The sequence below is a fragment of the Salinibaculum sp. SYNS191 genome (assembly GCF_037338445.1).
Lineage (GTDB): Archaea > Halobacteriota > Halobacteria > Halobacteriales > Haloarculaceae > Salinibaculum > Salinibaculum marinum.
The window spans coordinates 1,633,327-1,849,992 of sequence record NZ_CP147838.1 but is presented as its reverse complement, the minus strand read 5'-3'; the positions used below and the strand labels follow the sequence as shown (position 1 = coordinate 1,849,992).

At 67.9% G+C, this 216,666-nt stretch carries 243 protein-coding genes and 2 pseudogenes (2 of these 245 cut by a window edge); 137 read left to right on the top strand and 108 right to left on the bottom strand.

The annotated features are described in order from the left end of the window. Window positions 1-711, top strand: partial view of an ABC transporter permease gene (locus WDJ57_RS10075; protein ID WP_338906037.1) — the 3' portion only. 153 nt of this gene lie to the left of the window's left edge; only the last 711 of its 864 coding nucleotides appear in the window; the start codon falls outside the window, past its left edge; the stop codon is at window positions 709-711. 186 nt (window positions 712-897) lie between these two features. Here the strand turns inward: WDJ57_RS10075 and WDJ57_RS10070 are convergent, their stop codons facing one another. Both WDJ57_RS10070 and WDJ57_RS10065 read right to left on the bottom strand, forming a co-directional pair. Further along, a complete protein-coding gene (locus WDJ57_RS10070; protein ID WP_338906036.1) occupies window positions 898-1,290 on the bottom strand; it encodes a DUF5611 family protein in 393 nt (130 codons plus the stop codon). Window positions 1,291-1,399: 109 nt separating this feature from the next. Beyond that, complete coding sequence (locus WDJ57_RS10065) at window positions 1,400-2,176, bottom strand: DUF7093 family protein (protein WP_338906034.1); 777 nt, start codon at window positions 2,174-2,176, stop codon at window positions 1,400-1,402. Window positions 2,177-2,348: 172 nt separating this feature from the next. Between WDJ57_RS10065 and WDJ57_RS10060 the strand changes: the two genes are divergently transcribed. After that, the gene (locus WDJ57_RS10060) at window positions 2,349-2,642 is read left to right on the top strand and encodes a DUF6432 family protein (RefSeq protein WP_338906032.1); all 294 of its coding nucleotides are present in this window, start codon (window positions 2,349-2,351) and stop codon (window positions 2,640-2,642) included. Window positions 2,643-2,648: 6 nt separating this feature from the next. Here WDJ57_RS10060 and WDJ57_RS10055 read toward each other — a convergent pair whose 3' ends face one another. Next, the gene (locus WDJ57_RS10055; RefSeq protein ID WP_338906030.1) at window positions 2,649-3,830 is read right to left on the bottom strand and encodes an MBL fold metallo-hydrolase; all 1,182 of its coding nucleotides are present in this window, start codon (window positions 3,828-3,830) and stop codon (window positions 2,649-2,651) included. Between the two features lie 83 nt (window positions 3,831-3,913). Here WDJ57_RS10055 and WDJ57_RS10050 point away from each other — a divergent pair, with 83 nt between their 5' ends. Continuing rightward, window positions 3,914-4,552 carry a rubrerythrin family protein gene (locus WDJ57_RS10050; protein WP_338906029.1) on the top strand — a complete coding sequence of 213 codons (639 nt, stop codon included), beginning with the start codon at window positions 3,914-3,916 and terminating at the stop codon, window positions 4,550-4,552. Between the two features lie 96 nt (window positions 4,553-4,648). After that, a complete protein-coding gene (locus WDJ57_RS10045; RefSeq protein ID WP_338906028.1) occupies window positions 4,649-5,452 on the top strand; it encodes a DUF3179 domain-containing (seleno)protein in 804 nt (267 codons plus the stop codon). 15 nt (window positions 5,453-5,467) lie between these two features. Here WDJ57_RS10045 and WDJ57_RS10040 read toward each other — a convergent pair whose 3' ends face one another. Continuing rightward, window positions 5,468-5,782 carry a YbjQ family protein gene (locus WDJ57_RS10040; protein WP_338906285.1) on the bottom strand — a complete coding sequence of 105 codons (315 nt, stop codon included), beginning with the start codon at window positions 5,780-5,782 and terminating at the stop codon, window positions 5,468-5,470. 101 nt (window positions 5,783-5,883) lie between these two features. Then, the gene (locus WDJ57_RS10035; RefSeq protein ID WP_338906027.1) at window positions 5,884-6,405 is read right to left on the bottom strand and encodes a hypothetical protein; all 522 of its coding nucleotides are present in this window, start codon (window positions 6,403-6,405) and stop codon (window positions 5,884-5,886) included. Window positions 6,406-6,610: 205 nt separating this feature from the next. Between WDJ57_RS10035 and WDJ57_RS10030 the strand changes: the two genes are divergently transcribed. Next, complete coding sequence (locus tag WDJ57_RS10030) at window positions 6,611-7,522, top strand: ABC transporter substrate-binding protein (RefSeq protein WP_338906025.1); 912 nt, start codon at window positions 6,611-6,613, stop codon at window positions 7,520-7,522. Here the strand turns inward: WDJ57_RS10030 and WDJ57_RS10025 are convergent, their stop codons facing one another. From WDJ57_RS10025 to WDJ57_RS10015, 3 genes are all read right to left on the bottom strand, one after another. Next, window positions 7,523-7,894, bottom strand: coding sequence for a DUF5658 family protein (locus WDJ57_RS10025; RefSeq protein ID WP_338906023.1), 372 nt, complete (start codon window positions 7,892-7,894; stop codon window positions 7,523-7,525). A gap of 155 nt (window positions 7,895-8,049) precedes the next feature. Then, on the bottom strand, window positions 8,050-9,024 hold the full coding sequence (locus WDJ57_RS10020) for a methyl-accepting chemotaxis protein (RefSeq protein WP_338906021.1): 975 nt from the start codon (window positions 9,022-9,024) through the stop codon (window positions 8,050-8,052). A gap of 115 nt (window positions 9,025-9,139) precedes the next feature. Beyond that, the gene (locus WDJ57_RS10015) at window positions 9,140-10,645 is read right to left on the bottom strand and encodes a carboxypeptidase M32 (RefSeq protein ID WP_338906019.1); all 1,506 of its coding nucleotides are present in this window, start codon (window positions 10,643-10,645) and stop codon (window positions 9,140-9,142) included. Window positions 10,646-10,742: 97 nt separating this feature from the next. Here WDJ57_RS10015 and WDJ57_RS10010 point away from each other — a divergent pair, with 97 nt between their 5' ends. From WDJ57_RS10010 to WDJ57_RS09995, 4 genes are all read left to right on the top strand, one after another. Next, window positions 10,743-11,267, top strand: coding sequence for a GNAT family N-acetyltransferase (locus WDJ57_RS10010; protein ID WP_338906017.1), 525 nt, complete (start codon window positions 10,743-10,745; stop codon window positions 11,265-11,267). Window positions 11,268-11,438: 171 nt separating this feature from the next. Next, window positions 11,439-12,464 (top strand): metal ABC transporter substrate-binding protein, encoded by a 1,026-nt coding sequence (locus WDJ57_RS10005; protein WP_338906015.1) that lies wholly within the window; start codon window positions 11,439-11,441, stop codon window positions 12,462-12,464. Then, window positions 12,464-13,201 carry a metal ABC transporter ATP-binding protein gene (locus tag WDJ57_RS10000; RefSeq protein WP_338906014.1) on the top strand — a complete coding sequence of 246 codons (738 nt, stop codon included), beginning with the start codon at window positions 12,464-12,466 and terminating at the stop codon, window positions 13,199-13,201. The genes WDJ57_RS10005 and WDJ57_RS10000 overlap by 1 nt, the downstream gene beginning before the upstream one ends. Continuing rightward, a complete protein-coding gene (locus WDJ57_RS09995; RefSeq protein ID WP_338906012.1) occupies window positions 13,201-14,235 on the top strand; it encodes a metal ABC transporter permease in 1,035 nt (344 codons plus the stop codon). The genes WDJ57_RS10000 and WDJ57_RS09995 overlap by 1 nt, the downstream gene beginning before the upstream one ends. Before the next feature lie 299 nt (window positions 14,236-14,534). On the opposite strand, the gene WDJ57_RS09990 is transcribed toward WDJ57_RS09995, so the two are convergent. Further along, entirely contained in the window at window positions 14,535-15,605 is a 1,071-nt protein-coding gene (locus tag WDJ57_RS09990; protein WP_338906010.1) for a M20 family metallopeptidase, read from the bottom strand. Window positions 15,606-15,734: 129 nt separating this feature from the next. Further along, complete coding sequence (locus tag WDJ57_RS09985; protein WP_338906008.1) at window positions 15,735-16,340, bottom strand: GTP-binding protein; 606 nt, start codon at window positions 16,338-16,340, stop codon at window positions 15,735-15,737. A 304-nt stretch (window positions 16,341-16,644) separates the two neighbouring features. Between WDJ57_RS09985 and WDJ57_RS09980 the strand changes: the two genes are divergently transcribed. Then, on the top strand, window positions 16,645-18,537 hold the full coding sequence (locus WDJ57_RS09980; RefSeq protein ID WP_338906007.1) for a PINc/VapC family ATPase: 1,893 nt from the start codon (window positions 16,645-16,647) through the stop codon (window positions 18,535-18,537). A gap of 290 nt (window positions 18,538-18,827) precedes the next feature. Continuing rightward, window positions 18,828-19,241, top strand: coding sequence for a hypothetical protein (locus tag WDJ57_RS09975; protein ID WP_338906006.1), 414 nt, complete (start codon window positions 18,828-18,830; stop codon window positions 19,239-19,241). A 47-nt stretch (window positions 19,242-19,288) separates the two neighbouring features. Here WDJ57_RS09975 and WDJ57_RS09970 read toward each other — a convergent pair whose 3' ends face one another. The 3 genes from WDJ57_RS09970 to WDJ57_RS09960 form a co-directional block, all read right to left on the bottom strand. Beyond that, window positions 19,289-19,675 carry a hypothetical protein gene (locus WDJ57_RS09970; protein ID WP_338906005.1) on the bottom strand — a complete coding sequence of 129 codons (387 nt, stop codon included), beginning with the start codon at window positions 19,673-19,675 and terminating at the stop codon, window positions 19,289-19,291. Between the two features lie 7 nt (window positions 19,676-19,682). Then, on the bottom strand, window positions 19,683-19,952 hold the full coding sequence (locus WDJ57_RS09965; RefSeq protein ID WP_338906004.1) for a helix-turn-helix domain-containing protein: 270 nt from the start codon (window positions 19,950-19,952) through the stop codon (window positions 19,683-19,685). A 61-nt stretch (window positions 19,953-20,013) separates the two neighbouring features. After that, window positions 20,014-20,520 carry a hypothetical protein gene (locus tag WDJ57_RS09960; RefSeq protein WP_338906003.1) on the bottom strand — a complete coding sequence of 169 codons (507 nt, stop codon included), beginning with the start codon at window positions 20,518-20,520 and terminating at the stop codon, window positions 20,014-20,016. A 109-nt stretch (window positions 20,521-20,629) separates the two neighbouring features. Here WDJ57_RS09960 and WDJ57_RS09955 point away from each other — a divergent pair, with 109 nt between their 5' ends. The 5 genes from WDJ57_RS09955 (at window position 20,630) to WDJ57_RS09935 (ending at window position 25,133) form a co-directional block, all read left to right on the top strand. Then, window positions 20,630-20,932, top strand: coding sequence for a hypothetical protein (locus WDJ57_RS09955; protein WP_338906002.1), 303 nt, complete (start codon window positions 20,630-20,632; stop codon window positions 20,930-20,932). A gap of 1 nt (window position 20,933) precedes the next feature. Then, entirely contained in the window at window positions 20,934-22,763 is a 1,830-nt protein-coding gene (locus WDJ57_RS09950; protein ID WP_338906001.1) for a ribosome biogenesis/translation initiation ATPase RLI, read from the top strand. Window positions 22,764-22,854: 91 nt separating this feature from the next. Next, on the top strand, window positions 22,855-24,036 hold the full coding sequence (locus WDJ57_RS09945; RefSeq protein ID WP_338906000.1) for a PQQ-binding-like beta-propeller repeat protein: 1,182 nt from the start codon (window positions 22,855-22,857) through the stop codon (window positions 24,034-24,036). A 63-nt stretch (window positions 24,037-24,099) separates the two neighbouring features. After that, window positions 24,100-24,555, top strand: a complete 456-nt coding sequence (locus tag WDJ57_RS09940) for an SRPBCC domain-containing protein (protein WP_338905999.1) — start codon at window positions 24,100-24,102, stop codon at window positions 24,553-24,555. 62 nt (window positions 24,556-24,617) lie between these two features. Then, window positions 24,618-25,133 (top strand): hypothetical protein, encoded by a 516-nt coding sequence (locus WDJ57_RS09935; protein WP_338905997.1) that lies wholly within the window; start codon window positions 24,618-24,620, stop codon window positions 25,131-25,133. Window positions 25,134-25,241: 108 nt separating this feature from the next. On the opposite strand, the gene WDJ57_RS09930 is transcribed toward WDJ57_RS09935, so the two are convergent. Both WDJ57_RS09930 and WDJ57_RS09925 read right to left on the bottom strand, forming a co-directional pair. Next, complete coding sequence (locus tag WDJ57_RS09930; protein WP_338905995.1) at window positions 25,242-25,466, bottom strand: hypothetical protein; 225 nt, start codon at window positions 25,464-25,466, stop codon at window positions 25,242-25,244. A gap of 113 nt (window positions 25,467-25,579) precedes the next feature. Then, window positions 25,580-26,101 carry an archaemetzincin family Zn-dependent metalloprotease gene (locus WDJ57_RS09925; RefSeq protein WP_338905994.1) on the bottom strand — a complete coding sequence of 174 codons (522 nt, stop codon included), beginning with the start codon at window positions 26,099-26,101 and terminating at the stop codon, window positions 25,580-25,582. Window positions 26,102-26,139: 38 nt separating this feature from the next. Between WDJ57_RS09925 and WDJ57_RS09920 the strand changes: the two genes are divergently transcribed. The 5 genes from WDJ57_RS09920 (at window position 26,140) to WDJ57_RS09900 (ending at window position 29,910) form a co-directional block, all read left to right on the top strand. After that, entirely contained in the window at window positions 26,140-26,586 is a 447-nt protein-coding gene (locus WDJ57_RS09920; RefSeq protein ID WP_338905993.1) for a UPF0146 family protein, read from the top strand. A 30-nt stretch (window positions 26,587-26,616) separates the two neighbouring features. Continuing rightward, window positions 26,617-27,525: a TIGR01548 family HAD-type hydrolase gene (locus WDJ57_RS09915; RefSeq protein ID WP_338905992.1), complete on the top strand. Its 909-nt coding sequence runs from the start codon at window positions 26,617-26,619 to the stop codon at window positions 27,523-27,525. A gap of 42 nt (window positions 27,526-27,567) precedes the next feature. Beyond that, window positions 27,568-28,233 (top strand): NADPH-dependent F420 reductase, encoded by a 666-nt coding sequence (npdG, locus tag WDJ57_RS09910; RefSeq protein ID WP_338905991.1) that lies wholly within the window; start codon window positions 27,568-27,570, stop codon window positions 28,231-28,233. A gap of 487 nt (window positions 28,234-28,720) precedes the next feature. After that, window positions 28,721-29,488: a CAP domain-containing protein gene (locus WDJ57_RS09905; protein ID WP_338905989.1), complete on the top strand. Its 768-nt coding sequence runs from the start codon at window positions 28,721-28,723 to the stop codon at window positions 29,486-29,488. 56 nt (window positions 29,489-29,544) lie between these two features. After that, a complete protein-coding gene (locus tag WDJ57_RS09900) occupies window positions 29,545-29,910 on the top strand; it encodes a hypothetical protein (RefSeq protein ID WP_338905987.1) in 366 nt (121 codons plus the stop codon). On the opposite strand, the gene WDJ57_RS09895 is transcribed toward WDJ57_RS09900, so the two are convergent. Both WDJ57_RS09895 and trxA read right to left on the bottom strand, forming a co-directional pair. Continuing rightward, the gene (locus tag WDJ57_RS09895) at window positions 29,900-30,454 is read right to left on the bottom strand and encodes a hypothetical protein (RefSeq protein WP_338905985.1); all 555 of its coding nucleotides are present in this window, start codon (window positions 30,452-30,454) and stop codon (window positions 29,900-29,902) included. The two genes, WDJ57_RS09900 and WDJ57_RS09895, sit on opposite strands and share 11 nt — an antisense overlap. Before the next feature lie 131 nt (window positions 30,455-30,585). Then, a complete protein-coding gene (trxA, locus tag WDJ57_RS09890; protein WP_338905983.1) occupies window positions 30,586-30,852 on the bottom strand; it encodes a thioredoxin in 267 nt (88 codons plus the stop codon). Window positions 30,853-30,963: 111 nt separating this feature from the next. Here trxA and WDJ57_RS09885 point away from each other — a divergent pair, with 111 nt between their 5' ends. From WDJ57_RS09885 to WDJ57_RS09865, 5 genes are all read left to right on the top strand, one after another. Further along, window positions 30,964-31,122, top strand: coding sequence for a preprotein translocase subunit Sec61beta (locus WDJ57_RS09885; RefSeq protein WP_338905982.1), 159 nt, complete (start codon window positions 30,964-30,966; stop codon window positions 31,120-31,122). A 95-nt stretch (window positions 31,123-31,217) separates the two neighbouring features. After that, the gene (locus WDJ57_RS09880) at window positions 31,218-32,600 is read left to right on the top strand and encodes a DUF402 domain-containing protein (RefSeq protein ID WP_338905980.1); all 1,383 of its coding nucleotides are present in this window, start codon (window positions 31,218-31,220) and stop codon (window positions 32,598-32,600) included. Window positions 32,601-32,648: 48 nt separating this feature from the next. Further along, on the top strand, window positions 32,649-33,080 hold the full coding sequence (locus WDJ57_RS09875; RefSeq protein WP_338905979.1) for a hypothetical protein: 432 nt from the start codon (window positions 32,649-32,651) through the stop codon (window positions 33,078-33,080). Window positions 33,081-33,128: 48 nt separating this feature from the next. Continuing rightward, on the top strand, window positions 33,129-33,866 hold the full coding sequence (locus tag WDJ57_RS09870; protein ID WP_338905977.1) for an SDR family NAD(P)-dependent oxidoreductase: 738 nt from the start codon (window positions 33,129-33,131) through the stop codon (window positions 33,864-33,866). Window positions 33,867-33,925: 59 nt separating this feature from the next. After that, complete coding sequence (locus WDJ57_RS09865) at window positions 33,926-34,501, top strand: hypothetical protein (RefSeq protein WP_338905975.1); 576 nt, start codon at window positions 33,926-33,928, stop codon at window positions 34,499-34,501. Here WDJ57_RS09865 and WDJ57_RS09860 read toward each other — a convergent pair. Continuing rightward, window positions 34,498-35,079 carry an LURP-one-related/scramblase family protein gene (locus WDJ57_RS09860; protein ID WP_338905973.1) on the bottom strand — a complete coding sequence of 194 codons (582 nt, stop codon included), beginning with the start codon at window positions 35,077-35,079 and terminating at the stop codon, window positions 34,498-34,500. The genes WDJ57_RS09865 and WDJ57_RS09860 overlap by 4 nt on opposite strands. A gap of 118 nt (window positions 35,080-35,197) precedes the next feature. On the opposite strand from WDJ57_RS09860, the gene uvrA reads away from it, so the two are divergent. Next, entirely contained in the window at window positions 35,198-38,176 is a 2,979-nt protein-coding gene (gene uvrA / locus WDJ57_RS09855; protein WP_338905971.1) for an excinuclease ABC subunit UvrA, read from the top strand. A gap of 181 nt (window positions 38,177-38,357) precedes the next feature. Here the strand turns inward: uvrA and WDJ57_RS09850 are convergent, their stop codons facing one another. Beyond that, window positions 38,358-38,870 carry a hypothetical protein gene (locus WDJ57_RS09850; protein ID WP_338905969.1) on the bottom strand — a complete coding sequence of 171 codons (513 nt, stop codon included), beginning with the start codon at window positions 38,868-38,870 and terminating at the stop codon, window positions 38,358-38,360. 125 nt (window positions 38,871-38,995) lie between these two features. On the opposite strand from WDJ57_RS09850, the gene WDJ57_RS09845 reads away from it, so the two are divergent. Beyond that, window positions 38,996-40,291 carry an MFS transporter gene (locus tag WDJ57_RS09845; protein WP_338905967.1) on the top strand — a complete coding sequence of 432 codons (1,296 nt, stop codon included), beginning with the start codon at window positions 38,996-38,998 and terminating at the stop codon, window positions 40,289-40,291. Between the two features lie 27 nt (window positions 40,292-40,318). On the opposite strand, the gene WDJ57_RS09840 is transcribed toward WDJ57_RS09845, so the two are convergent. From WDJ57_RS09840 to WDJ57_RS09830, 3 genes are all read right to left on the bottom strand, one after another. Continuing rightward, a complete protein-coding gene (locus WDJ57_RS09840) occupies window positions 40,319-40,924 on the bottom strand; it encodes a hypothetical protein (protein WP_338905966.1) in 606 nt (201 codons plus the stop codon). A gap of 71 nt (window positions 40,925-40,995) precedes the next feature. Then, window positions 40,996-41,580: a metal-dependent hydrolase gene (locus WDJ57_RS09835; RefSeq protein WP_338905965.1), complete on the bottom strand. Its 585-nt coding sequence runs from the start codon at window positions 41,578-41,580 to the stop codon at window positions 40,996-40,998. Between the two features lie 97 nt (window positions 41,581-41,677). Next, on the bottom strand, window positions 41,678-45,010 hold the full coding sequence (locus WDJ57_RS09830) for a COG1361 S-layer family protein (RefSeq protein ID WP_338905964.1): 3,333 nt from the start codon (window positions 45,008-45,010) through the stop codon (window positions 41,678-41,680). Between the two features lie 231 nt (window positions 45,011-45,241). Here WDJ57_RS09830 and WDJ57_RS09825 point away from each other — a divergent pair, with 231 nt between their 5' ends. The 4 genes from WDJ57_RS09825 to WDJ57_RS09810 are packed head-to-tail and all read left to right on the top strand — an operon-like array spanning window position 45,242 to window position 48,770. After that, window positions 45,242-46,138, top strand: coding sequence for an ABC transporter ATP-binding protein (locus tag WDJ57_RS09825; protein ID WP_338905962.1), 897 nt, complete (start codon window positions 45,242-45,244; stop codon window positions 46,136-46,138). After that, window positions 46,135-46,944, top strand: a complete 810-nt coding sequence (locus WDJ57_RS09820) for an ABC transporter permease subunit (protein ID WP_338905961.1) — start codon at window positions 46,135-46,137, stop codon at window positions 46,942-46,944. The genes WDJ57_RS09825 and WDJ57_RS09820 overlap by 4 nt, the downstream gene beginning before the upstream one ends. 42 nt (window positions 46,945-46,986) lie before the next feature. After that, entirely contained in the window at window positions 46,987-47,754 is a 768-nt protein-coding gene (locus WDJ57_RS09815; RefSeq protein WP_338905960.1) for a hypothetical protein, read from the top strand. 29 nt (window positions 47,755-47,783) lie between these two features. Further along, on the top strand, window positions 47,784-48,770 hold the full coding sequence (locus tag WDJ57_RS09810; RefSeq protein WP_338905958.1) for a WD40/YVTN/BNR-like repeat-containing protein: 987 nt from the start codon (window positions 47,784-47,786) through the stop codon (window positions 48,768-48,770). A 224-nt stretch (window positions 48,771-48,994) separates the two neighbouring features. Here the strand turns inward: WDJ57_RS09810 and WDJ57_RS09805 are convergent, their stop codons facing one another. Both WDJ57_RS09805 and WDJ57_RS09800 read right to left on the bottom strand, forming a co-directional pair. Then, the gene (locus tag WDJ57_RS09805) at window positions 48,995-49,729 is read right to left on the bottom strand and encodes a proteasome assembly chaperone family protein (RefSeq protein WP_338905957.1); all 735 of its coding nucleotides are present in this window, start codon (window positions 49,727-49,729) and stop codon (window positions 48,995-48,997) included. Window positions 49,730-49,786: 57 nt separating this feature from the next. Beyond that, window positions 49,787-50,230: a hypothetical protein gene (locus tag WDJ57_RS09800; RefSeq protein ID WP_338905955.1), complete on the bottom strand. Its 444-nt coding sequence runs from the start codon at window positions 50,228-50,230 to the stop codon at window positions 49,787-49,789. Window positions 50,231-50,317: 87 nt separating this feature from the next. Here WDJ57_RS09800 and WDJ57_RS09795 point away from each other — a divergent pair, with 87 nt between their 5' ends. Next, window positions 50,318-51,274: an RsmB/NOP family class I SAM-dependent RNA methyltransferase gene (locus WDJ57_RS09795; RefSeq protein WP_338905953.1), complete on the top strand. Its 957-nt coding sequence runs from the start codon at window positions 50,318-50,320 to the stop codon at window positions 51,272-51,274. Continuing rightward, the gene (locus WDJ57_RS09790) at window positions 51,271-51,768 is read left to right on the top strand and encodes a DUF7122 family protein (protein WP_338905951.1); all 498 of its coding nucleotides are present in this window, start codon (window positions 51,271-51,273) and stop codon (window positions 51,766-51,768) included. The genes WDJ57_RS09795 and WDJ57_RS09790 overlap by 4 nt, the downstream gene beginning before the upstream one ends. A gap of 7 nt (window positions 51,769-51,775) precedes the next feature. On the opposite strand, the gene WDJ57_RS09785 is transcribed toward WDJ57_RS09790, so the two are convergent. Continuing rightward, window positions 51,776-52,024, bottom strand: a complete 249-nt coding sequence (locus tag WDJ57_RS09785) for a hypothetical protein (RefSeq protein ID WP_338905950.1) — start codon at window positions 52,022-52,024, stop codon at window positions 51,776-51,778. An 87-nt stretch (window positions 52,025-52,111) separates the two neighbouring features. On the opposite strand from WDJ57_RS09785, the gene WDJ57_RS09780 reads away from it, so the two are divergent. Then, window positions 52,112-52,651: a hypothetical protein gene (locus WDJ57_RS09780; protein WP_338905948.1), complete on the top strand. Its 540-nt coding sequence runs from the start codon at window positions 52,112-52,114 to the stop codon at window positions 52,649-52,651. A 3-nt stretch (window positions 52,652-52,654) separates the two neighbouring features. Here WDJ57_RS09780 and WDJ57_RS09775 read toward each other — a convergent pair whose 3' ends face one another. The 5 genes from WDJ57_RS09775 to WDJ57_RS09755 all read right to left on the bottom strand — a co-directional run bounded on the left by WDJ57_RS09775 (window position 52,655) and on the right by WDJ57_RS09755 (window position 54,957). Next, the gene (locus tag WDJ57_RS09775; RefSeq protein ID WP_338905946.1) at window positions 52,655-53,383 is read right to left on the bottom strand and encodes a DUF2270 domain-containing protein; all 729 of its coding nucleotides are present in this window, start codon (window positions 53,381-53,383) and stop codon (window positions 52,655-52,657) included. Window positions 53,384-53,387: 4 nt separating this feature from the next. Further along, window positions 53,388-53,780 (bottom strand): helix-turn-helix domain-containing protein, encoded by a 393-nt coding sequence (locus tag WDJ57_RS09770; RefSeq protein ID WP_338905944.1) that lies wholly within the window; start codon window positions 53,778-53,780, stop codon window positions 53,388-53,390. Window positions 53,781-53,864: 84 nt separating this feature from the next. Next, entirely contained in the window at window positions 53,865-54,338 is a 474-nt protein-coding gene (locus tag WDJ57_RS09765) for a YeeE/YedE family protein (RefSeq protein WP_338905942.1), read from the bottom strand. Then, complete coding sequence (locus WDJ57_RS09760) at window positions 54,335-54,805, bottom strand: YeeE/YedE family protein (protein ID WP_338905940.1); 471 nt, start codon at window positions 54,803-54,805, stop codon at window positions 54,335-54,337. The genes WDJ57_RS09765 and WDJ57_RS09760 overlap by 4 nt, the downstream gene beginning before the upstream one ends. Next, entirely contained in the window at window positions 54,805-54,957 is a 153-nt protein-coding gene (locus WDJ57_RS09755) for a hypothetical protein (RefSeq protein ID WP_338905938.1), read from the bottom strand. Before WDJ57_RS09755 ends, WDJ57_RS09760 begins: the two co-directional genes overlap by 1 nt. Window positions 54,958-55,113: 156 nt before the next feature. Between WDJ57_RS09755 and WDJ57_RS09750 the strand changes: the two genes are divergently transcribed. Further along, the gene (locus WDJ57_RS09750; RefSeq protein ID WP_338905936.1) at window positions 55,114-55,377 is read left to right on the top strand and encodes a sulfurtransferase TusA family protein; all 264 of its coding nucleotides are present in this window, start codon (window positions 55,114-55,116) and stop codon (window positions 55,375-55,377) included. Further along, on the top strand, window positions 55,377-55,973 hold the full coding sequence (locus WDJ57_RS09745) for a DsrE/DsrF/DrsH-like family protein (protein WP_338905934.1): 597 nt from the start codon (window positions 55,377-55,379) through the stop codon (window positions 55,971-55,973). Before WDJ57_RS09750 ends, WDJ57_RS09745 begins: the two co-directional genes overlap by 1 nt. On the opposite strand, the gene WDJ57_RS09740 is transcribed toward WDJ57_RS09745, so the two are convergent. Both WDJ57_RS09740 and WDJ57_RS09735 read right to left on the bottom strand, forming a co-directional pair. Then, entirely contained in the window at window positions 55,970-57,502 is a 1,533-nt protein-coding gene (locus tag WDJ57_RS09740; protein ID WP_338905932.1) for a DUF790 family protein, read from the bottom strand. The genes WDJ57_RS09745 and WDJ57_RS09740 overlap by 4 nt on opposite strands. A gap of 57 nt (window positions 57,503-57,559) precedes the next feature. Then, a complete protein-coding gene (locus tag WDJ57_RS09735; protein WP_338905930.1) occupies window positions 57,560-57,973 on the bottom strand; it encodes a hypothetical protein in 414 nt (137 codons plus the stop codon). Window positions 57,974-58,070: 97 nt separating this feature from the next. Between WDJ57_RS09735 and WDJ57_RS09730 the strand changes: the two genes are divergently transcribed. Continuing rightward, window positions 58,071-58,496, top strand: coding sequence for a twin-arginine translocation signal domain-containing protein (locus WDJ57_RS09730; protein WP_338905929.1), 426 nt, complete (start codon window positions 58,071-58,073; stop codon window positions 58,494-58,496). Between the two features lie 171 nt (window positions 58,497-58,667). Here the strand turns inward: WDJ57_RS09730 and WDJ57_RS09725 are convergent, their stop codons facing one another. The 3 genes from WDJ57_RS09725 to WDJ57_RS09715 form a co-directional block, all read right to left on the bottom strand. Beyond that, window positions 58,668-59,585 carry an ABC transporter permease gene (locus tag WDJ57_RS09725; RefSeq protein WP_338905928.1) on the bottom strand — a complete coding sequence of 306 codons (918 nt, stop codon included), beginning with the start codon at window positions 59,583-59,585 and terminating at the stop codon, window positions 58,668-58,670. Continuing rightward, complete coding sequence (locus tag WDJ57_RS09720) at window positions 59,582-60,640, bottom strand: ABC transporter ATP-binding protein (RefSeq protein WP_338905926.1); 1,059 nt, start codon at window positions 60,638-60,640, stop codon at window positions 59,582-59,584. Before WDJ57_RS09720 ends, WDJ57_RS09725 begins: the two co-directional genes overlap by 4 nt. 96 nt (window positions 60,641-60,736) lie before the next feature. Beyond that, complete coding sequence (locus WDJ57_RS09715) at window positions 60,737-61,423, bottom strand: helix-turn-helix domain-containing protein (RefSeq protein ID WP_338905925.1); 687 nt, start codon at window positions 61,421-61,423, stop codon at window positions 60,737-60,739. Window positions 61,424-61,619: 196 nt separating this feature from the next. Here WDJ57_RS09715 and WDJ57_RS09710 point away from each other — a divergent pair, with 196 nt between their 5' ends. Then, window positions 61,620-62,111, top strand: a complete 492-nt coding sequence (locus WDJ57_RS09710; protein ID WP_338905923.1) for a DUF3592 domain-containing protein — start codon at window positions 61,620-61,622, stop codon at window positions 62,109-62,111. A 35-nt stretch (window positions 62,112-62,146) separates the two neighbouring features. On the opposite strand, the gene WDJ57_RS09705 is transcribed toward WDJ57_RS09710, so the two are convergent. Continuing rightward, window positions 62,147-63,034, bottom strand: coding sequence for a hypothetical protein (locus WDJ57_RS09705; RefSeq protein ID WP_338905921.1), 888 nt, complete (start codon window positions 63,032-63,034; stop codon window positions 62,147-62,149). 312 nt (window positions 63,035-63,346) lie between these two features. On the opposite strand from WDJ57_RS09705, the gene WDJ57_RS09700 reads away from it, so the two are divergent. Further along, complete coding sequence (locus tag WDJ57_RS09700; RefSeq protein ID WP_338905919.1) at window positions 63,347-64,117, top strand: hypothetical protein; 771 nt, start codon at window positions 63,347-63,349, stop codon at window positions 64,115-64,117. A 316-nt stretch (window positions 64,118-64,433) separates the two neighbouring features. Here WDJ57_RS09700 and WDJ57_RS09695 read toward each other — a convergent pair whose 3' ends face one another. Next, window positions 64,434-65,150, bottom strand: coding sequence for a hypothetical protein (locus WDJ57_RS09695; protein WP_338905917.1), 717 nt, complete (start codon window positions 65,148-65,150; stop codon window positions 64,434-64,436). A 146-nt stretch (window positions 65,151-65,296) separates the two neighbouring features. Between WDJ57_RS09695 and WDJ57_RS09690 the strand changes: the two genes are divergently transcribed. From WDJ57_RS09690 to WDJ57_RS21600, 4 genes and pseudogenes are all read left to right on the top strand, one after another. Further along, on the top strand, window positions 65,297-65,878 hold the full coding sequence (locus tag WDJ57_RS09690) for a helix-turn-helix transcriptional regulator (RefSeq protein ID WP_338905915.1): 582 nt from the start codon (window positions 65,297-65,299) through the stop codon (window positions 65,876-65,878). 238 nt (window positions 65,879-66,116) lie between these two features. Continuing rightward, on the top strand, window positions 66,117-66,746 hold the full coding sequence (locus WDJ57_RS09685) for a hypothetical protein (RefSeq protein WP_338905914.1): 630 nt from the start codon (window positions 66,117-66,119) through the stop codon (window positions 66,744-66,746). A gap of 143 nt (window positions 66,747-66,889) precedes the next feature. Further along, window positions 66,890-67,150, top strand: a pseudogene (locus tag WDJ57_RS21605) (HU family DNA-binding protein); the annotation flags it as partial. A gap of 207 nt (window positions 67,151-67,357) precedes the next feature. Beyond that, window positions 67,358-67,621, top strand: coding sequence for an HU family DNA-binding protein (locus WDJ57_RS21600; protein WP_380629442.1), 264 nt, complete (start codon window positions 67,358-67,360; stop codon window positions 67,619-67,621). 156 nt (window positions 67,622-67,777) lie between these two features. Here the strand turns inward: WDJ57_RS21600 and WDJ57_RS09675 are convergent, their stop codons facing one another. Next, window positions 67,778-68,566 (bottom strand): hypothetical protein, encoded by a 789-nt coding sequence (locus tag WDJ57_RS09675; RefSeq protein WP_338905912.1) that lies wholly within the window; start codon window positions 68,564-68,566, stop codon window positions 67,778-67,780. A gap of 223 nt (window positions 68,567-68,789) precedes the next feature. Between WDJ57_RS09675 and WDJ57_RS09670 the strand changes: the two genes are divergently transcribed. From WDJ57_RS09670 to yqeC, 5 genes are all read left to right on the top strand, one after another. After that, entirely contained in the window at window positions 68,790-68,939 is a 150-nt protein-coding gene (locus WDJ57_RS09670; protein WP_338905910.1) for a hypothetical protein, read from the top strand. 154 nt (window positions 68,940-69,093) lie between these two features. Next, on the top strand, window positions 69,094-69,657 hold the full coding sequence (locus WDJ57_RS09665) for a hypothetical protein (RefSeq protein WP_338905908.1): 564 nt from the start codon (window positions 69,094-69,096) through the stop codon (window positions 69,655-69,657). Between the two features lie 305 nt (window positions 69,658-69,962). Then, window positions 69,963-71,639 (top strand): ATP-binding protein, encoded by a 1,677-nt coding sequence (locus WDJ57_RS09660; protein ID WP_338905906.1) that lies wholly within the window; start codon window positions 69,963-69,965, stop codon window positions 71,637-71,639. 218 nt (window positions 71,640-71,857) lie between these two features. Beyond that, on the top strand, window positions 71,858-72,364 hold the full coding sequence (locus WDJ57_RS09655) for a hypothetical protein (protein ID WP_338905904.1): 507 nt from the start codon (window positions 71,858-71,860) through the stop codon (window positions 72,362-72,364). Between the two features lie 67 nt (window positions 72,365-72,431). Continuing rightward, window positions 72,432-73,166 (top strand): selenium cofactor biosynthesis protein YqeC, encoded by a 735-nt coding sequence (yqeC, locus tag WDJ57_RS09650; RefSeq protein WP_338905902.1) that lies wholly within the window; start codon window positions 72,432-72,434, stop codon window positions 73,164-73,166. 20 nt (window positions 73,167-73,186) lie between these two features. Here the strand turns inward: yqeC and mobA are convergent, their stop codons facing one another. Beyond that, the gene (mobA, locus tag WDJ57_RS09645) at window positions 73,187-73,813 is read right to left on the bottom strand and encodes a molybdenum cofactor guanylyltransferase (protein WP_338905900.1); all 627 of its coding nucleotides are present in this window, start codon (window positions 73,811-73,813) and stop codon (window positions 73,187-73,189) included. Further along, entirely contained in the window at window positions 73,806-74,381 is a 576-nt protein-coding gene (locus WDJ57_RS09640; RefSeq protein WP_338905899.1) for a hypothetical protein, read from the bottom strand. Before WDJ57_RS09640 ends, mobA begins: the two co-directional genes overlap by 8 nt. Before the next feature lie 114 nt (window positions 74,382-74,495). Between WDJ57_RS09640 and fdhF the strand changes: the two genes are divergently transcribed. Further along, a complete protein-coding gene (gene fdhF, locus WDJ57_RS09635) occupies window positions 74,496-76,625 on the top strand; it encodes a formate dehydrogenase subunit alpha (RefSeq protein WP_338905897.1) in 2,130 nt (709 codons plus the stop codon). 63 nt (window positions 76,626-76,688) lie between these two features. Here fdhF and WDJ57_RS09630 read toward each other — a convergent pair whose 3' ends face one another. Then, the gene (locus WDJ57_RS09630; RefSeq protein WP_338905895.1) at window positions 76,689-77,756 is read right to left on the bottom strand and encodes a hypothetical protein; all 1,068 of its coding nucleotides are present in this window, start codon (window positions 77,754-77,756) and stop codon (window positions 76,689-76,691) included. Between the two features lie 264 nt (window positions 77,757-78,020). Between WDJ57_RS09630 and WDJ57_RS09625 the strand changes: the two genes are divergently transcribed. From WDJ57_RS09625 to WDJ57_RS09615, 3 genes are all read left to right on the top strand, one after another. Continuing rightward, window positions 78,021-78,464, top strand: a complete 444-nt coding sequence (locus WDJ57_RS09625; RefSeq protein ID WP_338905893.1) for a winged helix-turn-helix domain-containing protein — start codon at window positions 78,021-78,023, stop codon at window positions 78,462-78,464. Next, window positions 78,457-78,825 carry a HalOD1 output domain-containing protein gene (locus WDJ57_RS09620; protein WP_338905891.1) on the top strand — a complete coding sequence of 123 codons (369 nt, stop codon included), beginning with the start codon at window positions 78,457-78,459 and terminating at the stop codon, window positions 78,823-78,825. Before WDJ57_RS09625 ends, WDJ57_RS09620 begins: the two co-directional genes overlap by 8 nt. A gap of 175 nt (window positions 78,826-79,000) precedes the next feature. After that, window positions 79,001-79,819, top strand: coding sequence for an aldo/keto reductase (locus WDJ57_RS09615; protein ID WP_338905889.1), 819 nt, complete (start codon window positions 79,001-79,003; stop codon window positions 79,817-79,819). 111 nt (window positions 79,820-79,930) lie between these two features. Here the strand turns inward: WDJ57_RS09615 and WDJ57_RS09610 are convergent, their stop codons facing one another. After that, window positions 79,931-81,295 carry a DEAD/DEAH box helicase family protein gene (locus WDJ57_RS09610; RefSeq protein ID WP_380629311.1) on the bottom strand — a complete coding sequence of 455 codons (1,365 nt, stop codon included), beginning with the start codon at window positions 81,293-81,295 and terminating at the stop codon, window positions 79,931-79,933. A 106-nt stretch (window positions 81,296-81,401) separates the two neighbouring features. On the opposite strand from WDJ57_RS09610, the gene WDJ57_RS09605 reads away from it, so the two are divergent. From WDJ57_RS09605 to WDJ57_RS09550, 12 genes are all read left to right on the top strand, one after another. Continuing rightward, complete coding sequence (locus WDJ57_RS09605; protein ID WP_338905888.1) at window positions 81,402-82,322, top strand: DUF7319 domain-containing protein; 921 nt, start codon at window positions 81,402-81,404, stop codon at window positions 82,320-82,322. A 70-nt stretch (window positions 82,323-82,392) separates the two neighbouring features. After that, on the top strand, window positions 82,393-83,028 hold the full coding sequence (locus WDJ57_RS09600; protein WP_338906283.1) for a halocyanin domain-containing protein: 636 nt from the start codon (window positions 82,393-82,395) through the stop codon (window positions 83,026-83,028). Continuing rightward, complete coding sequence (locus WDJ57_RS09595) at window positions 83,028-83,426, top strand: DUF7318 family protein (protein WP_338905886.1); 399 nt, start codon at window positions 83,028-83,030, stop codon at window positions 83,424-83,426. The genes WDJ57_RS09600 and WDJ57_RS09595 overlap by 1 nt, the downstream gene beginning before the upstream one ends. Window positions 83,427-83,428: 2 nt before the next feature. After that, window positions 83,429-84,292, top strand: coding sequence for a ubiquinol-cytochrome c reductase iron-sulfur subunit (locus WDJ57_RS09590; RefSeq protein ID WP_338905885.1), 864 nt, complete (start codon window positions 83,429-83,431; stop codon window positions 84,290-84,292). Between the two features lie 3 nt (window positions 84,293-84,295). Beyond that, a complete protein-coding gene (locus WDJ57_RS09585) occupies window positions 84,296-85,099 on the top strand; it encodes a cytochrome b (protein ID WP_338905883.1) in 804 nt (267 codons plus the stop codon). 4 nt (window positions 85,100-85,103) lie between these two features. Next, window positions 85,104-85,928, top strand: coding sequence for a cytochrome bc complex cytochrome b subunit (locus tag WDJ57_RS09580; RefSeq protein WP_338905881.1), 825 nt, complete (start codon window positions 85,104-85,106; stop codon window positions 85,926-85,928). Then, a complete protein-coding gene (locus tag WDJ57_RS09575) occupies window positions 85,929-86,255 on the top strand; it encodes a DUF7315 family membrane protein (protein ID WP_338905879.1) in 327 nt (108 codons plus the stop codon). Beyond that, entirely contained in the window at window positions 86,248-86,502 is a 255-nt protein-coding gene (locus WDJ57_RS09570) for a DUF7314 family protein (RefSeq protein ID WP_338905878.1), read from the top strand. Before WDJ57_RS09575 ends, WDJ57_RS09570 begins: the two co-directional genes overlap by 8 nt. Before the next feature lie 77 nt (window positions 86,503-86,579). Continuing rightward, a complete protein-coding gene (locus WDJ57_RS09565) occupies window positions 86,580-87,533 on the top strand; it encodes a rhomboid family intramembrane serine protease (protein WP_338905877.1) in 954 nt (317 codons plus the stop codon). After that, window positions 87,533-88,321 (top strand): endonuclease V, encoded by a 789-nt coding sequence (locus WDJ57_RS09560; RefSeq protein WP_338905876.1) that lies wholly within the window; start codon window positions 87,533-87,535, stop codon window positions 88,319-88,321. The genes WDJ57_RS09565 and WDJ57_RS09560 overlap by 1 nt, the downstream gene beginning before the upstream one ends. A gap of 70 nt (window positions 88,322-88,391) precedes the next feature. Then, entirely contained in the window at window positions 88,392-89,069 is a 678-nt protein-coding gene (locus tag WDJ57_RS09555; protein WP_338905874.1) for a hypothetical protein, read from the top strand. A gap of 79 nt (window positions 89,070-89,148) precedes the next feature. Then, the gene (locus WDJ57_RS09550) at window positions 89,149-89,979 is read left to right on the top strand and encodes an SDR family oxidoreductase (protein WP_338905872.1); all 831 of its coding nucleotides are present in this window, start codon (window positions 89,149-89,151) and stop codon (window positions 89,977-89,979) included. A gap of 101 nt (window positions 89,980-90,080) precedes the next feature. Here WDJ57_RS09550 and WDJ57_RS09545 read toward each other — a convergent pair whose 3' ends face one another. The 3 genes from WDJ57_RS09545 to WDJ57_RS09535 form a co-directional block, all read right to left on the bottom strand. Then, window positions 90,081-91,094: an ArsA family ATPase gene (locus WDJ57_RS09545; protein ID WP_338905870.1), complete on the bottom strand. Its 1,014-nt coding sequence runs from the start codon at window positions 91,092-91,094 to the stop codon at window positions 90,081-90,083. A 288-nt stretch (window positions 91,095-91,382) separates the two neighbouring features. Then, on the bottom strand, window positions 91,383-93,794 hold the full coding sequence (locus WDJ57_RS09540) for an ATP-dependent DNA helicase (RefSeq protein WP_338905868.1): 2,412 nt from the start codon (window positions 93,792-93,794) through the stop codon (window positions 91,383-91,385). 50 nt (window positions 93,795-93,844) lie between these two features. Further along, the gene (locus WDJ57_RS09535; RefSeq protein WP_338905867.1) at window positions 93,845-94,963 is read right to left on the bottom strand and encodes a pyridoxal phosphate-dependent aminotransferase; all 1,119 of its coding nucleotides are present in this window, start codon (window positions 94,961-94,963) and stop codon (window positions 93,845-93,847) included. Window positions 94,964-95,038: 75 nt separating this feature from the next. Between WDJ57_RS09535 and WDJ57_RS09530 the strand changes: the two genes are divergently transcribed. Together WDJ57_RS09530 and WDJ57_RS09525 are read left to right on the top strand one after the other, a co-directional pair. After that, on the top strand, window positions 95,039-95,557 hold the full coding sequence (locus tag WDJ57_RS09530; RefSeq protein ID WP_338905866.1) for a CinA family protein: 519 nt from the start codon (window positions 95,039-95,041) through the stop codon (window positions 95,555-95,557). Between the two features lie 36 nt (window positions 95,558-95,593). Next, window positions 95,594-96,085 (top strand): metal-dependent hydrolase, encoded by a 492-nt coding sequence (locus WDJ57_RS09525; RefSeq protein ID WP_338905865.1) that lies wholly within the window; start codon window positions 95,594-95,596, stop codon window positions 96,083-96,085. On the opposite strand, the gene WDJ57_RS09520 is transcribed toward WDJ57_RS09525, so the two are convergent. Continuing rightward, complete coding sequence (locus WDJ57_RS09520; RefSeq protein ID WP_338906282.1) at window positions 96,079-96,813, bottom strand: PHP domain-containing protein; 735 nt, start codon at window positions 96,811-96,813, stop codon at window positions 96,079-96,081. The genes WDJ57_RS09525 and WDJ57_RS09520 overlap by 7 nt on opposite strands. A gap of 141 nt (window positions 96,814-96,954) precedes the next feature. On the opposite strand from WDJ57_RS09520, the gene WDJ57_RS09515 reads away from it, so the two are divergent. Further along, the gene (locus WDJ57_RS09515) at window positions 96,955-97,248 is read left to right on the top strand and encodes a DUF7565 family protein (RefSeq protein WP_338905863.1); all 294 of its coding nucleotides are present in this window, start codon (window positions 96,955-96,957) and stop codon (window positions 97,246-97,248) included. 249 nt (window positions 97,249-97,497) lie between these two features. Continuing rightward, a complete protein-coding gene (locus WDJ57_RS09510; RefSeq protein WP_338905861.1) occupies window positions 97,498-99,189 on the top strand; it encodes an L-lactate permease in 1,692 nt (563 codons plus the stop codon). Window positions 99,190-99,370: 181 nt separating this feature from the next. Here the strand turns inward: WDJ57_RS09510 and WDJ57_RS09505 are convergent. The 7 genes and pseudogenes from WDJ57_RS09505 to WDJ57_RS09475 all read right to left on the bottom strand — a co-directional run. Beyond that, window positions 99,371-99,469, bottom strand: a pseudogene (locus WDJ57_RS09505) (transcription elongation factor Spt5); the annotation flags it as partial. Between the two features lie 141 nt (window positions 99,470-99,610). Further along, window positions 99,611-99,994, bottom strand: a complete 384-nt coding sequence (locus WDJ57_RS09500; RefSeq protein WP_338906281.1) for a transcription elongation factor Spt5 — start codon at window positions 99,992-99,994, stop codon at window positions 99,611-99,613. 110 nt (window positions 99,995-100,104) lie between these two features. Then, entirely contained in the window at window positions 100,105-100,287 is a 183-nt protein-coding gene (locus tag WDJ57_RS09495) for a protein translocase SEC61 complex subunit gamma (protein ID WP_338905860.1), read from the bottom strand. A gap of 155 nt (window positions 100,288-100,442) precedes the next feature. Next, window positions 100,443-100,913 (bottom strand): pyridoxamine 5'-phosphate oxidase family protein, encoded by a 471-nt coding sequence (locus WDJ57_RS09490; protein WP_338905858.1) that lies wholly within the window; start codon window positions 100,911-100,913, stop codon window positions 100,443-100,445. Window positions 100,914-101,017: 104 nt separating this feature from the next. Next, entirely contained in the window at window positions 101,018-102,181 is a 1,164-nt protein-coding gene (gene ftsZ, locus WDJ57_RS09485) for a cell division protein FtsZ (RefSeq protein ID WP_338905856.1), read from the bottom strand. Between the two features lie 83 nt (window positions 102,182-102,264). Further along, complete coding sequence (locus WDJ57_RS09480; RefSeq protein ID WP_338905854.1) at window positions 102,265-103,635, bottom strand: D-aminoacyl-tRNA deacylase; 1,371 nt, start codon at window positions 103,633-103,635, stop codon at window positions 102,265-102,267. Beyond that, window positions 103,635-105,050 carry a sodium/calcium exchanger protein gene (locus WDJ57_RS09475; protein WP_338905852.1) on the bottom strand — a complete coding sequence of 472 codons (1,416 nt, stop codon included), beginning with the start codon at window positions 105,048-105,050 and terminating at the stop codon, window positions 103,635-103,637. The genes WDJ57_RS09480 and WDJ57_RS09475 overlap by 1 nt, the downstream gene beginning before the upstream one ends. Before the next feature lie 97 nt (window positions 105,051-105,147). Here WDJ57_RS09475 and WDJ57_RS09470 point away from each other — a divergent pair, with 97 nt between their 5' ends. From WDJ57_RS09470 to WDJ57_RS09445, 6 genes are all read left to right on the top strand, one after another. Then, entirely contained in the window at window positions 105,148-105,969 is an 822-nt protein-coding gene (locus WDJ57_RS09470; protein ID WP_338905850.1) for a shikimate dehydrogenase, read from the top strand. Window positions 105,970-105,994: 25 nt separating this feature from the next. Continuing rightward, complete coding sequence (locus tag WDJ57_RS09465) at window positions 105,995-106,696, top strand: DUF4332 domain-containing protein (protein WP_338905848.1); 702 nt, start codon at window positions 105,995-105,997, stop codon at window positions 106,694-106,696. A 45-nt stretch (window positions 106,697-106,741) separates the two neighbouring features. Then, window positions 106,742-108,217: an aminodeoxychorismate synthase, component I gene (gene pabB / locus WDJ57_RS09460; RefSeq protein WP_338905846.1), complete on the top strand. Its 1,476-nt coding sequence runs from the start codon at window positions 106,742-106,744 to the stop codon at window positions 108,215-108,217. Further along, window positions 108,214-108,912, top strand: a complete 699-nt coding sequence (locus WDJ57_RS09455) for an anthranilate synthase component II (RefSeq protein ID WP_338905845.1) — start codon at window positions 108,214-108,216, stop codon at window positions 108,910-108,912. Before pabB ends, WDJ57_RS09455 begins: the two co-directional genes overlap by 4 nt. Before the next feature lie 5 nt (window positions 108,913-108,917). Next, window positions 108,918-109,790: an aminotransferase class IV gene (locus WDJ57_RS09450; protein ID WP_338906280.1), complete on the top strand. Its 873-nt coding sequence runs from the start codon at window positions 108,918-108,920 to the stop codon at window positions 109,788-109,790. Window positions 109,791-110,435: 645 nt separating this feature from the next. Continuing rightward, a complete protein-coding gene (locus WDJ57_RS09445) occupies window positions 110,436-110,852 on the top strand; it encodes a Rieske (2Fe-2S) protein (protein ID WP_338905843.1) in 417 nt (138 codons plus the stop codon). On the opposite strand, the gene WDJ57_RS09440 is transcribed toward WDJ57_RS09445, so the two are convergent. After that, entirely contained in the window at window positions 110,853-111,143 is a 291-nt protein-coding gene (locus WDJ57_RS09440) for a transcriptional regulator (RefSeq protein ID WP_338905842.1), read from the bottom strand. Window positions 111,144-111,227: 84 nt separating this feature from the next. On the opposite strand from WDJ57_RS09440, the gene WDJ57_RS09435 reads away from it, so the two are divergent. Beyond that, window positions 111,228-112,196 carry an NDP-sugar synthase gene (locus WDJ57_RS09435; RefSeq protein ID WP_338905841.1) on the top strand — a complete coding sequence of 323 codons (969 nt, stop codon included), beginning with the start codon at window positions 111,228-111,230 and terminating at the stop codon, window positions 112,194-112,196. A 21-nt stretch (window positions 112,197-112,217) separates the two neighbouring features. On the opposite strand, the gene gnd is transcribed toward WDJ57_RS09435, so the two are convergent. From gnd to WDJ57_RS09415, 4 genes are read right to left on the bottom strand one after another with little or no spacing between them, the layout of a single operon-like run. Next, complete coding sequence (gene gnd / locus WDJ57_RS09430) at window positions 112,218-113,123, bottom strand: phosphogluconate dehydrogenase (NAD(+)-dependent, decarboxylating) (RefSeq protein ID WP_338905839.1); 906 nt, start codon at window positions 113,121-113,123, stop codon at window positions 112,218-112,220. 38 nt (window positions 113,124-113,161) lie between these two features. Beyond that, window positions 113,162-113,881, bottom strand: coding sequence for a class I SAM-dependent methyltransferase (locus tag WDJ57_RS09425; RefSeq protein WP_338905837.1), 720 nt, complete (start codon window positions 113,879-113,881; stop codon window positions 113,162-113,164). 56 nt (window positions 113,882-113,937) lie between these two features. Next, window positions 113,938-114,567, bottom strand: a complete 630-nt coding sequence (locus WDJ57_RS09420) for a class I SAM-dependent methyltransferase (RefSeq protein WP_338905835.1) — start codon at window positions 114,565-114,567, stop codon at window positions 113,938-113,940. Between the two features lie 2 nt (window positions 114,568-114,569). After that, window positions 114,570-115,067: a GNAT family N-acetyltransferase gene (locus tag WDJ57_RS09415; protein ID WP_338905833.1), complete on the bottom strand. Its 498-nt coding sequence runs from the start codon at window positions 115,065-115,067 to the stop codon at window positions 114,570-114,572. Window positions 115,068-115,185: 118 nt separating this feature from the next. On the opposite strand from WDJ57_RS09415, the gene WDJ57_RS09410 reads away from it, so the two are divergent. The 10 genes from WDJ57_RS09410 (at window position 115,186) to WDJ57_RS09365 (ending at window position 124,233) form a co-directional block, all read left to right on the top strand. Further along, window positions 115,186-116,721 (top strand): TrkH family potassium uptake protein, encoded by a 1,536-nt coding sequence (locus tag WDJ57_RS09410; RefSeq protein ID WP_338905831.1) that lies wholly within the window; start codon window positions 115,186-115,188, stop codon window positions 116,719-116,721. A 98-nt stretch (window positions 116,722-116,819) separates the two neighbouring features. After that, entirely contained in the window at window positions 116,820-117,836 is a 1,017-nt protein-coding gene (locus WDJ57_RS09405) for a C-terminal binding protein (RefSeq protein ID WP_338905829.1), read from the top strand. A gap of 123 nt (window positions 117,837-117,959) precedes the next feature. Then, window positions 117,960-118,298: a HalOD1 output domain-containing protein gene (locus tag WDJ57_RS09400; protein WP_338905828.1), complete on the top strand. Its 339-nt coding sequence runs from the start codon at window positions 117,960-117,962 to the stop codon at window positions 118,296-118,298. A gap of 178 nt (window positions 118,299-118,476) precedes the next feature. Continuing rightward, window positions 118,477-121,197 (top strand): valine--tRNA ligase, encoded by a 2,721-nt coding sequence (locus tag WDJ57_RS09395; protein ID WP_338905827.1) that lies wholly within the window; start codon window positions 118,477-118,479, stop codon window positions 121,195-121,197. 320 nt (window positions 121,198-121,517) lie between these two features. Then, the gene (gene rimI, locus WDJ57_RS09390) at window positions 121,518-121,982 is read left to right on the top strand and encodes a ribosomal protein S18-alanine N-acetyltransferase (protein ID WP_338905825.1); all 465 of its coding nucleotides are present in this window, start codon (window positions 121,518-121,520) and stop codon (window positions 121,980-121,982) included. A gap of 31 nt (window positions 121,983-122,013) precedes the next feature. Next, window positions 122,014-122,427: a DUF5810 domain-containing protein gene (locus WDJ57_RS09385; protein WP_338905824.1), complete on the top strand. Its 414-nt coding sequence runs from the start codon at window positions 122,014-122,016 to the stop codon at window positions 122,425-122,427. Between the two features lie 24 nt (window positions 122,428-122,451). Beyond that, window positions 122,452-122,865 (top strand): DUF5809 family protein, encoded by a 414-nt coding sequence (locus tag WDJ57_RS09380; protein ID WP_338905823.1) that lies wholly within the window; start codon window positions 122,452-122,454, stop codon window positions 122,863-122,865. Next, a complete protein-coding gene (locus WDJ57_RS09375; RefSeq protein ID WP_338905822.1) occupies window positions 122,865-123,302 on the top strand; it encodes a hypothetical protein in 438 nt (145 codons plus the stop codon). Before WDJ57_RS09380 ends, WDJ57_RS09375 begins: the two co-directional genes overlap by 1 nt. Beyond that, complete coding sequence (locus tag WDJ57_RS09370; RefSeq protein ID WP_338905820.1) at window positions 123,299-123,835, top strand: NUDIX hydrolase; 537 nt, start codon at window positions 123,299-123,301, stop codon at window positions 123,833-123,835. The genes WDJ57_RS09375 and WDJ57_RS09370 overlap by 4 nt, the downstream gene beginning before the upstream one ends. Before the next feature lie 41 nt (window positions 123,836-123,876). Then, window positions 123,877-124,233 carry a rhodanese-like domain-containing protein gene (locus WDJ57_RS09365; protein ID WP_338905818.1) on the top strand — a complete coding sequence of 119 codons (357 nt, stop codon included), beginning with the start codon at window positions 123,877-123,879 and terminating at the stop codon, window positions 124,231-124,233. A gap of 39 nt (window positions 124,234-124,272) precedes the next feature. On the opposite strand, the gene WDJ57_RS09360 is transcribed toward WDJ57_RS09365, so the two are convergent. From WDJ57_RS09360 to WDJ57_RS09330, 7 genes are all read right to left on the bottom strand, one after another. Continuing rightward, on the bottom strand, window positions 124,273-126,105 hold the full coding sequence (locus tag WDJ57_RS09360; protein ID WP_338905816.1) for a PAS domain-containing protein: 1,833 nt from the start codon (window positions 126,103-126,105) through the stop codon (window positions 124,273-124,275). Between the two features lie 102 nt (window positions 126,106-126,207). After that, entirely contained in the window at window positions 126,208-127,875 is a 1,668-nt protein-coding gene (locus WDJ57_RS09355; RefSeq protein ID WP_338905814.1) for a hypothetical protein, read from the bottom strand. Further along, window positions 127,872-128,687, bottom strand: a complete 816-nt coding sequence (locus WDJ57_RS09350) for an ABC transporter ATP-binding protein (RefSeq protein ID WP_338905813.1) — start codon at window positions 128,685-128,687, stop codon at window positions 127,872-127,874. Before WDJ57_RS09350 ends, WDJ57_RS09355 begins: the two co-directional genes overlap by 4 nt. Window positions 128,688-128,978: 291 nt before the next feature. Then, complete coding sequence (gene kdgK1, locus WDJ57_RS09345) at window positions 128,979-129,932, bottom strand: bifunctional 2-dehydro-3-deoxygluconokinase/2-dehydro-3-deoxygalactonokinase (protein ID WP_338905811.1); 954 nt, start codon at window positions 129,930-129,932, stop codon at window positions 128,979-128,981. Then, on the bottom strand, window positions 129,929-131,164 hold the full coding sequence (locus tag WDJ57_RS09340) for a mandelate racemase/muconate lactonizing enzyme family protein (protein WP_338905809.1): 1,236 nt from the start codon (window positions 131,162-131,164) through the stop codon (window positions 129,929-129,931). Before WDJ57_RS09340 ends, kdgK1 begins: the two co-directional genes overlap by 4 nt. A 67-nt stretch (window positions 131,165-131,231) precedes the next feature. Then, the gene (locus tag WDJ57_RS09335) at window positions 131,232-132,140 is read right to left on the bottom strand and encodes a dihydrodipicolinate synthase family protein (protein ID WP_338905807.1); all 909 of its coding nucleotides are present in this window, start codon (window positions 132,138-132,140) and stop codon (window positions 131,232-131,234) included. A gap of 6 nt (window positions 132,141-132,146) precedes the next feature. Next, on the bottom strand, window positions 132,147-133,391 hold the full coding sequence (locus tag WDJ57_RS09330; RefSeq protein WP_338905806.1) for an HAD family hydrolase: 1,245 nt from the start codon (window positions 133,389-133,391) through the stop codon (window positions 132,147-132,149). 94 nt (window positions 133,392-133,485) lie between these two features. Here WDJ57_RS09330 and WDJ57_RS09325 point away from each other — a divergent pair, with 94 nt between their 5' ends. From WDJ57_RS09325 to pyk, 4 genes are all read left to right on the top strand, one after another. Beyond that, a complete protein-coding gene (locus WDJ57_RS09325; RefSeq protein WP_338905805.1) occupies window positions 133,486-134,547 on the top strand; it encodes a glucose 1-dehydrogenase in 1,062 nt (353 codons plus the stop codon). Window positions 134,548-134,601: 54 nt separating this feature from the next. Then, a complete protein-coding gene (trmB, locus tag WDJ57_RS09320; RefSeq protein WP_338905804.1) occupies window positions 134,602-135,672 on the top strand; it encodes an HTH-type sugar sensing transcriptional regulator TrmB in 1,071 nt (356 codons plus the stop codon). Between the two features lie 324 nt (window positions 135,673-135,996). After that, window positions 135,997-137,433 carry an aldehyde dehydrogenase family protein gene (locus WDJ57_RS09315; protein WP_338905803.1) on the top strand — a complete coding sequence of 479 codons (1,437 nt, stop codon included), beginning with the start codon at window positions 135,997-135,999 and terminating at the stop codon, window positions 137,431-137,433. After that, window positions 137,433-139,169: a pyruvate kinase gene (pyk, locus tag WDJ57_RS09310; RefSeq protein ID WP_338905802.1), complete on the top strand. Its 1,737-nt coding sequence runs from the start codon at window positions 137,433-137,435 to the stop codon at window positions 139,167-139,169. The genes WDJ57_RS09315 and pyk overlap by 1 nt, the downstream gene beginning before the upstream one ends. 33 nt (window positions 139,170-139,202) lie before the next feature. Here pyk and WDJ57_RS09305 read toward each other — a convergent pair whose 3' ends face one another. Both WDJ57_RS09305 and gfcR read right to left on the bottom strand, forming a co-directional pair. Next, a complete protein-coding gene (locus WDJ57_RS09305) occupies window positions 139,203-139,580 on the bottom strand; it encodes a methylglyoxal synthase (protein WP_338905801.1) in 378 nt (125 codons plus the stop codon). Window positions 139,581-139,629: 49 nt separating this feature from the next. Further along, window positions 139,630-140,268 carry a transcriptional regulator GfcR gene (gfcR, locus tag WDJ57_RS09300; RefSeq protein ID WP_338905799.1) on the bottom strand — a complete coding sequence of 213 codons (639 nt, stop codon included), beginning with the start codon at window positions 140,266-140,268 and terminating at the stop codon, window positions 139,630-139,632. A gap of 391 nt (window positions 140,269-140,659) precedes the next feature. On the opposite strand from gfcR, the gene WDJ57_RS09295 reads away from it, so the two are divergent. After that, a complete protein-coding gene (locus tag WDJ57_RS09295; protein WP_338906279.1) occupies window positions 140,660-141,049 on the top strand; it encodes a DUF2391 family protein in 390 nt (129 codons plus the stop codon). A 62-nt stretch (window positions 141,050-141,111) separates the two neighbouring features. Next, the gene (locus WDJ57_RS09290; RefSeq protein WP_338905798.1) at window positions 141,112-142,356 is read left to right on the top strand and encodes an HAD family hydrolase; all 1,245 of its coding nucleotides are present in this window, start codon (window positions 141,112-141,114) and stop codon (window positions 142,354-142,356) included. A 19-nt stretch (window positions 142,357-142,375) separates the two neighbouring features. Here WDJ57_RS09290 and WDJ57_RS09285 read toward each other — a convergent pair whose 3' ends face one another. The 3 genes from WDJ57_RS09285 to glpA are packed head-to-tail and all read right to left on the bottom strand — an operon-like array spanning window position 142,376 to window position 146,737. Then, window positions 142,376-143,746: an anaerobic glycerol-3-phosphate dehydrogenase subunit C gene (locus WDJ57_RS09285; RefSeq protein WP_338905797.1), complete on the bottom strand. Its 1,371-nt coding sequence runs from the start codon at window positions 143,744-143,746 to the stop codon at window positions 142,376-142,378. Continuing rightward, complete coding sequence (glpB, locus tag WDJ57_RS09280) at window positions 143,743-145,017, bottom strand: glycerol-3-phosphate dehydrogenase subunit GlpB (RefSeq protein ID WP_338905795.1); 1,275 nt, start codon at window positions 145,015-145,017, stop codon at window positions 143,743-143,745. Before glpB ends, WDJ57_RS09285 begins: the two co-directional genes overlap by 4 nt. Continuing rightward, a complete protein-coding gene (gene glpA, locus WDJ57_RS09275; protein ID WP_338905794.1) occupies window positions 145,007-146,737 on the bottom strand; it encodes an anaerobic glycerol-3-phosphate dehydrogenase subunit GlpA in 1,731 nt (576 codons plus the stop codon). The genes glpB and glpA overlap by 11 nt, the downstream gene beginning before the upstream one ends. Window positions 146,738-147,324: 587 nt before the next feature. Between glpA and glpK (WDJ57_RS09270) the strand changes: the two genes are divergently transcribed. From glpK (WDJ57_RS09270) to glpK (WDJ57_RS09250), 5 genes are all read left to right on the top strand, one after another. After that, window positions 147,325-148,857 carry a glycerol kinase GlpK gene (gene glpK / locus WDJ57_RS09270; protein ID WP_338905793.1) on the top strand — a complete coding sequence of 511 codons (1,533 nt, stop codon included), beginning with the start codon at window positions 147,325-147,327 and terminating at the stop codon, window positions 148,855-148,857. Window positions 148,858-148,860: 3 nt separating this feature from the next. Beyond that, the gene (locus WDJ57_RS09265; protein WP_338905791.1) at window positions 148,861-149,955 is read left to right on the top strand and encodes a hypothetical protein; all 1,095 of its coding nucleotides are present in this window, start codon (window positions 148,861-148,863) and stop codon (window positions 149,953-149,955) included. A gap of 182 nt (window positions 149,956-150,137) precedes the next feature. After that, on the top strand, window positions 150,138-151,313 hold the full coding sequence (locus WDJ57_RS09260) for a Cdc6/Cdc18 family protein (protein WP_338905790.1): 1,176 nt from the start codon (window positions 150,138-150,140) through the stop codon (window positions 151,311-151,313). Between the two features lie 63 nt (window positions 151,314-151,376). Beyond that, window positions 151,377-151,844 carry an FKBP-type peptidyl-prolyl cis-trans isomerase gene (locus WDJ57_RS09255; protein WP_338905789.1) on the top strand — a complete coding sequence of 156 codons (468 nt, stop codon included), beginning with the start codon at window positions 151,377-151,379 and terminating at the stop codon, window positions 151,842-151,844. A 129-nt stretch (window positions 151,845-151,973) separates the two neighbouring features. Next, window positions 151,974-153,506, top strand: a complete 1,533-nt coding sequence (gene glpK, locus WDJ57_RS09250) for a glycerol kinase GlpK (RefSeq protein WP_338905788.1) — start codon at window positions 151,974-151,976, stop codon at window positions 153,504-153,506. 8 nt (window positions 153,507-153,514) lie between these two features. Here glpK (WDJ57_RS09250) and WDJ57_RS09245 read toward each other — a convergent pair whose 3' ends face one another. The 5 genes from WDJ57_RS09245 to WDJ57_RS09225 form a co-directional block, all read right to left on the bottom strand. Continuing rightward, window positions 153,515-154,879 (bottom strand): dihydrolipoyl dehydrogenase family protein, encoded by a 1,365-nt coding sequence (locus WDJ57_RS09245; protein WP_338905786.1) that lies wholly within the window; start codon window positions 154,877-154,879, stop codon window positions 153,515-153,517. Further along, window positions 154,880-155,260: a winged helix-turn-helix transcriptional regulator gene (locus WDJ57_RS09240; protein ID WP_380629279.1), complete on the bottom strand. Its 381-nt coding sequence runs from the start codon at window positions 155,258-155,260 to the stop codon at window positions 154,880-154,882. It abuts the gene before it with no gap. Between the two features lie 82 nt (window positions 155,261-155,342). After that, window positions 155,343-155,960 carry a helix-turn-helix domain-containing protein gene (locus WDJ57_RS09235; RefSeq protein WP_338905784.1) on the bottom strand — a complete coding sequence of 206 codons (618 nt, stop codon included), beginning with the start codon at window positions 155,958-155,960 and terminating at the stop codon, window positions 155,343-155,345. A 78-nt stretch (window positions 155,961-156,038) separates the two neighbouring features. Beyond that, window positions 156,039-156,302: a hypothetical protein gene (locus tag WDJ57_RS09230; protein ID WP_338905783.1), complete on the bottom strand. Its 264-nt coding sequence runs from the start codon at window positions 156,300-156,302 to the stop codon at window positions 156,039-156,041. 102 nt (window positions 156,303-156,404) lie between these two features. Further along, entirely contained in the window at window positions 156,405-156,836 is a 432-nt protein-coding gene (locus WDJ57_RS09225) for a hypothetical protein (RefSeq protein ID WP_338905781.1), read from the bottom strand. 205 nt (window positions 156,837-157,041) lie between these two features. On the opposite strand from WDJ57_RS09225, the gene WDJ57_RS09220 reads away from it, so the two are divergent. After that, complete coding sequence (locus WDJ57_RS09220; protein ID WP_338905779.1) at window positions 157,042-157,533, top strand: redoxin domain-containing protein; 492 nt, start codon at window positions 157,042-157,044, stop codon at window positions 157,531-157,533. 232 nt (window positions 157,534-157,765) lie between these two features. Continuing rightward, on the top strand, window positions 157,766-158,722 hold the full coding sequence (locus WDJ57_RS09215) for a sulfite exporter TauE/SafE family protein (protein WP_338905777.1): 957 nt from the start codon (window positions 157,766-157,768) through the stop codon (window positions 158,720-158,722). Here WDJ57_RS09215 and WDJ57_RS09210 read toward each other — a convergent pair. Continuing rightward, window positions 158,719-158,898 carry a hypothetical protein gene (locus WDJ57_RS09210; RefSeq protein ID WP_338905775.1) on the bottom strand — a complete coding sequence of 60 codons (180 nt, stop codon included), beginning with the start codon at window positions 158,896-158,898 and terminating at the stop codon, window positions 158,719-158,721. The two genes, WDJ57_RS09215 and WDJ57_RS09210, sit on opposite strands and share 4 nt — an antisense overlap. Before the next feature lie 181 nt (window positions 158,899-159,079). Here WDJ57_RS09210 and WDJ57_RS09205 point away from each other — a divergent pair, with 181 nt between their 5' ends. From WDJ57_RS09205 to WDJ57_RS09195, 3 genes are read left to right on the top strand one after another with little or no spacing between them, the layout of a single operon-like run. Beyond that, window positions 159,080-159,943, top strand: coding sequence for an SDR family oxidoreductase (locus WDJ57_RS09205; protein WP_338905774.1), 864 nt, complete (start codon window positions 159,080-159,082; stop codon window positions 159,941-159,943). Window positions 159,944-159,946: 3 nt separating this feature from the next. Further along, window positions 159,947-160,912 (top strand): patatin-like phospholipase family protein, encoded by a 966-nt coding sequence (locus WDJ57_RS09200; protein ID WP_338905772.1) that lies wholly within the window; start codon window positions 159,947-159,949, stop codon window positions 160,910-160,912. Window positions 160,913-160,972: 60 nt separating this feature from the next. After that, window positions 160,973-161,206: a Sec-independent protein translocase subunit TatA/TatB gene (locus tag WDJ57_RS09195; RefSeq protein WP_338905770.1), complete on the top strand. Its 234-nt coding sequence runs from the start codon at window positions 160,973-160,975 to the stop codon at window positions 161,204-161,206. A 156-nt stretch (window positions 161,207-161,362) separates the two neighbouring features. Here WDJ57_RS09195 and WDJ57_RS09190 read toward each other — a convergent pair whose 3' ends face one another. Beyond that, window positions 161,363-161,989, bottom strand: coding sequence for a DUF7344 domain-containing protein (locus WDJ57_RS09190; RefSeq protein ID WP_338905768.1), 627 nt, complete (start codon window positions 161,987-161,989; stop codon window positions 161,363-161,365). Between the two features lie 242 nt (window positions 161,990-162,231). Continuing rightward, window positions 162,232-162,771, bottom strand: a complete 540-nt coding sequence (locus tag WDJ57_RS09185) for a DUF7344 domain-containing protein (protein ID WP_338905766.1) — start codon at window positions 162,769-162,771, stop codon at window positions 162,232-162,234. Between the two features lie 312 nt (window positions 162,772-163,083). Between WDJ57_RS09185 and WDJ57_RS09180 the strand changes: the two genes are divergently transcribed. The 8 genes from WDJ57_RS09180 (at window position 163,084) to WDJ57_RS09145 (ending at window position 171,742) form a co-directional block, all read left to right on the top strand. After that, entirely contained in the window at window positions 163,084-163,959 is an 876-nt protein-coding gene (locus WDJ57_RS09180; protein WP_338905765.1) for a SipW-dependent-type signal peptide-containing protein, read from the top strand. A 45-nt stretch (window positions 163,960-164,004) separates the two neighbouring features. Beyond that, window positions 164,005-165,429: a vWA domain-containing protein gene (locus WDJ57_RS09175; RefSeq protein ID WP_338905764.1), complete on the top strand. Its 1,425-nt coding sequence runs from the start codon at window positions 164,005-164,007 to the stop codon at window positions 165,427-165,429. A gap of 50 nt (window positions 165,430-165,479) precedes the next feature. Beyond that, window positions 165,480-167,225 (top strand): SipW-dependent-type signal peptide-containing protein, encoded by a 1,746-nt coding sequence (locus WDJ57_RS09170; protein ID WP_338905762.1) that lies wholly within the window; start codon window positions 165,480-165,482, stop codon window positions 167,223-167,225. 171 nt (window positions 167,226-167,396) lie between these two features. Then, entirely contained in the window at window positions 167,397-168,218 is an 822-nt protein-coding gene (locus WDJ57_RS09165; protein ID WP_338905760.1) for a hypothetical protein, read from the top strand. Continuing rightward, window positions 168,215-169,363: a hypothetical protein gene (locus WDJ57_RS09160; RefSeq protein ID WP_338905759.1), complete on the top strand. Its 1,149-nt coding sequence runs from the start codon at window positions 168,215-168,217 to the stop codon at window positions 169,361-169,363. The genes WDJ57_RS09165 and WDJ57_RS09160 overlap by 4 nt, the downstream gene beginning before the upstream one ends. Next, window positions 169,360-170,265, top strand: coding sequence for a signal peptidase I (locus WDJ57_RS09155; RefSeq protein ID WP_338905757.1), 906 nt, complete (start codon window positions 169,360-169,362; stop codon window positions 170,263-170,265). Before WDJ57_RS09160 ends, WDJ57_RS09155 begins: the two co-directional genes overlap by 4 nt. Next, window positions 170,262-171,602 (top strand): hypothetical protein, encoded by a 1,341-nt coding sequence (locus WDJ57_RS09150; RefSeq protein ID WP_338905755.1) that lies wholly within the window; start codon window positions 170,262-170,264, stop codon window positions 171,600-171,602. Before WDJ57_RS09155 ends, WDJ57_RS09150 begins: the two co-directional genes overlap by 4 nt. Then, window positions 171,602-171,742, top strand: coding sequence for a hypothetical protein (locus tag WDJ57_RS09145; RefSeq protein WP_338905754.1), 141 nt, complete (start codon window positions 171,602-171,604; stop codon window positions 171,740-171,742). Before WDJ57_RS09150 ends, WDJ57_RS09145 begins: the two co-directional genes overlap by 1 nt. Before the next feature lie 49 nt (window positions 171,743-171,791). Here WDJ57_RS09145 and WDJ57_RS09140 read toward each other — a convergent pair whose 3' ends face one another. The 5 genes from WDJ57_RS09140 to WDJ57_RS09120 all read right to left on the bottom strand — a co-directional run bounded on the left by WDJ57_RS09140 (window position 171,792) and on the right by WDJ57_RS09120 (window position 174,757). After that, entirely contained in the window at window positions 171,792-172,172 is a 381-nt protein-coding gene (locus WDJ57_RS09140) for a winged helix-turn-helix transcriptional regulator (RefSeq protein ID WP_338905753.1), read from the bottom strand. A 5-nt stretch (window positions 172,173-172,177) separates the two neighbouring features. Further along, window positions 172,178-172,762, bottom strand: coding sequence for an NADPH-dependent FMN reductase (locus WDJ57_RS09135; protein ID WP_338905751.1), 585 nt, complete (start codon window positions 172,760-172,762; stop codon window positions 172,178-172,180). A gap of 63 nt (window positions 172,763-172,825) precedes the next feature. Continuing rightward, window positions 172,826-173,749 carry a winged helix-turn-helix domain-containing protein gene (locus WDJ57_RS09130; RefSeq protein ID WP_338905749.1) on the bottom strand — a complete coding sequence of 308 codons (924 nt, stop codon included), beginning with the start codon at window positions 173,747-173,749 and terminating at the stop codon, window positions 172,826-172,828. Window positions 173,750-173,792: 43 nt separating this feature from the next. Then, window positions 173,793-173,921: a hypothetical protein gene (locus WDJ57_RS09125; RefSeq protein ID WP_338905747.1), complete on the bottom strand. Its 129-nt coding sequence runs from the start codon at window positions 173,919-173,921 to the stop codon at window positions 173,793-173,795. After that, complete coding sequence (locus tag WDJ57_RS09120; protein WP_338905745.1) at window positions 173,921-174,757, bottom strand: DsbA family oxidoreductase; 837 nt, start codon at window positions 174,755-174,757, stop codon at window positions 173,921-173,923. The genes WDJ57_RS09125 and WDJ57_RS09120 overlap by 1 nt, the downstream gene beginning before the upstream one ends. A 135-nt stretch (window positions 174,758-174,892) precedes the next feature. Here WDJ57_RS09120 and WDJ57_RS09115 point away from each other — a divergent pair, with 135 nt between their 5' ends. After that, entirely contained in the window at window positions 174,893-175,567 is a 675-nt protein-coding gene (locus tag WDJ57_RS09115; RefSeq protein ID WP_338905743.1) for a cupin domain-containing protein, read from the top strand. A 1-nt stretch (window position 175,568) separates the two neighbouring features. On the opposite strand, the gene WDJ57_RS09110 is transcribed toward WDJ57_RS09115, so the two are convergent. Then, window positions 175,569-176,831, bottom strand: a complete 1,263-nt coding sequence (locus tag WDJ57_RS09110) for an NUDIX domain-containing protein (RefSeq protein WP_338905742.1) — start codon at window positions 176,829-176,831, stop codon at window positions 175,569-175,571. 82 nt (window positions 176,832-176,913) lie between these two features. On the opposite strand from WDJ57_RS09110, the gene WDJ57_RS09105 reads away from it, so the two are divergent. Then, on the top strand, window positions 176,914-177,405 hold the full coding sequence (locus tag WDJ57_RS09105) for a metallophosphoesterase family protein (RefSeq protein ID WP_338905741.1): 492 nt from the start codon (window positions 176,914-176,916) through the stop codon (window positions 177,403-177,405). Here the strand turns inward: WDJ57_RS09105 and WDJ57_RS09100 are convergent. Then, window positions 177,402-178,163 carry an inositol monophosphatase family protein gene (locus WDJ57_RS09100; RefSeq protein WP_338905739.1) on the bottom strand — a complete coding sequence of 254 codons (762 nt, stop codon included), beginning with the start codon at window positions 178,161-178,163 and terminating at the stop codon, window positions 177,402-177,404. The genes WDJ57_RS09105 and WDJ57_RS09100 overlap by 4 nt on opposite strands. A 144-nt stretch (window positions 178,164-178,307) precedes the next feature. On the opposite strand from WDJ57_RS09100, the gene WDJ57_RS09095 reads away from it, so the two are divergent. Together WDJ57_RS09095 and WDJ57_RS09090 are read left to right on the top strand one after the other, a co-directional pair. After that, window positions 178,308-179,060, top strand: coding sequence for a coenzyme F420-0:L-glutamate ligase (locus tag WDJ57_RS09095; RefSeq protein WP_338905738.1), 753 nt, complete (start codon window positions 178,308-178,310; stop codon window positions 179,058-179,060). Next, a complete protein-coding gene (locus tag WDJ57_RS09090) occupies window positions 179,057-180,034 on the top strand; it encodes a 5,10-methylenetetrahydromethanopterin reductase (protein ID WP_338905737.1) in 978 nt (325 codons plus the stop codon). Before WDJ57_RS09095 ends, WDJ57_RS09090 begins: the two co-directional genes overlap by 4 nt. Here the strand turns inward: WDJ57_RS09090 and WDJ57_RS09085 are convergent. Then, complete coding sequence (locus WDJ57_RS09085; protein ID WP_338905736.1) at window positions 179,994-180,203, bottom strand: hypothetical protein; 210 nt, start codon at window positions 180,201-180,203, stop codon at window positions 179,994-179,996. The genes WDJ57_RS09090 and WDJ57_RS09085 overlap by 41 nt on opposite strands. Window positions 180,204-180,298: 95 nt before the next feature. On the opposite strand from WDJ57_RS09085, the gene WDJ57_RS09080 reads away from it, so the two are divergent. The 6 genes from WDJ57_RS09080 (at window position 180,299) to WDJ57_RS09055 (ending at window position 186,065) form a co-directional block, all read left to right on the top strand. Further along, entirely contained in the window at window positions 180,299-180,664 is a 366-nt protein-coding gene (locus WDJ57_RS09080; RefSeq protein WP_338905734.1) for a DUF7573 domain-containing protein, read from the top strand. 197 nt (window positions 180,665-180,861) lie between these two features. Continuing rightward, window positions 180,862-181,821 carry an AAA family ATPase gene (locus WDJ57_RS09075; protein WP_338905733.1) on the top strand — a complete coding sequence of 320 codons (960 nt, stop codon included), beginning with the start codon at window positions 180,862-180,864 and terminating at the stop codon, window positions 181,819-181,821. Next, window positions 181,818-182,798, top strand: a complete 981-nt coding sequence (locus WDJ57_RS09070) for a DUF58 domain-containing protein (protein ID WP_338905732.1) — start codon at window positions 181,818-181,820, stop codon at window positions 182,796-182,798. The genes WDJ57_RS09075 and WDJ57_RS09070 overlap by 4 nt, the downstream gene beginning before the upstream one ends. Then, on the top strand, window positions 182,795-184,936 hold the full coding sequence (locus tag WDJ57_RS09065) for a transglutaminase TgpA family protein (RefSeq protein WP_338905731.1): 2,142 nt from the start codon (window positions 182,795-182,797) through the stop codon (window positions 184,934-184,936). Before WDJ57_RS09070 ends, WDJ57_RS09065 begins: the two co-directional genes overlap by 4 nt. A 71-nt stretch (window positions 184,937-185,007) precedes the next feature. Next, entirely contained in the window at window positions 185,008-185,301 is a 294-nt protein-coding gene (yciH, locus tag WDJ57_RS09060; protein ID WP_338905729.1) for a stress response translation initiation inhibitor YciH, read from the top strand. Window positions 185,302-185,468: 167 nt separating this feature from the next. Next, a complete protein-coding gene (locus WDJ57_RS09055; protein ID WP_338905727.1) occupies window positions 185,469-186,065 on the top strand; it encodes a flavin reductase family protein in 597 nt (198 codons plus the stop codon). Between the two features lie 234 nt (window positions 186,066-186,299). Here the strand turns inward: WDJ57_RS09055 and engB are convergent, their stop codons facing one another. Beyond that, entirely contained in the window at window positions 186,300-186,917 is a 618-nt protein-coding gene (gene engB, locus WDJ57_RS09050; RefSeq protein ID WP_338905725.1) for a GTP-binding protein EngB, read from the bottom strand. A gap of 193 nt (window positions 186,918-187,110) precedes the next feature. On the opposite strand from engB, the gene WDJ57_RS09045 reads away from it, so the two are divergent. Both WDJ57_RS09045 and WDJ57_RS09040 read left to right on the top strand, forming a co-directional pair. Next, a complete protein-coding gene (locus WDJ57_RS09045; RefSeq protein WP_338905723.1) occupies window positions 187,111-187,812 on the top strand; it encodes an RAD55 family ATPase in 702 nt (233 codons plus the stop codon). 39 nt (window positions 187,813-187,851) lie between these two features. Next, on the top strand, window positions 187,852-189,150 hold the full coding sequence (locus WDJ57_RS09040) for a TIGR00341 family protein (protein ID WP_338905721.1): 1,299 nt from the start codon (window positions 187,852-187,854) through the stop codon (window positions 189,148-189,150). A 24-nt stretch (window positions 189,151-189,174) separates the two neighbouring features. Here the strand turns inward: WDJ57_RS09040 and WDJ57_RS09035 are convergent, their stop codons facing one another. Beyond that, window positions 189,175-190,140 carry an NOG1 family protein gene (locus tag WDJ57_RS09035; protein ID WP_338905720.1) on the bottom strand — a complete coding sequence of 322 codons (966 nt, stop codon included), beginning with the start codon at window positions 190,138-190,140 and terminating at the stop codon, window positions 189,175-189,177. A 98-nt stretch (window positions 190,141-190,238) separates the two neighbouring features. Between WDJ57_RS09035 and WDJ57_RS09030 the strand changes: the two genes are divergently transcribed. Beyond that, a complete protein-coding gene (locus WDJ57_RS09030) occupies window positions 190,239-190,601 on the top strand; it encodes a DUF5518 domain-containing protein (protein ID WP_338905719.1) in 363 nt (120 codons plus the stop codon). A gap of 30 nt (window positions 190,602-190,631) precedes the next feature. Here WDJ57_RS09030 and hisE read toward each other — a convergent pair whose 3' ends face one another. From hisE to WDJ57_RS09015, 3 genes are all read right to left on the bottom strand, one after another. Then, window positions 190,632-190,922, bottom strand: coding sequence for a phosphoribosyl-ATP diphosphatase (gene hisE, locus WDJ57_RS09025; protein WP_338905717.1), 291 nt, complete (start codon window positions 190,920-190,922; stop codon window positions 190,632-190,634). Window positions 190,923-190,948: 26 nt separating this feature from the next. Beyond that, entirely contained in the window at window positions 190,949-191,542 is a 594-nt protein-coding gene (gene pdxT / locus WDJ57_RS09020; RefSeq protein ID WP_338905715.1) for a pyridoxal 5'-phosphate synthase glutaminase subunit PdxT, read from the bottom strand. 290 nt (window positions 191,543-191,832) lie between these two features. Then, window positions 191,833-192,444 carry a riboflavin synthase gene (locus WDJ57_RS09015; protein ID WP_338905713.1) on the bottom strand — a complete coding sequence of 204 codons (612 nt, stop codon included), beginning with the start codon at window positions 192,442-192,444 and terminating at the stop codon, window positions 191,833-191,835. 76 nt (window positions 192,445-192,520) lie between these two features. On the opposite strand from WDJ57_RS09015, the gene WDJ57_RS09010 reads away from it, so the two are divergent. Next, complete coding sequence (locus WDJ57_RS09010) at window positions 192,521-192,763, top strand: DUF7533 family protein (protein WP_338905711.1); 243 nt, start codon at window positions 192,521-192,523, stop codon at window positions 192,761-192,763. Here the strand turns inward: WDJ57_RS09010 and WDJ57_RS09005 are convergent, their stop codons facing one another. After that, window positions 192,764-193,459 (bottom strand): RNA ligase partner protein, encoded by a 696-nt coding sequence (locus WDJ57_RS09005; protein ID WP_338905709.1) that lies wholly within the window; start codon window positions 193,457-193,459, stop codon window positions 192,764-192,766. It abuts the gene before it with no gap. Window positions 193,460-193,538: 79 nt separating this feature from the next. Here WDJ57_RS09005 and WDJ57_RS09000 point away from each other — a divergent pair, with 79 nt between their 5' ends. Further along, window positions 193,539-194,642 carry an RNA ligase gene (locus WDJ57_RS09000; protein ID WP_338905707.1) on the top strand — a complete coding sequence of 368 codons (1,104 nt, stop codon included), beginning with the start codon at window positions 193,539-193,541 and terminating at the stop codon, window positions 194,640-194,642. Between the two features lie 16 nt (window positions 194,643-194,658). Here WDJ57_RS09000 and WDJ57_RS08995 read toward each other — a convergent pair whose 3' ends face one another. The 4 genes from WDJ57_RS08995 to WDJ57_RS08980 all read right to left on the bottom strand — a co-directional run bounded on the left by WDJ57_RS08995 (window position 194,659) and on the right by WDJ57_RS08980 (window position 198,095). Continuing rightward, the gene (locus WDJ57_RS08995) at window positions 194,659-196,512 is read right to left on the bottom strand and encodes an ATP-dependent helicase (RefSeq protein ID WP_338905705.1); all 1,854 of its coding nucleotides are present in this window, start codon (window positions 196,510-196,512) and stop codon (window positions 194,659-194,661) included. A 103-nt stretch (window positions 196,513-196,615) separates the two neighbouring features. Next, a complete protein-coding gene (locus WDJ57_RS08990; RefSeq protein WP_338905703.1) occupies window positions 196,616-196,912 on the bottom strand; it encodes a DUF7521 family protein in 297 nt (98 codons plus the stop codon). A gap of 60 nt (window positions 196,913-196,972) precedes the next feature. Next, window positions 196,973-197,320 (bottom strand): winged helix-turn-helix domain-containing protein, encoded by a 348-nt coding sequence (locus WDJ57_RS08985; RefSeq protein WP_380629263.1) that lies wholly within the window; start codon window positions 197,318-197,320, stop codon window positions 196,973-196,975. A 598-nt stretch (window positions 197,321-197,918) separates the two neighbouring features. Further along, window positions 197,919-198,095, bottom strand: a complete 177-nt coding sequence (locus WDJ57_RS08980) for an HVO_0416 family zinc finger protein (RefSeq protein WP_338905699.1) — start codon at window positions 198,093-198,095, stop codon at window positions 197,919-197,921. A gap of 133 nt (window positions 198,096-198,228) precedes the next feature. Here WDJ57_RS08980 and nikR point away from each other — a divergent pair, with 133 nt between their 5' ends. Continuing rightward, window positions 198,229-198,648 (top strand): nickel-responsive transcriptional regulator NikR, encoded by a 420-nt coding sequence (gene nikR / locus WDJ57_RS08975; protein ID WP_338905698.1) that lies wholly within the window; start codon window positions 198,229-198,231, stop codon window positions 198,646-198,648. Window positions 198,649-198,682: 34 nt separating this feature from the next. Here the strand turns inward: nikR and WDJ57_RS08970 are convergent, their stop codons facing one another. Next, window positions 198,683-199,405 carry a diphthine--ammonia ligase gene (locus WDJ57_RS08970; RefSeq protein ID WP_338905696.1) on the bottom strand — a complete coding sequence of 241 codons (723 nt, stop codon included), beginning with the start codon at window positions 199,403-199,405 and terminating at the stop codon, window positions 198,683-198,685. Between the two features lie 30 nt (window positions 199,406-199,435). Beyond that, on the bottom strand, window positions 199,436-199,588 hold the full coding sequence (locus WDJ57_RS08965) for a hypothetical protein (RefSeq protein ID WP_338905694.1): 153 nt from the start codon (window positions 199,586-199,588) through the stop codon (window positions 199,436-199,438). A 161-nt stretch (window positions 199,589-199,749) separates the two neighbouring features. Here WDJ57_RS08965 and WDJ57_RS08960 point away from each other — a divergent pair, with 161 nt between their 5' ends. Together WDJ57_RS08960 and WDJ57_RS08955 are read left to right on the top strand one after the other, a co-directional pair. Next, window positions 199,750-201,573, top strand: a complete 1,824-nt coding sequence (locus tag WDJ57_RS08960) for a hydrolase (protein ID WP_338905693.1) — start codon at window positions 199,750-199,752, stop codon at window positions 201,571-201,573. A 333-nt stretch (window positions 201,574-201,906) separates the two neighbouring features. Next, a complete protein-coding gene (locus WDJ57_RS08955) occupies window positions 201,907-202,797 on the top strand; it encodes a coiled-coil protein (RefSeq protein ID WP_338905691.1) in 891 nt (296 codons plus the stop codon). A 48-nt stretch (window positions 202,798-202,845) separates the two neighbouring features. On the opposite strand, the gene WDJ57_RS08950 is transcribed toward WDJ57_RS08955, so the two are convergent. The 4 genes from WDJ57_RS08950 to WDJ57_RS08935 form a co-directional block, all read right to left on the bottom strand. Continuing rightward, entirely contained in the window at window positions 202,846-203,727 is an 882-nt protein-coding gene (locus WDJ57_RS08950; RefSeq protein ID WP_338905689.1) for a hypothetical protein, read from the bottom strand. A 60-nt stretch (window positions 203,728-203,787) separates the two neighbouring features. Beyond that, the gene (locus WDJ57_RS08945) at window positions 203,788-204,681 is read right to left on the bottom strand and encodes a hypothetical protein (RefSeq protein ID WP_338905687.1); all 894 of its coding nucleotides are present in this window, start codon (window positions 204,679-204,681) and stop codon (window positions 203,788-203,790) included. A gap of 319 nt (window positions 204,682-205,000) precedes the next feature. Then, entirely contained in the window at window positions 205,001-205,528 is a 528-nt protein-coding gene (locus WDJ57_RS08940) for a hypothetical protein (RefSeq protein WP_338905685.1), read from the bottom strand. Next, the gene (locus WDJ57_RS08935) at window positions 205,529-206,125 is read right to left on the bottom strand and encodes a DUF7344 domain-containing protein (protein ID WP_338905683.1); all 597 of its coding nucleotides are present in this window, start codon (window positions 206,123-206,125) and stop codon (window positions 205,529-205,531) included. A gap of 434 nt (window positions 206,126-206,559) precedes the next feature. On the opposite strand from WDJ57_RS08935, the gene WDJ57_RS08930 reads away from it, so the two are divergent. The 6 genes from WDJ57_RS08930 to WDJ57_RS08905 all read left to right on the top strand — a co-directional run bounded on the left by WDJ57_RS08930 (window position 206,560) and on the right by WDJ57_RS08905 (window position 209,313). After that, window positions 206,560-207,228, top strand: a complete 669-nt coding sequence (locus WDJ57_RS08930; protein ID WP_338905681.1) for a hypothetical protein — start codon at window positions 206,560-206,562, stop codon at window positions 207,226-207,228. A gap of 142 nt (window positions 207,229-207,370) precedes the next feature. Beyond that, window positions 207,371-207,916, top strand: a complete 546-nt coding sequence (locus tag WDJ57_RS08925; RefSeq protein ID WP_338905679.1) for a hypothetical protein — start codon at window positions 207,371-207,373, stop codon at window positions 207,914-207,916. 156 nt (window positions 207,917-208,072) lie between these two features. After that, window positions 208,073-208,273, top strand: a complete 201-nt coding sequence (locus WDJ57_RS08920; protein WP_338905678.1) for a hypothetical protein — start codon at window positions 208,073-208,075, stop codon at window positions 208,271-208,273. A gap of 234 nt (window positions 208,274-208,507) precedes the next feature. Continuing rightward, window positions 208,508-208,666, top strand: coding sequence for a hypothetical protein (locus WDJ57_RS08915; RefSeq protein WP_338905676.1), 159 nt, complete (start codon window positions 208,508-208,510; stop codon window positions 208,664-208,666). Window positions 208,667-208,706: 40 nt separating this feature from the next. After that, window positions 208,707-208,928 (top strand): antitoxin VapB family protein, encoded by a 222-nt coding sequence (locus tag WDJ57_RS08910; RefSeq protein ID WP_338905674.1) that lies wholly within the window; start codon window positions 208,707-208,709, stop codon window positions 208,926-208,928. Then, the gene (locus WDJ57_RS08905) at window positions 208,912-209,313 is read left to right on the top strand and encodes a PIN domain-containing protein (protein WP_338905672.1); all 402 of its coding nucleotides are present in this window, start codon (window positions 208,912-208,914) and stop codon (window positions 209,311-209,313) included. The genes WDJ57_RS08910 and WDJ57_RS08905 overlap by 17 nt, the downstream gene beginning before the upstream one ends. Before the next feature lie 36 nt (window positions 209,314-209,349). On the opposite strand, the gene WDJ57_RS08900 is transcribed toward WDJ57_RS08905, so the two are convergent. Then, window positions 209,350-209,496: a hypothetical protein gene (locus WDJ57_RS08900; protein ID WP_338905670.1), complete on the bottom strand. Its 147-nt coding sequence runs from the start codon at window positions 209,494-209,496 to the stop codon at window positions 209,350-209,352. Window positions 209,497-209,750: 254 nt separating this feature from the next. Between WDJ57_RS08900 and WDJ57_RS08895 the strand changes: the two genes are divergently transcribed. Beyond that, window positions 209,751-210,896, top strand: coding sequence for a signal peptidase I (locus tag WDJ57_RS08895; protein WP_338905669.1), 1,146 nt, complete (start codon window positions 209,751-209,753; stop codon window positions 210,894-210,896). A gap of 60 nt (window positions 210,897-210,956) precedes the next feature. After that, window positions 210,957-212,222, top strand: coding sequence for a DUF5305 domain-containing protein (locus WDJ57_RS08890; protein WP_338905667.1), 1,266 nt, complete (start codon window positions 210,957-210,959; stop codon window positions 212,220-212,222). Window positions 212,223-212,234: 12 nt separating this feature from the next. Here the strand turns inward: WDJ57_RS08890 and WDJ57_RS08885 are convergent, their stop codons facing one another. After that, window positions 212,235-212,810, bottom strand: a complete 576-nt coding sequence (locus WDJ57_RS08885; protein WP_338905665.1) for a hypothetical protein — start codon at window positions 212,808-212,810, stop codon at window positions 212,235-212,237. Beyond that, the gene (locus WDJ57_RS08880; RefSeq protein ID WP_338905663.1) at window positions 212,807-213,409 is read right to left on the bottom strand and encodes a DUF7344 domain-containing protein; all 603 of its coding nucleotides are present in this window, start codon (window positions 213,407-213,409) and stop codon (window positions 212,807-212,809) included. Before WDJ57_RS08880 ends, WDJ57_RS08885 begins: the two co-directional genes overlap by 4 nt. 556 nt (window positions 213,410-213,965) lie before the next feature. Between WDJ57_RS08880 and sppA the strand changes: the two genes are divergently transcribed. Further along, window positions 213,966-214,958, top strand: a complete 993-nt coding sequence (gene sppA, locus WDJ57_RS08875; protein ID WP_338905662.1) for a signal peptide peptidase SppA — start codon at window positions 213,966-213,968, stop codon at window positions 214,956-214,958. Window positions 214,959-214,961: 3 nt separating this feature from the next. Here the strand turns inward: sppA and WDJ57_RS08870 are convergent, their stop codons facing one another. The 3 genes from WDJ57_RS08870 to WDJ57_RS08860 form a co-directional block, all read right to left on the bottom strand. Continuing rightward, complete coding sequence (locus WDJ57_RS08870) at window positions 214,962-215,825, bottom strand: UbiA family prenyltransferase (RefSeq protein ID WP_338905661.1); 864 nt, start codon at window positions 215,823-215,825, stop codon at window positions 214,962-214,964. A 65-nt stretch (window positions 215,826-215,890) separates the two neighbouring features. After that, entirely contained in the window at window positions 215,891-216,280 is a 390-nt protein-coding gene (locus WDJ57_RS08865) for a hypothetical protein (protein ID WP_338905660.1), read from the bottom strand. Between the two features lie 283 nt (window positions 216,281-216,563). Further along, on the bottom strand, window positions 216,564-216,666 hold the 3' portion of the coding sequence (locus WDJ57_RS08860; RefSeq protein WP_338905659.1) for a pyridoxal phosphate-dependent aminotransferase. 1,019 nt of this gene lie beyond the right edge of the window; only the last 103 of its 1,122 coding nucleotides appear in the window; its start codon lies off the right edge, out of view — the gene reads right to left on this strand; it ends in the stop codon at window positions 216,564-216,566.

The following is a 216,666-nucleotide window of genomic DNA, read 5'->3' as shown; positions in this document are numbered from 1 at the left end:
AACACGTTCATCCCGCCGATGATAACGAACGTGCTGTACTTCGCCGTCTTCGGCGTCGTCCTCGGGGGTCGCATCGACCGCATCGCCGGCTTCCAGTACATAGTCTTCATCCTCCCCGGCCTGGTCGTCCTCGGGGCCATCTCCAACGCCTTCGAGAACTCCTCCTTCTCCATCTTCCACGGCCGCTGGAACGACTACATCGAGGCGGTCCTCACGTCGCCGCTCTCCCATCGCGCGATGGTCGCGGCGTACCTCGTCGCCTCGGCGGTGCGGGGCATCCTCGTCGGGGCCATCATCGCCGCCGTCGGCGTGGGCTTCCTGCTCGCGACGGGGACGACGCTGCCGATTGCGCACCCGGTCTATCTGGCCACGTTCATCGTCCTCATCTCGGTGCTCTTCGCGGGCTTCGGCGTCATCGGCGGCCTCTGGGCGCGCGACTTCGACTACCTCACGGTGCTCAACCAGTTCATCATCCGCCCGCTGGTGTTCTTCGGCGGCGTCTTCTACGCGCTGGACGCCCTGCCGGAACCCTACCGGACGCTCTCGCTGCTCAATCCGATGGTACACATGGTCAACGGCGTCCGCTACGGCTTCCTGGGGTATTCGGACGTGCCGGTGAACCTCGCGCTGGGGGCGCTCGCTGCGCTCACGGTGGTCGTCGTCGCGCTCAACGTCTGGCTGTTCCGCCGGGGCTACGGCCTCGTCGAGTGAGTGCCGCGAAAACTATGACAGGCGATGCCGGCGGCACCTGCCGACCGGCACGACGGCCGCGGACTCCTGCCAGGGTCCGCCGCCGCCCTCGCGCCGCGCTCCGCAACATACTGCGGAGTATGTCAACGTATGGCACGCAGGGGTAAATGTCTGTCGCGGGGTGGGGCAGGAAACGGGAAAACGGGGTCAGACGTTGTCGGGGGCTTCGGCGTCGTCCTCGACGTCGCGTTTCATCGAGTCGCGGCGGGCCTTCGCGTCGCGGCCGGTGGCCTCCTCCAGGAAGTCGTTCTTGGCGTTGACGGCGTCCTCGGCGGCGTCGACGTGCCCCTCGGCGATGACCTCCTCGGCGGGGCGCTCCACGATGTCCAGCGCGAGTTTGTTCTTCTTGCCGCTGTACTCGACGGTGCCGGCGACGACGCGCTGGAAGACCGGGTTGTCGGGTTCCTCCACGACGTGGAGTTCGCCGTTTTTGTACTCCTCAGTGGCTGTTATCGGTCCGAAGTAGTCCTCGATGAACGCTTCCATGTCGTCGACGCGGTCCTCCAGGTGCTCGCCCCGACGCATCTTGTATTCACGCATGGACGGCCATTTGCGAGGCGTCGTCTTACGTTTTTCGTGCCTGCTGTGCTCAAAAGCGACGCCGCCAGCGGCCCCGTGGCCGCGGTGTGTGTCCGTTCGCTCCGTCCGGTCAGTCCTCGGCCGCCCGGTGGGTCAGCGACCCGCGGTGACACTCCGGGCAGAAGTCACCCTCCCGCAGCGACGACGCCTCGACCGCCGTGGTGAACTCGCACTCCGGACAGTAGAACTCGCCTTCGGGCACCGTCACCGCCGTGCTCGTCGGCTCGACGTCGGGCTGTTCGTCCTCGACCGCCTGGAGGTCCGGGTCGGTGCTCGGCGCCCAGTCGTCGTCGCCGTCGTCGTCCTCGTCGGGCCACTCGCCGGGGGCGCGGCCGTCGTCGTCCGCTTCGTCGCCATCCTCGTCCAAGATGACCGCGTCGTCCTCCGCGGGCTCTGGGTCGTCCTCCTGGGGCCAGGCCGTCGGGTCCGCAGTCCCCGACTCCGCCGAGTCGACTGTCTCGCCGTCGGCGTCGGCTGTCGACGGTGGGACCTCCGCCCCGTCGTCCTCGGCCTCGTCGATGACCTCCGCGTCGTCGGTCGTCTCCGGCGCGGCGGCCGTCGGTGCCGACTCGACCGGTTCCTGCTCGCCCGCGTCGTCGTCCACGCCCCCGTCATCGTCGTCCGCGTCCCCGTCATCGTCCTCGTGGAGGTCGTCGCCGACGATGTCCGAGGGCGTCTCCAGCGTCGTCACCTCCTTGTTCTCGGAGACGACGCGTCGCTCCCCGCAGCGCTTGCAGGTCTCCGTCTCCGTGATGGTGATGACGACCTCGCTGCCCTGCTCCTCGCGCTCCCGTTCGACCTCCGGGTCGCCGAAGCGGTGGCCGAACACCGAACACTTGAAACTCATTGCCACAGACTGGCCGCCTGCGGCACATAAGACTACTGCTTGTTCCAACGTCACGTACCACTGACCGGCCGCAGCGCTCGCACGGGGCCTCCCGCTGGCCGGCCGGTACTCGCGCTCTCGTCGCGCGTTCGCGCCGGTCCTTATAAGTCACCGCCACGCCTTACTATCTCACATGCGAGCGAAGCCGGAGTATCGCGACCGTGACACCACCGAAGTTGCGATACTCGACGCCCTGGCCGACCGGAGCCAGGATGGAATGACCGTCTTCGAACTCCGGTCACACGTCGACGCAGACATCGACACGCTCGAAGGGGCACTGGCCGACCTCAAGGAGGACGACCTCATCGAGGCCGAACAGGAGAACGGCCGCACCGTCATCCTACCCGACGAGTCCGTCGTGGGTCCCGTCGACGAGAACGAGGAACCGGGACTGCTCGACGAACTCCGCCGTCGCCTCCCGTTCTGACCCGCCTCAGTCCGCCTCGACCGGCCCCGCCGCGCAGTTGTTCGGCCCGAGTTCCAGTTCCAGCGCCTCGTCGTCCTCGACCGTCTCCTGCCCGAGATTGATGGGAACGATACGCTCGGCGTTGGCCGGTTGCGGCGGCAGTTCGCCCGTCACGCGGTCGACGAACCGCTGCTCGTCCATCCCGAAGACGCCGACGCGTTCGCGCACGTCGCCCAGCAACGCGGTGTAGCTCCCGTCGCCCGCGCGCTCGTCGCCGTCGTCGTAGTGGCCCGGAGCCAGTACGGTCCCGTCGGGCAGGTCCGCCAGTCGCTCGGTCAGCGAGGCGTACAGGTCCCGCGCGAGGCTCTCGATGTCGGTCCCGTCCTGGAGGTCCGGGCGGGCGACGCTGTCGAGGAACAGCGAGTCGCCGGAGAGCAACACGCCCCCGACGACCAGCCCTGCCATGCCGGTGGTGTGCCCCGGGAGCGCGCGGACCTGGATGGCCGTCCCGCCGACCGGAATCTCGTCGCCGTCGGCGATCGTCTCCGCGTCGAAGGTGACGCCGCGCTCGACGGCCGCCTCGGGGAGGACGCGCCGTGCGCCCGTCGCCTCCGAGAGCGCGCGCAGGCCGCTGACGTGGTCGGCGTGGACGTGCGTGTCCACGACTGCGACGACCTCCGCACCGCGCTCCTCGGCGTCGGCGACGTAGCGGTCAGTGAAGGCCGCCAGCGGGTCGACGACGACCGCTTCGTCGCCGTCGACGACCATGTAGGCCAGGCAACCGCTGGAGGGGCGGCGGTACTGGACGACGGTCGCGCCGTCGGTCGACAGTTCGGTGGCCTGGTAGAGCTGTCCCCAGGCGTCCATCCCGCCGGCGAGGTTCCGGGCGTCGAACCCCGCCTCCGTCAGCAGGCCGGCGACGAAGTCGCTGGCCTCGCCGCGGCCGCAGACGACGGTCATGGGCCCGTCGCCGTCGACGTCGGCACCCAGGTCGGCGACGGTGTCCCTGACTTTGGCCGCCATGAACTTCGCGTAGGGGATGTGCGTGGCCGTGACCGAGTCGCCCTCGATGCGCCACTGGTCGAGTTCGTCCCGGTCGCGGACGTCGAGCAGCCGGACCGGCTCGCCCGCGTCGAGCCACGACTGGAGCGTCGCGGGGTCGACTGCCGGCACGTCCGTCGGCGGGTCCGGATAGCTGTCCTCGCTCATGGCTCACCGTACGGGGGTGAGGTGGATAAATCGGGCGGGCGGGTGCCACCCGGTATAAGAGGATGGCACGCAAACGGTGCAGTATGGACGGTGCTGCCCTGCTCGACCGCGTCCGCGAGGACGGTCAGACGGAACTGGACAGGCTCGGCTCGGAGAAGGCGCTGCTGGCGGCGACGGAGGCGCGCCTGGAGACAGACGCGGTGCTGGTGACCGCGGCGGCGGTGCTGGCAGAGGCCAGCGAGACGGTCGCGTCGTGGAGCGACGCCGCCACTGCCGACGCTGCCGCCGACGTGCTCCAGACGGCGGCGGAGACGCTCGGCGACGCGCGCGACCGGGTGGTGGCCGAACTCGACGACGAGGTGAGTACGGCCGACATCGCCGCCGTCGACGTGCCCTTCCTGACGCTGGAGGCCGACGGCGACGTCGAGCGGGTCGCGACTGCCGCCGTCGCCCTGCCGCTGGTCCTCGACCGCCTCTTTCTCCAGTCGGTGAGCTTCTTCGTCAACGAGGCCGACACGGCCCGGGCGGACCTGTTCCGGGACCTCCGCGGGGCGACGGACGACGTGCTGGCCGCCGGCCAGGACGCGCTCGACGCCGTCTGCGAGGACGACGCTGACTGGGACCGGGCGGCGACGGCCGTCACGGGGACCGTCGACGCGGCCTACGACGACTACGCCAGCCGACTCGACGCGATGGGGTTCGACCCGAAACCGATCTGCTGAGGCCGGCCACGGGCGGGTACACCCGTCGACGCCGGCTGTGTGTCCCGGCCGTCACCGCGCGACGTTCTCAAGCCCTCGCCCGGCGTAGTCAGTGCTATGGAGCGACGGCGGTTCCTCGCGTCACTGGCCGCTGCGGGCGGCCTCGCCGGGTGTCTCGCACCGGCAGCGACGCGTCGGGAGACCGTCGCCGGGAACGGGGACACCGCAACGCCGCGCCGGCTGGAGGGACCGCTGGGTCGGCTCGGATTCCCGCCCGACATCTGCGAGGAGGAACGGAAGGAGAACCCGGGCATCGACGTCATCACCGACCCGGCGACGGCCGGCGGGTGGCGGGCACACGCCGTCGACGCGCGGTATCGACTCGGCGACGGGCCCGGACTCGCCCCCGACGCGACGGTCATCGGACTGGCCGACGGCGGGACTGCCCGCGCGTACCCGCTGTCGGTGCTGTGGTACCACGAGGCCGTCAACGACCGCCTGGCCGGGCGACCGGTCCTGGTCACGTACTGCCCGCTCTGCCGGAGCGGCATGGTCGCCGACCGGAGGCTCGACGGGACGGTGGCGACGTTCGACGCCACCGGACTGCTCTGGGCGGCACCGCAGTTGCAGGAGGCCGTCGCCGAGCGGGAGGGGCGGACCTTCGGGGCACGACGGCGCGGCGGCGAGGCCCCGCTGCGCCACAGCGGCAACGTCGTCCTGGTCGACGACGTGAGCGGCAGCTACTGGAGCCAGATTCTGGCGAAAGCAATCTGCGGGCCGATGGCGCGTCGGACGCTCGACATCGTGCCCTCGACGGTGGCGACCTGGGAGGAGTGGCGACGCGACCACCCCGACACGGCGGTCCTGCTCCCGCCCCCGCACTCTGGGACGGTCAGGGGCGGGACGGTGGCGGACGGATAGAGCGCGACGACGGGGCTAGTCGAGTCGGACGGCGGTCCCGTAGGCGATGACCTCGCTGCCGCCGTTTGTAATCTGGGAGGTCTCCATGCGCACGGTGACGACGGCGTCGGCCCCCATCTCCGCAGCGTCGTCCTGCATCCGTTCCAGCGCTTCGTCGCGGGCGGCCGACAGCAGCGTCGAGTACGCCTTCAGTTCGCCGCCGGCGAGGTTTCGCAGGCCCTGCGTGATGTCGCGGCCGACGTTGCGCGCCCTGACGGTGTTCCCGCGGGCGATGCCGAGCGTCTCGACGATTTCCCGGCCCGGAACCGCGTCGCCAGTGCTGATCGGCATCTCGGTTGCGACTGTCTCTGTGGTGTGTACGTCCGTAGACATAGTAATAGAGAGGTTCGCTGACAGCTTAAAGCAGTACTGAGAAGTGCTATCACGGACTCTCAGAGCGTCGCGAGCACCCCGGCCGCCAGCGCGAGCGTGATGAGAAGCCGGGCGACGGTTCCCACGAAGGCAGCGACCGCGAAGCGGCGCTCGTCGGCGTCGAGCGCGCTGAACGCGTAGACGACTGCGGTGTCGGGCATCAGCGGCACCGCGAGCACGGCGGCCAGCCCGACGTACTCGTACCGGCGGACGAACCGCCCCAGCGGTCCCGTTCCGCGTCGCTCGTAGCCGGGCACCACCCGCCGGAGCAGCCACCGCGACGGTCGCGCCTGCACCGCGCTTCGCCCGATGCGGAGCGCCCAGACGCTCCCGATGGCTTTCCCGACGGCGCTCACCACGACGACGAGAGCGATGCCGGCGGCCGGCGGCAGCCCCAGCGCCAGTTGCGGTGCGGGCAGGAGGACGAGTTCGCCGGGCAGCGGCAACACGAACGCCACCAGAACGGAGTAGACGAAGATGACGACGAGGCCGACCGGACCGGTCGCCGCTTCGACCACCGCCTCGATGATCTCTAGCGCCACGGGGGCCTCCGGGGGGCTGTCCGCCAGACGCGGCCTCTCGGCGTCCCGGCGGTCCGGGCGCACTCGCCGGCGAGCGGGCGGGCGGTCGCGGGACGGGGGACGGGCACGCCTCGACGGTTCGTCCCCCCGCGGTATCAATGTCCGTGAAACGAGACGGCCGACCGCGCCGCTGAACGTTTAGGTGATTGGGGCCCAACGGGCGTGTATGGACGTCGTCTCGCTGCTCCCCTCGGCGACGGAGATAGTCTACGCGCTCGGCGTCGAGCCAGTCGGCGTCTCCCACGAGTGTGACTACCCCCCCGCGGCCAACGAGAAGCCGGCGGTCAACCGCTCGCGGGTCGACCCGACGGCCGCCAGCCGGGAGATAAACCGGCAGGTAGCAGACGCTGAGGAGTCCGGCGGCGTCTACGAGATAGACCGCGACCTCCTGGCCGACCTCGACCCGGACCTCGTCGTCTCGCAGGGCATCTGCGACGTCTGTGCGGTTGACGAGGTGCGCGTCCGGGAGGCCATCGACGCCATCGGCATCGACGCGGCCGTACTGACGACGGACCCCCACAGCCTCGCCGACGTGCTCGCCGACGTCGAGCGCATCGGCGACGCGCTCGGCCGCTCGGAGCGGGCCCGCGAACTCGTCGCGGAACTGGAGGGTCGCATCGACGCCGTCGAGCGCCAGGCAGCGGGTGCCGACCGCCCCACCGTCGCGGTGCTGGACTGGCTCGACCCCGTGATGGTCGCCGGCCACTGGATGCCCGGCATCGTCGACCTCGCCGGCGGCCGCTACGACCTCGCCGAGCGCGGCGCGCGCTCGCGACCGCGCGAGTGGACGGAGATCCTGGAGTACGACCCGGACGTGCTCGTCCTCGCGCCCTGCGGGTTCGACATCGACCAGACCGTCGAGAACGTCGCCGACCTCACCGACCGCGAGGGCTGGGACGAGTTGACCGCCGTCCGCAACGACGACGTGTACGTGATGGACGGCCACCACTACGTCAACCGGCCGGGGCCGCGGCTGGTGGACACGCTGGAATTTCTCGCGGGCATCCTCCACCCGGACCGCTTCGACGCGCCGCCGCCGGACGCGGTGCAGCCGCTGGCGACCCTCGAACTCCCGTAGTCAGACCAGCGCGGCGAACCCGATGGCGAGGTTGTTGACGACGACCAGCCAGCCGGCGGCGACGACCCCGCCGAACCAGAGCCGCCAGCCGGGGACGCACTCGACGACCGGCCGACACTCCAGCAGGACCACGCCGGCGTACAGCACCACCGCCGCCTTCAGCGCCAGCACCAGCAGCGGCTCCGTCTCCAGCAGCACCCGAATCCAGGGATTGGCCTCCATCGCCGCGTCGCCGACGGCCGCGACCGCGACGTACGTCGAGAGCAAATCGCCCAGCCCCCACACGGCCACCAGCGCGTAGACGAACCCGGTGTAGCCGGGGACGTGTCCCTCAAGCGCCGCGACGCGTCCGCCGATTTCACCTGTCGACATTTCGGCCCTCACTCTCCTCCCGTTCGTACGACTGCTGGCACGTCTCCCGACAAAAAGCTCCCCACCCGGTTCTCAGTCGTGATACTCAGCTGTCACGGCGCTCGCTCGCCCGGGGTCACCCAGGCCTCCGGGGGAGTCGACCGCGACGCCGGGGGTCAGTTGTTCCGTTGCAGGTCCGCCACCAGGTCGTCGACGGCCGCGTTGATGTCGGTTATCTGGTCGGTCTGGGCGGTGGCCTCCTCGACGATTTCCTCGGTCTCCCGGGCGATTTGCTCGGCGGAGGTAACCGTCTGGTCTATCATGCTGGCGACCTCCTCGGTGGAGGCGGCCTGCTGGTCGGTGGCGCTGGCGACCTCCGCGATGCCGTCGGAGACCTCCGCGACCGCGCCGTGGATGTCCTCCAGAATCTCCATGGCCTCCTCGACGGACTCGATGCCGTGGTCGATGCGCTCGTTGTTGCGGTCGAGGCTGTCGACGGCGCTTTCGGTGTCGCCCTGAATCTCGGTGACCATCTGCTCGATTTCGCTGGCGTGGGTCTGGGACTCCTCGGCGAGTGACTTCACCTCGTCGGCGACGACGGCGAAGCCCTCACCCGCCTCTCCCGCCCGCGCCGCCTCGATGGAGGCGTTCAGCGCCAGCATGTTCGTCTGGTCGGCGATGTCGTTGATGACCTCGACGATTTCGTCTATCTCCTGCATACTCTCCTGGATGGTCCGAACGTCCTCGGCCACCTCGTCGGCCGCAGCCTGTATCTCCTGCATCGCCTGGCCGACCTCGCCGGCGGAGGACTGGCCCTCCTCGGCCAGGTCGCGGGCCTTCTGGCCGGCCGCGGAGACCTCCTCGGAGGAGGAGGCGATTTCCTCGACGGAGGCCGAGAGGTTCGAGACCTCCGTGGCGACCTCGGTGACCGCCTCGTGCTGCTCGGCGGCCTCCTCGCGGACCGTGTCGATGCGCTCGGCGATTTCTACCGAGGAGTTCTCCAGTCTCGCGATGGAGCTCTGTATCTCGCTGGCGGCCTCGTGGTCGTAGCCCGCGTTCCGGTCGATGTTCTCCTCGACTTCGTCGTCGATGTCGACGTCGACGTCCTCGTCGATGTTCCCGCCGACGCTCCCCAGGTTCTCGGATGCCATCTCTGCATCCACCTTGCGAAGCCAGGGAAAAGTGAACAGGACCTACTTAGTTTGGTGTGCCGGAATTGTCGACTGAAGAACAGCGAGGCGGCCGAATTCGAGGGTCGGTGGCAGCCTACAGGTCGTAGAGGCCGCCGTACTTCTCGTCGACGTAGTCGAGGAAGTAGTCGGCCGTGAACGCCTCGCCGGTGGCCTCCTCGACCAGGTCCGGCGTCGTGTAGTGGGCCCCGTGCTGGTGGACGTGCTCGCCCAGCCAGTCACGCAGCGGGTCGAACTCGCCCGCTCGAATCTGGGAATCGAGGTCCAGGTCCTCGCGGACCGCGGCGTCGAGCTGGGCGGCCATGACCGACCCGAGCGTGTACGTCGGGAAGTACCCGAACATGCCATGGGTCCAGTGGATGTCCTGCAGGCAGCCCTCCGCGTCGGTCTCCGGGCGCACGCCCAGGTACTCCTCGTACTTGTCGTTCCAGACTTGTGGCACCTCGCTGACTTCCAGGTCGCCGCGAATCAGGTCCCGCTCGATCTCGAACCGGACCAGGATGTGCATGTGGTAGGTGAGTTCGTCCGCTTCGACCCGGATGAGGTTGTCGTCGTACACCTCGTTGGCGGCCTCGTACAGCGCCCGCGGCGACGTGTCGACGTCGAGGTGGTCCGAGACGGTCGGGGTAAAGAGGTCCCAGAACGGCTTCGAGCGGCCGACGTGGTTCTCCCAGAGGCGGGACTGGGACTCGTGGACCGAGAGGTCGCGGTTCGACCCCAGCGGCGTCCCGTAGTCCTCCTGGGGCAGCCCCAGCGTGTAGGTGGCGTGGCCGAACTCGTGGATGGTCGACCCGAGCGCGTCCATCGGGTCGCCGGGCTTGAACCGCGTCGTCACGCGGGCGTCGAACTGCGTGCCCGTCGAGAACGGGTGCGAGGACGTGTCCAGACGGCCGCGCTCCCAGTCGTAACCCAGCGTGTCCAGGGCCGCCCGGACCAGTTCCTCCTGGTCGCTCTCGTCGTAGGTCCCCTCGAACGGACTGGCCAGCGTCACGTCGCTGTCGCCGACGGCCTCGATGAGCGGCGGGAGTTCCTCCGCGAGTCGCTCCAGCACTCGCTCGGCCGTGTCGATGCCGAGGTAGGGTTCGTACTCCTCGAAGAGCACCTCGTAGGGGTCGCGGTCGGGGTCGATCTCCGCGGCGTACTCCCGCTGGAGTTCGACCAGTTCTTCCAGGGTGTCCTCGAAGGCTCCGAAGTCGTCCTCCTCCTTGGCCTGTTCCCAGACCGGCAGGGCGTTCGAGGTGGTCTCGGAGATGCGTTCGACCAGGTCTTCGGGGACGCGGACGGCCCGCTCGTGCTCGCGGCGGACCTCGCGGACGACGGCCGCCCGTTCGTCGTCGAGGTCTGCTTCCTCCAGTTCGTCCAGCCAGTCGCTCAGGTCGTCGTCGGTCAGCAGTTCGTGCCGCAGCGTCGAGAGGACCGAGGTCTGCTTCGCGCGGGCGGGCGTCCCCGCGTCGGGCATCATCACCTGCTGGTCCCAGTTCAGCACGCCGGCGGCGTCGCCGACGTAGGTCATCCGCTTCACGTGGTCGAGAAACTCGTCGTAGGTGTCGGGCGCGTCAGCGGTTTCAGGTTCCGTCGCCATGCCCTGCCGTTGGACCCCGAACGGTAAAATCGCTGGCCTTGTTCCTCGATACCACACCTCGGTGACTTTCAAGTGCAGCGGCGGGTATCACCGTACTATGCCAGGTCCCCGATACCGCGACGGTGAGACCGTCACGCTCCGAACTATCGAAGAGGAGGACGCCGAGTTCTGCCAGCGACTCGTGAACGACCCGCGGGTGCGCACCCGCCTGTTCCAGAACGGGCCGACGAACCGCGCGCAGGAACTGGAGTTCATCGAGTCCGCGACGGAGCAGGGTGCCAACCTGCTCGTCTGCGTCGACGGCGAGCCCGTCGGGACGGTCGGCTACAACGACGTCAACGACGTCTGGGACACCGCCGAAATCGGCTACATGATAGCCCCCGCGGAGTGGGGCAACGGCTACGCGACGGACGCGCTGGCGACGCTGACCGCCGACGCCTTCGCCGAGCGCGGCCTCCACAAGCTGTACGCCCACGCCTACGCGACCAACGACGCGTCACAGCGCGTCCTCGAGAAGGTCGGGTACTCCCAGGAGGGGCTCCTCCGCAAGGAAGCGGTCGCAGACGGCGAGTACGTCGACGTCCACCGCTACGGCCTGCTCGCCGACGAGTTCGAGCGGTAGCCCTCTCCTCGATTTTCAGGCACACGTCCAGTTTCACGTCGGCGGTTCTGCTCGACCCGAAGCCGTACGTCCATTCGGGAGTTCCAGGACCGATGAGGCGCACCCCAGTTATTATCTGACGGTGTGAAAAAAGCTAAGATTAATATAATCAGCTACAATGTTAATAATACGATGAACCTCAGCAGACGACGGCTGTTATCTGCGGCGCTCGCGACGGCCGGAACGGGCCTCCTCGCGGGTTGCACCGGTGACGCGTCGGACAGCCCCGGTTCGGAACCCGGCCGCAAGACTGCAGTGAGTTCGTTTTTCGTGTTCGGCGACATCACCGCGCAGGTCGCCGGTGACGCGGCGGAGGCGAACCTGCTCGTCCCCGTCGGCCAGCACGGTCACGGCTGGGAGCCGGGACCGCGGGTGCGTGCGGACATCCACGACGCAGACCTGCTCGTCCACGGGATGGCGGGATTCCAGCCCTGGGTCGACGACATCAGAGGCGACCTCGAAGCCGACGGGTCGAACGTGACCACCGTCGACGTGAGCAGGGGACTCTCGCTGCTCGAACCCGGCGGGGCACACGACGACCACGACGCGCACGACAGCCACGCCGAAGACAGTCACGACGAGGACCACCAGGAGGGGACGCACGACGGTGAAGAACACGGACGCGGGATGGACCCGCACTTCTGGTTGGACCCGCTCCGGGTGAAAGAGGCGGTGGGGAACGTTCGAGCGGGACTCGCCACCGTCGACAGCGACAACGCAGAGACGTACGCCCGGAACGCCGAGACCGTGCGGGGTCGGCTGGACGACCTGCACGAGACCATCGAGTCGACGGTCGGCGCGGCGTCCGACCGGCCGCTCCTCGTCGCCGGGCACGACTCCTTCCAGTACTTCGGCGACCGCTACGGCGTCGAGGTCGAAGCGCTCACGAACGTCTCGCCGGACGACCGTCCGACGACCCGGGACATCGAGCACGCACAGGAGATAATCCGGGCCCACGACCTGCAGTACATCTGCGCGGACCCGCTGGAGTCCCAGCAGGCCGCCACGCAACTCGTCGCGGAGACCGACGCCGAGGCCGTGCTCCCGCTGACCGCGATGCCGGGGCTGACCGACGAGTGGGCCGACGATGACTGGGGGTACGTCGAAGTCATGGAGAACGTCAACGTTCCGACCCTCGAGCGGGCACTCGACGAATAATGGCCGTCGTCGAGGTTCGCGACGTGACCTTCGCGTACACCGAGCGCCCGGTCGTCGAGGGGGTCTCGCTCGACGTCGCCGAAGGCGAGTTTCTGGGGCTCGTCGGCCCGAACGGCTCCGGGAAGACGACGCTGCTCCACCTGATGGTCGGGCTTCGCCGGCCCGACAGCGGCACTGTGACGCTGTTCGGCGACCCCGCCCACACGTCCACGCAACGCGAGCGCGTCGGGTTCGTCCCACAGGACGTGGCGACCACCGACGGGGAGATGCCGATGACCGTGCGCGAGGCGGTTCGGATGGGCCGGTATCCGCACAAACTGCTGGGCCGGTTCACGAGCGACGACCGCGACGCCATCGACGCCGCCCTGGACCGCGTCGGCATCGCCGACATCGCCGACCGGCGCGTCGCCCGGCTCTCGGGCGGGCAGCGCCAGCGGGTCTTCATCGCCCGTGCGCTCGCGGCGGACGCCGACCTCCTCGCACTCGACGAGCCGACGGTCGGCGTCGACGCCGACTCCCGCGAAGCGTTCTACGGCCTGCTCCACGAGTTGAACGAGGACGGCATCACTGTCGTCCTCATCGAACACGACATCGGCATCGTCACGACACACGCCACGGAAATCGCCTGCCTCAACCGGGAACTGTTCTTCCACGGTGACCCCGAGACCTTCGTCGAGACCGACGCGCTCGCGGAGGCCTACGGCGACTCCCAATCCATCATCCACCACGAACACTGATGACGCACACCTCCGCACTCGAACTGGGCACCGCCCCTGCACTCGCCGTCGGTGGCCCTGTCGACCGTCTCGTCTCGTTCCTCCTCGACGACGTGTGGGGGGCGGGCCTCGACGTGCTGGCCGACCTGACCGGCGTGGACATGCTCGGATTTCCGTTCATGCAGCGGGCCTATCTCGCGGCGGTCTGTATTGCGATCATCGGACCGCTCGTCGGGAGTTTTCTCGTCCACCGGGAGATGGCGATGATCGGCGACACCCTCGCACACTCGGCGTTCGCCGGCGTCGCCGCGGGCCTGTTCGTCAACAGCGTGTTCGCGTTCACGGTGCCGCCGCTGTTGACGGCACTGCTCGTCGCTGCCGTGGCCGCGTTGCTGGTGCAGACGCTCGTCGACTACGCCGGCGCGTATCGGGACACCTCGCTGGCGATCGTTCTGACGGGGTCGTTTGCCGTCGGGAGCGTTCTCGTCACCGCGACGGACGGGGGCATCGCCGTCGGCATCAACGCCTACCTCTTTGGCTCCCTCGCGACGGTCTCCAGAGCCAACGCGGCATTGCTGCTGGGACTGAGCGCCGTCGTCACCGTCGGGGTCGCCGTCGCCTACCGGCCGCTCGTCTACGTGACCTTCGACGAACTCGGGGCCCGCGCCGCCGGACTCGACGTCACCCGGTACAATCAGCTCCTCGCGGTGCTGACCGCCGTGGTCGTCGTCGGCGCGATGCAGATAATGGGCGTCATCCTCGTCGCGGCGATGCTCGTGATTCCGGTCGCCGCGGCCACCGCCGTCCGCGGGTTCAAGCAGTCGATTCTGGCAGCAGTCTGTGCCGGGCTTCTCGCCACGCTCCTTGGTGTGACGCTTTCGTACGTCTACGACGTCGCCGCAGGCGGGACCATCGTCCTCGCGGCTATCGGCGTCTACGCGGCCGTCCTGCTCGGCGTTCGCGCCCGCCGTCGGCTCTCCCGCCGCGAACAGGGGACGCCGACGGCCGACGCGGGGACCACCGCGACGCCGGACGGCGGCGACGAACGCGACTGAGTGTCGACACCGGGTCGCGATACTCGACGAGACTCTGCCTGGAATCCCGCGTGCCAGCGCGACGGCGGTTCGAGTGCCCTGCGCCGTCCTGGCCGACCGACCCGTGCGCAGAACGCCGCTCCCGACGACTCACTCCCAGACCGGACGACGTGCGCTGGCGCGGGCCGCTCCCCATTTGATATCACGACATACGATATACGACGGGGCACACTCTCAGAGCTTCTGGCTCGGAAACAGCGACGCTGGACCGTCGAAATCGGCCGCGAAAAGCCGTCTAAACGCCGAACCGCACAGTCCGCTCAGAATCGGTCTGCGACGGACTGGTAGATGTCCGCACACCGCTCGACGACGGCGTAGGAGACGCTCTCCGAGGCGGTGTGGGCCTCGCCGGGTTCGGCCGCACCGCAGACGAGACACGTCGTGCCCGCGTCCGCGAGCCAGCCAGCGTCCGTCGCGTGTGGCTTGACGACCTGTTCGGGGTCGCCGTCCTGCGCGTCTCCCGCGGCGTCGCGTACGAGGTCAGCGAAGTCGGCGTCGTCGCAGGCCATCGGCGGCAGGTCCTGGTCGACTTCCCAGGTGACGCCCGCGATATCCTCGACGCGCTCCAGCGGGGCGCGCTCGCCGGGGACCGTCCGCTCGTCGACGGTCACCGTACAGTGCTCGGGGATGACGTTCCAGGCGCTGCCGCCCTCGATTTCGGTGACGGCGACGCTCCCCCGGACCTCGTGGCCCAGCACCGCCGTCGCCGGGAACGCCAGGTCGCGCACCACGTCGATGGCGTCGCTGGCGCGGTAGATGGCGTTCTCGCCGCGCTCGACCTCGCTGGCGTGGGCGGCGGTCCCGCTGGCGCGGATGGTCGACCCCCGCCGGCCCTTGTGGGCGACGGCGACGTCGGTGACGCCCTCGGCAGAATAACCGGTCGTCCCCTCGCCGACGATGGCGTAGTCTGGAGCGAATCCCTCCTCGATGGCCGCCCGCGCGCCGACGCCGCCCTGCTCCTCGCCGACGAAGGAGGCGAAGACGAGTTCGCAGTCGGGCTCTGCGTCCCGGAAAGCGGTCATCGCGGCGGCGACAGCCCCCTTCATGTCGGCGCTGCCGCGGCCGTAGAGGCGGCCGTCGCGCTCGTCGAGGACGTACTCCCCGCCGTCGGTCTGGGACTCGTCCGGCGGCACGACGTCGTGGTGGCCGACCAGCGCCAGCGAGGTGGGTGCCCCCTCGTTGCGCCGGGCGAGGACGTTGCCGTGGTCGTCGCGCTCGACGGCGGCGTCGGTGTGCTCGCGCAGCCAGGTCTCGATTCGGTCGCCGGCCGCCGTCTCGTCCTCGTGGCTCGGAATCGCTACGAGGTCGCGGGTGAGGTCGCGAACGCTCATGGCGCACAGTTGTGCGCGGGGGGATTTCTAGCCAGCGACGGCGGTCGGTGCCGTCCCCGTCGGCGAGTTCCGCCGTCGCGACCCGCGGCTGCCGTCTCGCGGCCGTAAACCGATAGTCGCTTTAGGAAACTACGTCGACGAGGCGAGGAGCGCGGCCTTCTCGATGTGGTCGACGACGGCGTCGACGCCCTCGCCGGTCTTGCAGTTGGTGAAGACGAAGGGGCCGTCGCGGACCGTGCGTGCGTCCCGCTCGATGGTGTCGAGGTTCGCGCCGACGTGCTCGGCCAGGTCGGTCTTGTTGACGACGAGCAGGTCACAGCCGACGACGGCAGGCCCGCGCTTGCGCGGGATGTCGTCGCCCTCGGCGGCCGAGATGACGAAAAGCGAGTAGTCGACGACGTCGGGTGCGGTCCCGCTGGTGGTGTCGCCGCCGCTCTCGACGAGTACCCTGTCGAGGTCCGGGTTGCTCCGGAGGAAGGCCCGGAGGTGGTCGCTGTGGAGCGTCTCCGGTGCGGGGTCGCCGACGACGCCCACCACCAGGTCGGACGGGACGAGTCCGTCGAGCGCGTCCCGGAGGGCTGTTGCGTCCTCGCTGTTGGTCACGTCGGTGGTGACGACGCCGACGGTCAGCCCCGCCGCGTGCAACCGGGGGACGACCTCCGCGACGAGCGCCGTCTTCCCGGAGCCGACCGGCCCGCAGACGGCGACCGTGAGCGGCTCGCTCCGCTCGGTCATGCCGTCGCGTCGCCGAAACTCGAACTCGATTTTGACGAACAGGGCAAAAAAGCAGGACACTGTGGGATTTTTACCATTCTACGACGCTATTGCGTTTGTGGCGGTTAACCAAGTGTGTCTGAGCTAAAATTTGCCAAGTCCTCCTCGCGGTAGCACGACTGCTCGCCCGGCGCTGCTCGCGCACGCCCGGCCGGAGAGACGGCACCGGCGAGGCCGTCCCCGCCCGGGTTCTCTCTGCCGTCGCGTGCGCCGGTCGGAGCGTCCGCATCAGGGCGCTTATCCGTGAACGTGGCCTTGTCTCCGTATGGAAATCGTACCGGACACGAGCGTGGTCATCGACGGCCGCGTGTCCGAGCAGGTCGAAGCCGACGCGGACCCCGCATCCGAAGCGGTCGGGGAGGGGTTCGCCGGTGGGACCATCGTCATTCCCGAGGCAGTCGTCGGGGAACTCGAAGCACAGGCCAACGACGGCCGACAGACCGGCTGGGAAGGCCTCGAAGAGCTCCAGCGCCTCGTCGCGCTGGAGGAAGACGGCGTCGTCGACGTGGAGTACGTCGGCCGCCGCCCCGACGCCATCGAGAAACGCGACGCCGGCGAGGGCGAAATCGACGCGCTCATCCGCGACATCGCCGCCGACCGCGGCGCGACGCTTCTGACCAGCGACGACGTGCAGGCCGAAGTCGCCCGCGCGAAGGGCATCGACGTCATCGAGGTCGAACCCCGCGGCCGGGACGTCGACCACCTCGCAATCGAGGAGTTCTTCGACGACGAGACGATGAGCGTCCACCTCAAGACCGGCGTCCGCCCGATGGCGAAACGCGGCTCCATCGGCGAGATGCACTACCAGACCATCGGCGACGCGGCACTCACCGAGGGCGAACTCCGCGAGTACATCGCCGACATCGAGGAGGGCGCGCGGGCGAGTCCGGACGGCTTCGTCGAACTTGACGAACCCGGCATGACCATCGTCCAGTTCCGCACCTTCCGCATCGCCATCGCCCAGCCACCCTTCGCCGACGGGCTGGAGATTACGGCCGTCCGGCCCATCGTCAAGACCGAACTCGACGACTACGAGCACGCCGACGAACTCCGGGACCGCCTGCTGGAGCGCCAGCGCGGCGTCCTCATCTCCGGGTCGCCCGGCGCTGGCAAGTCGACGTTCGCCCAGGCCGTCGCGGAGTTCCTCGCGGATTCGGACTACGCCGTGAAGACGATGGAGAAACCCCGCGACCTGCAGGTCGGGCCGAACATCACCCAGTACACCGCACTCGCCGGCGAGATGGCGAAGACCGCCGACTCGCTTCTGATGGTCCGGCCGGACTACACCATCTACGACGAGGTGCGCAAGACCGACGACTTCGAGGTGTTCGCGGACATGCGGCTGGCCGGCGTCGGCATGGTCGGCGTCGTCCACGCGACCCGCGGCATCGACGCGCTCCAGCGGCTCATCGGCCGCGTCGAACTGGGGCTCATCCCGCAAGTCGTCGACACCGTCGTCTACATCGAGGACGGCATGGTCGACACCGTCTACGACGTCCACACCGAGGTCAAGGTCCCCGAGGGCCTGATGGAGGAGGACCTCGCGCGGCCGGTCATCATGGTCACGGACTTCGAGACCGGTCAGCCGGCCTACGAAATCTACACCTTCAACCGTCAGGTCGTCACCGTCCCCATCGGCGAGGAGGAGGGTCCCGGCTCCGAGAGCGGCGTCGACCGCATCGCCAAACAGGAGATTGAGCGCGAAATCCGCTCGGTCGCGCAGGGTCACGTCGAGGTCGAACTGCGCAGCCCCGACACGGCGGTCGTCTGGGTCGAGGAGCGGGACATCTCCGGCGTCATCGGCAAGGGCGGCGGCCGCATCTCCGACATCGAGAACCGCCTCGGCATCGACATCGACGTGCGCACCTTCGCGGAGCGGCCGGAGGGCAAGACCCAGACCGGCGGCGGTGGCGGCGGGTCCGGCGGCACCGGGATGCAGGGCAAGAGCGTCGTCCCGGAGATAACGAGCCGGCACGTCATCATCCCGCTGGAGGGCCACGCCGGCGATACCGTGGAGGTCCAGGCCGACGGCGACTACCTGTTCACCGCTACCGTCTCCCGCGGCGGCGAAATTCAGGTCTCGCGGGGGAGCGCCATCGCGGAGGAACTGGAGGGGGCCATCGACCACGGGCGGACGATCACCGTCGTTCCGTCGTAGGACCTGCTGGCGAGTGCAGCGAGCCAGCAGCCGTTTTTCCCCACGTTTTTGCGACCGAGTGGTTCCCGCAGTGAGCGCGAGACGCGACCAACGGGAGCGTCTCGGCGAAGCGAACGAGGAAACCCGAGGGAGCAAAAAGTGGCGTCGAGAAACTGGAGGGGGCCATCGACCACGGGAAGACGATCACCGTCGTTCCGTCCTGACCGGGCGCCGCTTCCACGACGCGCAGTTGCAGACTCTGCAACAGCAATCCTGTTTATATTGGCGGCCCGGTCGTAGCCCGAGGCGCTATGCGACAGTGCTCTCCGCGCGACCAGTCGTCCGACCTCGTTTCGCGCCGTCGCTTCCTCGGTGGTGCCGCCTCGCTGTCGGTTGCTACCCTGGCCGGTTGCGAGAGCTTCGCGGCTCCCCGCCGGATGGACGACGTCCTCGTCCGCAACCGGAGCGGCGAGGGAACCGTGACCGTCACCGTCACCGTCCGGCGGGGCGAGAACCTGCGTCTCTCCGAGTCACCGGTCGTCGACGACGCCAGCGCCGCCCCCTTCGACGGCGTCTGGGAGACGACCGGTGAGTACACCGTCACGGCCAGTCGGCAGGGCGGCGACGAGGTGACCGACACCGTCTCGGTCGACTCCCTCGAGGACACCCTCTGGGTCACTGCCGGCACGGACGGCGCGCTGACTCTCGACCTGCGGGAGACGTAAGCGTCCCCCGAGATAGCCACGTCGAACTGGTGTACCGACCTGGCGACCTAGTTCTCGAACCAGACGACCAGCCGGACGTTCGCCGCGCCGTACTCCCGTTCGTACTCGGCGACTGTCGCCAGCACGTCCGCCCAGCGGTCGTCCTCGCGGACCGCCGCCGGCAGTTCGTCGGCGCGGACCCAGGACTCGCCGAAGGCGTGTCGCCAGGGGCCGGTATCGCCGTAGACCGACGCCGCGTCCTTGAAGTACCGGCGGTCCAGCAGGTCGCTGCCGTCGGGGACGCCGCGGTCGGCGGCGGTCGGGTCGGCGCTTCCGGTCGATTCTTCCGGCACGCCGAAGACGGGCGGACAGGCGTCGGGCGGGAGGTGCGGCAGGTCGGTGCCGCCCAGCCAGGACTGGCCGTCGCGGTACTCGACGACGCCCTGGACGTGCATCAGAAAGTCAGTCGGAGACTGCGGCTTCCGGTTCCTCTTCGTCGTGGTCCGCGACGATTTCGTAGAGGTTCTGGCGCGCGTCGGCGAAGTAGACGTCCTCCTCGATGACGCCTACCTCGTCGAGCCGTTCGAGCGCGTACCGGACGGTTCGGGCCGAGAGCATCGACTCCTCGACGATTCCCTTCTGGGTCAGCGGCCCGTTGTATTCGAGAACCTTGTAGACGAGCTTGGCGCTCGGCGGAAGGTCGGCGATACCCTCCCCGTCGGATTCTGTCATCGGTTCCTTGTGAGGGATGCCGGCTGTATAAAGATTGAGGGATTGGGTCGGTCCGTCAGATTCACGGCTCCTCGCGCGACGTCTCGGCGGACGGCCCTTCTGTCTCCCGGTCTCCGGCGGCTTCGCTCCCGTCGGACTCGCTGGTGCCACTTTCGGCCTCGGACGCCTCGTCCTCGACGACGGCCTCGCTGGGGAACGCGACGAACCCCAGGACGACGAAGACGAGGCCGAGGCCGCCTGCCCACATGGCGAGTTCGAGGCGGCCGTGGACGACGCTCGTGACGCCCACCACGACCGCCGCGAGAACGAGGTAGACGCCACAGAGCAGGACGCCGGTGCCGGCCGCGCCGCCGCGGGTGTCCACGTTCGAGGTCGGGTCCACGAGGGTGTCGTAGGCCGCCCAGGTCACGAGGACGGCGACGCCGACGGCGTTGGCGGCGAGGCTCCGGAGGACGTCGTGGCCGGTCACGAGGTCCGCGACGAAGGCGGCCAGCGACGCGAGAAAGAGAACCAGCCCCGCCAGGAAGACGAAGGGGGCGCGCGATGGCTGGTCCGCGTCGTCGCTCATGGCCTCGGGGATGGTCGCCCGCCGCATAAATCGGTCGGCGGGCGGGGTGTGTGACGAAGTCGCAGGCGCGAACGAACTCCTTTTGAGGACGCACCGTCCACTTGGGAGTATGGCAACAGACACGGGAACCGGCCTGAGCCCGCACCTCCGGGGGGTGACCGTCACCACCGTCGCGACCGTCCTCGGGATGGTCGCGGGGCTGGCGGCGGCGCTCATCACCACCGGGCCCGACGACATCTACGGACTGTCGGCGCTCGGGGCGGCGGTGCTCGTCCAGCTGCCGATACTGAACGCGCTCGGTGTCGACGTCGAAGACTTCTCGAAGAAGGACTACCTCTACGTCGTCTTCATGACGTTCGTCATGTGGTTCATGACGTGGGGTATCCTCCTGACCGTGGGCGCATTCCAGTAAGATGGCCGACGACAGCATCGCGGTCGTCGACCTGGACCGCTGTCAACCCGACCGCTGTAGCTACGAGTGCGCCAACTTCTGTCCGCCCAACCGGACCGGCAAGGAGTGCATCGTCGAGCGCGGCGAGGTCTACGAGGAGGACGAACCCTACCAGGGCTCGCCCGACCAGGTGTGGATTTCCGAGGAAATCTGCCTGGGCGAGACCTGCGGCATCTGCGTCGAGAAGTGCCCCTTCGACGCCATCCAGATCATCAACCTCCCGCAGGAACTGACCGAGGACCCGGTCCACCGCTACGGCGAGAACGCCTTCGCCCTCTACGGCCTGCCCGCGCCACAGGAGGGCCGCGTGACGGGCATCCTCGGCCCGAACGGCATCGGGAAGACCACGGCCGTGCGCATCCTCGCAGACGAACTCGCGCCGAACCTCGGCGAGGTCAACAGGGAGCCCGACTGGGAGGAGATTCTGGAGGCCTACCGCGGGACGGCCCTGCAGGACTACCTCGAAGCGATGCGCGACGGCGACGTCACCGTCGCGCGCAAACCGCAGTACGTCGACAAGATTCCCGACCAGTTCGACGGCCCCACGCGCCAGTTGCTCGAACAGACCGACGAGCGCGACGTGCTCGACTCGCTGGTCGAGCGCCTGGGCATCGCACCAGTCGTCGACCAGCACATCGACACCCTCTCCGGCGGCGAACTCCAGCGCGTCGCGCTCGCGGCCACGCTCGCCCGCGACGCGGACTTCTACTTCCTCGACGAGATTACGCCCTACCTGGACATCGGCCAGCGGATGACCGCCGCGCGACTCATCCGCGAACTCGCCGAGACGGAGGACCGCTCGATGCTCGTCGTAGAACACGACCTGGCCATCCTCGACCTGCTGGCCGACGCCATCCACGTCGCCTACGGTGAGTCGGGCGCCTTCGGCGTCATCACGGACCCGAAATCCGTCAAGGGCGGTATCAACGAGTACCTCTCGGGCTACCTGGAGAACGAGAACATGCGTATCCGCCAGACGGAAATCGAGTTCGAGGAGCACGCGCCCCGCTCCATCTCCACCGGCGACGTCGCAATCGAGTACCCCGACCTCACCAAGAGCTACGGCGACGGCGAGTTCTCGCTCGAAGTCGAAGCTGGCACCATCCGCGAGAGCGAGGTGCTGGGCGTCGTCGGCCCGAACGGTATCGGGAAGTCGACGTTCGCCAAACTGCTCGCGGGCCGGCTCGAACCCGACGAGGGCGAGGTCGACGCGCGCCTCGACATCGCCTACAAGCCCCAGTACATCGAAATCGACCAGCCGATGCGCGTCGACGCCTTCCTCTCCTCCATCACGGACGACTTCGGCTCCTCGTACTGGAACACCGAAATCGCCCAGCCGCTGCAACTGGAGCGCATCATGGAGCAGCAACTCACCGACCTCTCCGGCGGGGAGCGCCAGCGCGTCGCCATCGCGGCCTGCCTCTCCGAGGACGCCGACCTCTACCTGCTTGACGAGCCGTCGGCGCACCTGGACGTCGAGCAGCGCGTGCTCGCCACGAGCGCCATCCGGCGCTATGCCGAGAACCACGACGCGACGGCGCTGGTCATCGACCACGACATCTACATGATAGACCTGCTGGCCGACCGCCTGCTGGTCTTCGACGGCGAACCGGCCCGACACGGCCACACCGCTCCCCCGCAGGGCATGCGCGAGGGGATGAACGAGTTCCTCTCGAACCTGGACATCACGTTCCGCCGCGACGAGCGGACCTCCCGCCCGCGCATCAACAAGCCCGACAGCCAACTCGACCGCAAGCAGAAGAACGCGGGCGAGTACTACTACGCGCCCTGAGACGGCCGGTCCCGGGTTCCCGTTTCCATTCTGTTCGACGGCCGTTTCACCCTACAGAAGGCACTTGAAAAGCCCACGGTATCGTCTATCCATGACGCAGAACTGGTCCCGGCGCGCTCTCCTCGCCGCGCTCGGTAGCGTCGGTAGCGCCGCCCTCGCCGGCTGTGGGAACCTGGCCGATGGGTCGCAGTCGTCGAGCCCGACGGAGACGCCGACGGCGACAGCGCGTTCCGAACCCGCAGTCCCCGACAGCATCGATTCCGACTGGCCCGTCCCCGCCGCCGACCCCGGGCGGAGCAATCACGTCCCCGGACGGGTCGGCCCGACCGAGGACGTCGACGAACTGTGGGCGACAGGGACGGACACGACGCTGTCCGGCCCGGTCGTCGCCGACGAGACGGCCTACGTCGGCGGACGCGATGGGACCGTCCGGGCGGTGAACGCACGGACCGGCGACACCCGCTGGACGCGGTCGGTCGGGGCCGCCGCGGCGACGCCGTGGGCCGTCGAGGACTCGCTGTACGTGCCGACCGCCGACGGCGTGGTTGCCCTCGCCGCCGACGGGACGGAGCGCTGGCGGCACGATGTCGGCGAGCCGATGGGCTTCGTCGCGGCCGACCACGGCGTGTACGTCCTGCACCTGGGCGACCCGCCGGTCGTCGTCGGTTACGACCGCGGCGACGGGACGGAGCGGTGGCGGACCGACCTCCGGGAGCCGATGGGCGAGACGCTGTTCGCCACCGACGACGCCGTCGTCGCCAGCAGCGGCCACCGCGGAACCTACCCCTGGCGGCTCGACCCCGAGACGGGCGAGGAAAGCGGGCCCGAACTGGGGCCGACCGACCGGCCAGTCGAGCGGTTCGTCGTGGACGACACCGTCTACAGCGCCTTCTTCGGCGTCGTGGAGGCCCACCCGCTGACCGAGGACGGCGGTGGCTGGAGCCGCGCGTTCGGCACGGGACAGTTGGTCGCCGGCGGCGCGAGACACGTCTACGCGGCCAGCCGCGGAGACGACGGCGGACTGACCGCGCTGGCGCCCGAGGACGGGACGACCGAGTGGGAGGTCGACGTCGGCGCGGGCGCAGCGCGTCCCGTCGTCACCGACGCCGCCGTCGTCGTGCGCACCGACGGCGCGGTGCGCTGCTTCGACCCGGTCGACGGGACGGAACGCTGGCAGCGCACGGCCGACGGCATCGGCGAGCAGTTCGTGGTCGTCGACGACCTCCTCGTCACGACCGACGGCGGAACTGTCCGGGCGTTCCGACCCCTCTGACACCCCCGACCCGTGCCCGTTCCTATCACTCAGATTTAATATCTCGGCGCGCGTCCTGTGGTCATGCACAGCATCCACACTTCTATCGACATCGACGCCCCGGCCGAGACGGTCTGGGAGGTGCTCACCGACTTCGAGCAGTACCCGGAGTGGAACGGCCACACCCGAATCACGGGGACCGCCGCGGAGGGCGAGCGCCTGACCGTCGCACCCGGTCCGGACGGCGAGCGGATGCCGACGTTCAAACCGCGAGTGCTCCGCGCCGACGAGGGCGAACTCGCTTGGCTGGGCCACCTCTGGGTCCGGGGGCTGTTCGACGGCGAACACTCCTTCGTCGTCGAGGACCTGGGCCGCGGCGAGTCGCGGCTGGTCCAGTCCGAGGCGTTCTCGGGTGTCCTCGCCGGGGTGCTCCTGCGCCGGTACGGGGCACGGACCGAGGCGACCTTCGAGGCGGTCAACGCCGCGCTGAAGGAGCGCGCGGAGGCGCTGGCGGCGGAGACGACCGCCGCCGCGGCCTGACGCTCTCGGGCCACGGCCGAACGGGTGGTACTCTTATGGGTCGGTCGTTCGAAGGGCGGGTGATGGACGACGACCCCGAGGACGTCGCCGAGGAGAGCGGCGAGTGGGCGCACCCGTCGCCGACGCCGCCGGTGTCGGACCCCGACGACATCGAGCGCCTCGACCCGCCGGCGGTGGCGTCGACGGACATCGACACGGAACCGACCGACGCGATGCCGGAGCCGCCGCGGCTGCCGGACGCACTCTTCGCGGAGACGCCCGCGGACGACGACCGGTGCGTCCACTGGTACGTCCGCGAGGACGCGGCGGTGCTGGTGATGGCGAACGCCCCGCTCGACAGGGACCACTGCCGGGCGGTGGCGGCGACGCCGCTGGTGGAGACAGCCGACGGCGAGTTCGAGTGGGAGATTCCGCCGGAACTCGTCCGCGGCCACCCCGAGGCCGTCGACGTGCCCGAGGCGGCGCTCATCCAGCCCGGCCGCTCGATTCACTTCCGGGCGTCGACGGCGATGCTCGACGGGCCGGTGCGGACCTGCTACGCGATGACGACCGACCGGCTCGAAGCGCTCACCGGGTGAGCGCCGTCCGGGCGGTCGCGCTCGTCTGCAGGCGCTCGGCTGTCGATAGACGAAGTAGCGACTCTCGGGGTCGTCGCGGCTCGCGTGGCTGGGAGGGCGAGGACGGTATCAGCCGTTCGCGTCGCCGGTCTCACCCGGGTCGCCGGTATCCACCTGCATCCCTTCGATGGCCTCCTCCAGGCCATCCGCGACGGCCTCGTCGATGCGGTTCTCGCCGCGGACCTCGCGGTCGCTGCCGCCGTCGTCCTGTTTTTCGGTTATCTCCTCGTCACCGGTGACGGCGACGAAGATGTTGCCCAGTTCTTCCGTGCGGGACGATTGAGTTTGACTCATACGCACCTCTACCTATCGACTGTGAGATTATAGCATGGCTACCAAACCAGTTTGGCACTGTGAAAACCGAGAGACGGCGGCGCTATTCGGGCGTTCGGGCCTTCGGGCGTCCGTCAGAGGACGTTTCGCTGGCAGGAGCCACAGAGGGTCTCCTCCTTGACGTCGACCTCGCGGACGGTGGGCGAGAAGTTCATCACGCAGCGCTTGTTGTCGCAGTGCTCCAGGCCGAGCGTGTGGCCGATTTCGTGGACGACCTCCTTGCGGACGCGGTCGGAGAAGATGTCCTCCGGCGAGCGGTTCGAGAAGCCGCCGTCCGAGGAGGTGTGCAGGCGGTACGTGGAGATGACGCTTCCGTTGCCGCCGAGGTAGGCCAGGCCGAAGACGTAGTTGCGCCGGTGGTAGAACAGGTCCTTCGGGGTGATGGCGATGTTCTTCTCGCCGTCGCCGATTCGCTTGGCGAGGTCGATGAACTCCTCGGCGCGGTACTGGTCGCGGCTGGAGTCGTACGAACCCGAGGGGACCGTCTGTGCGTCGTGGACGGTGACGTCGCAGTCGTAGACCGTGCGCAGGCCGCTGGATGCCTGGCGCTTGACAACGGCGTCGACCTCGCCCACCGGCACGATGTCGACGTGCATGCAAACGCATATGCGTGGGAGTGACATAAAAACCCCGCGTGCGAACCGAGACCCGCGACGCACTCGTCGCCGAACTCGCCAGCGAGGCGCGACGCGCCCCGGATGCGAGCGAGACGGGACCCGTCCCGCCAGCAGCGTTCGACCCCGTCGTCGAGGTCGGCGTCGGCCACCGGACCGACGTCGCCGCGGCCCTCGCCGACTGCGGCGTCGACGTCACCGCGACGGACGTCCGCGACAGGACAGTCCCCGACGGCGTCACTTTCGTCCGCGACGACGTGACCGACCCCGACCGCTCGGTCTACGCGGACGCCGCGGTCGTCTACGCGCTGAACTTCCCGCCGGAACTCCACCGGCCCGCGCTGGCTGTGGCCCGCGCCGTCGACGCCGCGTTCCTGTTCACGACGCTGGGCGGGGACCCGCCCGCGGTGCCGGTCGACCGCCGGACGCTGCCGGGGGAGACGCTGTTCGTCGCCAAGCCGGAATAGCCTTGAGCGTGGAGTCCATCCCGCCCGACAATGAACGTCGATGCGGTCGTGCTCGACGTCGACGGCGTCCTGGTCGACGTCGCCGATTCGTACCGTCGAGCCATCGTCGAGTCGGTCGAGCGGGTCCACGGCGACACCATCGACCGCGCGGACGTCCAGCAGTTCAAGGACGCCGGCGGCTTCAACAACGACTGGGAACTGACCTACGCCGCGGCGCTTTTCGTCCTCGCCCGCCGCGCCGGGATGGGACTGTCGCTCTCGCAGTTCACCGACGCCATCCGCGGGATGGGCGGCGGCCTGGAGTCCGCCCGGACCGTCGTCGGCGAGGAACTGGCCCTCGCCGACCGCGAGCGCATCCTCGCGCAGTGGGACCGCGAACGCCTGCGCGACGTGTTCCAGCAACTGTACCTCGGCAGCGACCTCTATCGCGACATCGAGGGCGGCGACCCCGACCTCGACACGCCGGGGTTCATCCACGACGAACCGGTCATCGTCACGCCCGAGACCATCGCGGCGCTGACCGACCGCTTCCCGGTGGGCGTCCTCACCGGCCGCCCCGCCGCCGAGGCCGACATCGCCCTGGAGCGGGCGGGGCTGTCCGTCCCCGACGAACACCGCTTCACGATGGACGACTGGGACGAGGGCAAGCCCGACCCGACGGCGCTGGTGACGCTGGCCGAGCGGTTTGGTGCTGACAGCGAGGAGCAACGCTCCTCGGGAAGACGGACGCAGTCCGTCGACAGCGTCGCCTTCGTCGGCGACACGCTCGACGACGTGCGGACCGCCGTCAACGCCGGCGCGGTCGACGACCGGACCTACTACGGTATCGGCGTCCTCACTGGCGGCCTCACCGGCGACCACGGCCGCAAGCGCTACGAACAGGCCGGCGCGGCGGCGACGCTGGACTCGGTCAACGACCTGCCCGACTTTCTCGACTGACGACGCACAATCCTTATTCGCCGCTCGGTCGACAGTTCGAGTATGCAGATTGCACTCCTCGGCGGCACCGGCGACATCGGCCAGGGGCTGGCTCTCCGCTGGGTGCGGGACACCACCCACGACGTCATCGTCGGCTCCCGGAAGGCCGAGAAGGCCCGCACCATGGCCGACGAGTACGAGACGGAACTGGCCAGCCGCGACTACGACGTCGCCATCGCCGGCCTCGAAAACCGCGACGCCGCCGCCGCGGCGGACGTCGTCGTCTGCTCGGTCCCCGCCTACTACCTCTCCGATACCATCACGTCCGTCGCCGACGCGCTCGAAGATGCCGTCCTGGTCTCGCCGGCCGTCGGGATGCAGCGCGACGAGTCCGGCGTCCACTACAACCCGCCGGGGGCCGGCAGCGTGACTGCCCTCGCGGCGAAGGCGGCCCCCGACGACGTGCCGGTGGTCGGCGGCTTCCACAACCTCGCGGCGGGCAAACTCGCCAACCTCGACGCCGACCTCGACTGGGACGTCCCCTTTGTCGGCGACGACGCCGACGCCAAGGCGACCGTCACGGCGCTGGCCGACGGCATCGAGGGCATCCGGCCGCTCGACGCCGGCGACCTCGCCAACGCCGCCGAGGTCGAGTCCCTGACGCCGCTGCTCATCAACCTCGCGGCCAACAACGAGCGGATGCACGACCTGGGCGTGAAATTCCACTAGAACCCACTTTTTACTTCGTCGGGTGTCGGGTGCGCCTGACGGCGCACACCGCACCGCTCCTCGTAAAAACGTGGGGAAAAACACCGCGGGAGCGAAGCTCCCGCGAGCCCACGCTCGCTGTGCTCGCGTGGAGGCTCCTCGCGCTCGGTAGAGCGCTCGGAGGGAACCGGCGACTCCGCCGCCGGATGCTCGTGGCTGACCTGCCCTTCCCCGACTCGCGCGCCCTCGCGGTCGCTCGGGACGCGCTCCCGGCCACCGCCTTTCGCTCACAATCTCCGCACCGCCGCCGCTGTCGATACCCAGCCTCGACTGTCCGGAGTCGGTCCCACCATCGCGACTCCGGGACGACCGGCCGCAGTTCGACGCGGCGCGGGGACGGAAACCGGGGCATGTCCCCATGATTTAATTTCACGTCCCGAGAACAGTCGGCCGTGACTGTCGACGTGGTCGTCTGCGATGACTGCTCCGGGGTGCTGGACAGGGGACAATGGTAAGCAAGAACAAACTCGCGCTGCTGGTCGTCGTCGGCCTCGGACTGGCCACGACGTTCGTCTTCTTCCCGCCCGGCGGGCCGTCGGACGCCGGACAACCGGGGACGCCGACGCCGGCGTCAGGAGTTGCGACCAGCACCCCCACGTCCACCGCCGGACCGACGCCAACCGACACGTCGACGCCCGGCCCGACGCCGACCGTAACGTCCACGCCGACGCCGACAGCTACGCCGACACCGACGCCGACGCCCACGCTGACGCCCACCGCGACGCCCGTGCAGTCCCTCGACGAGACGGCCGTCCGGCGGGGGCTGAACCGCTACATCGCCGACTTCCAGGACAACAACGCGACGGCCCGCAACGAGTCGTTCTCGCTGGACGCGCGGCTCACGCGGATGGCCCAGAACCACAGCGCGCGCATGGCCGCCGCGGGGCGGGTCGCCCACCGCCTGAACGGGTCCACGCCGGCCGCGCGCTACGAGGCCTACGGCCTGCGCGGGTGCTACGTGGAGTACCCGGACGACTACGCGTTCAATCCGGAACTGACCGACGACGGCGTCCTCTACAAGCGGGAGGCCACGGAGGGCGTGTTCGGTCTCGCGGTCGACGGGCGCAGCGAGCGGGACCTGGCCCGGGCCATCGGCGACGGACTCGTCGACCAGGACCACGCCCGGCGGGCGCTGACGCTGGCCGACGCGGACCGGCTGGGGACTGGCGTGGCAATCGCCAACGGGACGGCCTACGTGACCGTCGCCGTCTGCTGACCGAGTAGCACAGTATATCAACCGGCCGGACGAACGACCGCTGGGACGCCCCGACAATGACCCTGTACGGCACACCGGAGGAACTCGACCGTCGCACGCGCTCGCGGTTCGAGTCCGTCACCATGGACGGCGAGGAGTTCGTCATCGCGGGGCGAGCGAGCGACGGACTGCTCCCGCGGTGGTCGACTCGCGTCGTCGTCACGACCGAACGGGTCCTCTCGATACGACACGTCGTTCTCGAATGGAGCGTCGAGGGCGTGCGCCACCGGCGCATCACGAACGTCCGGGCGGTTTCGGGCGACAGCCCCGGCATCGTCGTCGAGGAGGACAGGACGTTCACAACCGAGTATACGTTCGGGGAGACGGCGACGCGGGACGCGCTCCTCGCGAAGATTCGGGAACTGGCCGCGGCTACTGCGTGACGGTCACGTCGAAGTCGACCTCGACCTCACCCAGACCGCCCGAGGAGGCGTCGTTCTCTGGCTGTGGTGGGTATCCCTCCCAGTCGGTGGTGACGTCCGGAATCTGCGGGAACCCGCCGTCGTAGTCGGTGTTGTCCAGGACGACGAAGTGCTCGCCGCTGGGGACGGTGACGGCCCCCTCGCCCTCGGTCGGGTCGATGTCGAGGACGTTGAAGAAACTCCCGTCCTCGTGGTATCGCGCCCGGTAGTCGTTCAGGTACGCGCGGTACTCGACAGCCTCGTTGAACAGGAGCACGTCGACCGGCGGCCCCCACCGCACGACGAGGTCCATCTGCACCAGGGCGTCCGACTCGGCGTCGATGCGCCAGGACTTCCGGGAGTCACGGGACAGCCGGAAGCGACCGTCGACGGCGACGCGGGGCAGCGTGTCGGTGATGGCCGTCACGTCTGCGGCGTCCGACGACTGCCCGACGACGCTGGTCACGGCACCGCCCGAGAGGAGCAACCCGGCACCTGCCAGAAAGTTCCGTCGAGTACGCCTCATACTCCCACACCGCTCACCGGCGGTATAAGAATCCTGGGGGTCGTCGCCTGGAAAACGCCGAAAATCGGGTGTCCGTCCGCCTGCCACGGTCGGGGACCGTCGCCGCCGCGCTGCCCGGTCGCCGGCCGGGTTCAGGCTCCGGCCTGGTCGAACGCCGCCTCGATGTCCTCGGCCTGCGTGACACCGACGAAGCGCTCGACGATGCCGTCGTCGTTCTCGATGATGAGCGTCGGCAGCGAGCGGACCTGGTACTCGTTGGCCACGTCCTGCTCCTCGTCGACGTTTATTTTCTCGAAGTTCACGTTCTCGTATTCCTCGGCCAGCTCGTCCAGTATCGGGTCCTGTGTCTTGCAGGGGCCACACCAGTCCGCGTAGAAGTCCTTGAGCGTCACGGTCATGGGTTCTGAGGGAAATACTTCCGGAGCCGTCATAAGGGTTTTCCACTCCGCGGGGTCCGGTGCACAGCCGCGGTCGAAAGGCTTACACCGGCCGATGGCGCAGGAGACTGTATGAGCAGTAACGACGGCGGCGGCCTGATGTCGAGTGCCGGACTCGTCCGGTACTTCGACGCCGAGGACAACAACGCCATCCGCATCGACCCCAAGACCATCGTCGCCTTCGGCGTCCTCTTCGGCGCGATGATTCTCGTCCTGAACGCGTTCGCGTAGAGCCACACTTTTCGACGGCCACCGACGGCCGCTATTTCCACACGACCGTCCACGACCCGGGGGAGCTTTGAGCGTCCGCGCCCGACGGTGATACGATGAGCGTCCGCATCCGGGGTATCTACGCGACGGCGCTGACCCACCTGCTGGAGGACGTGGTGCAGGCGTCGCCGCCCATCCGCGAACGTTTCGACGGGGAGTTTCCACAGGAACCGGCCGCCGCGACAGTCGAGACGACCGACGACCGCCAGGGGGTCGGCGTCGTCGGCGACCGCAACGCCGTCGAGCGCATCGTCGACCGCCTGCGCGACCTCGGCACCGACGCGCTGGCGTGGGAGGCCTCTCTGCCACGCGGCGGGGTCTACGCCGGCGAGGTCACGGAGACGCTCGGTAGCGGTGCCGTCGTCGACGTGGGCGACGGCGAGGGATTCCTGCCGTACTCGAAAAGCGCCCGCCGCATCGAGGAGGACGACCGACTGCGCGTGCAGGTGACAGAGGCGAGTCCGCCCTGGACCGACGGCCGGCCGGTGCTGGATACGACCGTCCGTGTCCACGGCGGCCTCGCCGGCCTCGTCCGCGGCGGGTCGACCCCCGCCGGCCGCCCCGAACTCGCCGACCTCGTGCCGACGGATCCGCCGGAGGGCTGGGCCGTCGACTGGGGCCGCGACAGCGACGACGCGGGACTGGACGCGCTCGACGACGCACTCGCCGCGGTGACCGACCGGGCAGCGACAGTTGACGACGCTTTCGCCGACGCGCCGGCCCCGGCCGACGCCGCGCCGCATCGCTACTGGGGCGGCGACGCGACGTACTGGGTCTGGTTCGGCCGGGAGACTCGCTTCGCGCTCGACGAGCACCGCCGCGAGGTCGTGGACACGATGGCCGGTCACCACCGCATCAAGGCCGCCGATTCGGCAGCCAGCGCCGCGGTCGACTTCGTGGAGGCGGTCTGTGACAGGTCCCCGAGCGCCGACGGCGACCAGGACTTCCCCTTCGACGTGGTCACCCGCCAGTTCGGCCCGCGCGAGGGGGAGACGGTGACGATCGACCACGGCAAGCCCGACGGCCGGTGTTTCACGCTGGGTCGGGGCGAAGTGACCGCCTGCGACGCCGACGGGTCGGTGACGGTCCAGCGGGAGATGTCACCCGGCGGCACCTACGACGCGCTGGGGACCGACCGCCAGGCTGGCGACGTGGCCGTCACGAAGTTCCAGGAGGGGCGGTGGTGGTACCCGACGGTCTACCGCGGCGACGACGGCACCCGGCGGGGCACCTACGTCAACGTCTGCACGCCGGTCGAGGTGTTCCCCGACAGCGTCCGCTACGTCGACCTGCACGTCGACGTGGTGAAACACGCCGACGGGACGGTCGAGCGCGTCGACGATGACGAACTCGACGAAGCGGTCGAGGCGGGCGAGATTCCCGACCCGCTCGCGGAGAAGGCCCGCAGCGTCGCCAGCGCAGTCGAGAACGCGCTGTAGCGGCGACGCGCCGACAGCCACTTCTGTTGCGATGTGGTACCAATATACATGGCAAAGAGAGAATCGTCACCAGACAGCGGGTCGCTTCCGGACCTCACGGAGGCCGAGCAGGAGGCGTTGCACAGGGTCGAACTCGGCGTCGAGTGGCTCCACCGGGCACACGGTGACCTCGTGGAGTTCCACCACAAGACGGGACACGCGATGGACCACCTCGCGGCGGCCGAAGACGAACTGCGGGACGCCGGCCACAAGGCGCTGGCGGACGCGCTCCGGGACGAGTACTTGCCGCGGGGAGTCATCGACGAGGACCGGTGGTCCTACGACGTGCTGGAGGCCTACCAGGAGGGCTTTCTCGCGGACCTGACCGCCTTCGAGGAGCGCGCCCGCGACGAGGTGGCCGACGGCCACCGCCACGTCAACGAGCGGCGGATGGAACGGGAGTGGAAACGGCGGGCCCGCGAGACGGACGACGAGGAGTGAGGCACCTCTGGCGGGGATTTCAAGCCCGTTCCGGCCGTAGCCGCTGCCATGATTCGCCCCGACCTGTCGGACGACGTGGCGCTGGTGACCGGGAGCGCGAAGGGCGTCGGCCGGGAACTCCTGCTGGCGCTCGCCGCCGACGGCGCAGACGTCGCCGTCCAGTACCGCACGAGCCCCGACGCCGCCGAGACGGTCGCCGAGCGCGCCCGCGACCACGGCGTCGACGCGACCGTCGTCCAGGCCGACGTGACCGACCCCGACGACGTGGAGGCGATGTTCGACGCAATCGAGTCGGAGTTGGGAGCGGTCAGCGTCCTCGTCAACAACGTCGGCGCGTTCGCCCCGCGACACTGGGAGGACATCGACGTCGAGACGTGGCACACCGTGCTCGATACGAACCTGACCGCGACCTACCTCTGCTCGCGGCGGGCGCTGCCGGCGATGCGCGAGCACTCGTACGGCCGCATCGTCAACGTCGGCTACGCCTCCAGCGAGAAGGGGCTCGTCAGCCCGAAGAACTTCCCCTACTTCGCCGCGAAGGCCGGCGTCCTGATGTTCACGCGGATGCTCGCCGCCGACACCAGCGAGGATGGCATCACGGTCAACGCCGTCTCGCCGTACGTCGTCGAGAACTCCGACGAGTTCCCCGACGAACTCCCGCGGGGCCGGCCCGCCTCCTTCGAGGACATGGCACAGGCGCTGCGGTTCTTCCTCGACGACGACAGCGACTACATCAGCGGTCAGAACGTCGAAGTCAGCGGCGGCTGGCTCCCCGAGACAGTCTGAGCGTCGCCACCCCCGCGCCGGCCACGACACATATGACGGATGGCCCGCTATCGGGACGCATGCCTAACTACCCGACCCACGCGCGCTGGGGTCGCATCGGTGCCGTCGTCGTCGCCATCGCCGTCGGCAGCGCCATCTACGCGCTCGCGGCCGCCCCGCTGCTGGCCGCCGTCGGCGCGGTCGGGGCCGCCCTCGCGACGTTCGTCGGTGCCATCTACCCCGACATCGACCACCACGCGTCGATTCCACGGCGGAAGGCCGTCCGTGGGTTCCAGGTGGTCGTCGCCGCCGGCGTGACCGGTCTCACCGCGGCGAACTGGGGGCAACTGCTCGCGCTTGCTGGGTCACTCGGCACCGGTCTCCCGGACGCGCTCGCGGCGGGCGGACTGGCGGCCGTCGTCGGCCTCGTCGCCGTGGCGGGCGTCGACCCCGCCGTCGGCGTCGCGACCGGCGAGCACCGCGGCTGGACACACAGCACGACCGTCAACTTCGCCCTGCTCGCCGTCGTGGCTGCGGGCGTCTGGGTGCTGACCGCCGACCTCGGAGCGGACGCGCGGCTGGTCGCGGTGGGGCTGGTCGGGGCGTTCTACCTGGGGACGCTCGTCCACCTGGGGCTGGACGGCGAGATCCCCTAGTTGCCCTGGATGGCGTCGATGACCATCGCCGCGGCGACGACAGCGTCGGTGGGGACGTCGGTCGCGTCGTCGATGGTGATCTCGTAGCGGTCCCGCATCGAAATCTGGCCGTCGATGGTGCCGACGTGGCCGCCCGTGTCGTCGGTTATCTCGTACTTGTGGGGGATGAGTTCGCCGACGACGGGGATGAAGTTCCGCGCCAGCGTGATGGCCGCGCCGCGGGAGTTGATTTCGGCGATTCGCCCCTCGGTCTGTGCGTCGCGAATCGTCCAGGTGTCCTGGAAGATGGAGAAGTCGTTGTCGAGAACCACCACCTCCTCGCCGGTCTGGGCGTCGGTGAGGACGTAGTTGCCGGCCACGTCGATGATGCCGCCGGCCTTGACCGTGAACACCTCACGGCCGTCGGCGTCGACGAAAGGGAACTCCTCTTTCATCTTGAGCAGCTTCTGTTTCGCGCGGAGGACGAGGTCGCCGCTGCTGTCGTAGGCGGCGTACTTGTTGCGGATGAGCGATTGCTCGACAGTGTACTCGCTGTCGTCGAGGTCGAGCGCTGCGATGGAGGGGGTCGTGGCTGCCATGGTACTCCCTGGTTCCGGCAACCGTTGTAAACCTTCACACTCGGGACCCGCGTGCGCGGCGGAACAGCCGAGCGGGAACCGATAGGGTTTCACCACGTCAGTCCCTGGCTTTGCCAAGATGAGTCGCGACTACATCGAGGTACGCGGGGCCGAGGAACACAACCTCAAGGACATCGACGTGACTGTCCCCCGCGAGGAACTGACGGTCGTGACGGGGCTGTCGGGGTCGGGCAAGTCCTCGCTCGCCTTCGAGACCATCTACGCCGAGGGGCAGCGCCGCTACATCGAGTCGCTGTCGGCGTACGCCCGGAACTTCCTCGGGCAGATGGACAAACCCCAGGTCGAGAACGTGGAGGGCCTCTCGCCGGCCATCTCCATCGACCAGAAGAACGCCGCCAACAACCCCCGCTCGACCGTCGGCACGGTGACGGAACTCCACGACTACCTCCGCCTGCTCTACGCCCGCATCGGCGACCCGCACTGCCCGGAGTGTGGCCGCGAGGTCGGCGAGCAGTCCGCCCAGCAGATGGTCCGTCGCCTGCTGGACGTGCCCGAGGGCACACGCGCGAAAATCTGCGCCCCGGTCGTCCGCGACCAGAAGGGCGCCTTCGAGGACCGCTTCGACGAACTCGTCAGCGAGGGCTACACCCGCGTCGAGGTCGACGGCGACGAGTTCGACCTCACCGTCGAGCGCCCGGACCTGGACGAGAACTACGACCACACCGTCGACGTGGTGGTCGACCGGGTGAAGATAGCCCCCGACGCCCGCTCGCGCATCACCGACTCCGTCGAGACCGCCCTGGAGGAGGCCGACGGCGTCCTGAAGGTCGTCTTCCCGGACCCGCCGGCGGACCTCGAAGTGGGCGGCGCGACCGCCCGTTCGACGGGCGATTTGGCCGAGGACGAGACCGACGACCGCCTCGTCGTCGAGTTCTCCGAGGACCTCGCCTGCACGCACTGCGGCATCGACATCAGCGAAATCGAGACCCGCTCCTTTTCCTTCAACAGCCCCCACGGTGCCTGCCCGGAGTGTGAGGGCATCGGCTCCACCAAGGAGGTCAGCGAGGACCTGGTCGTCCAGGACCCGTCGAAACCGCTCAAGCACGTCTTCGAGCCCTGGAGCTACAACCGCACCTACTACTCGCGACAACTGGACAACGTCGCCGAGCACTTCGGCGTCTCGCTGGACACCCCCTTCGAGGACCTGGACGAGAGCGTCCAGCGGCAGTTCCTCTACGGCACCGACGACCTGGTCCACTTCCAGTGGACGACCAAGAACGGCACGCGCGAGAAGACCGAACGCTTCGAGGGCGTCATCAACAACCTCGAACGCCGCCACGTCGAGACCGACAGCGACCGCGCGCGCGAGCACATCGAGGAGTACATGGCCGTCACCACCTGCCCCGAGTGCGAGGGCACCCGCCTCAAGAGCGAGTCCCGCGCGGTGCTGGTCGACGGCACACCAATCACAGAGGTCAACCGGATGTCCATCGGCGACGCGCTGGAGCACTTCGAGGGACTCGAAGCGACGCTGAACGAGCGCGAGACCAAGATCGCCGAGGAGATCCTCAAGGAGATTCGCGCCCGCCTCGGGTTCATGTGCGAGGTCGGCCTGGAGTACCTGACGCTCGACCGCGAAGCGTCGACGCTCTCCGGTGGCGAGAGCCAGCGCATCCGCCTCGCCACGCAGATTGGCTCCGGCCTCGTCGGCGTCCTCTACGTGCTGGACGAACCCTCCATCGGCCTTCACCAGCGGGACAACGACCGCCTGCTGAACACGCTCGAAGAGTTGCGGGACATCGGCAACACGCTGCTGGTCGTCGAGCACGACACCGAGACGATGCGGCGGGCGGACAACATCATCGACATGGGACCCGGCCCCGGTAAGCGCGGCGGCGAGGTCGTCGTCAACGGCGACTTCGACGAGGTGCTGGAGTGCGACGAGAGCGTCACCGCGGACTACCTATCCGGCCGTAAGTCCATCTCGGTCCCGGAAAGCCGCCGGGACCGCGACGGGGAGGTCACCATCGTCGGCGCGCGCCAGCACAACCTCAAGGACGTCGACGTGGACCTGCCAGTCGGTTGTTTCACCGCCATCACCGGCGTCTCCGGGTCGGGCAAGTCGACGCTGATGCACGACGTGCTCTACAAGGGACTGGCCCGCGAGATGAACGACAACACCAGCGTCGACCCCGGCGACCACGACGCCATCGAGGGCCTGGACAACATCGAGACGGTCCGACTCATCGACCAGTCGCCCATCGGTCGGACGCCGCGGTCGAACCCCGCGACCTACACCAACGTCTTCGACTACGTCCGGGAACTGTTCGCCCAGACTGACCTCGCGAACCAGCGGGGCTACGAGAAAGGCCGGTTCTCCTTCAACGTCAAGGGCGGCCGCTGCGAGGAGTGTGGCGGCCAGGGGACCGTAAAAATCGAGATGAACTTCCTCTCGGACGTCTACGTCCCCTGCGAGGAGTGCGGCGGCGACCGCTACAACGACGAGACGCTGGACGTTACCTACAAGGGCAAGACCATCGCCGACGTCCTCCAGATGAGCGTCGCGGAGGCCCACGACTTCTTCGAGAGCCACAGCCAGCTGCGCCGCCGGCTGAAGCTCCTGAAGGACGTCGGCCTGGGCTACATGCGCCTGGGACAGCCCTCGACCACGCTGTCCGGCGGCGAGGCCCAGCGCGTGAAACTCGCGGAGGAACTGGGCAAGAAAGACAGCGGCGACACCCTGTACCTGCTGGACGAGCCGACAACCGGCCTCCACCCGGAGGACGAGCGCAAACTCATCGAGGTGCTCCACCGCCTGACCGACGAGGGCAACACCGTCGTCGTCATCGAGCACGAACTCGACCTCGTGAAGAACGCCGACCACATCGTCGACCTGGGGCCGGAGGGCGGCGAGAACGGCGGCGAGGTGGTCGCCGAGGGCACGCCCGAGGATGTCGCCCGGACCGAGGAGTCACACACCGGCCGCTACCTGCGGGACCTGTTGCCGGCCGTCGAACTCGACGGCCCGCGCTCCGACCGGGAACTGGCCGCCGAGGCCGCCGACGGCGAACAGCCGGCCGGGGCGGACGACGACTAAGGCCACCACCTTTTTCCCGCTCGGGATTCGCACTTCGCGCGAACCGCTCGCGGCAAAAACGTGGGCGAAAAAGGCCGAACGCTCGCTTTGCTCACGGCTATCGCCGTTCGCTCCTTCGAGACGCTCCCGGTGGTCGCGTCTCGCTTCGCTCGCGTTCGGATGCTATGCTTCCCGCCGCCACTTACACCACGCCCGCACTCCCCGACAGCAACGCCAGCGTCCACACGAACGTCAGCGGCCCGCTCACCCACGCCGACCGGGTGAGCGTCCGGAGCGAGTGCGCCACCGCGTAGCCCAGCGGTGCCAGCGGATTCGGTACCGAGGAGGCCGTCACCGGCAGCGTCTCCGTGTCCGTGACGCTCGGCAGCGCGGTGAACCCGAAACAGACGCCCAGCCAGAGCGCCAGCGACGTCGCCGCCCCCGTCGTCGCGCCGGCGGCCGCGAACGCCGCGAAGGCGAGCACCGAGTTCCCGACGAAGGGCGCGAGCGTGATGGCGAGGTCGGCCCCGAATCCCTCGACGCGCTCGTGTTCGAGCACGGCGCTGTCCTCGAAGGGCCGGAGCGCGGGCGGGGAGACGACCGCGACGCCGGTCAGCCGGCAGGCGGCGTAGTGGGCGTACTCGTGGGCGAGAATCCCCGGCCAGACTGCCAGCGTGAGGAGGGCGTTCGCGAGTTTCGAGACGGTGGCAGACACTGCCGGATACTCGGCTCGGTCGAGTGATATGTCTTGCTCCCGTCTCCCGCGTGAATCACCCGCGTTGCCGGGTCGTATCGTGGGGTTTTTGCCTCTCAATCCACCTTCGAGTAGTCGGGCCCTCTGTGACACGTTTCAGTTCCATCTCCCTCCTGCGCGACCGGGAGTTCGCCGCCCTGGCCGGCACCGCCTTCGCCCGGAGCCAGGCGTACTCGACCATCCTCATCGCGCTGGCGCTGTACGCCGACGTCTTCCAGACCTCCGGGTTCGTCGAGGGGCTGTTCGGCACCGGCTTCGCGCTGGTCCAGTTGCTCATCGTCCTCCCGCTGGGCCGGAAGGTCGACACCGGCAACGCCAAGCGGTACCTGCTCGCGGGCTTTCTGGTCAACGTCGTCGTCTTCGTCGCCTTCCTGTTCGTCTCCAGCCCGGTCCACGTCGTCCTGGTCCGGATGGTCCAGGGCCTCGGCGCGAGTCTGCTGTGGATTACCGGGTCGACCATCGTCGGCGAAATCAGCCCCGACGACGAGCAGGGCCTCTGGCTCGGGTCGTACAACCAGTTCGCCTCCTTCTCCTCCCTGTTCGGCGACCTGGTCGGCGGCTACCTCCTCTTCGCCTACGGCTTCACCGTCCCCTACCTCGTCCTGACGGCCATCACGCTCGCCGCGTTCGTGCTCGTCTACGCTTTCCTCCGGGACAATCCCGGCGGGCAGAAAGACCCCGAGGAAGCGGGCGGCGTCGAGACGTTCCGGTCGCTGCTGGCGCTGCCGATGCTGCGCTCGCTGGTCGGCTTCCGCTTCGCCTTCAGCGTCGGCAAGATGGCGGTCATCATCTTCCTCCCCATCTACGCCCGCACGCACTTCGGCATCTCCGCCTTCGCCATCGGCTGGATCATGGCCGGCGGCAAACTCACGAAGACGCTCATGCAGGGGGTCGTCGGCTCGCTCACCGACCGCTACGGCCGCGAGCACTACTTCGTCGCCGTCGGCGCACTGCTGTACGGCGTCGGCACCGCCGCGATTCCGCTGGCGTCGTACTTCGACGGGCGCATCTCGCCCGTGGCGGTCACGTTCCTCGGCGACACCCAGCTGCTCGGCGGCGCCTTCTTCGCGCTCTTTGGTGCCTACTCGCTTCTGGGCGTGGCCGACTCCATCCGCCTGCCGGCGAGCATGTCGCTGTTCGTCGACGAGGGCACCAGGTACGACTCGGTGGCGAGCGCGATGTCGCTGCGCTCCATCTCCTGGAAGGTCGGGCAGGTGGCCGGACCGGTGCTGGTCGGGACGACAATGGACTTCCTCTGGCCGGAGGCCGGATTCGTGCTGGCCGCGGCCTTCATCGCCGTCGCCACCGTCGGGTTCGTCCTCAGCACCCGTCGCGCGGACGTCACCCGTCGGCCGGGGACCGACCCCTCGGCGGGGGACTGACGGCGACGCGACGCCGTGGACCCCCTCTTACGCCTTCGTCAGACGGTCCGGCAACCTGTTCGTCTCCTGTCTGTCCAGTTCGCGTTCGAGGTGCTTGAGGAAGCCGAGCAGGGACAGGTAGTACCCGGCGAGACACCCGGCGACGAGCACGGCGTCCTTCGCGAACCACGGCCCGCCGGTGCCGACGAGGGCGTTCCACGCCGGGTCGAAGAAGTACACGAACAGGGCCGTCGCCACCGTCATCGCGACGTGGTGGTAGTACGAGACGGGTCTGTACCCGTCCCGGAGGATGTCCTCGTACTCGTCGACCTCCAGCAGCGGCAGGAGCGCCCAGATGGTGAACGTGACCAGCGCGATGAGCACGCCGCTGGTCCCCGCCGTCGTGTCCGTGACGAGGATGAACCCGAGGAGGATGAGCGCCAGGTTCGCCCCGTGCAGGAAGTTGAACCGGCCGAGCTGTGGGACCCGGACTCTCTGCTGGGAGCCGGTGTCGAGCAGGTAGAACAGCCCGACGAAAAACGGCGGGAGCTTCTCCTCGGAGATGCGCTGGAGGTCCAGCGACCGCGCGATGCCGCCGATTTCGATGATGACCACGAAAAGCAGTGAGACGAACAGCGAGATGTCGACTGCCATGCAGGTACTCCGGGTTCGGAGGGAGCCACCATTAAACTGTGTGCGAGCGGCCCGACGGCGGCCTCGTCGGCCTACCGGAGCTTGCTCTGGATGTACCCGGAGAAGGTCGTGTACTCCTCCGATATCAGCTCGGTGACAGTCCGTCGCAGACCGGTGTAGACGACGGCGAAGCCGACCAGCACCAGCACCGGCGTCGTGAACTGCCCGGGCAGCAACCAGAGGGTTCCGGCTCCGGTCCCGACGGACAGCGCGAGGTCCGGCAGCGACCCGTCGTAGAAGAGCCGTCGGGGGCGGACCCACTCCCCGGCGACGTGGTTGTAGACCGCTCGCTCGTCGGTTTCGCGCCACGGCCGCATCTCCTTCCCGCCGCCGAGCGTGTCCATCGCGCAGTGGAGGGCCGCCGCGAGTGCGGCCACGCACAGGACCGCCGCCGCTCCCGAACCAGTCACGAGCACCACGACGCCCAGAACCACGGCAGCGAGCGCGTAGAGCACCGGAAAGTGCAGCGTCTTCCGGTGGACGAAGAGCATGTCCAGGTCCGGCAACAACCCGCCGACGAGCCCCGCACCCACGAGTTCGGCCGTCAGACCCGGCGAGGCGGGCGCGGCGAGTGCCCCGACGAGGACGCCGACGAGCACGTGGGTGAAGACCATCATCGTGTCCGTCCCTTGCCGACGTGTCAGTAAATACACTGTGGCTGCGCCCGCTGGCCGTTCTCTTCCGGCACCGTCGGCGGGAGCGGCGCGTCCCCGGTCACCGCCGCCGCCACCACCAGATGGCGGCCCCGACGACGGCGAGGAGGCCGAGCGCCGTGGGGACGATGGGCACGCTCGCGGCTGGCTGGACGACGGTCACGGGGACGACGTAGGGCGTCGTCACCCGCCGGTCGCCGCGGGCGTCCGTGTAGCTGACCGATAGCTGGACGCTGTCGTTTTTCGGAATCGCGTCGTTGGTCGCCGAGAGGTCGAAGCGTAGCCGCGTCGACTCCCCCGGTGCGAGCCGGCCGGCGAAGGCCGAGGTATCCTCCGTCTCGAACGGGGCGGCCACGCCCAGCTGGCCGCGCACGTCGGTCAGCGGCTCGTCGACGACGTTCGTCACCTCGACGGTGAGGACGCTGTCGCCGTCGACCGGGACGGTGGCGTTGACCGGTCGCACGGTGAATGGCTCGCGCTCGGGACCGACGGTCACCCGGCCGTCGACGGGGTCGCTCACGTACACCTGCGTCCCGGCGCGGTACCGGACGCGAAAGGAGAGCAGCCGCGGGCCGGGCACCGTTCCGTTCGGCACGTCGACGGTGAACTCGAAGGGGACGCGCTCGCCGGGCGCGAGGTCGCCGACCGCGTACTCCCGCGCCCGGGGTCGCAGGAGGCTGTCGCCCGCGACCTGGACCACTGCCCCCGAGACGGGCGCGTCGCCGGTGTTGACGACCGTCCCGGAGACGGTCCCGGTCCAGTCGACCCGGAGGGTGTCCGTGAGGTTCGCGAGGGCGAAGGTCTGTTCGGCCCCGACGCCGACGCTGGCGTCGATGCGGTCGCTCACGACCGTCTCGCCGAAGCCGGCGCGGTACCGGACTTGGAACGGGAAGACTCGCTGGTTCGCGTCGGAGCCGTTCGGGACGACCACCGTGAACGCGAAGGGGACGCTCTCGCCGGCGGCGAGGTCGCCGACGGCTATCTCCGACGTCGTGGGGCGGAGGTCCCCGCTCGCGCCCAGCGCCACCGACGCGTCGCTGACGTTCCCGGGGCCGGTGTTGACGACCCGTCCGCTGACGGTCCCGCGCTGGCCCACGCGGAGGGCGCTCTGCACGTCGGTGACGGCGAAGGTCTGCTCACGGCTGACCGGCAGGACGTGCTGGAGCGGGTCGCTCCGGCGGGTCACGTCCGCGGGGTCGCTGTACTGCACCCGGAACGTGGCCGGCCGCGTCCCCGGCGCGGTCCGGTTGGAGACGTCGACGGTGAACTGGAAGGGGACGCGCTCGCCGGGTTCGAGCGTCCCCAGCGCCACCTCGCCGGTCCGCGGGACGATTGCCGACACGCCCGGCGCGAACTGGAGGACTGCGTCGTCGACGGCCGCGTCGCCGGTGTTGACGACCGCTCCCGAGACGGTGCCGGGCTGGCCAACCCGGAGCGCCGCGGTGAGGTTGCGGACGGCGAAGGCGGGGGCCGGCCCCACGCCGACGGGGGCGGTGAGACGCTCGCTGGTGCGGCGCTCGCCGTCCTCGCCGCGGTAGCGCACCCGGTAGCTCACCTGTCGCGGCCCGGCCTCGCTGCGGTTGGAGACGTCGACGGTGAACTCGAAGGGGGCGCGCTCGCCGGGCGCGAGGTTACCGACCACGAACTCGCGGTCCGCTGCCTGCATCGTTCCCGCCGTGTCGAGGACGACCACGGCGTCGGTGACGGCCGTCTCGCCGGTGTTGGTCACGACGCCGCGGACCGTCCCGCGCTGGCCGACCCGGAGCGACTGCGAGGTGTCGGAGACGGCGAAGGTCTGCTCGGACCCGACGGTGACGCTGGCGTCGATGCGGTCGCTGGCCTGGCGGTTCCCGCGCGCGTCGCGGTAGCGCACCCGGAAGCCGACCGGGCGCCGGCCGGCGTCGGTCCGGTTGGAGACGTCGACGGTGAACTCGAAGGGGGCCGGTTCGCCGGGTGCCAGGTCGCCGACGGCGAACTCGGTCGCACGCGGGACGACGCCCTCCCCGCTCCCCCGGAGGACGACGGTGGCGTTCGAGACGGGCGCGTCGCCGGTGTTGACGACCGTCCCCGCGAGTGTCCCGGTCCAGCCGACCCGCAGGTCGTCCGTCAGGTTGCCGACGGCGAAGGTCTGCTCGCGCGCGACGGCGACGGTCGCCTCCAGCGGGTCGCTGGTCCGCTGCTCGCCGGCCTCGTCGCGGTAGCGCACCCGGAAGCCGAACTGCCGCGGTCCCGCTGTCGTCCGGTTCGAGACCGTCAGCGTGTACGCGAAGGTGGCGTTCTCGCCGGGGCCGAGCGCCCCCAGCGGCACCTCGACGTTCTGGGGGGCGAGTTCTGCTGGTACGGCCTCCAGTGCGAGGACGGCCTCGTCGACGCGACGGTCGCCGGTGTTGCGGACGGTGCCGGTGACGCTGCCCTCCTGGCCGACCTGCAACGCGGCGTCGCTGACCGCGACGGCGAAGCTCTGTCGGCGCTGGACGGCCACCGCCACCTCCGTCGCCGGCGTCTGCTGGGTGACGCCTCTCCTGTCCGCGTACTCGACGCTCGCGACCAGCGGGTAGGTCCCGGGTCGGGTGTCGCGGCCGGTGCCGACGGGGACGTTCACGCGGGTGGTCTCGCCGGCCCCGAGTTCGGGGACGAGCGTCGTCACGGTGTCCTGCGGGCTGTCGCTCTCGCCGAAGAAAAGCGGGGAGTCCTCCGCCGAGAGGCGGACCCGCGCGTTTCTCGCCGGTTCGCCCCCGACGTTGCGGACGGACAGCCCGACGGTCCCCGTCGTGCCCGCCGGTATCGACTGGTCGGGGCGGGGCGTCACCTCGAAGCGCGCCCGGTCCTCGACGACCACGGTGAGGAACACGACGTCGGTCCGCGAGGCGTCACCGAACGTCGGGTTCCGCCCCGGGCCGTACTCGACGAAGGTAGTGTAGTCGTAGGTGACGCGGACGGGAATCTCGTACTCGCCGGGCGGCAGCGACTCCGCGACGTCGAGTTCCACCTCGAAGGGGCCGACGACGCCCTGGCCGACAGTGCCGACGAGGACCGTCCCCGTCCGCACGTCGACAGCCCGCGCCAGTTGCTCGTCCAGGCGGTCCTCGGCGACCGTCAGGCGGACGTTCCGGGCGGTCGTCACCCGCTCGACGAACTCCGCCGGCCCGCCGCGGTCGATGTCGCCGTCGTTGGCGACGAGCACTTCGAGCACGTTGCGCTCGCCGACCCGGAGTTCGCTGTCCTGTGCCGACAGCGCGAGCGACGGCCGCCCGACGACGGTCCCCTCCTCGGCCTGGCCGGCGACCGGCGGTGCCACCACTGTCAGCACCACCGCTGCCAGGACGACGAGCAGGCCGAGCAGTCTCGGGGCGGATGCGGGGACCGGGCGGCCACGCGGGCGAGGACGGCGCACGCACCAAGATGACGCGCTGGCGGTCAAAAACGGGTGCGACCGTTTCAGGCTCCCGCGAGCGTAACCGCTCCCTGCCGCCGAACAGCCTCGTCCTACCTCGGCTCCCCGCCCGCGGACGGCAGTGCTTACCTCGCCGCCGTCGGCCCCTCCCTTGCGACTTGGTTCCGCTTGCTCGCGGCTTCGCTTCGCCGCGCGAAAGGTTTTGGCGGGCACGGAGCGACACCCATGGACGTGCCCGAACCAGCCGTGGCGCTGCGCTCGCTGACGAAGCACTACGGGGAGGTGGTCGGCATCGAGGACCTGACGCTGACCGTCGACCACGGCGAGGCCTTCGGGTTTCTCGGGCCGAACGGGGCCGGCAAGTCCACGGCCATCCGGACGCTGCTCGGCTTCCAGTCCCCGACGAGCGGCGAGGCCCGGGTGCTGGGGACCGACGTGACCGACCGCCGTGCGTTCACCGAGACCAAGCGGCGCATCGGCCACCTGCCGAGCGACTTCGACTTCTACGGCGGCGCGACCGGGTCGTCGCTGCTGGACTACTACGGGCAACTCAAGGGCGACGACCGCCGCGAGGAGATGCTCGCGCGCTTTCCGGTCCCCGTCGACCGGGCGGTCCGGACCTACTCGCGCGGCAACAGGCAGAAACTCGCCATCGTCCAGGCGTTCATGCACGACCCGGACCTCCTCGTGATGGACGAGCCCACGACCGGCCTCGACCCGATGGTGCAACACGAGTTCCGCAGGCTCCTCGAAACCGAGCGCGACAGGGGCAAGACCGTCGTCTTCTCCTCGCACATCCTCGGCGACGTCGGCGACGTCTGCGACCGGGTCGCCATCGTCCGCAACGGCCGGCTGGTCGAACTCGACTCGGTGTCCGCGCTCCTGGCCCGGGCGGGAAAACTGGTCCGCGCGGAGTTCGACGGCCCGCCCGACCCCGCCGCGTTCGACATCGACGGGGTCAGCGACGTCCGCGTGACCGACGAGGGGGTGCTCGAACTGGTGGTGGCCGACAACTACGGGACGGTGCTGGACCGGCTGAACCGCGGCGACCTCCGGGACGTGGAGATACGCGAGGCCGACATCGAGGAGGTGTTCATGCACTACTACGAGGGGGAGGTCCCGGCGTGACCAGCACGCTCGACGTGCTGGCCTTCGAGTCCTGGCGGCGAGTCCGGAGCGTGCTGGTGCTGTCGGCCGTCCTCGGCCTTCTCGCGTTGCTGACGGTGGGGCTGTTCCCGACACTGGAGGGGGCCAGCGAGGCCCTGGAGACGGCCCTCGACTCGCTCCCCGAGGAGACCCGCCGGGCCGTCGTGGGCAACGTCGACACCATCACCACCATCGAGGGGTATCTGGTCTCGCAGTTCTACCAGTTCGCCTGGCTGCTCCTGCTCGGCGTCTACTACGCCTACGCGGGGGCGTCGCTCGTCGCCGGCGAGGTCGAGCACGGCTCCATCGAGTTCCTCCTCATCGTGCCGCTGTCCCGGTCCAGCATCGTCGTCGGCAAGTTCCTCGCCCTGCTCCCGAGCATCCTCGCGGTCAACGTCCTGACCATGGCAATCGTCGACCTCTCGCTGGTCTCCATCGGCGAGACCGTCGACCAGGTGCACCTGGCGATGGTCCACGGTTTCTCGATTCCCTATCTCCTCGCCTGTGCGGGCGTCGGACTCCTCGTCTCGGTGCGCTTCGACGAGACCCGCCGGGCGCAGACGCTCGCCATCGGGGCCATCTTCGCCATGTTCATCGTCGACAACCTCACCTTCGACACCGACTTCGAGTGGCTCGGCGCGGTCGCGTTCTCGCGGTACTACGACCCGGGAGAGCTTCTCGTCGACGGCGTCGTCGACCTGGCGGACGTCGCCGCGCTGGTCGTGGCCGTCGTGGCCTGCGTCGTCGTCGCCGCCGAACTGTTCGAGCGCCGGGACATCGCGACCTGAGCCACCGGTACCGTTTAGGGGGCGACGTGTCACGCTTCCCGCATGGCAGGCGCTACGGCTGGCGGGACGCGGCGGGGCATCGGCGGACTGGCACGACAGGCGAATCCGGCCTTCGCGGCGGGGGCCATCGCGGTCCCGCTGCTCGCACTCGGCGGGGCCATCGCCTCCGGAAGCTCGCAGGCGATCGTCTACGTCCACGTCATGGCGGGCATCCTCTGGACCGGAACCGACCTCCTGCTGGGGTCGGTGCTCGGGCCGGTGCTTGGCCGTATGGACCCCGAGCAGCGGGCCGGCTTCCTCTCCGGGTTCACGCCGAAGATGGTGTTCCTGATGCCGGCGCTGGCGACGGTGACCGTCGGAGCCGGCATCCACATGGCGGTGACCCGCGGGTTCCCGCACGTCATGCCCTGGCTGGCGCTGATGACCGCCGCGACGACCGTGCCGGTCGTGGTCATCATCGGCTACCAGTTCGACGCGCTGACAGACCCCCGGACGCTGGTCGTGCTGGCGGCCGCCGTCGTCGGTTCCGGAGCCTTCCTGTTCTCGACGCTGCCGGAGTTCGGGATGGCCTCGCCGTGGCTCGTCGCGGCGCTGGCCATCGTCACGGTGCTGGTCGTGCTCGGCTTCGGCGTCATCCTCCCCGGCGAGGTCCGCGTCTACCGGCAACTCACCTCTCCCGACCCCGACAACGACGTCATCGGCGACCTCGCGATGCGCAACGCCCGCCTCGGCGGCATCCAGGGCCTGATGCAACTCGCCGTCGTTTTCGTGATGGTCGGCCTCCGCTACGGGAACGCCTTCGGCGTATAGTTTAGTGGGTCGGCGCGAAACTGTGGTGTATGCCAACACTCTACGCAGCGCTCGACGACCGCCTGCTCGTCGTCCGCGGGGGGACCGACGGCTGGCGGGCCACGGCCGCGCTCGGCGGCCACCGGTTCGAGTGCGTCGCGGCCGCGTCCGATGCCCCCGAGCGGGTCTTCGCCGGCACCGTCGAGGCCGGCCTGCAGCGCAGCACCGACGGCGGCGAGACCTGGGAGTCCGTCGGCGGGTTCGACGACCGCGTGACGGCGGTCACGGTCAGCCCGCACGACCCCGGGGTAGTGTGGGTCGGCACCGAACCCAGCGCCGTCTACCGCTCGGCCGACGCCGGGGCGACGTTCGCGCCCTGCAGCGACCTGACGACGTTGCCCTCCGCCGAGCGCTGGTCGTACCCGCCGCGGTCGCACACCCACCACGTCCGCTGGATTTCTATCAACCCCCACGACCCGACGCACGTCTACGTCGCCGTCGAGGCCGGCGCCTTCCTCCGGTCGCTCGACGGCGGCGAGACGTGGACGGACCACCCCGAGGGCGGCCGGCGGGACAACCACACGCTGGCGGTCCACCCCGACGCCCCCTGCCGGGTCTACACGGCCGCCGGCGACGGCTACGCCGAGACGCCCGACTGCGGCGACACCTGGGAGTACCCCGACGAGGGGCTGGACCACCGCTACGTCTGGGGGCTGGCCGTCGACGCCGGCGACCCGGAGACGGTCGTCGTCTCCGCGTCCGACGGCGCCCGCAGCGCCCACTGGCTCGACAGCGCCGAGGCGTACGTCTACCGCCGCGACGGCGACAGCGACCGCTGGTCCCTTGCGATGGACGGCCTACCGGACCCCGAGGGGACGACGCGGGCCACCCTCGCGGCCGGCGACCCCTGCGAGTTCTACGCGCTGACGAACCGCGGGCTCTTCCACAGCACCGACGCCGCCCGCTCGTGGGACCGCCTCGACGTCGACTGGCCCGAGGAGCCCCAGCAGGTCGGGTGGGGACTGGCGGTCGTCTGAGGACCGCCGCCTCAGAAGTCGGGCCGGAGCATCCGCGAGCGCGAGACGCGACCAGCGGGAGCGTCTCGGATGCGCGAACGGCGAAGCCGTGAGCAAAGCGAGCGGTTCACCGACGGCGAGGCTGAAAGCCGAGCCGTCGGCCTTTTTAGCGTAGATTTTTGCGCCGAGTGGTTCCCGCAGTGAGCGCGAGACACGAACGAGGAAACCCGAGGCGGAAAAAGGTACTATTGGTACATCCCCAGCGGCCGCGCGCGGGTGGACTCCTCCTCGGCCTCCTGCATCTGCTTGGCGAGGCGTTCGCGGGCCTCGGCGACGCGGTCGGCCTGCTCGACGAGTTTGTCGGTGTCGACGTCGATGCCGGCAAGCGGTTCGATGCCCTTCGTCAGCAGGACCCGCGCGGCCTCGGGGTCCGGGAACTGGGCGCTCGCCTGCACGACGAGCCCCACGCCGCCGAGGCCTTGCTCGCTGGCCTCGGCGATGAGTGCGCCGGTGGGGCCGCTGACCATCCCGCTCTCGGTCGGCGGGCCGATGTCGTACTCGTCGAGCAGCGCCCCGCCGTCGCCGGTGCCGACGCCGTACATCTCGGGTACGCCGTCTTTCTCCTCCGCGAGTCCGCTCAGGTACACCGGCGTCACGTCGTTGTCGGCCAGCCACCCGGTGACGCAGGTCGCGAACTCGGTCGCGATGTTGGGCGAGACGGGGACGTCGCTCTGGAGTGCCAGCAGGTCGCGGCGCTCGTCGGCGTAGATGCGTACCGGCGGCCGGACGGCGTGGTCGCCCTCCTCGTATATCGCCACGCGGGGCAACCCCTCGCAGTGACAGGTGGCGTAGTAGGTCATGTCGAACTCCGTGACCAGGTGGTCGGCGGCCAGTTTCCCCACCAGTCCGACGCCGGGCAGTCCCTCCACCAGCATCGGCGCGTCGAGGTCTATCGACGTGTGCGTCTCGATGTGTGCCATACCTGTACTGCGCCGCCGGACACCTTAACAGTCCGCCACGACCGGACGATAACCGGGCTAGGACTTCTCGCTGTCGTCTTCGTCGGCCTCGTCACTCTCGTCGGCGTCGGCCTCCTCGACCTCGACCGTGTGACCCTCCTCGGTTTCGGCCGGCCCCTCCTCTTCCGTCTCGACTTCGACCTCTATGGGCTGCTGGCCCTCGGTTTCGCTCTCGCTGCGACCGCCGAAAAAGCGCGTGCGGAGGTCCTCGGCGACGGATTCGACCTGGTTGCGCAGCGTCCCGACCTCGTCCTCGAACGCCGTCACGCTGCGCTCGACGTAGTGGACGCGCTCGACCGGGATGCGCCGCACCAGGTCGTTGCCCGACGCGTCCTCGCCGCGCCTGAGAATCCAGTGGTCCTGGAAGTACGCGATGTGCTCGTTCTGGACTGTCGTCTCGACCGTTCCCTCGTGGGGGTCTTCGTAGACGATTGTGGCGGTTCCGAGATCGCTGTCTACCATGTTGGTAGTTCACGCGCTGGACGCATATGGGGGCTTCGGGGCCGGAGAGTCGAAACCCACAAGCGCCGACCCGTCGAAGGCGGGGCAATGACCGTACTGGAGCGGTACGAACCGCTCGTCGACGACTTCGAGGCGTTTCTCGCGGCCTGCGAGCGCCCCCTGCCCGCGGCCGTCCGCGTCAACACCATCAAGACGACCGTCGAGCGCGCGATGCGGGCCCTCGACGAGGCGGACATCGCCTACGAGAGGGCCGACTGGCACCCGGGCCTGTTCCGCCTGCCGGAGGACCAGCCCGGTGCGAACTGGCCGTACGTCCACGGCTGGCTCCACGGCCAGGAGGAGGTCTCCGCAGTGCCGGCGACGGTGCTGGACCCTGCCCCCGGCGAGCGCGTCTGGGACGCCTGCGCCGCGCCGGGCAGCAAGACGACCCAGCTCGCGGCCATCATGGACGACGCCGGCCGCGTCGTCGCGACGGACAACAACATCGGGCGCATCTCCGCGCTGCGCTCGAACGCCGAGCGCCTGGGCGTCACCAACGTCGCCATCACCCACGAGGACGCCCGGAACCACTCGCTGAAGCCCTTCGGTGTCTCCGAGTCACACTCGGAGGCTCGTCGGACGCAGTCCGACACTGGGGAGGGGTACGACCGCGCGCTCGTGGACGTGCCCTGCTCCTGCGAGGGGACCATCCGGAAGAACCCCGACACGTTAGACGAGTGGAGCCTCGAACACGTCGAGGGCATCGCCGGCGCGCAGAAGGGCATCCTCCGCCGGGCCGTGCAGGTCACCCGCCCGGGCGGGACCGTCGTCTACTCCACCTGCACGTTCGCTCCGGAGGAGAACGAGGAGGTCCTCGACTACGTCCTCGCCGAGGAGGGCGGCTTCCGCGTCGTCGACTTCGACCTGCCGCTGGACGCCGTGCCCGGCGTCACGGAGTGGCAGGGCCGGGAGTACGACGGCCAGGTCGCCAACGCGAAGCGCATCTACCCGCACCACAACGACACGGGTGGGTTCTTCTGTGCGAAACTGGAGGTGTCCGAATGAACGACAGTCACCGCTTCGACCGCCTGCCGGCCACCGCGGACGAGCGGGAGGTCGAGGGCCGGGCGACTCGCGAGGAAGTGCTGACGTGGTGGGAGGACCGCTTCGGCGTCGACCCCGCCGTCTTCGCCGACTACACCTTCTGGGAGCGCGGCAGCGGCAAGGTCTGGGCGCTGCGGGGCGCGGAGCCGACGCCGGTCGACATCGAGGGCCTGGGCATCACCTTCATGCGGACCCGTCAGGAGCACTGGAAGCCGACGCTGACCGCGGTCCAGCGCTTCGGCGGCCACGCGACGGCGAACGTCGTCCACCTCACGCGCGAGCAGGCGGCGACGTTCATGGCCGGCGAGGACCAGGAACACGACTGGGACGGCGACTGGGGCTACCTCGTCGTCACGGCGGACGTCGCGGGGGAACCCGAACCGCTCGGCGTCGGGCTGTACGTCTACGGCGAACTCCGCTCGCAGGTGCCGAAGGGCCGGCGGCGGGACCTGTAGCGCGGCCTCAGTCCTCGACCTGGCCGCTCTCGTAGCCGACGCGAGCGGCGCTGGCGGCGTTGCGGAAGACGCGGGCGAGGGCGACCACGACCCGCGTCACCAGGATGAGGGCGGCGAGTCCGACCATGAGGCCGCCGAGGGACTGGCCGCTCAACGTGACGGTGTCGGGGACGAGCGACCCGCCGAGGAGGAGGGCCAGGGCAATCCAGAACGCTGCGGGCCGCTGTGAGAGGGCTGTGAGCGTATCGTCACTCATGGCTGAACTGACACGTACTCGGATATTAAGTGTTCTCACCGGCAGCGGTCCACAAAAGTTGTCCGACAGCCCTTCGCAGTGTCGGGCATGAATCCCCTCCCCTGGTTGCTGGATTGGCCCCCGCGCCCCGCCACCGTCGCCGTCACCCTCCTCCTGACGGTCTTCAGCGTCGGCACGCTGGTCGTCTTCGGCGGCGTCGTCGACGACATCGAGAGCGAGAACGTCACCGTCGAGTCGATGGACCTCTCGGTCCGACTCAACGACGAGAGTTCCATTCCGTCGGGCGACGGCTCGGTCCAGACCTGTCTCGGCAGCGGGACGCCCGGCGACCGCATCAGCGTGCTCGGCGACGTCACCGTCGACGTTCCGCCCGGGTGGGACGGGCCGGCCGACGGCTCGCTGACCGTCGCGGTGAGTCTCGGCCACACCGACGAGGCGACGACGCAGTCCGTTCCGAGCGAGGGCACCGAAACCGTCCGCGTGTTCTGGCTCCTCGAAGACGACGAGACGCTGTCGGCGGGCGACGAGGCGACGGTGCAGGTCAGCGTCAGGACCGACGACGCGACCGTCGCGACGGCGACGCGGCCGGTCACCGTCGAGGCGTCGTCGCGCTCGTACGACTGCTGACGGTCAGTCCTCGCGGCGCTCGCGGGGCTGGCCGTCGCGGATGTCCTCGCTGCGGAGTTCGCCGCGGGCCTGCCAGTCGCGGGGCCGGCAGGCGATGAGGAACCCGCCGGTGAACAGCAGGACGACGCCGACCGTCACCACGAGGCCGGGAATCTGGCCGACGGCGGCGCTCTCGGGCCAGGGGATGTCACCGAAGGCAGTCACCCTGACGACCCACGCGCCGTTGAGGATGGCGAACATCGGGAGGTAGACACGGCGCAGGCGGTGTGCGATGGCCTCCTCGGCCGTTATCTTCAGCGCCGGGTTCCGGTAGTCCTCGGCGAGTTCGTGTCGCCACTCCCCGTCCATCGGGGTGCCCTCGTCAAGCCCGGTCGCCCAGACGTTCTCCTGGAGCGTCCGCACCCGCGAGCGCCAGACGTCGTAGGCGCGGTAGCGCCGCGCTTCCACGACGAGAAAGAGGGCGATGGCGGCGTTCCCGATGAGGATGACGTAGTGCGGGTTGGACTGGTTCGAGAAGGCGTAGGTCAGGATGGCGGCCATGAGGATGACCGCCCAGTTGGTGGTCTGGTCCAGCCGTTCGCGCCACAGCTTCATCCGGTGGACCTCGCCGCGGTAGAGGTGTGCCAGCGCGGAGCTGGGCCCCATGTCCACGTCGAGTAGCCCCTGCCCGACGTCGGCGTCCGGCCCGGGCTCCGCGGTGCTGTCGGCCTCTGTGGCCCCGTCGTCGCTCATCTCCTCAGGTGGGGACGTCTGCACGTTCGCTGTATTTCTCCCTGAATTCGCCGATGAGCTGTCCCATCTGTGCGTACCAGTCGTTGAGCATGCGTTGCATCTCGTCCGCGACGACGTCCGGGTCGGCGGGCCGGAAGACGTGGTAGTAGCCGCCGCCCTCGTAGGTCCGCTGTTCGCGTTCGAGGAAGCCGGCCTCCTCCAGGCGCTTGACCGCCCGGTAGGCCGTCGAGCGCTCGCGGTCAACCTGTTCGGCCACTTCGTCGACGGTCATCGGCTCCTCGCTCGTCACGAGCGTCTCGAACACGGCGCGGTCGAGTTCGGTCAGACCGTGGAAACACTCCAGCAGCCCCTCGCATTTCATGTCCGACTGCAGCATCTTCTGCAGCGATTGTGCCATGCTAGACACGTGGGTCACCCGGGCCCAAAACGCTTGTGTGCCACGGTTCCAAGACTGCGCGTCGGCATCCGCCGTCACCGCGCATCAGTCGTCGGCGACCTCCGTTGAGCCGGTTCCGGCGCCGTCGGCCCTGCTGGCACGCACGTAGCCCTGGACGTACGCGCCGAGGAACATCCCGCCGATGGCCCACAGGATGGGGACGTTGCCGATGCCGAGGCTGGCGTAGGCCGCGCCGGGACAGATGCCCGACAGCCCCCAGCCCACGCCGAAGATGCTCCCGCCGACGATCACGTTCCGGTCGAAGGACTTCAGGCGTCGCCCGTAGTCCTGTCCGGTCAGCGGCGCGCGGCCGCCGCGGTACTCGACGAGGGCGAAGACGACGCCGGTCGTGACGGCCGCACCGCCCATCACCAGCAGGAGGCCGAAGTCCTCGAACTGGAGGAAGTCCAGCACGATTTCCGGCCGTGCCATCTTGCTCAGTGCCAGCCCGGCCCCGAAGACCAGCCCGCCGACGAACACGACGGGCAGAAAGAGGGGGTGGCGGTCGCTCGCGCTCATGGCGTCACCCCCAGCGCCTGGACAATCTGTGCGGTCCCGATTGCGAACAGCATGAAGGTGGCGACGTTCGCCAGCGACGTCGGCGAGCGCGAGCCGACCCCGCAGACGCCGTGACCGGAGGTACAGCCCTTCCCGAGGCGCGTGCCGACGCCGACGAGGAAGCCGCCGCCGAGCAGCCGCCAGGCGTCGACCTCCGTCGTCCAGAGCCCGTCGCCGAGCGTGAGCGTGTACCCGAGCGCCCCCAACACGATGCCGGCCGTGAAGACGACGCGCCAGTCCCGGGAGGCGAGGTACGTGGGGCGGTTGAACCGCGAGATGTCCGAGACGTACGACAGCGTCGATTCGAGGAACGTCGACGCGCCGGCGGAGATGCCGGTCAGCACGTAGATGATGACCGAGCCGAGCCCGATGAGGAGGCCACCGAGCAGGTAGGGTACCCAGCCGTTGGGGAACAGTTCCAGCGCCATCAGGCCCCCACTTCGAGGTCGCTCTGGCGCGCGGCCGCCGGGACCGCCGCCGTCGTCTCGTGGCCGTCCCCACCGGGGTCGCCCGCGCGGTCCAGTGCCGGCCTGGTCGCCGCGACCGGTTCGTCCGGGTCGGAAAGCTCCGTCGTGGTCATGTACCCTTTCGTTCCCGCTGGCCGCTATTAAATGGTTTGATTGAATTGTGGGTTTAGCGCAATATGTAAGTGAGATATACCCCAGCAAAACGGGTTTTTATGGGCTCAGTCCGTAACGGTTTTGTACCCTTAACGAAATACTGTGGAGTGAGTACAATGTCAGACGCAGAAATCCAGGCCGACGAGACGCTCGACGTGAAAGGTGCTTCCTGCCCGATGCCGGTCGTCAAGACCAAGCAGGCAATCGACGGCCTCGCCGCCGGCGAGGTGCTCGAAGTGGTGGCGACGGACAGCGGCAGTATGAGCGACATCGACGGGTGGGCGTCGGGGACGGCCGGCGTCGAACTCCTGAGCCAGACCGAACGCGAGGAAGGCGGTGAGACACTCTACGTCCACCACGTTCAGGCGGTCGACGAATAATGAGCACCGACACGCCAGGCGACACCGACGCGGAGACGCCGTCCCAGCCCAGCGCCGAGGACGTCGCGGCGCTGCGCGAGCGCGTCGAGGAACTGGAGGAGGAGCTGTCGGCCGTCGAGACCGACGCCGACGACGGGCAGAAGTCGATGGTCATCATCGCGACGAAGGGCACGCTCGACATGGCGTACCCGCCGCTCATCCTCGCCTCGACGGCCGCCGCCTTCGGGTGGGACGTGACCGTCTTCCACACCTTCTGGGGGCTGGAGATACTCCACGAGGAGAACTCCAAGGAACTCGGGCTCAGCGCGGTCGGCAACCCCAACATGGGCGTGCCCAACGCCGTCGCGGCGCTCCCGGGGATGGACCGCGTGACGACGACGATGATGCGCCGGCGCATCGAGGACAACGACGTGGCGAGCATCGAGGAACTGATGGACACCTGCCGGACGATGGACGTGGAACTCCAGGCCTGCCAGATGACGATGGACCTGCTGGACTACGAGGAGGAGGACTTCTACGACGGCGTCACCGCCGGCGTGGGTGCCGCCACGGCGCTGGAGCAGATGGCCGACGCCGACGTCCAGTTGCTGGTCTAGTCGCCCTTCTCCCTGACGACCCCGCCGCTCAGTCCCTCCCACTCGACGCGATAGCCCAGCGCGGACAGCGCCGCGCTCGCGTCGTCGATGCCGTACTCCGCCAGTGCAGCCTCCGCCTCGTCGAGGTCCATCCCCGCCTCGACTCGCTCCCGTAGCGCCGCGAGCACGGCCGGGCGCACGAGGGTCCGCCCCACCCGTTCGTGCGCCGGAAACGATTTCTCTTCGACGGCGCGCTCGCTGACGCCGTGGCGCTCGGCCAGCGCCGCCAGCGTCACCGCGTCGTCGTCCGGCGCCAGTTCGTCGGGCAGTGCCGCGGCCGCCGCCGCGTCTAGTCGTTCCTCGTAGCGCCGCAGGGCGTCCCTGACGTCCTTCAGACGCACCGTCCCGCGGTAGGGAATCGCGCGGTGGTCACGGGCTTCGACGTCCTCCGCGACGCCCAGCGACTCGTCGACCGCCACGAGCATCTCCACGTCCTCCAGGTCGGCCAGCCGCGACAGCTTCTTCTCGACGTACGCCGGCGTCCAGAATCCCATTATCTCGAAGTAGACGCGGAAGTCCCCGTGTCGCCAGTCGAACGCGAAGTCGGGGATGACGACGTGCGCGCCGGCGGCCAGCGGGTCCGGTTCGCGCAGGAGGTCCCAGTCCAGGTCGAGCGATTCGAACCGGGCTGCGAAGTCCGCCTCGACGCCGCTGTCGAAGGTAACCTCCGTCACGGGCTCGACGCCCGGCACCGACACGTCGCCGTCGTCGAGGACGAGTTCGCGCTCGGTCCCGCGGTCGTCGATGGTCGCCGACAGCCGCCACTCGTCGGCGCTCGCGACGGTGCGCAGCAGGCGCGCGAAGCGGGTGCCGTAGCGCCGGCTGTTCGTAAAGAGTGCGTCCGGGCCGGTCACGACCACCTCGCGGTCCGCGCCGCCGACGGTCCGCCGCTCGTCGTCGGGCAGGCGGCGCACCTCGTACATGAGCCGGAGGCGCTTGACGGCCGAGACGACCGCCTTCGGGTCGCTGGAGCGGACGCGGACCTCGGTGGCGTCGAACAGCGCGGTCTGGGCGAGCGAGAGGTTGTACTGGGCCACGAGGTCGGCCGGGTCCCAGCGCCGGCCGGCGTCTGTCAGGACCTGTCGCGTCTCGCGGTCGGCGTACAGCGACTCGGCGACGGCGTCGGGCGTCGCGTCCAGCCGGTCCGCGGCCTGTGTCAGCGCCGTCTCCCGCTCGTCGGCGGTGACGACGCCCACCGCCTCGGCGGCCCGAAAGGCGGCCTCGCGGGCCTGCCGCGGGTCGACCGGCGCGCGCGTCTCGAAGGCTGCCTCGCGCTCGACGAGCTTTGCGAACCCGCGGACGAGTTTGAAGTCGTCGCTGTCGCGCTCGATGTCGGTCAGCGCGGCCGCCAGGCGCTCGCGGGACTCGCCGACGTGGCCCTGGTAGCAGCCGACGACGCGGGCGGCCAGCGGCTCGTCGTCACTGCCGGCGAACTGCGGGTGGTAGCCGCCGCCGGCCCGCGAGACGCGCAGGAGGTCCTTGGTCAGCACTGACGGTGTGTTGCCCGTCGGTGGGGAAAAAGTCTCACCCCGCTCGCGAGTGGCTCGTCAGTTCCGGCGGGTGCCGGCGGGGTTCTCCGGCGGCCGGGCCTCCACCCAGTTGGCCTCGTCGAGGACGAGCCCGGAGACGACGGCGGCGACGCGGCGGGCGCTGTCCTCCCGGGCGAAGAAGGTGACGTTGCCCAGCGAGGCGCTGACCGTGCGGCTGACCTCCGTCGTCGGGAGCGATTCGTCGCCGACGATGGCCTCTATCTCGCGGGTGAGCCGCTCGTTGACCTCCGACTCCGCGGGCGGTGCGAGCTGGTAGCCCGCCGGCAGGAGGTCGTAGGTGACGGCGTAGCCCTCGTCGTAGGCCTCGACGGCGAAGAAGGGCCGTTCCTCCTGCTGGGCGCGGCGGTACTCCCGCTCGACGGTCTGCCTGTCCTCGTACAGCGGGACGTCTGTCGGCTCGTATCCTGGCACGCCAATCCCTAGGGGCTCGGGCGTCATGTACCTGTCCCACCCCCGCCTCGCGGCGGCGACGAGAAGATTCTTACCCTGTCCCCCTGCAGGGCGTGACATGAACCGCCGCCACTTCCTCGGCCTCGTCGGGGCCGGCGTCGCCGGCCTCGCTGGCTGTGGCAGCTCCAGCGACGAGGAGCCCCCCACGCTGAACGACGGGGGCGACGGCACGCCCACGCTTTCCAACCCCGTCTACCCCTTCGACGCCGGCTCGGCCGCCGACTTCGAGTTCGAGGAGAGCGACGACGGCACCGTCCTCATCCGCGTCCCGGTCGAGAACACTCGCGAGAAGGCATACACCGCCGAGATGTCGCTGACCGTCACGGTCGACGGGGAGTCCCGGACCGTGACCGAGACCGTCCAGCTGGCGGGCAACGAGAGCACCATGGTCCCCGTCGAAATCGACGCCGACTGGGACGACTGGACGCCGAACTTCCGGGACGTCTCCTTCTCCCGGGGCACGCCGACCGACGAGTCCGGTTAGCGCTCCCCTCACGCGACTCGCTTCGCCGCGGTCTCTGTCGTCACCCGCTCCTGTAGCACTCCACGACCGACCGTCGCGGCCCCTGTCTCGTCGCTCTCTCTGACGCTCATCCAGCGGCGGCCTCGCACCTGGAAAGAGAACGCACGAGAGAGACGAACGGGGGAGACGCCGTTACTGCACTTCGGCCCTGGAGGCCCGCTTGAGCAGACGGACCGCGATTCCGCCCAGAACGAGGTTGAATCCCAGGAGCACGGCGATAGCGGGAACGACCGTGTTCCAGAGTCCGGTGAACGCCGTTACCTCGAAGACCGACAGCACGTCCTGTCCAAGCATGAGCGCCCGGATGGCGTCGACGCCGTACGTGATGGGATTGGCGACGGCGACTGCCCGAATCCAGCCGGGGAGGACCTCGAGCGGCAGGAACGCGCTCGAAATGAACAGGAGCGGGAACGTCAACAGGTTCGCGATCATCACCGTGGCTTCTCGGTCACGCGTGACGAGCGCGACGATATTCGAGTACGCCATGAAGACGCCACCGAAGATGACGGTCACGACGAATATGCCGAGGACGCCGCCCACGCCCGTCTGGAGGTACTGGGTCACAGACGCTCCCGGCTTGAGAGCGAGCAGGAGGTACCCGAGACCGAGAATAATTCCGGTCTGGACCGTGATTCGAACCACCTCGGACAGCACTTTCCCGACGAACATCGCGGCCCGGTTCATCGGGGAGAGTAACGTCTTGTCGAACATTCCCGTCTCCATGTCGTCTACCAGCCCGATACCGGAGACGGCGGCGGCGGCCAGCGCCGACTGAATTACTATCGCGGGGGTGAGATACGTCACGTACGTGACGTCACCACCCAGGGACTGGGACAGGGCACCTCCCGCGATTGCGCCGAGGACTTCGGCCATGAGGACGAAGAAGATGACCGGCTGGACCAGCGAGGTGAACGTCACGTAGGGATTGCGGGACGTTTTGACGAGCCACCGTTTGAAGCTAATCCGTGCGTCGGTTGCGGAACTGTTCCCCGATGCCCTCTGTGCGGAGTCGCTTTCGATGGTGTCCCGGCCGTCGGTCGCGCCGCTCATCGAACCACCTCCTGACCACTCGCCGGGTCAGTGGCCACTCCGCTCTCTCCCACATCTTCTTCTCCGGCCAGCGTGAGGAAGACGTCATCGAGCGTCGGTGCGTGCACGTCGAAGTCAGTGACCGTGACGTCTGCCGCGGCCAGCTCGGTGAAGAGTTCGCTCGTGGCCGAGCGGGCGTTGTCGGCTTCGACGACAAGGCCGTCGGCGGTCGGTTCGATAGCCGCCGCGTCGAGAGCGTTGAGCTGACGGACGGTGTTCATCGCACGGCGCCGGTTCTCCTCGGACGGCTCTTTCAGCGCCAGTGTGACGGTTTCCGTCCCCACGGCCGATTTGAGTGCAGCCGGCGTTCCGGTGTGGGTGATCTGCCCGTCTTGCAGGATGGCGAGGCGGTCACACAGTTCGTTCGCTTCTTCGAGATACTGCGTCGTGAGGAACACGGTCGTTCCCCGCTCGTTGATCTCCTCGAAGTAGTTCCAGACCCGGAGCCGCGCCTCGGGGTCGAGACCGGTCGTCGGCTCGTCGAGGAAGACCACGGGGGGCCGATGGACGAGGACGGTCGCGGTATCGAGACGCTTCTGCATCCCGCCCGAGAACGTCTCTGCCCGCCTGTCCGCAACGTCTCGCAAGTCGACGAGGTCGAGCAACTCCTCGATGCGGTCCGCTCGCTCCGCTTTCGGAACGCCGTACATCCGGCACGCGACGCGCAGGTTCTCGCGCGGCGTGAGTTCGAGGTCGATACTCGTCTCCTGTGCCATGTAGCCGATGGACTCGCGTACGGCCTGGGGCTGTGTCTTCGTGTCGTAGCCGTTGATTCGTACCGACCCCTGTGTCGGGTACAGCAGCGTGACGAGGGTCTTGATAGTGGTCGTCTTGCCGGCCCCGTTGGGTCCGAGGAAGCCGAAGAACTCGCCCTCGTCGACGTCGAGAGAGACGCCTCGGACGGCTTCGGTCCCGTCGTCGTACGTTACACGGACGTCCGCTGCGTCGATTGCAGTCTGACGGGTCGCGGAGTCCGTCTCGTCGTCTGTTCGGTGTCGCGTCTGTTGCAATGCCATAGGCGACTCGGACGTCGAGACGGATTCGGGTAGGTGCGTCTCGAATTCGTGGTGCCCTTTAAGTCAGCGACCGCTCGCAGAGCGCGTCGTGCTCGGTCAGTTCGGGAGTGGCGGCCACGTCGTCGCCACCGTCTCCTCGATGAGTTGGGTTTGCGCCCGGCGCAACCGCTCGGAGACGGAGGAGGGTGTGATATCCAGTTCCCCGGCAACGTCTTCCAGAGAGGCCCGCCGCGGGATGTCGAAGTAGCCCCGCTCGTAGGCGATGCGGAGTGCCTCGTGCTGGCGGTCGGTCAGTCCGTCGCCCGGCGGTTCGGACTCCCCGTCTCGCGTGAGTCTGTGTACCCGGAAGCCAGCGTTGCCCTGCCAGAACGAGGCGAACGCAGTGAATGCGTCCCGGTCGGCGAACCAGCCAGTCTGTCGCCACCCGTCCGGTACCACCTCGATTCGCTCGATGATGGCATCGGCCGTCGCGAGCGCTTCGAGCCCGTCGAGGTCGTCGAGATGCTCACCGAGTTGCTCCTCCAGACTGAGCGCCGGGAGTGTCTGATAGCGACGGGTCTCGCCGGCCTGCCCGACGAGCGTCCACTCCCCCACGTCGTACGCGTCCGTGAGGGCGGTCTCGATTGCCGTCTGCGACCCGTCCTGTACGGTGACCAGAAACAGGGGTCGGTGCCCGTGATTGAACTGCATGTCGAGCGTCAGCGTCGCGTCGGGGACGTCCGCAGCCACTCCAGCGAGCGGCAACGCCTGACAGTCGATATCGAATTCGGCGACGAGTCCCATATCCAATCGTGTCTAGCGATTGTAATGGTAATGGCGAAAACTGTGGCGGTGTCTGCGGCCCGAACCTGCACCGGAGTGTCGTGGACTGTCAGTCTGCACCGGGTAGCTACCGGTGCGGAGTGCTCCCGCTCCGGCCCAGCAGGTGTCGACGTTCCGGATAAACATTATTGCCAATTCCTCTATAAAAAGATGGAACATGAATACGGAGTATATCGTCGTCGGCCTCGCTGCGGTCGTCATCGGGCTGGGATTCGCCGGTTTCGCCTGGCTCCAGATCGTCCCGTATCAGGAAGACAGGAGCAACGCCGAACCTGTCGATGCCACCGTGATTTCGTCGGAGGTGGTCGAAGTCCGGAACAGCGAAGGCCAGATACAGCACTCGCCGCAGGTGACGTATCGCTACACGTACGAGGGGACCGAATACACGAGCAGTTCGCTCTACCCGAACAATGGCAGTATGGTGGGTTCCGAATCCCGAGCACAGGAGATCGCCGACCGATACGCGGAGAGGAGTACCCTCACCGCCTACGTGAACGCCGACAACCCGAACGCCGCGTTCCTGATCGACGAGAGCGCACCGCTGTGGTACTGGGCCGGCCCCGGTATCGGGGTGTTGCTGGTCCTGTACGGCCTGTACTCGACCCTGCAGGGGATTCGCGGCGTCGACGCGTCCTCGGGGAACTTCTGACGGCCGGCGCGGGTGCCTCGACTCGGAGTGTGCCCCTATCCGGACGCCGGCGTGCGAGCGGTCGCTTCCTCGAAGGCGTCCGCGATGGCGACGACCCCCTCGGTGAACCGCCGGAGTTCGTCGGCGTCCTCTATCGATGCCTCGATTTCGACGGTGACCGTCCCGGCGTCGCCCGGGATGCGCTCGGTGAGACTGTCGACCGGATACTCGATGGAACTCCCGGCCTCCGCGAACGCCTCGTTGCGTGTCTCGGCCCACCTGGCGACCACGCCGGACGCGTCCCCGGCGGATACGATTTCCAGGTCCCGCATCGCACGTAACGCTCTCCCCGACAGGCCGTCGGTGATGGACTCGACGACCGCAGCCGAGGTCCCCACCAGGACGAGGCCGTCCGTCTCGGCGGCGACGAGCCCCGCCACGTCGGAAGCGGTCTCGGCCATGTCGTCGAACTCGAGGGTCCCGACCCCGTTCTCGACGCTGACCTTCTCGCCAGCAGGGCCGACCACCAGGCCAGCGTCGACAGGGTCGGTTAGCGCCACTTCGCCGAAGGTGAACGTGACCTGGCTCACGCCACCTTCTGTGCTCCCGCGGGTACGCGTATCGTAGCGAGCGGTGACGGTCCGGCCGTCGACGGTGCCAGTCAGTTCCGGCGGAGTTTTGCTGTCGTCCGGCTGGAATCCCGCCCGCTGACCGACCTCCCGCCACTGGTCGGCCTCGTGTCCCTGCTGCAGGTAGCCGATGACCATCCACCCGGCGACGGCGGCGACCAGCGCACCGGCCAACGCCCCCGTCGACCCACCCGGGACGTCCGAGACGGACAGCGAGGGCGCGGCGTGCCCCTGGTCGACGGCTATCCACGCCCCGAACACGAGTAGTGCCCACGCCACCGCTGCTGTCCTGTAGACCGCTCCCTTCAGGTCCATAGACTCGCACCTCCACGGGAGCGCCGGCCGCGCGGCGGCGTGGACTCGTTCTCCGACGGCACCCCGAACATTACAACGAGGTTTCAAATCCGTGGTACTTAAATGCTGGACCGTGGCGCGGGCTGCACTCCCACCGAGCGATAGTGACCGCTCTCCGCGAATCCGTCAGGAACGTCGTGGTGTACACCTGCCGCGCAATCGCCGAGTGAGACGCAGATACGGGCGTTTCGGGCGTGTACGCACCGACTCCCCGGGACACTAGATACGTAGCGTCCGGTTACTTGCCAATCACGTTTCAAATCCCCCGCGTCCATGTGGAACCACTCACGACGGATCGTTCTGGTCGTAGCGCTCGCCGCGCTCATCGCACTCGCTGGCTGTGCCGGTGACTCCCCGGACGATGGGTCGGACGGGGCCGAACCATCGCCGACGGTCCAATCGACACCGGCACCGACCGAAACGGAGACGGAAACCGGGGGAACGTCACCGACGCCGACGGAGTCGTCCGCCGCGGAATCGCCGACGCCGACTGCCACTGCCCAGGCAACGGCGACAGCATCTGGCGGTGGCAGTAGTGATTCGATGACGCGCTTCACCAGCGGTGAGAGGTACGCGTTCACTATGGCCTTCGGTTCCGACACCCGGAACCTCACCTGGCAGACGACGAGCGTCTCTGGCGAGCAGGTGACGGCGGACATCACCTACACGGCCACCGGCGGCCAAACGGTCTCGGAGACGGTCACGGGAACCCAGGCGAACATCACCGCGCAACTCTCCGAGTATCCGACCACCGCGTTCGACATCACGCGCAGCTTACACACTGCGATACTGGGCCACCAGCTCGCTCAAGGAAACGCGTGGACCATGACGACGGCCGACGACGACGTCACGACCGAGTTCGAAGTCGTCGGCTCGGACACGGTCGACGGGGTCTCCTGTACCGTGGTCCGGGGCCAGGACCAGGGAGCGACGAAGTACTGGGACCTGTGCATCAACGAGAACCACCCGTTCCTCCTCTCGGCAGTCCAGTTCGACGCGAACGACAACGAAATCATTCGCATCGAAGTGACGGACCGTCCGTGACTCGCCGGGTGTGAACCGTCCGCGAACAGCAGTCGCACTCGAAGTCGGTCGTCGCTCGCTCACCCGCGGGCGCTGGCCCGCACTCGCTCCCGTGCGGGGACGTCTCCGTGCGGGGACGTTTCGCGTCAGTCGAGAACGTCCACGAGTGGGGTTCCTGTCCCGTCACTAACTGTTCTGTTCAGACCGGTGCTCGACTCCGAAGGTTCCCCGGTGTCACAGACCCGTTCCCGCGGAAGTGCGTTCACTCAGACTCCGATTGCGGTACCCGGTGCACGGGTGTCCAGGGCCAGTCCAGGGCCAACGCCCAGTCACGAGGTTACCCCGCAATCTCGGTCGTCTTCCCGGTGACTGTCGAGGATTCTTGCCCGAGCGTGTTCCAGTTGAGGATGTCTGTGACTGTGCCGTTCACCAGGTCGACATCGACCGTCACGTGGAGTGCCTGTCGGCTGTCCACTCCGGGCTGGCGAACGTGCACGACGGCACGACCGTCAACGTAGCTGGAGTCCCGCGTGAGTGTTACGACTCCATCTTCCCCGGTAGCTGACTCACTGTCTGTGATGCTGAACTCGCCACGAAACGTGCCATTTGCCTGTCTCTCCTCGCCGGTGATATTGAGAGAGACGACGTTCGAGGCAGAGACGTTCACCGTCTGCACCGGCTCGACTGTGAGTTCGTAGGTGTCCACGCTGTTGAGCGTCTGTCTCACCGTGGCATTGCTCGTCGCAATCGTCCGCGCTCGTCGTCGTTCGCTCCGGGTCAGGGGGTGGTCGTCTGCCGTCCGGATAGTGAACTGGCCGGCCGAAGTTTCTTCTATCGTGAGTTCACTGACGCGGGAGAGATTGCCGACGACGGTGTCCGACTCACCGCCTGCTGAGAACGTCACCGTTTCGTCGGAGACGACGAACTCCGGTGTCGGGCCCGTGCCGGCCAGTGGCCCGGCCATACCGAAGGCAGTTCCGGCCCCAGCCAGTCCGATGCCGAGTACAGCGAGACCGGCGAGGACACGCAGGCGCGAGCGAATGACGTCGTTCATACTGTCACCGTTCGCTGAAAGGCCTCAATAAGCCCCGGGTGAAAGGCGTTCCAAACCCGTTTCAAACGCGTTCCACGGCCATTTCACGGCCTCTTCCGCCTATGTATTCCGGCAGACATAAAGTCCCCGTATCAAAACCATCCCCTATGCGTTTCCAGCCCCTCCAGCACACACACCTGCTGGCAGCGGTCGTGTTCATCGCTGCCATCCTCGTTCTTGCCGTCCAGTTGATTACCCCCTCGCCGGTGATGGTCTCGCTCGGAGAAAACGGCGCGCAGACGACGAGTGTGGGTGAGTATTTCACCTATCGCGAAGCGGCACTGCTCGTGGTCGGGGCGTTCGTCAGTGGCGTCAGCGGCACCTATCTCGTCTTTCACGACCAGGCACACGTGCTTTCATCCACAGAGCAGTCGGCGACGCAGGCGAACGCGCGCCCGCCCACGGTACCGAACGGCGGCACGATACAGGCTCCCCGGGCTGAGGGTCCCGCCGACAGTTCCCCGCCAGACACTGAGCGGTGGGAGGCGACACTCGAGAGGCTCACACACAATCAGGAAACGATCTACGAACTGCTGATCGAGGCCGATGGGACGCTCCCGCAGCGGCAACTCGTCGAGGAAACCGACCTCTCGAAGGCGACGGTCAGCCGAACGCTCGACAAGCTAGAACACCGTGGACTGATCGAGCGCAAACGGAGCGGTATGGGCAATACGGTCCACCTTCAGTAGACGCGCTCCGCGGTAAAGACGTCCCACGACAGTGCTCTTTCGTCTGCCCCGAAACGCGTCTGAAATCTCCGTAGAGCCCTTCCAAACGCGTTTCTGCCCTCTTTCCAATCAATGCCTATGTGGTCTTTCATACAACGTACGACTGCGGCGAGTCGGGACGGACGGCTCGGTGCCCCGCTGCGCTCACGCGGCCATCTGCCCGCCCGTCTCGGCCCGCCGCGACCACGATTCACACACGATGCGAACGAAAGCACTCACACTCGCGGTCGCGGCACTGCTTGCCCTCGGGGCGAGTGGTGGCGTCACCGCGAGCACGGCCACCCCGGTAGCCGACACAGCGTCGGCTGATGCATTGCCCTCCGACCACACCGTCGACGTCCTTACTCCTGCTGCGGTCAGCGACGCGGCTGTCGACCAGGCCATCGAGACCGCCTGGGCGAACGACACGGTTCAGAGCTACTTCGACGACGGTGCAGCCGTCCACTTCCAGGTGTGGACGTCGGAACTGGACGAGGACGTCGTCCACGTCAACGTCGCCCCGCGTGATTCACCCGACGAGACACGCGTCGTGGCACATGTTACTCTCGGAGAAAATACCGTGACGTCCGTGACGTCCGTCGATGAGCCGGTAAAACTCACCGCCTCCAACTCGATTTCGATCGACGCAACGGATTACGAGCTACAAAACGCTGACCCGGAGCGCCAGGACAACGAGACGCGAGACGACACGGCTCAGGCTTCCCAATTCTCGGTCGACGAGGACTCGATGGAACGCGGGGGCGATGGAACCTTCTCCTTCACGCTCGAGAATGAGGACGGGTTGTTCACCGACGTCTCCGCCGGAGATATTCTGCGCATCGCCCTCTGAAACTATCGACCCGACTTTCCGTCGCCAGGCTACTAGTCACTGCTACCTGTTCCGTTCCCCTCTCTTTCGTTTTCGTACTCGTGGGTTGCCATATAGTAAGTAATTTTATATATTCACACGTCTTATACGTGTGCGATTATTCTATGAGACAGACGACGGACGGAGAATGGAGACTCTCGCGGCGAGCGCTCCTCTACAGAACCGGTGCCGGGACGCTCCTGTTGGGGGCCGGGTTGGCTGCGTTTCCGGGGTCGGCACTGGCTTCGAAGAAGGCCGAGTTAATCGAGAAGATGGCAAGCACTGCTGGGCTCTCGAAAGCAGATGCGACGCAAGTCGTCGAGACGATTACGAACGCGACGACACGGGCGCTGAAAGAGGGCGACCGGGTAGCCGTGGCCGGTTTCGGCTCGTTCAGCATCTCGAAACGGTCTGCTCGGACCGGCCGGGGGCCGCAGACAGACAAGGGGGCCAGAGACGGGTCGCCGGTTCGCTTCGATCCGTGTCCAGAATTCGCTGCTGCACTCGACCTCGTCCCCGGCAACGGTGATACACGTCGAAATCAGTCCGCGCCGAGGTGTCGAGACGCAGATGTCGTGATCGACGCAGAGCGGATTGCGAGCGACACGCCACGTCACACAGACGGCGGCCTCTCGAAGGCGGATGCCAAACGAGGACTGGACGCCTTCGTAACGTCAGCAGCGACGATACTGAACGGCGGTGACAGCGTCGGACTGGGTGGATTCGGGTCGTTCAGCATCTCGAAGCGCTCGGCTCGCACTGGCCGAAACCCGCAGACTGGCCGCGAACAGACGAGTCGGGCGAAAAACGAGGTCAAGTTCAAGGCGGGTGCCGAGCTCTCCAAAGCAGTCAACTAGGACGGCCTCGACTGACCCCGGTCCTGTCGGTGGCCGATTTGCTGGGCCACGAATCGTCGTCGCGGAGCGAGACGGACCCTGCTGTGAGTACACCCCCGCTCGTCAGTGAGCGCTCAATACACCTGACCGAGAGACTGCACCACTGCTTCTGCGATACTACTCTTGCACCCAGGACGGCTCCGACACCGACACAGTCCCGAGTTCGTCGATGACGAACGTGTTCTCGTAGACTCGGTCGTCCTCTGCAGTCGCATATTCGACACGGAGGCGGGCTTCGAATACGACCCCGTCGGCCCCGATCACCAGCGACCCACTCGAACTCGTGATTTCTGTGTCGTCGCTCCCGAGAGTCACGCCTGCAAGCGCAAACTCCACGACAGGCCGCCCACGGTGCTCCCCTGTCCCGCTGGGCTGGAACTCACCTGCATCGAGAATCCCGCCGAGCGTCTCCTGACCACCGAGCATACGGACGATGTCCCGCGACCGGTGGTACTCGTCGAACTGCTGGTCCAGGGGCCGTGTACTGGTGTCCGACCCACCAGATTGCTGGTAAATCGTCCCATTGCCAACGAAGACACGCGCCGTTCCGTCGGGGGCGTCGAACACGAACGAGTGGCGTTTCGACTCCAAGCTACTCCGAAAGTGCTGGGTAATCGTCCTGTCGGGGTCACCACTCGTCAGCGTCGTGGTGATGTCGTACCCGTTCTGCCGGAGTGCCGCTTGCGTCGTCTGGATGAGTTGCCCCGGCTCGGCGATGCCGGACGCACTCGTTCCTGGCGGGAGGTCGACCTGTCCGTCAGTGCCGCCGGCTGGTGACTCGGTGCCCGTCGCCGTCGGTGTGGCGGTTGCAGTCTCCGTTACAGTCGGCTCTGCCGCGTCAGCGGGTGTGTCCCCGCCCGAACAACCTGCTAGGCCTGCAAGCCCGACCGACGATACAACTGTCAACACATGTCGTCGAGACACAGTCGGCTCTCGCATACCTCACCATCAGAAGTCCGACACGTAATGGGTTCCGATGCTATCGTGAACGGAAACACTGCGGAGAGTCACGGACAGCACCGTCGAGAATACCGGGGACCAGGAAACTGAGTTGAGGGAATACAGCTACCAACTGGTCCTGTACGACGAGAGCGACAACGTACTTTCGGAGGGGCGGGCCAGACTCCGTGTGGTCGGTGAAACGGTCATCTCTCCGGGCGGGTCGAAAACGTTTCCCATCGCAGTTTCGCCGGACACAACGGCGGTCGCTCCAGAACAGGTCGCCCGTTACGAGGTGGCTATCAGCTGTCAGTTTGCCGACGGCGTCTACTACGACTAGTTCGGTCGGCTCTCAGCTAGCGGCGTCCAACCAGATTTTCGTCCCGCTGTCGACGCGGATTCCAGTCCAATGCGAGTGGCGGGTGGGGAACGCTCGGAGCAGAGTGACGACCCGCAACTGGAGATTGAATACTCGTCCCATCGTCTCTTTAGATATGCACAGTTCTGACGGGGACCCCGCCCGAACAAACACCGCACCACACCGGGAATTCCCGGCGTATGGTCCCATCGAAGCCGTCTTCGGATACGCGCTGTTCTACGTCCTCGTCGAGCGTGCCACGCCGTCCGTCGTCGAGATGTTCAGCCAGACCGTCCTCGACCTGTCGCCGTCGACTGTCCGCTTCGGGCTGGCCGCGGCGCTGTGGTTCGTTCTGGTGGTGACCGCGTTCGACCACGGTCGCCGCCAACTCGCAGCACTCGGACTCGTTTCTTACGACGAATACCGGCTCCGCGTGTGGTCGCGGGTGACGCCGTCATCGCTGCGAACCGCGGGCTACCTCGTGGCGCTGCTCGTCGGGGGTAGCGTCGCAGCCCTGACGTTCCAGCCCGCTGTCGAGACGCTCCTGTCGCTGTTCTCTGTTTTCACCACAGTGGACCCGACTCGCCTCGACGTCGTCGGACTGGTCACGATGGTTGCGTTCTTCGTCGCCTACGGCGCGGCGACCCACTCGCTGGACAGGCTGGTGGTCGGCGCGATTCGCGCGCTCTCGGCTGACTGACGCCGTCTCGGAGGTGAAAACTATCCCGGGCGACGAACGGTCCGAGCGGGCGACGCCGCTGGATATCCAGCGGGTCGTCTGCTGAACGGGCACCCGGGACCTGTTGCGGCCCCGTCAGTGCGATTGCCGCCTCCGCGCTATCATCCTGAACACCTCTAAAATATGCATTTTGCTTACACTACCCTGCCGTCTATTGGAGAGCTTACTAATAGGGAAACGTACAATTACACTTAACAAGGTCATATAACTGATATCATGGCGGGAAAGGGACAGATGACACGGGCAACGAGAGGTGACCAGGAGCGGTGAACTGGCTTTTCGGCGTCCACGTCCTGAGTTTTACCCTCGCTGCTCTCGCGTGTTTCGGGAGTATTCGTCGTGCCCGGCAAATCGACCACCTCGACACGCGACGTGGGCTCACGGGCCTTCTCCTCTCGACTGGCATCTGGGCCAGCGCCAACCTCGGCTACCTCGTTGTCCCGTCTGTCCCGCTGAAACGGGCGTGCTATATCCTCGGGCTGGTCGCTGGGTTGAGCGCCGTCGGCGCGTGGCTCTATTTCGCCGCTGTCTATACGGGTCGGCCGCCGCGAAACCTCCCCTATCGTCGTCTCGTCGTCGGCGTCCTGCTCGGCCTCGTGTTGCTCAAACTCACGAATCCCCTCCACCACCTCTATTTCACCGCGGAGCTGACGTCGAGTCCGTTCCCCCACCTCGCAATCGAGCACGGGGCGATCCACTGGATTGCGATTGGCCTCGCATATGCACTCTCCTTCGTCGGCTTTTTCATACTCCTGGAGCACTTCCAGCTCTCTGGCACCGATACCCGTCCGCTCACCGCGCTCGTCGGTCTCACCGCCCTCCCGGTCGGGTTCAATATCGTGGGGGTGTTCAGCCCGTTTCTGCTCGCGATGACGTACGAACCGATCGGTGTCGCAGCCTTCGCTCTCGGTGTTCTGTTCGTCTACACCGATCGGTTTCGAACGATCCACCTCGCGGGAGAAATCGACGACCCGGTTATCGTCCTGGACCAGACCGACGAGATTCGCGACTACAACCGAGAGGCCAGGACGCTCTTTCCGAACCTCGACGGGGCAATCGGGGACTCTCTCGACGCAACCCTCCCAGCACTCTCGCAGGAGGCGAGGAGTGACACTGACCGAATCCAACTCGGCCGTAACGGCGAGACGCGGTACTATCGCCTCGTGACGAATCCCTTCATGGCCGGGGAGACCCAAACCGGCCGGGCACTCGTGATTGCCGACGTCACAGAGACCGAGCAGTATCGGCAACGCCTGGAACAGCGGACCGAACAACTCGAAGCCCTGAACCGTGTGGTGCGACACGACATCCGCAACGACATGGACGTCATTCTCAGCTGGGGTGATATCCTCAAGCGAGACGTCGACGAGGAGGACGAAAAGACCCTCAAACATGTACTCAGAGCAGCCGACCACACGGTCGAACTCACGAAAACCGCCGGCGATTTCGTCGAGTCGCTGGCCGACGAAGGACGGCCGGAACTGAAGCCAGTTGCCCTCGACGAACGTCTCCTGAGAGAGGTCAATACCGCACGTGAAGCGTACCCGGATGCACAGTTCGACGTCCCCGAGACGATTCCGTCGGTGACGGTACAGGCGAACGAAATGCTGTCGTCGGTCTTTCGGAACCTCCTGAACAACGCCGTCCAGCACAACCAGGGAGACACGCCCGAAATTACTGTGACGGTCGAGGAGCAGGCCGACTCGGCCATCGTTCGGATCGCCGACGACGGTCCCGGTATCCCTGACCACCAGCGAGACGATATCTTCGGGAAAGGCGAAAAGGGGCTGGACAGTGAGGGCACCGGCATCGGGCTCTACCTCGTCCAGACGCTGGTCGGACAGTTCGACGGGTCTGTCAGCGTCGAGAACAACGAGCCGAAGGGAATCGTCTTCGTCATCGAGTTGCCAAAGACCAGCCCACACGAGAGAGCAGGGGGATAGGACCACCTGGTGGTTCCCTCACGGGCGTAGTAACAGTCGACCGTCGTCGCCGGACACGCCGTCTGTATTGTCCGGGTAGAGCGAGCGAAGCACGGGTAGTCGGACAACCGGTCTGCGACGTTGTGTGGCTCCTTTACTGACAATGAAAAAACACTTGCTGGGTGAGAGTTTTCACTCACTCCATGAGCCCTCCACACTCCCGGCGAACGGTGCTCACAATGAGTTCCGTGGCCGGACTCAGTTTGCTCGCTGGCTGTCAGAGCGTGCTGAGTTCCGGGGACCCGCGTACCCCGACCGACACCGAATCAGCGGACCGCGACGACTCGTTCGGACTGGCGTATTCGGAAAGCGAGGCGTCGTTTCCGAGCGACCAGGAGACTCACAGCGGCTGGGTTCACATCGTGAGCGACGGTGAGTCGGCCGACCTCACGTTCGACGTGCGGGTCTGTCACTCACTGGGCGACGTCGAACCCGAGCTGACCACTGCTGGCGGGAGCGAATACGTCCTGCGGTTCCTCGTCGACGCAGACTTCGGTGGCGAAGCGGCCCCCGGTACGCAGACGGACGAACGGCAGTGCGGGTCTGTGACCCGTCTGGTCGGCGGTGCAAACGTCCCGGCCGACTGGGAGACACTCACCGTCGAAGTAAACGACACTGAAATCCAGACGATCGAACGGTCGGGGACGCTGCCCGAACTCCGTCCGCTGCCGGATCCCGTGCGGTGATAGGCTCGCGCGCGTCGCTCCGCCAACCGTCAGAGTGAGGCGCGCCGGTCCCGAAGGGGGCCAACAGATGGAGCTGACAGCGGCACTCGAAGCGCAGGACGGACTCGTCTGTGTCGTCGGTGCGGGCGGCAAGAAGTCCACGCTGTACGCCCTCGCCGACCAGCTCGGCCGCGCGGTGGTGACCGCGACTGTCCGCATCCCGATCTTCGACGACCACGTCGCGGAAGTGCGCGTGACCGAGGACCCACTCGCCGCCCTCGCGGAGGTGAGCGACGACGCGTGGCCTCTCGGTCTGGTCCCCGAACGGGAACGGACGGACCGGTACCGCGGCTACGACCCCGAGACCGTGGGGGCGATCGCCGCAGCAGCCCCGGTCGGCGCGACCCTGGTCAAAGCCGACGGTGCGCGCGTCCGCGAGTTGAAAGCGCCTGGCGAGCGGGAACCACAGCTCCCGGCGGCGACCGACGTGGTCGTCCCAATAGCGAGCGTCCGGGTCGTCGGACAACCCCTGACCGACGAGGTGGTGCACCGACCGGAGCGCGTCGCCGCGATTACTGGCCTCTCAATCGGGGAGGAAATCCGGCCGGAACACGTCGGGACGGTGCTCGCCAGCCCCGAGGGCGGGCTGAAGGGCGTCCCCGAGGGCGCGACAGTGATTCCCCTTCTCAACAAGGTGGACGACGGGGAGTGGGAGGCGCTCGCGCGGGAGATCGCGGCCGCGATTCGCGGGCGGGCGGACGTCCCACGCGTCGTGTTGACGAAACTGATCGCCGACGAGCCGCTGGTCGCTGTCGTCGACTAGACCTGACCGCTACCGGTTCGTCACCCCTCGAAATCCGAGAACTGCTCCTGTGCGGCCGCGAGTTCTTCCCGTGTGTTGACGTTCTCGAAGGAGCGGGTCGACGCCACCGACTCGATTTCGTCTTCCTCGATGACGACCACGTCGTCAAGTTCGTCGATCGGTCTGAGGATGCGCGGGTTCTCCGCTTCGAGGGCGACGTCGCAGGCTGCGACCATCGCCTCGGTCCGGTAGACCGCCTGCGTGGTCTGGAACCACCCCGACGCCAGCCGCGGGACGGCGGCGTCCGCGTCCTCGGCCCGGTCGAAGAGGGACTCTATCAGCGCCGGCTCGACGAAGGGCATGTCACAGGCGACGACGGCCGCGTACTCCCCGCGGGCCTCGCGCAGGCCGTTCCGGATGCCCGCGACCGGGCCCCGGTCGGGCACGTCGTCCTCGCCGTAGCGCACCGGCAGCGGATAGCCGGCCATCGCCTCGCGGATGGCGGGCGTCTGGTCGGGCCGGCAGTTCACCACGCACTCCGCGACAGTCTCCACGAGGCGGTCCGCGACGCGCCGAACCATGGGCGTCCCTGCGAGGTCCGCGACGGCCTTGTCGGACGCGCCGAAGCGGGTCGAGCGCCCGCCAGCGACGACGACGCCGCTACGCATCGTCGACCTCCGCGGCCCAGAGCCGCCACAGCGCACGGTAGAGCGTCCAGGCGTCGACGCCCGTCCGGTCCATGACCCGCCGACAGGCTTCGTCGAACGTGCGGTACTCCTCGACCGTCGGCGGGTCCGGATAGGGCGCGTCGAGTTCGCCCGCCGCCCGCAGGACGCGCCAGGTCCGCTCGTCGACCGCGACGTACCGCTCGGGGGCGACGAACTGGAGGAAGGCGGAGGCGACCGACGTGTCAACGCCCGTCAGGTCGGTCAACCGTCGCAGCGCCTCGGCGGTCTCCTCGACCTCTTTCGCGACCGTCCCGAGCGTGTCCAGCACGGCCTCGAAGTCGTTGTCCCGGAAGGCGGCCTCGATTTCGCGGCGTTCCCTGTCGGGGTAGGCACCGAGATAGCGCCGGAAGTACCACCGAACGACCCACTGGACGTCACGGCGGCCGTACTCGCCCCCGGCGAAGGTGTCGGGGAGGATGTCGACGTGTTGCTGTTCGACGTCGTACAGCGGCTCCGCATCGGCGTACTCCCGCGCACGCTCGCGAACGACTGCCTCGGTGAGTTCCATTACCCAGCGGTACGGCCCTGTGCCAGGTGAACGTTCGCCCCGGGGAGACGAGTGCGGTCGCAGAAACGTTCAACCCGTTCGGGACGCGAGAGTAATGACAAGGCGAGGTTCACCATGTCAAGCGACAAATCCCCGGTCAAGACTATCTGTCCGTACTGTGGCGTCGGCTGTGGCATCCAGGTGATGGAAGGCGACGAGCCGGGCGACATGCGGTTCGTCCCGTGGGGCGACGCGCCGGTCAACGAGGGGAGCATCTGCATCAAGGGTGGCGCGGCGACGGAAGTCGTCGACCACGAGGACCGGCTGACCGACCCGCTGATCAAGGAGGACGGCGAGTTCCGGGAGGCGACCTGGGAGGAGGCCTTCGACCTGATCGTCTCCGAGATGGAGCGCATCCGCGAGGCGTACGGCCCGGACGGGATGGGCTTTTTCGGCTCCTCGAAGACGATGAACGAGGAGAACTACCTCATCCAGAAGCTCGCTCGCCGGTACGGCACGAACCAGGTGGACAACTGCACGCGGATGTGCCACGCCTCGACCGTCTGGGCGCTCCGGACCAGCCTCGGGATGGGCGCGATGACGAACAGCATGGCCGACCTCAGGGAGGCCGCGGACGTGTTCTGGATACAGGGGGCCAATCCCGGCGAGCAACACCCGATCGCCAACAGCCAGTACTTCCGGCAGGCCGTCCTGGAGGGCGCGACGGTCGTCCAGGTCGACCCCCACGCCAACAAGACGACGCGGTCGTTCGACATCGAGGAGACCGACCGGCACATGCACCTCCAGCTCACCCCCGGGACTGACATCCCGCTCTTGAACGTCGTCCTCAAGACGATTCTCGAGAACCACGAGGAACACCCCGAGGAGGGCTGGCTCGACGAGGCGTTCATCGAGGACCGCACCGAGGGCTTCGAGCACCTCAAAGAGACGCTGGCGGACTTCGACAGGGAGGCCGCCGCGGAGGAGTGTGGCGTCCCGCTTTCGGACATCGAACGCGCCGCCGAGACGTACGCGATGGCCGACAACGCCGCCATCTTCACGGGCATGGGCATGTCCCAGCACGCCTGCGGCGTCGACAACGTGCAAAACGAGATCAACCTCGCGCTCATCACCGGCAACGTCGGCCGCCCGGGCACGGGCGTGAACCCGCTCCGCGGCCAGAACAACGTCCAGGGGACCTGTGACGTCGGCGCGATGCCCAACGTCCTGCCCGGCTATCAACTGGTCGACGACGACGAGGCACGCGAGTCCGTCGAGGACGTCTGGGGCTTCGAGGTCCCCGACGAGCCCGGCCTGACGAACGTCGAGATCTCCCACGCCATCGGCGACTCCGTCTTCGGGCTGTACGTCATGGGCGAGAACCCGATCATGAGCGAACCCGACGGCAACGCCACCGAACGGCGATTCCGTGAGGACCTGGAGTTCCTCTGCGTCCAGGACATCTTCCTGACCGAGACGGCCGAACTCGCGGACGTCGTGCTCCCGGCGACGACCTGGGCGGAACGCGACGGCACCGTCACCAACACCGACCGGCGCGTCCAGCGGATGCGCGGGGTCCACAAAGTCCACGAGAACACCAGACACGACCTCGACATCCTGTGCGAGGTTGGCACTCGCCTGTTCGGTGAGGGCTTCGACTTCGACGGCCCCGAAGACGTGTTCGAGGAACTCCGCGAGGTCTGTCCGATCATGCACGGGATGACCTACGACCGCCTCGGCGAGGAGGGCATCCACTGGCCCTGCTACGAGCCGGGCGACGAGGGCGACCAGTACCTCTACGAGGACGCGTTCGAGACGGAGAACGGCCTCGGGAACATCGAGGGCGTCGTCCACCAGGAACCCGAGGAGACGCCCGACGAGGAGTACCCGCTCGTCCTCACCACGGCCCGCCTCGAGGAGCACTACAACACCGGGACGATGAGCCGGCGCTCCCCGACGCTCTCGCGGCAGCACCCGGAGAACTTCGTCGACGTGCACCCCAACGACGCCGAGCGGTACGGCATCGAGGACGGCGACTACGTGAAACTCAAGTCCCGCCGCGGGGAGATTACCGTCCGCGCGGACGTCACCGAGGACATCAAGGAGGGCGTCGTCTGGACCACGCCCCACTTCGCGGCCGCCTCCGCGAACCGCCTGACGAACGACGTGCTCGACGAGCGCGCGAAGATTCCCGAGTACAAGGCCGCGGCCGCCGAGATAGAGGTCGGCGTCGAACCCGCCGACGACGCCGCTGGCGACGACTGACGGCGCTCTCACCGCCCTCTACCGTGTCGTGCCCCCTCCTGCCCTCCTGCGAGGGGCGCCCCCTCACAGTGTCGCCTGGAGCGTTAGCTGGAGGACCTGGGGAAGGAGCACACTCACACCGATCTGCGTCCACATCGTGAACGTGGTCGGGTACTCACTCGTGGCACGGATCTGGTCGAGCCGATACTCCAGCGCGTCGAGTCGGTCCGGGTCGGTAATCTCTGCATTGCTGATGTCGTGGGGGTTGTCGATGACGTCGTGCAGTTCGGACTCGATGTCACGCAGGCGCGCCTCCCGCTCGGCGGTCATAATCCGGTGAATCTTGTAAATGGAATACGAGAGCGTCGCCAGCCCGAACAGCCACAGGCCGGTGAAGAGACTCGCTTCGGCGGCTCCGGGTGGGCTCGCGACCCTGCCTTCGAGAGGCGTCACGAAGAGCCCGTAGAAGAACGCCAGATACAGCAGCAGGCCAGCGGTGTAGAAGTAGTACGAGTTCTTCAGCAGGGTCCCGATCGGCTGGAACCCGCCCATGTTCTGGGGGTCGAAGAAGAACAGCCCGATGTCTTGCTCGCTCAGCCACCGCGGGAGGAGGATGTGGAGCGTGGCGTATTCGCTGACGAAGTCGATCGCCACCGGCAGATAGCACGCCGGGAGCAAGACGAGCGTGAAAACGATTCCCCCGACTCCTTGCGTTTCGAGGACCGTCTCGATTCCGATGACGAACACCTGATAGGCGAAGAAGCCGACGAGCCCGACGCCGTAGAACAGGAGTTTGGTCCGGATCGTCACCGCGTAGTCGTCTGCGGTCGCTGCATCGCAGATGCCCCGCTCGGTCAGTCTGGATATCGCGTCCACGTGCCCTCTGTGCATGTATCTGACCCCGACGACGGCGATCGCGATGCTCAGGTAGAAGGCGATGTAGAATGGATTCCGGACGACAGCGTGGACGCCACCCGTCAGATGTGAGTACGGATTGACCACTGCGAAGTCGAGGAAGATGAACACCGCAACGTAGAGATACGGCGAATGGACGTCTTCACTCGGCAGTTTCCCGGCGAGCCATTCGACCCTGGTGACACTTGCAAGCCGTTCGAGCAGCGTCGGCGTCACATCTACCTGTGGATTGTCCATCGGTCGTGACAACTCAGCACGCGACTGGCACCGTCATCAACCTGTCGTTCTATCTGACATCTACTGCCGCCGGACAGAACCCTACCGGCGACCGCCGGCCATCGTAACGCCCATCGGTGACTCGTCGATGGCTCGTGCCCTGACGTGGCGGCCGGGGTGCGCTCTCTGGAACACCGTCGCTTCGCTCCGCAGGCCGGGCATTATTATAAAAAATAATTGATTATGCACGAACATTTATTTGCCATACAGTTGCTATCTGTGTGTATGGGTGGGAATGCAAGTTCCAACGACGACGACAACCACGATACGGGCCCGTCGTTTCCCATGGGTCCGGAGATTACGGAGGATATTCTGTACGTCGACTACGTCTTCGACGCGCTGGGACACCCCCGTCGCCGGTATATCTGTTACACGCTGCACGAAAACACGGAACTGTCACTCTCGAACCTGGCCACGAAGATCGCCGCGTGGGAACGCGACATCTCGAAGGAGGCAGTTTCCGACCGTCACCGGGAGAAAGTGTACGTCTCGCTGTATCACCAGCACATCCCGAAACTGGTCGACGCGGACGTAATCACGTACAACGAATTTACCGAGACGATCCACCCTGCCGAGAACACGAAACCGCTTCTGCGGGCACTGGCAAGCGTCGATACCAGTCTCGACACCGTTCAGGAGACGATGGACCCAGGTGAGTACCATGAGTAAGGACCGACACGATAGCGCTCGACCCGGTGCGCTGGCACACACCGGAGAGAACAGATGGCGACAGGTAGCACAGCAACACTACCAGCCGACACAGGACGAGGAACTGACGACGACGATCATCTACGCACTCGCAGACGCCGAAAACGTCTCCCCGACGGCACTGAAATCCCCGCCGCTCTACCGCACGTTCGACGTCGAGTCACTCCCGCCGACGTTCTTCGACGAAAGCGGTGCGTCCGGGTCACGCGAGGGACCCTCCTCTGTGACGTTTCGATACAGAGAGTACGTGGTGGCGGTCAGAAGCGATGGCTGGATTCAGGTCTACGCCCCGAGAGACTCCGGCCAGGCCGAGACGCTGTGACCCGCTCTCCGGCGACGGCTACCGTCTGTGTCGACAGGTCCTGCCGGATATTCGACGGGAGTGACCGGATAGCACCCGCTTTGCGGAGGCTCACTATCCCCGCCGGGGACCGTGACTCCGTGGTCGTCACATCCCCAAAAGGATAATCACTCTCCTGCCAAACTATCAGCCAGCAATGGAGTTCGTCACCCGCGATGGAGAAGCGGTCCCCGCCGTCGGCCTCGGAACGTGGCAGATGGAAACCGACACTGCGTACGAATCCGTCCTGGCCGCGCTCGAACTCGGATACCGACACATCGACACGGCCCAGGCGTACGGGAACGAAGACGGCGTCGGTCGGGCCATTCGCGATGCCGACGTCGACCGCGACGAGGTGTTCCTCACCACGAAAGTCAAACCCACGCATCGCAGCGTCGACGACATCGTGTCCTCGGTCAGGGGGAGTCTCGACCGACTCGGCGTGCAGCGGGTCGACCTGTTGCTCATCCACTGGCCCCATCCACTCGCGAATCTCGAGACGGTCATGACGGGTCTCAACAGGGCACGCGAACACGGTTTGACCCGGCACATCGGCGTGAGCAACTTCGGCACGGACCGCCTCGACCGGGCGCGCACGGTCTCAGAGGCCCCGATATTCACCAACCAGGTCATGTTCCATCCGTGGTGGCCACAGCGCGACCTGCTCCGGTACTGTCAGCGCGAGGGCGTCGTGCTGACGGGGTACAGCCCGCTCGCAAACGGTGCCCTCGTCGGGAACGACGACCTCGCGGAGATCGGCGAGCAGTACGGGAAGACGAGTGCGCAGGTGGCACTTCGGTGGGCGACCCAGCACACGAATGTGATGACGATACCGATGTCGACGTCCCGGGCACACCTCGCGGAGAACATCGACATCTTCGACTTCAGGCTGACGCGAACCGAGCACGACCGGGTCACTCGCCCCTCGTATCTGCAGACCGGCCTCGCGATGGCTCGGGGACAACTCGGCGTCTAGGCGACTCCTCGCGATACTCTGTCCCCGGCACACACCGTGTGCTGACCCGGTGTCGTGCCGTTCTCGGAGGGCGGGGTGGCGGGCCGCGTCGCAGTCGCCCGGGTGTCACCGTCAGCGGCGACGGCTCGCGACTCGCTCCTCCGCCGTCTCCTCGGCGACGAGTTCGTAGAGGATGGCCCGGCCGCCGTCGTCGGTCGGCCTGAGAAGGCGGCCCAGCCGCTGGGTGAACTCCCGTTTCGAGCCGCTTCCGGCCAGAAGTACGCCGACGTTACAGGCAGGGACGTCGACACCTTCGTCGAGGACGTTCGCGGTGACGACCCGGGAGTACTCGCCCTCGCGGAACCGCCGGAGTATCGCCTCGCGCTCGTCGGCCGGCGTCTCGTGGGTGATGGCCGGAATCAGGAATCGCTCGGCCAGCCGGTAGACCAGGTCCGTCGACGCGGTGAAGAGGATGACGCGGTCCTCCCGGTGGCGGTCCAGGAGTTCCGCCAGTTCGCCGACCTTCCGCTCGGCGTTCATCATCACGTCGCGTGCGCGTTGCTTCGCCAGCAGCGCCTCCCGCGCCCGCGGGTCGGTTCCCGAGCGCTTGACGAGTTCCTGGTAGTCGCTGCCGCTTCGCAGCTGGATGTTCGACTGCTTGAGGTAGTCGGTGAACGTCGACTGGTGGCGCTCGTAGGTCTCCCGCTCCGTTTCGGTGAGTTCGACCTCGATGCGCTTGATGTCGTAGTCCGCGAGGTGCTCGCCGGCCAGGTCGTCGACCTCGACGCGGTGGACCAGCGGCCCGAGCAGGTCCGCGACGGCCTCGTGGGCCCCGTCGGGGCGCTCGAAGGTCGCGGTGAGGCCGAGGCGGGCCGGCGCGGCGAGCAGGCGTGCAATCTGCCGGTACCCCTCCCCGCCGAGGTGGTGCACCTCGTCGAAGACGACCAGGCCGAAGCGGTCGCCGAGTTCGTCCGCCCGGAGGTAGGCGGAGTCGTACGTCGAGACGGTCACGTTCTCGACGCGCTGCGTGCCGCCGCCGAGTTGCCCGACGGGTATCTCGAACTCCGCGGTGAGTTCCCGCCGCCACTGCTCCAGCAGGTCGATTGTCGGGACGACGACCAGCGTCGGGGTCCCGAGCGCTTCCATCGCGGCGATGCCGATGACGGTCTTGCCGCTGCCGGTCGGCAGTTCCAGCACGCCGCGGCGCTGCGGGCCGGTCCCGGCGTTGCCCTCGCCGGCCTGCCAGGCGTCCAGCGCCGCCCGCTGGTACTCGCGAAGGCGGTAGGTCGAGGCGAGGTCGAGGTCGGGGAGGTCGAGCACGCGGTCGTCGACCGACAGCGCGGCCTCGGCCAGCGCCTCCCGGAGCGCGGCGTACCGGGAGGCGGGGGCTCGCCCGGTCTGCGAGCGGGGGTCGTACTCGACGCCGGGGAGGTCGTCGGGGGGGTCGCCGGCGACCCGAATCGTCCCCTCCTCGAAGGTGAGCGTCACGTCTGCCACGGCCCACAGTGGGGGCCGGCGCGGAATAACGGCTGCGGCGTCGGTCCGGGTGACCGCCGCGCACGCAACCGTCACCCTAACGGTTCCTCCCCCCGTACTACCGACAATGAGCGACGCCTCCGACGAGGTGGCCGAGGCCGGGGACCGCGAGGGACCCCCGACCGGGGCGGACGCATCCGGCGACGAGGACATCGAGGCCCTGCGCCAGCAGGTCGAGGAGAAGTACGACTTCGAGAACTTCGGCCCGCGGGACATGGCGGAGATGAGCCCCGAGGAGTGGGACGCAGCCTTCGACCCGGACACCTGGATTACCGGCGAGGAACTGCTCGACCGGGTGGAGGCCGACCTGAAACACCGGGTCGCGACGCGCGACGTCTTCGCCCGCGTCGAGCGGTTCGACGACCTCATCATCGCCTACTCCGACTCCGGCTACGCGGCGGTCTACGAAGACGGCAGTGTCGAGGGCAGCGGCACCGTCCTCCGGGACGTGAAGCCGACGGTCGCGCTGTGTTCGATGGACTCCTACGAGGTGCCGGAGATGCCCGAGGGAGAGGTGCTGCCACAGCCCCAGGAGATTCCCGAGAGCAGCGACGCGCTGGGCAACACCGTCCTGCAGGTGGTCGCCGGCGTGCAGGTGCTGGCGGGGCTGGTGATGCTGGCCGCGTGGGCGCTGTACTCGCTGGGCGTGCTCTCGCGCCCGGGGACGAACCAGCAGGAACTGAACCTCTGGCTGCTCGTCGTCGCCGGCCTGGGTTTCCTGGGCATCGGCATCTTCCTGTTCGTGATGGTCGCCAACGCGCGGCTGTCGGACAAGTTCCGGGCCGAGGAGTTCCGGAATCGCCTCCGGGCCATCGGGCTGGAGGACGGCGAGCGGCCGGACTTCCTCAACGAACTCGACGGGGTCGAGGGCGACCTGCCCGACGAACTCCTGCCGGCCGAGGGCGACGGGGGCGGGAAGGCCGCGTCCGAACCCGACGGCGAGGGCGACGGAGCCGACGACGAGCGGGCGTCGTCGGGGTCTGCATGAGAGCCGAAGCCACCGAACGGCGGCGTATTCGGTGGGTTTATACAAAACCAGTACGGAGGTCGGTATGAGTATGAACAGGCGGGAGTTTCTTCGAACAGCCGGTGGCGCCGCCGGCGGTGCCGCCGCAGTGAGTGCTGGCGCTAGCCCCGCTGCTGCCGCGGAAGGCGGCGGTGGCGGTGGCACGAAACCGGACCTCGGGGGTTACCTCGACGGCGCGAACAACTACAGCGGTACTGTCGTGGACGAGACTGGCAACGACGAAGTGTCGGTCGACGTCGGCGCGGGCAACAGTGGGCTCGCGTTCGGGCCGGCCGCAGTCCACGTCGACAACGGCGCGACGGTCGTCTGGGAGTGGACCGGCGAGGGCGGCAACCACAACGTCGTCTCCGAGGACGACGTGTTCAATTCCGGGCCAGCCATGGCCTCGGGCACGTTCGAGCACACGTTCACCGAAGACGGCATCTATCCGTACTTCTGTTCCCCGCACAAGACCAGCGGGATGCTCGGCGTCATCGTCGTCGGGACGGACTTCCCCACGGTGAGCGCCGACGCGGCGACGCCGCTCGACCCGGCACACATGGGTGTGCCCTACCAGGCACACTTCGTCGGTATCGCGACCATCCTCGCCATCTTCATGTCGCTGATATTCACCTTCTTCCTGCTGAAGTACGGTGAGTCCGCACACACCGAAGGAGGGAACAACTGATGCCGTCCGAAGGCAGCACCTACGGCGACATCCACCGCTACGAACCGCCCCGCGAGAGCACGGCGGCAGCACTCGCAATCGTCGTGCTGACGCTCATCGAGATTCTCCTGGTCGGGCTGTTCACCTTCGGCATCATCGCCGGCTGGGGCTTCCCGCGGTCCTTCGGCGGTATCGGGAACATGTTCCTCGGCACGGCGCTTGCGGGCATCTTCGTGAACCTCTCTTTCATCCTCCTGCTGTACCGCAAGGAGTTCCTGCCGGACGTGATGATCGTCAAGAAGCGCCGGCGCAAGTGGGAGGACCTCTACATCCGCGAGGAGGACGTCGACGGAACGACTATCACCGACGGTATCGGTGACACCATCAAACGCGCTATCTATCCCTACTACAAGCGATAATCATGCCACTCGACGAAGACAAATATCCACAGGACACCGGACGTCGCCGCTTCGTGAAGGGCGTCGTCGGGAGTGCGGCCCTCGCTAGCGTCTCCGCGGCAGGCGGTGCCGCCATCACGACGGCGACGAATCGCTCCGGTGCCGGCGGGGGGGCGACGGAGTTCATCGGTATCGAGAACACGGCCGGGCCCGCACCGCGCGGGATGCCCATCGTTCCGATCAGAATAAACGACGACAACGAACTGGAGGGCATCTGGCCCGAAGTCTCGGAGGTCCAGAGCGGTGGCGGCACCGTCACGGTCGCCGAGCAGGACGTCGGCGGAACGACGTACTCCTCGACCTGGTTCCAGTACTGCGGCGTCCAGCAGTACCCGACGGTCAGGCCGGACCTCGAAGCCGACAACCGGTTCGTGGCCGAGCCGGGGACCTACGAGTGGATGAGCGACATGGAGAAGGGCCAGCCGCTGACTGTCGACGACTTCAGCGACTACCAGAACTGGGGCAACGGCATCGGACGGGACGGCCTCGGCAAGCCCGCGATGGGCAAGTGGCGCCAGAACGAGGAGGGGCGCCCGCTCCCGATTCAGGTCATCCGCAGCCCCGAAGTGCCCAAGATGGCCGCCGGTGAGGGGAAATACAGCGAGATACCCAGCGACGTCCGCTCGTTCATCGACGCGGCCACCGAGCAGTCGTTCCTGGCGTACCTCGACAAGTGTACGCACTTCTGCTGTGTGCCACAGGGCTTCAAGACGACGGCGGACGCCGGTGCCGAGGACGCGGTTTACTGTCAGTGTCACCAGTCGGTGTACGACCCATTCAGTCCGGTCAAGAAACAGTTCGTCGCGCTCCCGCGCCCGGAGGAATAACAGATGAGTCTCGAACGCAAGGACGACCACGACCACAAAGCCTGGATGCAAAAGCGGGACCTGTCGGCAGTCGAGTCGATTTACCTGACGGTCCTGATCTGGATGGACAAGCGGCTGCGCGTCGTTGACTACCTCGAACTCCTCGAGGACCTGTACTACAAGGTCAACATGCAGATGCCGAAGAGCCACACCGAGCAGTACAACCTGGACAACAAGTTCTGGTACTGGTATCCGCTGTACGCGCTCGGGTCGTTCTCGACTATCGCGTACGTCGTCGCCGCGATAAGCGGCGCGCTGCTCGGGTTCTACTACGCGCCCGCCGCGGGTGCCGCAAACGGCGACCCGACGGTGGCGTACAACTCCATCACCTTCATCATGACAGACCTGAACCTGGGCTTCTTCCTGCGGAGTCTCCACCGCTGGGCCGCCCAGGTGATGACCGCGGCCGTGTTCCTGCACATGCTCCGTGTCTACTTCACGGGCGCGTACAAGGAGCCCCGCGAGCTCAACTGGATTCTCGGCATCATCCTCATCTCGCTGACGATGGTGTTCGGGTACACGGGCTACCTGCTCCCCTGGGACCAGCTCGCCTACTGGGCGGGGACCATCGGCGTCAACATGTCGCTGTCAATCCCGCTCGTCGGCGAGTGGGTCGCCCAGCTCCTGTTCGGTGGCTTCACGCTGACGCAGGCCACGCTGCAGCGGATGTACATCCTGCACGTGTTCTTCCTGCCGTTCATCGTGACCGCCCTCATCGCCGTCCACATCGGCATCGTCTGGATGCAGGGCATCGCGGAACCGCACTGATACAATGACCGACAACACCGACCACGACACCGACCCAGCGGAACAGCACGCCGCCGCGGACCGCGAGGTCCGGACGGACGGGGGCGAAGAGACCGCCACCGACGGCAGCGGTGGCATCGTCCCGCCGGACGACGAGACGCCCGCCTGGAGCGAGCGCAAGCAGCGCACCGAGGGCCTCTCCCGGCTGACCTACGAGTACTTCGAGCGGGCCCGCCGCGAGGACCAGGACCTTCGCCAGCAGTCGAGTTACGTCGAGCGTGACGTGCTGGCGTTCCCGGCCTGGCCCCACGAGATGATTCGCAACCTCGCGCTGACGAGCTTCTTCGTCGGGATGGTCGTCATGCTGGCGGCGACGATGCCGCCACACATCGAGGCCCCGGCGAACTCCGGCGCGACGCCGTCTATCATCCTGCCGGACTGGTACCTCTACTGGTCGTTTGGCCTGCTCAAGCTCAACGCGCTCAATCCCGAACTCAGCCTGCTCGGCGGGCAGAAGCTGATGGCCGACCAGACCTACGGCGTCCTGGCGAACCTGGTCGTCGTCGGCGCGATCGCCGTCGTGCCGTTCCTGAACAAGGGCAGCGCCCGTCGCCCGGTCGAACAGCCCTTCTGGGCAGCCGTCGGCATGGCCGGTGTCATCTTCGCGTTCACCATCGCGTTGCTCTCGGTGAAGAACCTCTTCCCGATGGACCCGGCGCTGCTGCTGGACCTGACGTTCCTGCTGCCGATCGTGGGCGGCACGGTCACCTACGCGGTCCTGAAGTCGATGCGGGAGGGGTACATGTTCGACCTGAACCGCCGGTACTACCGCCTGCGGCCGCCGAAGTAGATGTCCGAGGACCCCGCCGACGCGCCCGGTGACGACGAGTCGTCGGGGGGGTCACGCGACGTGGTCGTCCCACTGCGGCTGTACAAGACTGTCACCGTCTTCTCGACGCTCTTTGCCGTCGTCTTCGTGCTCGCGGGGTTCGTGATGCTCGACAGCGCGACCAACAGAGCGACCGCCGAGTTCTCGGAAATCGACCCGGTGCTCGGGATTCTCGGGTTGCTCTCGCTGGTCGGCGGCGCCGCCATCTACGCGTTCTCGACGCGCTTCCGTGCCGAGGGAATGGGAAAGCCTAAAGACGACTCCGACGAAGATTCCGATAATGGCTGACGAGTTCGCAAAAGGATTCGGCATCCTCGTGACTGCCGGCCTCGGGTGGCTGATGCTGGCTGGCTGGTACAACACCCCCGACTTCGAGACCCAGCTGACGGCACCGAATCCCGAGTCTGTCGGCGTGTATGGAGAGCTCGCACTTCTGCTGAAAGACGCGTTCTTCTGGTTCGCGATTCTCGGCGCACTGACGTTCTGGATCATCATTCCGGCCATCGAGCAGGCTCGCGACGCGATCGCGGAGTAGCCGCGTCGTCGCTCCCGGCGCGCGCTGGCGCCGAAACAAACACAATTCCTTTGCAGGGGCCGCCCGTATAGCCGCCAATGTCGAAGTGTGACGTGTGCGGCAAGGAAGAGAGTATGCCGTATCACTGCCGTCACTGCGGCGGCACCTACTGTGCCGAGCATCGACTCCCGGAGGCACACGACTGTCCGGGGCTGGAGAACTGGGGGGACTCGGAGGCCGTCTTCGACAGCGGCTTCGACGAGACCGTCGAGACCGGCGGGTCGAGTTCCGGCGGGGTGACCGACCGCTTCAGCGTCGACACCTCGACCGGCGGCTGGCTGGGCTACTTCCGGAACAACATGACCTTCGTCTTCCTCGGCCTGATGTGGGTCACCTTCCTTCTGCAGTACATCGTCGGCTTCCTGCTCACGGGGTCGCTGAACCCGCTCGTCTTCTCCGTCGACCCGACGTGGCGGGCTATCTTCGTGCTCTCGGCGGAGCACCCCGAGTACGTCTGGACGTGGGTCACCTCGGTCTTCTCCCACGGCGGCTTCGGTCACATCGCGGTCAACAGCATCGTCATCTACTTTTTCGGCCAGCTGGTCGAGGACTACATCGGCTCGAAGAAGTTCGCCGCGCTGTTCGTCGTCAGCGGCGCGCTCGCGGGTCTCGGCCAGATCGCCATCCAGATGATTCAGAACCCCGGCGGGTTCGGCGGCGTCCTCGGGGCCAGCGGTGCCGGGCTGGCAATCATGGGCGTGCTGACGATTCTCAACCCCAGCCTCCGGGTGTACATCTACTTCATCCTCCCGGTGCCGCTGTGGGTCGTCACCGGCTTCTACGCCCTCATCAGCGTCCTGGGCATCGTCGGCCCGAGCCTCGCCGGCGGCAACGTCGCCAACGCCGCCCACCTCATCGGGCTTGCCATCGGCCTGGCCTACGGCTACCGCGTCAAGGACCGGATACGGATTCCCAACCAGCTCCAGTTCGGCACCGGTCCGGGCGGACCCGGCGGTCCCGGCGGCCCGGGTCGCGGCCGCGGCCCGTTCTGATGGACGTCGTCCGCCCCGAGTTCGTCCCCGACGCGTCGCTGTCGCGCGGGGAGATGGAAGCTCTCCAGCGAGACATCGCCCACGCGGCCGTCTTCGCGGACGACTTCGACTTCGACCCGGCAGCCATCGGCGTGGCCGACCGGGAGACCGACGCCGGCCAGCGACGCCTCGGCGGTGCGTCGCCGCTGGTCGCCGGCGTCGACCAGGCCTTCCGCGACGACGAGGCGGTCAGCGCCGTCGTCGTCCTCCGGGACGGCGAGGTAGTCGAGCGCGCCCACGCCGTCGAACCGGTCGAGATCCCCTACATTCCGGGGCTGCTTAGTTTCCGCGAGGGCGCGGCCATCCTCTCGGCGCTTTCCGAACTCGACACCGACCCCGACCTCCTGCTGGTCGACGGCAGCGGCCGCATCCACTTCCGGGAGGCCGGACTGGCGACGCACATCGGCGTCACCGTCGACGCCCCTGCCGTCGGTGTGGCGAAGAACCTGCTCTGTGGCCGCCCGCGTGAGTCACTCGCCGACCCGCTGCCCGAGGGCACCCGCGTCGCCATCGAGGCCGACGCGGACGTGACCGCGCCCGACGGGACCGTCATCGGCTACGCCGTCCAGACCCGGCAGTACGACTCCGGGGCCCGGCATATTAATCCGCTCTACGTCAGCCCCGGCCACCGCGTGAGCGCCGAGACTGCGGCCGACGTCGTGGAACGCACCTGTGCCGGCTACAAACTCCCGGAACCGACCCGGCTGGCCGACAGCTACGCCGACGAGGTTAAGCGGGGGTCGGGGTGAGAGACGGTCGGCCCCAGCTGAATATGACTATATAGCAACAAATATCTGGAACTCTTTTGAACAAGAGCCCATGCCACGAGCGGGGCCACTCAAACAGCTGCTGACGCCTCTAACGTTAGACGAACTCCGCTATCTCCGCAGGGAGTTCAATCTCGACATTAGTAGCTACGATGGGGACAAGACCGGGTTTCGTGACCGGGTTCACGACGCTCTCAAATATCGTATTGACAATGGTCAGATGACTTACCAGCAGGTGATGGAGTCCTACCGCGATGAGGTAGTTACGAACGAGTCCAAGCAAGTGACCACACGCATCCGCGAGACTCTCAATAATCTGGAACTCTCGGAAGGGGCAAACCGGAAAGAGGCCAACGAGATGTGGATTACCAGTGAGGCCTGGCAAGCGCTCCGTATGGCATTCCAAGACGAGCCTTATACCGTCATTCAGGAAGAGACATTCGGGCGACGCCGTGTCGACCTACTCGTGACTCACGACCATGACGCACGAAATTATCTTATTGAGTTCAAATTGGCAAATCGTACCGGGTCACTCAGTCGGACTTACTCACAGTTGCGTGAATACCAGCGAGCGATTGAGGGGCTTAGCCGGTCCTGGCTGGTGGTAGTCGCACCTGAAGAACGGTATCTTCCTGAGCAAAAAGAACGAGTCGCCAATATGATTGAGGACGTTCGCCAGTTGGATGCGACTGAAGTAATCATCGTGCGACCCGAGGACTTCCGGGCGTGACTTTCACAGGTCAACACGCACTGCCAATCGCTCGGACGTATCGCCGGTGCTTAACTGTCATGCGGTCGATGGTGGCGGTATGACAGACGAGACGGTGCTCATCACGGGGTGCTCCTCCGGTATCGGGCGGGCGACTGCCCAGTACTTCAACGACGACGGCTGGACGGTCTACGCCACCAGCAGGGACGAGGACGACATCGCCGACCTCGCGGAGGCGGGCTGTGAGACGGCCGAACTCGACGTGCGCCAGGGGTCGGACATCGACCGCGTTGTCGACCGCATCATCGAGGAACAGAACGGCCGCATCGACTGCCTGGTCAACAACGCCGGCTACGGCCAGTACGGCCCCGTCGAGGACATCCCCGCCGACAAACTCCACAAGCAGTTCGACGTGAACGTCTACGGCCCTCACCGACTCGTCCGCGCAGTCCTGCCCCACATGCGCGACCGCGAGGAGGGGACCATCGTCAACGTCTCCAGCCTCTCCGGGCGGCTTGTCACCCCCGGCGGCGGCGCGTACAGCGCCTCGAAGTTCGCGCTGGAGGCGATGAGCGACGCCCTCCGGTCCGAGGTGGAGAGCTTCGACGTCGAGGTGGTACTGGTCGAACCCGGCCCGGTGGAGACCGACTTCTCCGACCGGATGGACGAGGAGATTCGGGACGGCCTGGAGCGGCGTCGGGTCTACGACTGGGTGTACGAACTCGTCGAGGACGGCACCTTCGTCGCCGGCCGCTCGCCGCTGGCCGTCTCGCCCGACCGCGTCGCGCAGGTCATCCACGACGCCGCGGAGGTCGACGACCCCGAGGCCCGCTACCCGGTTGGCCGCGGCGCGAAGCTCCTGCTCGCCAGCCGCTTTCTCCCCGACGGCGTCCGCGACACGCTCTATCGGCTCGCCAGGAGAGTCCTGTAGGGCCGTCCGAGATTCGTCGCTTCGCTCAGAACCTCCCTACTCGCGGGTCGCTCTCGCTCCCCGCTCACTTTCGGAGGTTCTTCGCTCCGCTCAGCAGCACGCTACTCCTCTAGACACGCCGCCACAATCCGCAGCAGCCGCTCGCCCTGCACTTCCTCGGCGAACAGCGGCACGCGGCGCACGTCGTGACCCATGAACAGCTCCTGCGAGCGGTCCAGCGCCCCCCGCTGGACCTGCCAGCGCCGCTCGCAGAACTCACAGTCCGTGTGGTTCGGCGAGACGATGTCCTCGCCGAGGTCCGCCACCTCGCCGGGGTCCTGCATGACGCGGTTCACGACGACGGTGCCGACGGGGACGCCGAACTGTCCGAGTCTGTCCAGCAGGCGCTCGGACTCGCGGACGCTCAGTTCCTCGGGGACTAACACGACCCGGAAGTCCGTCTTCGCGGGGTCCCGCAGCACCGTCCGGAACTGCTCGATTCGCTCGGAGAACTCCCGGAGGCTGTCGATGCCCTCCTCCTCGTCGGCCCCGCCGAGCAGCCCCTCCATCATGCCGCTCATGCGCTCGCGCAGCGAGAGCAGTTTGCCGACCATCGAGTCCAGCATCTCCGGCAGTTCCAGCAAGCGGAGGGTGTGCCCCGTCGGCGCGGTGTCGACGACGACGCGCTCGAAGCGCGGGTCGTCCATGTACTCGAGCAGGAGGCGCATTGCGGCAGCCTCGTCGGAGCCGGGCATCGACCCGCCGAGCGGGTTCGCGGCGTCGCCGCCGAGCAGGCCAGCAAGGGGGTTGCCGTCTTCGCCGCCCCCGGCGAAGGGGCCCTCGGCGAGGGCCTCCTCGGGGTCGATTTCGGCCGCGTAGAGCGGGATGTCGTCGCGAATCTGTGCCGGGTCGCTCGGGACGTCGGTGTCGAGCGTGTCCGACAGGGAGTGTGCGGGGTCCGTCGAGACGACGAGCGTCGCCGTCCCGTCGCGGGCGCTGGCGAGTGCCGTCGCCGCAGCCATCGTGGTCTTGCCGACGCCGCCTTTCCCGCCGTAGAGGACGTACTCGGGTGCGTCGATGCCCGCCGGGACGACGTCGTCGTCGACGTCCTCGACGGCCTCGACTTCGAGGTTCATGCCCACGGGTAGCTGGCGGGGGCATGTGTACCCGTCGAAAAAGCGAGCGGCCTACGACCGGGACGACCGGGCCTCGCGGACGTCGGCGCCATCGCGGAGCTTGTCTTCGCAGTTCGGACAGACACGCGGCCCTTCGTATCCCTCCGGAGTGAACACCCGTACGTATCGCTCAGTGACGAACCCGCCACAGTTGTTACAGACCGGCATCGATTGTACCGCTTGTCCCTCCTCTAATATGTTTTGTGATGTCCTGGCGTCCTTGCCGGGAGACGGTAGGGAGTTCCTACCCTACTCCGGCGACGGCTGGTCCGCCCAGAATCGGTCCTGCTGGTCGGACAGGAACTCCGGCGTGAGGCGGACGAACTCCTCGCGCTCGCCCGGCGAGAGGTAGCCGTGGACGCTGTGGCGCGCTCCCGCGGTGTAACGCCGGCCGACGAGCGCGCGCGTCCCCACTTCCTCGTGGCCGCGGATGACCCGCCCGATGGTCTGGCGCGCGCGGCGGACCGCCGGCACGGTCAGCGCGTACTCGAAGGCGCTGTCCTCGCCGAAGGCGTCGGCGTAGGCGCGCCGCACTGCTCGCACGCGCGGCGAGCCGATGTTCACCAGCGGGACGCCCACGACGGCCGCGCAGTGGAGTTTGTCCCCGTCGTAGTCGACGCCTTCCGTCAGCGTCCCGCGCGTGCTCGTCACGAGCACTTTCCCGTCGCCGGCGAAGAACTCCCGTTTCAGCGCCTCCGTCTCGTCGTTCGAGGAACTCTCGTCGACCAGGACCGGCTTCTCGACGGCGTCCCGGAGGTACTCGCCGGCCCACGCCGCCTCGCGGTAGTTCGGCATCGCCACGAGGACGTTCCCGGGCGAGCGCGCCAGCGTCCGCAACACGTGGGCGTACTCGTCGCGCGTGGCCGTCCACGTCTTCTGGTCGGCGTTCTCGGCGGGGTCGCCGCGGTTGTGCGCGGTGAACGGCGTCGCGTCCACGAGCCAGCTCGCACGGTTCTCCTCGGGAAAGGGGAGCGTGTACGTCCGCTCGACGACCGGCCGGTCGGCCCGCCGCAGCGCCTCCAGGCCCGCCACCTCCCCGAAGACGTCCAGCGGCTCCAGCGTCGCGCTCATCAGGATTCCCCCGCCGAGCCCGGCGAAGACGTCCTTCAGGGTGTCCCCGGGCATGCACTCGAAGAGGACCAGCCCGGCGGTGTACTGGGTCTGCCAGGGTCGGTCCGCGCTCCGCTCGTCGGCCGGGCTGTACTCCAGTTCTATCTCCCGGAGGTAGCTGGCGTGGTCCTTCTCCCACCACCGTTTGGCGATGACGCCGACCGCGGCGCAGACGGGCGTCCGCGTCAGGCCGAGGTCGTCGATGGTGTCCTCGACGGCCGCGCCGACGGCGGGCAGCGAGCGCCACAGGTCCCCGGTGTACCCCTCCCGCTCGGCCCACGCGGTCAGTTCGTCCTGCTCGACCGTCTCCGGGTCCCGCAGCGGCACCTCGACGGTCCGGTCGGGCAGGTCGCCGGTGTTGCCGCCGCGCCACTCGGGGCCGTACTCCCGGGTGAGGTGGTCCGCGACGCGTTCGTCCAGCCACGTGAGCGCGTCGTCGTAGAACTCCCGTGCCCGCTCGACGGCCTCGATGGGCACGTCGTGGCTGGCCAGCCTGTCCGCCACCTGCTGTTTGTGCTCGCTCGTCTGGCGCGCCCGGGAGAGCAACGCCTGGCAGTCGTTTCGCGCCCGCTTGAGCGTCGCACGGCCGACGCGGTCCGAGAGCAGGTCCCGCACGCGCTCCTCCAGCCGGTGGGCCTCGTCGACGACGACGAAGGTACGCTCGTCGAGAATCGACTCCAGCAGCGGCCGCGAGTCGGGGTCGAACAGGTGGTTGTAGTTGCCGACCACCACGTCGGCCTCCTCCAGCAGGACGCCCATCACGCGGTGGGGGCAGGTGCCGCGCTCGGTCGCCGCCGGCAGGTAGTCTTCGGCCGTGACGACGTGATTCTCGCCGACCCCGAAGTCGACGGGCGAGCCCTTGTTGCGGGCGTACCAGTCGGCCTCGAACGGGCAGTACAGCGGCGTGTCGTCGCCCTCGACCATCGTTTCGGGTGCGCTGGGCTGACTGGTCCGATAGGGGCTGGTCGCCCCGGCCGTCGCCAGTGCGTCCTCGAAGGTCTGCTGGCCGGGACCGTCCGGCCGGGCGTGTTTGGCGAGGTCGCTGCCCCGTTGCGGGTCCCACCATATCTCCTCGCTCTCGCCGCCGACGGCCGTGCTGGCGACTGCGCGGTCGTCGCTCTTGCGGTCGCTCTCGACCAGCCGCGCCGTGTTCTCGCGCAGGTCTTCACAGCGGTCGTGCGTGCTCGCGTCCTCGGGGAAGGCTCCCTCCCGGCCGTACGGACAGAGGTCCCGCTTGCCGACCAGGGAGATGCCACGGAGTGGCTCCTCCAGGCCCGTGTTCATCGTCCGCAGGTCGTCGACGAACTGCTGTAACTGCTGTTTGACCGGCGTGACGACGACGATGCGCTCGTAGTCGCCCTCCCGGACCAGCGTCGCGCCGGCGGTCAGCGCGGCCATGGTCTTGCCGGTCCCGCAGGGGCCCTCCATCGCGAGGTAGCCGTTCGCGCGCCCGACCTGTATCGCCGACTCGACGGCGTCGGCCTGGTTGTCGTAGGGCTCCTCGAAGCCGAAGAAGTCGCGCCACCGGTCGGTCACCTCGCTGTCGGCCATTCAGGGGTACTGGGTCGCGCTCACCTTTGAACGTACGGATGTGACCCCGGTCACGCGAAGAAGTCGACCAGCCGCTGTGCGGCCGTCTCCACGCGGTCGGTCGTCAGCGAGAAGCGAATCCAGTCTGCGCGGGCCTCGCCGAACGCCTCGCCGGGCATCCCCGCGACGCCGCCTTCGTCGATGAGCCGTTCCACGTTCTCGAAGGTCCCCGGGAAGTCGGGGAACCGGGCCATCACGTAGAACGCGCCCTCGGGGTCGGTGTACGCCGCGCCCGCGGCGTCCAGCGCGTCGGTGAAGGTGTCGATGCGCGCTTCGAGCAGCGACCGCACGCCCTCGTAGTACTCCGGGCCGGTGTTCCGCAGTGCGTGGAGGACGGCCGCCTGCGCGGGCCGGGAGCCGGTCACGTTCGTCAGCATGTGTCGCGTCCGGGCGGTGTCGAGCAGGTCACCGTGGGGGCCGTCGGGGTCCGGGAAGACGGCGTAGCCCACCCGCCACCCGGTGATGGCCATCGACTTCGAGACGGCGTTGGTGGCGACGTAGTGGTCGGAGTCGACCGACAGCGCCGACGCGAACCGACCCGAGTAATCGAAGTGGTCGTACACCTCGTCGCTGACGAGCAGGGCGTCGTGTTCTTCGGCGACGGCGACCAGTTCCGCCATCGTCTCCGCGTCGTAGGTGACGCCCATCGGGTTGTTCGGCGAGTTGACGACGATGACCGCGGTGTCCTCGCTGGCGCGCTCGCGGACCGTGTCGGGGTCGAGGTGACCGTCCTCGGCGACCGGTGCGAAGGCGAGGTCCGCGCCGAGGAAGTTCACCCGGCCGGCGTAGTAGGGGTAGACCGGGTCGGCCAGGAGGATTTCGTCGCCGGACATCGCCTCCAGGCCGCCGGCCATCGCGAGGTGGTTGGCCTCGCCGGTGCCGTTGGTGACGACCACGCGGCTCCGGTCGACGCCGCGGCGCTGGGCGATTTCTTCTCGTAGTTCTTTGAGCCCGACGCTGGGCGGGTACTGGAACTCGTCGGGGTCGGCGTCGGCGTAGGCGTGGAGTCCCTCGCGGAGCGCGTCGGGCGGGTCCCAGTCGGGGCTGCCGCTGACCATGTCCACCACGTCGCGGTCGGCGCGGGCCGCGTACTGGATGACGCGGAAGAACTGCGGCGTCTCGTAGTCCATACCGGCCGCTGGTGGCCGCTGCTACCTGTCTCTTTCTGTCCGTGGCTTTTTGCGCCCCTCGTCCCATGTTCGCACATGGACGACGACGCAGATGACCCGCCCATCGAGCGCCGCGTCGGCGACGCGCTCCGCGAAGCCGGCGAGACGGTGGCCGTCGCCGAGGCGGCGACCGGCGGCCTCGTCACCGCCCTGTTGACCGCCCCGCCCGGCGCGAGCGCGTACCTCGACCGCGGGTACGTCACCTACGCCTACGACTCGCTGCGGGAGGAACTGGCCGTCCCCCGCGAGACGCTGGACGAGTACGGCGCAGTGAGCGCGCCGACCGTCGAGGCGATGGCCCGCGCCGCGCGGGACCGCGCGCGGACCGACTGGGGACTCGCTACTGCCGCTATCGCCGGCCCCGGCGGGGGCAGCGACGAGCGCCCGGTCGGCACTGCCTTCGTCGGCGTCGCCGAGGCCGCCCCCTGGGAGTCGGGCGAGTCCGGGGCGACCGTCGAGCGCTACACGTTCGAGGGCTCGCGGGACGCGGTCCGCGAGCAGGTCGTTCGGCAGGCGCTGCGCGACCTGCTGGCGGCCGTGACAGACGTGCAATAAAAAGGCTTGTACGCGTTCCCGTCCAGCACTCTCCTGATGAACAAACGTGGGCACGTGCTCAACGCCGTGTTGCTCGCCATCGGACTGGGGTACATTCTCGAACCGAGCGGCGACGTGGAGACGTTCCGGACCATCGCCGAGGTGTTCGTCCCCGTCGTCCTCGGCGCGCTCTTTCCCGACGTCGACACCGCCTTCGGCAAGCACCGCAAGACGCTGCACAACCTCCCCGTGCTCGCTATCGTCGGTGCCTACCCGCTCTACTTCGGCAACCTCCAGTGGGTCTGGCTGGGTGTGCTGACCCACTACGTCCTCGACGTGCTCGGGACGACGCGGGGCATCGCGCTCTTTTACCCGCTCTGGAGCAAGGAGTTCGACGTCCCCTTCGGTATCCCCGTGGACAGCCAGTACACCGACCTCATGATGCTCACGGTGACGGCCGTCGAACTCGCCGGGACCTTCCTCCTGCTGAAGTACGCCGCGCCGGTCGTCCTCGAAGCACAGCAGACGATTCTACCCGCGCTTCAGTAGACCCGGATGTCGTCGAAGGCCCCGTCGTAGGCGACGTGGCCCGGGTGAGTCGGCTCGGTCCCCGAGAGGTAGACCCGGTCGAGTTTCTTCCAGGTGTTTTCGTAGCCGATGTGGGCGAACTCCAGGACGCGCCGGCGCGTGTGCTGCGGGCCGCGACGGTGCATGACCGTCCGCTCGACGCCCTCGCGCAGCGCCGCGTGCAGGTCGGCGGCGTCCTCGATAGCCGTCTCGAACGCCGTCCAGCACTCGCCGACGGTCCGCGGGAGGTGGGCGTACGACGAGGTGAAGGGTGGCAGGTCGAACTCGCCGGCCAGTCGCTGCGCCCGGCGGTTGTCCCAGGGCAGGTGTTTGGGGTTGTAGACCTCGATGGCGTCGACGTGGTCGCGGTACTCCGCGATGTGCTCGCGTTCGAGGCTGAAGGAGAGAAAGCCCGGGTGCGGGACCAGCGTGACGGCGTCCTGCCGGTCGAGTTCGGCCATCGCGCCGGACAGCGTGACGAAGTCGGGAATCGGCCGTTCGAGGTCCAGCGCGAGGACGTGCCGCCGCGAGCGCCAGTCGCCGGTGAACAGCTCTCTGCCGGGGACGACCAGCAGGTCCTCGTCGGAGTGTGCCACGGCCCGGTCGCGAATCGTCGGCCAGCGCGTGAAGTGGGGCGCGTACACCAGGACGTCGATGCCGCGCCGCTTCGCTCGCTCGACGACCCCCTCGTCCAGCACCTTCACGTGCATGTCCACGCGTGTCGTCGTCACTACTCTCGGCTCCGTCGGTCGGAAAGTAGTGATTTACTATCCCGAAGCGACCGGATAGTGGCCGCTCACCGACGGGTTCGTGACAAACGTTTATGTCGGCGGGTGGCATCGCATCCGATAATGGCACGCTGGGAGTGCGCTATCGATGGCGATGGCGCGACGTTCGACCGGGTCGAGGACCTCATCGTCCACCAGGCCACCGAGCACGACCGCATCGAGTGCAAGGTCTGCGGTGCGGTCGTCCCCGATGGCTACTTCGCCATCCGCCACGCCTTCGACGAGCACTCGCGGGCGGAGTACGTCCGCGCCTACGACGCCAGCGCTGCGGACGTCCGCCGCCGCGAGAACGTCAAGGAGGACATCGAGGACGCCGCAGACATCCGCGAGGTCGTCGACCGCATCGAGGGCAAGTAACGGCTCCATTTTCTACTGGGCGGCGCGATACGACGCGTTCTCTCTGGCTCACTGTCAGAGTCCGCTGTGGTCCGCCGCCCGACCGATCGGTGGAAAATAATGACGAATATATGATATAAACAATATAAGATCATATTACCCACTGAGAACCAATAATCTCCTTCAGATGGGAAACAAAACTGCTGTATTGCGCTTTCAGGAAACTGTACCGACGAATATATACTCGCTTATTATCATATTGACGTGCACATGGTAGATGTTGTATTCCTGGCACTTGCGGCGAGTGTTCCGATCGCTGTATCGTTTCTCCTGCTCGTAGGGTTGCGATGGTCGGCGTCGAAGTCGATGGGAGTCGGCTGGGTGCTTGCGTCGGTACTCGGTCTGGCATACTGGCAAATGGAGCCCACGTGGTGGATGGCTGCGGCAATCTACGGCGTGTTACAGGCATCCAGCATCATCCTCATCGTCTTCGGTGCCGTGTTGTTGATGAACTATCTCGAACTGAGCGGCGCGATCACCACGATCCGGTGGTATTTCCGCGGCATCGAGGAGGATCGTCGGGTCCAGCTGTTGCTCATCGGGCTCGGCTTCGAGACGATCATCGAGGGTGCGGCCGGGTTCGGCACGCCCGGCGCGCTCGCGGCACCGCTTTTCATCGGGCTGGGCTTTCCTCCGCTGGGTGCTGCGGTGTTTGGCCTGTTTTTCAACGCGCCAAACCCCCAGTTCGGCGCGGCGGGAACCCCGATCATCGGCGGCGTCGGTGCCGTGATCGGCGATACGCTCCCGGCCTCGCAGTCGCTCGGTCCGTTTCTGGATCTGGTGTCGGCCTGGTCGGGCGTGATGACCGGGCTGACGTTCGTGTTCTGGGGACTGCTCGGCGTCTTCCTGCTGACCTACTGGTTCGGCGACGAGGGGGAACGGTCCTTGCGGGGTGCGGCCCGCCCAACCGCGGAGATCGCACCGTTTGCGACCGTCCTCGGGATGTCGGCCGGCCTGACCCAGTGGGCCGTCGCGTGGTTCATCGGTCCGGCCTTGCCCTCGATCGCCGCCGGGTTCGTCGCCTTCGCGGTCGGCATCGTGCTGGCCGACCGGGACATCCTGATCCCGGACGACCGGTGGTCGTTCCCCGACCGGTCACACTGGTCCGAACAGTGGCTGGGCGGCCTGAATCTCGGCGAGATCAACCAGACGGAGCCGAAAAAGCAGATGCCGGTGTTGCTGGCCTGGACGCCCTACCTGCTGGTCGGGGGCGTCCTGCTTGTCACGCGCTGGCCGACCTTCGATCTCGTTCCGGTGCTCCAGCAGTTCACCGTGGGCCTGTCCTCGATCCTCGGGACGGAACTCTCCTGGGAGTTGGCGTATCTCTACCTCCCGGGGACGATGCCGTTCATCCCGGTTGCGGTCCTCACTGGATTGCTCCACAGGATGGACACTGGCGAGATGGTCGACGCCTGGGGGGAGTCGGTTCGCCAGGTCGCGCCCGCGGCGCTGACGCTGGTAGTCGCCGTCTCGCTGACGCAAGTGATGATCCAGTCGGCCACCAACTCCGCCGGCTTCATCGGGATGATGACCGCCCTCTCGCAGGCCCTGGCGATAGGCGCCGGGGCCGCGCTCCCGATCGTCTCGCCCTGGATCGGCGCGCTGGGGACGTTCGTCACCGGGAGCAACACGACCTCGGACATCCTGTTTAGCGTCCTCCAGTACGACGCCGCGGTCGACGTCTCGATCTCGCCGACGCTGACCGTGGCGATTCAAAACGTTGGCGGCGGGGTCGGGAACATGATCTCGGTGCTCAACGTCGCCGCGATCTGTGGCGTCGTCGGCATCTCCGGCCGCGAGGGCGACATCATGCGCAAGACCGTCGTCCCGACGGTGATCTTCGCACTCTTTGTCGGGTTCGTCGGCACGATCCTGGTCTATTCCGTCGGCTCGGTCGCCTGAGCGCTCTCCCGTCGCTCCACTGGGTCACCGAACCGACTCGAAAACAGCCGCGTACGTTCCTGCGGTCACCGACTCTTCGGCGTCCGCTCACGGCTTCGACGGTCGCGTGGTTCGAGGAGCCACCGGTCCTCGCGGGTCGTTCCACTCCCCGCTCGGTCTTCCGAGGAGCGCCTCACTGCGTTCAGCGCTCCTCGCTATCCAGCACGCGAATCTGGTCACCGCGCACGGTGACCGGAATCGGGGCCGTCGCCTCGTACAGTTCGACAGTGACCTGGTCCTCGCGCCTCCACCTTTTTCTGCCTCGGGTGTCCTCGTTCGCTTTGCTCACTGCGAACACCCTCGTTGAAAAACGTGGGCGAAAAAAGCGGGTCCAAACGGAGTGAGGACCCGTGAACCGGCGACTCCGTCGCCGGATGCGTACTTACCGCTCTTCGGAGTCCAGCACGCGAATCTGGTCACCGCGCACGGTGACCGGAATCGGCACCGTCGCCTCGTACAGCTCGACGGTGACCTGGTCCTTGCCCTCGTCGATGCGCTGGACCTGCGCCTTCTCGCCCTTGAACGGGCCAGCGATGAGTTCGACGATGTCGCCCTCCGCGATGCCCTCGACGTCGGGTTTCGGCGAGAGGAAGTGCTCGACTTCGCCCAGGCCGGACTCGCCGGGGACGACCCCGCGGGAGTGGGGAATCTCGTCGAGGATGCGCTCGAAGACGCTGGCGTCGTCGGCCTCGACCATCACGTAGGAGGTCAGCGAGTCCGGCGCGAGCGCGGCGTGAATCGACGGCTCCTCGCGGTTCATTATCATGTCCGCGACGGTGCGCTCCTGGCTGGCTGTCGTCTTCACGGCGAAGATGCTCGTGTCGTGGTCGTCGTCCGCTTCCTCGCTCTCCTCGAAGTCGTCGACATCCCCCGCCATCACGCGATGCCCCCGAGCGATCGCATCAGGAACATTACCGTGAAGATCAGAAAGCCCATGAATCCGACCAGGAGGATACCCGCACCGGCGATTTTCGCCACCTGCGAGAACTCCTGCCACGAGGGCGTACTCGCCAGTTTGAGCACGCGGATGTACGAACTCAGGTCCGTGGGTGTTCTCATACACCGTCGTACCCTCTCGGCGCTTTTCTATCTTTCTACAAGGAGAGGACCCTGACAGTGACCCCCGGTCGTCTCACTGGCGGTGACCGACCCGCGAAAACAGGCGCTGGTTGCCCCGTGCAGGCCGGCAGCGGGGTTTCCCGTCCGTGAGGCCGCTACGCGGTCGAATTCTGTCGCGCGCTCACCGTCTCGACGTCGAACCCGTAGAGTTCCTGCTCCGCCGTGCTCTCCTCGACGTACTCCTCGAAGGTGTAGAGCGCCGGGAACGCCGCCGTCTCCGCGAGCGTCTGGTACGCGACTTCGGTCTTCTCCTCGGGAACCCTGTCGAGCGTCCCCGTGAAGTGGATGCTCTGCCACGCGTCCGGCAACTCGGAGTCGACGACGACGAAACTCGCCACGTCCGTCGTCGCCATGCACTCCCGCTTCTTGCTCCCCTCGTCGAACGCCAGCAGGAAGTACAGCGTCGTCAGTTCGTCGTCGTAGCCGAAGGACAGCGGGACCGTGTACGCCTCCGACTCCTTCGTCAGCCCCAGGACGCCGAAGTCGGCCCGACGCAACACGTCGACGGGCGCGTCGCTTCCGGACGCGCCACCGAGGAGGGACCGCCGGTTCTCGTCGTGTGACATGTAGCCTCACAGGCAGGCGAGCTAATTAACCCTGGCGAACAGGTCAGCGGCGCGGAGAATGGATTCCAGTCGCCTCGGCGGGGAGGCCGTCGCGACGCGGCGGGTCAGTCGACGTAGTCGATGTCGTCGCCGAGTTGCTGGGCGGCCTTCTCGCGTTCGGCCTCGCTCTTGCCGTAAATCTGCGGGCTCTCGACGCCCGTGACGACGATCATCGTCTCCATCTTGCCCTCGAACTCCTCGTTGACCGACGCGCCCCAGATGATGCGCGCGTCGGGGTCGATGCGGTCGTATATCTCCTCGACGACGCCCTCCGCCTCCTCGATGCTCATGTCGCGGCCGCCGACGACGTTGACGAGCGCGGAGTTCGCGCCGTCGAACTCCACGTCGAGGAGTGGCGAGCGCAGCGCCGAGCGGATGGAGTCCTGGGCCTTGTTCTCGGAGTCGGACTCGCCGAGGCCGATCATGGCGACGCCGCCGTTCTCCATGATGGTGCGAACGTCGGCGAAGTCGACGTTGACCAGGCCGGGCTTGGTGATGAGTTCGGTCATGCCCTTCACCGAGCGCATCAGGACGCGGTCACAGATTTTGAAGGCGTCCTGCAGCGGCATCGACGGCGCGTAGTCGAGCAGGCGGTCGTTGGGCACGACGATGACCGTGTCGGAGACGGCGCGAAGGCGCTCCAGGCCGGCGTCGGCGTTGGCGCGGCGGCGTTCGCCCTCCGCCGTGAACGGAATCGTCACGATGGAGATGGTCAGCGCGCCCGCTTCCTGTGCGGCCTGTGCGACGACGGGCGCTGCGCCGGTCCCGGTACCGCCGCCGAGGCCCGCGGTGACGAACACCATGTCGGAGCCGTTGATGGACTGCTGGATGTCCTCGATGTTCTCCTGGGCGGCCTCCTCGCCGATTTTGGGCACAGAGCCGGCCCCGCGGCCGCCGGTGCGCTTCTTGCCGATGAGTATCTTCGTGTCGGCCTCCACCTCGTCCGCGAGGTGCTGGGCGTCGGTGTTGGCCGCGACCAGTTTCGCGCCGTGGATGCCCTCCTCCATCATGCGCGTCACGGTGTTCCCGCCGGCCCCGCCACAGCCGACGACGGTGATTTTCGTTTCGAGGTCTTTGACCACCGACGCGAGTTCGTCGTCGGTCATCTGTCCGGACGTCGACGGGTTCTCGGCCGTCGTCGGCTCGTCGCCCCCGTCGTCCCCCGTAGACGCCTCTTGCTCCCGTTCCTCCTCGGCCTCCTCGATGGCGTCGTCGATAATGGAATCCATATTTAAGAGCCCCTTAACAGAGCGCCCCTAATAGGCTTTCCCCTGTGTCTGACGCTCGTCAGCCACGTGTCATTGGAAAATTGTCATTTCTCCAGTGGAAATCGGCGTTCCCGTTCCTCGCTCACGGCCCCGGGTGGAATCGTCTCCCCGTCCACCTCGACGGGCTGGCCGTTCGAGAGCTTCCCGAAGGCCGGTCCCTCCGGGATTCCGAGCGTTCGGGCCTTCTCCGGCGAGAACGCCTGCGTGCGGGCGATTACCTCGTCGCCGTCGCGTTCGACGCTGTCGTAGCGCCGTTCGAGAACGTCGAGTAAGCCCGCCATAATCGCCGCGCGGTCGGCGGCGTCGGCCAGCGCGACGGGGCCGCTGGCGCGCGTCCCGTTGTGTTCGGTGTCGAAGGCCAGCGCCGTCTCCGCGACGGCGGCTCGCGTCGCCTCGCGGTCGATGCCGCTCACCTCGTCGAGCAGTTCCCGGGGGAGGTCGACGACCGAGAAGTCCCCGTCGTAGCCCGCGGCCGGGTCGCCGAAACGCAGGCCCTCCGCGACCGTCGCAATCGCGTCCTCCGCGCGGTCGACGAACCCCAGCGGCACGCCGTCGGTCTCGCGGACCCACGTCTCGCCGACGACGCGTCCGCCGGCGTTCTCGACGCCCGCGGCCACGTCCGGCCGGTCGCCGTCGACCAGCGCGTAGGCCGCCCGGCTCTGTTCGAAGGCCGCGGCCAGCACCGCCCGGCTGTCGGGGCTGTCGAGGTCGCCCATCGCCTCGATTCCCCAGTCGGCGGCGACGTGGCCGACCGCCCAGTCCGTCTCGCGGACGACGCGCTCGAAGCGCGGGGCGTAGTGACCGCCGCCGATACCGACGAGGTGGCGGCGGTGGCGGTCGTCGTCGGCCCCGTCCTCGGGCGGGCTGTCGGGGGCGACCCCGCGCAGGTCGAGAATCGCCCGGGCGACGGCGCGGGCCGCGTCCGGGTCCTCCCACTCGGCCTCGCTGGAGCCGACCTCGACGAACATCGAGGGCGCGCCGACATCGGTCGGGCCGTGGTGGGTACACTCCATGCCCACGTCGTAGCGTTCTGGGGCGTGCGTTTCCAGTGCGTCCAGCACGCGGGCGTGGGCGTTCGGGCAGGCCCGCGAGAGCGCGAAGTCCGCGCCGCCGTGGTCGGCCGGCCCGAAGTTGCCGGTGTGGTGGGCGGTCAGTAGCCGTCCCGTCTCGCCGGCGTGTTTCGAGGCGACGACGAGCAGGTCCACGTCGTCGTAGGCGTCGGCCGGCCGGTCAAGGTGGAGATGGAGGTCGTCGAACTCGCGGAGTTCCGCCCCGTCGGTCCGGTAGACGGTCCCGCCGCCGGCGGCGTCGGCCCGGCTGTCGTCCTCCGCCTCCTCCCAGTCGGCCAGGTCGAGCAGGTGCTCGCCGATGTGTGTCGAGGCGCGGTCGGCGCGGGAGACGAGGATTCCGAGCATCAGTCGGCGTGGTCCGGTGTCGGTTCCCGTCCGGCGGCGTCGCGGACGGTCGCGGCGGTCATCTGGAACAGTTCACGGAGCTTCTTCCGGCGGGCGAGGAGCACCCCGGTCCCCAGCACGAGGTAGATGGTCGTGTAGGCGAGCAGGAGCGCGAACTTCGGTTCGGGGAACGGCTCCCATATCTTGAGGAAGACGAACTCCAGCAGCACCTGCGAGCCGAAGAGGACGAACAGCGCGAGCGCCTCGCGCACAGAGATGCGAAAGTCGACGAGCAGCGCCAGCGCGAAGAAGGACTGGGCGGCGGTAATCCAGATTTCGCCCGACTGAATCCGGTCGAAGGGGAGCGTGCCGTACTGGCCCAGCGCCAGCGAGTAGACGACGACGAGCGTGCCGATGAGCAGCGTCCACTGGTTGAGCTTCGAGGAGATGAGCGCGTTGAACCCGGCCGTCGAGCGGGCCTTGTAGACCAGCACGGAGACGACGATGAGTTCGGGCGACTCGCTGGCCAGCGGCGCAATCCACTGAATCATGAAGAAGGAGGGGACGCCGATGGCCTTCCCGATGTCCTCCAGGCCGTGGGCGAAGGGCTCGACGGCGATGAAGATGAGAAAGCCCGAGTAGGCAAAGAGTGCGAGGACCGTCGCGACGCGGCGCGGCCGGGGGAACTGCTGGAGGTACGCCGGCACGCCCACGTGTTGCTCGCCGGCCTCCACGTCGCCGCGGATGATGATGCCGATGTAGACGACGTAGAGGCCGACGAGCACCACCATGTCGAGGATGTCGATGCCCCCGCCCAGCGGGACGAGGAAGGCCCACATCGTCGCGGCGAAGAGGAAGGTAATCTCGGTGGCGATGTCGCGGTCGAGCCGCACGTGGGTGGCGAGCCAGCCCTCGCGGTACTCGACTGCGGGGTCCGCGGTGCGGCGGGCCTGCCACACCGTGAGCACGGCGATGCCGGCCCACCCGAGGCCGATGAGGATGCGGTTCGCGCCGGTCATGTTCGCGACGGCGAGGTTGGCGTCGTGACAGGAGGCGGCCAGCCGTTCCTGCGCGGTGGTTATCTGCTCGGCCGGGAGTTCGCCGACCCGTTCGATGAACTCCGGTGCGAGGCCGGCACACGCCTCGGCTGTCGCGCCGCCAGAGCCGGCGCTCCAGGCGTAGAGGGCGTCGACGGCGTACTCCGGTGCGACGGCCAGCACCGCCAGCACGGCGATGGCGAACGCCCGGGGGACGTCCTTCTCGGCCGTCTCGGCGGCCCAGGCCAGCAGAAAGGAGGCACCGAGCACCGCGACGCCGCTGACGGCGACGGTCCCGACGTCGCCCAGCTCCCCCCCGGTCGCCCAGATAGCGACCCAGGGAACTGAGAGGGCAGCGGCGGCGACGAGCGCCGAGAGAGGGTGACGGAGACGACTCACTACCTGCCTACTGGCGAGTTCGGAAGGAATGCCTTGCGATGTCCGCGCCGCGGCACGGAGCCGTGGCGATTATACGCTGCCCGGCGGAGGTGGGGGTATGGACGTCTACGGACTCGTCGGCAACCCCGTCGAACACTCGCTGTCGCCGCCGATGCACGAGGCCGCCTACGACGAACTCGGCATCGACGCCCGGTACGTCACCTTCGAACCGGCCGACGACGCCGGCGCGGCCGCCGTCGAGAGCGCCGCCACTCTCGGCGTCCGCGGCCTGAACGTCACCATCCCCTTCAAACAGCAGGTCCTCGAAGCGGTCGACCCCGCGCCGCTGGCCGCCCGCATCGGCGCGGTCAACACCGTCGACTTCGCGACGGACCCGCCGACCGGCTACAACACCGACGCCGCCGGCGTCGTCCGCGCCTTCGCCCACCACGACGTGGCGCTCTCGGGCACCGCCGTCGTCGTCGGCGCTGGCGGTGCCGGCCGGGCGGCGGCGTTCGCCCTCGCCGACGAGGGGATGACCGTCCACGTCGCCAACCGGACCGTCGAGAAGGCGACCGACCTGGCCGCCGCCGTCGCCGCGTCCCACCCCGCCGGTCCCGACGCCGCCGCGGGCCACGGCCTCGACGCCGTTCCGGACCTGCTGGCCGACGCGGACGTGCTCGTCAACGCCACCAGCGTCGGGATGGAGGAGGACCGCTCGCCGGTGCCCGCCGACGCGTTGCACGCAGACCTCGCGGTGCTGGACGCCGTCTACTCGCCGCTGGAGACGCGCCTGCTGCAGGACGCCGCGGCCGCGGGGGCGACCACCGTCGACGGCGCGTGGATGCTGCTGTTCCAGGGCGTCGAGGCCTTCGAGCAGTGGACCGGCGAGGCCGCCCCCGTCGATGCGATGAACGACGCGCTTCGAACACGGCTTTAAGTACGCGCCGTTGCAAGTACCGTCCATGGGGTTGCTGGATAAACTCAGGTCTCTCTTCGGCTCGGACAGCAAGAGCCGGTCGACGCGCTCCGATGGGGCGACGCGCTCCGACCCGGACGTCACCATCGAGCACGAGCCCTCCGCCGAGAGCGAACACGCCGTCAAGGGTACCGACCAGTCCCCGGAGGCGACTGCGGCACCCGCGGAACCGGCCACGCCGGAGCCGACGCCCGCCGACGACGAGACCGACACAGGTGCAGTACCGACCGACGACGCCGGGACGCCGGCCGACGACGAAGCGACCGCCGAGAACGCGACAGCCGAGAGTGACGAGACGGCGGAACTCGACGAAGTCGAAGAAGCTGAACCCACCGAGGAAGCCGAAGAAGTTGAAGCCGCCGAGGAAGCCGAAGAAGTTGAAGCCGCCGAGGAAGCCGAAGAAGTTGAAGCCGCCGAGGAAGCCGAAGAAGTTGAAGCCGCCGAGGAAGCCGAACCGACCGACGAACCCGAATCCGACGAAGCCGCCGATGAACCCGAACCCGCGGAGGACTCGCCGTCCATCGCGGAGATAAAGGGAATCGGCCCGACCTACAGCGAGCGCCTGGAGGCGGCGGGCATCGCGACGGTGGCGGACCTCGCGGCCGCAGACGCGGCGACCGTCGCGGAGGCCGCCGAGACCGCAGAGAGCCGGGCGGCCGACTGGGTCGAGCGGGCCGAGGAGTTCTGAGCCCGACCGCAAGACGGTTACCCGCGCCGCTCCTTCCTGCCGACAATGCCGGAGGTCGTCACCGACCGGGCGGCGTTCGCGGCGACTGCCGCGACCGCTCCCCCGGGTGCCCGCGTGCCCGTCGAGGTCCGCGTGCACGTCTCTGACCCTTTTCTCGCCTACCGCCGGGCCCGCGAGGGGACCGGCGACGCGTACCTCGAAACCACCGGCGGACAGTCCGGGTGGGGCTACTTCGGCGTCACCCCGGCGGACTTTCTGGAGGTCGACCCCGGCGGCGACACGCTCGGGGCACTCGACGCGCTGCTCGACAGCGGGACGCTCGTCCGCGGCGACTGCGACGTGCCCTACCCCTGCGGGGCAATCGGGTGGCTCTCCTACGACGTGGCCCGCGAACTGGAGGCCCTGCCCAGCGACGCCGCCCGCGACCGGGACCTCCCGCGCCTGCAGATTGCCGTCTACGACCGCCTGGCCGCCTGGGAGGAACCCCGCGACGGTGAGGCGACGACGCTGCGGGTGACCGCCTGCCCGCGCGTCCCCGACCCCGACGACCCCGATTCCGTCGCCGAGGCCTACCGCGTCGGCCGGGAACACGCCCGCGAACTCGCCCGCCGCGCGGTCGAGGGCGACCCAGCAATCGGCCCGCCGCCGGTCGAGGCCGACGCCGCCCGCTTCGAGAGTGATTGCACGCGCGCGGCCTTCGCCGAGCGGGTCCGCCGGGTGAAGGAGTACATCCGCGAGGGCGACACCTTCCAGGCCAACGTCTCCCAGCGCCTGCGCGCGCCCGCCGCCGTCCACCCGGTCGCAGCCTTCGACGCGCTCCGCGAGGTCAACCCCGCGCCCTACTCCGCGCTGCTGGAGTTCCCCGGCGTGGACCTCGTCAGCGCCAGCCCGGAACTGCTCCTCCACCGCGACGGCGACCGCCTCGTGACCGAACCCATCGCCGGGACCCGCCCCCGCGGCGCGACGCCCGCCGAGGACGAGCGCCTGGAGGCGGACCTGCTCGCCGACGAGAAGGAGCGGGCCGAACACGCGATGCTGGTCGACTTAGAGCGCAACGACCTCGGGAAGGTCAGCGAGTACGGCAGCGTCGACGTGACCGAGTACCGCCGCGTCGACCGCTACTCGGAGGTGATGCACCTCGTCTCGCTGGTCGAGGGCCGCCTGCGCGAGGACGCAGACCTCGCGGATGCCGTCGCCGCCGTCTTCCCCGGCGGGACCATCACTGGCGCGCCGAAACCGCGGACGATGGAGATAATCGACGAGGTGGAGGCCACGCGCCGCGGGCCCTACACCGGCTCTATCGGCATCTTCGGGTTCGACGGCCGCGCGACGCTGAACATCGTCATCCGGACGCTGGTGCGCTACGCCGAGGAGTACCACCTCCGCGTCGGTGCGGGTATCGTCCACGACTCCGACCCGGACCGCGAGTACGCCGAGACGCTGGACAAGGGCCGGGCGCTCGTCACCGCCGTCGACGAGGCGCTCGGCGAGCGCGCACACCTGAGCGTGGAGCAATCATGAGAGTCCTCGTCGTCGACAACTACGACTCGTTCGCCTACAACCTCGTCCAGTACGTCGGTGCGGTTGTCACCGCACCGGGGTCTGCGACGCAGTCCCAGACCGTCGGCGAGGTCGTGACGAGCGACGAGCGGCTGACTGCCATCGGCGACGAGGAAGACGACAGCGAGGTCGTCGTCCGCCGCAACGACGAGATTACGCTCGCCGACGTCGACGCGCTGGCCCCCGACGCCATCGTCGTCTCGCCGGGACCGGGGACGCCGGAGGACGCGGGTATCTCGATGGCCATCTTCGCCGAACGGGAGTACCCGACGCTCGGCGTCTGTCTCGGCCACCAGGCGCTGTGTGCCGCCAGCGGGGGCCGCGTCGGTCACGCAGACGCGGTCGTCCACGGCAAGCCCTCCACCGTCGTCCACGACGGGGACGGCATCTTCGCCGGCCTCCCCGAGCGATTCGAGGTGGGCCGCTACCACTCGCTGTCGGTCGACCGCGACGCGGTCCCCGACGACCTGGTCGAGACTGCCCGGACCGAGGGCGACGGCGACGACTCCGTCGTGATGGCGGTCCGCCACCGCGAGCGCCCGCACGTGGGCGTGCAGTTCCACCCCGAGAGCATCCTGACCGACACCGGCGAGCGACTCGTCGCCAACTTCCTGCGCGAGTACGCGACGCCGACCACACCGACTACAGACACATGACGGACCTGACCTACCACGTCGACGGCACACTCGTCCCGGCCGAGGAAGCGACCGTGAACGTCCGCGACCGCGGGTTCATGTACGGCGACGCCGCCTTCGAGACGCTGCGGGTCTACGGCGGCGACGTCTTCGAGTGGGAGGCCCACTTCGAGCGCCTGGCGCGGACCTGCCGGACGCTCGACTTCGACGAGGCGATGCCGCCGGCAGACGACCTCCGCGAGCGCGTGCTCGAGACCGTCGCCGCGAACGACTTCCAGGACGCCTACGCCCGCCTGTCCATTACCCGCGGCGTCCAGCCGGGAAAACTCACCCCCGAGCCCCGCGTCGCGCCGACCATCACCGTCGTCGTCAGCGAACTCCCGCGCGGCGGCACGGCCGGCGAGTCGGTCTGGGACGGCCCGGCGACGGTGCGGACCGTCGAGACGCGAAAGATACCCAGCGCCGCCGTCCCCGCGAACGTCAAGACCCACAACTACCTCAACGGCATCCTGGCGCGGCTGGAACTCCAGCACGGTGACGGCGACGCCGACGAGGCGCTGCTGCGCGATTTCAACGGCCACGTCACCGAGGGCGCGACGAGCAACGTCTTCTTCGTGGACGCGGGGACGCTGAAGACGCCCACCTCCGACCAGGACCTGCTGCCGGGCGTCACCCGCGGCGTCGTCCTCGACCTGGCACACGAGGAGGGTTTTCCCATCGAGGACGGCGAGTACGCGCCCTCGGACCTGCGCGCCGCGGACGAAGTCTTCCTCACGAACTCGACGTGGGAGGTGCGACCGGTCACCCGCGTCGACGGCGCGGCCCTGGACGTGGGACCGATGACGAAACTGCTGGCGAAGCTGTTCGACGAGCGCGTCGAGCGCGCCCACTACGGCTGACCGCCCACCGGCCCGCCGGGTGCTCGCCGCTGTCGTCCCCAACATGAATACTCCTGCCGCCGCGGTGTCGGGGGCACTCCGCGCCGAGACCGCCGGACGACGGCGCATCCGGCGGGTGACCCTATGTCTCTAGACACGCATTCTATGCTCCTCTCGTACCACTGAACGGATGCATGCCAGGCGACGAGACGGGCGGCTCCGGGACGAGAGCGCGGCCGAGCAGGGGACGCGTCCACCTCGGCCGGGGCCGCCGGCACGACTGGCATGACGTGACCCGGGGTCCCCGGCGACGACAGGGGGGAGACGGCGGCACCGGCCCCGTCCCCGGTGGCACCTGAGGGGGGAGACCGGCACCACCGGTCACCTGGGGGGAGACGACATCACAGCCGGCGGCGGGGGACCGGGACGTCACCGTTGGGGGTGGCACCGCGTTCGGCGCGGGCGACACTGTACCCGCGTCGCTCACATCGCAGTCCCGGTCCCAGTCCTCGCTGTCGGCCCGGCCCGTGGCACCCGTTTTCGCGCGGTCTCCGGCTGCTGGTCCCGACTGTCCCGCCGCCGAGCCGCGGCAGCCGTTGCCGTCGAGCGAGTTCGTCCTGCCGAAACCGTACCGTTCAAACCGACTGCGTCCGAACGCGGGGATACATGGACGAGGACAGTCGCATCGTCGCAGTCGACGAGGTCCCCGACGACAGCACGTTTCTGTTCACCGTCCGCGACGGCTTCGACCTGGAGGAGGCGATTCTCCTCCGAATCGACGGTGGCGTCGTCGCGCTGCGGAACTACTGTCCCCACTGGACGGACGTGCGCCTGGACAAGGGCAGCGGTGCGGAGACACGCGACGGCGAACTGGTCTGTACGAAACACGGCGCGACGTTCGAGCGGGCGACCGGCGACTGCACCTACGGCCCCTGCGAGGGAGCGACCATCGAGGAACTGGACGTGACCGTCGCCGACGGTGCGGTGTATCTCACCGACGACGAGTACGACTTCGAGCAGACCGGCCCCTCCGGCGAGCACGACCTCTCCTCGCGGGGCCGCATCGGCTTCTCCGGTAACTGACTACTCCACGCGGAAGACGGGCTCCGTGACGGACTCGCTCTTGCACTCGGGACAGCGGCTGGGCCGGTTCACGAGGTCGTCGAAGCCGTCGAAGCCACACTCCTGGCACTCGGGCGGCGCGACCAGCAGTTGCTCGTCGGTGCTGTCGAGCGACCGGGCGATGTGCTGGACGTGGTCGAGCGCGTCGCTGGTCTGTATCTCGAACTCCCGGGCGAGCGTGCCCGCAGGAAGTGCACTCTCGCGCAGGCGGTCCGTGATTCGCTCCCGCGTGGTGCGACTCGCCTCGCGCATATCGTCGCTTGGCGAGCGAGCAACATAGGCTTTGTCGGGCGGTCGATGAAAAGGGATTTACCCGACCCTTCAGACGTAGCGCATATGCACGCAGTCGTACTCGCCGGGGGCTATGCGACGCGAATGTGGCCCGTCACGCGCCACCGCCCCAAGATGCTCCTCCCCGTCGGTGAGACCACCGTCATCGACACCATCCTCGACGCGCTGGAGGCCGACGACCGCATCGAGGACGTCTACGTCTCCACGAACGAGCGCTTCGCCGACGACTTCGAGTCCCACGTCGCCGACAGCGGGCTGGAAAAGCCGCAACTGTCCATCGAGGACACGACCGACGAGGACGAGAAGTTCGGTGTCGTCGGCGCGCTCGCCCAGCTCGTCGACCGCGAGGGCATCGCCGACGAGGACCTGCTGGTCATCGCCGGCGACAACCTCATCAGCTTCGACGTCGCCGACTTCATCGACTTCTTCGAGGAGAAGGGCACGCCCGCGCTGGCCGCCTACGACGTCGGCTCCCGCGAGAAGGCCAAGTCCTACGGGCTGGTCGACCTGGACGGGGACCGCGTCGTCGACTTCCAGGAGAAGCCGTCGGACCCGCCGAGCACGCTCGTCTCCATCGCCTGCTACGCCTTCCCCGCCGATTCAGTCCGCTTCGACGAGTACCTGGCCGACGGCAACAACCCCGACGAGCCCGGCTGGTTCATCCAGTGGCTCGTCGAGCACAGCGACGTCCACGCCTTCACCTTCGACGGCGCGTGGTTCGACATCGGCACGCCCGAGAGCTACCTCGAAGCCGTCGCGTGGGCGCTGTCCGGCGACTCCATCGTCGACGACTCCGCGACCGTCGAGGACACGGCTATCGGCGAGAACGTCCACGTCATGGCCGACGCGACGGTCCGTCACGCCGACCTCGACCGCTCGCTGGTCTTCCCCGGGGCGACCGTCGTGGACTCGACGGTCCGGGACTCCATCGTCGACAGCGAGGCCACCGTCCGCGACCTCGACCTCTCCGGCGCGCTCATCGGCTCGCACAGCCGCATCGAGAACGGGGAGTAGACCGCTCGCCGTCTCTCGCTCTTACTGCCGCTCGACCTCGTGCCGTCCGAAGCCGTAGCGCAGGCGGTTCGCCAGCCGCCGCGAGAACCGGCCCTCGCCGTCGCCGGTCGCTCGCGAGCCGAAGCGCTCGGACAGCGCCTGGTAGATGAGCGGCAACGGTACTTCCTGTTCCAGCGACTCCTGCACCGTCCAGGTTCCGGTCGACCCGCCGGCGACGTGGTCGGCCACGTCCCCGAGGTCGGTGCCCTCCTCGCGAAAGGCCTCCTCGCACAGTTCCAGCAGCCACGAGCGGATGACCGCGCCGTTGTTCCAGGTCCGGGCGACCGCTTCGAGGTCCAGGTCGTAGCGGCCCTCGTGGAGCAACTCGAAGCCCTCGCCGTAGGCCTGCATGAGCGCGTACTCGACGCCGTTGTGGACCATCTTCACGTAGTGGCCACTCCCCGACGGGCCCATCCGGTCGTGGCCTTCGGGACCGGTCGCCACGGCGTCGAAGACGGGGGTCATCGCCTCGTAGGCCCACTCCGGCCCGCCGACCATCAGCGAGAAGCCCAGTTCCGCGCCGGCGGGGCCGCCGCTGGTGCCGCAGTCGAGGTAGGCCGCCTCCGTTTCAGATGCGCGACGGGTCGACGCCTCGAAGTGGGAGTTGCCGCCGTCGACGACGACGTCGTCGCTGTCGACGTGTGGGGCGAGTTCGTCCAGCGCGGCGTCGATGGGGTCGCCGGCGGGCACCATCAGCCAGATGCGCTTCTCCTCGCCGAGTTCGTCGGCCACGTCGGGAATCGAGTCGGCCGGCGTCGCGCCGGCGTCGGCCATCGCCGCCACCGCGTCGTCGTCGATGTCGAAGGCGACCACGTCGTGACCGGCGTCCATGACGCGCTCGGCCACTATCTGTCCCATCCGTCCGAGTCCGATGACGCCCAGTTCCATACCTCGGCGTCGCCGGGCGCGCAGGTAGGGGTTGTGGTTCAGACCTTCGCAAGCGCCGCCCGGAAGTAGTAATCGTTGTCGGCGGCCGGCCGGGTGACCTCCTCGACGGCCCACCCATTGCCGACGGTGGCCTCCCGGAGTCGCTCGGGGCCGAACAGCCGGAAGTACAGGAACTCGCCCGTCTCGCCCGCGTACTCGAAGGCCATCACGCGGTGGGCGAGACCCGGCGTCGGGTCCGGGCGGAAACCCAGCAGGTCAGCGATGCCGGGGATTTCGGGGTCGTAGCCGTCGAGGACGGCCGTCGCGTCGGGCGTCGTCACGTGCCCGAGGTCCCCGAGGAACTGCCGGAGGCCGTCCATCGACCCGGCCAGCGCCGTCTGCGTGCCGTGTGCCAGCGCCGACCCGAAGCGGTCCCGGTCGAAGGCGTCCCGCAGCGCGAACATGTCGGCCTGCCGTGCGTCCGTGACGCCCCGGTCCTCCATCGTCTCGACCAGCGCCGGGGAGCGCTCGACGGCGACCGTCTCGAACTGCTCCTGGAAGTACAGCGCGTGCTCGCCCGCGCCAGCGCCCATGTCCAGCAGCGGGCCGTCGAGCCAGGATTCCAGCCACGCCGCGTCCGTCGCGTCGTCGGGGAAGGTCCCGAAGTAGAACTGCTCGATGGGGTGGGTGCGCTCGACGGGGCCGGCGCGCTGGACGAGCGGGGCCGTCTGCTCCCCGCGGTGGTGGTCGCGGACGGCGCGTCCGAAGGGGTCCGTCATCGTGGTGGGGATTCAGCGGCGAGCCCAATAAGCGTGTGATGACTGACGGTACCGGGTCACGCGGGGGTCCGGCGGATGCCAGCGACGTAGGCGGGGTTGGCGCTGAACCGGCGCTCGAAGACCGTCTTGTCGACGAACTCGACGGTCCAGCCGTCGCCGAAGCGCTCGCGGAGTTCCGCCGGCGAGAGACCGTAGACGTCTCTCGGGTCCCGCCGGGCGTCGCCGAGGACGCAGTACAGCCCGCCGGGACGGACCACCGTTTCGAGTCCGGCGACGAAGCGGTCCCGTTCGCGGTCCGCGAGGATGTGCAACAGCGCGCAGTCGACGACGGTCCGGAAGGAGAGCCCGCCCGCGGCCAGCCCCGGGAGGTCGAGCGCGTCCCAGACCAGAAACTGCGACGGGATGCGCCGCCACTCGGCTTTGGCCTTGGCCTGCCGGATGGCGAGCGAGGAGAGGTCGATGCCCAGAACGCGGTGGCCCCGACGGGCGAGAAAGAGCGAGAGTTCGCCGGTCCCGCAGCCGACGTCCAGCACCGGGCTCTCGATCAGTCCCGTCTCGGCCAGGGCGACGAAGGCACGCTGTGGCCGGCCGATGTCCCAGTTCGGGACGCCCGTGTAGGCGGCGTCGTAGACGCTCGCGATCGGTCTGTCCGGCGTCGGGAGCGTCCGCGGGCGGGGCCGCGCCACCGCTACAGCTCCGCGGAGTAGACGTTCGCCTCGAACTCCTCGTCGCCCATCTCGACCGTCGTCTCGGCGGTGTGCTCGAAGTGCTTTGCGTAGAAGGCGTTGCCCACGTCGTTGGCCGCCAGCACGACGTCCTGGAGCCGGCCCGCGCCCTGCTCGGCGAGGAACGATTCGGCGTGGTCGAGCAGTTGCGTCCCGATGCCCTCGGCCCAGTAGTCCGGCGAGACGTAGATGCTTATCTGGCCGGTGTCGCCCTCCTCGGGGGCCTCGCAACTGACGTAGCCGACGACGCTGTACTCGTCCTCGGCGACGAACAGCGTCACCGAGGGGGTGTCGATCGCCTCCTCCAGGAACTCCACGGAGTAGCCGTAGGCCAGCATCTCGTCGATGACGTTCTCGGGGACGAACGCGCTGTAGGCTTCCCGCCAGGAGGCCCGGGCGACCCGCTGTATCGCCGGGATGTCGTCGCCGGTTGCGCGCCGTATCGTGACATCTGGCACCATATCACATTATTGCCCGGTTCGGCTGATAAGTATACTGCCGCTGGCAGCACTCGCCCGGCCCAGGCCCGTCCTGAGCCGTTCGGAAACCTCTTTGTGGGCGCGCATCCGCTGGTGGAACATGTCGCTGGTCGTCGACTGGCGGGTGAGCGTCGGACTCGTCGGGACAGTCTACCGCTATCTCTCCGTGCCGCTTTTGGGACCGGTCGGCGTCGCCCTCGTCTACGGGGAGGACCCGCTGCCCTTCCTGGTGACCATCCTCGTCGCCGTCGCCGTCGGGACGGCCCTGGAGTGGCAGGCCCCGGACGACGACCTGGGCCACCGCGAGGCGTTCCTGCTCGTCGCGCTGACCTGGCTCGCCGTCCCGCTTCTGGGGACGCTGCCCTACGTCATCGCCGGTAACGGGACCGTCGCCGCGCCGGTCGACGCGCTGTTCGAGAGCATGAGCGGGTTCACGACGACCGGCGCGACGGTGCTCGGGGACATCTCCTTCGAGACCCACTCCCACGCGATGCTCATGTGGCGACAGCTCACACAGTGGCTCGGCGGGATGGGCATCATCGTCCTGATGGTCGCCATCCTGCCGGAACTCTCCGTCGGCGGCGCGCGGCTCGTCCGCGAGGAAGCACCGGGCTTCGACCTCACCAAACTCACGCCCAGGATTCGAAAGACGGCGCGCATCCTCTGGGCCATCTACATCGCGCTCACCGCCGCCGCCGTCGTCGTCTACTACGGGCTCCACCTGGCCGATGTCGCGCCGAACATGGGCCTCTACAACGCCGTCGCCCACGCCCTGTCGAGCCTGCCGACCGGCGGGTTCTCCCCCGAGGCCCGCAGCGTCGAGGCCTTTTCACCGGCTGCCCAGTGGGCCATCATCCTGTTCATGGTCGTCGCGGGCACGAACTTCGCGCTGTTCTGGTACGCCGCCATCGGCGAGCCAGGGGAACTCCTCGGCAACGGCGAGTTCCGGGCGTACCTCACTACGATGGCCGGCGTGAGCGCGTTCGTCGCCGCGCTGTTGTTCACGGGGGTCGGCCTGGCGACGGTCCCCGAGAACGTCCCTGCCATCGCCGGCGACCTCGAACACGCCGCCCGGCAGGCCGTCTTCCAGGTCGTCGCCATCGTCACGACGACCGGCTACGCCAGCATGGACTTCACCACCTGGAGCGAGGCCGCACAGGTCGTCCTCCTGTTCGCCATGTTTCTGGGCGGGTCGGCGGGGTCGGCGGCCGGCTCGGTGAAGATAATCCGGTGGTACGTCGTCGGGAAGTCGCTGCGCCGGGAACTGTTCACGACGGTCCACCCGGAAGCGGTCCGACCGCTGCGCGTCGACAGCAGCGTCATCGACGAACACACCTTCCGCGGGCTGGTGACGTTCGTCCTCGTCTTCCTCGTCATCTTCGCGCTGTCGACGGTCGTCGTCTTCGTCGAGGGCGTCACCAACCCCGACCTGTCGCTGTCGGCGCTCGAAGCCACGAGCGTCGCCATCGCCACGCTGGGCAACGTCGGCCCCGGTTTCGGCGTCGTCGGCCCGATGAACTCCTTCCTGCCCTTCTCCGACCCCGCGAAGCTCTACCTGGTCGCCCTGATGTGGATCGGCCGCCTGGAGATTCTGTCCATCCTGGTCATCCTGACGCCCTCGTACTGGCGGCGGTAGGGTCGACCCGGTGGGACTCCGTTTGGCGGTCTCTGGTGGGTTTCCCGGCCGCTGAGAACCGGACGCAACCTTAAGACTCTCTCGTCCCTAGCGAGGGCGTGACCGAATCGAACGAGACGGGACAGTCGAGCGACGAGACGACGGCCGACGTGGTCGTCAGCGACACGCCGTTCGTCGACGTCGGCATCCTCGCCGACCATCTTTCGGACGTCGGCGTGACAATCGACGCGGTCGATACGACCGACGAGGCGACGCTGCGCCGGCGGGCCAGCGACGCGGCGGCGCTGATTCTCGACGTCAACAGCCCGCTCCCGGCCGACGTCGTGGCGGACCTCGACTCGCTGGAGGTTGTGGCCCGCGCCGGGATGGGCCTGGACAACGTCGACGTCGACGCGGCCCGTGCGGCGGGCGTCACCGTCACGAACGCCCCCGACTACGGCGTCGACGAGGTGGCGACCCACGCCGTCTCGCTGCTGCTGTCCTGCCGGCGGGGCGTCGCCGCCCACGACCGCGACGTCCGCGGCGGGGAGTGGAACTGGCGCACCGACCGGCCCCAGCCCCGGATTCGCGGGTCGACGCTCGGACTGGTCTCCTTCGGTGACACCGCCCGTCGCGTCGTCGACCTCACCCGGGGATTCGAGTTCGACGTGCTGGTCTACGACCCCTACGTCGACGACGGGACCGTCGAGGCCGCCGGCGCGACGCGGGTCGACTTCGAGACGCTGCTCGCCGACTCGGATATGGTGTCGATACACGCCCCGCTGACCGAGGACACGCGGGGGATGTTCGACGCCGCGGCGTTCGAGCGCCTGCCCGACCACGCCGTCGTCGTCAACGTCGGCCGCGGCGGTATCGTGGACGAGCGCGCGCTCGCCGAGGCGCTGGCCGCCGGCGAAGTGGCCGCCGCGGGGCTGGACGTGCTGGCGGTGGAACCCCCGGACGAGGACAACCCGCTGTGCGGTCGCGACGACGTCGTGGTGACGCCCCACACCGCCTGGTACTCCGCGGACGCCAGGGAGCGCCTGAACCGGACCGTCGCGGAGGACGTCCGCCGGGTACTCACGGGCGTCGAGCCCGAACACCCCGTCGCTTCGGGACCGGTCGGGGCCGACTGACCGGGCTGCGGTCTGGTTCGCTACAAGTGGTCAGCGACCGGAATCACACGGGCTACTGTCTCTCACGTAGTCCGACAGCGGCTGGGAACTACTCTCATAAATGCGCCAGCCGACAGTTCGAGTATGCCGGAGGATACAGCGTCGGCGGACGACGACTCGTCAGAGGCGGAGGGTGAGGACGAGGCCCGGACGGACATCCTGCGCGCCGACATCGACCCCGACCCGGAGACGGCGGAGTACGACCTGCTGGAACTCATCGCCGACGTCGACGGCCGGGAGATAGAGGAACTGCCGCCGTTCTACACCCAAGTCGGGCACTTCGTCGAGCGGCTGTTCGAGCACCCGCCAGCACAGGAGGCACAGATGCAGATCGAATTCTCCTACGCGGGCCATCGCGTCAGGCTGAACCAGCAGGGACAGGTGACGCTTCTGAACGTCAAGAACTCGATATCGAGCGGCTGAACGGGTACGTCGTCCCCCCGGCGGTCCGTGAAGCGAAAATTTATACAGGCGACACTCCACCCATCGCGTATGGACGTGGTCACGTCGGTAGTACAGCGGTCCGCGTGAGTCCGGTCCTCGTCGTTTTTGGACCCTCTTCGCCGCCCAGCCGATGTTGTACCACAGTCGAGCATGAACTATGAGTGAGATACCAGACGACTACGACCCCGACAGCGTCGAAGAGACCTGGCGCGAGGAGTGGCGAGAGATGGACGTCTACGACTTTGCGGGCACCAAACCGGACTACGTCATCGACACGCCCCCGCCGTACCCGACCGGCAACCTCCACATCGGGAACGCGCTGGGGTGGTGCTACATGGACTTCGCCGCGCGCTATCACCGCCTCCAGGGCGACGACGTGCTCTTCCCGCAGGGCTGGGACTGCCACGGCCTCCCGACCGAGGTGAAAGTCGAGGAGAACGAGGGCATCCACCGCACGGACGTCCCCCGCGAGGAGTTCCGCGAGATGTGCATCGAGCACACCGAATCGCAGATCGACGCGATGAAGGACACGATGCACACGCTCGGGTTCTCCCAGGACTGGAACCACGAGTTCAAGACGATGGACGACAGCTACTGGGGCGAGACCCAGCGCTCGTTCGTCCGCATGGCGGACGACGACTACGTCTACCGGGACGAACACCCCGTCAACTGGTGTCCCCGCTGTGAGACCGCCATCGCCGACGCCGAGGTCGAGACCGAGGAGGGCGTCGACGGCACGCTCTACTACATTACCTTCGACGGCATCGACAACGACGACATCGAGATCGCGACGACCCGACCGGAACTGCTGGCGGCCTGCGTCTCGATGGCCGTCGACCCCGACGACGAGCGCTACGAGGACCGCATCGGCGACACCTTCGAGGTCCCCATCTTCGGCCAGGAGGTCGAACTCATCGCCGACGACGACGTCGACGGCGACTTCGGGACCGGCGCGGTCATGATCTGTACGTTCGGCGACAAGCAGGACGTCGACTGGTGGGCCGAGTACGACCTCGACCTCCGGATGGTGTTCACCGAGGACGGCCGTCTCACCGACGAGGCTGGCGAGTACGCGGGCCTGGAAATCGACGAGGCGAAGGAGGAGATCGTCGAGGACCTCCACGCCGAGGGTTCGCTCAACAGCTCCGAACCAACCACCCAGAACGTCGGGCAGTGCTGGCGGTGTGACACGCCCATCGAGATTCTCTCGAAGGAACAGTGGTTCGTCGAGGTCCGCCAGGACGAGATTCTCGAAACGGCACAGGACGTCGACTGGGTGCCCGAGCACATGTACGACCGCCTGGAGGACTGGACCGAGGGAATGGAGTGGGACTGGGTCATCTCCCGCCAGCGCGTCTTCGCGACGCCCATCCCCGCCTGGTTCTGCGAGGACTGCGGGTACACCCACATCGCCACCGAGGACGAACTGCCGGTCAAGCCGACCGAGGACGAACCCGCAATCGGCGCCTGCCCGGAATGTGACGGCGACAACTGGCGCGGCGAGACCGACGTGATGGACACTTGGATGGACTCCTCCATCACGCCGCTTTTCGTCCGCGGGTGGCCCGAGGCGGAGTTCGAGCCGACGGCACTGCGCCCGCAGGGCCACGACATCATCCGGACGTGGGCGTTCTACACCCTGTTGCGGACCGCCGCCATCGAGGACCAGATTCCGTGGGACGAGATTCTCGTCAACGGGATGGTCTTCGGCGACGACGGCAACAAGATGTCCAAATCCCGCGGCAACTTCGTCCAGCCCGAGGAGGTCGTCGAGGAGTACTCCGCCGACGCCTTCCGGCAGGCGATGGCGCTGGGCGGCCAGCCCGGCAGCGACATCCAGTTCCAGTGGAAGGAGGTCAAGTCGGCCTCGCGGTTCCAGACGAAGGTGTGGAACATCACCCGCTTCGCGGGCCAGCATCTCGAAGCCGACCGGGAACCGCTCTCGGACCCGGCCTACCGCGACGTCGACCGCTGGATTCGCTCGCGCTGTTCGCGCGTCGCTGACAACGTCGCCGAGCACATGGACGCCTACCGCTTCGACGCCGCCCTGCGCGAACTGCGCGAGTTCGTCTGGCACGACCTGGCCGACGACTACCTCGAACTCATCAAGGGCCGCCTCTACGAGGGCCGCCCCGGCGAGCGCGACGCCGCCCGGCAGGCGCTGTTCCAGACGCTGTCGGCTTCGATACGGATGCTCGCGCCATTCGCGCCGTTCCTCGCGGAGGAGGCCTGGCACGCCCTGCCCAGTACCGAGGGTTCGATTCACGCCACGGAGTGGCCGACGCTCGACGCCGTCGACGAGGAAGGCGAGGCCGCGGGCGACCTCATCGCAGACGTCGCCTCGACGATTCGCGGCTGGAAGTCCGACGAGGGGATGGCGCTGAACGCCGACCTCTCGAAGGTCGAGGTCTACCCCGACGAGACGCCGGAGGCCGCGGTCGACACCTACGACCTCTCCGAGGCGGTCAACGGCCCGGTCCACGTCCGCGAGGGACGGCCCAGCGTCGAACTCGTCCCGGTCGACATCGATATCGACCACTCCGTCATCGGGCCGGAGTTCCGTGACCAGGCCGGCGCGGTCGTCGGGGCGCTGGAAGCGATGGACCCCGCCGAGATTGCGGCCGAGAAGGCTCACGGCGGGGAGATAGAAGTTGACCTGGGCGAGGAGAGCGAGGCGCAGAGCGCCTCGGAAGAGTCGAGCGGGTCGCGAGGCGGCGAAGCCGCCTCGAACGGGACGGCGGAGCCGTCCCCCAGCCCGCGAGAAGTCGCGCTCGTCCCCGGCGACGCCGTCGACGTCCGGGAGGAACACCGCGCGGAGAGCGGCGAGGAGGTCGTCGTCCTCGAATCCGACGGCGCGACCGTGCTCATCTACCCCTGACGAAGGGGCCGTTCTGTCCAGAGGGATTCAGTCGCTCGCGAGTCGGTTTCCGTCCGGCACTTGGCGTCGAGAAGCGGCTGCTGGAGCGTGAGACTGACGCGGAAAGAGGGAATTGTAGGTGGGGGTGGGGGGAAGTTGGGGGGGTGGCACCCAAACGGGTGCGTTCTCAGTTTTGCACCTGATAATTATCAAGCTTGTGTTCTCGTAGGTCCCTGATACGTTCGGCTTTGCTCCGCGCCGGCGACTGACAACATCCAGACAGTTGCTCGCGGGTATTGGTGGGCAGTATTCCTTTGTACGTCGGGTTCGTACCGGGTTCTGTGACGACCGTCGCACCGCCCGGCGAGGGGTTGCACATCCGCCCCGTCGAGCGTGCGGACCTGCTCGCGGTCCACCGCATCGAACAGGGCTCGTTCCCGCAGCCGTGGCCCTTTACAGCCTTCGAGCAGTACCTCGACGAACCGGGCTTTCTCGTCGCCGAGGACGGGGCCGTCGTCGGCTACGTCGTCGCCGACAGCGTCCCCAACCACGGCCGACCGCTGGGGCACGTCAAGGACATCGCCGTCCGCGAGGACCGCCGCGGCGAGGGTATCGGTGCCGGCCTCCTGGAGCGGGCGCTGGGCGTCCTCTCGGCGCAGGGCGTCGGCTCGGTCAAACTCGAAGTGCGGCAGTCCAACACCCGCGCCCGGACGCTGTACTGCCAGTACGGCTTCGTCCACCGCCGGACGGTGCCCCGGTACTACAGCGACGGCGAGGACGCCCTCGTGCTCGTCCGCGACCAGTAACTCCTTTGGCTGTCTGTCGCCTGTCACCAGTATGGGATACGCCTGTCCAGTCTGTGCCGACCCGCAGGCCGACGCGGTCCACCTCGCCAACCACCTCGCCTTTACCGCGCTGGCTCGCGGCGGCGACCACGAGGACTGGCTCGACGAGACCGTTCCAGAGTGGGAGTCGCTGGACGAGGAGACGCTGGCCGACGCACTCCGCGACCACGCCGACGAGATGGAGTACCCACAGGTGTTCGAGGACACGACCGGCCAGCACGACCACGGGGAGGGTCGCGACGGCACAGGTGGCGGCCAGGGCGGCGACGTGCCCGACGCGATGCTGGAGCAGGCCCGCGCGCAACTCGACGACGCGGAGGTGGCCGACGCCGAGGACGTGCTTGCGGAGGCCCGGGAACTGACCGCGAAGCGCCGCGAGGACGCGGACGACTCCGAAACCGAATAGGGCTCCCGACACCAAGCGGGGTGTATGGACACAGAGGGGCTGTTCACGCCCGACACCGCCGCCGATGCCCGCGAGTGGTACGAGGGCGTCGGACCGACGGCACAGGAGGTCGTCAGGGAGACCACCCGGGCGATGTCGTTCGACGCCGAGGAGTACGACCGCCGCGTCACCGGCGAGGTCATCGAGACGGCGCGGGACGCGCTCTTTGCCTCGCTGCTGGAAGTCCGCGTCGGCACCCGCGCGGAGTACGAGGACTGGCTGGCCGACACCGACCGCTCGGTCGCGGAGTTCGGGAGCGAGCACGTCGACAACGTCGTCTGGCACGTCCCTGGCTTCGGCGACGAGGCCGTCGCAGCCACCTACCAGGACGAGCGCCAGGCCGCCGTCTCGACGCTGCGCCGGCAGGCCTTCGGCCGCATCTACCGCGAGGTGGTCTGATGCGCCGGCGGACCCGGAACTTCATTCTCGCCGTCCTCGCCGTTCTCGGCCTCCTGCTCGCGCTCGGTGCCGTCCCCGGACTGCTCAAGAGCGGCGACCCCTACCACATGACCGCGACGCCCGTCGGCGAGTGGGAGGGCCCCAACGCCACAGTCGGCGACGACGCGACACCCGTCAACGTCACCGCGCTGGAGGAGCAGCGGTACCGCTTCACGTACGCGGCAGTCGGCGACGCCGACGTGAGCGCGAACGAGACGGGGCGCTCGGACCCGTACTGGCGGGGACCGACCGGCCTTAAGGAGACGTTCACTCACTCGCCGTTCGACGAGATACGCGCGCTGGAGGAGCAGAACCCGCGTGCGACCGCCGCCGACGGCGTGTACGTCCACGACAACCGCACGGTGTATCTGCTCGCGGTGACACAGGAGACACAATGAGCGACGACCACGACTGGCCCATCATCGAGTCGAAGACGGAGTACGAGACGGGCTGGTACGACGGCGGCTACGACCTGGTCGAACAGCCCGACGGCACCGAGAAGAAGTACTACTGGGCCGCGCTCCCGCCGGCCGTCGTCATCGTCGCCCGCACCGACGAGGAACTCATCATGGTCGAGCAGTACCGCCCGGCCATCCGCGAGCAACATCTCGAACTCCCCGCGGGCATCGTCGAGGACGGCGAGTCCTTCACCGAGGCCGGCGCGCGGGAACTCCGCGAGGAGACGGGGTTCGACCCCGCTGGCGTCTCGCTGCTGGAGGAGTTCTGGGTCTCGACGGGCGTCCTGCGCCACCGCCGGGGCATCGTCTTCGCGGAGGGGCTGGAACCCGTCGCCGTCGACCGCGACTCCAACGAGTTCCTCACCGTCGAGACGGTCCCCATCGAGGACGCCCTCGACGTGGCCCGCCGCCAGCCGACCAACGACGCCACCATCGAGGGCGTCCTGCTCGCGCAGGTCGAGGGCCTGCTCTGAGGTCCGTTAGCAATTTGTTCACGGACGCCGAGTGACGGTACATGGACGGCGAAATCGAGCCCGACCGGCTCGAAGCCAAACTCGACAGCGACGACGAGCCCCTGGTCGTTGACATCCGCAACCCCGAACAGTTCCGGCGCGGGCACATCCCCGACAGCGTGAACCTCCCGCTCGCGGAACTCACGCTCGGCGTCGAGGACGTCGCGGCGGCCGACCACGTCGTCACCGTCTGCCCGCACGGCCAGGCCAGCATCAAGGCCGCCCGGCTCATTTCTGCCTACGAGGGATTCGACGGTCGCGTGGACAGCCTCCGCGGCGGCCTGACGGCGTGGGAGGGGCCACTGGAGCGTGACGCCGAACCTGCCGGTGCCGACGAGGGTCCCGACGCCCCGTTCTGAGCGGGTCGGAAGGCGGTCGACGGGACTGGCCCTGACTCGCTACTGTTCCTGTGCCGGCGCGGACTGGACGCCGGTAATCTCGAAGCGCGCGCCGCCGTCGTCGCTGTCGGTGACGGTCACCGTCCAGCCGTGGGCCTCGGCGATCTCCCGCACGATGGCGAGCCCGAAGCCGGTCCCCTCCGCCGAGGTCGAGAAGCCGCTCTCGAAGACGCGGTCGCGGTCGCTCTCCGGGATGCCGGGGCCGTCGTCCGCGACGTAGAAGCCCGCGCCGCCGTCGAGGGTCCCGATGGTGACACGGACGTCCCCGCGGTCACCTTCACCGTTGGTCTGCTGTGGCGGACTGCTCGCGGAGCCGTGCTCTACGGCGTTCCGGACGAGGTTCTCCAGGAGCTGCTGGAGCCGGGAGGGGTCGGCCAGTACCGTCGCCTCGGCCTCGTTGGCGAGCGTCGCGCCGTCGGTCTCGACGGTCTGCCAGCACTTCGCCACCAGTTCGCCGAGCGCGACCGGCCCCACCTCGCTGACCTGCTCGCCCTCCCGGGCGAGCGTCAGCAGGTCGTCGACGAGCGCCCCGATGCGGTCCAGGGCGTTCGCCGCGCGGTCGAGGTGGTCGCTGTCGCAGTCGGCGGCGGCCAGCTCCAGGTGTCCGTCGGCGACGCTCAGGGGGTTCCGGAGGTCGTGGCTGACGATGCTGGCGAACTCCTCCAGACGCTCGTTCTGCCGTTCGAGCGCGCGCTCGCGCTCCTTGCGGTCGGTGATGTCGCGGCTGAGCCCGATGACGCCGACGATGGCCCCGTCGGCGTCGCGGTAGGGGAACTTGTTGCTGAGGAACACCCGCCGCTCGCCGTCGACGGTCCGGACGACCTCCTCCGTCTCCGGTTCGCCCGACTCCATCACGCGCCGGTCGGCGCTGCGGCTCCGGTCCGCGCTCTCCCCGTCGAAGACCTCCGAGACGTGCTTGCCGAGTATCTCATCGACGTCCATCCCGAAGACGTCCGCGAGCGCTTCGTTGGCCAGTTGATACTCCCCGGCGCGGTTCTTGACGTATATCGCGGTGTCGGCGTTCTCGATGATGGCCGCCAGTTGCCGCTCCCGTTCCTTGCGCTCGGTGACGTCCCGCGTGAACCCGACGACCCGGACGACCGCGCCCTCGTCGTCGACGATGGGGTGGCCCTTGACCCAGACCCACGTCGGGTCGTCCGCACCGTCCAGGAGGCGGAACTCGACGTCGATGGACTCGCCGTCGGAGAGCTGCGCCATCGCCCGCTCGACCGACTCGCGGTGTGCCGGGTGAACCCCCTCCAGGAAGTCCCGCGGGTCCTCGCGGAGTTGCTCTGTGGGCCGGTCCCAGACCGACTCGTACCCGGAGACGAACAGCAGTTCCTCCCAGTCGGCGTCGAACATCCAGAGGCAGTCGGTCGTGCTCTCTGCGACTTCCCGAAGCCGTTGCTGACTCTCTGCGGCGTCGCGCTCCGCGCGGTACTGGTCGACGGCGTTCTCGATGCGGTTGGCGAGGACGGCGTACTGTCCCGTCCCGCTCCCCTTCTGGAGGTAGTCGGTGACGCCCGCCGAGATGGCGTCGCTGGCGACCTCCTCGTTGCCCTTGCCGGTGTAGAGGATAAAGGGGAGGTCGGGGTCGCGCTCCCGGACGGCTTCGAGGAACTCGATGCCGTTCTGCCCGGGCATGTCGTAGTCGCTGACGACGCAGTCGAACTCGCCCGCTGCCAGCCGCTCCAGCCCCTCGCCAGCGCTGGTCGCCGTCTCCACGGCCAGCCGGTCGGCCTCCCGCGTCAGGAACTCGGCCGTCGTCTCGGCGACGTCCGGGGAGTCGTCGACGTGGAGGACCCGGACCGTGGCCGGCGGGCGCTCACTCATTATATGTTTCTAACACGAAACCGGTTGATAACAATTTGGGCAGTTTCCGCTCGATTGCCGGGCCGCCGGCGGCGACGGTCCAGCGTGTCCCGTCGCGGCGGTTCACCCAAGCGTGTAGGTGTCGAACCGCCGGACTGCGTAGCGGTAAGAGACGAGCGGCGCGGCGACGAGACCGGCCAAGAGGGCCGCAGCGACGAGAAACAGCGTCTCCGCGCCGACGGTCAGGCCGAAGGGCAGGAGCCAGCTGACGAGGAAGGCGGCGGTGGCACGGACGCCCTCGTCGTAGACGACTGCGAGGGCCGCGGTAGTCCCGACCAGGTGGACGGTGAACAGAGCGAACGCCAGCAGGCTCGGGATGACGGTCTCCATCGAACGGGTGATGTTGACGGCCTCGAACCGCGGGAAGGCGATGCCGATGCCGACCGACAGCGCGCTGGCGACGGCCATCAGGACCGGCGTGGCGACGACCAGCGCCAGCGTCGTCTCGGTGTCGACGGGGCTGACCAGCGCCGCGGCGGCGGTCAGTGCGAGCCCCAGCGGGACGGCGACGATGAGACTCGCCAGCAGGTGCGCGTGGACGAACCGCCGGCCGTCGACCCGGCTGAGAAGCGTCGACGGGAGGCCGGCCCCCTGGTCGCCGAGCGGGTTCAGCGTGAAGATGACGCCGGCGGCCCAGGTGACGAAGACGAGCGTCCCGACGGGCAGGTACGGCGGCACCTCGCCAGTCTGGAGGATGTCCGCGACTATCCCGACGGCGAAAAAGAGGGGATAGGCGGCGTAGAGGAGCTTCATCGGCGCGCGAATCGCCCGCCGCCACGCTAGGACGACCAGCGCGGCCGTCGGGACGCCCAGCACCGGGGCGAGACGGCGCTCTAGCCCCGGCTCGGCGGCCTCCGCGGGCGTCTCGGGTTCGGGTTCGCCGGCCAGCGCCGGGTCCGAGAACCAGTGGGCTTCGGCGACGCGCGTCCCGGCGACGGTGCCGGCGAGGCCGAGTGCCAGCGCGACGCCGACGGCACCGACGGCACGCACCGGCGTCGCGGACAGCGTCGGCGTGCCCAGGAACAGCAGGTCGGCGAACCAGCCGGTCGGCGACGCCTGGAGCGGCTCGAACAGGCGGACGACGGCGGCGTTCAGCGACCCCGTCGCGACCAGCGCGAAGTAGACGGCGAACACCAGCACGATGAGCCGGCCCTTGTTGCGCGCGACGAAGGCGAAGCGAGTGACGAAGTGGCGCAGGCCCAGGCCGAGGGGGTAGCCGATGGCGACGATCGGCACGGCGACGGCGGCGACGCCGAGTGGCACCGTCAGCGCCGGCCAGACCGTCCCGGTGCCCACCGCGAGGCCCACGCCAATGCCCAGCGCGGGGCCGCCGAGCCACAGCAGGACGTAGACGTACTCCGCGAGCAGCAACCCCAAAAGCGCCTGCCGGGTCGGGACGATAGTCAGGACGCCCTCGGCGTTCGTCAGCGTCCCGCGCTGGCCGATGGCACGGACGATGACGACGACGGAGCCAATCACGCCGAAGACGGCGACGAGACCCCGCGCAGCGACGATGCCGTTCGCGGCGACGTCGCTCAGTTCGCCGGCGACCAGCGACGCGCCGAGCCGGGAGGCCCCGTACGCGCTGGCCAGCGTCGCGACGACCAGCACCAGCCCGAACACCACCGTCGAGATAACGCGCCCGGCGCTCTCGCTCCGGTCGGTGTGCTTGCGCAACATCCGCGTCACGTCGATGCGCGCCAGGCGGACGACGTGGTTCAGGGCGCTCATCGCGACTCTCCGCCGACCTCCTCCTCGGCGTGGTCGGCCGTCACGGAGAGGAACACGTCTTCCAGGCTGCTGCTCTCGCCGCGCTCGGCCCGCCGCTTGAGTTCCGTCGGCGACCCCTCCGCGACCAGGCGACCGTCGTTGAGCACGCCGACGGTGTCGGCGAGTTCGTCCACGACCGAGAGGATGTGCGTCGAGAGGAAGACGGTCGTCTCGTCGGCGGAGAGGTCGGCGATGAGGTCCTTGACCGTCCGGGCGGCCCGCGGGTCCAGCCCCGACGTGGGCTCGTCGAGAAAGAGCACCGTCGGCTCGTGGACGACCGTCTGGATGAGCCCGATTTTCTTGCGCATCCCTGTCGAGTAGCCCTTCTGTCGCCGGTCGGCGGCGTCTTCGAGGTCGAACCGCTCCAGGTAGTCGGCGATGCGCTCGTCGGCCACCTCGCCGGGCACGTCGTGGAGGGCGGCGACGTGGCGCAACTGCTCGCGGCCGGTCAGTTCGTCGAACAGCGGCGGCTCCTCCGGCAGGTAGCCGACGTGGTCGATGAGCGCGTCCCGGTCGCCGATGTCGACGCCGACGATGCGGGCCGACCCCGCCGTGGGCCGCGTCAGCGTCGTCAGCATCCGCATCGTCGTCGTCTTGCCCGACCCGTTCGGCCCGAGGAAGCCGTAGACGGTGCCGTCCGGGATGGCGAGGTGGAGGGTGTCGACCGCCAGCACGTCCCCGTACCGTTTGGTCAACCCGTCGGTCTCGATTGCGAGGGGCTCGTCGCCCGACGTGTCGGGTGCGGCGTGCTGGTCGGGTATCTGTTCGCTCATACCCGTCCGTACGGCGGATATGTACTTCAACCTACGAGTCCGGCTGCCAGCCGTGCAACTCGTCGTACGGCTTATATACCGGTTCCCGCTACGCTCCGTCGCGCTGAGCGGTGGTGGCTCGGTGGAGAGGTATCATCACAAGGGGCTGAGCGGGGGTAACGTCTCGTCATCGCCACCGGCGTACTCTCGGTGACCCAGGGAGAAAAGTGCCGCGCACCGCGCGTCGCCCACGGTCCGGTCCCGCTCTGGTCCCCGGTGGGCATCTGGTCCACTGGAACGGTGTTCCGTCGCCTATCGGTCGATGCCGCCGTCCTCGCCGTCCGCGACGAGCGCGGCCACTTCGTCGGGGATGACCCGGGCCATATCGCCCTCCATCGTCCGCTTGAGCGCCGCGGTGGCGGCTCCGTACGCGAGCGCGTCGGGGACGGTCCCGCCGTCCAGGCGGTGCGCGAGGTAGCCGCCGACGAAGGCGTCGCCGGAGCCGACCGGGTCCACGGTGTCGGTCTCGAACGCCGCCTGCTCGTGGACAGCGTCGTGGACCGCGAGCGCGCCGGCCTCGCCGCGGGTCACGACGACCGTCTCGAAGCCGTAGTCGTCCGCGAGGCCCGCTGCGACCGCCTCGGCGTCCCCCTCGCAGTCGAGCACGCTCCGGGCGTCCCGCTCGGCGACAAAGAGCGCGTCGACGTGCGGGAACAGCCCCGTCAGCGTCTCCCTGGCCGCGTCGGTCGTCCAGAGCTTCGACCGGTAGTTGACGTCGAGGGCGGTCGCGACGCCCGCATCGGCGGCGGTTTCGAGCAGTCGGGCCGTCGTCTCGGCGAGCTGGTCGGACAGCGCGGGGGTGATGCCGGAGACGAAACACCGGTCGGCGTCGCGGACCCGCGCCAGCGGGAGGTCGTCGGGCGCGAGTTCTCTGACTGGCGTCTCTCCCCGGTCGTAGACGACGGTCTGCCCGCGGGGGCGACCGCCGCGTTCGAGGTAGTAGGTCCCGACGCGGCCGGTGTCGGTCCAGGTCACGAGCGGTTCGACGCCCTCCCCGCGGAGGGCGTGGACGACGCGCTCGCCGAGGGCGGTGTCGGGCAGCGCAGAGCACCACGCGCTGTCGACGCCGAGGTTCGCCGCCGCCACGGCGACGTTGCTCTCCGCGCCCCCGACGTGGACGTCGAACCCGTCGACACGGGAGAGGCGCTGGCCCCGCGGCGGCGACAGGCGCAGCATCGTCTCCCCGAAGGTGACCAGCCCGGTCATGCCTCGTCGAACAGCTCCTCGCCGTCGACGAGGTGGTCGGCGACGGTGTCCATGTCGAGCGTCACGCCCAGCCCCGGCTCCTCGGGGACCTGGATGTACCCGTCCTCGATGACCTCGCCCTCCACCAGGTCGCTCCACCAGCCGAGTTCGTAGGAGTGGTACTCGACGGCCAGCGCGTTGGGGATGGCGGCCGCGACCTGCGCGCTCGCCATCGTCCCCACCGGCGAGGCGACGTTGTGCATCGCGACCGGGACGTAGTACTGGTTGGCGACGTCGGCTATCTTCCGCGTCTCGCGCATCCCGCCGACCTTCGGGAGGTCGGGCGCGACGATGTCGACGGCACCGTCTTCGAGCAGGCGGCGGTGCTCGGTCACCCGGTAGCGGTTCTCGCCGGCCGCAATCGGCGTGACCGTCGACTCGGTGACCTGCCGCTGCACGTCGAGGTTCTCCGGCGGTACGGGGTCCTCCAGCCACCAGACGTCGTAGTCTTCCAGCGCCGCGGCCAGTCGCTTCGCGGAGCCGCCGGAGAACGTCCAGTGACAGTCGAAGGCAACGTCGGCCCGGTCGCGGACCCGCTCGGTCACCGCCTCGACGATGCTCGTCTTGTGCCGTATCTCGCCCGGCCGCAGGTGGCGGTTGGCCCGGTCCTTCTCGTGACCGGAGGGCACGTCGAGATCGAACTTCAGCGCGTCGTAGCCCAGGTCCTCGACGACCCGTTCGGCCTCGTCGGCACACGCCTCGGGGTCGGCCTCGCTCTCGGTGTGGCAGTCGCAGTACACCCGGACCGCGTCGCGGTACTTCCCGCCCAGTAGCTGGTAGGCGGGAATCTCCAGCAGCTTCCCGGCGAGGTCGTGCAGCGCCAGTTCGATGCCCGAGATGGCCGTCACGGTGACGCCCTCGACGGAGCCCTCGCCGGACATCTTCTGGACGAGGTGTTCGTACAGGCGGTCGATGTCCAGCGGGTTCTCGCCGACGAGAAACGGCGTCATCCGCTCGATTAGCTCCGGCACGCCCGCGCCCCAGTAGGCCTCGCCGGTGCCGGCGACGCCCGCGTCGGTGTACACCCGCACCAGCGTCCACGGGAAGTTCCCGTCGACCATCGCCGTCTGGACGTCGGTTATCTCGACGTCGCGCGGCCCCCGGGAGGCCGTCAGGCCCATCGTCTCCCCCGAGAGGTTCCGCATCGTGTACTCCGCGTTCGGGTCGTGTAAGGACCCGTAGTCTCTGCTCATGCGCTACCCTCCGCGTCCATCGACTTAGGGGTTGACAGTGTACTCATGGGCTCCGTCTCCGTGGTCCTCACAGCACTCCGAGTTCCCGCAGGTCCGTCTCCAGGGCCGCCCGCTGCGCGTCGTCCATCGTGCGCAGCGGCGCGCGCAGTCCGCCGACGTCGAAGTCCGTCTCGCGCAGCGACAGCGCGGTCTTGACGCCGGCCATGTACGGCCCGCGTTTCATCGCCGACCGGACGTCGAAGACGGTCGACTGGAGCCGCTGGGCCTCGTCCTCGTCACCGGCCGCGTAGGCGTCGTAGAGGTCGACGACGAGTTCGGGGAAGACGTTGGCGACGGCGCTGACCAGCCCGGTGCAGCCGAGTTCGAGCCCGGCGAACAGCAACGAGTCAGAACCGACGAGGAAGTCCATGTCGGGATTGGCGTCGATAGCCTGCGCGAGCCAGGGGACGTCCTTCGAGGAGTCCTTCAGCCCGGCGACGCCGTCGAGGGCCGCTATCCGCCCCAGCGTCTCCAGCGAGAGTTCGTTGCCGGTCTTGCTCGGGATGTGGTAGACGTAGACCGGGACGTCGACGGCCGCCGCGACCGAGCGGTAGTGTGCGACCGCGCCTTCCTCGTCCAGCGGGTAGTAGTACGGCGTGACGACGACCACGCCGTCGACGCCGACCGACGCCGCGTGTTCGGCGTTGGCGACCGTCTCGCGCGTGCTCGGCGCGCCGACGCCCGCGATGACCGGGACGTCGACGGCGTCGGTGACTGCCTCGACGACCCGGCGGCGCTCCCCGGCGGTCAACAGCGCGAACTCGCCGTTGGTCCCGAGCGGGAAGACGGCGTTCGCGCCGCCGTCGACGACGAACTGTGCGTGGGCGGCGGTGGCGTCCGGGTCGACGTCGCCGTTACCGTCGAAGGCAGTAACCGTCGGCGGGACGACGCCGGAGACGTCGGGCGAGGCTGTCGTGTCGGATGATGTGGGTGTCATGTGTACTCAGTCGAGGTCGGCGAACTGGGTCAGTGCGAACGCGGTCCGGAGCATCTCGGCGGCGTCGCCGCGGTCGAAGACGAGCCTGTCGGTGGCGGTGACGTGGTCGAGGACGTGCTGTGAGGCGTGGTCGGGTGCTGCGGCGATGCCGGCGTCGTGGTCGTCGACCCACTGCATGACGCGGAGGTCGCTCTTGGAGTCGCCCATGACGAGAGCGAAGGGGTCGTCGATGCCCAGCACGTCGAAGGCGCTCTCGACGCCGGCGACCTTGTTGAGTTCGAGCGACCCGACCTCGGCGGCGTCGGCCTCGTAGTAGGCCACGTCGATGCGCTCGAACAGCGCGCGGAACGCCTCGGGCACTGCCTCGGCCCCCACGTCCGCCCGCTCGTCCAGCGCCGCCAGCACGTCGTGAATCTCCGGGTCCGTCTGCCCGTAGTAGGCGCGTGCGTATCCCGCTACGTCCTCCTCGGCACCGACGACGCCGGCGACGCTGGATTCGACGAGGTCGAGGAGGTAGACGAGTGCGTCGTCGATGACGGCGCGCGCGTCGTCGCTGCCGGTTTCGAAGTTGGGCTTGAGGGTGACGTTGAACTCGTTGCCCTGGAGGTGACAGCCCCGGCGGAGGTCCTCGGGGGCGTCCGAGAGCACGCCCGAGCGGACGCGCCTGAACACCTCGCGTATCTCGTCGTCGAGGCCCTCGTAGAGGAGTTGCTTGGTGTCGGCACCGTGGCCGGGCGTGAAGACGCCGGTGCCGGCCTCGTAGACGATGCTGATGTCGCCGGAGTGGACGAGTTCGTTACCCAGGCCCTGGATGAGAAAGCCCTTGACGTTCTCTAAGGTTTGCCCCGTGCAGATGACGATAGGCATTCCCCGGTCGTGGAATCGGGTGAGGAGATGGAGGGTTTCGCGGGGAATCTCGTTGTCCGTATTACCCGCAGAGCGCAGCGTCTCGTCGACGTCGAGCACGAGCACGTTGATGCCGCGGCCGTGTTTCGTGTAGAGGTCCAGCGCGTTGAACGCCTGGTTCCGGGTCGCGTGGCTCGCCAGCGTGGCGAACGTCTCGCCGACGTTCGGGAACGCGTCGCTGACGTCCCCCTTCAGCTCGTCCAGTTCGGTGCTGGCGTCGTGCCACTGGTCGAGGGCGACACGGGAGTCGACGGGTGGAAAGAGGTCGACGAACTCCTGGTAGGCACGGAGCCTGTCCGTGTCGAACTCCTCGTACAGCCGGTACAGCAGGTCGTAGCGTTCCATGGGTCGGGCGATCGGAGTGACTCGCAATCGCGTCTCTATAACTATTTACTCGGAAACCGGTAAATATTTTTCCATCCGGGAGAGAGGGAACGACATGGACGCCATCGCTATCGAGGCGGGCGCGGACCGGCCCCGACTGCTCGACGTTCCGCGCCCCGACCCCGCGCCGGGCGAGGCGCTGGTGCGGACGCTCCGGGTCGGCGTCGACGGCACCGACCACGAGGTCATCGCGGGTCACCACGGCGGCATGCCGGCCGGCGAGGACTACCTGGTGCTGGGACACGAGGCCGTCGGCGTCGTCGAGGACCCCAACGGGACCGACCTCGACCGCGGCGACGTCGTCGTCCCGACGGTCCGCCGACCGCCGCCGTCGGGACCCAACGAGTACTTCGAGCGCGGCGAGGCCGACATGGCCCCGCCCGAGGCGACCGTCGAACGCGGCATCGACGGGGCTCACGGGTTCATGAGCGAGTACTTCACCAGCCCCGCCGACTGTCTCGTTCCCCTCCCCGACGAACTCGCGTCGTGGGGCTTTCTGGTCGAACCCATCAGCATCTCCGAGAAGGCGCTCGAACTGGCCCGCGCCTCCCGGTCGTCGTTCACGTGGGATCCGGAGACGGCGCTCGTCCTCGGGAACGGCTCGCTCGGGCTGGTGACCGTCGCGATGCTCGTCGACGAGATGGACGTGTACTGCCTCGGCCGGCGGGACCGCCCGGACCCGACCATCGACATCGTCGAGTCACTGGGCGGGACCTACGTCGACTCCCGCGAGACGCCGGTGCCGGAGATACCGTCGGTCCACGAACCGGCGGACCTCGTCTACGAGGCGACCGGCTACGCGAAACACGCCTTCGAGAGCATCGAGGCCCTCGCACCCAACGGCGTCGCGGCGCTGCTGGGCGTCCCCGACCCCTGGGAGTTCGAAGTCGACGGCGGCCGCCTCCACGAGGAACTCGTGATGAACAACAAGGCGGTCGTCGGCAGCGTCAACTCCGGTCCGCGGCACTTCCGCGCCGCAATCGAGACGCTGGCGGCCCTCCCGTCGTGGTTCCTGGACGACTTCGTCACCACGGTCGCACCCGTCGACGACTTCGCTGCGGCCTTCGAACGCGGCGATGCCACCATCAAGACTGCCGTGGCCTTCGACTCGCCATGACCCTCCTGGTCCACAGTGGACAGACTCTTTTAGCAATCGCTCCGAGTGTCTGACATGGCCAACGAGGAACTCTCCGGGAACCTCGCACACCTCGGCGAGCGCTTCGACTTCGGGGAGTACGAGATAGAGGCGTACCTCGCCGTCCTCCGGCACGGGAAACTCACCGCTTCGGAAATCGCCGAACGGACGGACATCCCCCAGCCCCGCGTGTACGACACCGTCCGAAGTCTCGCCGACAACGGGTTCGTCGAACTCCGGGACTCCCGCCCGCTGGAGGTCCTCGCCATCGACCCGGCGGAGGCCTTCGGGAACGTCCGGACGACGCTCGACGACCTCGTCGAGGACCTCGAACAGCAGTACATGGCTCCCTCTCGCGACGCCGAGGCCGTCTCGCTGGTCACGTCGCGCCAGACCATCCTCCGGTACCTCGCTGACGTCGTCGACCACGCCGAGTACGAACTCGTCCTCTCGCTGACGCCCGACCTGCTCGCCCGCTTCGAGGACGACCTGGCCGCCAAGCGCGACGCCGGCGTCACCATCGAACTCCTCCTCTCCCCCGCCGCGGACGTTCCCGGGGCGGACGAGTTCGACTACACGCGCGTCGCAGCCGTCGCGCGCGCTCGCCGCGGACTCACCACGCCGGTGGTCGCCGTCGCCGACGGCACCTACTCCGTCTACACGACGCGGACGGCGCTCCAGAGCGACGGCGACGACTACGGCGTCATCTTCAACCGCTCGGAACTGGGCTTTCTCGTCCTCGGCTTCCTGAACACCGTCGTCTGGCCTTCCGCCACGACGCTCGTCGAGAGCCGGAACGAGCGCCCGTTCCCCCGCCGCTACGCGACAATCCGCCGGTGTGTCAGGGACATCAGCAACAGCGAGGGGACGTTCTACGCGTCCGTACGGGGCCGGGACGTCGAGTCCGGCGAGTACCGGACCGTCCAGGGTCCTGTCGTCGACATCTCGGTCAGCACCACCCGCGAGACTGCCGCCATCACCCTCGACGTCGGCGGGGAGACGGTCGACGTCGGCGGCCAGGCGGCGGCCCTGGAGGACATCGAGGCCTACGAACTGGCCGTCGACCGCGACTCCCCGCCGGACCTCGACGCGAGCGACGCGTCGTAACCTCTCTGCCCGTCGCCGCGGCCGAGCGCGCCGACCGGCCCGGACCGTCCCCGTTCGGCGTCTGATGGCATCGCCCTCGTCGCTCTCCTCGCTGCCGTTCTCCCGACAGTCCAGAGCCGCCGGCCGGACGCAGCGATTCCCCTCCACCGGGCCGGGAGGTCACGGGTTCTGATTCCGATTTCCCCGCTCCGGTAATTCCTGCCAGCGCCGGGTTTCGACCGTGAGACCGCGTCTGGGGCCGCTTCTCGTCGTCCTCCGACTCGCCTCGAACATCTTTATTCTATTGTGAGTAAATTTTTTGTACTTGCGCCCGTACTAGCTCGTATGGCTGTGAATCCCGTATCGAACAGCGAGGAACTGTACATAGAGGGGCGGTGGACGCCGACGACGGACCACATCGAGGTGACCGACCTGGCGGAGGGCGGGACCTTCGCGCGCGTCGCCGCGGCGACACCGGCCGACGCCGAGGAGGCGCTGGCGGCCGCCCAGAAGGCGGAGGTCGCCATGCGCGAGACGACGGTGGTCCAGCGGGCGAACTGGATGCTGTCGATTGCCGAGGGCATCGAGGCCCGGAAGAAGGAACTCGCCGACGTCATCGTGCGCGAGGCCGGCAAACCCATCAGCAGCGCCCGCGGCGAAGTGGACTCCGCGGCCGAGCGGTTCCGACGCGCTGCCGAGGAGGCCCGCTCGCTCGACGGCGACTACATCGAGGGGACCACCGACGGCCACGAGGGCTGGCGGGCGGTCGTGCGCAAGGAACCGGTCGGGACCGTGCTCTGCATCACGCCGTACAACTACCCCCTCTCGACGACGGCGCTGCAGGTCGCGCCCGCACTCGCCGCCGGGAACGCCGTCATCCTGAAGCCGGCGACGAAGACGCCGGTCAGCGGCGCGCTCCTGGCGGAAATCATCGTCGAGGCGGCACCCGACCTCCCGGACGGTGCCTTCGGGTTCGTCCCCGGCCGCGCGAGCGACATCGGCGACGTCCTCGCGGGCGACGACCGGCTCAACGCCATCGCGATGACCGGCTCCTCCGGGGCCGGCAAGCACGTCGCCTCCGTCAGCGGGATGGTCGAACTCCACATGGAACTGGGCGGGAACGCGCCCGCCGTCGTCTTCCCCGATGCCGACCTCGAAACGGTCTCCGCGGCCGCGACGAGCGGCTCGCTGAAGTACGCGGGCCAGCGCTGTTCCGCCGTCTCCCGCGTGCTCGCCCACGAGGACGTCCACGACGAGATCGTCGAGCGCGTCGACGCCCAGATGGACGGCTGGGAGCCGGGCGACCTCTTCGACGAGGAGACGGCCCTCGGCCCGCTCATCTCCGAGTCCCAGGCCGACTGGGTGATGGAACTCATCGAGGACGCCGTCGACCGCGGCGCGACGCTGGTCCGCGGCGGCGAGCGCGACGGCCGCTTCGTCGAGCCGACCCTGCTCGCGGACGTGCCCCAGGACGCCCGCATCGTCCACGAGGAGCAGTTCGGTCCGGTCGTCGTCGTCACCACCTTCGCCGACGAGGAAGAGGCGCTGTCCATCGCCAACGGCGGCGACCTCGGCCTCGACGCGGCCGTCTTCACCGCCAACTACGACCGCGCGATGCGGATGGCCGACAAGCTCCAGGCCGGCGGTGTCCGCATCAACGGCGCGCCCAGTCACGGACTCGGGGACATTCCCTTCGGCGGGACGAAGGACTCCGGCATCGGCCGGGAAGGCATCGGGTACACAATCGAGTCGTTCGTCGAGCGAAAGAGCATCATCCTCTGATGCACCGAGCCAAAATCGTCTGCACGCTCGGGCCCGCGTCGGACAGCAGGGAGACCATCGCGGGTCTCGTCGAGGCGGGCATGTCGGTCGCTCGCCTGAACGCCAGCCACGGCACGACCGACCACCGCGCGACGGTCATCGACCGCATCCGGGCAGTCAGCGAGGAGGCCGGAGAGCCGGTCGCCACGATGCTCGACGTGCCGGGGCCGGAGATACGGACGGCCCCGCTGTCGGAACCGGTCGACCTGCCCGCCGGCAGCGAGCGCCGCCTCGTCGTGGGCGAGACGGTCGACGACGAGGTCGTGGGGCTCTCGGAGTCGCTCTCGGCCGTCGAACCCGGCGACCGCATCCTGCTCGACGACGGCCGCATCGAGACGACGGTCCAGCGCGTCGAGGGCGAGGAGGTCGTCGTCCACGTCGACTCCGGCGGCGAACTCGGCGGACGGAAGGGCGTCAACGTCCCCGGCGTCGACCTCGGTCTGGAGGTCGTCAACGAGAGCGACCGCGAGGAACTCCGGCTTGCGGCCGAGGAGGAGGTCGACTACGTCGCCGCGAGTTTCGTCGGGTCCGGCGAGGACGTCTACGCCGTCAACGCCGTGCTGGACTCCTTCGGTGCCGACATCCCGGTCGTCGCGAAGATAGAGCGCGCCGAGGCCGTCGAGAACCTCGACGGGATACTCGACGCGGCCGACGGCGTGATGGTCGCCCGCGGCGACCTCGGCGTCGAGTGCCCGCTGGAGCAGGTCCCGCTCATCCAGAAGCGCATCATCCGCAGGGCACAGGAGGTGGGCATTCCCGTCATCACCGCCACCGAGATGCTCGACTCGATGGTCCACGCCCGGCGGCCGACCAGGGCCGAGACCTCCGACGTGGCCAACGCCGTCCTCGACGGCACCGACGCCGTGATGCTCTCCGGCGAGACGGCCGTCGGCGACCACCCGGTACGCGTCGTCGAGACGATGGCGCGCATCATCCGCGACGTCGAGGACAGCGAGGAGTACGCCGAGTCCCGGGAACACCGCGTGCCGCCGGCCGCGGAACCGCGGACGGACGCCATCGCGCGGTCGGCGCGCTATCTCGCGCGCGACGTCGGTGCGGAAGCAATCGTCACGGTCACCGAGTCCGGCTACACGGCACACAAGGTCGCCAAGTACCGGCCGGCCGTGCCGGTCGTGGCGGTGACGCCGACCCGGTCGGTCCGCCGTCGCCTCGCGCTGCTGTGGGGCGTCACCCCCCGGTACCAGCCGTCGCCCGACGGCGGTGCCGCCGAACTCATCGAGCAGTCCGCGACCGCGGCCATCGACGCCGGCATCGCCGCGAGCGGCGACACGGTGGTCGTGCTCGCGGGGATGATGACCGAACTGGAGGGCGCGAACACGACGAACACGATGAAGGTCCACCTGGCGGCGGAGATTCTCGCCAGCGGCCGCGGTGTCGCCGGCGGCCGGGCCGCGGGGCCGGTGTTCGCCCCGACCGACGGCGACATCGCGGAGTGTCCGGACGGCGCGGTGCTGTCGGTCCCGGCCGACTTTGACGGCGAGTTCAGCGGCGACCTCTCGGCAATCGCCGGCATCCTCGCCGCCGACGACGGGACGACCAGCTACCCGGCGATGCTCGCCCGCGAACTCGGCGTGCCGATGGTCGGCGGCGTCACGGCGTCGATTCCCGACGGGACCGTCGTCACCGTCGACGGCGACCGCGGCGTCGTCTACGAGTCAGAGGTCGCCGAGCGCTGACGCTGTCTCTCTGTTCACTTTTCGTCCTCCCAGCTAGACCGATTCGGCCGCCGCCAGGCCGTCGAGCAGGGCCGTCGCGCTCGCGCGGTTGGTCGCCAGCGGGACCCCGTGGACGTCGCAGATGCGCAACAGTGCGGAGATGTCGGGCTCGTGGGGCTGTGCGGTCATCGGGTCACGGAAGAAGATGACGGCGTCGCACTCGTCGGTGACGATGTCCGAGCCTATCATCAGGTCCCCGCCCAGCGGCCCGGATTCCTTCGGCGTCACCTCCAGCCCGGTCTCATCGTTCAGGCGGCCGCCCGTAGTCCCCGTCGCGATGAGGTCGTTGCGCGCGAGGACTGCCTCGTGTTCGGTCGCCCAGTCTATCATGTCCGGTTTCTTGTCGTCGTGTGCGATGAGTGCAAGGCGCATGGACAGTAGACACGCCCCAGCCCCTTGAAGCCGCCGCCGCTCGCCCCGCTCACTCGGCGTTGCCGACGCGGATGGCCTGAATCAGCGAGTACACCGGGACGCCGGCTATCTCCTCGGTGCCGTGTTTGTCCACGAGGACGACGCAGGCGACCGGGGTCCCGCCGCGCTCGTTGATGCCTTCGATGGTCTCGCGCATCGTCGTCCCGCTGGTGATGGTGTCGTCGACGACGTAGCACTCCCGGTCGCGGATGTCCGCGAAGTTCTGCGAGAAACTCCCCTGCAGGTCCTCGATGTCGCCCTCCTCCCACTGGTGTTTCCGGGGCGCGTAGGCGGCGATGTCGGTGTCAAGTTCGCGCGCGACCACCGTCGCCAGCGGCGCGCCGGCCTTCTCGATGCCGACGGTCAGGTCGACGGCCTCGCCCTGCTTCGAGAGCAGGTCGGCCATCGCCATGCCGGCGTAGGCCAGCCGTGCGGAGTCACGCCCCAGCGCGCTCCAGTCGACGTGGATGTCGTGCGGTCCGCTCGGCGGCTCCGCTTCCTGGCTGGTCGTGGCCGCGGTGTCGCTGCGCTGGACGAGCCAGCTCGCCGTCTCCCGCGAGACGTTCAGTTCGTCCGCGATTTCGCCCTTCGAGAATCCCCGCTCGGAGAGTTCCCTCGCACCCTCGATGAGGTCGTCGACGTTCTTCATACACTGCACTGGCGGGCTGGCGTTATTGTAGTTTCGTCGGGTTCACAGGCACGCCAGCGGCCGGCGCGCCGTCGTCGCCGGCCGTCCGCTCGCCACCGTCCCGACGTCGTGGGGACCGCGAGTTCCGCACTCGTCCACGCGACAGCACCTCCCGGGCACCGGGACGGCCACCCATCCTCGACTGTTTTAGGGCTCGGTGGTGTACTGTCCGGTCGTGAGCGAGAAACGGGCGGTCGTGGACGCCGACCCCGCTGACCCGGACGACGTCGAGGACGAGGTCGAGGAGCTAATCGACGACCTGGAGGAACTCGAAGAGGCGGCCGACTCCACCGAGGAGCGCCGGGTCATCCGGCAGACCATCGCGACGCTCGGCAGGTACACCGGCGGTCGGATATTCGGGCTCGACGACCTGGTCCAGCAACTCGTCGGCGGGTTCCTCCTCTCGGCCCCGTTCGTCGTCACCGAGGAGGTCTGGAACCTCGCCGCCGGGATGGACTGGCTCCAGTGGAGCATCACCGTCGTCATGGTGGTCGTCATCGGGTACGCGACCCTCTACAGGGCCGACCGGGACCGCGACGTCGAGCGGGAGGAGTCCATCGCCGGGCTGCCGCTGCGCTTCGTCTCGCTGCTGTTCATCGCCTACTTCTCCGTGACACTCCTTTCGTTCGTGTTCAACGCTCCCGAGACCTTCGGGGCGACGCCGGCGACCACGCTGAAGGCCATCTCCATCGGCGCTATCTTCAGCGTCGTCGGCGCGGCCACCGCGGACTCGGTGCTGTAGCCGGCGGCGCTTCGCCCGCTCGGCGGCGAGCGACTATATGACCGCCGCACGTGCGATACCCCATGGAACGGTACGACCTGCTGTATCGGCTGTACGAGGAGTTCGACACCGGGACGCTGCGCGCCTACCAGGAGTTCGTCGACCTCTTTCCACCCGTCGACTCCCGCGTCGCCCTCGACCAGTGGCAGCGTGCGCGCGACGAACTCGACGAGCGGAAAGAGGAGATACGCGACGCGTTCCCGCACCTCGGCGGGACCTACGCGGACCTGGCGGCGCTCGCGACGCGCGAGCAGGCCTTCGCCGCGCTGGACCTCTACACGAAACACGACCGGGGCATCAACGTCCTCGTGCTGGACGTCGACGAGACGCTGCGCTCGGCCGGCAACACGGACAACGAGATTCCCCGCGAGACGCTGCACCTCCTCACCCGGTTCCACGAGGCAGACGTCCCCATCGTCATCTGCACGGGACAGACCCTGGAGAACGTCAAGGGCTTTCTCATCCAGGGCCTGGGCAGCAAGATGGTCCACTCCGGCGACGTCAGCATCGTCTACGAAGCGGGGACGGGCGTCTTCACACCCGGCCACGGTGCCGACACCAAGCAACTCCTCTACGAGACGCTGGACAAGGACGTCCAGGCGATTTTCGGCCAGGTCCGCTCGCGCGTCCTCTCGGAGGCCCCCGAGGACATCCGCCGGGGCTGTCACCTCCAGGGCAACGAGTTCAACGTCACCCTCAAACCAAACTTCGAAACCGGCAGCGACGACGCACACGACGTCGTCGACGACGCCCTCGTCTACCTCCTCGACCTCCTCGGCGACGCCGTCGCCGACGTCGTCGGCGCTGACGTCGACGCAGCCGCTCTCGCCCGGGCGTACTACGCCGACCAGGACCCCGAAATCCGGGACGTGCTGGCCGCGACCGGCGCGCAACCGGCCGTCGACGCCGCTGACGTCCCCGATGCTGTCGCCACGGTCTTCGAGCGAATCGACGTCGCGTACTACGAGGCCGACGCCGCCGAAATCGGCTCGCTCGAACTCAACAAGGTCGTCGGCGTGCAGTCCGCGCTGGAGGTGCTGGGCATCGACGACCCCTTCGCCCTCGTCATGGGCGACTCCAAGAGCGACCTCCGCGTCATGCAGTGGGCCGCCGACACCGACGCCGGCATCGCGGCCGCACCCACACACGCATCGCGGGACGTCCTCGACCACGTCGCCGCGACGGACGAACTGCTGTTCGACCGCGGCGACGCCGCCGAGATGCTCCGGACCGCCTACGCGATGCGGCTGCTCGCCGGACTCGATTGAGACGAAAAGCAGCCGACGGTTACTCCACGATCGCCGCTTCGAGCAGTTCTAGCGGGTGGCGGATGTCGTAGCCCGTCCCGTGTTCCATCTGCATCGCGCAGGTCGGGCACTCGGTCATGCCCGTCCGCCCCTCGGCGTGTTCCATGTGCTCGAACATCTCGTCGCCGATTTCCATCGACTTCTCGTACTTCTCGGCCTTCCAGCCGTAGGTGCCGGAGATGCCCGAACAGGAGTCGCCCACGTCCTCGATGCCGGCGCCGTCGAGGTCCCGGAACAGTTCGACGGCCTGGCGGTCGAGGCCCTGGTTGCGCGCGTGGCAGGGCGCGTGGTAGGCGAACTCCTCGGCGAGGTCGCCCTCGACGTCGGCCGCGGCGAGTTCGTCCCGCACGTCCTCGTGGATGCGGAGGTACTCGACGGACTCGAAGGTGTGGGCGGCCACGTCGTCGATGCCCTCGATGTCGAACAGTTCGGGGTACTCCTGGCGCAGCGCCATCGAACAGGAGGTACACGAGGCGATGGCGTCGTATCCCCGGTCGACGAGGTCGGTCATCGAGGAGACGTTGACCTCCGCGTGGCGGCGGGCGTCCGAAAGCATCCCGTTGGCGAACATCGGCGTCCCCGAGCACTTCTGTTCGGGCACGACCACCTCGTAGCCGAAGTGCTCGAAGACGCGGACCATCGCCTTGCCGACCTCGGGGGTGTTGTAGTTGGAGTAGCAACCGTGGAAGTACGCCACCTTCTTGTCTGCGTCGGCGGGTTCGCCGCGGCGCTTGCGGGCCTGCCGTGCGCGCTCTCTGGACCCGCTGGCCGCGCCCTGCGTCTCCCACCACTCCCGGAACGTCTCGGTGGCGAACGCGGGGAACTCGCGCTCGCTGGTGATTCCCATCGTCTTCTCCATGAGCCACCGCGCCGGCCCGAAGTTCATCGCGACGTTCGCCAGCCGCGGCACCTTGCTCGCGAACCAGGCCGACGTCCGGTAGTTCGCCAGAATCCGGTTGCGCCAGTACTCGACGGAGGTCTTCGACATCTGCTCGCTGACGTACTCGCCGCGGGCGGTGTTGTGCATCTGTGACAGCGGGACGCCCGAGGGACACGCGTTGTCACAGCGCATGCAGTTCGAGCAGTCCATCACCGAGTCGTCGACGGTGTAGTCGTCCTCGTTTTGCTTGAGCCGCCACTGCTCGGGACCCTGGAACTTCGGGCCCGGGAAGTCCTCGTCGACCTCCGCGACCGGGCAGTTCGTGTCGCAGGTCGAGCACTTGTAACACGAGTCCGCGCCGGGGCGCAGGTCGAAGTCGGTGCTGTCCGGGAAGACGTCGACGGGTTCGAAGTCCTCGCCGGTGTTCGGTTCTGCCGGGTCGAAGTCTGTCGGGGAGTGTGCGTCGCTCATCGTGCCTCCTGTGCCGCCGTCCGGCCGGCGGCGTAGCCTGTCGCAATCGAGACGCCGCTGCCGGACTTCTCGGCGGCGAAGTCGTACCCGCCCAGCACCGCGCCGGCGGCCCGCAGGTTCTCGAACTCCACGTTTCCGCCGGCGTCCTCCGGGCGGAGGTCGTCGTCCGTGCTGACGCCGAAGCGGGCGAACGCGTGGTCGCCGAAGGCCTCCGTGTCGAACCAGTCGTAGCGGTCCGCGGCGTGGGGGACGTGACAGTCGAATATCGGTTCGTAGACGGCCTCGCGGTCGGACTCGACGCCCTTGCCGACCAGGCCGCCCGTCGCCAGCACGTACTGGTCGGCGCTGTAGGGAATCTTCGCGCCGTTTTTCTCGACGTAGACCCGCTCGATGTGGCCGTCGCCGTCGTAGTCGACGACCGGATTCCCGGTCTCGAAACTCGCGCCCGCTTCGTCCAGCGCCGCGAACAGCGCGTCTTCGAGCCTGAGTCCCGGGAGCGACGGGGGACCCATCGGCACCTCGAAGACGTCAGCGCCGAGGCGCTCGCGGAGTGCGGCCCGGACGCCCGCCGCGTCGTCGTCGCCGAGGACGGCAGGGAAGCCGACGCGCCCTTCGCCCGCCAGTTCGGTGTTCACCCGCTCGGCGAGCGCGTCCCGCGCGGGGCGCTCGCGGCCGCGGACGGCCACCTTGCCGTTCGTGTCGAGGAGCTTCGCGTACCGGGTCACCTTCGCCTTCGCGTCGAGGGTGCCGGGGAACTCGATGGTGACGCCGCGCACGTCGAAGGGGACGCCGGCGGCTTCCAGGTGGGCGGCGGCGTGGGTCGCGTCGAAGTCGACCATCCCTGCTATCCCGACCAGCAGGACGTCGCGGTCGTCGCTCGCGAGGCCGGCGCTGGCCCCCGCGGGATAGCGCGCGGTCGGCTTGATGGTCCCGCCGTGCGTGGGCAGGAGCGCGTTCGCGTCGGTGTGGCCGCCGCGGTAGTCGGGGGCCACGTCGTCGAACAGCGCCATCGCCTCGCGCACCCCGTCGACCCCGACGGTCCGGTAGGGGTGTCGCTCGGGCAGGTCCGGAATCGCCGCGTACGGGTCGACGAGCGGCCCGTCGCCGTCGGGCGTGTAGCCGAGGACGTCGACGAGGCCGGAGGCGTTGCGGAGCGTGCTCTGCTTGTAGGAGACCAGCCGCACGTCAGCGCCGGCGCGGGCGGCCGACAACGCGCCGGTGAGGCCGGCGAGCCCGCCGCCGACGACCAGCACCTCCGACTCAATCGCCACCGTCGTCACCCCCGTCGGTGGCGACGCCGGACCGCGCGGGGCCGCCGGCCTGCCCCGACCCGCCGTCGAACGCGGCGAAGTCGACCGGCTCGCCGTCGGCCGGGTCGCGGTCGCGGTTCTGCGTCGTCGCGTGCAGCGCGTAGTTCAGCATGGCCTGTGACAGTTGCTCGCCCCACAGCGCGTGGCGCTGTCCCTTCCAGCGCTCCTGGAGGAGTTCGTCCCAGGCCGCCCGCGTGGTCTGCTCGTCGTACTCCCCGTGGAGTTCGCTCGCCATCCGGTGACAGCAGAAGCCGCCCTGGCAGTTGCCCATCGACGCCCGCGTCCGGATGCGCACGGCGTTGAGGTCGGACCCGGACCCCTCGATGGCGTCCTGTATCTCCGCGCGCGTGACGCCCTCGCACTCGCAGACCGTCGGGTTCGGCTCGCTCGTCTTCAGCACCTCGTCCGCCCGCGAGCCGAGACGCTCGACGCTGCGGCGGCCGATGGGCGAGCGCAGACCGAACTCGTCCATGTAGTCGCGCAGGACCGAGAAGTCCTCGCTGCCGGGCAGCGGGACCTCGGCGGTGCGACAGTCGGCGTCGATACCGAACTGCGCGCAGACGTGGTCGCTGATCTCCTCGCCCATCATCCGGTAGGTCGTGAACTTCCCGCCGACGATGCTGGTCATGCCGTGGAGGTCGTCGCGCTCCTCGTGGTCCAGCAGGAAGTAGTCGCGGGTGATGTCGGTCGGGTCGGTGCTGCCCACGTCCGGCGGTTCGTACAGCGGTCGCACCCCCCAGAAGGAGCGGATGGTCCGGGCGTCGGCGAGCATCGGTACCAGCTCCGAGAGGGTGTCGATCATCATGTCGACCTCCCACTGCTCCTCGGGGTAGTCCTCGGGGTCCTCAACCTCCTCGTCGGTCGTGCCGAGGATGGCCGTCGTCTCGTGGGGGACGATGATGTCGGCGTCGCCCTTGGGCCGGCAGCGGTTGATGACGGTGTCGACCTGCCGGGTGTTCATGATGGTCATGACGCCCTTCGAGGGGCGCACCTCGATGTCGACGCCGGCCATGTCGCCGATGCGGCCCGCCCACGCGCCCGTCGCGTTGACGACGTAGTCGGCACGTATCTCCTCGGTGCCGCCCTCGGTCCCGTGGACGCGCACGCCCGACCCGGAGGCGTGGTCGACCTCGACGCCGACGACCTCGCCGTCCTCGACGAGCAGGTCCGTGACCGTCGAGTGGGTCTCGATGCGGGCCCCGTGTTCGCGGGCGCTGGCGGCGTTGGCGACGACCAGCCGGAACGGGTCGACTGCGCCGTCCGGCACCGATATCGCCTTGTCGACGTCCTTCGCGAGGTGGGGCTCCATCGCGCGGGCCTCGGAGTTGGAGACGACCTCTGCCGGGATGTCACAGGCCTCGCACCCGCGCAGCTTCTCCTGGAAGTACTCCTCGCTGTCCTCGGGGCGTTTGACGAACAGCCCGCCGGTCATCTCGACGCAGTGGCTGGCGATGTCCCTGAGCACCCGGTTCTCCTCGATGCACTCCGTCGCGCTCGCCTGGTCCGAGACGGCGTAGCGGCCGCCGCTGTGCAAGAGCCCGTGCATCCGGCCCGTCGTGCCGTGTGTCAGGTTTCCCTGCTCCACGAGGGTCACGTCCAGCCCCCGCATCGCGAGGTCCCGGGCGATGCCGGTCCCGGTCGACCCGCCCCCGATGACGGCGATGTGTGGTACCGATGCCATGTGTGTTCGTCCCCTTCGGAGCCTATCCACTTTATTTCATCGGTGAGGTAAACTTGGTAGTAAAAATTCTAGTCGACCGTGATAGATACGCGGTCACACGTCGGGCGCGTCCCGACGCAGTCGCCGCATGTGTCACGCTGCTCCGCTCCGCTCGAAACCCGTCGAAACGCCGCTGAAATGGCTGAAGCATCTGTTTGTGGTCTCGCGTCCCGACGTATCGCTACTGACCGTCGCGCAGCCCGATTCCATATCTGGACTGCGCGCTCGCAGGTAAACATCCGCTCTCTGGGGTGACTGTCGCGTCGCTGGGGCGGGACAGCCCCCAGTGAGATGGGGGTCCGTGTCGGGGCGACCCGTCGGATTCTCTCCCGCCCCCCTTCCAGAACAGTGATGTCGGAATTCATAAGAGTCACTCTAACGGCCTGAATGGCCGATATTCGGCGAGGTAGTGCCGTCTCCGAGCCAGCGGACAGTATCTTTATCGACAATCCGTGACTATGGATAACATTTATTACGAATCATGGTATTGTTTACTATCACGGCGGCTGGGACAGTAAATTTGGCCGCCCGATGGAGTACACGCAACTATGGCACACACGTACGTCGCTTCAATCGACCAGGGGACGACGGGGACCCGCTTCATGGTCTTCGACCACAGCGGCCAGGTCGTCGCGAACGCTTACGAGAAACACGAACAGATATACCCGGAACCGGGGTGGGTCGAGCACGACCCCGTCGAAATCTGGGAGAACACGAAAAGCGTCGTCCAGACAGGACTCGACGAGGCCGACCTCGACGCGTCGCAACTGGAGGCGCTGGGCATCACGAACCAGCGGGAGACGACTGTCGTCTGGGACAAGGAGAGCGGCACGCCGGTCTACAACGCGCTGGTCTGGCAGGACCGTCGGACCACCGACCGCGTCGAAGAACTCGAAGCGGAAGGCAAGGTCGAGGAGATCCGCGAGAAGACGGGGCTGGAAGCCGACGCGTACTTCTCGGCGACCAAGACCGAGTGGATTCTCGACAACGCCGACCCGCTGAAACTCGAAGGCACCCGCACTGAAGACCTCCGCGACCGGGCGGAGGCGGGGGAGTTGCTGATGGGGACGATAGACGCGTGGCTGATCTACAACCTGACGGGCAACCACATCACGGACGTCTCCAACGCCTCCCGCACCATGCTCTACGACATCGAGGGCCTGGCGTGGGACCCGGACCTGCTCGACGAGTTCGGCGTTCCCGAGTCGATGCTGCCGGAGGTCCGCCCCTCCTCCGACGAGAACCTGTACGGGCACACGGACCCGGACGGATTCCTCGACGCAGAGGTGCCCGTCGCGGGCGCGCTGGGCGACCAGCAGGCGGCGCTGTTCGGGCAGACGTGCTTCGACGAGGGTGACGCGAAGAACACCTACGGGACTGGCTCGTTCTACCTGATGAACACCGGCAACGAAGCCGTCGCGTCCGACCACGGGCTGCTGACGACGATTGGCTTCCAGCTGTCGGGTGAACCCGTCCAGTACGCGCTGGAGGGGTCGATTTTCGTCACCGGCGCTGCCATCGAGTGGCTCGAAGACGTCGACCTCATCTACAACGCCGCACAGACCGCCCAGCTCGCGAGTTCCGTCGACTCGACGGACGGCGTCTACATGGTCCCGGCCTTCACGGGACTGGGCGCGCCCCACTGGGACGGGCGGGCGCGCGGGACCATCGTCGGCATGACCCGCGGCACGAAGAAAGAGCACATCGTGCGGGCGACGCTGGAGTCCATCGCCTACCAGACGCGCGACATCGCCGAGGCGATGGAGGCGGATTCGGGCGTGGAGACGACGTCGCTGCGCGTCGACGGCGGCGCGGTCAAGAACAACTTCCTCTGTCAGTTGCAGTCCGACATCATCCAGACGGAGATTGCCCGGCCGGAGGTCGACGAGACGACGGCGCTGGGCTCTGCGTACGCGGCGGGGCTGGCGGTGGGGTACTGGGAGAGCCTGGACGAACTCCGCTCGAACTGGCAGGTCGACCGGGAGTTCGCCCCGGAGAAAGAACAGAGCGAGGTGGACAAGATGTACAGCCGCTGGGACGACGCCGTTGAGCGCTCGCTCGACTGGGCGCAGGAGGAGTGACCGATGTACGACGTCATCCTGCAGGTTCCGATCATCGACATGCCGTGGGAGGACTTCATCCTCCTCGCCATCACCGCTCTCGCCGGCGGCGCATTCGGTGCCGCTCTCGGTGCACTGCCAGCGTTCATCTTCACCGGCTTCGTCGTGTTCCTCGGCGAGGGGCTGGCCATTCTCGAACGGTCGGTCGGCGGTGCGCTCGGTGCCGTCAACCCGACCGACGTCGCGACCGGCGTGACCGGCGTCATCGGCTTCGGTGCCATCACCGGTCCGCACATCGCCTTCGCCGGCGGTGTCGCCGCTTCTGCCTACGCGGGCAAGAAGTACCCAGAGATGGAACCCGACGGCTGGGACTACCACTTCGGGAAGAACATCCTCTACGCCTTCGGCACCAAGCCGGACATCCTCGCGGTGGGTGCCATCTTCGGCCTGCTTGGGATGCTCATCACCCAGCTCGGCAACGCACTCGTGGTCGTCAGTGGCACCGCCGCCACTGACTTCATCGCGTTCTCGGTGTTCGCGACTGCCTTCATCGCGCGGGCCGTGTTCGGCTACCCGATCGTCGGGCGACCGTCGGGCTCCAGCCTGCTCGACATGTCGCCGTTCGAACGCGAGGAGCCGCGTGCGCAGGCCGACGGCGGCGAAGTACCCACCGAACACAAGGGTCGCCTGGCGACCGAGCCGTGGCTGCCCCACCAGTACAAGTGGTCGGGCGTCACCGTCATCGGTCTCGTCGGCGGCATCCTCGGTGGCTACATCTACATCCAGACCGGGAGCATCTTCCTCGGCTACGCCATCTCCGCCATCAGCCTGCTGTTCCTGAACCTCGGCGTCGAGAAGATACCGGTGACCCACCACATCACCCTCATCGGTGCCGTCGGTGCGGTCGTCTTCCTGCCCGAGGCCGGCGCCGTCGCTGCACTGCTCGCGGCCGGCGTCTTCGGTGCGGTCAGCGGCCTCCTCGGGGAACTGACCCAGCGCCTGTTCTACTCCCACTCCGGCACCCACGTCGACCCGCCGGCGATGGCGATTGCAATCGCGATGTTCGTCGTCGTCGTACTCTCGCTCGTCGGCGTCATCCCGAACGCGGGCTACCTCTAGGCTCTCTCGGATTTCCGTGTTCGCTCTCTGACTGCACCGCTCGCAAACAACTCTACGGCAGCCCACTGCAGCCGTTCCGCCCACTATGCGTCTCTCAGCGTGCCCGCACGTTCCGGGTCACACAACCGGGTTTCTTTTTATCGTGTGGGTGGAATCGCCGGTAACGAACACTCGGATTCGCCATGGACATCGACGCGAGAATCAAACGACGGCAACGCCGCGACGAGGGCCCACGGCTCATTCAGGACTACGAGGCCCTCTCGCCGGTCGCCCACATCCAGGAGCCGTCTGACCGGGGTCCCGTCTTCGAGCAGTTGCTCGACCACCTCGACCCGGTGTTCGACGGCAACCTCCCGCCGAACGCGTACGTCGACGGCCCCTTCGGCTCCGGCAAATCCGCCATCGTGACGGCACTGTTCGCGCACTTAGAGCGGCTGTCGACGGAGACCCGCTCGGTCATCCACACGAGCACGCGGGCCGCCTCGCCGACCTCGCCAGGGTTCGTCTACATCGACATGCGGGAGACGACCAGCGAGTTCTCCTTCTACCACCACGTCCTCGACGCGCTCGTCGAGGACCCGGTTCCCGAACACGGCATCAGCACGGCCGAACTCAAGGACCGCCTCCACGACATCCTCGGGGCGTCGCGCACCGGCGTCGTCATCGCCGTCGACCACGTCGGCGAACCGGACAGCACCGACACCGACGACCTCATCGACCGCTTCGCCGGACTGCCGAGCAACGTCAGCTGGCTCGCCATCGGCCGGGCGGACCCCGCGGACATACGACTGACCGAGTACACGGCGACGGCCATCCACATCGACCGCTACCAGCGCCAGATGCTCGTCGACGTCCTGATGACGCGCTCCTCGGAAGGGCTCTCCCAGCAGGCGCTCGACCACGAACTGGCCCGCCAGATCGCGGAGTGGGCCGACGGGAACGCCCACGACGCGCTGGCGGCGCTTTTCATCGCCGCTGACAGGGCCAACCAGGAGGGACGCACCCGGCTCACGGAACGCGACGTGACCGAGGCCACCGCGGAGATTCCGCAGCCGTCGGTGTCGCTGGGCCGGGTGCTCGCGCTGCCCGCCAACAAACAGCTCGTCCTCCGCGAACTCGTCGACCTCGACGAGGCCGACCGCTCGTCGGTGACCGCGACGACCGAGGCGATAAGCGAGCGCCCCGCGGTCGACCTCTCCCGGGGGACTGTCAAGCGCTTCCTCTACGAGATGGCCGAAATCGGCATCGTCGAGCGCGTCCAGTCGGACGTCCAGCGCGGGAAGGGCCGGCCGCCGAGCCGCGTCGAGTTGCGCTTCCCCCCGACGGCCTTCCGCCGGCTGTACGACCTCCGGCAGTAGCCGTCTCACGACCGCTCCGTGGCCCACCGAAGGGCATATGATTGTCTTCCCGCAAGAGAGCCTGTGACAATCGAACAGGGCGACCGCGTCCGACTCGACTACGTCGGGCGCTTCGAGGACGGCAGCGTCTTCGCGACGTCGAAACCGGCGGTCGCCGCGGCACACGGGCTGGCCGCGACGGAAACGGAGTCGGACGCCACCCCGCTGTCGTTCACCGTCGGTCGTGGCGAAGTCATCGACGGACTCGACGAGGCGGTCGTCGGGCTGACGCCCGGCGCGGAGACGACGGTGACCGTACCGCCGGCGGACGGCTACGGCGAGCACGACCCGGACCGCGTCCGCGAGTACGACCCAGATACCTTCGAAGGAATGGTGGGGAACCCGCCGGAGATCGGGCTCCACGTCGAGGCACAGAACGGACTCCACGGGGACGTCACCGCCGTCACCGACGACACCGTCCAGGTCGACTTCAACCACGAACTCGCGGGGAAGACGCTCGTCTTCGACGTCACCGTCCTCGACGTCGAGTAGCGACGCGGCACCCGCTGTGCCGCCGGGCACACTCGGCCGATGGGGGGCAAATCTTATACTCGTAGGTAATAAATACGGGCAGGAGTAGCCTCGCCAGATGACCGTTCGCACTACCGCCAGATTCGGATAATGGGTCAGACATACGTCGGTGCAATCGACCAGGGGACGACGGGGACCCGCTTCATGGTCTTCGACCACAGCGGTCGCGTCGTCGCGAACGCCTACGAGAAACACGAACAGATATACCCGGAACCGGGGTGGGTCGAGCACGACCCCGTCGAAATCTGGGAGAGCGTGACGGCGGTCGTCCCCCGGGGACTCGAAGCGGCGAGCATCGACGCGACCCAGGTCGAGGCACTGGGCATCACGAACCAGCGGGAGACGACTGTCGTCTGGGACAAGGAGAGCGGCACGCCAGTCTACAACGCGCTGGTCTGGCAGGACCGCCGGACCACCGACCGCGTCGAGGAACTCCAGGAGGAAGGGAAAGTCGAGGAAATCCGCGAGAAGACGGGGCTGGAAGCCGACGCGTACTTCTCGGCGACCAAGACCGAGTGGATTCTCGACAACGCCGACCCGATAAAGTTCCAGCGGTCCCGGCCGGAGGACGTCCGCGACCGGGCGGAGGCGGGGGAGTTGCTGATGGGGACGATAGACGCGTGGCTGATCTACAACCTGACGGGCAACCACATCACGGACGTCTCCAACGCCGCCCGCACCATGCTCTACGACATCCACGAGATGGAGTGGGACCCCGACCTGCTGGCGGAGTTCGACATACCGGCGTCGATGCTGCCGGAAGTGCGCCCCTCCTCCGACGAGGAAACCTACGGGACAACCGACCTCGACGGCGCGCTCGACGCGGAGATTCCGGTCGCGGGCGCGCTGGGCGACCAGCAGGCGGCGCTGTTCGGGCAGACGTGTTTCGACGAGGGCGACGCGAAGAACACCTACGGGACGGGGTCGTTCTACCTGATGAACACGGGGACCGAGGCGGTCGAGTCCGAGCACGGCCTGCTGACGACGATTGGCTTCCAGCTGTCGGGTGAACCCGTCCAGTACGCGCTGGAGGGGTCGATTTTCGTCACCGGCGCCGCCATCGAGTGGCTCGGAACGGTCGGCTTCGTCGACGACCCGGTCGAGACGGCGGAGCTGGCCCGCGCCGTCGACTCGACCGAGGGAGTGTACTTCGTGCCGGCCTTCACGGGACTGGGCGCGCCCTACTGGGACGGGCGGGCGCGCGGAACCATCGTCGGCATGACGCTCGGGACGCGGCGCGAACACATCGTGCGGGCGACGCTGGAGTCCATCGCCTACCGGACGCGCGACGTCGCCGAGGCGATGGAGGCGGACTCGGGCGTGGAGACGACGAGGCTCCGCGTCGACGGCGGCGCGGTCAAGAACAACTTCCTCTGCCAGTTGCAGTCCGACATCATCCAGACCGGTCTCGTCCGTCCGGAGGTCGACGAGACGACGGCGCTGGGCTCTGCGTACGCGGCGGGGCTGGCGGTCGGGTACTGGGAGAGCCTGGACGAACTTCGGTCGAACTGGCAGGTTGACAGGGAGTTCGAACCCGAGATGGACGCAGACCGGGCGGACAGGAAGTACGGCCGGTGGGAAGAGGCCGTCAACAGGTCGCTGGACTGGGACAGGGACGGGTAGCCCGTCGCTCAGAGCGGCACGTCCTCGAAGGCGTACTGGACGGCCTTGTTCAGCGTCGGGTGGGCGTGGATGACGCCGGTCACGTCCGAGACGGTGCCGCCGGCAGAGCGCATCGCCACGACCACCTCGTGAATCATCGTCGACGCCTCGTAGCCCAGCATGTGACAGCCCAGAATCTCGCCGTCGGGCGCGGCAAGCACCTTCACGAAGCCGTGGTCGAGTTTCTTCGCCCGGCCCATCGGCGTGTCCGGCAGCGACTGCCGGCCGACGACGTACTCCGTGCCCTCCTCGCGGAGGTCCTGCTCCGTCGCGCCGACGCCGGACATCTGGGGTTCGGTGAAGATGGCGTGGGGGATGGCGGTGTAGTCGACCGCGGCCTGCCCGTCGTGGACGACGTTCTCGACGACGCGCTTTGTCTCGTAGTCCCCGGAGTGTTTGAACATCTGGTTGCCGGCGATGTCGCCCTGCGCCCAGACGTTCTCCGCGGAGGTCTCCAGGTACTCGTTGGTCTCGACGAATCCGCGGTCGTCGGTCTCGATGCCCGCCGCCTCGACGTCCAGCGTGTCCGTGTTCGGGCGGCGGCCGAGCGCGACCAGCAGTTCCTCGCCGGAGACCGCTATCTCGTCGCCGTCCTCCGTCTCGGCGTGGACGGTGACGCCGTCGCCACCGTCCTCGACGGCGGTGGCGCGGTGGCCGGTGTAGACCTCGTGGCGCTCGCTGGCAATCTCCGTAAAGGTCTCCGACAGGGCCTCGTCCTCGCGGGGGACCAGCGAGTCCATCATCTCGACGATTTTCACGTCGGTGCCAAGCGACTCGAAGAAGTAGCCCAGTTCGACGGCGATGTAGCCGCCGCCGAGGACGACCATGCTCTCGGGCTGGTCGCGCAGGTACAGCGCCTCCGCGCTGGTCAGGTAGTCCACCTCGTCCAGGCCGTCGATGGGCGGCACGAGCGGTCGAGAGCCGGCGGCGACGACGACCTTCTCGCCGGAGACGCGCTCGCCGCCGACCTCGACGGTGCGCTCCTCGACGAAGACCGCCTCGTCCCTGTACATCGTCAGGTGCTCCTTCTCGCGGTAGCTGTCCTCCATCCCGTCGGCCAGCCCGGACAGCGTCTCGTCCATCTCGTCGACGATGGCCGCGAAGTCGACGCCGGACAGCGTCGCGTCGAGGTGGAACCGCTCGGCCTCGCGGACGTGGTTGGCGGCCGTCGCCGCCTGGATGAGCATCTTCGAGGGGTTGCAGCCCCGGTTGAGGCAGGTCCCGCCGAGTTTGCCCTTCTCGACGAGGGCCGTCTCCAGGCCGGCGTCGGCCGCGGCGGCCGCGACGTTGTTGCCGGTGCCGCCACCGACGACGAGCACGTCGTAGTCGGCCATCTACCGGCCCTCCCCGTGTTCGCTGCCCCAGGCGACCATCTCGGTGATGACGGGCTCCAGGGCCGCGCCGCGGTCGGTGAGCGCGTACTCGACGCGCACCGGCTGGTCGCTGAGCAGTTCCCGCGTGACCAGTTCGGCCTCTTCGAGGTCCGAGAGGCTCTCGGAGAGCATCTTCGAGGAGATGCCGTCGACGCGCGATTTGAGCGCGCTGAAACCCAGCGGTCCCTCGGTCAGCAGGTAGTACACCAGGATGGGGTGCCACTTGCGCCCGACGATGTCGCGCATCCCGTGGAGGACCGTCTCCGCGTCGACGAAAAGCGGCGTCTGTACCGTGCGTTCACCCTCCGCCCAGTCGGCGGCAGCGTGGTGTTCGGAACTCATCGTACTCGTTCTGACGGCAGGAACACCTCTTAAGGCATCTCTGACTGGCGACGCCGCTCCATATCCCCGACAGATATTTATATCAGTCCCCGTCGGGTCGTCCGTCGCGGAACTGCTCCCAGAACACCTCTTCGAGGCCCTCGGAGTAGTCGGCGTCGAGGTAGTCCTCCTTCGTGAGGTTGGCCTGCTCGATGAGCGCGGCGGCCTCGCCCGCCCAGACGTAGAAGCCCGTCAGCGTCTCCCGGCGCATCTTCTCCAGGTCGATGGAGTGGTAGACGGTCACGAAGCCGCCGCCCTCGCGGTTGAGCTGTGACTTCGTCAGCAGGCCCAGCTCGACCAGGCGGTTCAGGTACGTCCGGATGGTGCTCTCGTCGTAGTCCAGTCGCTCGGCGACCTCCTTCGGCGAGAGCGGTCCCTCGCCGATGACGCACAGGCAGATGTCCAGCCCCATCTTCGGCAGGCCGAAGGCGTCGAGCAGGACCTCGCGGAGGTCCGGCGGCTCGACGTCCATGTGGGTCTCTGTCACCTGCTCCATCGCCTCGCCGTGGCAGGTCATCCCGCCGTCGCAGTCCTGCATCGAGAGGACGACGTTGTGACAGTCCGTACAGCGGTAGATGGCGTAGGGACGGCCGGAGAGGTCGACGTCCGGCGGGTCACCGCGGCGGGGAAACGGGGACTGGTCGGTGCTATTGTCTGTCATGGTGGCGGCCGTCGTACGGTCGTATTGTACGTAGCGTGGCACGTGTAAAGAATGTTCACACTTCGGCGAGACTGGCGCTCAGCACTCGTCGCCGGTGTCGACGACGAGCCACGTCGGGTCGTCGACGTCGAGCGCGAGCAGTTCCCGTCCAGTCACCGTCGGCCGGTACCCGCCGTCGACCGGCGCGACCAGGTCGCACTCCTCCAGGGATTCCAGCCGGTCCCTGACTGCCGCCACGTCGCACCCGGCGGCCGACGCCAGTCTGGCCGGTTGAACCGCCCCGCCGGTCCTGTCGTGGACCTCGACGACGCGTTCGAGCAGCCGGTAGTTCGTTTCCTCCATTCTCTCTCCGGCACGCCGCGGCGGCTTGCCGTCACGTATCGTCGTCCGTGCCCGTACAAAACGGCTTCTTACCCACACCTCACCGGCTTACCCTGGGTCGGGTCACACCAGCCCCGCCCCGAGGATGCCACCGAGGACGACGCCGTAGACGAGGTGAAAGAGCAGGAACGCGCCAACCTGCTTCCGTTCCGGCTCCAGCGCCAGCACGACGTTCATCCAGAAGGCGGCCGCGCCGACGAACAGCACGACCCCGTAGGCGATGCCGATGCCGACCAGCGTGGTCAGTCCGACGTCGGCGAGTCCGACCGCCGGCAGCACCACCGCCAGTACCGCGCCGGCGACCAGGCCGTACAGGAGGTGCAACGCCATCCCCGGCATCACGTACTCCTCCGGCTCACCGCTGCCGACGTACTTCGACCAGAACAGCGCCGTCGGCGGCGGCGAGTCGTCGCCCAGCGCCATCATGAAGACCGTCATGACTATCGTTGCGATCAGTCCGCCCACGAGTCCGTTGAGGAGTGTGACCTCTACCATGTGTTTCACCGGGTCCCGGTCGCCCGGGTTACCCTACGTAACCCTGAACGGAGCCACACGGATAACCTCTCGCTGAATTGAGGGGAACTCGGTAACCGGTCGGTAAGCGGGCCAAAAAAGGCACGAAATCGGGGTGAGCGACCGGTAACCCACTCACGCTCGACTTACTGGATACTGATATGTCGGCGACCGGTCCGTCCAGCCGATGTTACAGGAAGGTGCGGAGGCGCCCGGGTTCAGCCTCCCCGGGACCGACGACGCGGGCAGCGAGTTGCGGGAGTACAGCCTGGCCGACGCCCTCGACGCGGGGCCGGTGCTGGTGAACTTTTACGTGTTCGACTTCCACCCGCAGTGTACCGACCACGTCTGCTCGCTGCACGACGTGGCGTGGTTCGAACTGGACGACCGGCTGACCGTCTTCGGCATCTCCACCGACCGGACGTTCAGCCACTCGGCGTTCGCCCAGCAGGAGGGGCTGACGTTCCCGCTGCTCTCGGACAGCGACGGCAACGTCGCCGAGGCCTACGACGTGCTCTTCGACGAGTTCCAGGGGCACAAGCGAATCGCCAAGCGCTCTGTCTTTCTGGTCGACACCGACGGGACGGTCCGCTTCGCCTGGAGCACGGAGGACCCGACGACCCAGCCCGACTGGGGGGCCGTCAAGGACGCCGTCGACGCGCTCGACGCCGCCGCGTAGCGCACCCGCGTCTCACACACCTGACACCGCTCAGATTCCTTCGAGAGAACTTTCGAACGCCGGGTCGTCGATTCTCGGGATGGCGTCCTGGGAGAGTACCTTGACGACGGTGTGGCCGGTCGTGGCCCCGCCTGGGGTCGCAGACGGGTAGCGCTGACTGAGGCTACGTTGACCGAGTTACGCGGGTGTGAGCTACAGTTATCCGCGCGTCGGCGGTTTCTCGACCCACGAGATGCGACGACGACACCTCTGGATGCTCGTGGCGCTGGCGGGACTGTTCGGACTGGTCGGCACGGTGACGGCTGCAGACGGCGGCGGCGGTCCGCCCACGGCCTTCACCATGGAGCGGTTCACCACCCACTGGTGGGTGTTCCCCGCGGCGATCGCCTTCTCGACGGTCGCCATCGCTTCCGGCGTCTCGGGCGCGCTCTTTTTCAGCCCCTTCTTCATGCTCGTCGTCGGGCTGACCCCCTCGCAGGCAATCGGCGCGGGGCTACTGACGGAGGTCTTCGGCATGGGCAACGGGCTACGGTCGTACGTCAAGCAGAACGTCGTCGACTACCGGACGGCGAAGTGGCTGCTGGCGGCCGCGGTGCCGGCCGTCGTCGTCGGCGCGTTCGCCGCCCACCTGGTCGACCCGACGCTGCTGAAACTCGTCTTCGGCGGCGGACTCGTCGTGCTGGGTGCCTTCCTCGTCTACTACGACCCGCCGGAGAAGTGCGAACCCGGCGAGTGCGAGAACGACTTCCTGAAGGAGAAAAACGACGGTCGCGGCACGACGACAATCGAGGCGGCCGACGGCGAGACGTTCACCTACGACACCTGCTGGCGGCCGCCGGGTGTGGCGCTGTCGGGTGTCGGTGGCTTCATCACCGGTCTCATCAGCGCGGGCCTCCCGGAAATCGTCACCACGCAGCTCGTCGTCCGGTGTCGCATCCCGCCGCGGGTCGCCGTCGCGACGAGCGTGTTCACCCTCGCCATCGCGGCCGGGGCGGGCGCGCTCGTCCACGCGCTGACGGCCACGCCGGTCTGGTACATCGTCGCCTGGTCGATTCCGGGCGTCGTCGTCGGCAGTACAGTCGGCTCGCGCGTCGGCAAGTACGTCCCCAGCGACCTGATGGAGATGGGGCTGGGTGTCGTCTTCGGCGTCGTGGGACTAATCGTCCTCGGCGTGGAACTGCTGGCCTAGCGCCACTCCTCCAGCGAGACGCACCGCGTCGACTGAATCCAGGCGTTGGCGACCGTATCGTCGTAGATGAGCGCCTCGCCGTCGACTGTGGTGTCGAAGCGGTAGCGGTCGTAGGTGCTGTCGTCGGGCCCTGTCGTCGGGAACCTGTCGTTTTTGTCTGGTGCTGTCGTTGCCATCGGGACTCACGTGCTGGGTGTGCCAGCTACTGGACACTACTAGCTTACCTCCCGACACTAATGTATGTTACCACACCACATGGTTGGCGGGTTACCGGTCCGAAACCCGATCTTGTCCGCCAGTGACGGCCTTACCTCCGGGTGAGGTGCAGTTATGCCCGCGTTGGCCGTACCTTCGACCGTGACCGACAACGACTTCGATCTGAGCGCACCGGACCTCACCCGCGACGACCTGCTGGTGGTCGAGGACCCACACTTCACCGGGGAGAGCGTCGCGCTCGTGACCGGCGCGGCCTCGGGCATCGGCCGCGCGACCGCCGTCGCGCTCGCCGTCAACGGGCTGACCGTCGTCGGGGCCGACATCGACGAGGACGGCCTCGCGGAGACCGCCGACATCGCCGCCGACTTCGACGCGCCGGGGACCGTCCACGCCGTCGAGACGGACCTGACCGACGACGGCGACGTCGAGGCCGTCGTCGCGGCCGCCGCCGACGAGGGTGACCTCCGCTACGTCGCCAACATCGCGGGGATGCAACACATCGACGCCATCGCGGACTTCCCGATGGCGAAGTACGACCTGCTGACAGACATCATGCTCCGCGCGCCCTTTCTCACCGCGCAGGAGGCGATACCGCACATCCAGGCGACCGACGACGGCGTCGGTGCTATCGCCAACATGTCCTCGGTCCACGGCCACTACGCGACGCAGGCAAAGCCGGCCTACATCACCGCAAAGCACGGCATTACCGGGCTGACCCGCGCTATCGCCGCCGAGGGCGAGGGGACGCTGCGGGGCTTCTCCGTCTCCGTGGGCTACGTGCTGACCCCGCTGATGGTGAATCAGATCGAGGACACGGCGGAAGAGCGCGGCATCGGCAAGCGGGAGGTCGTCGAGGACGTGATGCTCGGCCAGGCCCGCACGAAGGAGATGATGACGCCCGCGGAGGTGGCGAACCTGTTCACCTTCGGGTTCTCCCGGCACGGGAAACACCTCAACGGCGGCGACCTGTTGTGGGACGGCGGCTACACGACGACCTACGAGTAAGTCATGAGCGAGACGACCAACGTCGCCATCGCCTGCCAGGGCGGCGGGAGCCACACCGCCTTCACTGCGGGCGTGCTGGAGACGCTGCTGGAGGAGTGCGACTGGGACGAGGAGTACGAACTGGTCGGCATCAGCGGTACGTCCGGCGGCGCGTTCAACGCGCTGGCCGCCTGGTACGGCCTGGTCACCGCCGGTCCCGAGACGGCCGCGACCCTCCTCAACGAGGTGTGGCGCGACCTCTCGGCGGACGGCTACAGCGACCGCTGGCTGAACAGCTGGCTGATGACTCTCAACAAGATGGAGTCCAGCGGGGTGCCCATGCCCCAGCTCAGCCCCTACCAGATGCCGGGCCGGGAACTGGGCAAAGAACGCATCCGCGAGGTGCTGGCGGCCCACATCGACTTCGGAGACATCCCCGATTACTGCCGCCGGGAGAACCCCGAACTCGTCGTCGGCACGGTCAACGTCAACGCCGGCGTCTTCGAGACGTTCGTCAACGAGGACGTGACCGCCGAGGCGGTCCTCGCGTCGGCGGCGGTCCCGAACCTCTTCGAGGCGGTCGAACTCAACGGCCACCTCCACTGGGACGGCCTGTTCTCGCAGAACCCGCCGGTGAGCGACCTGATGCACCAGCCCCCCGAACGCAAGCCGGACGAGCTGTGGGTCGTCCAGATAAATCCCCAGGAACTCGACGGCGAGCCGACGACCATCGAGGAGATCGCCGACCGGCGCAACGAACTCTCGGGCAACATCTCGCTGAACCAGGAACTGGGGTTCATCGAGCGCATCAACGACTGGGTCGAGGACGGTACCCTGCCGGCCGACGAGTTCACGAAGACGGCCATCCACCGCATCGAAATCGGCGAGCGCTTTCACTGCTCGACGAAACTCGACCGCGACCCCGACTTCCTCGCGGAGCTGATGGACCTCGGGCGGGACCGCGCGGCCGAGTTCCTCGACGGACGCTGACACACACCTCGGCCCCGTACGGATATCATACTCATAGTCCCTGCCAGCGTTACTGCTCTCATGCACCTAGCAATACCCGCGTTCATCGGTGGCGTCGGCGGTCCGGAAATGCTCATCATCCTCGGCATCGCTATCCTGCTGTTCGGCGCGAACAAGCTCCCGGAACTGGCCCGCTCGTCCGGCCAAGCGATGGGCGAGTTCAAGAAGGGCCGCCAGGAGATAGAGACGGAAATCCGCGAGGCTGCGGCCGGCAAGGAAAGCACCAGCGAGGAGACGGTCCAGGAAACCGCCTGAGACGTAACCGCCTGAGACGTCTTTTTTCCGCGTGCAGTTCTCGACAGCGGCGGCTCCGCGCGAGCGCTCGCGGTTCCAGTTCCAGTTCCAGTCGTCGTCCTGCTTCCCGGACAAAACAAAATCAGTCCTCGTCTGTCGGGTCGTTCCCGACACCGCTCAGCTGGTTCCGTCCCCGTTTCTCGGTTCGCTGGCTTCGAGCGGCGGCGCGGTCACGTCCGGCGGCAGCTCGGTCGTGCCGATGAGCATCCGCCGGTCGCGGACGGTGTGGTAGGTCGCGACGGCGGTGAACAGCCCGGCCACCGCGATGGCGTAGCCAAAGCCACCGACGGCGTCGAAAGGGGTGACGCCGAGGATGGCCACTGCGACGAGTGCAGTCAGCACGCCACCCAGCGCCAGGTAGAACTGGCTCCACGGGAGGTCGTCTTTCGCCACCACGTCGAGGTAGACGTCGAACTGCCCGATGTGCTCGGTCAGCGTCACCATCCCCCGGTCGCGGTCGTAGTCGACGACCTCCAGCGAATCCATCTTCGGGAGGTGGGTCTGGTGCAGCGCTGTGTACAGCCGCTTGCGCTCCTTCGGCGTCACTGCCCCCCGCTCTTTGCCCTGCTCCCAGGCGGCGAGTTGCTCCGAGAGGTCGCGAATCGAGATCGGTTTCTCGGCCTGCCGCAGGTAGTGCAGGGCGTACCGCCGCCGGCGGCTCCCCAGCGTCTTGAAAACGGTGTCAGTCGAAAGCGACGAGTGTTCGGCCCCGCTCGATACTGCTCCTGTCTCGGTGGACTTCATCCCTCATTCACTGTTACATCATGGTCGCCATCTGGTAAATAGATATCTGTCATAGGGTGTCAAACATACTCAAATACTGTGCTAATAGCGAATTTCGTAGACAAACATTCAATTTGATAGCCGCGTATCCTTTTCTTTTTTGGAACTCTTTCGATAGCAAACCGTGCTACGGGGCTCGTTTCGTACTATCACTCGCTATGAACGTGGTACTATCACGACGCGGTGCCGACAGGACCGGGCGGTCAGAACAGGCCGAGCCTGGCGCGGAGGGCGGCGAGTCGGCCGCTGGTTCCGCTGACGAGCTGGTAGGCCGTCGACAGGGCGAACAGCCCCAGTGCGCCGCTGGCGAAGACGAGCGGGTCGACGGCCGCGAATCCGGGGAGGTCGGCCAGCGACGCCACGACGGCGAACAGCCCGCCGATGCCGAGCCCGCGGTAGTACTCGCCCCACGTGATGCCGGCGGGTGTGACGGTGTCCATGTAGCGGCTGAGATGCCGGCCCTCGCGGCGCGGCCGGACGAGTTTCCGGTTCGGGTCGTACGCGACCAGGCCGAACTCGTCGAGTTTCGGGAGGTGTGTCTGGTGCAGGGCGTTGTAGACGCTCTCGCGCAGGGCACGCGGTGCCGGTGTCTCTCCGGACTCGGTGCTGGCAATCTGTTCTGAAAGTTCCCGCAGGCTCACCTCGTCGGGACAGCGCCACAGCAGCGTCAGCGTCTCCCGTCGGCGCGGGTTGCTGAGCAGGTAGTAGACGTCCGACTCGGGAATGGAGACTTTCTGGAACATTGATGCACCCTTTCCAGATACAGACGCACGTGTACACATTACGTATAGAGAACGTACCGCGTCCGTTCGCCAACCCGCCAGCACCGGTACGGTCTCCGGACGGGGCGGTAGTGTGTTCGTACACGTCCGTCCAGACCGGTACGGCGGCCGTACAGTGGGCCCTCTTTCCGGTACTGAAATCGTATAAATCGGGTCTATAGGGCCTGAAAGCGCCGAATCTGTGCATAGGTAATATCCCCCCTATCCTGGGGATGTATATCCCGAAACGGTCCGCTCCCCCCGGGGGCAGGCCCGGGAGATAAACCACCAATCATGACCGACGACAAATCTCAACTGTACAACCTGTCCCGCCGCAAGATGCTCGCTGGCCTCGGAGCCATCGGTCTCGCGTCCGCGGGCGCTGGACTCGGTACGAGCGCGTACTTCTCCGACACCGAAGCGTTCACGAACAACAGCCTGACGGCAGGGACCCTCGACATGACCGTGACTGCGGACGTCGTCGCTGCCAACGACTACTGGGTGGACAACGGTGCCCTCGACATCTCTGCTGTCGCCGACAGTGAAGAAGCAGTCATGGGCCTCGTTGTCGACGACATCAAGCCCGGCGACTGGGCAATCATCTGCTTCGACATCGACATCGACTCCAACCCCGGCTACGTGCAGGTGACCACGGAGAACTTCGCTGAAGACGGCGGAGCCAACCCCGAGCCCGAACAGGAAGCCGAGGGCGACACGAACAACAGCGACGATCTGGGCCAGTACCTGCTGACGACCGTCTGGCAAGGGTACGACGACACCAGCGGCGACAAGTCCGGCCTCTCGACCCTCGACCCGGTGTTCAACAACGTCTCTGGCGGCAGCCTGGCCGCCTACCAGGAACCGTTCAACCTCGACGGTGAGGTCGACACGGACAACAGCGGTGGCATCGACGGCGCCGACACCGCACACTACACGAACGCCCGCGAAGCCGACGACATCCTCAGCGGCGGCTACATCATCAAAGACCCCAGCCAGGACCCGCTGCCCATCGGGGGCGTCGACGGCAGCTCGTACGAGTTCTGCCTCCTGCTCGAACTCCCCTACGAAGTCGGGAACGTGGTCCAGGGTGACAGCGTCTCCTTCGACCTCGTGTTCGACACTGAACAGGTCCGGAACAACGACGACCCGTTCAACAACACCGTCGCCTGATAACCTGACAGTTAGAACACACAAAAACCCATATCATCACAACCCATGGACGACAAACCACAACTTCACAATCTCACGCGGCGGAAGGTGCTGGCCGGGCTCGGTGCCGTCGGTCTCGCCTCCGCTGGCGCTGGTCTCGGTACCTCAGCGTACTTCAGCGACCAGGAAGGATTCCTCGGCAACAGCCTCACCGCTGGTACACTCGACCTCAAACTCGACTACAAGGCGACCTACGAGGGCGGCGAAGGCCGGCTCTCACAGATCCAGGAGAACTACCCTGACGCCGAAGACCTCGGCGACGGCGTGTATCTGCTCGATCAGGCTCCCAGCCCGGCCGACATGCAACTCTGGGAAACCCTCGTGACGAGTGAGGAATTTGAATTCTGTTCGCCCGAGGCGGACGAGTTCCTCGTCAACGGCGACGGTATCCCGGTCTTCACACTCGACGACGTGAAGCCCGGCGACTACGGTGAGGTCACCATCAGCTTCCACATCTGTGACAACCCGGCGTACCTCCAGCTCTCCGGTTCCATCACCGAGAACCTGGAGAACGGTCAGACCGACCCCGAACTCGTGGCAGAGGGAGAAGACACCGACGGCATCGGTGAACTTGCCGACGAAATTCAGGTCTGTGTCTGGTACGACGAGGACTGCGACAACGTCTACGAACCGGGCGGCGAGGGCGAGCAACAGCCACTGGAAGTCGCGCTCGTTAGCGACGTCTCCGGTTCGATGGCCGGTGCGAACCTCACGGCCCTGAAGGCGGCCGCGACTAGCTTCGTCGACAACCTCTCCGGGACGGACGAGGCCGCTGCGATTTCGTTCAACAGCAGCGCCAATCTCGACCAGGCGCTGACGACCAACTATCAGGCGGTCAAGAACGCCATCAACGGATACACTGCGGGTGGCAACACGAACGTCGCCAGCGGTATCTCCGTCGCTCAGACTGAACTCCTGACCGGTGCGAACGCCACGGCCGGTGCCTCGAAGGTCATGATCGTCCTGACCGATGGGTTCGAGAACATCGGTGATGCGCGAACGGCCGCCACCGCTGCGAAGGATGCGGGCATCCGCATCTTCGGTATTGGTCTCGGCACCAGCGTCGACACCAGTCTTGTGACGGACATCTCGTCGTCACCTGGCGACGCGTTCTTTGCGCCCGATCCGGCCGACCTCGACACCGTCTACGCGGAGATTGCACAGATCGTGATTGAGGGTGAGCAGAAGATAATCGAAGGCTCGATGACCGAGGTGTTCGACGCACTTTCCGATGGCATCCTCCTCGATGGCAACCGCCAGGAACAGGGCGTCCAGCCCTACCCCGGTGCGACGACCCAATGCATCGGTTTCGAGTGGGAACTGCCCTTTGAAGTGGGTAACCAGGTCCAGTCTGACTCGGTCATGTTCGACATCACCGTCGACGCCGAACAGAGCCGCAACAACGACTCACCGTTCGGGACGGCGCTGTAATCGCGCCTCCCGATTTCGACAGAGCATATTAAAAACAGTACAATACAATCATGGAAGACGAACAGCAACTATACAACCTGACGCGCCGGAAAGTCCTCGCTGGACTCGGTGCCGTGGGCCTCGCCTCCGCTGGCGCTGGCCTCGGTACCTCGGCGTACTTCAGCGACCGCGAGTCGTTCACCAACAACCAAATGGTGGCTGGTGAACTCGACCTGCTGGTCGACTGGCAACAGACTTACACCTACGACGACGTGACGAACTTCGTCAACGCTCACCCCGACCACGATGGCGACGGTGAGCAGTCGATCGCGGCCAACAACGACGCTGGCCAAATAAAGTACAGCGACTTCCCCGACGAGAACGACGAGGACAGCAACGGGGCCAACATCCCCAGCCTCGACTGCAGCAACATCCCGCCGCTCTCAGAAGCGGACTTCCGCGAGGACCCGGTCACCGGCGAGGCGATGGACACGCTAGTCCAGTTTAGCGACCTCAAGCCCGGTGACAAGGGAGAGATCACCTTCTCGCTACACCTCTGTGACAACCCCGGCTACATCTGGATGCAGGCGGACAGCGTCAACGAAGGCGAAGGCGTCAACACCGATCCCGAGCTGGCGGTCGATCAGAACGGCGTGCCAGACCTTGCCAGCGCAATCAACGCGCGGCTCTGGTACGACGAGGACTGTGACAACGTGTACGACCCGGCCGAGCCGACGGACATCATGCTGACGCTCGACTTCTCGGGCTCGATGCTGTACCGCAGATTCGGTGGCGTCGTCAGCGAGGACTCCATCTCTATCGACGATACCACTACCTACAACGTCACGACCAAGATCGACCTCGTCGAACTCGGGACGCGACAGTTCATCGACTACCTGCAGGCCCAGAATGCAGACGTCGAGGTCGGCGTGGCCTACTTCGACGGCAGCCAGGACGGCGATCCAACTGGAACTTCCCGGACGGGAATTCTACAGCCGCTGACCGGCGATCTATCGGTGGTTGACGGCGCGCTGTCAGGCCTCCGGCAGAAGCTGGCGAATGTTGTCAGTGGTCCGTACAATGACGCAGTCGGTCAGACCGCCATCACTGACCCGTTTGACGGCGATGGTGACCCCGACCCAGAAAACGGAGCTGGCATCGCCGAGGGTACCTACATCGGCGAGGGCGTTGAAGACGCACAGGACGAGCTGGATGCCAACGGACGGGGAGTCCGTGCAGCCAACGTCGTCCTCTCCGACGGCAACTCGTTCAGCGGACAGTCTGGCACCGCGTTCATCTCGCCGCAGGACGCGGCCGACGATGCGCGTCTGAGCAGCCCCAACCCGGCGACGAACCTCTACACCATCGCTGTCGGTCCGGACGCCGACGACGCCACCCTCCTGGCCATGGCCGGTTCGGAGGGCGATTCGACTGGTGGTGACTCGGCGTTCTTCACCGACGTCAACGACCCGATCGAGATCCCGTCGGTGTTCGGTAACATCGCGGCGCAGTTCGTCGGCGAGAAGGTCATCATGGACGACACGCTGGATGTCGTCCTCACGGAACTCGCCAGCGGGAACGGCCTCCCGCTCGACGGGAACCGCGGGACGATATACGACGAACTGAACGATCCAGCCGACGACGAGGACCGCGACGCGTTCCGGGGCAACGGCACCATGCACTGCGTCGCACTCGAATGGGAACTGCCCTTCGAGGTCGGCAACGAAGTCCAGGGCGACACGGTCGAGTTCGACCTCGGCTTCTACACCGAGCAGGAGCGCAACAACGACGGCAGCGGTCCGACCATCTCGGCCTGAGCCGTCGGTTTTTCGTACACGGTACTGACTGGTGCGGATTTCGACCCCCGTCAACCGGTGAGAGGGCTGTACGGTTCCCATACCGGTGTCTGGAACCGTGGCAACTGCTCCATACCTATGCCGGATGCTGGCCATGAAAGAAGAGACAACACACACCTTCGGAGATTCACAATGAAATTCACACGGCGGGAACTACTGGCTGGCATCGGGCTCGGGACGCTCGGTGTCGGGGGACTAACCCTCGGTCAGGGTCGCCCGCGGTATACTCACTACACGTACGCGGCCACCGACGACCTCGACGACCGTCGGGTGCGCGTCGCCTGGTACGAACGCTACAACGGGGTATTTCAGGAGACCCAGGACGGGACGACCGACCCCGGGTTCGACCAGACGCTCGACCCCGACACCGCCCCGGCCTACGTCGAGGAGGCGACCTTCGTCACCGACGCCACCGGCCCAGTTCTGCGCATCGGCAACGTCCTGCCGGGCGACGAGGGCTCTCTGGTCGTCGGGCTGGAGGTCGTCGACGACGGCGACTTCATCCCGGAGGCAGTCGACGTCTGGCTCCGGGCCGTTCTCACCGCCGACACGGAACAGACCATCAACGGCCCCGAGAGCGTCGCCGGCGACACCTCGACCGCCGACGGCGAACTCGACGACGAGGTGTTCGTCGAGCTCTGGCGCGACGGCGCGCCGCTTGGCTCCTGCAACGGGCAGAAGGACTTCACCGAGTCGCTGGAGGGGTCTCTCGTCGCGCGCTCGCCGATGAGCGTCGCCTTCGGGACCAGCAGTGACGTCGGCGACGCTGACGGACAGCGCGTGCTCTCCTCGGTCAGCCCCGGCCAGAGCCGCTGTATCGCCTTCGGGTGGGAGTTCCCCGAGAGTACGGCGACGAACCGCTCGCAGGGTGACGGCGTCGAGTTCGACCTCGTCTTCGGCGCGGTCCCGGCCGGCGGTGCCAGCCCGTTCACCAGTACGGAGGCGAGCGAATGACCCTCACCCGTCGCCGCGTGCTCGCGGCCATCGCCGCCGCTGGCGGTGCCGGTGCGCTCACCGGCAGCACCTCCGGCGCGCTGTTGCGCAACAGCGAGACGCTCGGCGCGTCGCTGACCACTGGTCTCGTCGACATCGTCGTCGAGTACTGGCAAGACGCCAGCACGGTCGACCCGGAGAACCCCGACGGCGTCGTCGACGGTCCCCGGCTGGACATCCCCGTCGGCACCGTCGACGAGGATTCGCCTGGGAGCACCCTCCTCCGCATCGCGCTCCCACAGGACGAGGGCCCGAACAACCCCGCGAGCGTCTGGCTCCGGACCGAGTGTCCCGAGCGCGTGACCCTCGCGGAGTTCCTGACGGTCCGCCTGTTCTACAGCGACGCCAGCGGCGCACGCGGCGACGAAATCGTCAGCGGCTCGCTCCGCCAGGTCGCCGACGCGCTCCGCACCGGGGTGCGCCTCGACGGTGACCCCGCGACCGACGGCGACGACTGCCTCACCGACGAGGTGTTCGTCCTCGTCGAGTACGAACTCGGCGCCTACATCGGCTCCGAGTCGGTGTCGCTGCCGCTGTTCGTCGTCGGCACCCAGTGCCGCAACGCCGACCCCAGCGTGAACCCGTTCCCCGCTGACGCCACCGGCGCAGCCTGTGAACCCGCCTACACCTGCGAGTGTTGCTGGGACATCGGGAAGGTCGAAGTCCCGGACAGGGACGAGAACTTCGAGGCCGGTCGGCTCTACCCGTTCGACGAGGGACTGGCGGGCTACGCCATCGAGGTGGTCGCGGCCGACGGCGACAGCGGCGTCGCCTTCGAACTCGTCGCCACCGACGGCGGCCCGGTTCTGCCCCTCTGCTCGGTGCTGGTCAAAGGAGGGTCAGGCGACTCGCTGATTTACAGCCGCCCCGAGAACGGCGAGTACGACTTCGACACGAGTGTCCTCACTGGCGCGACGGACGACGGCATCATCTACGCGCCCGAGAACCCCAACAACGGCAAGCGCTACGGCATCAGTCACGTCGTCGTCGGCGTCTGCACGCCGCTGCTACCCGAAGGTGGGTGCCCAGAGGACGTCGCAACGACCTCGAAGGACGGCTCCCGCGGGTCTCGTTCGAAGACCGACGAAGGAGGTGAGACGAAATGACTCCCGACACCCGCTCCAGTGGACGCTCGACCCTCCGCAGGGTCCTCACGGTCCTCGGGCTCGTCGTCCTGGTCGCGGCGCTGGTGCCGTTCCTCGTCTTCGCTGTTCCCCAGGTCGTCGGTGCCGACCACGGCTTCGTCATCCTCTCGGGGAGCATGGAACCGTCCGTCTCCCCGGGCGACGTGGTCATCGTCGACGCCTCGGCCGCAATCGCGGTCGGTGACGTCATCACCTTCGACAACGGCAACGAGATTCCGACGACCCACCGCGTGGTGGGCGTCGTGGACGGCCAGTACGTCACGAAGGGTGACGCAAACGAGAACGCGGACGCGCAGCCGGTCGACCCCAGTAACGTCCTGGGGGAGGTCACGGTGACTATCCCGCTCGTCGGGCACGTCATCCTCTGGGTGAACACCCCGACCGGGTACGTCGCTCTCGTCGTCGTCCCGCTGGTCCTGCTGCTCGCTAACGAGCTGTACATGTGGGCCCGCCGTGGGAAGCCCGACGACGAGGAACCGACCCTGAAGCCGGCCATCCGTCACGTCGACGACGTGGCGGCCGAGCGCCGGGCGGCGGAGGCTGCCGCGGCCGCGGAGACCCCTCCCTCGCGGGAGACGGTCGCCGTCGCCGTGACCGACCTGAAGCTCACTGTCCTCGCGATGGCCGGGCTGGTCGCGTACGCGGGGCTGAACGTCTACCGGGAGGTCACCGGCCTCGGCGCGCCCGACCCCGTCTCGGTCGGCGCGCTGACCGGCGGGTTGCTCGGTCTCGCCTTCGCGGTCTGGGTGACTGTCAGCGCACGGCTGGCCGCCCGCTCGGCCGCGGCGGAGGCGTCGACCGACGCGCCGTCGCGCTCGCGGCCGGCGCAGACCGACGGCGGCACGCCGGAGGTGGAGCGATGACCCGCATCGTCGTCGCCTTCGTGGCCGCGCTCGTCGTCTTCGCGGCGGCGTCTGTCGGCTTCGCCGGCGGCTCCGGCAGCCTCCTCGGCGACGAGGAGGGGCTGGACATCGAGTTCAGCGCCACCGGCGGTGTCGAAGGGCTCGACCTGCTGGAGCCCGACACCGACGAGAAGACCGTCCAGGTCGACGCGTCGAGCGGCGGCCCAGTCCCGCTCGGGATGGCCGTCGAACCGCTCACGGCGGACGACGCCAACGGTACGGACGACCCCGACGCCAACGGCACCGACGCGCCGACTGACGACGGGTCGGTCGGCGACGGGAACGGGACCGACGACACCAGCACGAGCGACGCGAAAGACCCCGGGACTGCAGACGTGAACGTCACTGACGGCACGAACGTCACTGCAGATGGGAACGTCACTGACGGCACGAACGCCACTGCCGACGGGAACGGTACCGACGCGTCCGAGGACACGAACGTCACGGATGCCACCGGTACCAACGTGACCGACGCTGGCGACGACACGAACGTCAGCACCGACTCGGGGACCAACGCAACCAGCGACGGTGACTCCCCAGTCAGTGTCCCGCCCGCTAACGGCGGGGACGAGGTGACTGGCGACTCGGAGACGAACGTCACGACGGCGGACTCGGAGACGAACGTCACGACGGCGGACTCGGAGACGAACGTCACGACGGCGGACTCGGAGACGAACGTCACGACGGCGGACTCGGAGACGAACGGTACGGCCGACTCGGAACCCACCGTCCCCGCTGACGACGGAAACACCACCAGCGGCGACGGCGAGGCTGTCACCGACGACTCGTCGTCCAACGTCACCACCGACGGTAGCGACGCCGGCGAGACGAACGAGACCAGCGACCCCGCGCCGACCGGTACCGGTGACGACGCTGTCTCCAGTGACGGCGACGCCACGAACAGCACCGACGCTGGCGAACCGACGACTGACGACGGTACCAGCGACGGCGGTGCTGTGGCCGGGGACTCCGGCGAGGACGACACCACCGACGGCAGTGAGTCCACTGCGACTGAGACCGGCGACGCCGGTGCTGATGACGCGAGCACTGACGACGGAACGACCGACGACGGCACTACTGCCCCGACCAGTGACGGTTCCTCCGACAGCGGAACGACTGACGAGACGACGACTGACGACAGCAGTGCCGACGACTCGACGACCGACGAGACGACCAGCGACTCGACGACCGACCCGGCTCCGTCAACCGAGGACGGTGAGACGACCGATGGCGATGGTACCAGCACCGACGACACGACGACTAGTGAGACCACGACCGACGACACTGGAACCGTCTGATGTCACAATCAGTCCCAGGGCGTGGACCCTTCGTCGTCCCTGGAATGGTACCCGGTGCCACCCGACGTAACATCGTCGTCGCGCTGGTGTACGCGTTCTTCCTGGTACTCGCCGCTGGTGTCCTCGCGATGCTGATGTAACCGCGACGGGGTACGATTATCGTGCAGAATCTGGTGATTCGTCGGGGACTCAGTCCGACCGCGGCCGGACGGTCGGGTCACTCCGAACGCCCTCGACCCACTCGCCGGCCCAGTCGCCGAGTTCGTCCAGCACCGGCCAGAGCGCCCGCCCTTTCTCCGTGAGGCTGTAGTAGACAGCGACAGGCGACGCGACTTCGCGCCGCCGCTCCACGAGGTCGGCCTCGACGAGCGCGTCCAGCGCGTCCGAGAGCGTCTTCGAGCGCGCTCCGGTCGCGCGCTTGAGTTCGTTGAACCGTTTCTCCTCACTCTGGAGCGCGTGGAGAACGTTCAGCCGCCAGCGCGTCCCTATTTCGTCGATAGCGTGGATGACCGGGCAGGCGTCGGCGTTCTGTGCGCGAATCTCGTCGTCGCGTGTCTCTGTTCCCGACATGGCTCTCAGTCGGCGGTCGGGGCGACACAGCCAGCGGTCTGACCGGGGTAGTCGGCGACGCCCGCGTACTCGACGAGGTCGGTGCCGAGCGATTCGACGCGCTCGCGGATGTCGGCGTCGGCTACCTCACTGTCGGCGACGTGGGCGCTGGCGTTCGGAATGGCGACCTGCTCGGGGAGGACCCAGGCGTCGAGTTCCTGCGCGACGGTGCGGAGGTGTTCCAGTGCGCGCGTGGGGAACCCGCCGCCGGCGACGACCAGCAGGCCGACGGTGGTGTCCTCGAACTCGTCGAAGCCGCAGTAGTCGAGCGCCGTCTTCAGCGGGCTGGCAATCGTGCCGTGGTACATCGGCGTGCCGAGCAGGACCGCGTCCGCGGCACGTACCTCCTCCCGGAGCGCCGGCGCGTCCCCGGCGTCGGAGTTCCCGGGGTCGAACACCGGAACCTCGTAGGTATCGAGGTCGACGAGCGTGGTCGTTGCGCCGCGGTCGCGGGCGGCGGCCAGTGCGGTTTCGAGTGCAGTGCGCGTGTGGCTTCCATCGCGGCGACTGCCACACAGTGCGACGACGTGTTTGCTGTCGTTCACTTCCATCGTTCACGCAAACCCACGCACTGGAATATGTTAAAGAATTGGTGGAATGCGTTCCAGTAAGAATTATGATTGTTGTTGGAGCGAGACGTCGAGCGCACCGTCGACGTGTGCGACGAGCGTGTCGCCACCGGGTGGGGTCGCGCGGACAGCGACGGTCAGTGGCGTCGTCTCCGCGACCTCGACGGCGTCGCCGTCGACGACGAAATCCAGTCCCCACAGCGGCGTCTCGCGCACGTTCATACCGCAGGTCGTGAGCGTCCCCGTGATAGCCGGCCGGGTCAGCAGGACAGTGCCGACGGGGACGAAACTGTAGAAACTGCACTGGCGGCAGTCGACGCCGACGACGGCGGGATGGTCGGTGGCGAAATACTCGTCGTAGCGGTCGAGGTCCTCGAGCACGCCGATGCACAGTCCCTCGGAGGTCGTCTCGTCCACGATGTCGCGCTCGACCCGCCCGGCGCAGAACGGACAGACGCCGTCGAGCGCACACGACCAGACGAGACGGGTGCGCCGGTCGAACGCGGCGACCACCTCCTGCGGGCCGCGGTCGGCGATACCGCCGGGGTCGAACGGCCACTCCAGCACGCGGTTGCCGCAGTCGTGACAGCGCACGCGCCCGATGTAGTCGGTGCCGTACTCGAAGGACAGGCCTGCGCCGCAGTCACGACAGTCGGCGTCGAGTGCGACCGGGCCGAGCGTCTCCCGTTCGTGGAAGACGCCGCTCTGGATGGCGTCCAGCACGCGGTGGCCGGGATACTGGAGTTCGTAGCCGTCGTCGGTTTCCGCGATGAAGTGGTCCTGCAACTCGCCGAGGTGGTAGGTGAAGGTGCCCGAGTCGCGCTCGCCGACGGCCTTCCGGAGTTCCGAGAACGTGAGCGTGAAGTCGGGGGCGTCCCACAGCGCCAGCAGAATCTCCAGCCGGAGGTCGTTCGAGAGCGTCATGAACGCGGCTTCCGGGCTGGCGATGGGGGACTCGTCCTCACTCATGGCCCGGCTTTCGCGGTCACCCGGGTAAAAAGTGGGGGCGGTCTCAGCGGAACCGGAGCGCGCCAGCGACGAGGCCGAGGAGATTGTCCAGCGCGAGATAGCCGACGACGAGCGCGACCAGCGCCTGGCCAGTGGTGACTGCGACCGTGTGAGGTGTCCCGGTGGCGGTCATCAGGCCTCGCCGCCTGCGAACCAGACCCGGCCAGTCCCACGGGTCTCCGGCCGGACCTGTCCCGAGTCGGCGAGCGATTCCAGCGTCTGCGTGGCCTTCCCCCGGTCGAAGCCGTACACCTCGGCCACTTCCCGCGTCGCGACGGGAGCGTAGCGGTCGACGAACGTCTCCACCGGTGGCGTCTCTCTCCGTTCGAGGTCGGGTGCGACCTCGTGCAGGAGGTCGGCGAGTGCGTCGAAAGACTGGAAGCCGCTGGCCTGCCGTTCGCCGTCTGGACCGCCGACGCGATACGTCGGGAAGGCGCGGACGCCCGCGGCTCTGGTTCGCTGCAGGTCGGCTTCGAACGCCGCTTTTGCGGTCCCGTCTTCGATATCAGCGACCAGCCGGTCGGTGTCGAGACCGACCTCGGCCGCAATCTCTCGCTGTACCTCGCGGCGGTTGAGGTTGCGTCCCTCCATAGCGACGGCTTCGCGGAGACGGCGGAGGTAGCGGTGTGCCGTCTCGCGGTCCTGGAGGCGGGCCGCGGCGAAGGCAGTGCTCGCGGGGTAGGTCGACTGCGGCGGGTCGCTGTCGAACACCGCCGTATCGACTGGCATGCCGTGGTGGTCGGCGGCTTCCTCCCAGTGTGGGGCCACCTCCGACGGCTCGCTGATGTCGTTGGCCGCGTCGTAGAACTCCTCGAAGTCCTCGACGAGGCCACCCATCACGTACTCGATACGAAGCTGGTCGCCGTAGGCGACGCGCAGGTGTGTGATGACCGGTTCCGAACCCCAGCACCACGTACACATCGGGTCCGTGAACTGGGTCAGCGTCGGTTTCGCTTCGTCTTCCGTCATTGTAGCCGGAACGACGGCTGGCGCCCGTATATATTTCAGGCAAATTATACGTTATCAGGTGCGCCGCACCGTACCGTCCGAGACGGGGGTTGGCGAACCGAGATGGTTTTGCCGCGGGAACCGTACTAGAAGCCGATGGCCACCGTCACCGGCCGCACGCTGGACGACAGCGGCGACCCGATTCCCGGAACGGGCTTCGAGTACGACGCCGACGGCCAACTCGCGGACTTGCTCGCACAGCGCGTCGGCCCGCTGAACTCCCACCCGACGCGTCGCACGTGGAGCGCGCCGCTGGAGCGGTCCGAAGAGCGCGGCGGTCGGCTGCTCGTGTTGAGCATCTTCGGACCGGGCTACGACGGCCCGCCGGAACACTACCACGAGGTCAGCGAGGAGTCCTTCGAGGTCCGCCGCGGCGAACTCACCGTCGACTGCGACGGGCGCGAACGCGCCGTGGGTGCCGGCGAGACGGCGACGGTCCCGACCGGCACGCGACACAGCTTCCGGTGTACCGGCGACGAGCTAACGGTCGTCCTCACGACCATTGCACCGCTCGGCCGTATCGGCTACGTGCTCCCGACGCTGGGCGGCATCGCCCACGACAGCGACGTCGACGCCGACGACCCGCTCCAGCGGGCGCTCATCGCCAAGCGCCTCGAAGGCGACACCGTCTTCACCGAGACCGAGTCCCCGCTGGTCGGGGCGGCGACGGACCTGCTCGCGCCGCTGGCGAAACTCCGGGGCTACCAGGGCGGCTACGGCCGCTATCGCCAGCCCGCGTTCTGGGAGCGACACGTCGAACAGCCCGACTGAGTCACTCCCAGTCGGCGTGGGACCGGTGCTGGCCGGCGAGTTCCTTCACCGCCGGGGCGTCGAGCACCCCGCGCTCGGTCACGACGGCGTCGATGCAGTCCGGCGGCGTCACGTCGAAGGTCGGATTCAGTACCGTCAGCGCCGCCTCGCCGTCGTAGAGCTCCTCCGGCGCGCGCGGCTCCAGGTCGATGTGTCCGTCCGGGGAGAGCTTGTCCGCCGCCGCGACGACGTACACGTCGATGCCCTCGAAGGAAGCAGCGATTGCGGCCCCGCGGGTCCCCACCTTGTTGACGACGCGGCCGTCTGCGAGGACCGTGTCGGCACCGACGAGCAGGGCGTCGGCGTCCCACTCCGCGAGTGCGTGGGCGAGTCCGGCGTCGCCGGCCAGCGTCACGTCGGTACTGCCGGCCAGACGTTCCGCGACGTCGACGCCCTCGCGGCCGGGGTTCGACTCCGCGACCAGCACCGCCTCGGGATGGCCCGGTTCCAGCGCCGTCAGGACGGTTCCCGACCGCGAGAACGTGGCGACCCGCTGGCCGGCGATTCGCTCGGCGGCACACTCGGCGGCGCGTCGGTCGGCGGTCACCGCCTGCTCGATGGCCGTCGCCGCCGTGTGTTCGACCGCACTCGCCGTCCGCGCCTCGCTCGCGACGTGCATCACGCAGTTGACCCGGTTCCTGACGACCGACATCGAGGGCCGGGCGGCGAGCAGCGCCCGGGCCGTCTCGGCGACGCGCGACCAGCCACCGTCAGTGTCGTTCCCGTCGACGGCGACGAGCGCCGCCTCGTCCCGGAGCACTTCGAGTGCGCGCACCGAAATGTAGGCCGCGCCGTGCTCGCGGTCGCTGGCGACGGTGTCGACTGTCGGCCGCACCCGGTCGTAGGAGGTCCAGAGGTCGGGCACCGTCTCCCGGTGGAGGATGGCCGTCGGCGCGACCCACTCGTACGCGGCGGTCTCCCAGTCCACGGTCACCTCGCGCGTGGCGGCGTCGAACAGGAACGGGTGGACCACCCACCGCGTCCCGCGCTCGTCGTCCTCGACGGTGAAGGGCTCGCCGCGGCGGACCAGTGTCACGTCCCGGTCGGGGTCCAGACCGGTCTCCTCGCGTATCTCCTGACGCGCGGCCGCCGCCGGGTCGCCCTCTGCGTGGCCGGCGACCCCGCCCCACTGCCCGCGGTAGGACCCGACGGCCTCGCTCCGGCGCAACAGCAGGACTGCGCCCTCGTGCCGGAGGAAGCAGGTCACGACCGCCCGTTCGTCCATACCTCGGCGTTCGACACCCGGGAGTATCAACGTCGGGGCTAGCGACGTGGCACATTAGTGCCAGGCCACCGCAGGAGGTGACATGGACGTTGCCATCATCAGCGACTCGCACATCCCCTCGCGCGCTCAGCGCATCCCGGACCCGTTCCGGGAGCGCGTCGAGACTGCCGACCACGTCGTCCACGCCGGCGACTTCGACTCGAAGGGCGCACTCGCCGACGTGCGTGACCTCGCCCCCGAACTGACCGCCGTCTCCGGGAACATGGACCCCCGCGTCGGCCTGCCGGCGGTCGAAACCGTCGAACTCGGCGGCGTCGAGTTCGTCGTCACTCACGGGACGGGACCGAAACGCGGGTACAAGCAGCGCGTCGCCGACGCGGTGCGCGACAACGCCAGCACGGACGACGCCGTCGGCGTCGCCGGCCACACGCACGAGGTGCTGGACACCACCCACGACGGCGTGCGCCTGCTGAACCCGGGCAGCGTCACCGGTGCGGCCCCCGCCTCGCGGACGACGATGCTGACCGCCACCGTCTCCGGTGGCACGCTCGACGTGACGCTCCACGAGCGCTAGGCGACGGCGTCCCAGATGGCGTCCCGCGTGGCCTCGTCGCGGGCGAACACGGACAGCGGGCCCGCACTGCGCTCGACACACCCGGACTCGCGGGCCAGCAGTTCGCCGGCGACCTGTTCCCGCTCGGCTGGGTGGAAACAGAGGTAGCCGCCGACGCGTCCGCGAGCCAGCAGTCCCCAGTAGACGACGGGTGCCCACGTCTCGATGACGCGCTTGCACTCCCCGCGCACGGCGGCGACCATCTCGCGGTGCTCGCGGCGGAGGTCGTCGCCCTCGATGACCGGCGGGCCGATGATGCTCACCACCGTCGCATGGGAGGGCGGGACGCCGTTGCCGTCGGCGGCGGTGACCGGCGCGCCGTTGTAGGTCACGCCGCCGCCGCGGGTGGCGACGTAGACGTCGTTCAGGACGGGCACGGCGACGGCGGTGGTCCGGGGGCCCTCGTCGTCGACCAGCGTGGCGGCGACGCCGAACGTGGGGACGCCGGCGGCGAAGTTGTTGGTGCCGTCGAGGGCATCGACGACCCAGCGGCGGTCCTCGCGGCCGGGGTGGGCGCCGGACTCCTCGGCCGAGATGGAGTGGTCGGGGAAGGCGTCTTCGATGATGTCCATGACGCGCTGTTCGGCCTCGTGGTCGGCGATGGCTTTCACGTCGTCGTCGCTGAAGTCGGCGTCCAGTGCGCCGCCGGCGAAGCGGTCGCGGAGGTAGTCGGCGGCGGCGGTGACGGCGTCGCGGGCGACAGCGGCGGACTCTGGCATATCGTCCCCGCAGGGGCCCCGCCCTGACGTCGGTTTCGGTTTCCGGCGTCGCGCGGCCGTCCCGGTCGCTCCTGGGCGGCCGAGACGTCCCCCCAACGTATCCGGCAGCGGCGGGCTTTTCACGTCCCGGCCGTAGCGACTGGTATGGACGTCTTCGCCGTCGAGGGACTGCCGGAGGTACGCCCCGGCGACGACATCGCCGCGCTCGTCGCCGAACGGGTCGACCTCCGGCCCGACGACGTGGTCTGTGTCGCCAGCACCATCGTCTCGAAAGCCGAGGGTCGACAGGCCGACCTCGCCGACTACGAGGCCGGCGAGCGCGCCCGCTCCATCGCCGACCGCGTCGCCGACATCGCCGGCGAGGAGAAGGACCCCCGCTTCGCCCAGGCCGTCATCGAGGCCAGCGAGGAACTGCTCATCGACTTTCCCATCATGCTCGCGGTCACCCCCTTCGGCCACATCACGGTCAACGCGGGCATCGACCGCTCGAACCTGCCCGACGCGGACCTCCTCCTGCTCCCCGAGGCTCCCGGCGCGAGCGCGCAGGCGCTCCACGAGGACCTGGGGGCACGCGTCGTCGTGACGGACACCTCCGGGCGGCCGTTCCGCTACGGCCAGCGCGGGGTCGCACTCGGCTGGGCCGGACTCCCGGCAGCACGCGACTGGCGCGGCGAGTTCGACCGCGAGGGGAAGGAACTCACCGCGACGGTCCAGGCCGTCGTCGACGAACTCGCCGCCGCCGCGAACCTCGTCACCGGCGAGGGCGACGGCGGGACGCCGGTGGCCGTCGTGCGCGACTTCGAGTTCGGCGACCACGCCGGCAGCGACGAGCTATTCAGGAAGGAGGAGGACGACATCGTCCGCCGGGCGCTCGCCGCGTGGGAGGGCCAGGCGTGATTGGCGTCGAACTCACGCCCGAGCACCCGGTCCCGCGCCTGACCGACCTCGCCGTCAGCGCGGAGGCGGCGGGCTTCGACACCGTGTTCGCCAGCCACCACTACAACAACCGCGACGAGTTCGTCGCGCTGGCCGACATGGCGCGGGCGACCGACGACGTGCGTCTGGGGCCGGGCATCACCAACCCCTACGAGACCCATCCGGTGACGCTGGCCTCGCGGATGGCGACGCTGGACGAACTCGCCGGCGGCCGCGGCGTCTTCGGCGTCGGTGCCGGCGACCGGTCGACGCTGTCGAACCTCGGCTACGACGACGACGCGCCGCTGCGGCGGGTCCTGGAGACGATGCAGGTCGCCCGCCGCCTCTGGGACGGAGAGCGCGTCGACCACGACGGCACCTTCGAGGCCGTCGACGCCGGCCTGAACTATGACGCCCGCGCCATCCCGGTCTACGTCGGCGCACAGGGGCCGGACATGACGCGGATGGCCGCGAAGTACGCCGACGGCGTGCTGTTCAACGGGGCTCACCCGCGCGACATCGAGTGGGCCGCCGACCGCGTCGCGGAGGGACTGGAGGAGCGTCCCGACCACCGCGGTGACTTCGACTTCGTCGCCTACGCGAGCGTCAGCGTGGCCGAGGACGCCAAGGAGGCCCGCGAGGCCGCCCGCCCGCCGGTCGCCTTCATCGCCGGGAGCGCGCCGCCGCCGCTACTGGAGCGGCACGGACTCGACACGGCGCTCGCGAGCGACATCGGCGAGAAGATAGCGGCCGGCGAGTTCACCGCGGCCTTCGGCGACGTTACAGAGGAGATGATAGACGCGTTCTGTCTCGCGGGAACGCCGGAGACGGTCGGCGAGCGGATGGGAGAAGTGCTGTCGACGGCAGACGGCCTGGTTGCGGGGTCGCCGCTGGGCCCGGACCTCGACGCGGCGGTCAGTTTGGCTGGCGAGGCGGTCCGCTCGACTCGGGGGTGAACAGGTCGATGACCGACCCGAGCACGAGCAGCGTGAAGTAGCCGACCGACAGCGTCACGAGGATAGCACCGACGGTAAGCATCGCGGCCGCCAGCGGGTCGTGCATGGCGACGTCGACGAACTTGCCGGGCATGTCGAGGAGACTCTGGAACAACTGCCTGATGAACATATCTGGGCCTTCCTGCCCGTGGTACTTGTGTGCTTCTGTCCACGGCTGGATTTGCCAGCGACATCGCTAAGGGCCGTCCGCTCCCGGGTCCAGACATGGACGACACCTCGCTCGACGACTTTCTCGACGCCGGCGAGGACGACGATGGGGCCGAAGACGGGGACGACCCCGAGCGGGCCGCGGATGCTACCGACTCGGATTCCGCCCCGGTCGCGAGCGACGCCGGTGATGCTCCGGCGACAGAGACGGACGCCGACACCCACGACGCCGGTGAAACTCCGGCGACAGAGACGGACGCCGACGCTCCCGACACAGACGAACCCGCGGCGGACGTCGACCCGGCGACGACGACCTACCAGTGGACGCCGGCAGGAGCCGTCTGTGCGGCCTGCGGCGAGACCGTCGAGCGCCGCTGGCGGGGCGACGACGGCCTGGTCTGTCCGGACTGCAAGGAGTGGTAGCCGCTCCTTTCGTCATCGTTTCTCAGGGAACCGTTCGGTAGTGAACTGACCCGCATCCTTACTACGCTCGCGCCGTTATGCGTGTGCAACGTGCACTCGCGGTGTGTGGCGGCGACACACGGAGGCATAAGACACTTGGTGAATCCTGGCGGATGCCCCACCGACGCTGCCCGACCACGAGTATGTCCCCCGAACCCATGACAGACACCGAGACCGAAGCCGCCGACGTACAGCCGGAGCGCGCTATCGACGAGGCCAGCGCAGTCGTCGACGACGTCATCGAGAACGTCGAGCGCGTCATCGTGGGCCACCACGAGGAGATAGAGCACATCGTCACGACGCTGCTGGGCCGCGGGCACGTCCTGCTGGAGGACGTCCCCGGCGTCGGGAAGACGATGCTCGCCCGCGCCGTCGCCCGCTCGTTCGACGGGACGTTCAAACGCGTCCAGTTCACGCCGGACCTCCTGCCCTCCGACGTCACCGGCGTCAACGTCTACAACCAGAAGACCGGCGAGTTCGACTTCCGCCCCGGCCCCATCTTCGGCAACGTGGTGCTCGGCGACGAAATCAACCGCGCCCCGCCGAAGACCCAGAGCGCGCTGCTCGAAGCGATGGAGGAGGAGCAGGTCACCGTCGACGGGACGACCCGTGAGGTGCCCCAGCCCTTCACCGTCATCGCGACCCAGAACACCGTCGAGAGCGACCGCGCCTACGACCTGCCGATGGCCGAGGTCGACCGCTTCATGAAGAAATTGCGGCTGGGCTACCCCGACGAGGCCGAGGAGACGGAGATGCTCGGCCGCGTCGTCGGCGACCACCCCATCGACGAGTTGACCCCGGTCGCGACGCTGGGCGAACTCACCGCCGCGCGACGGACCGCCGCCGACGTGACCGTCGCCTCGCAGGTGCGCACCTACGCGACGCGGCTGTCGACGTACACCCGCGAGCACGCACAACTGGGCGTCAGTCCGCGCGGGACGCTGTCGCTGCTGCGTGCCGCGCAGGCACGGGCCGTCCTCGACGGGCGGGGCTACGTCGTCCCCGACGACGTCCAGCGGGAGGCGCGGGCCGTCCTCACCCACCGGGTGCGGACCGACAGCGACCGCACGGCGAGTGACGTCGTCGAGGACGCGCTCGCCACCGTCGACCCGGAATGAGGCCGACCCGCCGCGGTGTGGCGGCGCTGGTCGTCGTCGCACTCGCAATGGGCCTCGCGTGGGCCGCCGGCGAGCGCGCGCTCAACGCGGTGGCCGCGCCGCTGCTGGCCGCCTTCCTCTTCGGCGCGTTCGTCGTCTGGCGCGCGCCGGAACCGGCTGTCGCGTACGGCCGCCTCCAGTCTGGCTATCCCGGCGACGAGCGCACGCTGACCATCGACGTGGCGGGCGGCGCGCTCGTCACGCTCGACCTCCACCTGCCGGAGGGGCTGGCGACGGCGGACGTCGACACCGTGGTGAGTCCGCCGGCGACCGTCGAGCGGACGCTGACCCTCGCCCGGCGGGGAATCTACCGGTTGGACCCACCGCGGGTCCGCCAGCGCGACCCGCTGGGGTTCGTCGAGCGCCGCGTCGACGTCGACGCGACGACCGAGTTCGTCGTCTACCCCCGAGTCTACGAGATGGACGCCGGCGCGCTGAGCGCGCTGTTCGCGGACGAACTCGCCGCCGAGCGCCAGCAGTTCGACCGCCTGCGCGAGTACGAACCCGGCGACCCGCTGAAGAACGTCCACTGGAAGTCAAGCGCCAAGCGCGACGACCTGCTGGTGATGGAGTTCGCGGCCGCCGAACAACACGAGACGGTCCACGTCGCGGCCGAGGCCGCGGAGGGGTACACCGACGAGATGGCCGCCGCGGCCGCGACGCTCGCGACGAGCGCGCTCGAAGCCGGGCTCACTGTCTCGCTGACCGCGCCCGACGACAGCCTCCCGGCCGAGACGGGCGACGAGCATCGGGAGGCGCTGTTGCGCCTGCTCTCGCGGACCGGCCCCGGTCGGCTCCCCGCCGAGGTTCGCGAGAGCGCCGACGTCGCAATCAGCGCCGACGCGGAGGGCACGACGGTCCGGCTGGCCGACCGCACGCAGTCGTTCGAGGCGGTCCGCGGAACGGGCGGTGCCGGCACGGGGGAGGTGGTCCCGTGAGCACCGTCGACCGCGCCTGGCGGTGGGCGCGCCCGTCCCTGCCAGCGACGCGGACGCTCGCGCTGGTCGGGCTGGCGACGCTGCTGGGCTCGGTGTTGCTCGTCCTCCGGGACATCGTCGACGTCTCCGGGGACCTCTCGACGTTCTACCTGTTCGCCGGCGTCGCGGCGGTCGCGGCGACGGTGCTGGCCCGGGTGCTCCGGGTCGCCGTGGCGCTCGTCCTGGCGGCCGTGGCGCTCGCGGTCGGACTGGCCGTCTACGTCGTCTCGCTGCCGTACGACCCGGCGGTGGCGGCGATGGTCGAGAGCAACGTCGAACTCCTGAGCGGGCAGTCGCTGCTGGAGATAGAGCGGTCGACGGTGTGGGCGCTGTCGGTCACGCCGACGCCCGTCTTCGTCACCTGGTACCTGGGCCTGCGCGGCTGGTACGGCAGCGCTGCCGCCGTCGCCGGCGGGATGCTCGGCTACCTCGTGCTCACCGGCGACGCCAGCCTGTCCGTGACGCTGTTCGGCGTCGTCGGTGCCGCCGCGGCGCTCGGCTTCGGTGACCTCCACCGACGGAACGCCTCGGTCCGGGACGCCGAGACGGTGGCCGTCGTCCTCGCGGTGATGGTGCTGACGCCGGCGCTGGTGTCGGTCGTCCCCGGCGGCTCCGGTGCCGCCGTCGGCCTCGCGGGGGGTGACGGTGGGGAGAACACCATCGAGGCGAGCCTCCTCTCGCCGGAGTCCTCGTTCGACGTCGCCGGGACCATCGACCTCTCGCCGGCGGTCCGGTTCAGGGTGACGAGCCCCGAGAGCCGGTACTGGCGGGTCGGCAGCTACAACCGCTACACGGGCGAGGGGTGGGTCCGTAGCGGCGAGTCGACGGCCTACCGCGAGGACGTCCTCTCCTCGCCGCCGGGTCGCTCGCGCCTGCTGCAACAGACGTTCAGCGTCGAGTCCTCGACCTCTATCATGCCAGCGGCGTGGCGTCCCGTCGAGGTCGGCTCCGCGGTCGCCAATCGCACGTCGGTCAGGGAGGCGGGCGGACTGGAACGCGAAGGCCCCTTCCTCCCCGGCGACAGCTACTCGGTCATCAGTGCCGTGCCCGTCGCGTCACCGGGGGACCTCTCGGGACCGGTCGGTGCGGACCCGCCCGAACTGGCCGAGCGGTACACCCAACTCCCCGCCAGCACGCCGGACCGCGTCGCCCGACGGACGGCGAACCTCGTCGGCGCGGACGCCACCCGCTACGAGGCCGCACGGCGCATTCAGCAGTGGTTGCAGACCAACCGAGAGTACTCGCTGGAGGTCGAGAAGCCGTCGGGGAACATCGCCGACGCCTTCCTCTTCGAGATGGAGCGGGGCTACTGCACCTACTACGCGACGACGATGGTCACGATGCTGCGCACGCAGGACATCCCCGCGCGCCTCGTCGTCGGCTACACGCCCGGCGAGGAGGTCGAGGACGACGAGTACGTCGTCCGCGGGCTGAACTCCCACGCCTGGGTCGAGGTGTACTTCCCGGAGACGGGCTGGGTGCAGTTCGACCCGACCCCGGCCGAGCCACGCCAGGAAGCCGAGCAGGAGCGCATCGACGAGTTCGAGTCCTCGTCCGAGACCGGGAGCACCGCGACGCCCGGCGGGACTCCTACGCCCGACGGGACGGCCACGCCCACCGCGACGCCGACGCCGAACCGTCCCACCCCTCTCGGCGGGACGCCGACGCCTCCCGACGGGCCACAGAACGGCTCGGGCGCCGACGACGACGGCGAGGGCGGCATCCAGCTGCCGGAACTCCCGTCGACGGACCGGCTCGCGCTGGGTGCCATCGCCTTCGTCGGACTCGCGGCCGGCGTCCGGCGCAGCCGACTGGCCGAGCGGGCCTACCGCTTCGCCTGGCTGCGCTACCAGCCGCGGGCCGAGCCGAGGACCGACGTCGAGCGGTCCTGGCAGCGGGTCGCGTACCTGCTCGAACGTCGCCACCGGCCGCGACGTACCGGCGAGACGGTCAGGGGCTACCTGTCGGCCGTCGATGCGGGGCCGCTGGTCCGCCGGGTCGCACGGCTCCGCGAGCGGGCCGCCTACGGCGACGACGCCACCGAAGCGATGGCCGACGAGGCCCGCAGTCTCGTCGAGCGTATCAGGCGTCAGTCGTGACCCAGGCCCGCGAGTCCGGGATTGATAGTCCCGACAGTGTTTAATAGGAAGATTTCGTACGACGAACTGTAATGTCGGAAGTCTGCTCGACGTGCGGGCTGCCCGAGGAGCTCTGCGTCTGTGAAGACGTCGCCAAGGACTCCCAGCAGATCAACATCCGCATCGACGAGCGCCGCTACGGGAAGGAGGTAACGATTATCGAGGGATTCGATCCGAGCGACGTCGACATGGATCGGCTGTCGTCGGACCTCAAGTCGAAGTTCGCCTGCGGGGGGACGGTAGACGACGGACAGATAGAGCTCCAGGGCAACCACACTGGCCGCGTCGAGGATTTCCTCCGGGACAAGGGCTTCAACGTCGCCTGACGACCCGGTTCGTTCTGCGGTGACGCCACGCGTCGAGCCGCCGGCTCGTCATCACGTCGTTTCCTCACCGAGGGCTTCGCTACCGAACTCGGACTTCTTGACACGTCGCCAACGCGGGGAGTGACCAAATGGGTCGAGCTATTACGCTGGCTTCCCGAGGGCTGGCAATGGAAGTCAACCCCGACGAGGCCGTTGACGAGATGTATCGCTTGCTCACCTCGCTTATCGTCCCCCGTCCCATCGGCTGGGTGTCCAGCCGCAGCCCCGACGGCGTCGACAATCTCGCTCCGTACAGCTTCTACATGGGCGTCATCGAGGCCAACCCACCAGTCGTCATGGTCTCGACCGAGCGCAGACCCGACGGGACCCCGAAAGACTCCGCTGCCAACGTCCTCGAGACCGAAGCGTTCGGACTCAATCTCGTCACCAGCGACCTCGTCGAGGCGATGGACCGCACCAGCGACAACGTCGACAGTGACGAAGACGAGTTCGACCTCGCCGACCTCGACCGTCGTGAGGCGGAGACCGTCGACGTCCCGCTCGTCGCCGCCGCCAAGGCCACCATGGAGTGTACCCTCCACGACACGATGGAAATTGGCGACCACATCGTCATCTTCGGTCACATCGAGCACATTACCGTCGACGACGAACTCCTCACCGACGGCAAGATAGACGTCGAGAAGGTCGACGCGGTCGGCCGTCTCACCGGGTCGTACTACGCCGAACTCGACCCGTTCAAAGTCACTCGCCCCTGGGCGCAATAACTACTCCGTCGAGACCTGTACTCGCCACCGGCAGACTCGGCGTGTCCCTCTCTCCATTCACGAGAACGGGGACCAGTAGGAGTGTCGCGTGCGGGAGCGGTGGCGGTAGGTTGATGTGTCGTACTGCGAGCGCTCGACCGAGCGCGAGCAGCCTTTTTCACTATGTTTTTGCAAGGAGTGGTGCGCCACGCGCCGAAGGCGCGTGTGCGACACCCAACGCCGCAAAAAGTAGTCTCAGAAGAACTTGAACAGGTCGTCTCGTTTGGCTTCGTGGAGGTGGTGGCGGACGGCCTCGGTCGCGGCGTCGATGTTCCCGCGCTTGGCGCTGATGGGGGCGATGGTCTCCTGCCACTGCTTCCAGGGTGGGACGAGGCCGAGGCGGTCGCAGATGTCGTTCAGGCGCTGGTCGCGGTCGTCGACCTTGTCCATCTTGTTGACGGCGACGACGGGCGGGATGCCGACGTCCCGGAGGAAGTGGAAGAGCTCGACGTCGTGGGGGATCTCGTCGGGGCCGGAGTGGCGGTCGATGATGTCGACGACGGCTTTCCCGTCGAGCACGAGCACGCCGGCGAGGATGTTGTCGGCGTAGCGCTCGACGTACTGCACCACGTCGGTCTTGATCTCCTCCTGGGCGTCCTCGGGGAGCCCCTTCATGTAGCCGAAGCCGGGGAGGTCGGTGAGGACGAAGTCCTCCGGTGCCCAGTCGTAGTGGTTGGGCTTGCGGGTGACGCCGGGGCGTTGCCCGGTGTCGAAGGTGTGGCCGGTGAGTTCGCGCATAAGCGTCGACTTGCCGACGTTGGACCGCCCGACGAGAACGACCTCCGCGTCCCGGTCCGGCCGCGTCTCGAACATACAGGGCGTACTCCCTCGGCGGGAATAAGGCTGTCAGTTCCGGCTCGCGGGACGCGAGCGGCCGGTCAGCCCGCTCCGTCGGTCGGCGTCGCTGCCGACGTCGCCAGTTGGGGTCCCGCTCCGGTGGGGCCGCGTCGAGCGTGGCCGCTAAGTATATCCCTTATCAATTCAGTGTAACTTGTAGGTGGGCAACGTGGCGCAGAAACTATCGACAGGGGTGGAAGCAATCGACAGACAGCTAGAGGGCGGCCTTCCGCCGGGGAATCTCCTGGCGCTGGTCACACCGCCGGGGAGCCAGAGCGAATCGCTCGTCCATCATCTGATGCGGGAGCGACCGACGAAATACCTCTCGACGCTCAGGTGGAACGACGCCGTCGAGGACGGGCTCAGGGGCGTCCACGACTTCGAGGCCGATGTCACGGTCGAGTACGTGGGGAAGTCGGCCACGATGGACAACAAGTTCTTCAAGGAGGTGACCGGCAACCGGGCGCCGTCTATCGCCTCCACCGATGAGAACGTCCTGCTGAACGGCGTCTACGACGCCATCGAGGCGGTCGACCGGACGTCCAACGTCGTCGTCGACCCGACGAACCCGCTCGAACGCACCGAAAAGCGGAACGCGTACCAGGAGGTGCTCAACTACTTCAAACAGCGGATGATAGAGACCGAGAGCATCGGCGTCCTCCACTGCATCGCCTCGGACTCCGTGCCGCCGCTGCGCGGGACGACGCTGACCGTCGCCGACACCGTCTGGGAACTCGAAATCGTGTCGGTGCCGACCGGCATCGAACACCAGTTGACGATTCCGAAGAACAGGGGCGGCAACACCGTCTCGGAGAAGATATCGCTCGAAATCAACCGCCAGGTCCACGTCGACAACAGCCGGAACATCTGACCCCGAACGCTTTTTCTCCCCGCCGCCGACCCCGGAGACGTGCGACTCGTTCAGGTCACCATCCCCGCGGGCAAACGCGAGACAGTGCTCGCGACCCTCGACGACGAGGGCATCGACTACGTCGTGACCGACGAGACCAGCGGGCGGAAATACGCCGCCGTCGCCACCTTCCCGCTGCCGAAAAACGCCGTCGAGCCGGTGCTGGAGTCGCTCCGGGAGGCCGGCCTCAGCGACGACACCTTCACCGTCGTCGTCGAGGCCAGCACCGTCGTCTCACAGCGGTTCGAACAGCTCCAGGAGGAGTACGCCGAGGAGAAGGACGAGGACATCATCGCCCGCGAGGAGTTGACCGCGGCCGCCTCCTCGCTCGCGCCGTCGACGACGACCTACGTCGTGATGACAGTCGTCAGCGCCGTCATCGCCACGGCGGGGCTCCTGCTCGACTCCCCGGCGGTCGTCGTCGGGTCGATGGTCATCGCGCCGCTCGTGGGGCCCGCGATGGCCGCGAGCGTCGGCACCGTCGTCAACGACCACGACCTGTTCTCGCGGGGCGTCCGCCTCCAGGTCGGCGGCCTCCTGCTGGCGGTCCTGACCGCTGCGGCCTTCGCAACCTTCGTCCGGTACACCAACGTCGTGCCGCCGCTGGCCGACGTGGCGACAGTCCCGGAGATACGCGAGCGGGTCGCGCCCGACTTCCTCTCGCTCGTCGTCGCGCTCGGTGCCGGCGCGGCCGGCATCGTCAGCCTCACCTCCGGCGTCTCGACGGCGCTGGTCGGCGTGATGATCGCCGTCGCGCTCATCCCGCCCGCCGCGACGGCCGGCATCGGGCTGGCCTGGGGCGCGCCGCTCGTGACGCTCGGCTCCAGCGTCCTGCTGCTCGTGAACGTCCTCTCCATCAACCTCGCGGCGCTGGTCGTCCTGTGGTACCGCGGCTACCGCCCGGAGCACTGGTTCCGCCAGAACAGCGCAAAGAGCGCGACGGTCAAGCGCATCGGCGTCCTCGTCGTGGCAATCGTCGTGCTGTCGGCCTTCCTCGGCGGCGTGACCGTCGACTCCTACACCCGCGCGACGACGACTCAGGACATCCAGGCCGACGCGGAGGCCGTCGTCAACTCGACGGACGCCTCGGTGCCCTTCGACGTTCAGTTGCTCGACGTCGAGGTCGAACAGACCAACACCGTCCTCTTCCAGCGGCCACAGCGGGTCATCGTGACCGTGGGCGTTCCGCCCGGCGAGACGGTCGGCAGTCTCTCCTCGACGCTGGATGCCCGCATCGAGGAGCGCCTGGGACGGAATATCACGACTGAGGTCCGGTACCTGACGACCGAAGTCGGCTGACGTGGCGGTCGCGCCGTCCGCTGACTACTCGTCGAAGGGCAGTTCCGGTTCGTACTCCACGGCGTCGATTGCCGCGTCCAGCACCGCGTCGACGTTCTCGTCCTCGGTGATGCTCATGTAGTAGTCGGCCTCGACGTCCCGCGAGCGGTCGGACTTGTTACATATCGTCAGGACCGGCACGTCGAAGCGCGCCTCGATGGCGTCCCGGAGTTCGAGCTGGTCGGCGAGCGGGTAGCCGCAGTCGCCGGAGGCGTCCAGCAGGACGAGCACGGCGTCGGCGGCGTGTTCGAGCGCGCTGACGGCCTGTGACTCGATATCGTTGCGCTCCTCCGGCGGGCGGTCGAGCAGCCCCGGCGTGTCGACGAGCTGGTAGCGGATGTGGTCGCGCTCGACGTGGCCGATGTCGACCCCGGTCGTGGTGAAGGGGTAGCTTGCGGTCTCGTTGCTGGCGCGGGTGACCTCGTTGACGAAGGAGGACTTGCCGACGTTCGGGTAGCCGGCGATGACGATGGTCGGCTCGTCCGGGCGGATGTCGGGCAGTTTCCGCAGGTCCCAGCGGGCGTCCGCCAGCACCTGGATGTCGTCCTCGATTTCGTCGACGACGTCGGCGACGCGGGCGAAAGCCTGCTTGCGGAGCTTGCGGGCGGTGTCGGCGTCGCCGCGAGCGATGCGGCCCTCGTACTCCTTGCGGATGTCGGTGGCCTTCCGGGAGGCCCAGGAGAGTTCGTTCAGCGACTGGCGCAGGGCGTCCACGTCGGCGATGGCGTCGGCGAGCTCGTAGTAGAACGGGTCGAGCGTCCCGAAGTCGGGCCACTCGCTGACCGCGTTCTCCAGGTTGTCGGAGACGATGTTGGTCGCGGTCATCAGCATCGACTGCTGGGCGTCGACGCCGGACTTCGAGCGCCCGGACCGGGCCGCTCGCGAGAAGGCCTTGTCGACGAGCTCGTCGGCGGTTAAAAGCGTCGGCAAGTCCTCGAACGGCTGGCTCATTACCGCGCCGTAGACGGCCAGCACTGAAAAGCGCGTCCGTTGGCACGCCCTGTCACGCCCGCCGACACCGTCTTGCCGCTCGCCGGCGAATTGTGGGCATGACCAACTGGAACGCCGTCGTCATCGGGTTTCTCGCGGGTATCGTCAGCGGATTTCTCGCCTTCGCGCTGCCGGTTATCGGACACATCGGTGCCGGCCTCATCGCGGGCGTCGTCGCGGGTCTGGTCGCCGGCGGCGGCCTCGCGAACGGGGCCTGGCACGGCCTGCTCGCCGGCTCGCTGGGCGGTCTCGTCCTCGCCATCCTCTTTGGAGTCCTCGGTGCCCTCGCCGGCGGCGTGGCCGCCGGCCCCATCGGCGGCATCCTCGGCGGTGCCAGCGTGTTCGTCATCGCCGTCGCTATCGCCCTGGTCTTCGCTATCGACAGCGCCATCGGCGGGGCCGTCGGTGGACTACTGGGATAAAAAGACTATCCCGCCTGTCGCAGGCCGTGTCTACCGCCGCTTTTCGAGTTCTTCGCGCAGGTCCCCGACGGTCATGTCGTGCATCGCCAGCAAAACGAGCAAGTGATAGACGATGTCCGCGGACTCGTGGGCGATTTCGTCGTCGTCGCCGTCCTTCGCGGCCAGAATCAGCTCCGTCATCTCCTCGCCCAGCTTCTCCAGCACGGCGTTCTCGCCTTTCTCGTGGGTGAACAGCGAGGCCGTGTAGGAGTCCTCCGGGAGACGTTCCTTGCGGTCCTCGATGACCGCGAATAGCTCGTCGACGATGTCGGTGTCGCTCATGGCGGCCACAACACCGCGGACGCTCTTCAGCGCGTCGAAGCGTCGAAGAAGGCGAGGTCGTGGATGCGGGAGTCGCCGGTGAGTTCCGGGTGGAAGGAAGTGCCGACGACCGGGCCCTGCCTGACGGCGACGGGGTTGTCGTCCCACCTCGCCAGCACCTCCACGCCCGCGAACACCTCGTCGATGACCGGCGCGCGGATGAACACGGCGGGGAAGGGCTCGTCGAAGCCCTCGACGTCCAGCGGGGCCTCGAAGCTGTCCTTCTGCCGGCCGAAGGCGTTGCGCTCGACGGTCACGTCCAGCAGGTTCAGCGTCTCCACGCGGTCGTCCTGGGCGTCCGTGCTGGCGACGATGAGGCCGGCACACGTCGCCAGCAGCGGCTTGCCGGCCTCGACGTGGGCGATTATCTCCCCGGCGATGCCCTCCCGCTGGATGAGCCGGGAGATGGTGGTCGACTCCCCGCCAGGCATGAGCAGGGCGTCGCAGTCGGGCACCAGCCCGGACTCGCGTATCTCGACCACTTCGCTCTCCCGGCCGTGGGCTGCGGCGGCACGCTCGATTGCCTCCGCGTGCTCGCTCACGTCCCCCTGTACGGCCACCACACCCGCCGTCAGCGTCATGACTCCCCGTATGGTGCTGACGGCGAAAAACCCCTCGTTACGTCAGTCGTCCGCGGCGGCAGGTTCGCTTCCCTCTGCCGTCGTCTCGGCTGTCTCCGTCTCCTCTGTCGGCGGTGCTGTGTACCGGATACCCCGGCTGGCACTGTAGTGTGTCATTGTATACCTCACTCGCAGTCCGACACATAAGCTTCGCCCCTAGAGAATATAATGGGAATTTAATATCTGCGCGCCGGCGATGCACGCTGGGCATATTCGAGTGGCGCGTCGCCGCCGGACCAACTCTGCTCCGCTCACTCGCCGACGACGTTGCCGACGGCCTCCGCGTCCACCAGACTCTCGACGTACTTCGCCACCACGTCCACTTCCAGGTGGACCGGGTCGCCGACCTCCTTCTCCGAGAGCGTCGTCAGTCGGTACGTCTCGGGGATGATAGCGACGCTGAACTGTCCGTCCGCGAGGTCAGCGACGGTCAGGCTGATGCCGTCGACGGTTATCGACCCCTTGGGAACGATGTACTGTCCCTGCCCCTCCGGAATCGAGAACGTGTAGACCCAGTCCTCGCCTTCCTGTTCGATGCCGAGCACCTCGGCGGTGGTGTCGACGTGACCCTGCACGAAGTGGCCGTCGAAGCGGCCGTCGGCGGGCATCGCGCGTTCGAGGTTCACGCTGTCGCCGACCGCGAGGTCCCCGAGGTACGTCTTCGCGACGGTCTCCGTCGCGAGGAACAGCGAGAACCACTCGCCGTCCGCGTACTCCTCGACGGTCAGACAGGCCCCGCTGACGCTGATGGACTGCCCGGCCGACAGGTCCTCGAAGGTGGTCCCGATGCGCAGTCGACGGCCGCCCTCCTCGTCCTCGACGGCCAGCACCTCGCCGGTCTCCTCGACGATGCCGGTGAACATACCCTCGCTTCGGGTCGAACCGGCCAAACGCTTTCGATGCCGCGCGCTTATGCCGTCCTCGCCCCTACCTCCGCTCATGTCGCGGGGTATCACCGGTTTGCTCGGACTCGCCGGGAGCGTCGTCTTCGCCATCCCGGTGGCCTTCTTCGGCCTGTTGCGCCTGCTCGACGGCGACGTGCTGGTCGGGGCCGGCTTCGTCGCCTTCGCGGTAGTGATGGTCGTCGGGATGGAAATTTACACCTCCCCGACGGACCTCCTCGGCGTCGCCGCTCGAAAGGTCGCCGGGACGGTCGCGAAATCGCCCGACGACGAGGAGTGACTACCCGTCGGCGTCCTCGCCCGTGTCCGTCGCCCGCCAGCGGTCGCGCTCGCTGACCGCGAGGTACTCGGAGAGCAGCGCCGGGAAGTCCCGGCCGTAGAGGTAGCGCAGGCCGAAGTCCTCGGCCCAGTTGATGATGCCCTGGTCCTCGGTGACGACGCCGGCGTCGAGTTCCCGCGCCAGGATGAGCAGGTCGAAGTCCTCCCGCGAGTCGAGCACGCCCTGCCGGAGGGCGTCGCGGTACTCGTCGCGCAACTCGGAGATGACCCGGTCGATTTCGGTCATGTAGTCGTGGTCCTCGACGGTCTCGTCGCGCTTCTGTTCGGCCTTCCGGACGGCCTTCTCGGAGACGCGCAGGCCGCGGTCGACCCGCTCTGACATCTCGTCGATGAACTCGTAGACCATCTCCGCGGGAATCATCACCTCGTAGTGGGCGGGGCTTTTCGTGATGACCCAGGTGTTGAGTTTCTGGATGGTCGCCTGCGAGACGTCGCGGTCCCGCAACATCGTGGTCAGTTCCTCGTAGATGGAGGGGGGCATGTAACAGGAGATGCCGTGTTCCAGGCGCGCCTCCGCGATGTCGTCGAGCAGGCGGACGCAGGTCTCCTCGACGGACTCGTCGTCGCCGCGTATCTCCGGCGTCAGGAACAGCGACGTGTCGAGCACGAACCGCTGTTTGAGCGGCGAGGTGGCCATACCCGTCACTTCACCGGCCGTCGGCAAATGTTCTCCGGCCCGCGTTACGCTTTTGCCGCTGACCGGCGCGTCTTTGGGTATGGACCGCGACCTCGGCGAGGTCTTCGACGCCGACCACGACGACCTCCGGGAGCACTTCGAGCGCGACACCTACCGCGGCCGCGCCTACCACTACCTGCCCGACGCGCGCCACGGCGTCGAGCGCGGCACGGTCGTCGTCGGCGACGCGGTCGTCCGCGGCTTTCCATCCATCCCGCGGACGCTCGTGCTCGATCCCGGCGTGGTCGAGTTCTTCGACGGCCCGGTCGCCGTCGAGGAGAAACTCAACGGCTACAACGTGCGTGTCGCCTGCGCCGACGGCGACGTCTACGCGTTCACCCGCAGCGGCTACATCTGTCCGTTCACGACCGACCTCGCCCGCGACCTCCCGGTGGACGCCTTCTTCGACGACCACCCCGAGCGCGTCGTCTGTGGCGAACTCATCGGGCCGGAGAACCCCTATACGACCCACGACTACGCAGAGGTCGACGAGGCCGCACTCAGGGTGTTCGACGTCCGCCACCGCGAGACCGGCGAGCCGATGCCCGTCGCCGACCGCCGCGAGGTCTGTGACGCCTACGACCTCCCGCAGGTCCCGGAGTTCGGCGTCCACGACCCGACCGGGGCCGCCGACGCCGTCCGGGAGGCCATCGACGACTTGGACGCGCGCGGCCGGGAGGGGGTCGTGATGAAGTCCGCCGACGGCCGCCGCGCCCTGAAGTACACCACCAGCGCCATCCACCGCGCCGACCTCGCCCACGCCTTCGACAAGCCCTACGACTACGGCCGGGACTTCCTCTTTGCGCGCATCATCCGCGAGGCCTACCAGGCGGTGGAGTTCGACGACGACGAGGCACAGACCCGCGAGCGGGCCCGCGACCTCGGCGAGGCAATCCTCCTGCCGGCCGTCGAGAGCATCCGCGACGTGGCCGCCGACCGGCTCATCGGCGACGAGCACACCATCCGCGGCGACCCGGCGACCATCGAGGCACAGCTCAATCGGTTCCGGGGCTACGGCCTCCACCTGGAGATTCTGGACGACGGCTACGAGGACGGCGAGCGCGTCGTCCGCTTCCTGAAGGTCGCAGACACCAGCCGCGAGAAGATAGCGCACTACCTGACCGGCGGGACGATAGACGAGTAAGCGAAAGCGAGTGGCGTCAGTCGGCCTGCGCGGGCAGCGGTTCCTCGGCCTCGGCCAGCAGTTCGTCGACGTCGGCGTCGGTCGGTTCGTTGTTGAGGAGGACGTCGACGGGCAGGGTCGGCGCGCCGTCGACGAGGTTCTCCATCAGGACGAGGCGTTCGCGGGCGCGGGACATGCCGACGTAGAAGACGCGGCGTTCGTTGTCGGTCAGCGTCGGCACCGGCGAGGTGTGTTTCGTGAACTCGCCGTCGCCGGGCACCGGGGTGTTCTGCTGGTCGACCGTCGCGGCCATCTGCTCGACTACCTTCTCGGTGAGGTCGGTGGCGACGAAGACGTGGTCGGCCTCGCGACCCTTCGCGGAGTGGATGGTGCCGACGCGCACCCGGTCGCGGTCCAGCCCGCGGTACTCGCCGGCGAAGTAGGCGTCGACCGAGCGCTCCTGGAAGTTCGTGACCTTCCGGAGCATGTCCGCGGCCGAGCGCGGGTCCGGTACGAAGGGGACGTACTCGCGGACCATCTCCGGCTCGATGTCCATGTTCACGATGTCGTCGACGCCGGTCTCCTCCTCGCGCTCGTCCAGCGCGTCGAAGAAGTCGTCGCGCTCGCCGGTCCCGAACGCGGAGTCGGCGAGCATGTCGGCCAGCCGGCGGGCCTGCAACCCGTTGACCGGCTCGTCGGCGTCGAGCGCCTCGATGGCGTCGACGTACTGTGTCAGCCGGTCGGTCCACATCCGCTGGTCGGTCAGACACTTGAACGGGATGCCCTCGCCGATGAACTCGTCCATGAACTGGAACATCTGGTAGCGCGCGCGGAAGAGTATCATCGCGGTGTCGTCCTCGGTCTCCTGGATAGTCCCGCGGACGTTGCGCACCAGGTCCAGCATCGACGGCCGCTGGACGGCCTCGACCTTGCCGCCCTCCTTGCGGGGCTTGAGGTCCTTCTCCTGGCGCTTGGTGATGTGGTTGACCTCCCTGTTGACGACGTTGAGAATCCGGGAGGGCAGGCGGTAGGAGTTGGGGAGGATGACGTCCTCGTCGACGTCCTCGTCCAGCAGCAGGTCCGGGTCGGCGCCCTGCCAGGCGTAGACGACCTGGTCGTCGTCGCCGGCGATGAGCACCCGCTTCATGTGGGGCCGCCACTCGGTGTAGACGTCGTACTGCAGCGTCGTGATGTCCTGGAACTCGTCGATGACGAGGTAGTCGACGTTGGGCAGCAGCGAGCGCTGCTTGACCCGTTCGAGCATGTCGGCGAAGCCGACCAGCCCGTTGTCGCCCTTGTACCGCCGCCAGGCGCGGATGGCCTCCGGGATGTCGAGCCGGTCGTCGTCCGAGGGCCAGGTCGGCGTGTACTTGTTGCCCGTCTGGGCGTTGTCGTCGATGTCCGGCGGGAGACGGACCTTCTCCTCGTCCCACTTGAAGGGGACGTCGTACCAGTCGGCCACGTCGCGGCGGGTGCGCTGGAGCCACTGACTGGTGGCGATGACCTTGTTCCCCAGGGTCGTCGAGCGGGCCGAGCGGCGGCGCGAGCCCTCGTACTCGTCCTCGAACTCGACGCCGAACTGCTCGCAGAACTCCTCCTTGTCGGACTCGCCGACGACGTCGCCCCGCGAGAGGTTCAGCAGGTCGTAGGCCTTCGCGTGCATCGTGCAGACGTTGCCACGGAGGGCACGCGGCGTCGTGTCGAGGCGTTCTGCGAGCCGTTCGCGGATTTCCGCCGCGGCGGCCCGCGTGTAGGAGACGACCAGCACGTCCCGGACGTCAACGTCGTCGTTCTCTTCGAGCAATTGTTCCACCCGGTCGAGCAGAGCCGTCGTCTTCCCGCTCCCCGGGCCACCAAACAGGCGGATGACCTGGGTGGTCGAGTCAGTCATTGGGACTCTAGTGGATATGGAGGGCCATAAACGGAGCGACTTATCTCTCTATCCGAGAACGGCGTTCCCGCGGCCGCTGGGGCTGCTCTGTCGCGGTAGCGACTCAGCGGTACAGCGAGAGGTATATCATACTGAAGCCGACAATCCAGGGAATCGTCTCGGCTAGCTGGAAGAACGTGCGAACGAGGGGGTCGGCGCCGGCACCGAACTGCGTGATGACGCTGCTGATTGCCACGCCCATGCTGATGAACGCGAAGCCGAGGAACGCGTACTGCAGCCGCTGGGTGCGGCGCTTCTGGTAGGCCTGGAAGCTGATGAGCGTGATGCCCAGCGTGAGCCCGAAGACGACGAAGCGTAACACAAGGAGCATCCCCCGTGCGAGCGGTTCGGCCTCCACCATCGGTTGGGGAGTGATAGACAAAGTGGTCTAATAAACGTGGCTACCCCCGACGGTCACTCGTCACTCGGTGCGGAGGTCGTCCCACAGCTGGCTGAACCGGTCGGGCAGGTTCTCCTCGCGGTAGATGCGGACCCGGTACTGGTCCTCCTCCAGCGAGATGACGGTGCTCTCGAAGTTCGACTCGTAGACCTTGTAGTGGTTGCCGTCGTCGGCGACCAGCGTCTGGTCCGTGACGAGGTCGTACTCGTCGAGCATCTCGATGCGCCGGTAGACCGTCGGCAGCGACAGGTCACACTCCTCGGCGAGGTCCTTCGCGGACTTGGGTTCCCGGCTGATTGCCGCCAGGACACGCCTGGCGTGGCGGTCACCGATGGTGTCGAGTATCTCCTCGATGCTACGGTCGTCCACTACCGGGAACAGGCTACTCCAGCACATAAGCGTTTTCGGGAGCGGGCTCTTTCAGACTCAGAAACTACTCGCCGGGAGTTATGACGGACCGGGCTGTAGGTCCGATGCGGACCGCGTCCGGCACTGACGACCGCCGTATCACCGCCAACCGGGCCGGCTAATCCCCCTCGTGACGGCCAACGCGCTGTCTCCAGCCCGGTCGGGTGTGTGAGTGGCGACAGGGTGACAGAACACCCCCGGACGCTTGTCGGCTCGCAGACGACCTTGACGTCCCGGAGCGGTCGTCACGCGGCGCCCGGACGCGGTCCACGAGACGCTGTCGGCCCCCGCCGGGACGTGGCTGTGGCACCGCACGGAGGACGTGGAACGGGTCCTCCCGGATGGCACCCACTGCGCCGCGGTCACGCCCGCACGAGGGCCTCGCTCGGTGACGGTCGTCGGGCGTCGCGGCCGGGCGACGTCGGACGGCTCACGCCGAGGCCGCCCGTCGCGCCGCTATCCACGCGGCGCGGTGGTCGGCTACACCTCTCTCACGCTTCGACCGCCCGAGCGGCCGCTGTGGACTGTGACTCAAAAAATCGCAGGGACGGTGACGGCGCTATACCGGTGTCCAGCCGCAGACCGAGCACTCTGTGGCGCCCTCCGCGTGGAGGCCGCCACAGTCGGGGCACTGCTTCTTGTTATAGTTCTGTTCCCAGCCGACGCTTTCGGTCTCGTGACCGCGCTGGGTCAGGAACTCGTCGAACATGTCGTCGCTGCTCGGTGCGGACGCCATACGTGCTATGGTATACCACACCAGCATATAGCTCTAACGGTAGTGGTACATATTGACACGCGACCGGGGGCGCGACGCCCGCGGCGCGGGACGATAATAAGATTCTAGTAGAATCCGGCGCGTGAATTAATACATGACAGTCGTCAGCGTCTCGATGCCGGACGAGTTGCTGGAGCGCATCGACGCGTTCGCCGACGAGCACGGGTACACCGGTCGAAGCGAGGTCGTCCGCGAGGCTGCCCGGAACCTGCTGGGCGAGTTCGAGGACAAGCAACTGGAGGACCGCGAACTGATGGGCGTCATCACCGTCCTCTTCGACTACCAGTCGACGGACGTCGAACAGCGGATGATGCACATCCGCCACGACTACGACGAACTGGTGACCTCGAACGTCCACAACCACGTCGGCGACCACTACTGCATGGAACTGTTCATCCTCGAAGGGTCGATGGCCGACATCTCTACCTTCGTGGGCAAGATTCGCGCCACGCAGGACATCCTCTCCATCGACTACTCCGTGATGCCCGTCGACCGCATCGACCCCCTGTCCTGACGACGGGCCGCTGGCGACCTCGAACCGCTTCGACTCACTCACCGAGCCACGCGTCTTCGACGACGATGGTGCCGCGGGTGCCGTCCCAGTCGGTCGTGTAGTCGAGTTCGATGGGGCGGCTCATGTGGGGACCGTCGGTCACCAGCGTCTCGAACTCGCCACCCTCTCCGAGGATGTGGACGCCGTACTCCTCGTTGAGTGCACGGAGGTCCGCGAGCGCGTCGGCGTCGAGCGTCCGGCCGAGCCACGACTCGTCGAGGCCCGCCGCGGCCACCTGGATGATGGTTATCTCGAAGCCGGCCGCCAGCATTTCCTCGGCCAGCGTCTCGGGGTCGCGCTGCCACAGCGGGGCGAAGAGTTCGGCGTCCAGGCGCTCGGCCATCGCCTCGATGCGCGAGGTCTGGTACTCGCTCTCGACGGCCCCGGCGGTGAGGCCGGCGATGCCGCCGTCGAGGTTCCCGGCCAGGTCCCGAAGCGCCGCCTCCAGCGGTTCGAGTTCGGCGTCGCCCTGCGCGCCGGCGTCGGGCACGTCGTCCGCTCCGAAGTTGTCGGGGTGGACGTCGACCAGCGGGATACCGACGCTCTCGGCGGCGAGACCGGCGAGTTCCGTCGCCGGGACGTGATACATGTAGGAGTCGCCGTCGGGGTGGACGGTCACCAGCCGCTCGACGGGGAGGCCGCGTTCGAGCGCCTGGTACAGCGCCCACGAGGAGTCCTTGCCGCCCGAGAAGAGGCTGACCCACGCGCCGGATGTCATACCGGCAAGAGCGCGCCGCCGCTCAAACCCTTATCGGTGGACGGTGACGGTCACGGCACCGCAGTCGCACTCGTAGGCGCGGCGCTCGCCCGCGTCCGTGCGGTAGGCGAGCATGCAGTCGTCGTCGCCGAGTTCGCGGTCGCAGCCGGCCGCTTCGCAGGTGCAGGCGAGTTCGTCGAGCATACCCTCACTTGGCCCGCTAGCACCGTTAAAGCGAGCCATGGGCGCGGTGGAAGTGAAAGTGTGGGACTGCGAGGGGCTTCGCGGCGCTCGTCAGGGACGGCGCGTCCCTCCCCGTCGAGAGACACGCAAATGATATGTGGGCGGCGGACGCGCGGAGTTGTATGTTCGACGAGTGGCGTGCGACGGCGGTCGGGGACACCGAGGAGCGGTCCGTGACGGTCCCGGGCAAGCCCGAGGCGTTCGCGAGGGCCGACGGGGTGACCTACGTGACCCACTTCGACGACCCCCGCGACGAGCGCGACGACGTCGCCGTCGTGGAACTGTCGGGGCTGTACGCGCGTGCGACGGTCGACGTGACCGGCGAACGCCTCGACGGCGACGGGGCCGTCGACCACGACGCCTACTTCGAGCCGCTTCGTCTCCCCTTCCTTCCCTTCGAGGACAACGAACTCTCCGTCACCTGCCACCGCCCGGAGGATCGCTTCGGCGGCCTCCACGACACCGACGCCGTCCCCCCCGAGGAGCGCGTGCCCGGCATCTGGTGGGGCGCGTCGCTGGAAGCCTACCCGCTGCCGTACATCGACCGCATCCGCGTCCGGCCGGAACTGACCGACGAGGGCGCGCGCCTGCACGTCCGCACGACCGTCGTCTCCGAGGACCCTATCGACGAGCGCATCACCTACTCCCTGAAGCCCGAGGGCGACCTGCAGACCCGCGGGATGATGGAACGGGGCAGCGTCGAGACCAGCGGGCCGGGCAAGACCACGGTCGAGCACACCATCGACGTGCGCGACCCGGCGCTGTGGTGGCCCCGCGACCTCGGCGACCAGCACCGCTACCGGCTCCGCGCGAAACTCGGCGACCACGAGCGCTCGGTCACCACCGGCGTCTGTGACATCGCCCGCGATGGCAGCCAGTTCGTCGTCAACGGGCAGGAACTGCCGGTCCGGGGCGTCAACCTCGCCACCGCCGACCCGGACGACGTCGACCGGGCGCTCGACCTCAACGCCAATCTCGTCCGCGCCCCCGCACACGTCCTTCCACCGGCGTTCTACGAGGCCTGCGACGAGGCCGGCCTGCTCGTCTGGCAGGGCCTCCCGCTGACCGGTCCCGGCCGCTTCGACGCCGACCGCGGGGCCGCGCTGGCGGAGACGCTGGCAGACGCCTACAGCACCCACCCGAGCCTGGCGGCCTTCGGCGTCCACGACGAGCCGACCGACGCCTTCGCGGACGCGGTCGGCGACGGCTTCCTCGACAGCCTGCGCCTGCGCTGGCGGGCCTGGCGGACGAGCTACGACCGCGGCCCCGCCGAGCGGGTCGCCGAGGCGTTCCCCGACTACCGCCCCGCCGTGCCGGTCGTCGGTGGCCCGGGCGTCGACCACGACGCCGCCGCGTACTATCCCGGCTGGGACTACGGCACCGCGGACAGCCTCGACGGCCTGCTCTCCCGGTACCCGACGGACCTGCTGGCCGCCTTCGGCGCGGGCTCGCTCGGTGCGGACGTCGACGCCGCGGCGGGGTTCGACGCCGGCAAGCACGCCGCCCACGCCGACGGCGGCATCGAGGCGTCGCAGGCCTACCAGCGCGACGTGGTCCGGACGGTCGCCGAGGGGGCGCGCCGGCGCGGGCTCGGTGCCGTCGCCAGCGTGCTCCGGGACACCGACGGCGCGGGGATGGGCGTCTACGCCGTCGACGGCACGCCGAAGGCGGCCCGGGACGCACTCGCGACGGCGTTCGAACCGGTCCAGGCGTTCCTCGCCGACACCTCCGGCGGCGGGACTGAGGCTGTCGTCGTCAACGACGCGCCGGCCCCGCTCTCGGCGACGCTGCGGTGGGACGCCGGCGACGACGCTGGGGAGACCGATGTGACCGTCGACGCGGCCGACCGCTGGCGGGGTACGCTCGACGTCCCGGCCGACGCCGACGCGGTGACGCTGACGGTGGAGGCCGACGGCGGGACGGTCGAGAACCGCTACGAACTGTAGCCGAACCGACGCCAGCGCCGGTGTGTCAGTTGTCCCCAAACCGGCGTCTGGCGGCGTGTGGTACGGAGAAACAGGGGTCTCGGGGACCGGAATATTTAAGCGCCCATCGCCAGTACGTAGTGCTACCAGAACGTTGCGGCGTTCCGGCAGTATCGTGCTATCGCCCAGTATGACAGGGAAATCTTGTTGTCGGCGTCAGCCAACCGATACCGGTGGCTGTGTCGGTTCGAGGACCCCCGGTGCTCCGGTGGCCCAGTTCGTGACCGACCAGCTACTCGGCCGACGGGGGTCGACTGCCGGCTGCCGCAGCGGACATGGCACAGAGGCTCAAACATGGTAGACTCGATAGACGAATCAAAGAACGTAGAACTGACAGACGACAACCTCGAAAACAACTCCAAAGGGGAGCTCATCAAGCTCGCCGGCAAGCTCCGCGACCGACGCAACGAGCTGAACCAGCTCGCCTCGGAGCGCGCCTCCGACCGCGACGACCTGAACGCGAAGACTCGCGAGAAGGTCGACGAGGCCCAGGAACACCGCGAGAAGCGCGACGAGCTCAACGAGCAGGTCCAGGAGCACAAGGAGAAGCGCAACGAGCTCAACGCGAAGGCCAACGAACTCTTCGACGAGGTCGAGGAGCTCAAAAACGACCTCAAGCTCGACGAGGGCAAGTCCATCGAACAGCTCGAAGAGGAGATCGAGGACCTGGAGTTCAAACAGCAGACCGAGGTCCTCGGTGCCGAGGAGGAGCGGGAACTCATCGAGAAAATCGAGGACAAGCGCGAGAAGCTCCAGGACAAGAAGGAGAAGCTCGACCAGAACGCCGACCTCGAGGACCTCGAAGCCGAGGCCGAGGAGGTCCGCGCCGAGGCGTCCAAGCACCACCAGAAGGTCACCGAACTCGCGGACGAGGCCCAGAAACACCACAACCAGATGATCGAGGCCTACCGCGAGGCCGACGACATCCGCGACGAAGCCGACGAGATGCACGAGAAGTTCGTGGATGCCCAGGAGGCGGCCGACCGCCACCACGAGGACTTCGTCCGCGTCCAGAAGCGCCTGCGCGAACTGGACAAGAAGGAAGAGGAAGCCGAGCGCGAGCAGCGCGAGGAGAAGGAAGAGGCCGCCCGCGAGGAAGCCGAGGAAATCTATCAGAAGTTCAAGGAAGGCGAGACGCTGGACACCGAGGACCTGATGAAGCTCCAGAAGACGGGGCTGCTCTGAGACCAGGGGACTGTTTCTGCGGACGAGCGCGGTTCTCCGTACCGAGAGCTAGAGCAGCCAGTACAGGTACACCGCGATGAACCCGAGCGCGTAGCCCAGGACGTGGACGTAGAGGTTGACGACGCCGCCTCCCACGACGGGGTCGAGCGGGAACGTCGCGAACGGCACGGCCGCGAACAGGACCACTCCGGCGACGGCCAGTTCGAACTGGCCGGGACGGGCGAACGCCGCGCGGAGCCTCGTCCGGAGGTCCGTCGGCCGGTCGTGCAACGACAGGCCGTAGAGGGCGACGACCAGCACCAGCGCGACGACGAGGCCGGCCAGCGACGCCACGAGGACGGTGCCGACGGGGACCACGATGCCACGAACCGGCACCGACACGGGGTTTCTGGCGGCGAGCCACAGCGTCAGTGCGGTAATCACGGTCAGTCCCGAGAAGAAAAACAGCGGTGCGACCGTCCGGGTCCGGCCGACGTCGAGGCGCGTCTCCAGGTGGTCGGCCAGCGCCAGCGGGAGGTAGCCGTACAGCGCCATCAGCACGCCGGAGAAGCCGAAGCCGACGCCGTCGCGGGCGACCGCCAGGTTGAGATACGACAGCAGCGCGGGCGTACTGACCACCAGCGAGACCAACACGACCCTGAACCGCCGCTGGCAGCCACAGGCCGCGCTCAGCAGGTAGGTCGTCGGCACCACGAGCGCGTATCCCGCGAGGTTGAACGCGAGGTGTCCCCGGTCGAAGTGGACGAACGGTGCGGCGACGGCGGTCCGGAGCGACGGTGCCGCGTACTCGAAGACGAGCGATTCCCGCGTCGCCACCGGCAGCGCGAACACCGCGAGCAACACCGCCGGGACAGCGGCTATCAGGACCAGGTCAGCCGCGCGGACCCACTCGCCCGGACCCCGTCCGGACGTCGATTGACCGCTCCCCATCTGTGAATCAGGTGTCGGAACGTGCCCGCGCCGTTCCTATCAGTGTGATGGTCCGTTCGGTCATCGTCCGCCGCGGTACCGGTACAGCGCCAGGGAGAGCAAGAGCACCCCCAGCATCGCCGCGGTGGCAGTCAGCGCGACCGGGCTGAACCCGCCGAGTTCCGACGGACCGCCGGCGTCACCGGCGTCGGGTTCCGACGGCGTCGTGTCCCCGCTGGCGGGACTCCCCTCGGCAGCCCCGGATTCGGTAGTCGCGCCGGTTTCGGTTTCTGTTTCCGTTTCGGTTCCCGTCGCCGCTGGCGCTCCGTCCGTGGCTTCGGTCTGAGCGCCCGCCGTCGCCGTTTCGGTTTCCCCCGCTGTGGCCGTCTCGGTCGCCGTCGGCGTCTCTGTCGGCGTCACCGTCGCCGTCGGTGTGTCCGTCTCGCGCTCCTCGTCGGTTTCGGCCGTGTTGACGCTGTGGCCGTCGTCGCTGTCGCCGAGTTCCGCGTGGACGGTGAACTCGTCGACGCTTTCGACGTCGTCGTCGCCGCGCGCGTCGACGAGCACGCCGACGCGGACCGTCTCGTCGGGCCCGACCGTGACGTTGTTCGGTCTGCTCTCGATGACGTCGTCGGGGTCGTCACCCCGGTAGAAGTGGACGTCCTCAGCGTCGTCGGTGAGCCAGACGCGGGCGTACTCGTCGCCGGTGTAGGTGATGGTGAAGACGTCGTCCAGCGGCGTCACCGTCTCGTCGTTGAGCCCCTCCGCTTCGAGGGAGGGGTTCGCACCGGACAGCAGGAGTTCGATTTCGTCGTCGCTGTTCAGGAGCGCGTACTTCCCGTTCGGTCCGTCGCTCGGCGACAGCACCAGGTCGTCGGTCACCTCGTCGGTCCCGCCGGCGGAGAACGCACCCGTCGGGACGAGCAAGGCTACCGACACGGCTACCCCGACCAGGAGGAGGTGTGTTCGGTTCACGGGTCTTGCGACATTCCTTCGGTGTCCGGGGGTCTCCAGTTCAACGTAGCGGGTGTTCCCGTTTTGTATTCCGGACCGTGAACGGTTTCAGGGGGTCTTTGAGGACTGCAGAACGGCTCTGTGACCGCTCTACTGTTCAAACGGGCTACAGGAACGCCGCTCCGAGGAACCTGTCGGCCGTCGTGGTTCGCGCCGCCGCCACTTCGAAACCGGAGCGACGCCATGGTTACTGACCTTTCTCGTGTATTCTCAGCTGTGCCGTTGCGAGCCCCTGACCGACGCACCGTACTGTGGGCCATCAGTAACACTTGTTTGCGAGTTATTCACCGACCTCAGTTTCGGGTGCGGTCGCCGTCGGGGTTCCGCTCGCGCAGTCCACATGGAAAGCCCGGTCGAGCGAGACGGAAAATCCCGTCCCGTCGGTATCGACTTCGATGTCGAGGGTGTCGGGCGTCGTTCCGTTGACCGGCCTGATTTGCAGGACAGGTCCATGACCTGTCTCCTGTTCCCCGAATCCTATCATTTCAGAATCACCGGGTCTGACCTCGCTCGGTGGTCCATCCCCTGCCTTGCTGACTTTCACACTCCCGTCTGCTTCTTCGGGTACTGTGACTGTGACCTCGACGTTCGCCATCGACTCTCCGAACCGGTTCTGGAAGAGCTGGTTCTCCGATGGGCTACCACACTGCAGCGACTGGTCGTCGATAGCGATGTAGGCGTCCTCGTCGTCGACGACGCTCACGTAGACGCCCCGCTCTGCTGACACCGACGAGAACGCGCCCGACCCGACGGCGGCGGCCAGGCTCGCGACGGCCAGCGCCACGAGCGCGAGGCGTCGTCTGTCCATCTACTCGTCCACCTCCGGCGGGTCCGTCGAGGCCCCGAGTTTCATCTCGCGGGTCAGGACGACGTGGGCAATCGCGGAGACGGTAAACGAGACGGCGGCGAACAGTCCCCAGGCGATGTCGGGGAGCATCACGAGCGGGAAGACGTCCGCCCAGGCGGCGATGAGCAGCGCCACCGTGGTCGTGGACAGCCCGAGGTAGTACTGGCTCCAGGGGAACTCCCCGCTGGCGACGACCTCGGTGTAGATGTCCAGGTCCGTCAGCGACTCGGTGGGCGCGACCGTGCCCGCGCGCTTGTCGAACTCGACGAGCCCCGCCTCGTCCAGTTTCGGCAGGTGGCGCTGCTGGAGCGCGGTGTAGACGGTCTTGCGCTCGTCGGATGTGAGCCGGTCGGGCTCGGTGTCGTGTTCCCACGCGCCGACCTGCTCGGCGAGCGCGCCCAGCGTGACCGCGCCCCCGCGGTTCTGGAGGTAGTGAATCGTGTAGCGCCGCCGCTGGTTGGCGAGCATCTTGTACGTCGTGTCCCGGGAGAGGTCTGGCTCTGCCCCATCGACTGACGAGCCTGATGCCTCTCCGGGAGGCTGCTGTGCTTGTGCCACTCCTTCTCCCTTGCTCGATTGGTACTGCGTACTCCCCCTAAAATGAACGTCACCTTTCAGGGTACTGTTCAGATAGTTTTCACTCGATTAATGATTAATCATCACTGCGGCGGGGTTCAAAGGGTGCCTGAAGCGGAGCTACCGGATCTGGAACGCGCCCGAGCGGGGCTAACACCCGCGATACCGATTTCGGTGTGTGTCGGTCCTCGACGTCGGCGGTCGTGGTCGGCGTCGGGTCCTCGACGGGAAGGATGTGCCTCTTTGCTCGCTTTCTGGCTGTCTTTGAGACCGTTCACGGGGCAGTATCCGGGATTCACGCCAGGTCTGAAACACCGTCAAGCGGCCACATACGCCCTTCACGCGGCTGAATACAAACACAGTAGGTGTTCATGGGTGAAATAAGCGCGCTGCGGTAGGGCGCGCGGTGAACAACTATGGAACGACGCAAATTCCTGATCGGGATGGGATCGCTCGCTGCCGGCGGGGCAGCTGCAATGGGTACTGGTGCGTTTTCGACAGTTCGAGCTGACCGTGATATGACTATCAACACGGTCAATGATGAATATGCATTTCTTAAACTCATAGATAATCCGGACTATAGTGACATGATAACTGACACAGGTAGTAATCAACTAGCTCTGACTTTCGATAAGCTGAATTTGGACGCGTATACTGAGTTTGCTGATCTCTTTCGGATTGCAAACCAAGGAACAAAGCCTGCACGCGTGTGGTTAGATACCTCAAATGTGCCTGACGATGTGTCCATGGGTGCTTTCGGCGTTGAGGACGGCGCGTTCAATGGCGGGCCTGGTCCGGCGATGGCTAATGACGGTGGTCCAAGTTCTCTCGGTAATGGAACCGGTGTGATTCTTGCCCCAGGTGCCGTAGTTAAAGTATCTCCCTACTTTGGAGAATTCGGCAGTTCTGATTCCCCAAACGTGATATCAGAACAGACCGTTAATCTAAAGATTTGGGCTGTGACCAAAGATTCAGAACTAGCACCAGATGATTTCAGCTGGAACGGGTACAATACTAATTTGGAAAGTGATGTTAACCCCAATTGGATTGGAACAAATAATAGTCAGGATACACCCTCGTACTAGCACCGACGCAATATTGAATGCCTTCCCACACGACTCCGCAGAAAACGTGCGAGGATAGGCGGCATTTCTAAAATATATTCCCACAATGGTTTACGGCGGTTCGATTCCGCCGGTGGGATTCCCCAGAGGTGAGGTCTGACCAATGAAACGACGCAACGTATTGGCTACGCTCGGGACGCTCAGTGCTGGTGGGGCCTTCACTGTGGGATCTGGTGCGTTCACCAGCGTTAGTGCCAAACGTGCCGTCACAGTTGAAGTGGTAGATGATGATCGCGCGTACCTCCGGTTGGAGCCACTTGAATACAAAGGACTTGACAGCGACAGCGATGGTTCCCGGGAACTGACTGGGCGGTCGTTCACGAACGGGGGACAAGTACAGTTTGAACTCCCGGGCTACGAAGACGGGGAGAACCTGAACACTGAGGGTCTAGGACTGGACTCGACCTATGAGTTCCATGACCTGCTGAAGATCGTCAACCAGGGAACCCAACCTGTCGAGATATACAGCAGCTACGACGGTACTGCGGTACACGATCTCGCGCTCGTCCGAGATAATGGTGTCCTCCGTAATGACCCACCGACGCTTGACGTCGGTGAACACCTCGGCGTGGGGCTCTACATCGACACGCACGGGTCCAGCATCGGCGAGTATGACGAGACGCTGACCATCGTTGCCGACCAGCCCTGAGATTCAGCGGCAATCTCCGCCCTCAGTTGCTGGCGAACAGCAGCCATCCGACGTTCTTTGCGCCAGTGGCCCCTCTGTACACGACTGCGACTTTATCATTTGTCCCGATGACACTCTTCCCGGAATCTATTCCACCTCCCAAAGACGGTTTTATTATTGCTTGATCTACTGCTGACAATATATGCTCGCCCTATATCCCTCCGCCTCGGCGCGACAGCCCTCGTCGCTGTCGTCGTCCTTTCACTCCTCCTCGGCCAGCACGTCCCGCTCTCCTACGTCGAGACGGAGAGCACGGCGACGATGGACTCCGGGGACGGCTTCCTTGCCATCTCGCTGGCTAATTCAACCTCCAATTGAAACCGACAATCGGTCAGAATCCAGCCACTCCCGTCCTGCGTGATTTAAACAGATTGCCCCGACCAAGCCGCTCTCGGAGGCGTCTCCGTCGACCGCGGGGTCTGTGGCGCGCGAGTTTCGCCAGCAGTTACACCTGAACACTCGAATCGACCGCCAGTACGAGGCGATTCGGACACGTTCCCGTGACTCCTCCCGACGCATTATTTTTACGACAGACCGACCTATCCGAACGTGATGGCAGCGCGCGAGGACGGGACCGTCGACACGGACGAGATCAGGACGGTGCTGGAGTCACATCCCGTCCAGTTGGGCGTCCTCTTTGGCTCACAAGCTCGCGGAACGAGCGCCAGCGACAGCGACGTCGCCGTGGCTGACACCCGATTCGGTCGCTAAAGACCGAACCCTTATCCTACATCTACACGTACGTGTACGTGTGCCATCGAAGAACATCACCATCACCGAGGACGCCTACGACCGGCTGACGGCGCTCAAGCGCGAGGACGAGAGTTTCAGCGAGCTCGTCGTCCGCCTGACAGAGGGCACCGACCCGATGGACTTTGCGGGGTCGTGTCCAGGACTCGGCGAGCACGTCGACGCGGCGGGCGAGGAGTTGGACGACGACCTGGAGACCACGCAGGATGAACTGTTTGGATAGCTCCTACATCGTCGATTTTCTCGACCCAGAGCAGACCCACCACGCGGCCGCCGTCGAGTGGATGGAGACCCACGGCGAGGACGCGCTCGCGGTTCCGGCCATCTGTGCGTTCGAAGTGCTCCGGGGGACGGCCCGCGCCGGCGACAACAGATTCGACCGCGCGGTCGGCTTCCTGCGGACGCTCTCGGTTCTTAACTTCGGGCTGGACGCTGCGATTGCGGCGGGGAACCTTGATGGCCGTCTCCACGCCGACGGCGCGCCGCTGGGTGCTCGTGACACCCTCGTCGCCTCGCCCGCACGAGAACACGGCTACACGCTGGTCACGCGCGACCGCGATTTCGAGTCCGTCCCCGGCCTCGACATCACATTCTACGACGACCCGTGACCGTCGTCGCCGCGCCGCCGGGACGTCGGCGGTTCGCTACCGTTCCTCGAGAATCATTGCTTTCTGATACGCCTCGCGAAGGTGGTACTTCGCCGACTCGTTTTCCGCACAATCCAGGGCTTTCGAGAGGTGGTGCTCGAGCGACTGGACGTCCACCCTCCCGTCGCGTTCTTGTATGGACATTGGCCTCACCGGATCTTGTCACGCCTTCCCCCTTGTATTGATAGGCGTGAACGCACTCAATCAGTGGCAGATTCGATTCTCTTCTCCGAGAACCAGCGGCAAGCAGCTCTTTCCCGTATTTTTGAGAGACCACGCCAGCCCCCGTCGCGTGGTCGTGTCCCGGACTGGGCACCGCGTTCGACGGTCTCTGACTCGACGAACCAGTTGCTTTTTTAACACCCAGACATCATCTTTCTGATACACGCTCTCGTGTCATGACTCTCCGCCGCTACCTCCGCCTCGGCGCGACAGCCCTCGTCGCTGTCGTGGTCCTCTCACTCCTCCTCGGCAGCCTGCTGGGCCAGCCCATCCTCCTGAGCTACGTCGAGACGGGGAGCATGGAGCCGACGATGAACCCCGGCGACGGCTTCGTCGCCGTCCCGTCGGCCATCGCCGGCGACGTCGAACCCGGCGACGTCGTCACGTTCCGCGCCGAGGAGATACAGGGCGGGGGGCTGACGACCCACCGCGTCGTCGAGGAGACCGAGCAGGGATTCGTCACGCGCGGCGACGCCAACCCCTTCACCGACCAGGACAGCGACGAACCGCCGGTCAAACCCCAGCAAATCGTCGCCGTCGCCTGGCAACCCGGCGGGAGCGTCCTCGTCATCCCGCACCTCGGGACAGCAGTCGAGGGCATCCAGGGAGCCATCCAGACGCTGCAGGTCCGCCTCGCGGGCTTGCTCGGGACGCGCTCGCTGCTCGGCCTCCAGGGCTTCGCCTACCTCCTGTTCGGACTCACCGCGGTCCTGTACGTCCTCGACCTGTATCTCGCCGACGACACCGACCGCGAGCGCACCCGCGACCGCGAGACGGGGACGAACACGCGCCTGCTCGTGGGGGCGATGGCCGTCGGTCTGGCGCTCGCGGCGACGGCGGCGATGGCGGGCCCCGCGGGCAGCCAGGAGTTCTCCATCGTCAGCGCGGAGTTCGAGTCCGACAGCCAGTTCGTCGTCGAGCAGGGGACCAGCGTGACGACGCAGTACCCCGTCGGCAACGGCGGGTTCGTCCCCGTCGTCACCTACCTCGAACCCGGCGGCGACGCCGTCGAGATACAGCCCCGCGAACTCCGCGTCGGCCCCCGCTCGGTCGCCAACGCGTCGCTGACGCTGTCGGCTCCGCCGGAGACCGGCGCGTACCGGCGCTACGTCGTCGAACACCGGTATCTCGCCGTGCTCCCGCCGTCGGCCATCCGCTCGCTGTACGGGATCCACCCGTGGCTGCCGGTGCTGGCAATCGACGCGTTGCTGGCGATTCCGTTCTACTTCGTGGGCACTCGACTCGTCGGGACCGGTCGCCTCCGCACGCGCTCGCGGGAGACGCCGTCGACGCTGTCGCGGCTGTACCACCGCTACCGGTGACTGCCCGACCTGTCACGGAATCCTATATTTTATTACGCGGACAGGTCCTACCCTCTGGTGATGAGTACGCGCGAGCGGCGTGTCCGGGTTCGGGCCACACTCGACCGGTACTTCCTGCCGGTCCTCGCGGTGGTCCTCGTGCTCGGGCTGGTGGGGGGCTATGTCGCGTACGGGGCCTACGCGACCGACGCGACGCGAACAGAGACCCGGCAGATCGCCTCGTGGGAGTCGACCGGCTCGTTCACCCACAGCGCGACCGTCGTCAACGACACCGCCGTCTACGACGAGGGCGACGTGTTGCGCAACCGCACCAGCTACTTCCGACAGCTCACGCCGCGGCTCGACGGGACCTTCGCGTACACCTACCGCGCCAGCGGCGGCGGCAACCTGTCGGTCAACGCCACCACGGCGCTCGTGCTCCGCTCCGCCACGGAGGCCGACGGAGGCGAGGAACAGGGTCAGGGCACCGAGTACTGGCGGCTGGAGTCGGTGCTCGGCTCCCGCCAGGTCGACGGGCTCTCGCCGGGTGACCGCCTGCGCGTCCCGTTCTCGGTGAACGTCAGCGCCGCCGCCGCGCGCCTGGACAGGGTCGACGAGCAGTTCGGCACCACGCCGGGCCAGAAGCAGGTGCGCGTCGAGACGCGCCTGTCGCTTACGGGGACGCGCAACGGCCAGCCGGTCGACCGGACGCGGACCTACCGCCTCTCGGTCGGCCTCGGCAACGGCATCTACGAGGTCACCGACGCCGGGCCGACCACCGACTCGGACGAGCAGACAGAACAGGTGACGGTCCCGGTCGAGCCGGGCCCACTGCGGGCCTACGGCGGTCCGCTCCTCGCCGTCGTCTCGCTGGCGGCAGCCGCCGGACTGGGCGTCGCGCGCAGTCGCGGCGCGCTCTCGGTCTCGGAGCGCGAGCGCGACTGGCTGGAGTACCGCTCCACGCGCGCGGAGTTCGACGACTGGATCACGGTCGCCAGCCTCCCCGAGGCGGACCACCCCGGCGCGGCAATCGAGGTGGCGACACTCGAAGGCCTCGTCGACGTCGCCATCGACACCGACCAGCGCGTCCTCGAAGACCGCACCACCGGCGTCCTCGTCGTCTTCGGCGAGGACCGGACGTACACCTACGCACCCCCGTCGCTCCCGGGGGACGACCCGCTCGCCGAGGACGACGCGACCAGCGGCGGCGGGGAGCCGCTGGCCGACGTGCTGGAGCCGACGACGACGGACGGTGAGGAAAGCGCAGACGACGAGGAAAATGCGGACGACGACGAGGAGCCTGCGGCAGTCGACGCCGCCGACGAAGACGGCTCCAGCGGCGGGTGACCCCGGTCGAACCTACGGCGGACACTCGACTGTGACTGTCCGGTCGAGGTCGACGGACGCTCCCGGACCAGTCGCGTCGACGGTCACCTGCAGCCTCGTTGTCGCACCTTGCGTTGCCGTACAGTCGACGTCGGCGACCAGCGCCGCGTCCTCGCCGGGGGCGAGGTGTGCCTTCCCGAGGGTTCCGGACGCGGGGCCGGTCCTCGACGTGCTCGCGTTTCCGCCCTCGCTCGACGGGTTGCCCGCGCCAACGGCGTTCACGGTATCGCCGTCGTGACGGAGTTCGAGTCTCGTCACGCGCCGGGCCCCCGTCTGCTCGAACCCGACGGTTACGGACAGCGGCGTCCCCGAGAACTGGTTCCCGACGTCGAGCAGCCACAGGCCGTCGGTCAGCCGACCGCGGCCCGGCCCGACGGTGAGCGTTCCGTCGCCGGCAGCGTGCTCTACTGCCAGGTAGGCGTCCGCGTCGTCGACGACGGCCACGCTGACCGACCGCTGTGCGTTCGTCGTCGAGAACCCGCCGCTGCCGACCGCCAGCGCGAGCGCGAGCACCGCCGCGGTCAGCAACGCGACGCGGCGGGTACTCATCGCTCGGTTTCGGGCGGGGGACCCTCGCGACCGAGGCGCATGCGGCTGACGAGTACGGTGTGTGCCAGCGCGGAGACGGTCAGGGTCGTGAGGAGGAAGGCCACCCAGCCGCCGTTCGGAACGGCGGCGACCGGCGGGATGCCGAGCCAGGACAGCGAGACGAGGACCGCCCCGATTCCGGCCAGCCCGAGGTAGTAGAAACTCCACGGGAAGTCGTACTTCTCGGTCACCTCCATGTAGACGTCGACGTCCTCGGCGGCGGCCCCGAGCGCCACCGTCCCCGAGCGCTCGTCGACGTCCACGATGCCCTTCTCCTCCAGTTTCGGCAGGTGAAACTGCTGGAGTGAGGTGTAGACCCGCTTGCGCTCCGCGGCGTCTATCTCCTCGACCGACTGCCCCGTCTCCCAGGCCGCGACCTGCTCGGAGATGTCGCCCAGCGCGGCCGTCCCCTCCTGTTGCAGACAGTGCAGCGTGTACCGCCGCCGCCTGTTGCTCAGCACCTCGAACACCTCGTCGCGGGAGAGGTCGGGCTTCGCCACCGACGGCTCTGGCGGCCCCGTCACGTCGCTCCCGCTACTCCCTGCTGTCGCCTTGCTCATATCTCACACATCCCTGGCCTGACATACTGCGCTGACACTAATTATATTTTCGATTGACAGGACGCTCGACCCTTCAATGACCGATTGAACTCCGGTGTCGCTCCCCGGACTCGTCGTTCGAGATGTGCACAAAAACCGGGTTGAAGCTGCTCACGGGCTACTTTTCGACGATAAGGCGATAGATATTGCACTTCAATCATTCAATAACTAGTCATGAATCTTTGTCTACGTGTCTGTTACTCAATTTGATATTCTTCGGTGTCGTGTCGAAATGCCAATAGATGTCCGTCAGTCGGCACCGACCCCGAGTTCACGGGTGATCCCCGTCTCTCACCCTGTCTCGCGCCCCGTCGGAGTGTCCTTTCGTCGACTGCCACCGCGTTCCCGCCCACCTCGGCCGGCCGCGTCGGCTGTCACATTCAGCAGTGATAATGACATTCCGATATACTCCCAGATAGCTGTCACTTTTTGGCAGGCAGGCCGCGCACGACGGTCCGGTGGCTATGGCGTGCGCCGGACACACCGCTTATAGGGCCGCTGGACCAGAGGTTCGTGTATGCGCACCGCACGTACTGTCGCCCGCAGCCTGGTGTTCCTGGTCGTCGCGGCCATCGCCGTCGCGGCCGGCTGGTTCCTGTTCGTCGACTTCCCCGCGACGGTCGCAGACCTCCTCGGCGTCGTCCTCCTCGTCGTCGTGGGGCTGGTCGGCGTCCGCGTGGCCGGCAACGCCGCCCGGAGCATCGTGCCGGGCTACAACGTCGCCGAGGTGGCCGTGGAGGGCCCCATTTCGAGAGACAGCGGGGGCGGCCTCGGCCGCACACCGGTCGGCACGTCCGCCGACGACGTCGTCGAGCAGATAGAGCGCGCCGACGCCGACCGGGCTGCGGACGCGCTGTTGCTGAAACTGAACACCCCCGGCGGCGAAATCGTCCCCAGCCAGGACATCCGCCTGGCCGCCGAACGCTTCGACGGCCCGACGCTCGCCTACGCGACGGACGTCTGCGCCAGCGGCGGCTACGAGATAGCCAGCGGCTGCGACGAGCTCTGGGCGCGTGAGGGCTCTATCGTCGGCTCCATCGGCGTCATCGGCTCCCGGGTCACCGTCGCCGACCTCGCCGACCGGCTGGGCGTCGAGTACGAACAGCTCACCGCCGGCGAGTACAAGGACGCCGGGGCCCCGCTGAAGGAACTGGACGAGGACGAGCGCGCCTACCTCCAGGGAATCGTCGACGACTACTACGACCAGTTCGTCGAGGGCGTCGTGGAGGGCCGGGACATCGACGCCGAGACCGTCCGCGACACGGAAGCCCGGGTCTACCTCGGCGACGAGGCGCTGGAACTGGGGCTGGTGGACGAACTCGGGACCCGGGAGGACGTCGTCGACGCGCTCGAAACCGAACTCGGCACCGAGGTTGCCGTCGAGGAGTTCGCCCCCAGCCGCGGCCTCGCGGGACGGCTCCAGGGCGGTACCCAGCGGGTCGCGTACGCGCTCGGTGCCGGCGTCGCCGGGACGCTGACCGACGACGAGACCCCGCTGCGGCGCTGGTGAGGCTCACGCCAGCGGCCGGAACCACACCGTCGCGACCAGCACGGCGAGGAAGACGTAGGAGCCACGGATGAGCAGCATCGTCGCCAGTTCGGGTTCGGCCCGGCGGGCGACGACCGCGACCGCGCCGAAGGCGACGGCGGCCAGGCCGGCGCTCGGCGGGATGCCCGGTAGCGCCACCGCCAGCGCGACGACCGCGACCATTCCGGCGCTCATCAGGACGTAGGCGGTCGTCCGCGCTCGCTCGCGCCCGAGCGCGACGGCGACGGTCCGCTTGCCGATGGAGCGGTCGTACTCGTAGTCCTTCGCGTCGTCGATGACCTTGATGCCAGAGAGGACGGTGACGAAGACGACGGCGAGCGCGACGACCAGCGGCGTCAGCGTGGCCGCCTGGACGTAGAACCCGCCGACGAGCGCGAAGCCGATGCCCAGCGGGTAGCCCGCCGTCGCGCCGACGGGGTTGGTGTCCAGTTGCGGCGCGTGGTTGACGGCGATGAGCCAGCCGGGAAGGGTCAGCAGAGCGGCCCAGACGTTCACCAGCGCGCCGATGGCGACCAGACAGACCGCGAAGCCGGCGCTCGCACCGGCCAGCGCGGCCTTGCACCCGGTCGCCGACAGCGGGTGGTCGTCGTCCTCCTCGCGGACGTAGAAGTCGACGTAGCCGTCGGTGACGTGGGCGGTATAGAGTGCGAAGAAGGCGGCGATCATGTGCAGCGTCCCGAGGCCGATGGAGACCTCCGTGACTGACCCGGCCAGCACCGCGCCGAACCAGGTACTGGCAAGCGGCGGCAGCATGAAGACGGGGTGGACCTGCGAAGCGAGCGCGGCCAGTGCCGCCGTCGCCCCGGATTCGTGACGGGCGATTGCCATACACTACCTGTCGGCGCACGCGAACAAAAAGCCGGCGGGGGAACGGTAGGGCCGCGCTGCCGGCGTTACTGCCAGCGCGACCGGTCGAAGACGACCGCCGACAGCCGCGAGGCGAGGTCGCGGGCGGCGTCCTCGCTGGGCGTGTGTATCGACCCGGAGACCGGCCCGGCCTCGCCGCCGAGACCCTCGGCTTCGGAGAGCGGGTCCGCTGCCGCGTTCGTCGCCGACGCCGTCGGGTAGGGCTGCCAGTCGCGGGCGCGCTGGCGCAACACGTCGAGCGCCCCGCGGGAGAGTTCCCGGTCGAGGTGCTGGAGGTCGTAGCGGACGATGTAGCCACGCTGCGCGTCGCGGACGGCGACGACGGGCTGACCGTGGTCGGCACACTGCTCCCAGAGCGTGCGCTGTTGCTGAGGGGTCTCGTAGACCGGCACGTGGTGGGGAGAGAGCTGGTCCATGGCACAGGTTGGGACTGGACGGATATTCACCTGTCGGCTTCGTCACGGCCGGTCGCCACGAGCGGCGGTCTCAGCGAGTATCCCGTGTCTTCGCGGACGTAAGCGAATCATAATAAAGTGGGACGTAGGCGTGACTGAGCGTATGAAATGCCAGCGGTGTGGGTGCGACACGAGTCTGGAGACACACTCAGTCGATGGCTACCGTGGGCGGGTCTGCGACGAGTGCCGGGAGACGTGGGACCGACTCGGCGACTCCTCTGTCGCGCGGTGACGCGGTGGCACGCTACCTGACGGCGTCGGTCGCCGCCGCCATGACCTCCAGCGCCTCCTCGATGGTCTCGACGTCGGTCGCGTAGGAGATACGCGCGTAGCCCTCGCCAGCGTCC

Excerpts from the sequence above, each read along its gene's own strand:
- WDJ57_RS09895 (WP_338905985.1), bottom strand. The coding sequence starts at position 30,454 with ATGAGGCGTACTCGACGGAACTTTCTGGCAGGTGCCGGGTTGCTCCTC.
- WDJ57_RS09365 (WP_338905818.1), top strand. The coding sequence starts at position 123,877 with ATGGACGGCGAAATCGAGCCCGACCGGCTCGAAGCCAAACTCGACAGC.
- WDJ57_RS09055 (WP_338905727.1), top strand. The coding sequence starts at position 185,469 with ATGGAAGTCAACCCCGACGAGGCCGTTGACGAGATGTATCGCTTGCTC.
- WDJ57_RS09745 (WP_338905934.1), top strand. The coding sequence starts at position 55,377 with ATGAGCACCGACACGCCAGGCGACACCGACGCGGAGACGCCGTCCCAG.
- WDJ57_RS09995 (WP_338906012.1), top strand. The coding sequence starts at position 13,201 with ATGACGCACACCTCCGCACTCGAACTGGGCACCGCCCCTGCACTCGCC.
- WDJ57_RS09165 (WP_338905760.1), top strand. The coding sequence starts at position 167,397 with ATGAAATTCACACGGCGGGAACTACTGGCTGGCATCGGGCTCGGGACG.
- WDJ57_RS09525 (WP_338905865.1), top strand. The coding sequence starts at position 95,594 with ATGAACAAACGTGGGCACGTGCTCAACGCCGTGTTGCTCGCCATCGGA.
- WDJ57_RS10055 (WP_338906030.1), bottom strand. The coding sequence starts at position 3,830 with ATGAGCGAGGACAGCTATCCGGACCCGCCGACGGACGTGCCGGCAGTC.
- WDJ57_RS08965 (WP_338905694.1), bottom strand. The coding sequence starts at position 199,588 with ATGCTCGACGAACTCGCCTGCACCTGCGAAGCGGCCGGCTGCGACCGC.
- WDJ57_RS09785 (WP_338905950.1), bottom strand. The coding sequence starts at position 52,024 with ATGAGTGACGATACGCTCACAGCCCTCTCACAGCGGCCCGCAGCGTTC.
- WDJ57_RS10025 (WP_338906023.1), bottom strand. The coding sequence starts at position 7,894 with ATGTCGACAGGTGAAATCGGCGGACGCGTCGCGGCGCTTGAGGGACAC.
- WDJ57_RS09005 (WP_338905709.1), bottom strand. The coding sequence starts at position 193,459 with ATGGCCACCTCGCCGCTCAAACAGCGGTTCGTGCTCGACACGTCGCTG.
- WDJ57_RS09755 (WP_338905938.1), bottom strand. The coding sequence starts at position 54,957 with ATGACCACGACGGAGCTTTCCGACCCGGACGAACCGGTCGCGGCGACC.
- hisE (WP_338905717.1), bottom strand. The coding sequence starts at position 190,922 with ATGAGCGACACCGACATCGTCGACGAGCTATTCGCGGTCATCGAGGAC.
- WDJ57_RS09775 (WP_338905946.1), bottom strand. The coding sequence starts at position 53,383 with ATGAGCGACGACGGGGCCACAGAGGCCGACAGCACCGCGGAGCCCGGG.
- WDJ57_RS09985 (WP_338906008.1), bottom strand. The coding sequence starts at position 16,340 with ATGACCGAGCGGAGCGAGCCGCTCACGGTCGCCGTCTGCGGGCCGGTC.
- WDJ57_RS09085 (WP_338905736.1), bottom strand. The coding sequence starts at position 180,203 with ATGTTCATCAGGCAGTTGTTCCAGAGTCTCCTCGACATGCCCGGCAAG.
- WDJ57_RS09335 (WP_338905807.1), bottom strand. The coding sequence starts at position 132,140 with ATGACACCCACATCATCCGACACGACAGCCTCGCCCGACGTCTCCGGC.
- WDJ57_RS09120 (WP_338905745.1), bottom strand. The coding sequence starts at position 174,757 with ATGACGGAAGACGAAGCGAAACCGACGCTGACCCAGTTCACGGACCCG.
- WDJ57_RS09285 (WP_338905797.1), bottom strand. The coding sequence starts at position 143,746 with ATGAGCGACGCACACTCCCCGACAGACTTCGACCCGGCAGAACCGAAC.
- WDJ57_RS10065 (WP_338906034.1), bottom strand. The coding sequence starts at position 2,176 with ATGAGTTTCAAGTGTTCGGTGTTCGGCCACCGCTTCGGCGACCCGGAG.
- WDJ57_RS09240 (WP_380629279.1), bottom strand. The coding sequence starts at position 155,260 with ATGAGTTCCGAACACCACGCTGCCGCCGACTGGGCGGAGGGTGAACGC.
- WDJ57_RS09385 (WP_338905824.1), top strand. The coding sequence starts at position 122,014 with ATGGGATACGCCTGTCCAGTCTGTGCCGACCCGCAGGCCGACGCGGTC.
- WDJ57_RS08865 (WP_338905660.1), bottom strand. The coding sequence starts at position 216,280 with ATGGACCAGCTCTCTCCCCACCACGTGCCGGTCTACGAGACCCCTCAG.
- WDJ57_RS09395 (WP_338905827.1), top strand. The coding sequence starts at position 118,477 with ATGAGTGAGATACCAGACGACTACGACCCCGACAGCGTCGAAGAGACC.
- WDJ57_RS09155 (WP_338905757.1), top strand. The coding sequence starts at position 169,360 with ATGACTCCCGACACCCGCTCCAGTGGACGCTCGACCCTCCGCAGGGTC.
- WDJ57_RS09965 (WP_338906004.1), bottom strand. The coding sequence starts at position 19,952 with ATGACAGAATCCGACGGGGAGGGTATCGCCGACCTTCCGCCGAGCGCC.
- WDJ57_RS08990 (WP_338905703.1), bottom strand. The coding sequence starts at position 196,912 with ATGGTGGAGGCCGAACCGCTCGCACGGGGGATGCTCCTTGTGTTACGC.
- WDJ57_RS09640 (WP_338905899.1), bottom strand. The coding sequence starts at position 74,381 with ATGGAACTCACCGAGGCAGTCGTTCGCGAGCGTGCGCGGGAGTACGCC.
- WDJ57_RS09290 (WP_338905798.1), top strand. The coding sequence starts at position 141,112 with ATGGAACGGTACGACCTGCTGTATCGGCTGTACGAGGAGTTCGACACC.
- WDJ57_RS09690 (WP_338905915.1), top strand. The coding sequence starts at position 65,297 with ATGCGTTTCCAGCCCCTCCAGCACACACACCTGCTGGCAGCGGTCGTG.
- WDJ57_RS09330 (WP_338905806.1), bottom strand. The coding sequence starts at position 133,391 with ATGGAACGCTACGACCTGCTGTACCGGCTGTACGAGGAGTTCGACACG.
- WDJ57_RS09115 (WP_338905743.1), top strand. The coding sequence starts at position 174,893 with ATGGCCACCGTCACCGGCCGCACGCTGGACGACAGCGGCGACCCGATT.
- WDJ57_RS09990 (WP_338906010.1), bottom strand. The coding sequence starts at position 15,605 with ATGAGCGTTCGCGACCTCACCCGCGACCTCGTAGCGATTCCGAGCCAC.
- WDJ57_RS09425 (WP_338905837.1), bottom strand. The coding sequence starts at position 113,881 with ATGACGGACCCCTTCGGACGCGCCGTCCGCGACCACCACCGCGGGGAG.
- WDJ57_RS09620 (WP_338905891.1), top strand. The coding sequence starts at position 78,457 with ATGAGTAAGGACCGACACGATAGCGCTCGACCCGGTGCGCTGGCACAC.
- WDJ57_RS09095 (WP_338905738.1), top strand. The coding sequence starts at position 178,308 with ATGGACGTCTTCGCCGTCGAGGGACTGCCGGAGGTACGCCCCGGCGAC.
- WDJ57_RS09770 (WP_338905944.1), bottom strand. The coding sequence starts at position 53,780 with ATGGCACAATCGCTGCAGAAGATGCTGCAGTCGGACATGAAATGCGAG.
- WDJ57_RS09570 (WP_338905878.1), top strand. The coding sequence starts at position 86,248 with ATGGCTGACGAGTTCGCAAAAGGATTCGGCATCCTCGTGACTGCCGGC.
- WDJ57_RS09585 (WP_338905883.1), top strand. The coding sequence starts at position 84,296 with ATGAGTCTCGAACGCAAGGACGACCACGACCACAAAGCCTGGATGCAA.
- fdhF (WP_338905897.1), top strand. The coding sequence starts at position 74,496 with ATGTCAAGCGACAAATCCCCGGTCAAGACTATCTGTCCGTACTGTGGC.
- WDJ57_RS10070 (WP_338906036.1), bottom strand. The coding sequence starts at position 1,290 with ATGCGTGAATACAAGATGCGTCGGGGCGAGCACCTGGAGGACCGCGTC.
- WDJ57_RS09930 (WP_338905995.1), bottom strand. The coding sequence starts at position 25,466 with ATGAGTCAAACTCAATCGTCCCGCACGGAAGAACTGGGCAACATCTTC.
- WDJ57_RS09975 (WP_338906006.1), top strand. The coding sequence starts at position 18,828 with ATGCGACAGTGCTCTCCGCGCGACCAGTCGTCCGACCTCGTTTCGCGC.
- WDJ57_RS10020 (WP_338906021.1), bottom strand. The coding sequence starts at position 9,024 with ATGGCATCCGAGAACCTGGGGAGCGTCGGCGGGAACATCGACGAGGAC.
- WDJ57_RS10030 (WP_338906025.1), top strand. The coding sequence starts at position 6,611 with ATGGACGTCGTCTCGCTGCTCCCCTCGGCGACGGAGATAGTCTACGCG.
- glpK (WP_338905793.1), top strand. The coding sequence starts at position 147,325 with ATGGCACACACGTACGTCGCTTCAATCGACCAGGGGACGACGGGGACC.
- WDJ57_RS09455 (WP_338905845.1), top strand. The coding sequence starts at position 108,214 with ATGAGAGTCCTCGTCGTCGACAACTACGACTCGTTCGCCTACAACCTC.
- WDJ57_RS08930 (WP_338905681.1), top strand. The coding sequence starts at position 206,560 with ATGGAACGACGCAAATTCCTGATCGGGATGGGATCGCTCGCTGCCGGC.
- WDJ57_RS09000 (WP_338905707.1), top strand. The coding sequence starts at position 193,539 with ATGGACCGCGACCTCGGCGAGGTCTTCGACGCCGACCACGACGACCTC.
- WDJ57_RS09530 (WP_338905866.1), top strand. The coding sequence starts at position 95,039 with ATGGACGACGACGCAGATGACCCGCCCATCGAGCGCCGCGTCGGCGAC.
- WDJ57_RS09105 (WP_338905741.1), top strand. The coding sequence starts at position 176,914 with ATGGACGTTGCCATCATCAGCGACTCGCACATCCCCTCGCGCGCTCAG.
- WDJ57_RS09805 (WP_338905957.1), bottom strand. The coding sequence starts at position 49,729 with ATGGCACACATCGAGACGCACACGTCGATAGACCTCGACGCGCCGATG.
- kdgK1 (WP_338905811.1), bottom strand. The coding sequence starts at position 129,932 with ATGACCGGGCTGGTCACCTTCGGGGAGACGATGCTGCGCCTGTCGCCG.
- WDJ57_RS09245 (WP_338905786.1), bottom strand. The coding sequence starts at position 154,879 with ATGGCCGACTACGACGTGCTCGTCGTCGGTGGCGGCACCGGCAACAAC.
- WDJ57_RS09750 (WP_338905936.1), top strand. The coding sequence starts at position 55,114 with ATGTCAGACGCAGAAATCCAGGCCGACGAGACGCTCGACGTGAAAGGT.
- WDJ57_RS09925 (WP_338905994.1), bottom strand. The coding sequence starts at position 26,101 with ATGCACGTCGACATCGTGCCGGTGGGCGAGGTCGACGCCGTTGTCAAG.
- WDJ57_RS09935 (WP_338905997.1), top strand. The coding sequence starts at position 24,618 with ATGGACGACGACCCCGAGGACGTCGCCGAGGAGAGCGGCGAGTGGGCG.
- WDJ57_RS09140 (WP_338905753.1), bottom strand. The coding sequence starts at position 172,172 with ATGTCGGGAACAGAGACACGCGACGACGAGATTCGCGCACAGAACGCC.
- WDJ57_RS09560 (WP_338905876.1), top strand. The coding sequence starts at position 87,533 with ATGGACGTCGTCCGCCCCGAGTTCGTCCCCGACGCGTCGCTGTCGCGC.
- WDJ57_RS09625 (WP_338905893.1), top strand. The coding sequence starts at position 78,021 with ATGGGTGGGAATGCAAGTTCCAACGACGACGACAACCACGATACGGGC.
- WDJ57_RS09765 (WP_338905942.1), bottom strand. The coding sequence starts at position 54,338 with ATGAGCGCGAGCGACCGCCACCCCCTCTTTCTGCCCGTCGTGTTCGTC.
- WDJ57_RS08940 (WP_338905685.1), bottom strand. The coding sequence starts at position 205,528 with ATGGACAGACGACGCCTCGCGCTCGTGGCGCTGGCCGTCGCGAGCCTG.
- WDJ57_RS09360 (WP_338905816.1), bottom strand. The coding sequence starts at position 126,105 with ATGAGTGAGCGCCCGCCGGCCACGGTCCGGGTCCTCCACGTCGACGAC.
- WDJ57_RS09860 (WP_338905973.1), bottom strand. The coding sequence starts at position 35,079 with ATGGCAGCCACGACCCCCTCCATCGCAGCGCTCGACCTCGACGACAGC.
- WDJ57_RS09220 (WP_338905779.1), top strand. The coding sequence starts at position 157,042 with ATGTTACAGGAAGGTGCGGAGGCGCCCGGGTTCAGCCTCCCCGGGACC.
- WDJ57_RS09545 (WP_338905870.1), bottom strand. The coding sequence starts at position 91,094 with ATGAACCTCGAAGTCGAGGCCGTCGAGGACGTCGACGACGACGTCGTC.
- WDJ57_RS09725 (WP_338905928.1), bottom strand. The coding sequence starts at position 59,585 with ATGAGCGGCGCGACCGACGGCCGGGACACCATCGAAAGCGACTCCGCA.
- WDJ57_RS09135 (WP_338905751.1), bottom strand. The coding sequence starts at position 172,762 with ATGGAAGTGAACGACAGCAAACACGTCGTCGCACTGTGTGGCAGTCGC.
- WDJ57_RS09685 (WP_338905914.1), top strand. The coding sequence starts at position 66,117 with ATGCGAACGAAAGCACTCACACTCGCGGTCGCGGCACTGCTTGCCCTC.
- WDJ57_RS08900 (WP_338905670.1), bottom strand. The coding sequence starts at position 209,496 with ATGTCCATACAAGAACGCGACGGGAGGGTGGACGTCCAGTCGCTCGAG.
- WDJ57_RS09575 (WP_338905879.1), top strand. The coding sequence starts at position 85,929 with ATGTCCGAGGACCCCGCCGACGCGCCCGGTGACGACGAGTCGTCGGGG.
- WDJ57_RS09940 (WP_338905999.1), top strand. The coding sequence starts at position 24,100 with ATGCACAGCATCCACACTTCTATCGACATCGACGCCCCGGCCGAGACG.
- WDJ57_RS09125 (WP_338905747.1), bottom strand. The coding sequence starts at position 173,921 with ATGACCGCCACCGGGACACCTCACACGGTCGCAGTCACCACTGGCCAG.
- WDJ57_RS09905 (WP_338905989.1), top strand. The coding sequence starts at position 28,721 with ATGGTAAGCAAGAACAAACTCGCGCTGCTGGTCGTCGTCGGCCTCGGA.
- WDJ57_RS08880 (WP_338905663.1), bottom strand. The coding sequence starts at position 213,409 with ATGAGCAAGGCGACAGCAGGGAGTAGCGGGAGCGACGTGACGGGGCCG.
- WDJ57_RS09720 (WP_338905926.1), bottom strand. The coding sequence starts at position 60,640 with ATGGCATTGCAACAGACGCGACACCGAACAGACGACGAGACGGACTCC.
- WDJ57_RS09265 (WP_338905791.1), top strand. The coding sequence starts at position 148,861 with ATGTACGACGTCATCCTGCAGGTTCCGATCATCGACATGCCGTGGGAG.
- WDJ57_RS09370 (WP_338905820.1), top strand. The coding sequence starts at position 123,299 with ATGAGCGACGACCACGACTGGCCCATCATCGAGTCGAAGACGGAGTAC.
- WDJ57_RS09960 (WP_338906003.1), bottom strand. The coding sequence starts at position 20,520 with ATGAGCGACGACGCGGACCAGCCATCGCGCGCCCCCTTCGTCTTCCTG.
- WDJ57_RS09340 (WP_338905809.1), bottom strand. The coding sequence starts at position 131,164 with ATGAGCAGAGACTACGGGTCCTTACACGACCCGAACGCGGAGTACACG.
- WDJ57_RS08885 (WP_338905665.1), bottom strand. The coding sequence starts at position 212,810 with ATGAGTACCCGCCGCGTCGCGTTGCTGACCGCGGCGGTGCTCGCGCTC.
- WDJ57_RS09175 (WP_338905764.1), top strand. The coding sequence starts at position 164,005 with ATGGACGACAAACCACAACTTCACAATCTCACGCGGCGGAAGGTGCTG.
- npdG (WP_338905991.1), top strand. The coding sequence starts at position 27,568 with ATGCAGATTGCACTCCTCGGCGGCACCGGCGACATCGGCCAGGGGCTG.
- WDJ57_RS09915 (WP_338905992.1), top strand. The coding sequence starts at position 26,617 with ATGAACGTCGATGCGGTCGTGCTCGACGTCGACGGCGTCCTGGTCGAC.
- WDJ57_RS09760 (WP_338905940.1), bottom strand. The coding sequence starts at position 54,805 with ATGGCGCTGGAACTGTTCCCCAACGGCTGGGTACCCTACCTGCTCGGT.
- WDJ57_RS10000 (WP_338906014.1), top strand. The coding sequence starts at position 12,464 with ATGGCCGTCGTCGAGGTTCGCGACGTGACCTTCGCGTACACCGAGCGC.
- WDJ57_RS09195 (WP_338905770.1), top strand. The coding sequence starts at position 160,973 with ATGCACCTAGCAATACCCGCGTTCATCGGTGGCGTCGGCGGTCCGGAA.
- WDJ57_RS08890 (WP_338905667.1), top strand. The coding sequence starts at position 210,957 with ATGAGTACGCGCGAGCGGCGTGTCCGGGTTCGGGCCACACTCGACCGG.
- trmB (WP_338905804.1), top strand. The coding sequence starts at position 134,602 with ATGGCCAACGAGGAACTCTCCGGGAACCTCGCACACCTCGGCGAGCGC.
- yciH (WP_338905729.1), top strand. The coding sequence starts at position 185,008 with ATGTCGGAAGTCTGCTCGACGTGCGGGCTGCCCGAGGAGCTCTGCGTC.
- WDJ57_RS09870 (WP_338905977.1), top strand. The coding sequence starts at position 33,129 with ATGATTCGCCCCGACCTGTCGGACGACGTGGCGCTGGTGACCGGGAGC.
- WDJ57_RS10015 (WP_338906019.1), bottom strand. The coding sequence starts at position 10,645 with ATGGCGACGGAACCTGAAACCGCTGACGCGCCCGACACCTACGACGAG.
- WDJ57_RS08905 (WP_338905672.1), top strand. The coding sequence starts at position 208,912 with ATGAACTGTTTGGATAGCTCCTACATCGTCGATTTTCTCGACCCAGAG.
- uvrA (WP_338905971.1), top strand. The coding sequence starts at position 35,198 with ATGAGTCGCGACTACATCGAGGTACGCGGGGCCGAGGAACACAACCTC.
- WDJ57_RS09185 (WP_338905766.1), bottom strand. The coding sequence starts at position 162,771 with ATGTTCCAGAAAGTCTCCATTCCCGAGTCGGACGTCTACTACCTGCTC.
- WDJ57_RS09510 (WP_338905861.1), top strand. The coding sequence starts at position 97,498 with ATGGTAGATGTTGTATTCCTGGCACTTGCGGCGAGTGTTCCGATCGCT.
- WDJ57_RS09945 (WP_338906000.1), top strand. The coding sequence starts at position 22,855 with ATGACGCAGAACTGGTCCCGGCGCGCTCTCCTCGCCGCGCTCGGTAGC.
- WDJ57_RS09145 (WP_338905754.1), top strand. The coding sequence starts at position 171,602 with ATGTCACAATCAGTCCCAGGGCGTGGACCCTTCGTCGTCCCTGGAATG.
- engB (WP_338905725.1), bottom strand. The coding sequence starts at position 186,917 with ATGTTCGAGACGCGGCCGGACCGGGACGCGGAGGTCGTTCTCGTCGGG.
- WDJ57_RS09400 (WP_338905828.1), top strand. The coding sequence starts at position 117,960 with ATGCCGGAGGATACAGCGTCGGCGGACGACGACTCGTCAGAGGCGGAG.
- WDJ57_RS09800 (WP_338905955.1), bottom strand. The coding sequence starts at position 50,230 with ATGGTAGACAGCGATCTCGGAACCGCCACAATCGTCTACGAAGACCCC.
- WDJ57_RS09875 (WP_338905979.1), top strand. The coding sequence starts at position 32,649 with ATGGCAAAGAGAGAATCGTCACCAGACAGCGGGTCGCTTCCGGACCTC.
- WDJ57_RS09630 (WP_338905895.1), bottom strand. The coding sequence starts at position 77,756 with ATGGACAATCCACAGGTAGATGTGACGCCGACGCTGCTCGAACGGCTT.
- WDJ57_RS09355 (WP_338905814.1), bottom strand. The coding sequence starts at position 127,875 with ATGAGCGCCCTGAACCACGTCGTCCGCCTGGCGCGCATCGACGTGACG.
- WDJ57_RS08955 (WP_338905691.1), top strand. The coding sequence starts at position 201,907 with ATGGTAGACTCGATAGACGAATCAAAGAACGTAGAACTGACAGACGAC.
- WDJ57_RS09580 (WP_338905881.1), top strand. The coding sequence starts at position 85,104 with ATGACCGACAACACCGACCACGACACCGACCCAGCGGAACAGCACGCC.
- WDJ57_RS09615 (WP_338905889.1), top strand. The coding sequence starts at position 79,001 with ATGGAGTTCGTCACCCGCGATGGAGAAGCGGTCCCCGCCGTCGGCCTC.
- WDJ57_RS09590 (WP_338905885.1), top strand. The coding sequence starts at position 83,429 with ATGCCACTCGACGAAGACAAATATCCACAGGACACCGGACGTCGCCGC.
- WDJ57_RS09260 (WP_338905790.1), top strand. The coding sequence starts at position 150,138 with ATGGACATCGACGCGAGAATCAAACGACGGCAACGCCGCGACGAGGGC.
- WDJ57_RS09030 (WP_338905719.1), top strand. The coding sequence starts at position 190,239 with ATGACCAACTGGAACGCCGTCGTCATCGGGTTTCTCGCGGGTATCGTC.
- WDJ57_RS09230 (WP_338905783.1), bottom strand. The coding sequence starts at position 156,302 with ATGGAGGAAACGAACTACCGGCTGCTCGAACGCGTCGTCGAGGTCCAC.
- WDJ57_RS08895 (WP_338905669.1), top strand. The coding sequence starts at position 209,751 with ATGACTCTCCGCCGCTACCTCCGCCTCGGCGCGACAGCCCTCGTCGCT.
- WDJ57_RS09520 (WP_338906282.1), bottom strand. The coding sequence starts at position 96,813 with ATGCACGTGAAGGTGCTGGACGAGGGGGTCGTCGAGCGAGCGAAGCGG.
- mobA (WP_338905900.1), bottom strand. The coding sequence starts at position 73,813 with ATGCGTAGCGGCGTCGTCGTCGCTGGCGGGCGCTCGACCCGCTTCGGC.
- WDJ57_RS08925 (WP_338905679.1), top strand. The coding sequence starts at position 207,371 with ATGAAACGACGCAACGTATTGGCTACGCTCGGGACGCTCAGTGCTGGT.
- WDJ57_RS09410 (WP_338905831.1), top strand. The coding sequence starts at position 115,186 with ATGTCGCTGGTCGTCGACTGGCGGGTGAGCGTCGGACTCGTCGGGACA.
- WDJ57_RS09495 (WP_338905860.1), bottom strand. The coding sequence starts at position 100,287 with ATGAGAACACCCACGGACCTGAGTTCGTACATCCGCGTGCTCAAACTG.
- WDJ57_RS09235 (WP_338905784.1), bottom strand. The coding sequence starts at position 155,960 with ATGACAGACAATAGCACCGACCAGTCCCCGTTTCCCCGCCGCGGTGAC.
- WDJ57_RS09795 (WP_338905953.1), top strand. The coding sequence starts at position 50,318 with ATGACCGTACTGGAGCGGTACGAACCGCTCGTCGACGACTTCGAGGCG.
- WDJ57_RS09465 (WP_338905848.1), top strand. The coding sequence starts at position 105,995 with ATGGGGTTGCTGGATAAACTCAGGTCTCTCTTCGGCTCGGACAGCAAG.
- WDJ57_RS09350 (WP_338905813.1), bottom strand. The coding sequence starts at position 128,687 with ATGAGCGAACAGATACCCGACCAGCACGCCGCACCCGACACGTCGGGC.
- WDJ57_RS09380 (WP_338905823.1), top strand. The coding sequence starts at position 122,452 with ATGGACACAGAGGGGCTGTTCACGCCCGACACCGCCGCCGATGCCCGC.
- WDJ57_RS09440 (WP_338905842.1), bottom strand. The coding sequence starts at position 111,143 with ATGCGCGAGGCGAGTCGCACCACGCGGGAGCGAATCACGGACCGCCTG.
- WDJ57_RS09375 (WP_338905822.1), top strand. The coding sequence starts at position 122,865 with ATGCGCCGGCGGACCCGGAACTTCATTCTCGCCGTCCTCGCCGTTCTC.
- WDJ57_RS09605 (WP_338905888.1), top strand. The coding sequence starts at position 81,402 with ATGAGCGACGCCTCCGACGAGGTGGCCGAGGCCGGGGACCGCGAGGGA.
- WDJ57_RS09110 (WP_338905742.1), bottom strand. The coding sequence starts at position 176,831 with ATGGACGAACGGGCGGTCGTGACCTGCTTCCTCCGGCACGAGGGCGCA.
- WDJ57_RS09325 (WP_338905805.1), top strand. The coding sequence starts at position 133,486 with ATGGACGCCATCGCTATCGAGGCGGGCGCGGACCGGCCCCGACTGCTC.
- WDJ57_RS09010 (WP_338905711.1), top strand. The coding sequence starts at position 192,521 with ATGTCGCGGGGTATCACCGGTTTGCTCGGACTCGCCGGGAGCGTCGTC.
- WDJ57_RS09955 (WP_338906002.1), top strand. The coding sequence starts at position 20,630 with ATGGCAACAGACACGGGAACCGGCCTGAGCCCGCACCTCCGGGGGGTG.
- WDJ57_RS09790 (WP_338905951.1), top strand. The coding sequence starts at position 51,271 with ATGAACGACAGTCACCGCTTCGACCGCCTGCCGGCCACCGCGGACGAG.
- WDJ57_RS09315 (WP_338905803.1), top strand. The coding sequence starts at position 135,997 with ATGGCTGTGAATCCCGTATCGAACAGCGAGGAACTGTACATAGAGGGG.
- WDJ57_RS09600 (WP_338906283.1), top strand. The coding sequence starts at position 82,393 with ATGAACAGGCGGGAGTTTCTTCGAACAGCCGGTGGCGCCGCCGGCGGT.
- WDJ57_RS10010 (WP_338906017.1), top strand. The coding sequence starts at position 10,743 with ATGCCAGGTCCCCGATACCGCGACGGTGAGACCGTCACGCTCCGAACT.
- WDJ57_RS09835 (WP_338905965.1), bottom strand. The coding sequence starts at position 41,580 with ATGATGGTCTTCACCCACGTGCTCGTCGGCGTCCTCGTCGGGGCACTC.
- WDJ57_RS09695 (WP_338905917.1), bottom strand. The coding sequence starts at position 65,150 with ATGAACGACGTCATTCGCTCGCGCCTGCGTGTCCTCGCCGGTCTCGCT.
- WDJ57_RS09815 (WP_338905960.1), top strand. The coding sequence starts at position 46,987 with ATGGCAGGCGCTACGGCTGGCGGGACGCGGCGGGGCATCGGCGGACTG.
- WDJ57_RS09595 (WP_338905886.1), top strand. The coding sequence starts at position 83,028 with ATGCCGTCCGAAGGCAGCACCTACGGCGACATCCACCGCTACGAACCG.
- yqeC (WP_338905902.1), top strand. The coding sequence starts at position 72,432 with ATGGAGCTGACAGCGGCACTCGAAGCGCAGGACGGACTCGTCTGTGTC.
- WDJ57_RS09880 (WP_338905980.1), top strand. The coding sequence starts at position 31,218 with ATGAGCGTCCGCATCCGGGGTATCTACGCGACGGCGCTGACCCACCTG.
- WDJ57_RS08980 (WP_338905699.1), bottom strand. The coding sequence starts at position 198,095 with ATGGCGTCCGCACCGAGCAGCGACGACATGTTCGACGAGTTCCTGACC.
- WDJ57_RS09780 (WP_338905948.1), top strand. The coding sequence starts at position 52,112 with ATGAATCCCCTCCCCTGGTTGCTGGATTGGCCCCCGCGCCCCGCCACC.
- WDJ57_RS09160 (WP_338905759.1), top strand. The coding sequence starts at position 168,215 with ATGACCCTCACCCGTCGCCGCGTGCTCGCGGCCATCGCCGCCGCTGGC.
- WDJ57_RS10050 (WP_338906029.1), top strand. The coding sequence starts at position 3,914 with ATGGACGGTGCTGCCCTGCTCGACCGCGTCCGCGAGGACGGTCAGACG.
- WDJ57_RS09970 (WP_338906005.1), bottom strand. The coding sequence starts at position 19,675 with ATGCACGTCCAGGGCGTCGTCGAGTACCGCGACGGCCAGTCCTGGCTG.
- WDJ57_RS09070 (WP_338905732.1), top strand. The coding sequence starts at position 181,818 with ATGAGGCCGACCCGCCGCGGTGTGGCGGCGCTGGTCGTCGTCGCACTC.
- WDJ57_RS10060 (WP_338906032.1), top strand. The coding sequence starts at position 2,349 with ATGCGAGCGAAGCCGGAGTATCGCGACCGTGACACCACCGAAGTTGCG.
- WDJ57_RS09215 (WP_338905777.1), top strand. The coding sequence starts at position 157,766 with ATGCGACGACGACACCTCTGGATGCTCGTGGCGCTGGCGGGACTGTTC.
- WDJ57_RS09840 (WP_338905966.1), bottom strand. The coding sequence starts at position 40,924 with ATGGCAGTCGACATCTCGCTGTTCGTCTCACTGCTTTTCGTGGTCATC.
- WDJ57_RS08870 (WP_338905661.1), bottom strand. The coding sequence starts at position 215,825 with ATGGCAATCGCCCGTCACGAATCCGGGGCGACGGCGGCACTGGCCGCG.
- WDJ57_RS09435 (WP_338905841.1), top strand. The coding sequence starts at position 111,228 with ATGCACGCAGTCGTACTCGCCGGGGGCTATGCGACGCGAATGTGGCCC.
- nikR (WP_338905698.1), top strand. The coding sequence starts at position 198,229 with ATGACAGTCGTCAGCGTCTCGATGCCGGACGAGTTGCTGGAGCGCATC.
- WDJ57_RS08950 (WP_338905689.1), bottom strand. The coding sequence starts at position 203,727 with ATGGGGAGCGGTCAATCGACGTCCGGACGGGGTCCGGGCGAGTGGGTC.
- WDJ57_RS09950 (WP_338906001.1), top strand. The coding sequence starts at position 20,934 with ATGGCCGACGACAGCATCGCGGTCGTCGACCTGGACCGCTGTCAACCC.
- WDJ57_RS09200 (WP_338905772.1), top strand. The coding sequence starts at position 159,947 with ATGAGCGAGACGACCAACGTCGCCATCGCCTGCCAGGGCGGCGGGAGC.
- WDJ57_RS09415 (WP_338905833.1), bottom strand. The coding sequence starts at position 115,067 with ATGGTGCCAGATGTCACGATACGGCGCGCAACCGGCGACGACATCCCG.
- WDJ57_RS08960 (WP_338905693.1), top strand. The coding sequence starts at position 199,750 with ATGTTCGACGAGTGGCGTGCGACGGCGGTCGGGGACACCGAGGAGCGG.
- WDJ57_RS10005 (WP_338906015.1), top strand. The coding sequence starts at position 11,439 with ATGAACCTCAGCAGACGACGGCTGTTATCTGCGGCGCTCGCGACGGCC.
- WDJ57_RS09865 (WP_338905975.1), top strand. The coding sequence starts at position 33,926 with ATGCCTAACTACCCGACCCACGCGCGCTGGGGTCGCATCGGTGCCGTC.
- WDJ57_RS09015 (WP_338905713.1), bottom strand. The coding sequence starts at position 192,444 with ATGTTCACCGGCATCGTCGAGGAGACCGGCGAGGTGCTGGCCGTCGAG.
- gfcR (WP_338905799.1), bottom strand. The coding sequence starts at position 140,268 with ATGAAGAACGTCGACGACCTCATCGAGGGTGCGAGGGAACTCTCCGAG.
- WDJ57_RS09075 (WP_338905733.1), top strand. The coding sequence starts at position 180,862 with ATGACAGACACCGAGACCGAAGCCGCCGACGTACAGCCGGAGCGCGCT.
- WDJ57_RS10045 (WP_338906028.1), top strand. The coding sequence starts at position 4,649 with ATGGAGCGACGGCGGTTCCTCGCGTCACTGGCCGCTGCGGGCGGCCTC.
- WDJ57_RS09550 (WP_338905872.1), top strand. The coding sequence starts at position 89,149 with ATGACAGACGAGACGGTGCTCATCACGGGGTGCTCCTCCGGTATCGGG.
- WDJ57_RS09810 (WP_338905958.1), top strand. The coding sequence starts at position 47,784 with ATGCCAACACTCTACGCAGCGCTCGACGACCGCCTGCTCGTCGTCCGC.
- trxA (WP_338905983.1), bottom strand. The coding sequence starts at position 30,852 with ATGACCGTGACGCTCAAGGACTTCTACGCGGACTGGTGTGGCCCCTGC.
- WDJ57_RS09980 (WP_338906007.1), top strand. The coding sequence starts at position 16,645 with ATGGAAATCGTACCGGACACGAGCGTGGTCATCGACGGCCGCGTGTCC.
- glpA (WP_338905794.1), bottom strand. The coding sequence starts at position 146,737 with ATGGCATCGGTACCACACATCGCCGTCATCGGGGGCGGGTCGACCGGG.
- WDJ57_RS09480 (WP_338905854.1), bottom strand. The coding sequence starts at position 103,635 with ATGCTCGGAATCCTCGTCTCCCGCGCCGACCGCGCCTCGACACACATC.
- WDJ57_RS09665 (WP_338905908.1), top strand. The coding sequence starts at position 69,094 with ATGCACAGTTCTGACGGGGACCCCGCCCGAACAAACACCGCACCACAC.
- WDJ57_RS09170 (WP_338905762.1), top strand. The coding sequence starts at position 165,480 with ATGGAAGACGAACAGCAACTATACAACCTGACGCGCCGGAAAGTCCTC.
- WDJ57_RS09515 (WP_338905863.1), top strand. The coding sequence starts at position 96,955 with ATGGCACGCTGGGAGTGCGCTATCGATGGCGATGGCGCGACGTTCGAC.
- WDJ57_RS09080 (WP_338905734.1), top strand. The coding sequence starts at position 180,299 with ATGGACGACACCTCGCTCGACGACTTTCTCGACGCCGGCGAGGACGAC.
- WDJ57_RS09705 (WP_338905921.1), bottom strand. The coding sequence starts at position 63,034 with ATGGACCTGAAGGGAGCGGTCTACAGGACAGCAGCGGTGGCGTGGGCA.
- WDJ57_RS09700 (WP_338905919.1), top strand. The coding sequence starts at position 63,347 with ATGTGGAACCACTCACGACGGATCGTTCTGGTCGTAGCGCTCGCCGCG.
- pabB (WP_338905846.1), top strand. The coding sequence starts at position 106,742 with ATGCCGGAGGTCGTCACCGACCGGGCGGCGTTCGCGGCGACTGCCGCG.
- WDJ57_RS10040 (WP_338906285.1), bottom strand. The coding sequence starts at position 5,782 with ATGCCGATCAGCACTGGCGACGCGGTTCCGGGCCGGGAAATCGTCGAG.
- WDJ57_RS09190 (WP_338905768.1), bottom strand. The coding sequence starts at position 161,989 with ATGAAGTCCACCGAGACAGGAGCAGTATCGAGCGGGGCCGAACACTCG.
- WDJ57_RS09210 (WP_338905775.1), bottom strand. The coding sequence starts at position 158,898 with ATGGCAACGACAGCACCAGACAAAAACGACAGGTTCCCGACGACAGGG.
- WDJ57_RS09500 (WP_338906281.1), bottom strand. The coding sequence starts at position 99,994 with ATGATAATGAACCGCGAGGAGCCGTCGATTCACGCCGCGCTCGCGCCG.
- WDJ57_RS09555 (WP_338905874.1), top strand. The coding sequence starts at position 88,392 with ATGCCACGAGCGGGGCCACTCAAACAGCTGCTGACGCCTCTAACGTTA.
- WDJ57_RS08995 (WP_338905705.1), bottom strand. The coding sequence starts at position 196,512 with ATGACTGACTCGACCACCCAGGTCATCCGCCTGTTTGGTGGCCCGGGG.
- WDJ57_RS09900 (WP_338905987.1), top strand. The coding sequence starts at position 29,545 with ATGACCCTGTACGGCACACCGGAGGAACTCGACCGTCGCACGCGCTCG.
- WDJ57_RS09710 (WP_338905923.1), top strand. The coding sequence starts at position 61,620 with ATGAATACGGAGTATATCGTCGTCGGCCTCGCTGCGGTCGTCATCGGG.
- WDJ57_RS09470 (WP_338905850.1), top strand. The coding sequence starts at position 105,148 with ATGGACGTCTACGGACTCGTCGGCAACCCCGTCGAACACTCGCTGTCG.
- ftsZ (WP_338905856.1), bottom strand. The coding sequence starts at position 102,181 with ATGGATTCCATTATCGACGACGCCATCGAGGAGGCCGAGGAGGAACGG.
- WDJ57_RS08970 (WP_338905696.1), bottom strand. The coding sequence starts at position 199,405 with ATGACATCCGGCGCGTGGGTCAGCCTCTTCTCGGGCGGCAAGGACTCC.
- glpK (WP_338905788.1), top strand. The coding sequence starts at position 151,974 with ATGGGTCAGACATACGTCGGTGCAATCGACCAGGGGACGACGGGGACC.
- WDJ57_RS09150 (WP_338905755.1), top strand. The coding sequence starts at position 170,262 with ATGACCCGCATCGTCGTCGCCTTCGTGGCCGCGCTCGTCGTCTTCGCG.
- WDJ57_RS09180 (WP_338905765.1), top strand. The coding sequence starts at position 163,084 with ATGACCGACGACAAATCTCAACTGTACAACCTGTCCCGCCGCAAGATG.
- gnd (WP_338905839.1), bottom strand. The coding sequence starts at position 113,123 with ATGGAACTGGGCGTCATCGGACTCGGACGGATGGGACAGATAGTGGCC.
- WDJ57_RS09730 (WP_338905929.1), top strand. The coding sequence starts at position 58,071 with ATGAACCGCCGCCACTTCCTCGGCCTCGTCGGGGCCGGCGTCGCCGGC.
- WDJ57_RS09655 (WP_338905904.1), top strand. The coding sequence starts at position 71,858 with ATGAGTTCCGTGGCCGGACTCAGTTTGCTCGCTGGCTGTCAGAGCGTG.
- WDJ57_RS08915 (WP_338905676.1), top strand. The coding sequence starts at position 208,508 with ATGGCAGCGCGCGAGGACGGGACCGTCGACACGGACGAGATCAGGACG.
- WDJ57_RS09035 (WP_338905720.1), bottom strand. The coding sequence starts at position 190,140 with ATGAGCCAGCCGTTCGAGGACTTGCCGACGCTTTTAACCGCCGACGAG.
- WDJ57_RS09540 (WP_338905868.1), bottom strand. The coding sequence starts at position 93,794 with ATGGCCGACAGCGAGGTGACCGACCGGTGGCGCGACTTCTTCGGCTTC.
- WDJ57_RS09130 (WP_338905749.1), bottom strand. The coding sequence starts at position 173,749 with ATGAGTGAGGACGAGTCCCCCATCGCCAGCCCGGAAGCCGCGTTCATG.
- WDJ57_RS09535 (WP_338905867.1), bottom strand. The coding sequence starts at position 94,963 with ATGGACTACGAGACGCCGCAGTTCTTCCGCGTCATCCAGTACGCGGCC.
- WDJ57_RS09715 (WP_338905925.1), bottom strand. The coding sequence starts at position 61,423 with ATGGGACTCGTCGCCGAATTCGATATCGACTGTCAGGCGTTGCCGCTC.
- WDJ57_RS09305 (WP_338905801.1), bottom strand. The coding sequence starts at position 139,580 with ATGCGCCTTGCACTCATCGCACACGACGACAAGAAACCGGACATGATA.
- WDJ57_RS09490 (WP_338905858.1), bottom strand. The coding sequence starts at position 100,913 with ATGTCACACGACGAGAACCGGCGGTCCCTCCTCGGTGGCGCGTCCGGA.
- WDJ57_RS09100 (WP_338905739.1), bottom strand. The coding sequence starts at position 178,163 with ATGCCAGAGTCCGCCGCTGTCGCCCGCGACGCCGTCACCGCCGCCGCC.
- pdxT (WP_338905715.1), bottom strand. The coding sequence starts at position 191,542 with ATGACGCTGACGGCGGGTGTGGTGGCCGTACAGGGGGACGTGAGCGAG.
- WDJ57_RS09885 (WP_338905982.1), top strand. The coding sequence starts at position 30,964 with ATGAGCAGTAACGACGGCGGCGGCCTGATGTCGAGTGCCGGACTCGTC.
- sppA (WP_338905662.1), top strand. The coding sequence starts at position 213,966 with ATGCGCACCGCACGTACTGTCGCCCGCAGCCTGGTGTTCCTGGTCGTC.
- WDJ57_RS09445 (WP_338905843.1), top strand. The coding sequence starts at position 110,436 with ATGGACGAGGACAGTCGCATCGTCGCAGTCGACGAGGTCCCCGACGAC.
- WDJ57_RS09565 (WP_338905877.1), top strand. The coding sequence starts at position 86,580 with ATGTCGAAGTGTGACGTGTGCGGCAAGGAAGAGAGTATGCCGTATCAC.
- WDJ57_RS09225 (WP_338905781.1), bottom strand. The coding sequence starts at position 156,836 with ATGGTAGAGGTCACACTCCTCAACGGACTCGTGGGCGGACTGATCGCA.
- pyk (WP_338905802.1), top strand. The coding sequence starts at position 137,433 with ATGCACCGAGCCAAAATCGTCTGCACGCTCGGGCCCGCGTCGGACAGC.